General features: G+C 68.6%; 193 protein-coding genes, 4 tRNA genes and 3 pseudogenes (1 of these 200 cut by a window edge). 122 read left to right on the top strand and 78 right to left on the bottom strand.

Going from position 1 to position 230,686, the window contains the following annotated elements; all coding sequences use genetic code 11:
- Positions 1-608 (bottom strand): annotated as a pseudogene (locus AC25Y0_RS07535) (DEAD/DEAH box helicase); the annotation flags it as partial.
- A 386-nt stretch (positions 609-994) separates the two neighbouring features.
- On the opposite strand from AC25Y0_RS07535, the pseudogene AC25Y0_RS07540 reads away from it, so the two are divergent.
- Positions 995-1,612, top strand: a pseudogene (locus AC25Y0_RS07540) (hypothetical protein); the annotation flags it as partial.
- 166 nt (positions 1,613-1,778) lie between these two features.
- Here the strand turns inward: AC25Y0_RS07540 and AC25Y0_RS07545 are convergent.
- The 3 genes from AC25Y0_RS07545 to AC25Y0_RS07555 all read right to left on the bottom strand — a co-directional run bounded on the left by AC25Y0_RS07545 (position 1,779) and on the right by AC25Y0_RS07555 (position 6,507).
- Positions 1,779-5,111, bottom strand: a complete 3,333-nt coding sequence (locus AC25Y0_RS07545; RefSeq protein ID WP_488134462.1) for an efflux RND transporter permease subunit — start codon at positions 5,109-5,111, stop codon at positions 1,779-1,781.
- Between the two features lie 135 nt (positions 5,112-5,246).
- Complete coding sequence (locus AC25Y0_RS07550; protein WP_488134463.1) at positions 5,247-6,233, bottom strand: DNA topoisomerase IB; 987 nt, start codon at positions 6,231-6,233, stop codon at positions 5,247-5,249.
- 4 nt (positions 6,234-6,237) lie between these two features.
- Positions 6,238-6,507: a DUF7218 family protein gene (locus tag AC25Y0_RS07555; protein ID WP_488123755.1), complete on the bottom strand. Its 270-nt coding sequence runs from the start codon at positions 6,505-6,507 to the stop codon at positions 6,238-6,240.
- A 199-nt stretch (positions 6,508-6,706) separates the two neighbouring features.
- On the opposite strand from AC25Y0_RS07555, the gene AC25Y0_RS07560 reads away from it, so the two are divergent.
- Positions 6,707-6,868: a hypothetical protein gene (locus tag AC25Y0_RS07560; protein WP_488123754.1), complete on the top strand. Its 162-nt coding sequence runs from the start codon at positions 6,707-6,709 to the stop codon at positions 6,866-6,868.
- A 79-nt stretch (positions 6,869-6,947) separates the two neighbouring features.
- Here the strand turns inward: AC25Y0_RS07560 and AC25Y0_RS07565 are convergent, their stop codons facing one another.
- On the bottom strand, positions 6,948-7,712 hold the full coding sequence (locus tag AC25Y0_RS07565) for a MerR family transcriptional regulator (protein ID WP_488134464.1): 765 nt from the start codon (positions 7,710-7,712) through the stop codon (positions 6,948-6,950).
- 158 nt (positions 7,713-7,870) lie between these two features.
- Here AC25Y0_RS07565 and AC25Y0_RS07570 point away from each other — a divergent pair, with 158 nt between their 5' ends.
- Complete coding sequence (locus AC25Y0_RS07570; protein ID WP_488134465.1) at positions 7,871-8,722, top strand: DUF4097 family beta strand repeat-containing protein; 852 nt, start codon at positions 7,871-7,873, stop codon at positions 8,720-8,722.
- Positions 8,722-9,336, top strand: a complete 615-nt coding sequence (locus AC25Y0_RS07575; protein WP_488123818.1) for a PadR family transcriptional regulator — start codon at positions 8,722-8,724, stop codon at positions 9,334-9,336. The genes AC25Y0_RS07570 and AC25Y0_RS07575 overlap by 1 nt, the downstream gene beginning before the upstream one ends.
- 53 nt (positions 9,337-9,389) lie before the next feature.
- On the opposite strand, the gene AC25Y0_RS07580 is transcribed toward AC25Y0_RS07575, so the two are convergent.
- Complete coding sequence (locus AC25Y0_RS07580; RefSeq protein WP_488123751.1) at positions 9,390-9,926, bottom strand: universal stress protein; 537 nt, start codon at positions 9,924-9,926, stop codon at positions 9,390-9,392.
- A 156-nt stretch (positions 9,927-10,082) separates the two neighbouring features.
- On the opposite strand from AC25Y0_RS07580, the gene AC25Y0_RS07585 reads away from it, so the two are divergent.
- Positions 10,083-10,277, top strand: a complete 195-nt coding sequence (locus tag AC25Y0_RS07585; protein WP_488123750.1) for a DUF3073 domain-containing protein — start codon at positions 10,083-10,085, stop codon at positions 10,275-10,277.
- Between the two features lie 9 nt (positions 10,278-10,286).
- On the opposite strand, the gene AC25Y0_RS07590 is transcribed toward AC25Y0_RS07585, so the two are convergent.
- From AC25Y0_RS07590 to purM, 4 genes are read right to left on the bottom strand one after another with little or no spacing between them, the layout of a single operon-like run.
- Positions 10,287-11,519 carry an MFS transporter gene (locus tag AC25Y0_RS07590; RefSeq protein ID WP_488123749.1) on the bottom strand — a complete coding sequence of 411 codons (1,233 nt, stop codon included), beginning with the start codon at positions 11,517-11,519 and terminating at the stop codon, positions 10,287-10,289.
- 34 nt (positions 11,520-11,553) lie between these two features.
- Positions 11,554-12,717, bottom strand: coding sequence for an acyl-CoA dehydrogenase family protein (locus AC25Y0_RS07595; RefSeq protein ID WP_488123748.1), 1,164 nt, complete (start codon positions 12,715-12,717; stop codon positions 11,554-11,556).
- A 2-nt stretch (positions 12,718-12,719) separates the two neighbouring features.
- The gene (gene purF, locus AC25Y0_RS07600; protein ID WP_488123747.1) at positions 12,720-14,180 is read right to left on the bottom strand and encodes an amidophosphoribosyltransferase; all 1,461 of its coding nucleotides are present in this window, start codon (positions 14,178-14,180) and stop codon (positions 12,720-12,722) included.
- Between the two features lie 9 nt (positions 14,181-14,189).
- Entirely contained in the window at positions 14,190-15,311 is a 1,122-nt protein-coding gene (gene purM, locus AC25Y0_RS07605) for a phosphoribosylformylglycinamidine cyclo-ligase (RefSeq protein ID WP_488134466.1), read from the bottom strand.
- A 71-nt stretch (positions 15,312-15,382) separates the two neighbouring features.
- Here purM and AC25Y0_RS07610 point away from each other — a divergent pair, with 71 nt between their 5' ends.
- A complete protein-coding gene (locus tag AC25Y0_RS07610) occupies positions 15,383-15,976 on the top strand; it encodes a zinc-binding alcohol dehydrogenase (protein ID WP_488134467.1) in 594 nt (197 codons plus the stop codon).
- A 2-nt stretch (positions 15,977-15,978) separates the two neighbouring features.
- On the opposite strand, the gene AC25Y0_RS07615 is transcribed toward AC25Y0_RS07610, so the two are convergent.
- Together AC25Y0_RS07615 and AC25Y0_RS07620 are read right to left on the bottom strand one after the other, a co-directional pair.
- Positions 15,979-16,341, bottom strand: coding sequence for a potassium transporter Trk (locus tag AC25Y0_RS07615; protein ID WP_488134468.1), 363 nt, complete (start codon positions 16,339-16,341; stop codon positions 15,979-15,981).
- A 75-nt stretch (positions 16,342-16,416) separates the two neighbouring features.
- The gene (locus AC25Y0_RS07620; RefSeq protein WP_488134469.1) at positions 16,417-19,782 is read right to left on the bottom strand and encodes an HtaA domain-containing protein; all 3,366 of its coding nucleotides are present in this window, start codon (positions 19,780-19,782) and stop codon (positions 16,417-16,419) included.
- Positions 19,783-19,935: 153 nt separating this feature from the next.
- On the opposite strand from AC25Y0_RS07620, the gene AC25Y0_RS07625 reads away from it, so the two are divergent.
- The 3 genes from AC25Y0_RS07625 to AC25Y0_RS07635 are packed head-to-tail and all read left to right on the top strand — an operon-like array spanning position 19,936 to position 22,897.
- Positions 19,936-21,054: a heme/hemin ABC transporter substrate-binding protein gene (locus AC25Y0_RS07625; protein ID WP_488123742.1), complete on the top strand. Its 1,119-nt coding sequence runs from the start codon at positions 19,936-19,938 to the stop codon at positions 21,052-21,054.
- The gene (locus AC25Y0_RS07630; protein WP_488134470.1) at positions 21,051-22,124 is read left to right on the top strand and encodes a FecCD family ABC transporter permease; all 1,074 of its coding nucleotides are present in this window, start codon (positions 21,051-21,053) and stop codon (positions 22,122-22,124) included. The genes AC25Y0_RS07625 and AC25Y0_RS07630 overlap by 4 nt, the downstream gene beginning before the upstream one ends.
- On the top strand, positions 22,121-22,897 hold the full coding sequence (locus tag AC25Y0_RS07635; protein WP_488134471.1) for a heme ABC transporter ATP-binding protein: 777 nt from the start codon (positions 22,121-22,123) through the stop codon (positions 22,895-22,897). Before AC25Y0_RS07630 ends, AC25Y0_RS07635 begins: the two co-directional genes overlap by 4 nt.
- Before the next feature lie 15 nt (positions 22,898-22,912).
- Here AC25Y0_RS07635 and AC25Y0_RS07640 read toward each other — a convergent pair whose 3' ends face one another.
- Entirely contained in the window at positions 22,913-23,269 is a 357-nt protein-coding gene (locus tag AC25Y0_RS07640; RefSeq protein ID WP_488123739.1) for a sterol carrier family protein, read from the bottom strand.
- A 44-nt stretch (positions 23,270-23,313) separates the two neighbouring features.
- On the opposite strand from AC25Y0_RS07640, the gene purD reads away from it, so the two are divergent.
- Both purD and AC25Y0_RS07650 read left to right on the top strand, forming a co-directional pair.
- A complete protein-coding gene (gene purD, locus AC25Y0_RS07645) occupies positions 23,314-24,591 on the top strand; it encodes a phosphoribosylamine--glycine ligase (protein WP_488134472.1) in 1,278 nt (425 codons plus the stop codon).
- A gap of 78 nt (positions 24,592-24,669) precedes the next feature.
- Positions 24,670-25,626, top strand: coding sequence for a phosphoribosylaminoimidazolesuccinocarboxamide synthase (locus AC25Y0_RS07650; RefSeq protein ID WP_488123737.1), 957 nt, complete (start codon positions 24,670-24,672; stop codon positions 25,624-25,626).
- Positions 25,627-25,711: 85 nt separating this feature from the next.
- Here the strand turns inward: AC25Y0_RS07650 and AC25Y0_RS07655 are convergent, their stop codons facing one another.
- Entirely contained in the window at positions 25,712-27,289 is a 1,578-nt protein-coding gene (locus AC25Y0_RS07655; protein WP_488123736.1) for a hypothetical protein, read from the bottom strand.
- On the bottom strand, positions 27,271-28,065 hold the full coding sequence (locus tag AC25Y0_RS07660) for an ABC transporter ATP-binding protein (RefSeq protein ID WP_488123817.1): 795 nt from the start codon (positions 28,063-28,065) through the stop codon (positions 27,271-27,273). The genes AC25Y0_RS07655 and AC25Y0_RS07660 overlap by 19 nt, the downstream gene beginning before the upstream one ends.
- A gap of 183 nt (positions 28,066-28,248) precedes the next feature.
- Here AC25Y0_RS07660 and AC25Y0_RS07665 point away from each other — a divergent pair, with 183 nt between their 5' ends.
- Both AC25Y0_RS07665 and AC25Y0_RS07670 read left to right on the top strand, forming a co-directional pair.
- Positions 28,249-29,583, top strand: a complete 1,335-nt coding sequence (locus tag AC25Y0_RS07665; protein WP_488123735.1) for a uracil-xanthine permease family protein — start codon at positions 28,249-28,251, stop codon at positions 29,581-29,583.
- 100 nt (positions 29,584-29,683) lie between these two features.
- Positions 29,684-30,520: a VOC family protein gene (locus tag AC25Y0_RS07670; protein WP_488134473.1), complete on the top strand. Its 837-nt coding sequence runs from the start codon at positions 29,684-29,686 to the stop codon at positions 30,518-30,520.
- Positions 30,521-30,535: 15 nt separating this feature from the next.
- On the opposite strand, the gene AC25Y0_RS07675 is transcribed toward AC25Y0_RS07670, so the two are convergent.
- Genes AC25Y0_RS07675 through AC25Y0_RS07695 form a run of 5 tightly spaced genes read right to left on the bottom strand, consistent with a single transcriptional unit; the run spans position 30,536 to position 36,401 of the window.
- Positions 30,536-31,549, bottom strand: a complete 1,014-nt coding sequence (locus AC25Y0_RS07675; protein ID WP_488123733.1) for a LacI family DNA-binding transcriptional regulator — start codon at positions 31,547-31,549, stop codon at positions 30,536-30,538.
- 20 nt (positions 31,550-31,569) lie between these two features.
- Positions 31,570-33,039 carry a GH1 family beta-glucosidase gene (locus AC25Y0_RS07680; protein WP_488123816.1) on the bottom strand — a complete coding sequence of 490 codons (1,470 nt, stop codon included), beginning with the start codon at positions 33,037-33,039 and terminating at the stop codon, positions 31,570-31,572.
- Between the two features lie 39 nt (positions 33,040-33,078).
- Positions 33,079-33,996, bottom strand: coding sequence for a carbohydrate ABC transporter permease (locus AC25Y0_RS07685; protein WP_488123732.1), 918 nt, complete (start codon positions 33,994-33,996; stop codon positions 33,079-33,081).
- Positions 33,993-35,102, bottom strand: a complete 1,110-nt coding sequence (locus AC25Y0_RS07690) for a carbohydrate ABC transporter permease (RefSeq protein ID WP_488123731.1) — start codon at positions 35,100-35,102, stop codon at positions 33,993-33,995. The genes AC25Y0_RS07685 and AC25Y0_RS07690 overlap by 4 nt, the downstream gene beginning before the upstream one ends.
- A 33-nt stretch (positions 35,103-35,135) precedes the next feature.
- Entirely contained in the window at positions 35,136-36,401 is a 1,266-nt protein-coding gene (locus AC25Y0_RS07695; protein WP_488123730.1) for an ABC transporter substrate-binding protein, read from the bottom strand.
- 242 nt (positions 36,402-36,643) lie between these two features.
- On the opposite strand from AC25Y0_RS07695, the gene purS reads away from it, so the two are divergent.
- Genes purS through AC25Y0_RS07710 form a run of 3 tightly spaced genes read left to right on the top strand, consistent with a single transcriptional unit; the run spans position 36,644 to position 38,569 of the window.
- Positions 36,644-36,892: a phosphoribosylformylglycinamidine synthase subunit PurS gene (gene purS / locus AC25Y0_RS07700; RefSeq protein ID WP_488123729.1), complete on the top strand. Its 249-nt coding sequence runs from the start codon at positions 36,644-36,646 to the stop codon at positions 36,890-36,892.
- A complete protein-coding gene (purQ, locus tag AC25Y0_RS07705; protein WP_488123728.1) occupies positions 36,889-37,596 on the top strand; it encodes a phosphoribosylformylglycinamidine synthase subunit PurQ in 708 nt (235 codons plus the stop codon). Before purS ends, purQ begins: the two co-directional genes overlap by 4 nt.
- 49 nt (positions 37,597-37,645) lie before the next feature.
- A complete protein-coding gene (locus AC25Y0_RS07710) occupies positions 37,646-38,569 on the top strand; it encodes a 2-hydroxyacid dehydrogenase (RefSeq protein ID WP_488123727.1) in 924 nt (307 codons plus the stop codon).
- Between the two features lie 2 nt (positions 38,570-38,571).
- On the opposite strand, the gene AC25Y0_RS07715 is transcribed toward AC25Y0_RS07710, so the two are convergent.
- Positions 38,572-39,087: an adenine phosphoribosyltransferase gene (locus tag AC25Y0_RS07715; protein WP_488123726.1), complete on the bottom strand. Its 516-nt coding sequence runs from the start codon at positions 39,085-39,087 to the stop codon at positions 38,572-38,574.
- Positions 39,088-39,142: 55 nt separating this feature from the next.
- Here AC25Y0_RS07715 and AC25Y0_RS07720 point away from each other — a divergent pair, with 55 nt between their 5' ends.
- The 7 genes from AC25Y0_RS07720 (at position 39,143) to AC25Y0_RS07750 (ending at position 47,692) form a co-directional block, all read left to right on the top strand.
- On the top strand, positions 39,143-40,816 hold the full coding sequence (locus AC25Y0_RS07720; protein WP_488123725.1) for a glycoside hydrolase family 13 protein: 1,674 nt from the start codon (positions 39,143-39,145) through the stop codon (positions 40,814-40,816).
- A 24-nt stretch (positions 40,817-40,840) separates the two neighbouring features.
- Positions 40,841-41,845, top strand: coding sequence for a LacI family DNA-binding transcriptional regulator (locus tag AC25Y0_RS07725; RefSeq protein WP_488123724.1), 1,005 nt, complete (start codon positions 40,841-40,843; stop codon positions 41,843-41,845).
- A gap of 52 nt (positions 41,846-41,897) precedes the next feature.
- Positions 41,898-43,112, top strand: a complete 1,215-nt coding sequence (locus tag AC25Y0_RS07730) for an amidohydrolase (protein WP_488123723.1) — start codon at positions 41,898-41,900, stop codon at positions 43,110-43,112.
- 61 nt (positions 43,113-43,173) lie between these two features.
- Positions 43,174-44,448 (top strand): aminotransferase class V-fold PLP-dependent enzyme, encoded by a 1,275-nt coding sequence (locus AC25Y0_RS07735; RefSeq protein ID WP_488123722.1) that lies wholly within the window; start codon positions 43,174-43,176, stop codon positions 44,446-44,448.
- Positions 44,445-44,888: a Fe-S cluster assembly sulfur transfer protein SufU gene (gene sufU, locus AC25Y0_RS07740; protein ID WP_488123721.1), complete on the top strand. Its 444-nt coding sequence runs from the start codon at positions 44,445-44,447 to the stop codon at positions 44,886-44,888. The genes AC25Y0_RS07735 and sufU overlap by 4 nt, the downstream gene beginning before the upstream one ends.
- An 80-nt stretch (positions 44,889-44,968) precedes the next feature.
- The gene (locus tag AC25Y0_RS07745) at positions 44,969-46,261 is read left to right on the top strand and encodes a cytochrome P450 (RefSeq protein WP_488123720.1); all 1,293 of its coding nucleotides are present in this window, start codon (positions 44,969-44,971) and stop codon (positions 46,259-46,261) included.
- Positions 46,262-46,441: 180 nt separating this feature from the next.
- Positions 46,442-47,692 (top strand): ice-binding family protein, encoded by a 1,251-nt coding sequence (locus AC25Y0_RS07750; protein ID WP_488134474.1) that lies wholly within the window; start codon positions 46,442-46,444, stop codon positions 47,690-47,692.
- Between the two features lie 132 nt (positions 47,693-47,824).
- Here the strand turns inward: AC25Y0_RS07750 and AC25Y0_RS07755 are convergent, their stop codons facing one another.
- From AC25Y0_RS07755 to AC25Y0_RS07765, 3 genes are all read right to left on the bottom strand, one after another.
- Positions 47,825-48,721, bottom strand: coding sequence for a TerC family protein (locus AC25Y0_RS07755; RefSeq protein WP_488123719.1), 897 nt, complete (start codon positions 48,719-48,721; stop codon positions 47,825-47,827).
- 65 nt (positions 48,722-48,786) lie between these two features.
- Positions 48,787-49,767, bottom strand: coding sequence for an SRPBCC family protein (locus tag AC25Y0_RS07760; RefSeq protein WP_488123718.1), 981 nt, complete (start codon positions 49,765-49,767; stop codon positions 48,787-48,789).
- A gap of 2 nt (positions 49,768-49,769) precedes the next feature.
- Complete coding sequence (locus AC25Y0_RS07765) at positions 49,770-50,153, bottom strand: ArsR/SmtB family transcription factor (RefSeq protein ID WP_488123717.1); 384 nt, start codon at positions 50,151-50,153, stop codon at positions 49,770-49,772.
- A gap of 146 nt (positions 50,154-50,299) precedes the next feature.
- On the opposite strand from AC25Y0_RS07765, the gene purL reads away from it, so the two are divergent.
- The 4 genes from purL to AC25Y0_RS07785 are packed head-to-tail and all read left to right on the top strand — an operon-like array spanning position 50,300 to position 54,458.
- On the top strand, positions 50,300-52,642 hold the full coding sequence (gene purL / locus AC25Y0_RS07770) for a phosphoribosylformylglycinamidine synthase subunit PurL (protein WP_488123716.1): 2,343 nt from the start codon (positions 50,300-50,302) through the stop codon (positions 52,640-52,642).
- Positions 52,643-52,652: 10 nt separating this feature from the next.
- Positions 52,653-52,784: a hypothetical protein gene (locus AC25Y0_RS07775; protein ID WP_488123715.1), complete on the top strand. Its 132-nt coding sequence runs from the start codon at positions 52,653-52,655 to the stop codon at positions 52,782-52,784.
- 46 nt (positions 52,785-52,830) lie between these two features.
- Entirely contained in the window at positions 52,831-53,724 is an 894-nt protein-coding gene (locus tag AC25Y0_RS07780) for a hypothetical protein (RefSeq protein WP_488123714.1), read from the top strand.
- Positions 53,724-54,458 carry a hypothetical protein gene (locus AC25Y0_RS07785; protein WP_488123713.1) on the top strand — a complete coding sequence of 245 codons (735 nt, stop codon included), beginning with the start codon at positions 53,724-53,726 and terminating at the stop codon, positions 54,456-54,458. The genes AC25Y0_RS07780 and AC25Y0_RS07785 overlap by 1 nt, the downstream gene beginning before the upstream one ends.
- 60 nt (positions 54,459-54,518) lie before the next feature.
- On the opposite strand, the gene AC25Y0_RS07790 is transcribed toward AC25Y0_RS07785, so the two are convergent.
- From AC25Y0_RS07790 to AC25Y0_RS07800, 3 genes are read right to left on the bottom strand one after another with little or no spacing between them, the layout of a single operon-like run.
- Entirely contained in the window at positions 54,519-55,439 is a 921-nt protein-coding gene (locus tag AC25Y0_RS07790) for a glycine betaine ABC transporter substrate-binding protein (protein WP_488123712.1), read from the bottom strand.
- A gap of 44 nt (positions 55,440-55,483) precedes the next feature.
- A complete protein-coding gene (locus AC25Y0_RS07795; protein WP_488123711.1) occupies positions 55,484-56,416 on the bottom strand; it encodes an ABC transporter permease in 933 nt (310 codons plus the stop codon).
- Complete coding sequence (locus AC25Y0_RS07800; protein WP_488123710.1) at positions 56,416-57,729, bottom strand: quaternary amine ABC transporter ATP-binding protein; 1,314 nt, start codon at positions 57,727-57,729, stop codon at positions 56,416-56,418. Before AC25Y0_RS07800 ends, AC25Y0_RS07795 begins: the two co-directional genes overlap by 1 nt.
- A gap of 335 nt (positions 57,730-58,064) precedes the next feature.
- On the opposite strand from AC25Y0_RS07800, the gene AC25Y0_RS07805 reads away from it, so the two are divergent.
- From AC25Y0_RS07805 to AC25Y0_RS07815, 3 genes are read left to right on the top strand one after another with little or no spacing between them, the layout of a single operon-like run.
- Complete coding sequence (locus AC25Y0_RS07805; RefSeq protein ID WP_488123709.1) at positions 58,065-58,451, top strand: GntR family transcriptional regulator; 387 nt, start codon at positions 58,065-58,067, stop codon at positions 58,449-58,451.
- On the top strand, positions 58,448-59,353 hold the full coding sequence (locus AC25Y0_RS07810) for an ABC transporter ATP-binding protein (RefSeq protein ID WP_488123708.1): 906 nt from the start codon (positions 58,448-58,450) through the stop codon (positions 59,351-59,353). Before AC25Y0_RS07805 ends, AC25Y0_RS07810 begins: the two co-directional genes overlap by 4 nt.
- A complete protein-coding gene (locus AC25Y0_RS07815) occupies positions 59,350-60,045 on the top strand; it encodes a hypothetical protein (protein WP_488123707.1) in 696 nt (231 codons plus the stop codon). The genes AC25Y0_RS07810 and AC25Y0_RS07815 overlap by 4 nt, the downstream gene beginning before the upstream one ends.
- A gap of 30 nt (positions 60,046-60,075) precedes the next feature.
- Here the strand turns inward: AC25Y0_RS07815 and AC25Y0_RS07820 are convergent, their stop codons facing one another.
- Positions 60,076-60,372, bottom strand: a complete 297-nt coding sequence (locus AC25Y0_RS07820) for a chorismate mutase (protein ID WP_488123706.1) — start codon at positions 60,370-60,372, stop codon at positions 60,076-60,078.
- Positions 60,373-60,422: 50 nt separating this feature from the next.
- Here AC25Y0_RS07820 and AC25Y0_RS07825 point away from each other — a divergent pair, with 50 nt between their 5' ends.
- Positions 60,423-61,610, top strand: coding sequence for an AI-2E family transporter (locus tag AC25Y0_RS07825; protein WP_488123705.1), 1,188 nt, complete (start codon positions 60,423-60,425; stop codon positions 61,608-61,610).
- A gap of 27 nt (positions 61,611-61,637) precedes the next feature.
- Here the strand turns inward: AC25Y0_RS07825 and AC25Y0_RS07830 are convergent, their stop codons facing one another.
- A complete protein-coding gene (locus AC25Y0_RS07830) occupies positions 61,638-62,819 on the bottom strand; it encodes a lactonase family protein (protein WP_488123704.1) in 1,182 nt (393 codons plus the stop codon).
- A gap of 37 nt (positions 62,820-62,856) precedes the next feature.
- Entirely contained in the window at positions 62,857-64,143 is a 1,287-nt protein-coding gene (locus AC25Y0_RS07835; RefSeq protein ID WP_488123703.1) for an adenylosuccinate synthase, read from the bottom strand.
- A 103-nt stretch (positions 64,144-64,246) separates the two neighbouring features.
- Between AC25Y0_RS07835 and AC25Y0_RS07840 the strand changes: the two genes are divergently transcribed.
- The 6 genes from AC25Y0_RS07840 (at position 64,247) to AC25Y0_RS07865 (ending at position 72,022) form a co-directional block, all read left to right on the top strand.
- The gene (locus AC25Y0_RS07840) at positions 64,247-64,909 is read left to right on the top strand and encodes a peptidylprolyl isomerase (protein WP_488123702.1); all 663 of its coding nucleotides are present in this window, start codon (positions 64,247-64,249) and stop codon (positions 64,907-64,909) included.
- Between the two features lie 69 nt (positions 64,910-64,978).
- On the top strand, positions 64,979-66,421 hold the full coding sequence (argG, locus tag AC25Y0_RS07845; RefSeq protein ID WP_488123701.1) for an argininosuccinate synthase: 1,443 nt from the start codon (positions 64,979-64,981) through the stop codon (positions 66,419-66,421).
- A 97-nt stretch (positions 66,422-66,518) separates the two neighbouring features.
- Positions 66,519-67,253, top strand: a complete 735-nt coding sequence (locus AC25Y0_RS07850; protein ID WP_488123700.1) for a hypothetical protein — start codon at positions 66,519-66,521, stop codon at positions 67,251-67,253.
- Between the two features lie 8 nt (positions 67,254-67,261).
- Entirely contained in the window at positions 67,262-69,073 is a 1,812-nt protein-coding gene (locus AC25Y0_RS07855) for a YhgE/Pip family protein (RefSeq protein WP_488134475.1), read from the top strand.
- A gap of 18 nt (positions 69,074-69,091) precedes the next feature.
- Positions 69,092-69,217, top strand: a complete 126-nt coding sequence (locus AC25Y0_RS07860; RefSeq protein WP_488123698.1) for a hypothetical protein — start codon at positions 69,092-69,094, stop codon at positions 69,215-69,217.
- A gap of 201 nt (positions 69,218-69,418) precedes the next feature.
- Positions 69,419-72,022, top strand: a complete 2,604-nt coding sequence (locus AC25Y0_RS07865; protein WP_488134476.1) for a penicillin acylase family protein — start codon at positions 69,419-69,421, stop codon at positions 72,020-72,022.
- Positions 72,023-72,035: 13 nt separating this feature from the next.
- On the opposite strand, the gene mnhG is transcribed toward AC25Y0_RS07865, so the two are convergent.
- The 7 genes from mnhG to AC25Y0_RS07900 form a co-directional block, all read right to left on the bottom strand.
- Positions 72,036-72,398, bottom strand: a complete 363-nt coding sequence (gene mnhG, locus AC25Y0_RS07870) for a monovalent cation/H(+) antiporter subunit G (protein ID WP_488123696.1) — start codon at positions 72,396-72,398, stop codon at positions 72,036-72,038.
- The gene (locus tag AC25Y0_RS07875; RefSeq protein ID WP_488123695.1) at positions 72,395-72,664 is read right to left on the bottom strand and encodes an MrpF/PhaF family protein; all 270 of its coding nucleotides are present in this window, start codon (positions 72,662-72,664) and stop codon (positions 72,395-72,397) included. Before AC25Y0_RS07875 ends, mnhG begins: the two co-directional genes overlap by 4 nt.
- Positions 72,661-73,248, bottom strand: coding sequence for a Na+/H+ antiporter subunit E (locus AC25Y0_RS07880; protein WP_488123694.1), 588 nt, complete (start codon positions 73,246-73,248; stop codon positions 72,661-72,663). The genes AC25Y0_RS07875 and AC25Y0_RS07880 overlap by 4 nt, the downstream gene beginning before the upstream one ends.
- Positions 73,245-74,807: a Na+/H+ antiporter subunit D gene (locus AC25Y0_RS07885; protein ID WP_488123693.1), complete on the bottom strand. Its 1,563-nt coding sequence runs from the start codon at positions 74,805-74,807 to the stop codon at positions 73,245-73,247. Before AC25Y0_RS07885 ends, AC25Y0_RS07880 begins: the two co-directional genes overlap by 4 nt.
- Complete coding sequence (locus AC25Y0_RS07890) at positions 74,804-75,364, bottom strand: Na(+)/H(+) antiporter subunit C (protein ID WP_488123692.1); 561 nt, start codon at positions 75,362-75,364, stop codon at positions 74,804-74,806. The genes AC25Y0_RS07885 and AC25Y0_RS07890 overlap by 4 nt, the downstream gene beginning before the upstream one ends.
- Positions 75,364-78,369: a Na+/H+ antiporter subunit A gene (locus tag AC25Y0_RS07895; protein WP_488123691.1), complete on the bottom strand. Its 3,006-nt coding sequence runs from the start codon at positions 78,367-78,369 to the stop codon at positions 75,364-75,366. The genes AC25Y0_RS07890 and AC25Y0_RS07895 overlap by 1 nt, the downstream gene beginning before the upstream one ends.
- A 113-nt stretch (positions 78,370-78,482) precedes the next feature.
- Entirely contained in the window at positions 78,483-79,526 is a 1,044-nt protein-coding gene (locus tag AC25Y0_RS07900) for a LacI family DNA-binding transcriptional regulator (protein ID WP_488134477.1), read from the bottom strand.
- A gap of 59 nt (positions 79,527-79,585) precedes the next feature.
- Here AC25Y0_RS07900 and AC25Y0_RS07905 point away from each other — a divergent pair, with 59 nt between their 5' ends.
- From AC25Y0_RS07905 to AC25Y0_RS07925, 5 genes are read left to right on the top strand one after another with little or no spacing between them, the layout of a single operon-like run.
- Entirely contained in the window at positions 79,586-80,812 is a 1,227-nt protein-coding gene (locus AC25Y0_RS07905; protein ID WP_488123689.1) for an MFS transporter, read from the top strand.
- A gap of 40 nt (positions 80,813-80,852) precedes the next feature.
- Entirely contained in the window at positions 80,853-81,548 is a 696-nt protein-coding gene (gene nucS, locus AC25Y0_RS07910; protein ID WP_488134478.1) for an endonuclease NucS, read from the top strand.
- A 17-nt stretch (positions 81,549-81,565) separates the two neighbouring features.
- Positions 81,566-82,249: an HAD hydrolase-like protein gene (locus AC25Y0_RS07915; RefSeq protein WP_488123687.1), complete on the top strand. Its 684-nt coding sequence runs from the start codon at positions 81,566-81,568 to the stop codon at positions 82,247-82,249.
- A complete protein-coding gene (locus AC25Y0_RS07920) occupies positions 82,242-83,495 on the top strand; it encodes a hypothetical protein (RefSeq protein WP_488134479.1) in 1,254 nt (417 codons plus the stop codon). Before AC25Y0_RS07915 ends, AC25Y0_RS07920 begins: the two co-directional genes overlap by 8 nt.
- Positions 83,496-83,525: 30 nt before the next feature.
- Positions 83,526-85,610 carry a bifunctional lysylphosphatidylglycerol flippase/synthetase MprF gene (locus AC25Y0_RS07925; RefSeq protein ID WP_488134480.1) on the top strand — a complete coding sequence of 695 codons (2,085 nt, stop codon included), beginning with the start codon at positions 83,526-83,528 and terminating at the stop codon, positions 85,608-85,610.
- Positions 85,611-85,663: 53 nt separating this feature from the next.
- Here the strand turns inward: AC25Y0_RS07925 and AC25Y0_RS07930 are convergent, their stop codons facing one another.
- On the bottom strand, positions 85,664-85,870 hold the full coding sequence (locus AC25Y0_RS07930; RefSeq protein WP_376129336.1) for a cold-shock protein: 207 nt from the start codon (positions 85,868-85,870) through the stop codon (positions 85,664-85,666).
- Between the two features lie 260 nt (positions 85,871-86,130).
- Here AC25Y0_RS07930 and AC25Y0_RS07935 point away from each other — a divergent pair, with 260 nt between their 5' ends.
- Positions 86,131-86,769, top strand: a complete 639-nt coding sequence (locus AC25Y0_RS07935) for a GntR family transcriptional regulator (protein WP_488123684.1) — start codon at positions 86,131-86,133, stop codon at positions 86,767-86,769.
- A 26-nt stretch (positions 86,770-86,795) separates the two neighbouring features.
- Complete coding sequence (locus tag AC25Y0_RS07940; RefSeq protein WP_488134481.1) at positions 86,796-87,287, top strand: GNAT family N-acetyltransferase; 492 nt, start codon at positions 86,796-86,798, stop codon at positions 87,285-87,287.
- Between the two features lie 230 nt (positions 87,288-87,517).
- Here AC25Y0_RS07940 and AC25Y0_RS07945 read toward each other — a convergent pair.
- Positions 87,518-87,601 (bottom strand) — tRNA-Leu (locus tag AC25Y0_RS07945).
- A 143-nt stretch (positions 87,602-87,744) separates the two neighbouring features.
- Here AC25Y0_RS07945 and AC25Y0_RS07950 point away from each other — a divergent pair.
- The 7 genes from AC25Y0_RS07950 to pknB are packed head-to-tail and all read left to right on the top strand — an operon-like array spanning position 87,745 to position 96,577.
- Positions 87,745-88,485, top strand: coding sequence for an FHA domain-containing protein (locus tag AC25Y0_RS07950; protein ID WP_488123682.1), 741 nt, complete (start codon positions 87,745-87,747; stop codon positions 88,483-88,485).
- A complete protein-coding gene (locus AC25Y0_RS07955) occupies positions 88,482-89,006 on the top strand; it encodes an FHA domain-containing protein FhaB/FipA (protein ID WP_488123681.1) in 525 nt (174 codons plus the stop codon). Before AC25Y0_RS07950 ends, AC25Y0_RS07955 begins: the two co-directional genes overlap by 4 nt.
- A gap of 11 nt (positions 89,007-89,017) precedes the next feature.
- Positions 89,018-90,256, top strand: coding sequence for a PP2C family protein-serine/threonine phosphatase (locus tag AC25Y0_RS07960; RefSeq protein WP_488134482.1), 1,239 nt, complete (start codon positions 89,018-89,020; stop codon positions 90,254-90,256).
- Entirely contained in the window at positions 90,253-91,635 is a 1,383-nt protein-coding gene (locus tag AC25Y0_RS07965) for an FtsW/RodA/SpoVE family cell cycle protein (protein ID WP_488123679.1), read from the top strand. Before AC25Y0_RS07960 ends, AC25Y0_RS07965 begins: the two co-directional genes overlap by 4 nt.
- The gene (locus AC25Y0_RS07970; protein WP_488123678.1) at positions 91,632-93,104 is read left to right on the top strand and encodes a peptidoglycan D,D-transpeptidase FtsI family protein; all 1,473 of its coding nucleotides are present in this window, start codon (positions 91,632-91,634) and stop codon (positions 93,102-93,104) included. Before AC25Y0_RS07965 ends, AC25Y0_RS07970 begins: the two co-directional genes overlap by 4 nt.
- A complete protein-coding gene (locus AC25Y0_RS07975) occupies positions 93,101-94,831 on the top strand; it encodes a protein kinase domain-containing protein (protein ID WP_488123677.1) in 1,731 nt (576 codons plus the stop codon). The genes AC25Y0_RS07970 and AC25Y0_RS07975 overlap by 4 nt, the downstream gene beginning before the upstream one ends.
- A gap of 48 nt (positions 94,832-94,879) precedes the next feature.
- Complete coding sequence (pknB, locus tag AC25Y0_RS07980) at positions 94,880-96,577, top strand: Stk1 family PASTA domain-containing Ser/Thr kinase (protein WP_488123676.1); 1,698 nt, start codon at positions 94,880-94,882, stop codon at positions 96,575-96,577.
- Between the two features lie 37 nt (positions 96,578-96,614).
- Here the strand turns inward: pknB and AC25Y0_RS07985 are convergent, their stop codons facing one another.
- From AC25Y0_RS07985 to AC25Y0_RS07995, 3 genes are read right to left on the bottom strand one after another with little or no spacing between them, the layout of a single operon-like run.
- Complete coding sequence (locus AC25Y0_RS07985) at positions 96,615-97,244, bottom strand: glutamine amidotransferase-related protein (protein ID WP_488123675.1); 630 nt, start codon at positions 97,242-97,244, stop codon at positions 96,615-96,617.
- Entirely contained in the window at positions 97,241-97,396 is a 156-nt protein-coding gene (locus AC25Y0_RS07990; RefSeq protein WP_488123674.1) for a hypothetical protein, read from the bottom strand. The genes AC25Y0_RS07985 and AC25Y0_RS07990 overlap by 4 nt, the downstream gene beginning before the upstream one ends.
- A complete protein-coding gene (locus AC25Y0_RS07995; protein ID WP_488134483.1) occupies positions 97,396-98,160 on the bottom strand; it encodes a class E sortase in 765 nt (254 codons plus the stop codon). Before AC25Y0_RS07995 ends, AC25Y0_RS07990 begins: the two co-directional genes overlap by 1 nt.
- Before the next feature lie 55 nt (positions 98,161-98,215).
- On the opposite strand from AC25Y0_RS07995, the gene AC25Y0_RS08000 reads away from it, so the two are divergent.
- Positions 98,216-98,455 (top strand): cell division protein CrgA, encoded by a 240-nt coding sequence (locus AC25Y0_RS08000; RefSeq protein ID WP_488123672.1) that lies wholly within the window; start codon positions 98,216-98,218, stop codon positions 98,453-98,455.
- 129 nt (positions 98,456-98,584) lie between these two features.
- On the opposite strand, the gene AC25Y0_RS08005 is transcribed toward AC25Y0_RS08000, so the two are convergent.
- Complete coding sequence (locus AC25Y0_RS08005; protein ID WP_488123671.1) at positions 98,585-99,253, bottom strand: rhomboid family intramembrane serine protease; 669 nt, start codon at positions 99,251-99,253, stop codon at positions 98,585-98,587.
- A gap of 247 nt (positions 99,254-99,500) precedes the next feature.
- Positions 99,501-100,058, bottom strand: a complete 558-nt coding sequence (locus AC25Y0_RS08010; protein WP_488123670.1) for a peptidylprolyl isomerase — start codon at positions 100,056-100,058, stop codon at positions 99,501-99,503.
- 102 nt (positions 100,059-100,160) lie between these two features.
- Here AC25Y0_RS08010 and AC25Y0_RS08015 point away from each other — a divergent pair, with 102 nt between their 5' ends.
- Together AC25Y0_RS08015 and AC25Y0_RS08020 are read left to right on the top strand one after the other, a co-directional pair.
- On the top strand, positions 100,161-100,745 hold the full coding sequence (locus tag AC25Y0_RS08015; protein WP_488123669.1) for a DNA helicase: 585 nt from the start codon (positions 100,161-100,163) through the stop codon (positions 100,743-100,745).
- Entirely contained in the window at positions 100,742-101,233 is a 492-nt protein-coding gene (locus AC25Y0_RS08020) for an aminoacyl-tRNA deacylase (RefSeq protein WP_488123668.1), read from the top strand. The genes AC25Y0_RS08015 and AC25Y0_RS08020 overlap by 4 nt, the downstream gene beginning before the upstream one ends.
- A gap of 9 nt (positions 101,234-101,242) precedes the next feature.
- Here AC25Y0_RS08020 and AC25Y0_RS08025 read toward each other — a convergent pair whose 3' ends face one another.
- The 10 genes from AC25Y0_RS08025 to dnaA all read right to left on the bottom strand — a co-directional run bounded on the left by AC25Y0_RS08025 (position 101,243) and on the right by dnaA (position 111,878).
- Positions 101,243-101,665: an NUDIX hydrolase gene (locus tag AC25Y0_RS08025; protein WP_488123667.1), complete on the bottom strand. Its 423-nt coding sequence runs from the start codon at positions 101,663-101,665 to the stop codon at positions 101,243-101,245.
- A 55-nt stretch (positions 101,666-101,720) separates the two neighbouring features.
- Positions 101,721-101,793, bottom strand: a tRNA-Ala gene (locus AC25Y0_RS08030).
- 17 nt (positions 101,794-101,810) lie between these two features.
- Positions 101,811-101,884: transfer RNA gene (locus AC25Y0_RS08035), tRNA-Ile, on the bottom strand.
- Between the two features lie 74 nt (positions 101,885-101,958).
- The gene (locus AC25Y0_RS08040; protein ID WP_488134484.1) at positions 101,959-102,363 is read right to left on the bottom strand and encodes a DUF3566 domain-containing protein; all 405 of its coding nucleotides are present in this window, start codon (positions 102,361-102,363) and stop codon (positions 101,959-101,961) included.
- Positions 102,360-104,999, bottom strand: a complete 2,640-nt coding sequence (gene gyrA, locus AC25Y0_RS08045; RefSeq protein ID WP_488123665.1) for a DNA gyrase subunit A — start codon at positions 104,997-104,999, stop codon at positions 102,360-102,362. The genes AC25Y0_RS08040 and gyrA overlap by 4 nt, the downstream gene beginning before the upstream one ends.
- Positions 105,000-105,042: 43 nt before the next feature.
- Positions 105,043-107,082, bottom strand: a complete 2,040-nt coding sequence (gene gyrB, locus AC25Y0_RS08050) for a DNA topoisomerase (ATP-hydrolyzing) subunit B (protein ID WP_488123664.1) — start codon at positions 107,080-107,082, stop codon at positions 105,043-105,045.
- Positions 107,083-107,204: 122 nt separating this feature from the next.
- Positions 107,205-107,702, bottom strand: coding sequence for a DciA family protein (locus AC25Y0_RS08055; protein WP_488123663.1), 498 nt, complete (start codon positions 107,700-107,702; stop codon positions 107,205-107,207).
- Positions 107,695-108,852 carry a DNA replication/repair protein RecF gene (recF, locus tag AC25Y0_RS08060; RefSeq protein ID WP_488134485.1) on the bottom strand — a complete coding sequence of 386 codons (1,158 nt, stop codon included), beginning with the start codon at positions 108,850-108,852 and terminating at the stop codon, positions 107,695-107,697. Before recF ends, AC25Y0_RS08055 begins: the two co-directional genes overlap by 8 nt.
- A gap of 58 nt (positions 108,853-108,910) precedes the next feature.
- Positions 108,911-110,059, bottom strand: coding sequence for a DNA polymerase III subunit beta (gene dnaN, locus AC25Y0_RS08065; RefSeq protein WP_488123814.1), 1,149 nt, complete (start codon positions 110,057-110,059; stop codon positions 108,911-108,913).
- A gap of 394 nt (positions 110,060-110,453) precedes the next feature.
- Positions 110,454-111,878, bottom strand: coding sequence for a chromosomal replication initiator protein DnaA (dnaA, locus tag AC25Y0_RS08070; RefSeq protein ID WP_488123661.1), 1,425 nt, complete (start codon positions 111,876-111,878; stop codon positions 110,454-110,456).
- 320 nt (positions 111,879-112,198) lie between these two features.
- Between dnaA and rpmH the strand changes: the two genes are divergently transcribed.
- The 9 genes from rpmH (at position 112,199) to AC25Y0_RS08115 (ending at position 118,694) form a co-directional block, all read left to right on the top strand.
- Positions 112,199-112,336, top strand: coding sequence for a 50S ribosomal protein L34 (gene rpmH, locus AC25Y0_RS08075; RefSeq protein ID WP_043595303.1), 138 nt, complete (start codon positions 112,199-112,201; stop codon positions 112,334-112,336).
- Positions 112,337-112,345: 9 nt separating this feature from the next.
- On the top strand, positions 112,346-112,684 hold the full coding sequence (gene rnpA, locus AC25Y0_RS08080) for a ribonuclease P protein component (protein WP_488123660.1): 339 nt from the start codon (positions 112,346-112,348) through the stop codon (positions 112,682-112,684).
- Positions 112,681-113,037 (top strand): membrane protein insertion efficiency factor YidD, encoded by a 357-nt coding sequence (gene yidD, locus AC25Y0_RS08085; protein ID WP_488123659.1) that lies wholly within the window; start codon positions 112,681-112,683, stop codon positions 113,035-113,037. The genes rnpA and yidD overlap by 4 nt, the downstream gene beginning before the upstream one ends.
- 8 nt (positions 113,038-113,045) lie before the next feature.
- A complete protein-coding gene (gene yidC, locus AC25Y0_RS08090) occupies positions 113,046-114,146 on the top strand; it encodes a membrane protein insertase YidC (RefSeq protein WP_488134486.1) in 1,101 nt (366 codons plus the stop codon).
- Positions 114,147-114,178: 32 nt separating this feature from the next.
- A complete protein-coding gene (locus tag AC25Y0_RS08095) occupies positions 114,179-114,694 on the top strand; it encodes a Jag family protein (protein ID WP_488123657.1) in 516 nt (171 codons plus the stop codon).
- Positions 114,695-114,714: 20 nt separating this feature from the next.
- On the top strand, positions 114,715-115,338 hold the full coding sequence (gene rsmG / locus AC25Y0_RS08100) for a 16S rRNA (guanine(527)-N(7))-methyltransferase RsmG (RefSeq protein ID WP_488134487.1): 624 nt from the start codon (positions 114,715-114,717) through the stop codon (positions 115,336-115,338).
- A gap of 984 nt (positions 115,339-116,322) precedes the next feature.
- Positions 116,323-117,267 carry a ParA family protein gene (locus tag AC25Y0_RS08105; RefSeq protein ID WP_488123655.1) on the top strand — a complete coding sequence of 315 codons (945 nt, stop codon included), beginning with the start codon at positions 116,323-116,325 and terminating at the stop codon, positions 117,265-117,267.
- Positions 117,267-118,271 (top strand): ParB/RepB/Spo0J family partition protein, encoded by a 1,005-nt coding sequence (locus tag AC25Y0_RS08110; protein ID WP_488123654.1) that lies wholly within the window; start codon positions 117,267-117,269, stop codon positions 118,269-118,271. Before AC25Y0_RS08105 ends, AC25Y0_RS08110 begins: the two co-directional genes overlap by 1 nt.
- Positions 118,272-118,346: 75 nt before the next feature.
- On the top strand, positions 118,347-118,694 hold the full coding sequence (locus AC25Y0_RS08115) for a tryptophan synthase subunit alpha (protein ID WP_488123653.1): 348 nt from the start codon (positions 118,347-118,349) through the stop codon (positions 118,692-118,694).
- A gap of 59 nt (positions 118,695-118,753) precedes the next feature.
- On the opposite strand, the gene trxA is transcribed toward AC25Y0_RS08115, so the two are convergent.
- From trxA to AC25Y0_RS08135, 4 genes are all read right to left on the bottom strand, one after another.
- Entirely contained in the window at positions 118,754-119,077 is a 324-nt protein-coding gene (gene trxA, locus AC25Y0_RS08120; protein WP_488123652.1) for a thioredoxin, read from the bottom strand.
- 67 nt (positions 119,078-119,144) lie between these two features.
- The gene (gene trxB / locus AC25Y0_RS08125) at positions 119,145-120,131 is read right to left on the bottom strand and encodes a thioredoxin-disulfide reductase (RefSeq protein ID WP_488123651.1); all 987 of its coding nucleotides are present in this window, start codon (positions 120,129-120,131) and stop codon (positions 119,145-119,147) included.
- Positions 120,132-120,224: 93 nt separating this feature from the next.
- Positions 120,225-121,826 (bottom strand): murein biosynthesis integral membrane protein MurJ, encoded by a 1,602-nt coding sequence (murJ, locus tag AC25Y0_RS08130; RefSeq protein WP_488134488.1) that lies wholly within the window; start codon positions 121,824-121,826, stop codon positions 120,225-120,227.
- Positions 121,823-123,958: a DUF6049 family protein gene (locus AC25Y0_RS08135; RefSeq protein ID WP_488123649.1), complete on the bottom strand. Its 2,136-nt coding sequence runs from the start codon at positions 123,956-123,958 to the stop codon at positions 121,823-121,825. Before AC25Y0_RS08135 ends, murJ begins: the two co-directional genes overlap by 4 nt.
- A gap of 94 nt (positions 123,959-124,052) precedes the next feature.
- Between AC25Y0_RS08135 and AC25Y0_RS08140 the strand changes: the two genes are divergently transcribed.
- The 3 genes from AC25Y0_RS08140 (at position 124,053) to AC25Y0_RS08150 (ending at position 154,974) form a co-directional block, all read left to right on the top strand.
- A complete protein-coding gene (locus tag AC25Y0_RS08140; protein WP_488123648.1) occupies positions 124,053-125,600 on the top strand; it encodes a DUF7059 domain-containing protein in 1,548 nt (515 codons plus the stop codon).
- A 360-nt stretch (positions 125,601-125,960) separates the two neighbouring features.
- Positions 125,961-153,473, top strand: a complete 27,513-nt coding sequence (locus AC25Y0_RS08145) for a Calx-beta domain-containing protein (RefSeq protein WP_488134489.1) — start codon at positions 125,961-125,963, stop codon at positions 153,471-153,473.
- Between the two features lie 73 nt (positions 153,474-153,546).
- Positions 153,547-154,974, top strand: coding sequence for a CCA tRNA nucleotidyltransferase (locus AC25Y0_RS08150; protein WP_488123646.1), 1,428 nt, complete (start codon positions 153,547-153,549; stop codon positions 154,972-154,974).
- 50 nt (positions 154,975-155,024) lie between these two features.
- Here AC25Y0_RS08150 and AC25Y0_RS08155 read toward each other — a convergent pair whose 3' ends face one another.
- Complete coding sequence (locus AC25Y0_RS08155) at positions 155,025-156,197, bottom strand: hypothetical protein (RefSeq protein ID WP_488123645.1); 1,173 nt, start codon at positions 156,195-156,197, stop codon at positions 155,025-155,027.
- 238 nt (positions 156,198-156,435) lie between these two features.
- Here AC25Y0_RS08155 and rpsF point away from each other — a divergent pair, with 238 nt between their 5' ends.
- From rpsF to rplI, 4 genes are all read left to right on the top strand, one after another.
- Positions 156,436-156,825, top strand: coding sequence for a 30S ribosomal protein S6 (rpsF, locus tag AC25Y0_RS08160; RefSeq protein ID WP_488123813.1), 390 nt, complete (start codon positions 156,436-156,438; stop codon positions 156,823-156,825).
- 5 nt (positions 156,826-156,830) lie between these two features.
- Positions 156,831-157,373 (top strand): single-stranded DNA-binding protein, encoded by a 543-nt coding sequence (locus AC25Y0_RS08165; protein ID WP_488123644.1) that lies wholly within the window; start codon positions 156,831-156,833, stop codon positions 157,371-157,373.
- A gap of 83 nt (positions 157,374-157,456) precedes the next feature.
- A complete protein-coding gene (rpsR, locus tag AC25Y0_RS08170) occupies positions 157,457-157,711 on the top strand; it encodes a 30S ribosomal protein S18 (RefSeq protein ID WP_045276591.1) in 255 nt (84 codons plus the stop codon).
- 10 nt (positions 157,712-157,721) lie between these two features.
- Positions 157,722-158,174 carry a 50S ribosomal protein L9 gene (gene rplI, locus AC25Y0_RS08175; RefSeq protein ID WP_488123643.1) on the top strand — a complete coding sequence of 151 codons (453 nt, stop codon included), beginning with the start codon at positions 157,722-157,724 and terminating at the stop codon, positions 158,172-158,174.
- Between the two features lie 206 nt (positions 158,175-158,380).
- On the opposite strand, the gene AC25Y0_RS08180 is transcribed toward rplI, so the two are convergent.
- On the bottom strand, positions 158,381-159,499 hold the full coding sequence (locus tag AC25Y0_RS08180; protein WP_488123642.1) for a chaplin family protein: 1,119 nt from the start codon (positions 159,497-159,499) through the stop codon (positions 158,381-158,383).
- A gap of 80 nt (positions 159,500-159,579) precedes the next feature.
- The gene (locus tag AC25Y0_RS08185; RefSeq protein ID WP_488123641.1) at positions 159,580-160,536 is read right to left on the bottom strand and encodes a hypothetical protein; all 957 of its coding nucleotides are present in this window, start codon (positions 160,534-160,536) and stop codon (positions 159,580-159,582) included.
- A 469-nt stretch (positions 160,537-161,005) separates the two neighbouring features.
- Between AC25Y0_RS08185 and dnaB the strand changes: the two genes are divergently transcribed.
- The 6 genes from dnaB to AC25Y0_RS08215 all read left to right on the top strand — a co-directional run bounded on the left by dnaB (position 161,006) and on the right by AC25Y0_RS08215 (position 168,578).
- Positions 161,006-162,379 (top strand): replicative DNA helicase, encoded by a 1,374-nt coding sequence (gene dnaB, locus AC25Y0_RS08190; RefSeq protein ID WP_376129058.1) that lies wholly within the window; start codon positions 161,006-161,008, stop codon positions 162,377-162,379.
- A 354-nt stretch (positions 162,380-162,733) separates the two neighbouring features.
- Entirely contained in the window at positions 162,734-163,678 is a 945-nt protein-coding gene (locus tag AC25Y0_RS08195) for a YncE family protein (protein WP_488123640.1), read from the top strand.
- On the top strand, positions 163,675-164,766 hold the full coding sequence (locus AC25Y0_RS08200) for a Gfo/Idh/MocA family protein (RefSeq protein ID WP_488123639.1): 1,092 nt from the start codon (positions 163,675-163,677) through the stop codon (positions 164,764-164,766). The genes AC25Y0_RS08195 and AC25Y0_RS08200 overlap by 4 nt, the downstream gene beginning before the upstream one ends.
- Before the next feature lie 144 nt (positions 164,767-164,910).
- Entirely contained in the window at positions 164,911-166,926 is a 2,016-nt protein-coding gene (locus tag AC25Y0_RS08205; protein ID WP_488123638.1) for a ThuA domain-containing protein, read from the top strand.
- 150 nt (positions 166,927-167,076) lie between these two features.
- The gene (locus AC25Y0_RS08210; protein WP_488123637.1) at positions 167,077-167,820 is read left to right on the top strand and encodes an IclR family transcriptional regulator; all 744 of its coding nucleotides are present in this window, start codon (positions 167,077-167,079) and stop codon (positions 167,818-167,820) included.
- The gene (locus tag AC25Y0_RS08215; protein ID WP_488134490.1) at positions 167,817-168,578 is read left to right on the top strand and encodes an IclR family transcriptional regulator; all 762 of its coding nucleotides are present in this window, start codon (positions 167,817-167,819) and stop codon (positions 168,576-168,578) included. Before AC25Y0_RS08210 ends, AC25Y0_RS08215 begins: the two co-directional genes overlap by 4 nt.
- On the opposite strand, the gene AC25Y0_RS08220 is transcribed toward AC25Y0_RS08215, so the two are convergent.
- The gene (locus AC25Y0_RS08220) at positions 168,547-169,194 is read right to left on the bottom strand and encodes a TetR family transcriptional regulator (RefSeq protein ID WP_488123636.1); all 648 of its coding nucleotides are present in this window, start codon (positions 169,192-169,194) and stop codon (positions 168,547-168,549) included. The two genes, AC25Y0_RS08215 and AC25Y0_RS08220, sit on opposite strands and share 32 nt — an antisense overlap.
- 31 nt (positions 169,195-169,225) lie before the next feature.
- A complete protein-coding gene (locus AC25Y0_RS08225) occupies positions 169,226-170,140 on the bottom strand; it encodes a shikimate dehydrogenase (RefSeq protein ID WP_488134491.1) in 915 nt (304 codons plus the stop codon).
- Positions 170,141-170,230: 90 nt separating this feature from the next.
- Between AC25Y0_RS08225 and AC25Y0_RS08230 the strand changes: the two genes are divergently transcribed.
- Positions 170,231-170,986, top strand: coding sequence for an IclR family transcriptional regulator (locus tag AC25Y0_RS08230; protein ID WP_488123634.1), 756 nt, complete (start codon positions 170,231-170,233; stop codon positions 170,984-170,986).
- A gap of 3 nt (positions 170,987-170,989) precedes the next feature.
- Positions 170,990-171,757, top strand: coding sequence for an IclR family transcriptional regulator (locus tag AC25Y0_RS08235; protein WP_488123633.1), 768 nt, complete (start codon positions 170,990-170,992; stop codon positions 171,755-171,757).
- A 55-nt stretch (positions 171,758-171,812) separates the two neighbouring features.
- Here AC25Y0_RS08235 and dctP read toward each other — a convergent pair whose 3' ends face one another.
- The 6 genes from dctP to AC25Y0_RS08265 all read right to left on the bottom strand — a co-directional run bounded on the left by dctP (position 171,813) and on the right by AC25Y0_RS08265 (position 179,387).
- Entirely contained in the window at positions 171,813-172,874 is a 1,062-nt protein-coding gene (gene dctP / locus AC25Y0_RS08240) for a TRAP transporter substrate-binding protein DctP (protein WP_488134492.1), read from the bottom strand.
- A gap of 199 nt (positions 172,875-173,073) precedes the next feature.
- Positions 173,074-173,523 carry a type II 3-dehydroquinate dehydratase gene (locus tag AC25Y0_RS08245; RefSeq protein ID WP_488134493.1) on the bottom strand — a complete coding sequence of 150 codons (450 nt, stop codon included), beginning with the start codon at positions 173,521-173,523 and terminating at the stop codon, positions 173,074-173,076.
- A gap of 32 nt (positions 173,524-173,555) precedes the next feature.
- Positions 173,556-174,833: a TRAP transporter large permease gene (locus tag AC25Y0_RS08250; protein WP_488123630.1), complete on the bottom strand. Its 1,278-nt coding sequence runs from the start codon at positions 174,831-174,833 to the stop codon at positions 173,556-173,558.
- A 3-nt stretch (positions 174,834-174,836) separates the two neighbouring features.
- The gene (locus AC25Y0_RS08255; RefSeq protein WP_488123629.1) at positions 174,837-175,433 is read right to left on the bottom strand and encodes a TRAP transporter small permease; all 597 of its coding nucleotides are present in this window, start codon (positions 175,431-175,433) and stop codon (positions 174,837-174,839) included.
- Positions 175,434-175,694: 261 nt separating this feature from the next.
- The gene (locus AC25Y0_RS08260) at positions 175,695-176,309 is read right to left on the bottom strand and encodes a hypothetical protein (protein WP_488134494.1); all 615 of its coding nucleotides are present in this window, start codon (positions 176,307-176,309) and stop codon (positions 175,695-175,697) included.
- Between the two features lie 99 nt (positions 176,310-176,408).
- The gene (locus AC25Y0_RS08265; RefSeq protein ID WP_488123627.1) at positions 176,409-179,387 is read right to left on the bottom strand and encodes an outer membrane protein assembly factor BamB family protein; all 2,979 of its coding nucleotides are present in this window, start codon (positions 179,385-179,387) and stop codon (positions 176,409-176,411) included.
- Positions 179,388-179,652: 265 nt separating this feature from the next.
- Between AC25Y0_RS08265 and AC25Y0_RS08270 the strand changes: the two genes are divergently transcribed.
- From AC25Y0_RS08270 to AC25Y0_RS08285, 4 genes are read left to right on the top strand one after another with little or no spacing between them, the layout of a single operon-like run.
- Positions 179,653-181,101: an aldehyde dehydrogenase family protein gene (locus tag AC25Y0_RS08270; protein WP_488123626.1), complete on the top strand. Its 1,449-nt coding sequence runs from the start codon at positions 179,653-179,655 to the stop codon at positions 181,099-181,101.
- Positions 181,098-181,973 carry a citryl-CoA lyase gene (locus AC25Y0_RS08275; protein ID WP_488134495.1) on the top strand — a complete coding sequence of 292 codons (876 nt, stop codon included), beginning with the start codon at positions 181,098-181,100 and terminating at the stop codon, positions 181,971-181,973. Before AC25Y0_RS08270 ends, AC25Y0_RS08275 begins: the two co-directional genes overlap by 4 nt.
- Entirely contained in the window at positions 181,970-183,733 is a 1,764-nt protein-coding gene (locus AC25Y0_RS08280) for a thiamine pyrophosphate-binding protein (RefSeq protein WP_488134496.1), read from the top strand. Before AC25Y0_RS08275 ends, AC25Y0_RS08280 begins: the two co-directional genes overlap by 4 nt.
- 44 nt (positions 183,734-183,777) lie before the next feature.
- Positions 183,778-186,483 (top strand): TIM barrel protein, encoded by a 2,706-nt coding sequence (locus AC25Y0_RS08285; RefSeq protein WP_488123623.1) that lies wholly within the window; start codon positions 183,778-183,780, stop codon positions 186,481-186,483.
- Positions 186,484-186,493: 10 nt separating this feature from the next.
- Here the strand turns inward: AC25Y0_RS08285 and AC25Y0_RS08290 are convergent, their stop codons facing one another.
- Positions 186,494-186,889 (bottom strand): PPOX class F420-dependent oxidoreductase, encoded by a 396-nt coding sequence (locus AC25Y0_RS08290; protein WP_488123622.1) that lies wholly within the window; start codon positions 186,887-186,889, stop codon positions 186,494-186,496.
- A gap of 153 nt (positions 186,890-187,042) precedes the next feature.
- Between AC25Y0_RS08290 and AC25Y0_RS08295 the strand changes: the two genes are divergently transcribed.
- The 9 genes from AC25Y0_RS08295 (at position 187,043) to AC25Y0_RS08335 (ending at position 193,773) form a co-directional block, all read left to right on the top strand.
- Positions 187,043-187,909, top strand: a complete 867-nt coding sequence (locus AC25Y0_RS08295) for an ABC transporter ATP-binding protein (protein WP_488134497.1) — start codon at positions 187,043-187,045, stop codon at positions 187,907-187,909.
- 11 nt (positions 187,910-187,920) lie between these two features.
- The gene (locus AC25Y0_RS08300; RefSeq protein WP_488123811.1) at positions 187,921-188,739 is read left to right on the top strand and encodes an ABC transporter permease; all 819 of its coding nucleotides are present in this window, start codon (positions 187,921-187,923) and stop codon (positions 188,737-188,739) included.
- Positions 188,740-188,843: 104 nt separating this feature from the next.
- Positions 188,844-189,413, top strand: coding sequence for an NADPH-dependent FMN reductase (locus AC25Y0_RS08305; RefSeq protein WP_488123620.1), 570 nt, complete (start codon positions 188,844-188,846; stop codon positions 189,411-189,413).
- A gap of 23 nt (positions 189,414-189,436) precedes the next feature.
- Positions 189,437-190,120: a response regulator transcription factor gene (locus AC25Y0_RS08310; RefSeq protein WP_488123619.1), complete on the top strand. Its 684-nt coding sequence runs from the start codon at positions 189,437-189,439 to the stop codon at positions 190,118-190,120.
- Positions 190,117-191,100, top strand: a complete 984-nt coding sequence (locus AC25Y0_RS08315; protein WP_488123618.1) for a sensor histidine kinase — start codon at positions 190,117-190,119, stop codon at positions 191,098-191,100. The genes AC25Y0_RS08310 and AC25Y0_RS08315 overlap by 4 nt, the downstream gene beginning before the upstream one ends.
- 84 nt (positions 191,101-191,184) lie before the next feature.
- Positions 191,185-191,751: a hypothetical protein gene (locus AC25Y0_RS08320; RefSeq protein ID WP_488123617.1), complete on the top strand. Its 567-nt coding sequence runs from the start codon at positions 191,185-191,187 to the stop codon at positions 191,749-191,751.
- Between the two features lie 84 nt (positions 191,752-191,835).
- Positions 191,836-192,624: a thioesterase family protein gene (locus AC25Y0_RS08325; RefSeq protein WP_488123616.1), complete on the top strand. Its 789-nt coding sequence runs from the start codon at positions 191,836-191,838 to the stop codon at positions 192,622-192,624.
- Between the two features lie 142 nt (positions 192,625-192,766).
- A complete protein-coding gene (locus tag AC25Y0_RS08330; RefSeq protein WP_488123615.1) occupies positions 192,767-193,468 on the top strand; it encodes an acyl-CoA synthetase in 702 nt (233 codons plus the stop codon).
- Positions 193,465-193,773 carry an amino acid transporter gene (locus tag AC25Y0_RS08335; RefSeq protein ID WP_488123614.1) on the top strand — a complete coding sequence of 103 codons (309 nt, stop codon included), beginning with the start codon at positions 193,465-193,467 and terminating at the stop codon, positions 193,771-193,773. Before AC25Y0_RS08330 ends, AC25Y0_RS08335 begins: the two co-directional genes overlap by 4 nt.
- Here the strand turns inward: AC25Y0_RS08335 and purB are convergent.
- Together purB and AC25Y0_RS08345 are read right to left on the bottom strand one after the other, a co-directional pair.
- Complete coding sequence (purB, locus tag AC25Y0_RS08340) at positions 193,770-195,152, bottom strand: adenylosuccinate lyase (protein WP_488123613.1); 1,383 nt, start codon at positions 195,150-195,152, stop codon at positions 193,770-193,772. The two genes, AC25Y0_RS08335 and purB, sit on opposite strands and share 4 nt — an antisense overlap.
- Before the next feature lie 27 nt (positions 195,153-195,179).
- The gene (locus tag AC25Y0_RS08345) at positions 195,180-195,686 is read right to left on the bottom strand and encodes a low molecular weight protein-tyrosine-phosphatase (protein ID WP_488123612.1); all 507 of its coding nucleotides are present in this window, start codon (positions 195,684-195,686) and stop codon (positions 195,180-195,182) included.
- Between the two features lie 145 nt (positions 195,687-195,831).
- Here AC25Y0_RS08345 and AC25Y0_RS08350 point away from each other — a divergent pair, with 145 nt between their 5' ends.
- From AC25Y0_RS08350 to AC25Y0_RS08360, 3 genes are all read left to right on the top strand, one after another.
- A complete protein-coding gene (locus tag AC25Y0_RS08350; protein WP_488134498.1) occupies positions 195,832-198,480 on the top strand; it encodes an ExeM/NucH family extracellular endonuclease in 2,649 nt (882 codons plus the stop codon).
- 93 nt (positions 198,481-198,573) lie between these two features.
- On the top strand, positions 198,574-198,825 hold the full coding sequence (locus AC25Y0_RS08355) for a hypothetical protein (RefSeq protein ID WP_488123610.1): 252 nt from the start codon (positions 198,574-198,576) through the stop codon (positions 198,823-198,825).
- Positions 198,822-200,192 (top strand): WXG100 family type VII secretion target, encoded by a 1,371-nt coding sequence (locus AC25Y0_RS08360; protein ID WP_488134499.1) that lies wholly within the window; start codon positions 198,822-198,824, stop codon positions 200,190-200,192. The genes AC25Y0_RS08355 and AC25Y0_RS08360 overlap by 4 nt, the downstream gene beginning before the upstream one ends.
- Here AC25Y0_RS08360 and AC25Y0_RS08365 read toward each other — a convergent pair.
- Positions 200,140-200,538, bottom strand: coding sequence for a phage holin family protein (locus tag AC25Y0_RS08365; protein WP_488123608.1), 399 nt, complete (start codon positions 200,536-200,538; stop codon positions 200,140-200,142). The two genes, AC25Y0_RS08360 and AC25Y0_RS08365, sit on opposite strands and share 53 nt — an antisense overlap.
- 90 nt (positions 200,539-200,628) lie before the next feature.
- On the opposite strand from AC25Y0_RS08365, the gene AC25Y0_RS08370 reads away from it, so the two are divergent.
- The 18 genes from AC25Y0_RS08370 to AC25Y0_RS08455 all read left to right on the top strand — a co-directional run bounded on the left by AC25Y0_RS08370 (position 200,629) and on the right by AC25Y0_RS08455 (position 216,629).
- Positions 200,629-201,741 (top strand): histidinol-phosphate transaminase, encoded by a 1,113-nt coding sequence (locus tag AC25Y0_RS08370; protein ID WP_488123607.1) that lies wholly within the window; start codon positions 200,629-200,631, stop codon positions 201,739-201,741.
- 4 nt (positions 201,742-201,745) lie between these two features.
- Positions 201,746-202,882: a thiamine pyrophosphate-dependent dehydrogenase E1 component subunit alpha gene (locus AC25Y0_RS08375; RefSeq protein WP_488134500.1), complete on the top strand. Its 1,137-nt coding sequence runs from the start codon at positions 201,746-201,748 to the stop codon at positions 202,880-202,882.
- A gap of 8 nt (positions 202,883-202,890) precedes the next feature.
- Positions 202,891-203,856: an alpha-ketoacid dehydrogenase subunit beta gene (locus tag AC25Y0_RS08380; RefSeq protein WP_488134540.1), complete on the top strand. Its 966-nt coding sequence runs from the start codon at positions 202,891-202,893 to the stop codon at positions 203,854-203,856.
- 31 nt (positions 203,857-203,887) lie between these two features.
- A complete protein-coding gene (locus tag AC25Y0_RS08385; protein WP_488134501.1) occupies positions 203,888-205,177 on the top strand; it encodes a dihydrolipoamide acetyltransferase family protein in 1,290 nt (429 codons plus the stop codon).
- A gap of 44 nt (positions 205,178-205,221) precedes the next feature.
- Positions 205,222-206,166, top strand: coding sequence for a metal ABC transporter solute-binding protein, Zn/Mn family (locus AC25Y0_RS08390; RefSeq protein ID WP_488134502.1), 945 nt, complete (start codon positions 205,222-205,224; stop codon positions 206,164-206,166).
- A complete protein-coding gene (locus AC25Y0_RS08395; protein WP_488123603.1) occupies positions 206,163-206,969 on the top strand; it encodes a metal ABC transporter ATP-binding protein in 807 nt (268 codons plus the stop codon). Before AC25Y0_RS08390 ends, AC25Y0_RS08395 begins: the two co-directional genes overlap by 4 nt.
- Positions 206,966-207,823 carry a metal ABC transporter permease gene (locus tag AC25Y0_RS08400; protein WP_488123602.1) on the top strand — a complete coding sequence of 286 codons (858 nt, stop codon included), beginning with the start codon at positions 206,966-206,968 and terminating at the stop codon, positions 207,821-207,823. Before AC25Y0_RS08395 ends, AC25Y0_RS08400 begins: the two co-directional genes overlap by 4 nt.
- Positions 207,824-207,832: 9 nt before the next feature.
- A complete protein-coding gene (locus tag AC25Y0_RS08405) occupies positions 207,833-208,246 on the top strand; it encodes a Fur family transcriptional regulator (protein WP_488123601.1) in 414 nt (137 codons plus the stop codon).
- Positions 208,233-209,273, top strand: coding sequence for a permease (locus AC25Y0_RS08410; RefSeq protein WP_488134503.1), 1,041 nt, complete (start codon positions 208,233-208,235; stop codon positions 209,271-209,273). The genes AC25Y0_RS08405 and AC25Y0_RS08410 overlap by 14 nt, the downstream gene beginning before the upstream one ends.
- Positions 209,266-210,018: a TIGR03943 family putative permease subunit gene (locus AC25Y0_RS08415; RefSeq protein ID WP_488123599.1), complete on the top strand. Its 753-nt coding sequence runs from the start codon at positions 209,266-209,268 to the stop codon at positions 210,016-210,018. The genes AC25Y0_RS08410 and AC25Y0_RS08415 overlap by 8 nt, the downstream gene beginning before the upstream one ends.
- Positions 210,008-211,402, top strand: coding sequence for a hypothetical protein (locus AC25Y0_RS08420; protein ID WP_488134504.1), 1,395 nt, complete (start codon positions 210,008-210,010; stop codon positions 211,400-211,402). Before AC25Y0_RS08415 ends, AC25Y0_RS08420 begins: the two co-directional genes overlap by 11 nt.
- On the top strand, positions 211,399-212,073 hold the full coding sequence (locus AC25Y0_RS08425; protein ID WP_488134541.1) for a DNA-3-methyladenine glycosylase: 675 nt from the start codon (positions 211,399-211,401) through the stop codon (positions 212,071-212,073). Before AC25Y0_RS08420 ends, AC25Y0_RS08425 begins: the two co-directional genes overlap by 4 nt.
- Before the next feature lie 107 nt (positions 212,074-212,180).
- Complete coding sequence (gene rpmB / locus AC25Y0_RS08430) at positions 212,181-212,417, top strand: 50S ribosomal protein L28 (RefSeq protein ID WP_488123597.1); 237 nt, start codon at positions 212,181-212,183, stop codon at positions 212,415-212,417.
- Complete coding sequence (gene rpmG, locus AC25Y0_RS08435; protein ID WP_165140426.1) at positions 212,417-212,587, top strand: 50S ribosomal protein L33; 171 nt, start codon at positions 212,417-212,419, stop codon at positions 212,585-212,587. Before rpmB ends, rpmG begins: the two co-directional genes overlap by 1 nt.
- 4 nt (positions 212,588-212,591) lie before the next feature.
- A complete protein-coding gene (gene rpsN, locus AC25Y0_RS08440; protein ID WP_488123596.1) occupies positions 212,592-212,897 on the top strand; it encodes a 30S ribosomal protein S14 in 306 nt (101 codons plus the stop codon).
- 78 nt (positions 212,898-212,975) lie between these two features.
- Positions 212,976-214,124, top strand: a complete 1,149-nt coding sequence (locus AC25Y0_RS08445; RefSeq protein ID WP_488134505.1) for an alpha/beta hydrolase — start codon at positions 212,976-212,978, stop codon at positions 214,122-214,124.
- Positions 214,125-214,220: 96 nt separating this feature from the next.
- Entirely contained in the window at positions 214,221-214,508 is a 288-nt protein-coding gene (locus AC25Y0_RS08450; protein WP_376126992.1) for an HU family DNA-binding protein, read from the top strand.
- 135 nt (positions 214,509-214,643) lie between these two features.
- The gene (locus AC25Y0_RS08455; protein WP_488134542.1) at positions 214,644-216,629 is read left to right on the top strand and encodes a bifunctional copper resistance protein CopD/cytochrome c oxidase assembly protein; all 1,986 of its coding nucleotides are present in this window, start codon (positions 214,644-214,646) and stop codon (positions 216,627-216,629) included.
- Here the strand turns inward: AC25Y0_RS08455 and AC25Y0_RS08460 are convergent.
- Entirely contained in the window at positions 216,601-217,680 is a 1,080-nt protein-coding gene (locus tag AC25Y0_RS08460) for a hypothetical protein (protein WP_488134506.1), read from the bottom strand. The genes AC25Y0_RS08455 and AC25Y0_RS08460 overlap by 29 nt on opposite strands.
- Before the next feature lie 97 nt (positions 217,681-217,777).
- On the opposite strand from AC25Y0_RS08460, the gene AC25Y0_RS08465 reads away from it, so the two are divergent.
- The gene (locus AC25Y0_RS08465; protein ID WP_488123593.1) at positions 217,778-219,160 is read left to right on the top strand and encodes an ATP-dependent DNA helicase; all 1,383 of its coding nucleotides are present in this window, start codon (positions 217,778-217,780) and stop codon (positions 219,158-219,160) included.
- 10 nt (positions 219,161-219,170) lie between these two features.
- Here AC25Y0_RS08465 and AC25Y0_RS08470 read toward each other — a convergent pair whose 3' ends face one another.
- The gene (locus AC25Y0_RS08470; protein ID WP_488123592.1) at positions 219,171-219,827 is read right to left on the bottom strand and encodes a biliverdin-producing heme oxygenase; all 657 of its coding nucleotides are present in this window, start codon (positions 219,825-219,827) and stop codon (positions 219,171-219,173) included.
- Positions 219,828-219,894: 67 nt separating this feature from the next.
- On the bottom strand, positions 219,895-220,206 hold the full coding sequence (locus AC25Y0_RS08475) for a DUF2470 domain-containing protein (RefSeq protein WP_488123591.1): 312 nt from the start codon (positions 220,204-220,206) through the stop codon (positions 219,895-219,897).
- Positions 220,207-220,278: 72 nt separating this feature from the next.
- On the opposite strand from AC25Y0_RS08475, the gene AC25Y0_RS08480 reads away from it, so the two are divergent.
- The 6 genes from AC25Y0_RS08480 to AC25Y0_RS08505 all read left to right on the top strand — a co-directional run bounded on the left by AC25Y0_RS08480 (position 220,279) and on the right by AC25Y0_RS08505 (position 225,390).
- Positions 220,279-221,556, top strand: a complete 1,278-nt coding sequence (locus tag AC25Y0_RS08480) for a serine hydrolase domain-containing protein (RefSeq protein WP_488123590.1) — start codon at positions 220,279-220,281, stop codon at positions 221,554-221,556.
- A 159-nt stretch (positions 221,557-221,715) separates the two neighbouring features.
- Positions 221,716-222,039 (top strand): hypothetical protein, encoded by a 324-nt coding sequence (locus AC25Y0_RS08485; protein WP_488134507.1) that lies wholly within the window; start codon positions 221,716-221,718, stop codon positions 222,037-222,039.
- Positions 222,036-223,028 (top strand): hypothetical protein, encoded by a 993-nt coding sequence (locus AC25Y0_RS08490; RefSeq protein ID WP_488123588.1) that lies wholly within the window; start codon positions 222,036-222,038, stop codon positions 223,026-223,028. Before AC25Y0_RS08485 ends, AC25Y0_RS08490 begins: the two co-directional genes overlap by 4 nt.
- A gap of 186 nt (positions 223,029-223,214) precedes the next feature.
- Entirely contained in the window at positions 223,215-223,379 is a 165-nt protein-coding gene (locus AC25Y0_RS08495) for a hypothetical protein (protein ID WP_488123587.1), read from the top strand.
- 25 nt (positions 223,380-223,404) lie between these two features.
- Complete coding sequence (locus AC25Y0_RS08500; RefSeq protein ID WP_488123586.1) at positions 223,405-225,081, top strand: FAD-dependent oxidoreductase; 1,677 nt, start codon at positions 223,405-223,407, stop codon at positions 225,079-225,081.
- 9 nt (positions 225,082-225,090) lie between these two features.
- Positions 225,091-225,390: a metal-sensitive transcriptional regulator gene (locus tag AC25Y0_RS08505; protein ID WP_488123585.1), complete on the top strand. Its 300-nt coding sequence runs from the start codon at positions 225,091-225,093 to the stop codon at positions 225,388-225,390.
- 113 nt (positions 225,391-225,503) lie between these two features.
- Here the strand turns inward: AC25Y0_RS08505 and AC25Y0_RS08510 are convergent.
- Positions 225,504-225,574, bottom strand: a tRNA-Gly gene (locus tag AC25Y0_RS08510).
- Between the two features lie 76 nt (positions 225,575-225,650).
- On the opposite strand from AC25Y0_RS08510, the gene dcd reads away from it, so the two are divergent.
- Both dcd and AC25Y0_RS08520 read left to right on the top strand, forming a co-directional pair.
- Positions 225,651-226,256: a dCTP deaminase gene (gene dcd, locus AC25Y0_RS08515; RefSeq protein WP_488123584.1), complete on the top strand. Its 606-nt coding sequence runs from the start codon at positions 225,651-225,653 to the stop codon at positions 226,254-226,256.
- A 167-nt stretch (positions 226,257-226,423) separates the two neighbouring features.
- Positions 226,424-226,989, top strand: a pseudogene (locus tag AC25Y0_RS08520) (BCCT family transporter); the annotation flags it as partial.
- A 248-nt stretch (positions 226,990-227,237) separates the two neighbouring features.
- On the opposite strand, the gene AC25Y0_RS08525 reads toward AC25Y0_RS08520, so the two are convergent.
- Positions 227,238-228,635: an MFS transporter gene (locus tag AC25Y0_RS08525; protein WP_488123583.1), complete on the bottom strand. Its 1,398-nt coding sequence runs from the start codon at positions 228,633-228,635 to the stop codon at positions 227,238-227,240.
- Positions 228,636-228,893: 258 nt separating this feature from the next.
- Here AC25Y0_RS08525 and dnaK point away from each other — a divergent pair, with 258 nt between their 5' ends.
- Positions 228,894-230,686, top strand: the 5' portion of a protein-coding gene (gene dnaK, locus AC25Y0_RS08530) for a molecular chaperone DnaK (RefSeq protein ID WP_488123582.1). Its footprint extends 64 nt past the window's final position; only the first 1,793 of its 1,857 coding nucleotides appear in the window; it begins with the start codon at positions 228,894-228,896; its stop codon lies beyond the right edge, outside the window.

The following is a 230,686-nucleotide window of genomic DNA, read 5'->3' on the forward strand; positions in this document are numbered from 1 at the left end:
CGGTCATCACGATCGAAACGAGGACGCTCACCCGAATCACGACGAGGGGCACGGTCATCACGATCAAAACGAGGACGCTCCTCGCGGCGGTAGGACGGGCGCGCGTCGCCGTGCGTGCGGCGCTCGGTGCGATCGGCCCGGTCGGCGTACGGCGGGCGAGCGCGGTCGCGGTCACCGGCGGGGCGCTCGGTGCGTGCCGCGGGGCGGCCGGCGCCGCGCGCGTCGCGGTCGGTGCGGTCGAACGAGCGCGAACCGCCCTGCGACGAGTACGAGGGCCGGTCCGAGCGTGCGCGCTCGTCGCGCCGCGGACGGTCCTCGTCGAAGCGGGGACGATCGTCCCGAGCGTGCGTGCGGATGCCGCGGGCCTCGTCGCGGCCCGCCTTCTCCTGCGCCGACCAGCGGCGCTTCGGCGCGGCGGTGTCGCTCTCGGCGGGGCGGTACCCGCGATGCTGCGGGCTCTTGCTGCCGGGCTTGTTCGTGTTGGCGCGACCGTCGCCTGCGGCATCCGGTCGGCGCTTGCGATCCTGGTACGAGCCCTTCTTCTCGCCGTAGCGGGGCTCGAAGTTCTTGGCGGGGCGACCGCCGGCGGGCTTCTTGTTCTTGGGCATGATGATGTCCTTGTGGGTTTTCTCGCACGAAACAGCGCCCGCGCAGGGCGCGGGCGTACCCGGACATCCGTCGGCCGGGGGCCATTTTCAGTGATGGTTCATGTGCGTCGATCGACGCTCACCATCGGCCCCTTTGGACTCACAAACCCATCCGCGCGTGCGATGAACACAGCGCGGTGTCCTGAAGCCGACTTGTCAACATTACCGGTCGCCAGCTGAAAGATCACCGGTCACCTATCCGCCAATACACCCATTACCCTATGAAGGGTCGGTGACTTGCCGTCAGCTGGGGAGAACTTAAGCCATCGGCATGCTCTCCGCACGAGCCGGGCCTGGGGGGGCCGGGTGTACACGTGCGAGGTGTTGCCGCTACCCACGGTAACTTTATGACCTTTCTGCTCTCGGAGCCGTCCCGACCCGTCACCCTCACCGACATCGGGGTGTCTGGGGCCCTTCCGAGACGAGCCGCTTCGCGTGCCTCGGGCTCGCACCGCCTGGGCACGCTCGCAACCGGCGCACTCGTGCTGGGCGTCGTCGTGGCGATCCTCACGACGAGCGACCCGTACTGGTGGCACCTGCACTTCTCACAGCTCGGCACGTTCCGGGACTTCTCGGCGCGCACGTTCAACGCGACGGTGATCGTGTCAGGCCTGCTCCTCACGGTGTACGGCATCGTGATCGGCGTCGACCTGCCCGAGCGGATCTCACGGCGCCGGGCGGCATGGATCCGGTGCTCGCTCTCGTCGGCCGGCGCGCACATGATGATGGTGGGGCTCATCCCGATCCCGGTCAGTTCACTCCTGCACGACCTCGCCGCGATCGGACTCGCGCTGTCGTTCCTGTCGTTCGTGGCCTCTGGCCTGCGCTGCCGTGCGCTCTCGAACGCGTTCCGCCGCTTCGCCGCGGTCGGTGTGATCCTGCTCGCGACGGGCATGGTCGTGCTCGCCGCCGGTCTCATCACGCTGGCGTTCTACGAGTTCGTCGCCTTCTCGACGATGGGCGTCTGGCTGCTGGGCCTTCCGCGCGCGCTCGGCGCACCCGAGGATGGGACCCTGGATGCCGCATCCGCCGTGCTCGTCGCCGACCCCTCGCCGCGCGGCGACACGCTGCCGACCTACCCTGCGCCGATCCGCGCTGTTCACTCGACCGAACGGGCGGCGCGCGTGCGCGTCAGTCGTCGCGCCCTGGCCGTTCCTCATCTGCGTCACCGGCAGCCGTGGCTTCGTCCGCCGGGTCACCCACGGAATCTGGCTCGGGCTCGAGTTCAGGCTCGGGCTCGCGCTCGTCTGCGGGTACGGACTGCCGCTCGGGCACGCTCTCGGGCTCGATTTCAGGCACGGGAGACATAGCGGCGGCCTTCTGGAGGCGCCGCTCGCGACGGGTCGCGGGAGCGCTGACCGTTGACGCGCCGACGACAACGGGCTCGCCGCGTCGCGCCTGACGGCGCTCCTTCGCACCCTCGACGAGGTTGTAGAGCGTCGGCAGCACGAGCAGTGTCAGCACGGTGGACGAGATCAGGCCGCCGATCACGACGATCGCGAGCGGCTGCGAGATGAACCCGCCCTGGCCGGTGATCCCCAGTGCCAGCGGCGTCAGCGCGAAGATCGTCGCCAGCGCGGTCATCAGGATCGGACGCAGGCGTCGCGAGCTTCCGGCGACGGTGGCATCGCGCGCGGACAGGCCCTTCTCCCGGTACTGATTGACGAGGTCCACGAGCACGATCGCGTTGGTGACGACGATGCCGATCAGCATCAGGACACCAATCAGGGATGCCACGCCCAGCGGCACGCCCGTGACGATCTGCAGCAGGATCGCACCGGTAGCCGCGAAGGGGACCGACACGAGCAGCAGGATCGGCTGTCGCAGCGACTTGAAGGTCGCCACCATGACGATGTAGACGATGAGGATCGCCGCGAGCAGAGCGAGGCCCAGCTGCGAGAAGGCATCCGCCTGCTGCGAAACCACGCCTCCCAGCGATGCATCGGCCGATGCCGGCAGCTCGGCGTCTGCCAGCGCGGTGGAGACGGTGGCAGACGCCGCCGTCAGATCATCGGTCGACGGCGTGACGGTCACCGTCGACGTGCGCTGACCGCGCTGGGTGGTGATCGAGGTCGGCCCCTCGCTCTCCTCGACGGTCGCGATATCGGACAGGGGAACCGGCCCGACGGCGGTCGGAACCGTGAGGGCACGCAGCTCGTCGAGGGTCGCGGGGGTCTGCGAGGCGGCGAGGTAGACCGTCAGCGTGGTGTCGCTGATCTCGACCGAGCCGACCTGCTGCGGACGCATCGTGTTCGATACCAGGGCGCCCACGGCGACCTCGGAGAGCCCGAGCGACGCGGCGGCGTCACGATCGACGTTGACGGCGATGTACGGAAGCGACGCGGAGAGGTTGCTCGTCACCTGGCTGAGTCCCTCGCCTCCGGCGAGCGCAGCGACGACGGCATCCGTGGCCTCCTGCAGCGTCGAGGTGTCCGGCGCCGTGACGTTGATCTCGATGTCGCTCGACCCGAAGCCCCCGCCACTCGCGGCGATCGCGATCTCACCCGCATCCTCGAGATCGGCGATGGCTTCCTGCACCTCTTCGCGCAGGAGCACCTGGTCGGCCTCGGGGCTCGTCGTGATCGAGTAGGTCACACCGCTGCCCCCACCCGAGAAAGCATCACGCAGCGCCGAGCCGCTCGATCCGATCGACACCTGCACCGTCTCGATGCCCTCGATGTCCGAGAGGACGGCCTCGACCTGTTCGGCTGCCGCGGACTCCGCTTCGAGCGATGCCGCCGGTCCGATGCTCTGCGTCATCGTGAAGGTGTTCTGTCCGGAGTCCCCGAGGAAGTTCGTCTTCATGAACGGCGCTGCGGCGGCTGTGCCGCCGAGCACGAGGACGGCCAGCAGAATCGTCGTCCAGGAGTGCTTCAGGGTCCAGTTCAGGATCGGCAGGTACGACTTCTGGAGGCGGCTGGGCGGGGCGGCGGGGTCTTCGGGGTCGACCGACCGCCCCTCGGCATCCAGGATCTGCTTGCCGGGGCGCAGGAACCAGTAGGCGAGCACCGGGACGATCGTGAGCGCGACGAAGAGCGACGCGAGCATGGCGATCGTGGTGGTGAGCGCGAACGGCCGGAACAGCTCGCCCGTGACGTCGTCGACGAACGCGATCGGCAGGAAGACTGCGACCGATGTGATCGTCGAGGCCGTGATCGCCGCGGCGACCTCACGGACACCGATCAGGATCGAGCGCGTCTTGTCGGCGTCACCGACGTAATGCCGCTTGATGTTCTCGATCACCACGATCGAGTCATCGACGACGCGTCCGATCGCGATCGTGAGCGCACCGAGCGTGAGGATGTTGAGTGAGTAGCCGAGGGACTGGATGCCGATGAACGTGATCAGCACGCTCGTCGGGATGGAGATCGCCGTCACGAGTGTCGAACGCACCGACATCAGGAAGACGAGGATCACCAGCACGGCGAACACGAGGCCGAGCAGGCCCTCTTTCGCGAGCGCGTCGATCGACTCCTGGATGTAGGGCGCCTGGTCGAAGACGACCGTGAATTCGGCCCCGTCGAGGTCGTCCTCCAACGCGGGGAGCACGGCGAGCACGCCCTTGCTCACGTCGACCGTGTTGGCGGCGGGCAGCTTGGTCACCGCGATCGTGAGCGCTGGCTCGCCGTCGACACGCGACACCGACGTGACGGGGTCCTGGTCCTGCACGACCGAAGCGACATCGCCGATCGTGAGCTCACCGGCGGCGAACTGCTCGGCCGAAGAGGGAACGAGCGGCAGCGCGGCGATCTGTTCGACCGAGTCGATCTTCGTGCCGGTCTGCACCGTGAGCGTCTGCCCGTCCTCGGTGATGTCGCCGCCGGGGAACAGCACGCCGTTCTGGTCGAGGGCGTCGGTGATCGCCTGCTGCGTGTAGCCCGCGGCCGCGAGCGCGGCCTGGTCGGGGGTGATCGTGACGCGCTGACCGATGCCGCCGACGATCTCGGCAGCATTGACGCCGTCGACGTCTTCGAGCTCGGGGACGACGAGGGACTCCAAGCGCGCCTGGATCGTCTCGGCATCGTCGTAGCCCGTCACGGCAAGCTGGATGACGGGGAAATCGTCGATGCTCGCGGAGATGACATTGGGCTCGACACCATCGGGCAGCTGACCCTGCACGCGGTTGATCGCCTGAGCGATCTTCTGCTCGGCCGTGGCGAGGTTCGTCCCGTACGAGAACGACGCCTGGATGACCGACGCGTTCGTCGTGCTCGTCGCCGTCGTGGTTTCAAGGCCCGGAACGCCCTGGATGGCCGCCTCGATCGGGGTGGAGACGTCATTGTTGACGACCTCGGGCGACGCACCGGGGTAGGCCGAGACGACGATGAGCGCCGGGAACTCGATCGAGGGGATGAGCTCCTGCTTGAGGCTCGTCAGTGCGAGCCCACCGAAGATCGCGGCAACGATCGTGATGAGCGCGATGAGCGCACGGTTCTTCAAGCTCAAGACGGCGAGGTTCGACACGTGTGCCCTTGCGTGATCGTGAGGGATGCCGCGGCCCGATGCTCGCGCTGCGGAGCCATCGCGACGGATACGAATGTGTATCCGGCTCAGTATCCCACGACGCTTGCGGGGGCTGGGCCGAGAGTCGAAGCGCGCTCACCGGGGCCGGCGACGGCCCGAGCGCACGATGAGGTCCTGGATCGCCGACTCGGGCGTGACGCCGAGGTCGAGCAGCTGTCCGCGCGCGTACGCCTGGAAGACCCGCGGATCGATGTAACTCCCCCGTGCGACGGCGGGGGTGTTGCCCAGCGCCGCGGCCGTGGCGTCGACGGCGAGCTTCTCGGCCTGCGATCGCTGGCGGGCCGTGGCGACGAGCCCGATCCGGGCGAGAGTCTCTGCGGCGAGGATCGTGCCGCGGAGCGTGCGGAAGTCCTTCGCCGTGAACCGGCCGCCCGTGAGGGCTCGCACCTGCTCGTTGACGTCGCCGGGCCGCAGCGCGACGCGGCGCCTGCCGCGGCTGTACGCGAGCAGAGCGGCGCTCGGGCGCCCGGCGACGAGAAGCGGCATGACGACGGCGAGGTCATCGTCGCTGATCTCCAGCAGCGCCCGCTGGCCGCTCTTGCCGGGGAACGACAGCGTCACGACGGAGTCGTCGACGATGGCGTGACGACGCTGCAGGGTCGTCAGCCCCCGGCTGCCGTGCCGATCCAGGTAGCGTGTCGAGCCCACGCGCGGCGCCGCGGTGTCCAGCAGCCGGAAAGCGACGGCCAGCACCCGCTCGCGGTCGAGTTCGTCTGCACGCAATGCCACCGTGACGCGCCGCCGCGCGCTCGGCAGCGCCGCGGCCAGATCGAGCGCGCGGGCGAACTTGCCACGGTCGCGTCGTGCCCGCCATTCGGCGTGATAGACGTACTGGCGACGACCGGCGGCATCCGTCCCCACCGCCTGGATGTGCCCGAAGGGCTCGGCCGAGATCCACACGTCCTGCCAGGCCGGGGGGATGACGAGCTGCGAGATGCGGTCGCGGTCTTCGGCGGAGACCGTCTCGCCATCGTCGCGCTGGTAGCGGAATCCCGAGCCGGAGCGCACACGGCGCAGCCCCGGGTCATCGTCGGGACGCACCCGGGTGAGTCGCTGGGCCATGCCGTCAGTGGTTGCGGAGCATCGAGATCAGCTCCGGCTTGCGGACACCGGAGTAGCCCGTGATGCCCAGCTCCTTCGCCCGGCCCCGCAGCTCCGCGACCGTCCAGTCCTCGTAGTCGCCGGCTTTGCCGCCGCGCCGACCGACTTCTTCGGCTCCGTCGCGGGCAGCTGCGTTCGAGATGCGGGCGGCCTTCTCTTTCGACGCGCCGTCGCCCCGCAGCTCTTCATAGAGCTCGGGGCTCTTCAGACTGCTCGATCCGCGGCCTCGGGGCATGGCTCCTCCTTCGTCGTGCGTCGAACCTATGGCGGCGCGGGTCACCGCCGCAGGGGCTTGACACCCGCCCGCCCTATCACCAACCGATTCCGGGGTGCAACCCCTGTCGGGGTTTGCGGCGAGGGTGGCACGGTAGATGAGTGCTCATGATGCACGCGGCGCGATTGAGTTCGCGCCGTTCCACGAGGGAGGACTCTCCATGAACATCGCGCTGATCATCATCATCGTCGTCGCCATCGTGCTCGCCATCGTCGGCGGTCTCGGCGAGGCCTTGAGCTGGCTCCTGTGGGTTGCACTGATCGTCGGAGTCATCGCGCTCATCGCGCTGTTGTTCCGACTCATCAGCGGTAGCCGCGCCTAAGTTCGCGTCGCGCTGTCGGGGCGCGACGCTGAGAGAACGGATGCCGCAGACCTTCGGGTCTGCGGCATCCGTTCTTTTTTCAGAGGTTCGCGTGGGCGTACACCCGTAGCGCGTCGCGCACGAACTCCGCGCCTGCTGTGCCTCCGGCATCCGTCGCGTAGTTCGCACCGAATCGCGGGTCGGCAACGTACATCTCGCCGAGCCCCAGCACGTATCCCTTGATCTTGTCGGGCGCCGTCGGTGCGCCGGGCACCGACCTCAGCCACTCGACGTGCCTCTGCGCGAGCGCCTGTGCGAGGTCGCCGTCGATCGGCGTTTCGCTCTGAGCGGCCGCGATCCAGTCGCGGTTGAGGTCGGCGACGCGTCGCATCTCGGCTGCCTTCGCGGTGCCGTCCTGCCCTTGCCACCAGTCCTCGCTCGCCTGATAGGCGTCGGCACCCCAGCGCTGTTGCACTTCTTCCTTGTACTGCGTGTTGTCGAAGCCATCGAACATGGTGTCTGCCATGAGTTCTTCACCCCCTCTCCGTGCGTTCAAAGTGGACTTGACCGAGGCGATCTGCCGCGCCCGTCGCTCCTGTTCCTGGTGAAGCCAGGCGAGATGCCCTTCGAGCGCCTGGTCTTCAGAGACGCTGCGCTCGAGGACCCGCGCGATCTGCGGCAATCCCAGACCGAGTTCGCGCAGCAGCAGGATCCGCTGCAGCCGCACGAGCGCGGTCTCGTCGTAATACCGGTAGCCGTTCGCGGCGATCCGCGACGGCGGGAGAAGACCGAGCTGATCGTAATGACGCAGCGTGCGACTCGTCGTCCCGGTGATCTTCGCGATCTGCTGAATCGACCATTCCATGTGCATCCCTCCCTGTCGTCACCATCAAGAGTCACCGTAAAGGTTGACGTCGCGTAAACGTCAAGTGGGTGTTTCCTGAGTCTCGACCAGAAACGCGATATATCGTGTTACGGTCGGCACACGCGATATATCGCGAAATTACAAACTCTGGAGGAGTTATGGACTACGAGAAGTGGGTCGTCCACCCCGGCGAAACGCGCGTCATCGACATCGAGTCCGTGCGCTCGCTCAAGATCGGACTCGTCGGCGGTCAGATCGACGTCGTCGCACACGACGAGCCCGGCATGCGGATCGAAGTGCACAGCGTGACCGTGAAGGACCTGCGGATCGATGTCACCGACGGCACCGTCGAGATCGATCATCCGCAGCTGCGGTGGGACAACTTCCTCGAGGTGTTCCGCAACTTCGGCGACGGCGGCCCGAAAGCCGAGATCAGCGTGGCCGTGCCGCGATCCCTCGCCCTCACCCTCGGCGTCGTGTCGGCGAGCGCGCTCGTGACCGGACTCGGCAGCGACGCGCGGCTCAACACCGTTTCGGGCGACATCATCGTCGACGGGCTCACCGGTGACGTGACCGTCAACGCCGTCTCGGGCGACGTCCAGCTGCGCGGACTCGACGGATCACTGTCGGCGAACAGCGTCTCGGGAGACGTCGCCGTCACGGGAACCCTGCGCAAGACGACGATCGACACCGTCTCTGGGGCCGTGCTGGTCGATTCCGACGGCCCGGTCCACGCCGTCAACCTCAACACCATCTCGGGCAACGCGACCATCCGGCTCGACGAGAGCCTCGCCGCCAACTACGTCGTGCGCAGCGTCAGCGGACGCGTGCAGATCGACGGCACCGTGCGCTCGGGGACAGGCCCCGGTCCCGCGACGAACTACACGGGCTCGACGGGGGAACTCAGCGGCACCTTCGCCGACATCCGCTCGAACTCGGTCTCGGGTGACCTCACCGTGCTGCGCCGCGCGGGCGGGTCCACCCCCATCGCTGAAGAGGGGGAATGGTGATGGGCCCGGTCTTCTCGCACGGCGACCTGCGCCTGTACCTGCTGAACCTGCTCGATGAAGGGCCGCGCCACGGCTACGACATCATGCAGGCCCTGTCCGATCGCACGGGTGGCACCTACACCCCGAGCGCCGGCACGGTGTACCCGCGCCTGGCGAAGCTCGAGGAGGAAGGCCTGGTCACCAAGTCCGTCGACGGCCGCAAGACCGTCTACGAGATCACCGAGGCCGGTCGCGCCGAGGTCGCCGCACGCGCCGATGACCTGCAGGGCATCGAGGCGGGCCTCGCCGACAGCGTGCGACTCATCGCCGATGAGGTTCGCGGAAGCGTACGCGAGGCGATGAAGAGCTTGCGCGCCGACCTCGCGGCGGCGAGCAAGCAGGAGCGCGCGAAGGCGACGTCGGCTCCCCCCGCGCCCGTCGATGACGTGCGTGGTCGCAGCCGCGAGCAGCTGCACCGTGCCGATGCGATCGTGAACGAGTTCCGCGGGCGCGTGCGCACAGAACTCCGCTCGCACGTCGCGCGGGGCGGTGAGCTCGCGGCATCCGTTGTCGATGAGCTCGAACGCGCCGTCGACGAAGCCGCTCGCGCCGTCACCCGCGCTCTCAAACCCTGACCTCTGCCCGCGAAACGGCAACGGCAGCGCCGTTGCCGTTTCGTCGTCACGGGTCAGATGGGCCAGACGTCCTCGTCATCGGGGACCGGATCCCCCAGCGGCACGACGAGTACCGGCCGGTATTGGCGGTGCGAGAGGCGCGCCGCGACGGAGCCCGTGAAGAACTCACGAATCGACTCGCCCATGCCCCGCTTTCGCGTGCCGACGACGATGAGTTTGGCGTCCACCCGCTCGGCCAGGTGCTTGAGCGCGAGGGCGGGGTCGCCCACGAGCTGCCGCACCGTCCACGCCAGCCCGGTTCCGTCGAGAACGGCGGATGCCGCCGCGCGAACACTCTCGAGCGCACCCTCGCCCGACGAGACATCGATATCGATGGGCACGGAGTTCACATAGCCGTCGGGGTCTTCGTACGTCACGAATCGCGTCACGTCGACGTGCACGACGATGAGCGGAGCCCCCAGCAGTCGCGCGTAGCGGGCCGCTTCCTTCAGCACCCGAGGGGACTGGTCGGGGATGATCCCGGCCAGGACTGCACCTCGAAAGGAATCGTCGGCGCGCGCGTCGGGAGGTCGGACTTCTTCGTCGGCCATGCGTCCTCCGCATCTCGAGCAGCCCGAGCAGCTCGCGAACCGCCGTGGTCTCGGGCGTGCGTGGTATTCTGAATGCTACTCTTCCCGGCCACATGCCGGATCGTGAATGCGTCGGGCCCGCGCTATGTACGCGGCTCAGAAGTGAGGGGGTCTCGCATGGGGCGTGGCCGTCAGAAGGCGAAGCACACAAAGATCGCTCGCGAACTGAAGTCGTTCAGCCCGAGCGTCAACTATGCAGCGCTCGAGCGTGAGCTTGCTCACCCGTCCACAGACGACGAATACGTCGATAAGTGGGCCACCGAAGACGAGGACGAGGACGAAGACACGTACTCGTACGGCACGACAGCCTGACCCGACCGGTCACCAGGCTCCGTGCCGCTGCTCCCAGGCGTCTTCGACTGTCTGGGAGCGCGCTGCGACGACCCCTGCGGGGATCAGCGTGAGGAGCGTTACGCCGATCAGCGCGAGCGGCAGGGTCCACGATGCCGTCGCGTCGTGCAGCAGCCCGAACGCGAGCGGGAAGACCGCCGCGATGCCGTAGCCGATGCTCTGCACGAACCCGCTCAAGGCGACGGCGCCCTCGTGCGTGCGCGTGCGGATCCCGAGGAGCACGAGGCTGAGCGGGAACAGCAGCGAGGCGACCCCGAGCAGCACGGTCCACACGGCCGGAGCGAGCGACGGCGCGACGAGCAGCCCTGCGATGCCGCCGAGGCCCGTCACGACGGCGACCGCAAACAGCACCCGGGTGGCCTGGAAGCGCACGACGAGCATGGGCACGAGCAGCGAGCACGGCATCCCGATCGAGGCGAACAGCGCGAGCATTGCGCCGGCCTCAGCCGGTGAGAGCCCCGCGATGTCGACGAGCACCTGCGGGTACCACGCGAAGAAGACGTAGGCGACGATGGCCGACACCGTGAAGGTGACCACGAGCGCCCACACCAGCGGGAGCCGCCACAGCCGGCCGAAGACGCGCGGGTGAACCACCTCGATGTCGTCGGCGGACACCCCCGCGCGCCTCCCCCGGGCGACGAGGATGACCCAGGGGATCATCGCGACGGTGGCGAAGACCGCCCACACGCCGAGGGAGAGCCGCCAGGACGCGGCCTCGGCGACGGGAACCGCGATGAGCGGCGGCGTGAACGTCGCGATCGCCAGCATCGTGGAGTACACCGACGTGACGAGGCCGATGCGATCGGGGAAGTACTTCTTCACCAGCGGCGGCAGCAGCACGTTGCCGACCCCGACCGCGGCGAAGATGAGCGCCGTCGCGAGCAGGAGGGTCGTCGCGTCGACGGCGAAGCCGCGCAGGACGAGCCCCACCGCCACGACGACCATCGCGGCCAGTCCCGTGCGCTCGAGCCCGAAGCGGCGCTCGAGGATCGGGGTGACGAAGCCGAACACGGCGTAGCAGACCGGCGGCGCGGTGCCGATGAGACCGACCACGGCGGCGGGCACCGTGAAGTCCTCGCCGATCTTGTCGAGAAGCGGCGAAAGGGATGCCACGGCGGTGCGCAACGAGAACGCGAACAGCACGATCCCGATGAGGGCGATCGCGCGACCCCGCCAGAGCGAGCGCGAGGGGGCCGATGTCACCCCGCAAGCTTAGGGCGGCCGGCAGGCCCGTTCGTCACCCGCGAAAGGCGGCGTGACCCGTGATGTGCTGGCCCAGGATGAGCGTGTGTACTTCGTCAGTGCCCTCGTACGTGCGCACCGACTCGAGGTTGTTGGCGTGCCGCAGGGGCGAATAGTCCAGCGTGATGCCGTTGCCGCCGAGCACCGTGCGCGCGTCACGGGCGATGTCGATCGCGATGCGGGTGTTGTTGAGCTTCGCGACCGAGATCATGTGGTGCTCGAGCTTGCCGGCATCCTTCAATCGCCCCAGACGCAGGGCGAGGAGCTGCGCCTTCTGGATCTCGAGCGCCCAGTTCACGATCTTCTGCTGCGTCAGCTGGAACGCTGCGAGCGGCTTGCCGAACTGCATGCGCGTCTGCGCGTACGCGAGGGCCTGGTCGAAGCTGTCGCGGGCGGCGCCCACGGCGCCCCACGCGATGCCGTAGCGCGCCTCGTTCAGGCAGGAGAACGGTCCCTTGAGTCCTGTGACGCCCGGCAGCAGGGCCTCGGCGGGCAGGCGGACGTCGTCGAAGGCCACATCGCACTGGAGTGAGGCCCGCATCGACAGTTTGCGCTCGATCGGCGTCGCCCGGTAGCCCGCCGTGTCCGTCGGCACGAGGAACCCTCGCACCCCCTCATCGGTCTGCGCCCAGACGACGGCGACGTGCGCGATCGAGGCGAGACCGATCCAGCGCTTGGCGCCGTTGAGCACCCAGCCGTCGCCGTCGCGCCGCGCGGTCGTCTGCATCGTGCCGGGGTCCGAGCCCGCGGTCGGCTCGGTCAGTGCGAAGCATCCGAGCACCTCGCCGCGCGCCATCGGCGGCAGCCACGTGGCTTTCTGCTCATCGGAGCCGTGCTTGTGGATCGCCGACATCGCGAGCGACCCCTGCACCGAGACGAAGGTGCGGATGCCGGAATCCCCCGCCTCGAGCTCTTGCATCGCGATCCCGTACTCGGTCGCCGAGCGGCCCGCGCCGCCGTAGCCGTCGAGGTGCATGCCGAGCAGACCGAGCTCGGCCATCTCGGGAACGAGCTCGACGGGAAAGACCGCCTCATCGAACCACCGCGCGATGTTGGGCCGGATGCGCCGGTCGACGAACTCCCGCACCGTCGCACGCGTCTCGAGCTCAGCAGCGGTGAACTCGTCGTCGAGATTCAGCAGGTCAGCGGCGGTGCCCACGGTCAGCTCTCCTGAGAGCCTTCCACCCAGGCGAGGTACTCCTCGGACACCGTGCCGGTGACGTAGCGGCCGTCGAAGCAGCTCATGTCGAGGTCGTCGACGTCTGATCCTTCGAGGATCGCGGCCTTGAGGTCCTCGACCTCCTGGTAGACCATGTAGTCGGCGCCGAGCTCCTCGGCGATCTCGGGGATCGTGCGCCCGTGGGCGACGAGTTCGTGGCGCGAAGGCATGTTGATGCCGTACACGTGCGGGTAGCGCACGGGGGGCGCCGCCGAGGCGAAGGTCACCGTCTTGGCACCGGCATCGCGGGCCATCTGGATGATCTCCTTCGACGTCGTGCCGCGCACGATCGAGTCGTCGATCAGCAGCACGTTCTTGCCCTTGAACTCGCTCGACATCGCGTTGAGCTTCTGTCGGACGCTCTTCTTGCGCACGGCCTGGCCGGGCATGATGAACGTGCGGCCGATGTAGCGGTTCTTGTAGAAGCCCTCGCGGTACTCGATGCCGAGCTTGCGCGCGACCTGCATCGCCGCGGGGCGCGACGACTCCGGGATCGGCATGACGACGTCGATCGCCTCCATCGGCGTGTGCTTGGCGATCGTGGCGGCGAGGCGGTCGCCCATGCGCAGACGCGCCTCGTACACCGAGATGCCGTTCATGATCGAGTCGGGGCGCGCGAGGTAGACGTACTCGAACGAGCACGGCACCAGCCGCGGGGCAGCCGCGCACTGCTGCGTGTGCAGGGTGCCGTCGAGGTCGACGAAGACGGCCTCACCCGGAAGCACGTCGCGGACGACATCGAAGCCGGCGTTCTCGAGCACGAGCGACTCGCTCGAGACGACCCACTCGGACGAGCCGTCGGCGGCCTGACGCGTGCCCAGGATGAGCGGGCGGATGCCGAACGGATCGCGGAACGCGAGCAGCCCGTAGCCGGCGATGAGCGCGATCGCGGCGTACGAGCCCTCGACGCGCTCGTGCAGCCGCTGAACGGCGTCGAAGACCTGCGCGGGTTCGAGTTCGACTCCCGAGATGACGGACTGCAGCTCGTTGGCGAGCACGTTCACCAGCAGCTCGGTGTCGCTGGTCGTGTTCAGGTGGCGACGGTCGGTGCGGAAGAGCTCCTGGGTGAGCTCGCGCGTGTTCGTGAGGTTGCCGTTGTGGACGAGCACAATGCCGTAGGGAGCGTTGACATAGAAGGGCTGGGCCTCTTCTTCGCTGCCCGCCTGCCCCTTGGTGGCGTAGCGGACATGCCCCAGGCCGAGGTTGCCCAGCAGGGCCCGCATGTCGCGCGTGCGGAAGGCCTCACGCACCTGACCGCGTTCCTTGTGCACGTGGAAGGTGCCGCTCGGCTCTGCCGTTGCGATCCCGGTCGAATCCTGCCCGCGGTGCTGCAGCAGCAGCAGGGCGTCGTAGATCTCCTGATTGACGGGGCCGCGCCCCGTCATGCCGACGATTCCGCACATAGGGGGTCGTTACGCTCCGCTGGTCTGGCTGTAGCTGCCGACGAGGCGCACCGCTCCGCCGTCGACGCCCTTGGCGCCCTGGTCGAACTCTCCCGACGGTCGCGCACCCGTGCGCACCATGCCGACGGGCCACGTCGTGATCCCCTGCTGCGTGAGAGCGGATGCCGCGGCTTCGGCGACATCGCTCGCGACGACGGCGAGGAACCCGATGCCGAGGTTCCATGTGCCCTCGGTGCTCTCGAGCGACAGGTCGCCGAGCTCGGCGAGCACGCGGAAGACGGGGGGCGGCGACCAGGTCGAGCGATCGACTTCGACCCACGTTCCCTGCGGCAGGACGCGCGCGAGGTTCGCCGCGATGCCGCCGCCGGTGACATGACTGAGGGCGTGGATGCCGTCGAAGCTGTCGGTCAGGCGCAGGAGCGGGCTCGTGTAGAGCCGCGTCGGCTCGAGCAGGGCCTCGCCCCACGTCGTGCCGAAGTCTGCCGCGTTGTCGGCGTACTGGATGCCGACGCGAGCGACGATGTGGCGCACGAGCGAATAGCCGTTGGCGTGCAGACCGCTCGAGGCGAGGGCGAGCACGACGTCGCCCGTCTGCACGCGGTCGGCGCCCAGCACGCGATCGGCCTCGACGACACCCGTCGCCGCACCCGCGACGTCGTAGTCGTTCGGTCCGAGGAGCCCGGGATGCTCGGCGGTCTCGCCGCCGACGAGGGCGGTGCCCGTCTCGGCGCACCCGGCCGCAATGCCGCGGACGATGTCGGCGATGCGCTCGGGCACGACCTTGCCGCACGCGATGTAGTCGGTCATGAAGAGGGGCTTGGCGCCCACCACGACGATGTCGTCGACGACCATCCCGACCAGGTCGAGCCCGATCGTGTCGTGCTTGTCGATGGCCTGCGCGATCGCGACCTTCGTGCCGACGCCGTCGGTGCTCGTCGCGAGCAGCGGCTTGTCGTAGCTCTTCAGCGCGGCCGCGTCGAAGAGCCCGGCGAATCCGCCGACGCCGCCTCGGACCTCAGGTCCGTGCGTCTGCCGCACGGCGGACTTCATGAGTTCGACGGCGAGATCGCCGGCAGCCGTATCGACACCGGCTTCGGCGTAAGGGTTGGGGGAGGTGGGAGAGGACGCCACGGGATTCAGCCTACCGTCCTGGAGCACACCGAAACCGCGCCGACGAAGGGGCGCCGCCTACAATGGGCGGCATGAGCAGCACTGCGCAGTGGCTCGTCCGCGAGGACGCGGCCGAGTCGGTGCTCGTCGCCCTGTATCTGCGGCAGGTGCTGGGGATCCGCTTTCCTGACGAGTTGCCACAGCTGCGCAGCGTCCCCCCGCGTGCGAGTGGACCCGCACAGGACGACCTCGACGCATTCGAGGCCCCCTGGCGGGACTACTGGAACATGACGGTGGAACCCCTCGCGAACCCGTCACCCGCACCGCTCGACCTCGTGCCGGGCTTCGGCACCCTCGTCGCCCTGCCCGGCGACGCAAGTGCGCTGCGCGCGGCGATCGAGCCGCACGCATCCGAAGCCGTCGCCTATGCGAAGGCGGCGCACGCGCGCTACCGGGCCGGAACAGGCGGCGGCAGTGACCGCGCGTACGCGAGCGCGATCGCCGAGCACGAGCGCCGGGTGGGGCGCCCGGCGCACCCGTTCGAGCTCAACGTGCAGGTGCTGCCGCTGACGCAGCGCGGCGTGTGGTGGATCGGCAGTCTCACGATCGCGGTCACCGACGGCCTGCGCGCCGACATCGCGGCGTTCGACTCGGCGGTTCACCCGATCATCGCCGAGCTGGCCTGAACTCAGTCTTCGTGGACCGATTCGTGGTCGATCGTCACGTCACGGGTGCGCTTGCGGGACCGGCGGTCGAAGACGAGCGCGACGAGGGCTCCGAGGACGATGCCGATCGGGACGCAGCCGAGGATGAGGAAGCCGAAGACCTGGCCCCGTGAGTACACGATGCCCGTGTAGCGGCTCACATCGAGCGACCCGTCGAACGCGTACGTCAGGACCAGTGCGACGACGATGCCGACTGCCGCGCCCAGCAGCATGAAGACCCAGATCCTGGGGGCTCGGCGCATGCGCACGACCTCGCGACGATCATCGATGCGAGGAGCGGATGCCGCGTGGTCGGGCTGTTCGGGGGTCTGTGCCATGTCGGCCATTCCCCCATTGTCCCACCTGCGACGACGACAGGGCCCCGCGGAGGCCATCCGGGGGCGCTGTCGTCACTCAGATCGTCAGGCGGACCGGCGACGAGCCACGACGACCCACACGACCGCGCCGATCACGATGACCAGGGCGAGGCCGCCGACCGCCCACGGCCACACCGCGGCGGCCTCGTCGGGCTCCACGGCGTCACGCTGGGCCTCGGCGGCGACAGGTGCGTCCGCGGTGACGGCCACGGCGGGTTCGCCGCAGTCGTCCGAGACCGGGATGACCGCCGAGACGGGGTCCATCTGCTCACCCGCGGGATACGTACCGAAGGCGACCGAGCCCGCATCGGTCAGCGTCGAGGCGAGACCATCGAGCACGAGAGCACCCGAGGCGACCTCGAGGTCGGGCAGCGCGAACTCGACGAATCGCACGCCTTCGTCGGCGACGACTTCGCCCGCCTGCGTCGTGCCGAGCACGTCGAACACGAGGTATCCGACATCGCCCGCGAGCTCGATGCGCGCATTATCGAGCGTCGTGTCGAGCACGTCGTCGTGGCCGCGGAACCGGACGCTGCCGTCGAACGCGACGAGACCCGTGCCGGCCTCGAGATCGACGGGGCCCGTGCCCTCCGACCAGACGAACTCGGGGTACACGTATTCGACGCCGACGACATCCCAGCCGCCCTTGCCGATGCCCTCGATGTAGGTGCGGAACCCTTCACGGAAGCCCCAGTTCAGGGTCGCTCCGGTCACGACGCAGCCCGCGAGGGCCTCCGCCTCGCGTGCGAGCGTGAAGCGCACTCCCCGATCGACCGATCCCTGGAAGGTCAGCGTGTGCTCCCCGTCGGCGAGGGTCGCCGGGAGCGATCCCTGCCACGTCGCGGTGCCCGCGGCATCCGCCGTCACTTCGCCGAGCAGGACGGGCGTCGAGTACACGACGACACGGATGCCGGGTTCGTTCGGCTGGAAGCCGGATGCCGAGATCACGACCGACTCGCCGGCCTCGAGCGCGGCCCGCGTCGCGTCGTCGAGCTGGATGCCCTCGGTCGCCGGCGGCGTCGCGGGCAGCTCGGTGCGCGCGCCGGGGGCAGCTGCTGCCACGGTGCCCGATGAACCGACGGGCGCGAAGCCCGCCGCACCCACGGTGAAGGTGATCGGATCGAGCGCCGTGGAGAAGCCGTTGAGCACGCGGTTGAGCCCCGCGCTCGTGAGCGACACGGGCGCCCCGGCGAAGGTGACGGCCCCGTTCGAGGTCGTCTTGGTCGCCGCGCCGAGGTTGATGTCCGCGAAGTGCACCTGCGACCCGGCAGAGGCGACGTACAGCGCCGCAGAGGTGGGAGAGGTCGCCCGGATCTGCGGGTTCGCGACGGTGACGTCGAGCACGCCGGCGTGCGCCGTGAACCGGACCGCGCCGAGGTACGACACCGAGCCCGTCCCTGCCGCCGCATCGAAGGTCGCGCCCGCGGCCTGCCCGAACTGAAAGAGTCCGTTCGCGCGCGTCGCGCCGCCGCTCACGGCGATGCTGCCCTTCGCGAAGGTCGTGATGTAGTTCGTGAAGCTCGACGAGAGCGCCCAGCTCAGCGAGCCGGATGCCACGGGGATGCCCGGCGCGACCGGAGTCACGGGTTCAGCGGGGTCGACCGGGGCCGGCGGGGTCGTGCCGGGGAAGAGCGCGGTCCACTGCGCACCCGTGATCGGCACGTCGGCGCGCGCGAAGATCGTCTCGGCGTTCGGCGCCGCATGCTGTTTCCACACGATCACCTCGTAGCGCTTGGAGCGATCCAGCTTCGACGTTTCGGCGATGAGGGTGAAGCTCGTCGCGCCGTCCGTCACGGTCGGGAACGGCAGTGCGAAGGCGACGTAACCGCCGTCGGTGTCGAGCAGCGCCTCGGTGCCCTTCTCGATCATCGCGGCGTACACGCCGGACACCGATCCGAGCCCCGACGCCTGCACGCGCACCGTCGCGCCCTTGGCCTGCGAGGCCGCCGTCACCGAGGCCTCGGCGGAGGGGCCGGCCGGCTTCGCGAAGGCGAGCGGGGTATACGTCTCGAACCCGGCGTACTTGGCACCGGAACCCGAGTACGTGTAGATGCCGTAGTTGCCCGAGACGACCTCGTCAGCCTGCGCAACCGTCAACTCGATCTCGAACGAACCATCCGCCGCGATCGCGAACCCACCGCTGGCAGCATTCACCGCACCACCGAAATCAGCCGCAGCCACACCCCAACGGTCCTCGAACACCGTGCGCGCGGACGACGGCGCACCCGCCGACGGACGCCACGAATCAGCGAACGCACCGAACACGACATACGCGCCACCGAACTTGCCCATCAGCGGCGGACGCGTGCCCGTCGTGCCCGGCTCATCCGGAACGAACCCAGAACCCGTCACCGTCACCGTCTCACCCGCGGGATCCAGACCCGACGTCTTCGACACCGACACCGAAGGAACCGGAGCGGCCGGCTTCGCGAAGGCGAGCGGGGTATACGTCTCGAACCCGGCGTACTTGGCACCGGAACCCGAGTACGTGTAGATGCCGTAGTTGCCCGAGACGACCTCGTCAGCCTGCGCAACCGTCAACTCGATCTCGAACGAACCATCCGCCGCGATCGCGAACCCACCGCTGGCAGCATTCACCGCACCACCGAAATCAGCCGCAGCCACACCCCAACGGTCCTCGAACACCGTGCGCGCGGACGACGGCGCACCCGCCGACGGACGCCACGAATCAGCGAACGCACCGAACACGACATACGCGCCACCGAACTTGCCCATCAGCGGCGGACGCGTGCCCGTCGTGCCCGGCTCATCCGGAACGAACCCAGAACCCGTCACCGTCACCGTCTCACCCGCGGGATCCAGACCCGACGTCTTCGACACCGACACCGAAGGAACCGGAGCCGGCTCGATCGGATCGACAGGAGTCGTCGGCTCGGGGTCCGGGGTCGGTTCGGGGTCGGGCGTCGGTTCGGGGTCGGGCAGCGCCTGCCAGTCGAGGGCGAGCGTCGCGTTCTGGCTGGGGTCACCCATGCCCTGCCCGTGCGCCTTCGAGGCGTAGACGGCGTACTGCACGCCCTCGGTGTAGGCGGGAACGGTCAACTGCACCTGGAAGGACCCGTCTGTCGCCATCGGGGCGGTGCGCTGTCCGTCGCCCGCACCTTCGACGTTGCCGACGGCGAGCCAGACCACATCGGTGATCTGCGCGCTGCCGAGATAGAACCCCGGCAGTCCCACGGGGCCGACGCCGATGTAGACGCCCGGCGCAGCACCGGCGAAACCGGAACCGGTCACGGTGACCGTGCCCCCGGCGCGCGGTGCCGCGTCGGCGGACAGCGCGGGGCCGGCCGCGACGGCCGCCGGGGCGCTGATCGCACCGGCGATCACGAGGAAGAGGGCGAGAAGCGCCGCGATCACGGCCTTGCCGCGATGGAGGACGGGCAGTGTGGACACGATGTCTCCGGCTCTGCCGACGCACGCAGGGCAGCGTGGGCCGGTGCGTCGATGCAAGCGGGTGGGATTCGATATTTAGGTGTGGCTTACCTAAACTCGACTCGACCGTAAGGCAGCATCCGCGCCACCGTCAAATTCCCGTGAGGCTCACCTATGCAACGCACCCGTCTGCTCGCCCTGATCGCCGCGGCAGCGCTTCTTCTGAGCGGATGCTCCGCAGCGGGAGCCACACCACCGGCATCCCCGCCCGCCGAGTCGGGCTGCCCCGACGCCGCCGTGCCGCTGAGCGACCTCGAGCCCACCGCCGACCCGCGGGCCGTCGAAGGGCCCTCGACGGCGTGCATCCCCTCGCTCGCGATCGATCCCGTCGCCGATACCTCGCCGCCCGCCCTTCCCGTGACGCTGACCGACGCGGAAGGCCGCACCGTCGAGGTGACGGACGTGTCCCGCATCCTTCCCGTCGACATCTCGGGAACGATCGCAGCGACCGTGTTCGCCCTCGGGCTCGGCGACAACATCGTCGGCCGCGATACGTCGACGGACTTTCCCGGCACGGAGGACCTGCCCGTCGTGACGAAGTCGGGTCACACCCTCAACGCCGAGGCGATCCTCGAGATCGCGCCCACCATCGTGCTGACCGACACCTCGATCGGCCCGAAGGAGGTGCGTCAGCAGCTGCGCGACGTGGGTATCGCCGTCGTCGTCATCTCGTCCGAGCACAACCTCAACACCGTGGGTGACCTCGTCGACGAGATCGCCCACGCGCTGGGCGTCGATCAGCGCGGCGACGCATTCCGCATGCAGCTCGAGACCGAGATCGCCGAGGCACGGGAAGAGGCGACCGGCGTCGCTCCTGCGGCAGCATCCGATCGTGTCCGGATGCTGTTCCTCTATGCCCGCGGCAACGCCAACATCTACTACATCTTCGGTCGCGACTCGGGCGCGGATTCGCTCATCGAGGCCGTCGGCGGCATCGATGTCGCCGGCGAGATCGGCTGGGAGGGCATGAAGCCCATGACCGCCGAGGCGCTCGTCGCGGCGCAGCCCGACGTCATCGTCATGATGACCGACGGCCTCTCGTCGGTGGGTGGTGTCGACGGGCTCATCGAGATGATCCCCGCCGTCGGACAGACGCCGGCTGGCGTCAACCGCCGCGTCATCGACATGGCGGACACCGCAATCCTCAGCTACGGGCCCCGCTCACCCGACATCGTGCGCGCGCTCGCGCGAGCGCTCTACGCACCGCACGCCGCGTCGGGCCCCGGCACATGACGAGCGAAGTCGTCGTCCCGACACCGACCCGGGGTCGCACGCCGCGCTTCATCGTGCTGACGATCGTGATGGCCGTCGCGCTCGTCGCCGTCGCGCTGGTGTCGCTCGGCGTCGGCCAGTACCCCCTGCCGCCGTCCGAAGTGCTCGGCATCCTGCTGCAGGCCGTCGGAATCGACACGGGGCTCGCCCCCGCCGCTGCGACGGCGAGCGGCGTCGTGATGGACATCCGGATGCCGCGGGTCGTGCTCGGCCTCATGGTCGGTGCCGCCCTGGCTGTCTCGGGCGTACTCATGCAGGCGATCTTCGGCAACCCGCTCGCCGATGCAGCCGTCGTCGGCGTCTCGTCGGGAGCCGCGCTCGGCGCCGCCGCGAGCATCACGTTCGGCGTCACGGCGCTCGGCGGCTGGTCGACACCCGGCCTCGCATTCATCGGCGGCCTCGCCGCCGTCTTCGCGGTGTACTTCGTGAGCCGGTCGGGGGGACGCACCGAGGTGGTCACCCTGCTGCTCACGGGCATCGCGGTCAACGCGATTGCGGGGGCAGGGCTGGCGTTCATGACGTTCCTCGGAACGAACGCCACACGCGAGCAGATCGTGTTCTGGCAGCTGGGCAGCCTCAACGGCGCCCTGTGGCAGAACATCGCGCTCGTCGCGCCGCTGCTCGTCATCGGCACGATCGCGGCGCTCGTCGTCGCGCGCAGACTCGATCTCTTCGCCCTCGGCGAGCGCACGGCGCGCCACCTCGGTGTGCGAGTCGAACTGCTGCGCATCGTGGTGATCGTGACAGTCGCCCTCCTCGTGTGCGCGGCCGTCGCCTTCGCCGGCATCATCGCGTTCGTGGGGCTCGTCATCCCGCACCTGATGCGCATGGCGATCGGTCCCGCTCACCTGCCGCTGGTCATCACGAGCGCCCTCGGAGGAGCGCTGCTCATCGCGATCGCCGACCTCATCGCCCGCACCGCCGTGCCCCTCGCCGACCTGCCGATCGGCATGCTCACCTCGCTCGTCGGCGGGCCGTTCTTCCTCTGGCTGCTCGTGCGCACGCGCCGCCGGGCAGGAGGCTGGGGATGACCGTCCGCCTCGAAGCCCGCTCCGTCACCGTCATCCCCGACGGGTCGCGCCGCGCGATCCTCTCGGACGCCTCGGTCGAAGTGCACGACGGTGAAGTGCACGCCCTTGTCGGCCCCAACGGCGCCGGCAAATCGACCCTGTTCGGCGTCATCGCCGGCGACACGACACCGACGCACGGCGAGGCCCTGCTCGATGGGCGGCCCCTGCGCGAGTACCCGGGCCGTGAACTCGCGCGGCTGCGAGGTGTTCTGCTGCAGCAGAACACCGTGACGTTCCCGTTCACGGTGGCCGAGGTCGTCGAGATGGGGCGGGCGCCGTGGGCGCGCACGCCGCACGAGGACGAAGACGCCGATGCGATCCGCCGCGCCCTGCAGGACACCGACATCACGCAGCTGGTCCACCGCACCATGCCGTCGCTCTCGGGAGGAGAGCGTGCCCGGGTTGCACTGGCGCGCGTGCTCGCGCAGCGCACAGACATCCTGCTGCTGGACGAACCGACCGCAGCCTTGGACCTCAAGCACCAGGAGGACGTGCTCGCCGTCGCACGGAGCCGGGCCCGCGACGGGGCCGCCGTCGCGGTCGTGCTGCACGATCTGAACGCCGCGCTCTCGTCTGCCGACCGCGTCACGCTGCTCTCAGAAGGACGCGTGGTGGCGTCCGGTGAGCCGAGCGACGTGCTCACGGCCGAGCTCATCGAAGAGGTCTACCACCAGGCCGTCGATGTCTTCCCGCACCCCCTGACCGGTACGCCCATCGTGATGCCGCGGCGCTGAGAGCGGCGCCCCGGCTCAGGGACGCAGCGGCAGCAGATCGGAGACGTCGGCGCGCGTGCCCGAAGCGATGATGCGGCCCGCGGCCGCGGCATCCGCCCAGTGCTCGTCACCGAGGGCGACGGCGATCCAGGTCGCGGGATCGGTCTCGACGACGTTGGGCGGCGTGCCGCGCGTGTGGCGCGGTCCTTCGAGCACCTGCACGGCCCCGAAAGGCGGCACGCGCACCTCGACGGTGTGGCCGGGAGCCTTCTCGGCGAGCAGCTGCAGCAGATAGCGCACCGCCGTTGCGAGATCGTTGCGGCCGGGCGAGTCCGCGGCGCGAACGGACGCAAGGGCTGCTCGGCCGAGGTCGGTCGTGATCCTGCGGGGCATGGCTCCACGGTAACGCCGCGGTGTGGCGTCGGTAGGCTGGGCGCGTGAGAATCCTGGTCCTCGGTTCGGGCGCGCGCGAGCACGCCATCATCCTCGCCCTGCGTTCGGAGGAGGCCTCGCACGAGATCTTCGCCGCGCCCGGCAACGCCGGCATCGCCCGCGACGCGACGCTCACCGCGATCGACGCGAACGATCCCGGGGCGGTGACGACCTTCGCGAACGAGAATGCGATCGACCTCGTCGTGATCGGCCCCGAGGCTCCCCTCATCGCGGGGGTCGCCGACGCGCTGCGCGAGCGAGGCATCCCGGTGTTCGGTCCCGGCAAGGCCGCCGCCCAGCTCGAAGGCTCGAAGTCGTTCGCGAAGCGGGTCATGGAAGCGGCGGGTGTGCCGACCGGCGGCGCGACCCGTGCGCGCACGCGCGCAGAGGTCGAAGCCGCGCTCGACGAGTACGGCGCACCGCACGTCGTGAAGGCTGACGGACTCGCCGCAGGCAAGGGCGTGATCGTCACCTCCGACCGCGAGGCGGCGCTCGCGCACGCCGACACGTACCTCGCCGACGGCGCGGTGCTCGTCGAGGAGTTCCTCGCGGGCCCCGAGGTGTCGCTGTTCTTCCTGAGCGACGGCGATCACGTGCTGCCGCTGAGCCCCGCGCAGGACTTCAAGCGGCTCGGCGACGGCGACACGGGCCCCAACACGGGCGGCATGGGCGCGTACTCCCCCCTGCCGTGGCTCGCCGACGACTTCGGCAGCGAAGAGGCATTCGTCGACCTCGTCACGGCCCAGGTCGCCGAACCCGTCATCCACCAGCTCGACGCCGAGGGCACCCCCTTCATCGGCCTGCTCTACGCCGGGCTCATCCTGACCGAGCAGGGCATCAAGGTCATCGAGTTCAACGCGCGCTTCGGCGACCCCGAGACCCAGGTCGTGCTGCCCCGCCTGATCGACCCGCTCTCGGAGCTGCTTCTGGCGGCGGCATCCGGCCATCTCGAGGATGAGCCGCGACCGTCATTCGCCGACGAGGCGGCCGTGACCGTCGTGCTTGCGAGCGAGGGCTATCCGCAGGCACCCGTGACCGGTCGGCCCCTGACCGGCCTCGACGCGGCAGCCGCCGTCGACGGCGTGCACCTGGCGCACGCCGCCACCGCCGAGCGCGACGGGACCCTGATCACGACGGGCGGGCGCGTGCTCAACGTCGTCGGGGTGGGAACGTCGTTCGCCGAAGCCCGCGAGCGCGTCTACCGTGCCCTCGGCGAGATCGCCCTCGAGGGCGCGCAGCACCGCACCGACATCGCCGCCCGCGTCGTCGAGACGGCTCTCTGACCCGGCACCGGCCGGATCCCGCCGTCGCCGTCTCGCGGCCCGTCCGGGGGCCCGGCAGCGCTCCGGGATAATGGGCGGGTGACAGACCCCCACCCTCTCGACCTCGCCGGTTGGCGCCACGTCTATTCGGGCAAGGTGCGCGACCTGTACGAGCCCGACCCGTCGGCGGGCTCAGTGGCCGCCGGCGCGGGGCGCATGCTCGTCGTCGCGAGCGACCGCGTGAGCGCGTTCGACCACGTGCTGTCCCCCGGGATTCCGGACAAGGGCGTCCTGCTCACCACCCTCAGCCTGTGGTGGTTCGACCGGCTGGCGGGCGCCGACGGGGGTCGCAGCATCCCGAACCATCTCGCAGCGTCGCACGCCCTCGGGCCGGGCGACGAGACGCTCGACCTGATTCCCGACGCCGTCGCGGGGCGCGCCATGCTTGTGCGCTCCCTCGACATGCAGCCCATCGAGTGCGTCGTGCGCGGCTACCTCACCGGGTCGGGCTGGGCCGAGTACCGCGAGAGCGGCACGGTGTGCGGCATCCGCCTGCCCGACGGTCTCACCAACGGCGATCGACTGCCCACCCCGATCTTCACGCCGGCCTACAAGGCGCCGATGGGCGAGCACGACGAGAACATCTCGTTCGACCAGGCCGTCGAACTCGTCGGCGCGGAGCGCGCTGAACTGCTGCGCGACCTCTCTCTCGAGATCTACGAGCGCGCCGCGCGCACGGCCGAGGAGCGCGGCCTCATCCTCGCCGACACGAAGTTCGAGTTCGGCATCGACGACGACGGCGTCATGACCCTCGCCGACGAGGTGCTCACGAGCGACTCCTCCCGGTACTGGGACGCGGCGGCGTGGGCCGAGGGCACGACGCCGGCCGAGCGCATGGCCAGCTTCGACAAGCAGATCGTGCGCGACTGGCTCGCGGCGAATTGGAACCCGGAGCCCGGGGCGCCGCAGGCTGAGCCCCCCGAGCTTCCCGCTGAGGTCACCGAACGCACGGCCGCCCGCTACCGCGAGCTGCTCGAGCGACTCACCGGAGCCTGAGTCGGGCGTCGACAACTCCGGATAGATCGCGCCACAACCTCGTCACGGGGCGCGAGCGCACGATTCGTCCGGAGTAGTCGACACCTCAGGCGTTCTTCATCGCCTTCAGCCGCGAGAGCAGCGCCGGGCCCGAACGATCGAGCATCCGTCCGCCGACGAGAACGCCGACGATCAGGAACACCGCGCCGAGCGCGAGCCCCACGCCGCACGCGATCCAGCTGAGCAGCGCGCTGCCCGTGAAGAACCCGATGAGTCCGACGACGATCGCCGGCGCCGCGAGCACGATCGACACGAGCCAGATCCCGAAGAAGACGAGTCCTTGCAGAAAGGTCGTGCCGGGCACCTTCTTGAACGGGTTGTCCCCCGAGTCGGCGACGGGGACGACGATCTGCGCGCTCGTCACGGCGCACACGCCGTACCCCGTCAAGAGGATCCCGAGCGACATTCCGAGGATGCCCGGCAGCTGAACCCAGTTGCCCGAGAAGAAGAACGGCATCACGGCCGCGAGCAGCAGTACCGGCACGGCGACAACTGCCGCCGCGAGCACCCGTCCGGCACGGTCGGCGCGGCCACTGACACCCGACGCGAGCTCGGTGCCGAACGCCGTTCCGTCGTACGAGATGTCGGCGTACACGACGATGCCGATGAAGATCGCCATGACCGGGGCCGAGAAGCTCAGGCCGTTCGCCACGTCTCCGTCGCGCAGGTAAAACCAGAGCAGCACGGGCACGATCGGCACGACGATGAGCTGCCGAAGGTACCGCGGATCGCGGATCCAGTAGGTGAGCGACCGGGCGAACACGGCGCCGGCAGCCCCGGTCGGCACCCGCCCGAACAGGCCGATCCTGCCGGCGGCGACCGTCGCGGCAGCCGCCGAACGCGGGTGGGCGAGAGCCGACGCGAGGGACCAGCGCCACAGCACCCACAGCAGCGCCAGCGTCGCGAGGGCGATGGTGAGCTTCGTTGCGGCGGCGAGCCAGTCTCCTGACGCGACGTCGCCCGGCACGGCCCACGCGGCGCCGATGGGAGTCCACCCGAGCACTCGCACGGTGACGAGCAGCGTGTCGACGTTGAGTGCGAACCCCGTCGCGACCCCCGCGATGATCGGACCGGCCAGCATGAGCGGAATGAACACCAGCACCCCAGATGCTTCGCGCAGGCGGCGCTTGCCGCCCAGACCCGAAGCGAGCGACGCGACCGCGCGCGACGCGACGACGGCGGTCACCACGGCGAGCGGCACGCAGATGAGTGCGGCGATGAGCGCGAGCGGCCAGTGGATCCACGTCGTGAGCGTGCCGAGCGCGGCAACCGACGTGACGATTCCCGGGATGCCGCACACTCCGGCGAGCGCCAGGGCGACCATCATCCGCCCGAGCGTCATCGGGAAGACGACCAGTCGTTCGGGATCGAGGGTCATGTCGACGCCGAACACGATGAGCGGTCCCAGCACCCACCCGAGCGTCACGAGCGACCCGACGCCGACGATGACGTTCACCGCGAGATCGAGCGGACCGAAGCCGAGCACGACGAGTCCCACGATCGCCCCGAGCAGCACCCCCAGGCCGTACAGCGCACCGAAGATGAAGCCGACGAGCTGCCACGGACTGCGAGCGAGCTGGTTGCCGAGAACCCGGAAGCGCAGCTTCAGGAGTGTCGCAACCATTCCGGCCCTTCCGTGTGCCGGCGGCCGCCGACGAGGTCGACGAAGCGGTCCTGCAGCGACTGACCCGCACGCACGTCATCGACCGTGCCGGCGACGAGCAGGCGTCCCGCGGCGATGATCGCGACGTGGTCGCACATGCGCTGCACGAGGTCCATCGAGTGGCTCGACACGATGACGGTGCCGCCCGAGCTCACGTATCCCGTCAGGATGTCCTGAATGTTCGCCGCTGAGACCGGGTCAACCGATTCGAACGGCTCATCGAGCACGAGCAGCCGTGGCGCGTGCACGAGGGCGCACGCGAGTGCGATCTTCTTGGTCATGCCGGCCGAGTAGTCCACGACCATCGTGCCCGCGGCATCCGTCATGTCCATGAGGGCGAGCAGGTCGTGCGTGCGCCGGGCGACCTCGTCATGCGGCAGCCCGAACAGCAGCCCGTTGTAGGTGACGAGCTGCTCGCCGGTGAGCCGGTCGAACAGCTTGACGCCGTCGGCGAGATTGCCGAGCATCGCCTTCGCGCGCACGGGCTCGCGCCACACGTCGACGCCGTGCACGAACGCCTGGCCCCCATCGGGCACGAGCAGGCCGGTCGCCATCGACAGCGTCGTCGTCTTGCCGGCGCCGTTGGGACCGACAAGACCATAGAACGAGCCGATCGGGACCGTCAGCGTGATGCCCTCGACGGCGACCTTCTCGCCGAATCGCTTGTGGAGCCCGTCCAGCTTCAGCGCCGCGGTGTCCCCCGCGGCGGGCGCGCGGGGCGTCGACGCCGGAGCCACACCGGGCGGGGGCGGAAGGACAGGATCGGTCACGCTCTACTCCGTCACACGTCATCGGATGCCGCCGGCAGGGGCCGCAGCATCCCTCCAGCCTTTCGAACTCGTGCGGGGATGCCGAACGCGCCGCGCCGTGGTCGCTAAGGTAAGGCGAGCAAAGTTCGATCGAGCACAAGGAGCGGCCCCATGGCCCTGTGGAAACTGCACGGCAACGGCCGGAACGTCGAACCCGGAAAGGTCGTCGCTCCCGACGAGCGACTGAACTGGCCTGCGACGATCGCGATCGGGGCGCAGCACGTCATCGCGATGTTCGGCGCGACCTTCCTCGTGCCGGTCCTGACGGGTTTCCCCGTGCCGACGACGCTGCTGTTCTCGGGCATCGGGACGCTGCTGTTCCTGATCATCACGAAGAACAAGCTGCCCAGCTACCTGGGCTCGTCGTTCGCCTTCATCGCACCGGTCACGGCGGCCACCGCGACAGCCGGCATGGGGTCGGCGCTCGCGGGCATCGTCGCCGTCGGCGTGCTGCTGGCGGCCGTCGGCTTCATCGTGCAGTTCGCCGGTCTCGGCTGGATCGACCGCTTTATGCCGCCCGTCGTCGCGGGCGCGATCGTCGCACTCATCGGGTTCAACCTGGCACCCGTCGCGTGGTCGAACTTCCAGCTGCAGCCGGGCACGGCGACCATCACGCTGGTCGCGGTCATCCTGTTCAGCGTCCTGTTCCGCGGGTTCCTCGGCCGGATCTCGATCTTCCTCGGTGTCATCGTCGGCTACGTCGCGGCCCTCATCTTCGGTGAGATCGACTTCTCGGCGCTCGACGACGCCGCGTGGATCGGCCTGCCGGAGTTCCACATCGCCGACTTCACCTCGCCGGGCACCTGGAGCGCCATCGCGATGTTCCTGCCGGTCGTGCTCGTGCTGATCGCCGAGAACGTCGGACACGTGCGTGGTGTCGCCACGATGACCACCCCCGCCGTCAACAAGCACACGGGTCGCGCGCTCATCGCCGACGGTGCGGCGACGACGGTCGCGGGCTTCTTCGGCGGATCGGGCACGACGACGTACGGCGAGAACATCGGCGTCATGGCCGCGACGCGCGTGTACTCGACGGCTGCCTACTGGGTCGCCGGCGTCGTGGCGATCCTGCTCGCGATGTCGCCCAAGGTCGGAGCGCTGTTCAACTCGATCCCGCCCGGGGTGCTCGGAGGCGTGACGACCGCGCTCTACGGCCTCATCGGCATCATCGGCATCAAGATCTGGGTCGACAACCGCGTCGACTTCTCGCGCCCCGTCAACCAGTACACCGGTGCCGTCGCGCTCGTCATCGCGATCGCGGGCTTCACGATGCAGTGGGGCGACTTCCAGCTCGGCGCGATCGTGATCGGTGCCGCTGCGGCCCTGCTGATCTACCACCTGGGCAACGCGATCGCCCGCTGGCGCAAGACCGGCGCCGACGACGGCGGTCCGATCCCGGCGGTCGGCCCGCTGGGCGGCGACCCCGCTGACGCCCCCGTCCGCTGATCAGCGGCGTTGGGGGCAGGTTCTCGAGCGGGGGAATGAGCACGGGGTGACGCGGGTTGATATGCGTATGAATACACCTCGACTCGCGACGGATACGGCCATGGGCCCGGTCACCCTCTTCGTGGGTGACCTCGACGGCATGACGGCGTACTACCGCGACGTCGTGACGCTGGAGCTGCTGTCAGCCGAGGGCGAGACGGCGACGCTCGGTCGCGCCGGACTGCCGCTCGTCGTGCTGCACCGCGACCCCGCGCTGCGCCACGCGTCGCCCGGATCGGCGGGGCTGTTCCACACCGCGATCCTCTTCGAGACGCAGGAGGCGCTCGCCGCCGCGCTGTACAGCGTCGCCCGGCACGCACCGGGCACGTTCACCGGCTCGGCCGACCACCTCGTCAGCCAGGCGTTCTATATGACCGACCCCGAAGGCAACGGCATCGAGCTGTACTGGGATCGCGACCGCACCGAATGGTCGTGGGTGCACGGCCGCGTCGAGATGGCGACACTCCACCTCGACCCGAACGCCTTCCTCGAGCAGCACCTCACCGAGCAAGCCACCCTCGGCTCGACGGTCGCGCAGGCGGCGACGATCGGCCACGTGCATCTCTCGGTGGGCGACATCGAGACCGCCCGATCCTTCTACGTCGACGCCCTCGGGTTCGACGTCACCACCGAGCTCGGCAACCAGGCCCTCTTCGTCAGCGCCGGCGGCTATCACCACCACATGGCGATGAACGTCTGGAACTCACGCGGCGCAGGACCCCGGATGCCGGCACTCGGCCTCGGACGCGTCGATCTGCTGCTTCCCCACGGCGACGCCCTGGGCGAGCTCGGCGACAGGCTCGCGTCGGCGGGCGTGGCGACGCGCCACGACGGCCGCACACTGAGTTTCGACGACCCGTGGAACAACGCACTGCACGCGAGGACCGCTGCCGCCTGAGCTGCCCGCGCGGGGTCAGACCGAGTCGCGGATGATGAGGTCGGTCTCGAGGATCGTGACGTGCGGCGGCTGACGTCCCGCCAGCAGGTCGATCAGGATGCCCGCCATCCGCTCCCCCTGCGCGAACGACGGCTGCCGCATCGTCGTGAGCTGCGGCACGACCGACGTCGCCACGGGCGAGTCATCGAAGCCGACGATCGCGATGTCGTCGGGCACGCGCAGTCCGGCGGGGCTGAGCACGGTCAGCGCGCCCCGGGCCATGAGGTCGCTCGCGATGAACACGGCGTCGGGCGTCTCACCCGTCGCCAGGATGCGCCGCATCGCGGCTGCCCCGCCGTCAGCGGTGAAGTTTCCGTCTTCGACGGCGACCGGCTCGAGGCCGTGGGCGGCGAGCGCCGCAAGGAACCCCTCGATCCGGTCGATCCCGGCCGGCATCGTACGCGGCCCCGTGATCGTCGCGATTCGCCGCCGCCCGGCGTCGATGAGGTGCTCCGTCGCCACCCGGGCCCCCGACATGTTGTCGACGTCGACGTAGTAGTCCCGGTCGCGCTCCCGCGAGGGGCGGCCGCCGTAGACGACGGGCACGGCCGAAGCGATCCTGTCGATGAACGTGTCGCTCGTGTGGTGCGACACGATGATCACGCCGTCGACGGCGCCGCTGCGCACGTAGCTGGTCGTCTTGTCGCCGGGGTCATCGCTCGCGATGAAGAGGTTCAGCACGAAGTCAGAGCGACTCAGCCGCGCGTTGATCCCCGACACGATCGCGGCGAAGAACGGGTCGCCGAAGAAGCGCGTCGTGTCTTCGGGCACGATGAGGGCGATGGCGTGCGTCTGCCGGCTCGCGAGCGAGCGCGCGGCCCGGTTGGGCACGTAGTTGAGCTCGGCGATCGCCCGGGTGACGGCATCCAGCGCTTCCGGACTGACCGCCGTCGAACCGTTCACGACGCGCGACACGGTCGACCGTGAGACCCCCGCCGTCGCGGCTACCTCTTCGATCGTTACCGAGCCGCGCATCGCATCCGTGCTCATCCGTTGATTCTCCTCGATGATCAGGATGCCGCGCCCGCGGGCGCCGCGTTCAGAGCCCGCGCCGCGATGATCCGCATGTACTCGCGGCCGCTGTCCTTGATCGTGCGCTCCTGCGTGTCGTAATCGACGTGCACGATGCCGAACCGCTTGTCGTATCCCCACGCCCACTCGAAGTTATCGAGCAGCGACCAGTAGAAGAAGCCCCGCACGTCCGCACCGGCATCCACGGCATCGAGGACCGCCGCGAGGTGGGAGCGCACGAACTCCGTGCGTTCGACGTCGGCGATGCGCAGGCTGTCTCCCTCGCGCTCGGGCTCGTCGTCGTAGGCCGCACCGTTCTCGGTGACGTACAACACCGTGCCGGCATCCTTCGCGTATTCATCCCATACCCGGGTGAGTAGGCGCGTGAGCCCTTCGGGCTGCACTTCCCAGTTCTGCGCCGTGCGGGGCAGGCCCCGCTCACGCCAGTGGATCCCGTCGTGCGAGGGGAAGGGCGAGCCGGTCTCGCGGGCGATCGCGGGGTTGCTCGACGGCAGCGGTTCGCCGTCCGGCGTGCCGCTCACCAGTTCGCCGTGGTAGTAGTTCACGCCGAGCGTGTCGATGGGCGTCGAGATCGCCTCGAGGTCGCCCGGCAGGACGGCCGCTTCGAAGGCGGCGACGGCGTCTGCGTCGACGGCCCGGATGTCCTCGACGACATCGGCGGGGTACGCCCCGCGGAAGATGGGGTCGAGGAACCACCGGTTGAACTGTCCGTCGATGCGTCGGGCGGCGTCGACGTCACGGGCGTCGGTCGGGTCGGCGGCATCGGCCACCGTCAGGTTGAGCGTGAGGCCGAGGTCGAGCGACGCGTCACGGGCCCGCAGCTCGCGAAGGGCCAGCCCGTGCCCGAGCAGCAGGTGGTGGGATGCGAGCAGTCCTTCTTCGACGCTGCGGTGCCCGGGGGCGTGGGCGCCCGCCGTGTACGACAGGAACGACGAGCACCACGGCTCGTTGAGGGTCGTCCACACGCCGACCCGGTCCCCGAGGGCGTCGTGCACCGCGAGCGCGTAGTCGACGAACCGCTCGCTCGTGTCGCGTGAGGCCCAGCCTCCGCGGTCCTGCAGCGCTTGCGGAAGGTCCCAGTGGTAGAGCGTCAGCCACGGCAGGATGCCGGCGCCGAGCAGCTCGTCGACGAGGCGCGAATAGAAGTCGAGGCCCGTCGGGTTCGGGGTCGAGCCGTCGGGGGCGACCCGCGCCCACGAGGTCGAGAACCGGTACGTCTGCAGGCCCATGCGCTGCATGAGCGCGACGTCGTCGGCGTACCGGTGGTAGTGATCGCACGCGACATCGCCGTTGTCGGCGTCGACGACGGCACCGGGCACGCGGCTGAAGGTGTCCCAGATCGAGGCCTGGCGGCCGTCTTCGAAGGCGGCGCCCTCGATCTGGTAGGCAGCGGTTGCCGCTCCGAAGAGGAAGTCCGTCGGGAACGAGCGAGGCGCGGACGCGGTCATGCGAACGAGGTCCAATCTGTCTGCGGTGGTCACGGTGGGCTATCCCTTCACGGCGCCGGCCATGATGCCGCTCACGAGCTGCTTGCCCGCGAAGATGAACAGCAGCAGGAGCGGAATGGTGGCGAGGACGACACCGGCGAGGACGACGGAGTAGTCGACGAAGTAGTTGGACTGCAGGAGCGACAGCGCCACCGGCAGGGTCGGGTTCTGGCGATCGAGCACGATGAACGGCCAGAAGAAGTTGTTCCACGCGCCGACGAACGTGAAGAGGAAGAGCATCGCGGCGGCCGGGCGCGCAGCGGGCAGACCCACCGTGAGGAACGTGCGGAACATCGTCGCTCCGTCGACGCGCGCGGCCTCGATGAGCTCGTTCGGCACGGCCTGGCGCAGATACTGCGTCATCCAGAACACACCGAACGCGCTTGTCAGGGCCGGGATGATGATGGCCCCGATCTGGCCCGTCCATCCGAGCTCGGCGAACAGGATGTACAGCGGCACGACGCCGAGCTGCTGTGGCACGGCCATGGTCGCCACGACGAAGACGAGCAGACCCGCACCGCCGTGGAACCGCAGCTTCGCGAACGCCCATCCGGCGAGAGTCGAGGTGATCACGACGGCGGAGGCGATGAGGAACGAGCTGTAGATCGAGTTCCACAGCGCTCCCCAGAAGTTCACGGCGGGGTTGTTCAGGACCGAGACCGCGTTGTCGATGAAGTTGCCACCGGGGATCCACGGGAACGGTCGACGCAGCGTCGTGGCATCACCCGATCCGATGATGAACGACCAGTAGAGGGGGAAGATCGCCGAGAGGAAGACGACCGCGAGTGTCGCGTACGCCCAGAATCCCGGTCGGGTACCGCGGATGCGCGTGGTTCGGGCGCCCCGGCGGCGGCGGCCGGCGTTGGGGATGTTCTCTTCCACGACGGCCAGCGGCGTGGGTGTTCCGAGTGTGCTCATGGCCGGGCTCCCACATTCTTCTTCGCTTCTCGCGCACGCTCGCGCAGCTGACGTTTGGTGAGTTCGGAGCGCAGCCCTTCATCGCGCAGCAGCGTGCGTGTGACGAGCAGGTTCACGAGGCCGATGAGCAGGATGACGACGAACAGGATCCACGCCATCGCCGCCGCGCGGCCGAAGTTCCACTGCCCCCAGCCGATGTCGTAGAGGTACAGGGTGACTGTGAGCCACTGCTGCCCCGCGCCGCCACGGCCGAACTGGTCGAACACGCGCGGCTCGTCGAAGATCTGCAACCCGCCGATCGTCGAGGTGATGATGACGAAGATGAGGGTCGGCTTGAGCGAGGGCAGGGTGATGTTGACGAACTGACGGATCGGGCCGGCGCCGTCGACGGTGGCCGCCTCGTAGTAGTCCCGGTTCACGGCCTGCATCGCGGCGAGCAGGATCAGGGCGTTGTAGCCGGTCCAGCGGTAATTCACCATCGTCGCGATCGCGACGTGACTCCAGAACGGCTCGACGTGCCAGGGGATCGCCGAGATGCCGATCGCGCCGAGCCACGAGTTCACAAGCCCCGACTGGTCGGCGAAGATCGCGTTGAAGATGAGCCCGACGGCGACGGGGGCGACGACGAACGGCACGAGCACGCTCATCCGCCAGAACGTCTTCGCGCGGATGTTCCGGTCGAGCACGGCGGCGATGAAGACCGCGAGGATCAACTGCGGGATCGAGGACAGCAGGAAGATGCTGAACGTGTTGCGCATCGCCGTCCAGAAGTGCGGCTGCGTGAGGATCCAGATGTACTGGTCGAACCCGACGAACTCACCCGAATTGCGCACGAGATCCCAGTCCATGAACGAGATGACGGCGGTGTACGCGATCGGGAACAGCCCGACGACGGCGAACATGATGAAGAACGGTGAGATGTACAGGTAGGGCGAGATCTTCACGTCCCAGCGGCTCAGCCGGTGGGAGAACGAGATCACTCGGGGTGCCTTGCCTGCAGTGGGGGCCTCGGCCCTCGGTCTGATGGTGCCCGTCGCGGTCACAGTCGTCCTTCGTCGTCGTCGTCGAGAGGGTGAGGAGCGGGGGCGGACGCCGCGTGGTGGCATCCGCCCCCGCCGGTCAATCGGTCAGCGACCGTGTCAGAAGGCCGAGATCTCGGTCAGCCAGTTGTTCCAGGACTTCTCTTTGTCTTCGAGACCGTCGAAGACGCGCGTGATCGCGTTCTGAAGGGCGTCGTGGTACTGGAAGTACTTCGGGCCCTTGAAGGTCGACACCTCGATCGCGTTGGCGCGATCGATGCCGATCTCACCCGTCGGGGCGTCGTTGAAGTACTCGTTGACGTAGCCGGTGAGGTCGGTGCTGGACTGCGCCTCGAGCTGGCTCGGGAAGGTGCCCGCGTTGACGAACGCCTTGAGCTGCGTCTCGGGAGCGGTCAGCCAGTCGGCGAGCTGCTGGGCGGCCTCGACGTTGGCGCCGTTGGCGGGAACGACGAGGTACGAGCCGCCCCAGTTGCCGCCGCCGTCCGGGAAGGCGTTCGCGATGTCCCATCCCGCGACCTCGGGCGCTTCACCGGCGATGATGCCGTGCATCCACGGCGGGCAGAGCATGGCGGCGAACTCGCCGCCGGCCATGGCCGCGTACCAGTCGTCGCCCCACTGGGCAGGGAACGCCGCGATCGGGATCGCCTTGTCGACGACGGTGTCGTACGCGGCGCGGATCTCGGGGTTCTCGGCGGCGATGATGGCGCCGTCGGGCTCTTCGTAGGCGAACTCGAGCTGGTTGACGAGGCCCTGCAGGACCGAGTTGGCCGAATCGATGAACGGCGTGCCGGTCTTGGCGACGTAGTCGGCGCCGACCTCGAAGAAGGCATCCCATGTCGGGAAGAGCTCGGCGACGGCTTCGCGGTCGCTGGGCAGTCCGGCCGCTTCGAACAGGTCGCCTCGGTAGCACACGGCCTGCGGCCCGACGTCGGTCCCGTACGCGACGAGGTTGCCGTCGGCGTCGGTCGCGGCGGCCTCCTTCCAGTCGAGCCAGCGGCCCTTCAGATCGTCGGGCACGGGGGCGACGAGGTCGGAGTACTGCATCATCTCGGGGAACCAGTCGATCTCGACCGCTTCGACGTCGCCGAGGCCGGACTTGCCGAGCTTCTGGAAGAAGTTCGCGCGGGCATCGTTCGAGGTCGCCGCCTTGTTGTGCACGACCTTGATGCCGGTCTCTTCGGTGAACTCGGCCAGGAGTTCGTCGGTGTAGCCCATGTCGTTGAAGGTCGCGAGCGTGAGGGTCACGTCGCCGTCGGCCCCGGAATCGGACGAATCGCCCCCGCCGGAACAGCCGGCGAGGACCATGGCGGTCGCTGAGAGGGCGGCCACGGCCACGGCGCCCCTGCGGATGGCACGAGTGTTCACTGTCACTCCTTTGTGTTTGTCAGGTCGGTTGATGCTACGTGCGGGATCGGCCATAGTCCGGCGGCCGGTCGTTCATGGGAGCGTTCCCACGAAGTGGCGCCCACACTACGGGAGCGCTCCCACGAACGCAAGAGCCCGGTTCTGGGTCCGGCGACGGAAGCTTGCGGCGGGGACGCCGGGTGGGTAGGGCGCGCCCCCGTAGACTGTGAGGGTCCCCCGCCCCGCGACATCGGAGCCCCGTCATGCCCACCATCGTCGTCGACGTCATGCCCAAGGCCGAGCTGCTGGACCCCCAGGGGAAGGCGGTATCGGGTGCGCTGAGCCGACTCGGCGTCGACGCCATCACCGGCGTCCGCATCGGCAAGCGCTTCGAGCTCACCGTCGAGGGCGAGGTCGACGACGCGACGCTCGCCACGGCCCGACGCATCGCCGACGAGATCCTCTCGAACTCCGTCATCGAAGACGTCGTCGGCATCGAGGTCGTGGAATGACCGCCCGCGTCGGGGTCATCACCTTCCCCGGCTCGCTCGACGACCGCGACGCGCAGCGCGCGATCCGCGTCGCGGGCGGCGAACCCGTCGCCCTGTGGCACGGCTCGCACGACCTCGACGGCGTCGATGCGCTCGTTCTGCCGGGAGGCTTCAGCTACGGCGACTATCTGCGCGCCGGCGCGCTCGCGGCTCACGCGCCGATCATGACCGAAGTGTCGGATGCCGCGGCGAAAGGCATGCCGATCCTCGGCATCTGCAATGGATTCCAGATGCTCGTCGAAGCTCACCTGCTGCCCGGCGGCCTGATCCGCAACGCCCACCAGCAGTTCATCCGCCGCGACCAGCGCCTGCGGGTCGAGAACGCCGACACGGCGTGGACGAGCGACTTCACGGCGGGCCAGGAGATCACGATCCCGCTCAAGAACGCCGACGGCGGCTACATCGCCTCGGAGTCCGAGCTCGACCGTCTCGAAGGCGAAGGCCTCGTCGCCTTCCGCTACGTCGGCGTCAACCCCAACGGGTCGCTGCGCGACATCGCCGGCATCACGAACGAGCGCGGCAATGTCGTCGGCCTCATGCCGCACCCGGAGCACGCCGTCGAAGAGGGCTTCGGCCCGAACACCCCCGCCGCGATGCGCTCGGGCGTCGACGGCCTGCCGTTCTTCACGTCGGCGATCGCCGCCGTCGTGGGCGCAGTCGTCTGAGGCACAGCCGCCTGGCCCGCGGCATCCGGCATCTCGATATCGTGGAGCGGTGACCCGCCCCCTCGTCATCAGTGTTCCCACGCAGGAGTTCGCCGACGATCTCAGCGACCTTCCCGACGATGTCGAGATCGTCGTCTGGTCCATGGAAGAGCCCGCCCCGCGCGCCCACTTCGACATCGTCATGCCGCCCTACATGGCGACGACCCGAGTGCTGGGCCGCCTGCAGCGCGTCTCGGTGGGACTCGTGCAGGGCGAGTCGATCGGATACGACGGGTTCGCCCGTCTGCTTCCGCCCGGTGTCGTCTTCGCCAACGCCGCATCCGTGCACGAGACGTCGACAGCCGAACTCGCCCTCGCCCTGACGCTCGCGGCTCAGCGCAGCCTGCCGCAGTTCGTGCGTGCGCAGGACGCGCACCGCTGGGCGCCCGAGAAGACGCGCAGCCTGGCCGATCGGCGCGTGCTGCTGCTCGGCTACGGCGGCGTGGGCAAAGCCGTCGCTGCTCGGCTCGCGCCCTTCGAGACCGTGGTGACCGTCGTCGCCTCTCGCGCCCGCGACGAGAACGGCGTTGCCGTGCACGGCGTCGACGAGCTTGCCGCGCTGCTGCCCGAGGCCGAGGTCGTGATCCTCACCCTGCCGGGAGGAGACGCGACCCGCCGCATGGTCGACGCGGCTTTCCTCGCCGCGCTGCCCGATGGCGCGCTCGTCGTCAACGTGGGGCGCGGATCGCTCATCGACACGGATGCGCTCGTCGCCGAAGTCGAGTCCGGACGCCTGCGTGCTGCGCTCGATGTGACCGACCCCGAGCCACTGCCTGCCGACCACCCGCTGTGGTCGCTGCCAGGAGCCCTCATCGTGCCGCACGTCGGCGGTCACTCCGACGCGATGCAGCCACGCATGACGGCGCTGCTGCGCGCTCAGATCGATCGGGTGCGGACCGGCGACGAGCCGTTGAACGTCGTGATCCGCACCTGACGTCAGGCCGTGAAGACGGCGTGTGTGTCGGGCACGAGCGGGCGCCCGCCGAGAGCGGTGAGCTCCATCAGCACGCTCGTCGCGACGACGATCCCGCCCAGCGCCGGCACGAGCTGGTGCGCGGCCTGCAGCGTGCCGCCCGTCGCCAGCACATCGTCGACCAGCAGCACGCGTGTTCCGGGCGCGATGTCGTCGTGCGCCTCGATCGTGGCCGTGCCGTACTCGAGCGAATACGAGACCGACGCCGCGGGCCGGGGAAGCTTGCCCGCTTTGCGGATCGGCACGAGGCCCACTTCGGCGACCGTGGCGACCGCGCCGGCGAGCAGGAACCCGCGCGCTTCAACACCCGCGACGATGTCGAACTGGCCCTCGAAGGGTTCGATCATCGCGTCGATGACGGTGCGCAGCGCCGCGGCATCGGCCAGAAGTGGCGTGATGTCCCGGAAGATCACGCCCGGTTCGGGGTAATCCGGGATCGTGCGGATGAGCGATTCGGCACGGGCGAGGGCTGCAGTCACCCGCCTACGATACCCGGATCGGCGGATATGTAAGCGCTTGCACTATCCTGGTCCGATGACGTCGAAAGATCTCTCCGAGCCTATCGAATCCCCCGCCGGAGACGAGTGGTGGCGCACCGCGGTGATCTACCAGATCTACCCGCGTTCGTTCTCGGACAGCTCCGGCGACGGCATCGGCGACCTTCCCGGCGTGACGGCACGGCTCGATGACCTCGCGGCCCTCGGCATCGACGCCATCTGGCTGAGCCCGTTCCAGCGCTCCCCACAGAAGGACGCCGGTTACGACGTCTCGGACTACTGCGACATCGACCCGCTCTTCGGCACGCTCTCCGACTTCGACGCGATGCTCGAGGCCAGTCATGCGCGCGGCATCCGCCTCATCGTCGACCTCGTGCCCAACCACTCCTCGGACCAGCACGTCTGGTTCCAGGAGGCCCTCGCGTCCGCGCCCGGCAGCCCCGAGCGCGCGCGCTACATCTTCCGCGACGGCACCGGCGAGAGCGGCGAACTGCCCCCCAACAACTGGGAGTCCGTCTTCGGCGGCCCCGCCTGGACGCGCATCACCGAGTCCGACGGCAGCCCCGGCCAGTGGTACCTGCACCTGTTCGACTCGTCGCAGCCCGACTTCGACTGGTCCAACGAAGAGGTGCGCGCCGAATTCCGGCGCATCCTGCGCTTCTGGCTCGACCGTGGTGTCGACGGCTTCCGCGTCGATGTCGCGCACGGACTCGTCAAGGCCGAGGGTCTGCCGGACTACACGCCCGACCCTGCGGGGGGCTCGATGGGCGGCGAAGCCGACGACGTGCCGTACTGGGGCCAGGAGGGCGTCCACGACATATACCGCGACTGGCATGAGCTGGTCGCGGAGTACGCGGGCGACCGAGCGCTGTGTGCTGAAGCATGGCTCTCGACGCCCGAGAAGACCGCTCTGTGGGTGCGGCCGGACGAAATGGACCAGGCGTTCAACTTCTCCTATCTTGAGACGGGATGGGATGCACCGGCGCTGCGCGCCGTCATCACCCGCTCGATCGAGGCCTACGGCGCCGTCGGCGCCCCGAGCACCTGGGTGCTGTCCAACCACGACGTCGTGCGCCACGCGTCGCGTCTCGCGCTGACCGCCGAGAACCCGCAGGGTCACGGCATCGGCCCGAAGTCCCCCGGCAAGCCGCTCGCCGACGTGGGGCTGCGCCGCGCGCGCGCTGCTACGACCCTCATGCTGGCTCTGCCCGGCTCGGCTTACATCTACCAGGGTGAAGAGCTCGGACTGCCCGAGGTCATCGACATCCCCGATGACGCACGCCAGGACCCGACCTGGTTCCGCACGAACGGCGAACGCTACGGCCGCGATGGATGCCGCGTGCCGATCCCGTGGACCGCGGACGGCCCGTCGTACGGCTTCAGCGACACGGGCGCATCGTGGCTCCCGCAGCCCGCCGAGTGGGCATCGCTCGCCCGCGACGTGCAGGCCTCGGACCCGGAGTCGACTCTGTCGCTGTATCGCGAACTGCTGGCGGTGCGCGCCGCGCACGGCCTCGGGGCGGGCTCGCTCCAGTGGCTCGACGGTTTCGATGACGACGTCATCGCGTTCCGCAACGGGGACATCACGGTCATCGCCAACGTCGGCGCACATCCGATCCCGCTGCCGGCCGGAAACGTTGTGGTCGCGAGCGGAGACGTGTCGAACGGCGCCCTGCCCGCCGACACATCGGTCTGGCTCATCAACGACTGAGTCATCACAGCAGGAAGCGACAACGTGGTCAGCATCGGTGAAGTCGCCCGCGCGGCGGGTGTCTCGACGGCGACCGTGTCGCGCGCCCTGAGCGGTCGCGGCCACGTGGCGGCGGCGACGCGCAGCCGCGTCGAAGCGGCGGCGAAGAGCCTCGGCTACGTCGTCTCGGCGTCGGCATCGAGCCTCGCCTCGGGCCGCACGCGCAACATCGGCGTGCTCGTGCCGTTCCTGGATCGCTGGTTCTTCTCGACGGTGCTGAGCGGCATCGCATCGGCTCTCATGCGTCGCGGCTACGACATCACGCTCTACAGCCTCACGGCCGACCACGGCGAGCGCCACCAGGTGTTCGAGACGTTCCTGCGCCGGCAGCGCGTCGACGGCGTCATCGCGATCGGCCTCGACCTCGACCAGGCCGAAACCGACCGCCTCTCCGAGCTGGGCCTTCCCGTCATCGCGATCGGCGGACCGAACCCGCGCTTGACGACTCTCACTGTCGACGACGTCTCGGTCGCGCGACTCGCGACCGAGCACCTGCTCGGCCTCGGTCACCGCGACATCGCCCACATCGGCGCGAGCCCCGAGTTCGACATCGACTTCCACATCCCGACGCGTCGCCGCCTCGGGTTCGAGCAGGCGCTTTCGGATGCCGGCATCCCGGCCCGCGCCGCACTCTACGAACCCGCCGACTTCACGATCGAAGGGGGCTACGCGGCGGCCCGCCAGCTGCTCGAACGCCCCGGTGTGCGCCCGACGGCGATCTTCGCCGCGTCGGACGAAATGGCCATCGGCGCGCTCATGGCTGCCCGCGCACTCGGCTGCCGCGTGCCCGAGGATCTGTCGGTCATCGGCATCGACGGTCACGAGCACAGCGAGTTCTTCCGACTGACGACGGTCGACCAGTTTCCTCGCGGCCAGGGCGAGCGGGCCGCCGAGGTGCTCCTCGACGAGCTCGAAGCGCCGGGGCGTGCGCACGACCCCGCCCGGCTTCCGTACGAGCTCATCGTCCGCGATTCGACCGCGCGGCTCTGACGCGCCCTGCTGAGACCGTCGGCCCGCGGGGCACGGACGTAGGCTCGGCGCCATGGCCATCGACCTCGAAGCGCTGTACATCGACCTGCACCGACACCCGGAGCTGTCTTTCCAAGAGACCCGCACGGCGGGTGTCATCGCGCGACACCTCGCCGATCTCGGGCTCGAGGTCGAACAGGGCGTGGGCCGCACGGGCCTGGTGGCCGTGATCCGCAACGGAGAAGCCCCCGTCGTGTGGCTGCGCGCCGACATGGACGGCCTCCCCGTCGAAGAGCGGACCGGACTCCCCTACGCCTCCACGGCCCGCGGCGTCGACCCCTCGGGTCTCGATGTGCCCGTCATGCACGCGTGCGGACACGACATGCACGTCACCGCCCTGATCGGCGCGCTCGAGCGGCTCGTCGCGACGAAGGACGAGTGGTCGGGCACCGTGGTGGCCGTCTTCCAACCGGCAGAGGAGTACGGCGCGGGTTCGCAAGCGATGATCGCCGACGGCGTGCTCGAGCGGTATCCGCGGCCGGACATCGTCCTCGGCCAGCACGTGACACCGCTGCCGGCGGGCACGATCGGCGTGCGCAGCGGCACGCAGATGGCGGCATCCGACGGTGTGACGGTGACGCTGTTCGGCCGCGGCGGCCACGGGTCGCGGCCGCACTCGACGATCGATCCCGTCGTCATGGCGGCGGCGACCGTCATGCGACTGCAGACGATCGTCTCGCGCGAAGTCGACCCGCGCGATGTCGCCGTCGTGACGGTCGGCTCGATCCACGCGGGCCTGAAGAACAACATCATCCCGGCCGAGGCGCGCCTCGAGCTGAGCCTGCGGTATCCCGACGACACCGCCCGCGCCGCCGTGCTCGAGAAGGTCGAGCGCATCGTGCGGGCCGAGGCACAGGCATCCGGAGCCGAGCAGGAACCCACCTTCACGACCATCCACTCGCTGCCCCCGACGATCAACGACGTCGCCGCGACGGCGCGGCTGACCCTCGCGTTCGACCGCGCTTTCGGCGAGGGGACCGTCACCGACCCGGGGATGTACACCGGCAGTGAGGACGTCTCGTGGTTCGCCCGCGAATCCGGTGCGCCCCTCGTGTTCTGGTTCTGGGGCGGTGTCGACCCCGACGCTTACGCGACGGCCACGGCAGCCGGCACGATCGCGAGCGACATCCCCACCAACCACTCCCCGTTCTATGCGCCCGTGCTGCACCCGACCCTCGAGAACGGCGTCGACGCGCTCGTCGTGGCCGCGCGGGAGTTCCTCGGCTGACGGGTATCTGACCGACTGCGGCCCGGGCCTTCGATCACGAGATCCGGCGTAGCCTGGAGGAATGCCCGCCACGACGACCGATTTCGATGTCGCCGCTGTGCGCGCAGACTTCCCGATCCTGTCGCAGACCCTCAACGACAAGCCCCTCGTCTATCTCGACGCCGGAGCGACGAGCCAGAAGCCGCAGGTCGTGCTCGACGCCGAGGTCGACTTCCTCGTCCGGGCGAATTCCGCCGTGCACCGCGGCGCACACACCCTCGCCGCTGAGGCGACCGAGCTGTTCGAGGACGCCCGCGCGACCGTCGCCCGATTCTTCGGGGCGCGCCCCGGCCAGCTCGTGTGGACGAGCGGCGCGACGGCTGCCCTCAACCTCGTCGCCTACGCGATCGGCAACGCCACGGCGGGGCGCGGCAGTGCGCGGTTCGCCCTCACCCCGGGCGACGAACTCGTCGTGACCGAGACCGAGCACCACGCCAACCTCATCCCCTGGCAAGAGCTCGCCGCTCGCACGGGCGCTGTGCTGCGCCACATCCCCGTGCGCGATGACGGCACGCTCGACCTCGAGGTCGCGGCATCCGTCATCGGCGAGCGCACGCGCGTCGTGGCGTTCCCGCACGTCTCGAACGTGCTCGGCATCGTCAATCCCGTCGCCGAGATCGCCGCGCTCGCCCGAGCCGTCGGCGCGCTCACGGTGCTGGATGCGTGCCAGTCGGTGCCGCACCTGCCCGTCGACTTCGCCGAGCTCGGCGTCGACCTCGCGGCGTTCTCCGGCCACAAGATGCTCGGCCCGTACGGCGTCGGCGGACTGCTCGGGCGCACCGACGTCCTCGAAGACCTGCCGCCCTTCCTCACGGGCGGATCGATGGTGACGACCGTGACCCTCGACGAGGCCGGCTACCTGCCGCCGCCGCAGAAGTTCGAAGCCGGCACGCAGCCCGTCTCACAGGCGATCGGCCTGGCCGCCGCCGTGCGCTATCTCGACGGGCTCGGGATGCAGAATGTCCTGGCCCACGAGCGCCGGCTCGAGCAGCGCATGCTCGCAGGACTGCGCGGGATCGACGGGATGCGGCTGCTCGGCGATGCCGCCGGGGTCGAGCGCATCGCGATCGCGGCGTTCGACGTCGAGGGTGTGCACGCGCACGACGTGGGCCAGTTCCTGGACGACCGCGGTGTCGCGGTGCGCGTGGGGCACCACTGCGCCAAGCCGCTGCACGCACGATTCGCTCTCACGGCGTCGGTGCGGGCATCGACGTCGGTCTTCACGACCGAGGACGACATCGACGTGTTCCTCGACGCCGTCGCGGACGTGCGGCCGTTCTTCGGAGTCGGCGCATGAGCGGCCTCGAAGCGCTGTACCAGGAGCTGCTCCTGGATCACTCCAAGCGTCCGCGCGGCAAAGGGCTCGCCGACGAGGTCGGGCGCAACGCCACGTCGCACCAGCACAACCCGGTGTGCGGCGACGATGTCACACTGCGCGTCCGGCTCGACGACGACGGGCACACCATCCGCGACGTCACGTGGGACGGCGCCGGCTGCTCGGTCTCGCAAGCCTCCGCCTCGATGCTCAGCGAGCTCGCCGAAGGACTGCCGCGAGCCGAGGCATCCGCCCTGATCGACGGATTCCGCACGGCACTGCGCTCGCGCGGCGCGATCCCGCTCGATGAGGACGTCTACCTGGATGCCGCCGCCCTCTCGGGCGTCTCGCGCTACGTCGCGCGCGTGAAGTGCGCCATGCTCGCGTGGGTCGCGCTCGAGGACGCGCTCGCCCGCGCCTGAGCGGACGCGCGCCGATAGCACACGCCGCCACAAGACCTCGCCCCCTGGAGAGCCGCTTCGGCCTTTGGCATCGTGACGGGATGTTCGACACCGACCAGCCCTCAACCCATCCCCTTCGTGAAGACGGCGCGTCGTTGCTCGTGCGGGGCTTCGGCCTCAGCGCGCACATCTGGAGCCGCGTGCGCGACGGCGCCAGGTCGGCGCCGATGCGACTGCTCGCCCAGGACGCGATGCTCGTGCGCGGCGCCGAGGGCGTCGCCCTGTTCTACGACGACGAGCGCATCGCCCGGCACGGCGCGATGCCGAAGATCGTGCAGAACACGCTCTTCGGCAGCGACTCGTTGCACAGCCTCGACGGAGCGGAGCACCGCCACCGCAAGGCGACCTTCGTCGACGTCGCCTATGAAGACGCGCAGGTGGAGCGGTTGACGCCACTCCTCGACCAGGAATGGCAGCTCGAGCTCGACGCGTGGCTCGCCGGCGGCGAGCGCAGTGCCTATGACGCGGCGGTCGACGCCTTCGGGCGGGCGATCATGCGCTGGGCCGGGCTGCCCGGCACGCCGGACGCCCAGACGCGCTGGGCCGCTCGGCTCGCGCAGATCGTCGACGGTTTCGGCGCGCCCTACTCGCCGTCGTTCGTTCTCGCGCAGGTGAACCGGGTCTGGTCCGACCGGCACGCCGCGCGCCTCATCGAAGCGGTCCGCGAGGGTCGCCTCGAAGCTGCGGAGGGCACGGCGCTGCACGAATGGGCGTGGCACCGGGATCCGGCCGGCAAGCGCCTGCCTGCCAAGCTCGCCGGGGTGGAGCTGCAGAATGGCCTGCGGCCCATGATCGCCGTGGCCCGTTTCGTCGCCTTCGCAGCGAAGGGACTGCACGATCACACCGAATGGCGCGAACGAATCGCCGCCGAGACATCGGAGCGGGGCTCGCTGGTGGGCGGTCCCCTCGCGACGGCGTTCGCGCAGGAGATCCGCCGCACCTCGCCCTTCGTGCCGATGCTGCCGGGCTGGGCCCTCACCGACGTCGAGCTCGACGGTCTCGAACTCGCGGCAGGTGGACGCGTCGTGCTCGACATCCTCGGCACCGACACGGACGACCGCTCGTGGGACCGCGGCGACGAATTCGACCCCGAGCGCTTCGTCGGCGTCGAGGACTACGAGGCCCTCGCCGCGTTCGTGCCGCACGGTGGCGCAACGGTTGCGGATGGCCACCGGTGCCCCGGCGAGAAGCTCGCGATCGCCGGCCTCGCCGCCGCCGTCGCGACCCTCAGCGACCCGCGACTGACCATTCTGGGCGAGGGTCTCGACGTGAATCTGCGACGGCTGCCGACCAAGCCGCGCTCCGGGGGGCGCATCCGCTGCCCCTTCCACTGAGCGCTCGCGACACCACCCATCGACGGATCGCCAGCCGTGTCCTCAAACGTCACGATCAGGTAGACTTTCTGCTCGATCCTCGGCGCGGGCGGGTAATGAGTGCTAGATCTGGGCTAGACGGAGATGCTGTTGACCTTGGTTGACGATCTTTGTTACCCCTAGCGAAAGAGATCGAATAATTTGGTCAAGCCCCCCTCACGTTCAGCCCTGACCACCGTCATCGCGGGCCTCGTCGCCCTGATGCTCCTGCCTGGAACGGCGGCGTTTGCGGACACGAAGATCGACGGTCCGGTCAATCTCGGCACCGCCGCGCCATTCTCGGTTCTTGGCGCATCGACAGTGACGAACACGGGACCCTCGACTCTCAGTGGCGACCTGGGCCTCAGCCCTGGCTCCGCGATCACGGGATTCGGGCCCGGGATCGTGAACGGAACCATCCATGCCACCGACGCGGTCGCAGCGCAAGCGCAGGTAGACCTGACGACGGCGTACGGGATTGCAGCCAGCCTGACTCCGACCGCAACCGGGCTGGGCGACCTCACCGGACAGTCACTGACACCGGGGGTTTATTCGGGAGGCGCACTATCCCTCACCGGCGCCTTGACGCTGGCAGGCACGGCGGAATCGGTATGGGTGTTCCAAGCAGCGTCGACGCTGACTATCAGCTCCGGTTCGATCATCACCGTGACGGGTGGTGGCAGCGCGTGTAACGTGTTCTGGCAGATCGGCAGCTCCGCGACGATCGAGCCCGGCGCCCAGTTCGTCGGGACCGTCATGGCCAACGAATCCGTCACCGCACAGACGGGGGCGACCATTGCGGGCCGCCTGCTCGCTCGAACCGGCGCCGTCACGCTCGACACCAACACCATCACCACACCGACCGGCTGCGCCCCGGCCGGAGAGGTGAGCACGAGCCCCGCGATCACATCCGCCGCACCGACGGCCGGCACCGTCGGCGACACCTACTCGCACACGATCACCGCGTCTGGGACACCGACCGTCACATTCACAACCTCCAGCGGCGCACTCCCGCCGGGCCTCACGCTGGACGCCACGACGGGCACGATCGCCGGAGAACCCACCGTCGCCGGAACCTACACATTCGACATCACCGCTTCGAACGGCACCGCCCCAGACGCGGTTGCCACGTACACGGTTACCGTCGCAGCAGCAGCAGCAGCAGCAGCGACAGCGGCAGCGGCAGCGGCAGCAGCAGGCGGCAACACTGATGCCGCGCCTCCTGAACTTGCCGAGAGTGGAGCGGAAGCCCCCACGGCCACGCTCTCCATCCTTCTGATAGCTGCCGGGCTGGGTTTCGTGTTCTACGCCCGCCGTCGAGCCGACCGTGCCGCGGAAGTACCCGCCACGCCCATCCGCCGGACCACGTACTTCCTCCATCACCCGGACACGGCCGACCGTTCCGGCACCTGAGACCGCATCGCCGTGGCCCGGTTCGTCGCCTTCGCGGAGGTCAATCTGCGACGGGTGCCGACCCAGCCGCGGTCGGGCGGTCGCATCCGCTGCCCCTTCCACTGAGCGCCGCGCCGCGCCGCGGCCTGCGTGTCACCCCAGGCCGCGGCGCTCCTCGCCCGGGGTCACCTCACCGTCGACGGGCTTGCGGGACAGACCGACCGAACCTGCACCCGGCGCCGTCGACAGGGCCGCCGCGACGGCGATCGATTCGTCGACATCGGGGTACCGCGGTCGCAGCTGCACGGCGCTGCTCGCTCGGTGCGCCCGCTTGGCCTTGCGCGAGGCGGCGAACAGGTTGAGCGCCTCGACGAAGATCGCGAACGCCATCGGGCCGTAGATGAGGGCCTTGTCGATGTGGAAGCCGAAGCCCTCAGCGATGAGGAACACGCCGATGAGCAGGAGGAACGACAGAGCGAGCATCTTGACCGTGGGGTGTGCGTTGACGAACTCGAAGATGAACTTCGCAGCGAACAGCATGATGCCGAACGACAGCACGACCACCGTGATGATGATGAGCATGTTGGTCGTCATGCCGACCGCCGTGATGACCGAGTCGAGCGAGAAGACGAGGTCGAGCACGAGAATCTGCGCGATGACCGATCCGAACGTCACGCCCTTGCCGTTCGAGGTGCCCTCGGACTCCTCGGCACCCTCGAGCTTGTGATGGATCTCGGTGACCGCCTTGTAGACGAGGAAGAGACCACCCGCGATGAGGATGAAGTCCTTCCACGAGAACCCGAGGTCGCCGATCGAGATGATCTCCTCGGTCAGCGTGATGAGCCAGCCGGCGAAGAAGACCAGGATGATGCGCATCAGCATCGCAAGCGTGAGCCCCAGGTTGCGCGCCTTCGCCTGCTGCTCCTTGGGCAGCTTCGACGAGAGGATCGAGATGAAGATGACGTTGTCGACGCCCAGCACAACCTCGAGCACGAACAGCGTCAGAAAGACGGCGATGAGGTCGGGGGTGAACGCAAAAGAGAAGTCCATGGCGCGATATTAGGGCCGGGAAGCCGCTTCTCCCCGACGGCTTGCGGCACACCGCGCCGTCGTGATCATGCTTCGGTGAGCACGCGCTCCAGTCGCGCATAGCTCGACTCCATCCCGTCGGCCATGCCGGTCGCCAGCACCATGTCGCGCGTCGCGCTGTCGGGGTACTCGATGAGCGTCGTGATGAGCGTCGCGCCGTCTTCCTCTTCGAGCTGCAGATCGTTGAGCGTCGATGGATAATCGGTGCCCGTCATGTGCTCGGTCGTCACACCGCGGCGCGGCGGTTCGCTGAGCACCGTCTCACCGTCGAATCCGAAGCGTTCCCCCTCCACGCCCGGCAGAGGCTCCCACTCGTACCGATACCGCCCGCCGACCGAGAGGTCGACGTCGCACACCGACATGCGCCAGCCATCGGGCCCCAGCATCCACTGCCGGATCAGGTCGGGCTCTGTGTGCGCGCGCCAGACGAGGTCACGCGGTCCTTCGATCAGCCGCGTGATGCGCACGTGGGTGTCATCGAGGATCTCGGTGCGCGTGCCCTTGCCGGCCGCATACTCGCGCAGCCCTTGCAGCACGCGGTCGAGCTGGTTGATCGCCATCCTCGATCCCTCGACGGCTCCGAACGCGACGACCTGCTCGAGGGCGTCGGCCGAGTCGAAGTACGTCGTGTTCACCAGCCGCGACCCGGTGTCGGTCGCTTCGAACCGGAAGGCGACCCGCATGGCGGGCATCCCCTCGAGCGGCGCGCCGTCATCGTTGACGAAGTTGTCGAGCACGGTGAAGCCGCGCGGCTCGTCGATCTCGAGGAACTCCCACGACCCCGATGACGTCTCGCCCTGCGGGCTCGTCATCGTGTAGACGGCGCGCCCTCCGACCGAGAGGTCGAACGTCGGAAAGCTGGCCGGCCATCCGGGCGGGCCCCAGAACCGCTCGAGCTGGCTGGGATCGGTGAACGCGGTCCAGAGCCGTTCGACGGGCGCGTCGAACTCGGCCGTGAGCGTCATGGTGAGCGCTTCGGGGTCGGTCGTGACTTCGGTGACAGGCATGATCAAGCTCCTTCTTGTGCGGAGGGTTCGGACGGTTTCACGTGCTCCGGCGCGGGGCCGGACAGGAGCGAGTCCAGACGAGAGATGCGGGCACGCCAGAGTTCTTCGTAGCGTGCGAGCAGGGAACGGGCGCGAGCGATCATGACCGGATCCGCTCGCACGAGTCTTTCGCGCCCTTCGGCGCGCTTGATGATGAGACGCGCCGCCTCGAGCACCGCGACGTGCTTCTGCACCGCGGCGAACGACATGTCGTAATCAGCAGCCAGAACCGAGATCGACAGTTCGTCGTCGATCGTGCGCCGCACGATGTCGCGCCTCGTCGTGTCGGCGAGCGCCTGGAAGACGCGGTCGATCTCGTCATCGCTGGGTTCCTTTTGCACAACCATTTGGTTGTACGTTACGCTCGGGATGCCGCGAGCACAAGCCCTTCTTCGCGCGACGTGCTGCGGGGTCACGGCGTGGGCACGACGCCCCCCGCCCCGGAACTAGACTTGGGGCGTACGGCACCCCTTGATTCCTGGAGCTGAGCCGCGTGACCACCCCCCTGCAGAATTCCGCGGCCGTCGCCGACACCGTCGAGAACGCCGCCGCCACCCCTGAGAAAGAGCAGCCGTACGCGGCGCTCGGACTCAAGGACGACGAGTACGCCGAGATCCGCCGGATCCTCGGCCGCCGCCCCACATCCGGTGAGCTGGCGATGTACTCCGTCATGTGGAGCGAGCACTGCTCGTACAAGTCGAGCAAGATCTACCTGCGCAAATTCGGCCAGAAGGTCTCGGACGAGATGAAGACCCGCCTCATGGTGGGCATGGGTCAGAACGCGGGCGTCGTCGACATCGGCGAGGGCTGGGCGGTCACCTTCAAGGTCGAGTCGCACAATCACCCGAGCTACATCGAGCCGTTCCAGGGCGCGGCGACCGGCGTCGGCGGCATCGTCCGCGACATCATCTCGATGGGCGCGCGCCCCGTCGCGATCATGGACCAGCTGCGCTTCGGTGCGATCGACCACCCCGACACGGCCCGCGTCGTGCACGGCGTGACGAGCGGCATCTCGTTCTACGGCAACTGCCTGGGCCTGCCCAACATCGGCGGCGAGACGGTCTTCGACTCGGTGTACCAGGCGAACCCGCTCGTGAACGCCCTCGCCGTGGGCGTGCTGCGTCACGAAGACCTCAAGCTCGCCAACGCCTCGGGCGCGGGCAACAAGGTCGTGCTGTTCGGAGCCCGCACGGGCGGTGACGGCATCGGCGGCGCGTCGATCCTGGCATCCGACTCGTTCGATGAGGCCGGTCCGACCAAGCGCCCCGCCGTTCAGGTGGGCGACCCGTTCGCCGAGAAGGTGCTCATCGAGTGCTGCCTCGAGCTCTACCAGGGCGAGCTGGTCGAGGCGATCCAGGACCTCGGTGCCGCGGGCATCTCGTGCGCGACAAGCGAACTGGCCGCCAACGGCGGATCGGGCATGCGCGTCGACCTCGAGAGCGTTCTGCTTCGCGACTCCACGCTCACTCCCGAAGAGATCCTGATGAGCGAGAGCCAGGAGCGCATGATGGCGATCGTCGCGCCCGAGAAGCTCGACGCGTTCCTCGCCGTCACCTCCAAGTGGGATGTCGAGACGAGCGTCCTGGGCGAAGTCACGGGCGACGGACGCCTGCAGATCTTCTGGCACGGCGAAGAGATCGTCAACGTCGATCCGTCGACGGTCGCGGTCGACGGACCCGTCTACGAGCGGCCCGTCGCCTACCCGACGTGGATCGACGCCCTGCAGGATGACTCCGCGTCGGCGCTGCCGCGTGCCCTCGACCCCGACACGCTGCGTCGTCAGTTCCTGCAGCTCGTCTCGAGCCCGAACCTCGCCGACACGTCGTGGATCACGAACCAGTACGACTACTACGTGCTCGGCAACACGGCGCTGTCCTTCCCCGACGACGCCGGCATGATCCGCGTCGACGAGCAGTCCGGTCTCGGATTCGCGATCGCCACGGACTGCAACAGCCGCTTCTGCCAGCTCGACCCGTACCAGGGCGCCAAGCTGGCCCTCGCCGAGGCATACCGCAACGTCGCTGTGACGGGCGCGATCCCGACCGCCGTCACGGACTGCCTCAACTTCGGCAGCCCCGAGAACCCCGAGGTCATGTGGCAGTTCTCGCAGACCGTCGACGGCCTCGCCGACGGATGCCTCGAACTCGGCGTCCCCGTCACGGGAGGCAACGTCTCGTTCTACAACCAGACCGGTGACCAGCCGATCTTCCCGACCCCCGTCGTGGGCGTGCTCGGGATCATCGACGACGTCGCGCGCCGCATCCCTTCGGGCTGGCAGGATGCCGGCGAGAACATCTACCTGCTCGGTGTCACCTCGACCGAGCTCAGCGGATCGCAGTGGGCGGGTACCGTGCACGGTCACCTCGGCGGTCGTCCGCCCGCGGTCGACCTCGGGCAGGAGCGCAAGCTCGCCGAGCTGCTGCACGCCGCAGGACAGCAGTCGCTCATCTCGTCGGCGCACGACCTGTCCGGCGGCGGACTCGGGCAGGCCCTCGGCGAGGCCGTGCTGCGCTTCGGCGTCGGCGCCCGCGTGTGGCTCGACGAGATCGTCGAGCGCGACGGTGTCGACGTCGCGACGGCGCTCTTCTCGGAGTCGACAGGCCGCGTCCTCGTCACCGTTCCGCGCGAAGACGACGTCAAGTTCCGCGGGCTGTGCGAGGGTCGCGGCTATCCCGTGCTGCGCATCGGCGTGACCGATTCGCCGAGCGAAGACGGCGTCGCCGCTCTCGAAGTGCAGGGCCTGTTCACCGTGCCGCTGCCCGAGCTGTACGAGCGGGCGACCTCGACGCTGCCCGCCGCGTTCGGCCCTACGGTCGCCGAGCCGGTCGCACGCTAACCTGATCGGCATGAGCGACGACGAGTACGGCAACTACGACGACGCACGGCAGCGCCGGATCAAGACGGTGGCGTGGGTGGTCATCGTCTCCCTCATCCTCGTCGGCGGTGGCGCGACCGTCATCGCCCTGCTCTTCGGCTGATCCCGGCGACCTCCCGCGCGTCGGGTGCGGCGGTTAGCATCGGAGGGTGGAGCCGCTTCTGGTGTTCGTCGCCGAGTTCTGGTGGATCGCGCCTGCGACCGCCGGTGCCGCGGGCGTCGGCTATGCCGCTGCGACCACGCGCCGACGACGGTCGAAGGGCACGATGAGCAGATGGCGGGCCAAGCGGCTCGAAGTCGAGGCAGCTCGCCACGATGTGCAGCTCGCGTATCGCGGCATGCTCGAGGCGCGCGCCGAGGTCCGCGCCGCGCAGGCCCGGGTGCAGCTGGCACAGGCGCATCGCGCGAACCCGATGCCGGGCGCGCCGAGCGTCGCCGATGCGAAGCGCGACCTGCAGCGCGCGCGCCAGGCGTACAAGAGCGCGACGATGGCGCTGCGGGCCTCCCGCACCCACGTCAAAGCGGTCGATGCCCGGCGGGTGGCCGCGGGACCGAATGATCCCCTGCCGCTGGAGCGGCTTCTGCACGAGCACGACGCCATCACGGCGCGGTGGCTCGAGTATGAGACCGATCCGCTCGCCCTCATGTCGTTTCCCCAGATGAGCGACGCCAACCACCCGGCGACGCTCGCATTCCTGCGGGCGCAGAGCGACGCCCACCGGCTTCGTCCCGCCCAGCCGCTCGCGCGCATGCGTCCCGAGGAATATGCCGCCTATCGGGCCGCCATCGCGCGATACGGCGCCGCGTTCGCCTATGCCGAAGCCGAGGCCCGCCTCGCCGGAGCAGCGGCAGCAGCACAGACGCGGACGCCACGCCCCGGCGGCGCTTCGCGCGCGCCGCGCCCCACGACCGCTGTCGAGCCCGGTCATCCCGGCGACACAGCGCGCGCGGCGGCGTCCGACCCTGCCCCACCCCCGACGCAGCGGACCGTGTGGCCGATCCCCGCCCGCACCTCACGGCCTTCGGGCGAAAAGAGATCTTGATGGAGACCCTCGTCACCCTCTGGGAGGGGTACTGGTGGTTGATCTTCCCGCTCGGCGGCGCAGCTGTCGGCGTGGCAGGAAGTGCCGCCCGCTCGTGGGAGCGACGCGCGAAGCGCCGCCACAAGCAGAAGCTCGAGATACTGAAGGCCCGCAGCGAGCTTCGCGCGGCGAGTGCGTCAGGAGCGGTAGTCGCCGCGCCACAGGAGTCGCAGGCCACGCAGCTCGCGAGGCTCTTCGCAACGCACGATGCCGTCATGGCTCGCTGGCTCGACTATGAGCTCGACGTCGCCAAGCTCATCGCCTTCCCCGCCATGAGCGACGGCCGCCAGCCGCTGACGGCCGCGTTCCTGCGGGCGCAGCGCGCAGCCGATGCTCTGCGACCCGCGTCTCCCAAAGCCCGCGTGACCGCCGACGAGCTGGCGGAGTACCGCAATGCCGTCATCGACTACGAAGTGGCCTTCGACGTCGCCGAGCGGGATGCCCGCCGGCTGAAGGCCTCGACATTCAGCGAGAGCGAGCGGCGCCGCCTCGACAAGGCTCAGCAGCTGCTCACGATCGCGGTCGATCAGGCCGCGACACCGGCGGAACGCCAGGTCGCCTACAAGCGCGTGCGCGAAGAGCTCGACGGACTGATCTCGCTGTCCGACGACGCGATCGAGGGGCTCGAGAGCCAGGTCTCGCTGCAGCTGCCCTCCGCGCCGAGCCCCGGCATCCGACCCCCGCGCCCGGCCTGACGGGCGCGCGAAACGACGAACGACCCCGGCGCAGGCGCCGGGGTCGTTCGGTTCAGACCATCAGTTCGTGATGACGGTGTCGAATGCGTCGGGGTTCGCGTCGAGCCATGCCTGGACCGCCTCGCGCTCCTGGCCCTCGTCGAACTCGTTCACGACGAGGTCTTCGAGCGCGCCGTACTGCGCGTCGTCCAGCTGAATACCGGCGATGAGATCGGCGGCCTCGCCGCAGCGGTCCGAGAAGCCCTCGGTGCCCAGGAAGTGCAGCGCCTCGGGGTCGCCCATGGCGCCGAGCGGATCTTCGAGGTCCTTGATATCGAACGCGTCGCTGGCCCAGAACGGACGCCACAGCGTCACGACGATGTCCTCCTGCGCATCGATCCGGCTGTCGAGCTCGGTGAGCATGGCCGCGGTCGACGACGTCACCAGCTCGTACTCGCTGTCGAGCCCGTAGGCGGGCATCATCTCTTCCTTCGCCTGGCGCGTGAGGCCGGCGCCCGGCTCGATGCCGTAGATCGTGCCGTTGAAACGGTCGGCGTTTCCGACAAGGTCTTCGATCGAGTCGATGTCCATGTACGTCGGCACCGCGATCGTGAGCTTGGCGTTGTCGTAGTAGGCGCCGAGGTCTTCGATGCGGTCGCCGTACTCATCCATGTAGGCGGAGTGGGTCAGCTCGGGCCAGGCCGACGGATAGATGTCGATGTCGCCCTCGGCCAGAGCCGTGTAGAGCGGGCCGGCCTCGGTGAGCGTGTTCATCTCGACCGTGTAGCCGAGCTTCTCGAGCTGGTTCTCGAGCAGGTATGCCGTGCTCAGGCCGTCCGTCCACGAGGGGAGGAAGCCGAGCGTGATCGTGCTGCACTCGTCGGCCGCGCCGGCGTCGGCGCCGTCGGATCCGTTGTCACCGTTGTCGCTGCTGCAGCCGGCGAGCACGAGGCTCGTTGCCGCGCCGAGTGCCAGGAATGCAGTGATGTTGCGGGGTTTCATATGATCTCTTTCTTTTCGTATACGTTCATGCGTTCCGTATGTGTTCACGAGGCGGGTACGGGGACCGTCTCGATCGCGGGTGCCTCTGCTGAGGCCTTCTCCCGTGCCTCGCGGTGCCGGGCGAGCATGCCCAGCAGCGACGAACGGTAGTCATGGGGGTTGCCGAGAGCCGCTGTGACGCGGTCGAGGAAGATCGCGACGAAGACGACGCTGAGGCCTGCTTCGACGCCCTGCGGCACGTTCAGGGTGGATACCGCCGCCACGACCTCTTTGCCGAGGCCGTCGGCCCCGGCGATGCCTGCGATGACGACCATCGACAACGCGAGCATGATGACCTGGTTGACGCCGGCCATGATGGTCGGCATCGCGAGGGGCAGTTGGATGCCGCGCAGGATCTGCCCGGGCTTGGCGCCGAAGGCGTACCCCGCTTCGACTGTCTCGGAATCGACGCCCCGGATGCCGAGCTCGGTCAGACGCACTCCTGCCGGCAGCGCGAAGATGACGGTGGCGACCATGCCGGGCACGACGCCGATGCTGAAGAACACGATCGCGGGGATCAGGTAGACGAACGCGGGCATCGTCTGCATGAAGTCGAGGACCGGCTTCACGATCCTGCTGACCGTGGTGTTGCGCGCCGCCCAGATTCCGAGAGGTATCGCGATCGCCACGGCGACGACCGTCGCGACGAGCACGAGCGCGAGAGTCTGCATCGAGGCCACCCACATGTTCATGCCGACGATGAGCACGAACGTGATGACGGTGCCGACCGCGACCTGCCACGAGCGCACCAGCCACCCGATCAGGGCGAAGAGAAGGATCGCGAGCGGCACGGGGGTGGCCAGCAGCACGTCGGTGAGCCCCGAGACGAGCCAGCGCGCGCCATCGGCGACACCGTCCAGCAGCCAATCGAGGTTCGCTTTGATCCAGTCGATGACGGCCTTCGCCCAACTGCCGATCGGAATCCGGAAGCCATCCATCAGCGCACCGCCTCGCCGTCGCCGGCCTCTTGGGCGACGGCGTCGGCCTCACCAAGGACGGCGTCGATCTCGGCCTGCGGAACGGGCGGCAGCGGCAGCGCGATCTCTTCCGTCGCACCGGGGCCGGGGCCGAGCGCGGCGAGCAGCGTCACGCGGGGGATGACGCCGACGAGGCGGTCTTCCGTGTCGGTGACGGCCAAGGGCAGCGGCGACTCGACCGCCGGCACGAAGAGGTTCATGAGCACTTCGTCTTCGCGCACGCTCTGCGGCACAGGCTTGATGATCGAGGCGAGGGTCGTCGTGCCCTGTCGTACGAGCCTGACGGCGTCGCGATCGGTCACGATCCCCAGCAGGCGCCGGTCGCGGCCCATGACGTACAGGGCGGACATGTAGGCATCCCGCATCTGGCGCAACGCCGTGCGCGGCCCGGCCGTGTCGGTGACGACGGGCCGCGGTCGCTCCATCACGTTGGCAGCCGTGAGCACGCGCGCGCGGTCGACATCCTGGACGAACTGCTCGACGTAGTCGTTCGCGGGGTCGGTGAGGATGTCTTCGGGGGTGCCCGTCTGCACGATGCGCCCGTCGCGCATGACGGCGATCCGGTCGCCGAGGAACATCGCCTCGTTGAGGTCGTGCGTGATGAAGACGATGGTCTTCTGCAGCTTCTGCTGCAGCTCGAGCAGCTGCTCCTGCATCTCGCGGCGGATGAGCGGGTCCAAAGCGCTGAACGCTTCGTCCATGAGCAGGATGTCGGTGTCGGCGGCGAGCGCTCGCGCGATGCCGACGCGCTGCTTCATGCCTCCCGACAGCTGGGCCGGCAGCTTGTCGCCCCAGCCCGTGAGCCCGACGAGCGCGAGCATCGCGTGGGCCTTGGCGACGCGCTCGGCCTTGGACACTCCGCGCAGCTCGAGGGGATAGGCGACGTTCGCGGCGACGGTGCGGTGCGGCAGCAGAGCGAAGTGCTGGAAGACCATCGAGATCCGATCGCGACGCAGCTCGCGCAGACGATTCGGCGGGATGTCGGTGATGGGGTCGCCGTACACCGAGATGGTGCCGGCCGTGGCGTCGTGCAGCCCATTGAGCATCCGGATGATGGTGGACTTGCCGGACCCGGACAAGCCCATGATGACGAAGATCTCGCCCGGGGCGACGGTGAATCCGGCATCGATGACGGCCGCCGTCCCGACGTCGCTCACGTCGGCCCGGGACTCGCCGGCGCGGAGCCGCTTGACGGCATCCCTCGGGTTGCGTCCGAAGACCTTGTAGATGTTCCGTGCCTCGATGGCGGGAACGGTGTCAGGTGCTGTGCTCACGTGCTTCGCCTCGGCCGCGTCCTGCCTCGGAGCGGCATCGGTTACGCCCGGGTGACGATCCTGGATGCGCCTGCACTGACATGAAGGGTCAGAAGGCCGCGCGCGGCGACACACATCGGGTCCGTCGCCTGGACCGCCGACCGTACGCCCCCAGTCGCCGGCTCCCAGAAGGTGCGGCATGGCGGTCGCGGACTGGTCGTGCGTGGCCTCGGAAGGCCTCGACCGACCCTAGTCGGCTGGCTTGGAGTCGCCCAAATCCGCGGGGCGGTTGACAAGCGGTCGGCCTTGATGCATGGTTAGCTAGTCAAGTAAGTAACCAACCCAGTGAGGTTCATGTGATCGCTGACGGCAGAGCGCTGTTCCTGCAGATAGCGGAACGCGTCGAGGACTCGATCGTCGACGGCAGCCTGGCCGAAGAGAGCCAGGCCCCGTCCACCAACGAGCTGGCCGCCTTCTACCGCATCAACCCCGCGACGGCCGCGAAAGGGATCAACATGCTCGTCGACAAGGGCGTGCTCCACAAGCGTCGCGGCATCGGGATGTTCGTCGCCGACGGCGCGCGCGAAATGCTCCTGTCGGAGCGCCGCGCCGCGTTCGCCGAACGCTACCTCGACCCGCTTCTGGACGAGGCGCGCACGATCGGACTCGACGCCGCCGACCTCGCTTCTCTGCTGCGAGACCGCGCAGCGCGAAAGACCACCATGGAAGGACCCGCACGATGAACCCAGTGATCGAGGTGAAGAACCTCACGAAGCGGTACCGCGAGACGCTCGCCGTCGATGACGTGAGTTTCACGATCGAGAAAGACCGGATCTACGGACTCCTCGGTCGCAACGGTGCCGGCAAGACGACGGTCATGTCGATCCTCACGGCGCAGAACTTCGCGACGTCGGGCGACATCCGCGTCTTCGGCGCCAACCCGTACGAGAACGCGCGGGTCCTGCAGCGGATGTGCTTCGTGCGGGAGAGTCAGAAGTACCCCGAGGATGCGACGCCGCGGCACGCCTTCCGCTCGGCACGCCTGTTCTTCCCGAACTGGGATCAGGAGCTCGCAGATCAGTTGATCGACGACTTCCAGCTGCCGCTCAAGAAGACGATCAAGAAGCTCTCCCGCGGTCAGCTCTCGGCCGTCGGCGTGGTGATCGGACTTGCCGCTCGCGCCGAGATCACGTTCTTCGACGAGCCCTACCTCGGTCTCGACGCCGTCGCTCGGCAGATCTTCTATGACCGGCTCCTCGAGGACTACGCCATCGTGCCGCGGACAGTCATCCTGTCGAGCCATCTCATCGACGAAGTGTCCAATCTCATCGAGCGGGTCCTCGTGATCGACCGCGGCCGCATCGTGATGGACGAAGACACCGACTCGGTGCGCGATCGGGCCACGAACATCGTCGGCGACTCGGCAGCCGTCGACGCCTTCGTCGTCGGCCGTGAGGTGATCCACCGCGAGAGCCTGGGCCGCGTCTCATCCGCGACGGTGCTCGGTGCACTCAGCCCCGAGGACCGCGCACGCCTCACCGCGGCGGGTCTCGACGTCGCGCCCGTCTCCCTGCAGCAGCTCATCGTGCGCATGACACAGCACGCGCAGGAAAAGTCCACCCTCGACGAAGGAGCACTCCGATGAGCCGCACCCTCAATGTCGTCCGCATGCAGCTGATCAACCGTCAGACCTACATCTGGGTTCCCCTGCTCGTGCTCGTCGGCTCGCTCGTCATCACCCTGGGGATCTACGGCATCATCTCGAACGCGGGCGTCGCCACCGCGATGTACGGCGGCGGCGCACAGGCCCCGCTGTGGTACTTCGCCATCGTCGGTGCGCAGGCATTGACGATGACGTTCCCCTTCTCGCAGGCGATGAGCGTCACGCGGCGGGAGTTCTATCTCGGGACGCTTCTCACGGCGATGCTCACGTCGGCGATCCTCGCCCTGATCTTCGTCCTCGGCGGGCTGTTCGAGCAGGCCACGAACGGCTGGGGCATGAACGGGTACTTCTTCTATCTGCCCTGGGTCTGGGAGGGCGGCCCCGCCGCCGCGGGCCTGTGCTTCTTCACCCTCGCCATGCTGTTCTTCATCGTGGGGTTCTGGGGCGCCACGATCTTCAAGAGGTTCGGCACGGCCGTGCTGACGACCGTGATCCTCGGAATCTCTCTGATCCTTCTCGGGCTGCTGTGGATCGTGGGGCAGCAGAACGCCTGGTCCGACCTCTTTTCGTGGATCATGGCGACGGGCGCGCTGGGGCTCGCACTGTGGGGATTCGCGCTGATCGCCGTACTGGCCGGGACGTCGTATCTGACATTGCGACGTGCCACTCCGTAGAGCGGATGCCGCCGAGGCGGCCGGCGGGCCTCAGCGCCCGTCGGCCGCTTCGGTGTGGTGGCGGATGACCTCGGCCACGACGAAGTTGAACCACTTCTCGGCGAACGCCGGATCGAGGTCGGCGTCTTCGGCCAGACGGCGCAGGCGCTCGAGCTGCTGCTCCTCGCGAGCGGGGTCGGAGGGCGGCATCCCATATTCGGCCTTCAGCTGACCGACCTGCTTCGTGCACTTGAAGCGCTCGGCGAGCAGAAAGATCAGCGCAGCGTCGACGTTGTCGATGCTGCTGCGCAGACGCAGCAGCATCGTTGTCGGGTCCTCGTCGCTCATGCGTCGAGATTACCCTCGCGGCAAGGCCCGCCGGCTCTAGAGTGTGACCCATGACCGATGTTCCGGATGCGTCCACTCCGCCACCTGCATCACCCCTGCCTTCGGGCACGGTGGCCGCGCCGCCCGCACACGATGTGCCGGCAGAGGCGATGCTGACTTCCACCGGAGAGGCACCGGCCTCGCGCAGCTACTGGACGACGCTCAATCGTCCCTTCGTCGCGGGGTTCTTCCTCGTGCTCGGCGGGCTCGCGGCGGTCGCCCTCGGCCTGGCCATCACGAACCTCTCCACCGTCCTGATCTACATCGTGTTCGCGCTGTTCGCGGCGCTCGGGCTCGACCCGATCGTGCGATGGCTCGAGAGGCACTCGGTGAAGCGCTCGTGGGGCATCGTCATCGTCTACACGGGCTTCGCGATCCTCATGGCCGGCGTGCTCCTGCTCATCGTGCCGACGGTCATCCAGCAGATCGCGCAGTTCGTCAAGGACGTGCCGTCGCTCATCGGCGACTTCCAGAAGTCCGACCTGTACCACTCCCTGCAGGAGAACTTCGGCGACCAGGTCGGCACGATCCTCAACCAGGTCCAGTCGTTCATCACCAACCCCTCGAACATCGCATCGATCGGCGGAGGACTGCTGCAGGTCGGCGCCTCGATCGCCACGACGATCTCGGGCCTGGTCATCGTCCTCGTGCTGAGCCTGTACTTCCTCGCGTCGCTGCCGACGATGAAGAAGGCGTTCAACCGCGTGTTCGCCGCACGCAACCGCCCGCAGGCCAGCGCACTCACCGATGAGATCACCGACTCGATCGGTGGCTACCTGATGGGGATGGTCATCCTGGCGTTCTGCAACTCGATGGTTGCGCTCATCCTTCACCTCGCACTGGGGCTGCCCTTCCCCGCGCTGATGGCCGTCGTCGCGTTCTGCATCACGCTCATCCCGCTCGTCGGTTCGGTGCTGTACTGGGGAACAGCGACGATCATCGCCCTGTTCACGGGATGGCTGCCGGCCCTGCTGTTCGCGGCGATCTATCTCGTTTACATGCAACTCGAGGCATACGTCCTCACTCCCCGCGTCATGAACCGCACCATCTCGGTGCCGGGATCGCTCGTCGTCATCGGCGCGCTCGTGGGCGGCACGCTGCTCGGCCTGCTCGGGGCGCTGGTCGCGATCCCCGTTACCGCATCGATCCTGCTCATCATCAAGCAGATCCTGATCCCGAAACAGGACGCGAAGGTCTAGCGCCGAGCCGAGTCTCGTCGACCGGGTTCAGCCGGCGATCGGGACGAGGCAGGTCGGGCTGGGCACCGCTGCGCGGTGGCGCACACGGCCCGGCACGCCCGTGCGGGCGTCGAGGGCGAGCGACGCGACGTCGTTTGAACGCTCGCCCGCGACGAGCAGTGTGTCGCGCACGACCAGGTGGTGCCGGGGCCAGGTGACGCCGGCCTCGACGAGGGCCACCGGATCCAGCGACTCACCCGCGCCACGCACGCGCAGCGTCGCGACCGTGTCGCTGCCCCGCACCCCCGCATAGACGAAGTCGCCGTCGCGCGACATCGCGAGCTCGGCGCCCGTGTCGGTCTCGAGCGTCGGGCCGACCGCAGTCGCGGCGACGACGCGCCAGCGGCCTCGCCCCTGAGCGGCCTCCGGGTGCCACGCGAGCACGTACACCTCGTTCGACAGCTCCGTATTGACGTACAGGTGTCCGCTCGGATGCCACACGGCATGCCGCGGCCCCGTGCCCCGGGGCAGGGCGACGGCCTGTGCCGGCACGAGACGATCGCCGTCCTGCCGCCAGAACCTCACGAGGTCGAGGCCGAGGTCCGTCGAGGCGAAGACACCGCCCGCCAGCGCGACGGCGTGATGCGCACGCGAGGGGCGGGATGCGGGCGCCTCAGCGGCGGCGTCCGGGTCGGGTTCGTCGTAGTCGGGCACCAGGTGCGCGTACTCGGCGCCGGCGGCGTCGCGCAGCGCTCGGGCGGCGGCAGCGAGATCGATGTCGGCGGAGTGCGACGGCTCGGCCACGCCTTCGCCCGGCGGGGCCGCCCCCGGCAGAATCTCCGGAGCACCCGGGCGCCCCGTCGCATCGAGCGGGATGCGCACGACGCGACCGTCGCCCCAGCAGCTCGCCAGGGCGAAGCGCGCATCGGGCGACACGGCGATGTGGCACACCGCGTCGCCGGCGGTCACGGGTTCGCCGAGCGGACGGAACGTCGCCTCGCCCGTGCGCTGGAACGCCTGCACGAGGCCCGTTGTCTCGAGCGCGGCGTAGACGACCTCGAGGGTCGGGTGCGCGGTGAGCCACGACGGCGAGACGGCGTCGGCGACCTCACCCGCATGGCGCAGGGTGCCACCGGCCAGGTGATCGTCGGCGGCGCCGGCGATCAGCATCCCGATACCGGTGGCGGAGCCGTCCTTGTCGCGTGAGTAGCCGCCGACGAGGAACCTCACGGGCGCCCCTTCGGTGAGCTCGAGGGCCGCAGGCGCATCAGTCGAGCAGGTCTCGGCGCACGATGACAGCGTCGCGCGACGGCCCCACACCGATGACCGAGATGCGCGTTCCGCTCATCTCCTCGAGCGCGAGCACGTACTCCTGCGCCGCGAGCGGCAGGTCTTCGAAGGTGCGAGCACCCGAGATGTCCTGCGACCAGCCGGGGAAGTACTCCAGGATCGGCGTCGCGTGATGCACATCGGACTGATTGACGGGCATCTCGTCGAACCGCACCCCGTCGACGTCGTAGGCGACGCACACGGGGATTTGCTCGAGGCCCGTCAGGATGTCGAGCTTGGTCAGCACGAGATCGGTGATGCCGTTGATGCGGGTCGCGTAGCGGGTGATGGGCGCGTCGTACCAGCCGACGCGACGCGGGCGACCCGTCGTCGTGCCGAACTCGAAGCCGCGCGAACGCAGCCAGTCGCCCTGCTCGTCGAACAGTTCGGTCGGGAACGGGCCCGAGCCGACGCGCGTCGTATAGGCCTTGACGATCCCGACGATGCGGTCGAGACGATTCGGGCCGACGCCCGATCCCGTCGCGGCTCCTCCCGCCGTCGCGGACGACGACGTGACGAAGGGGTAGGTGCCGTGGTCGACGTCGAGCATCGTGGCCTGACCGCCCTCGAAGACGACGACCTCGCCGCGGTCGAGTGCGTCGTTGAGCAGCAGCGACGTGTCGGCGACCATGGGGCCCACACGATCGGCGTACGACAGCAGGTCGTCGACGACCTCATCGACGGTGATGGCGCGGCGGTTGAACACCTTGACGAGCAGATGGTTCTTCTGGTCGAGCGCGCCTTCGACCTTCTGGCGCAGAATCTTCTCGTCGAACAGGTCCTGCACGCGGATGCCGACGCGGTTGATCTTGTCGGCGTACGTCGGCCCGATACCGCGGCCGGTCGTTCCGATCTGGCGCTTGCCCAGGAACCGCTCCGTGACCTTGTCGAGCGTGCGGTGGTACTGCGTGATGATGTGCGCATTGGCGCTCACCTTGAGGCGCGACGTGTCGACGCCGCGCGCGCGCAGCGCCCCTAGCTCGGCGAAGAGCACCTCGAGGTCGACCACGACGCCGTTGCCGATGACGGCGTTGACCCCGGGCGACAGAATGCCCGACGGCAGCAGGTGCAGGGCGTACTTCTCATCACCGATCACGACGGTGTGACCGGCGTTGTTTCCGCCGTTGAACTTGACGACCCAGTCGGTGCGTTCCCCGAGCAGGTCGGTGGCCTTACCCTTGCCCTCGTCTCCCCACTGGACCCCGACGATCACGATGCCTGGCATGGGCTACTCCCCCGTTATCGGACGGTGATATCCCATCCTATCGAGGGCGACCCCCACCGACCTCTCGTGTGATCGCATCCGCACCGCGCTTTAGGGTGGAACGGTGCGCAAACGCCTGGCTGCCCTGTCCCTGACCGCCCTCACGCTGTTCGCCCTCGCGGGCTGCTCCTCGGACTCCCCCGGAGCCGCCCCCGCCGAAAGCTCGGATGCGGGCGCGTCGGGCTGCGAGTACGTCGAGAGCTCGGGCGCGGTGCGCGATGTGCAGTTCCCCGATGCCGCACCCGAGGCATCCGAAACCGTCGAGGCGACTCTGCAGACCTCGGCGGGCGACATCCCGCTCACGCTCGACGCGGAGCGCACGCCCTGCACGGTCGGCAGCTTCATCTCGCTCGCCGAACAGGGCTACTACGACGACTCGACGTGCCACCGGCTGACGACCGCCGGCATCTTCGTCCTGCAGTGCGGCGACCCGTCGGGCACCGGGCGCGGGGGCCCGGGCTACAGCTACGCCGACGAACTCGACGGTGGCGAGACCTACCCCGCCGGCACGATCGCGATGGCCAACGCCGGACCCGACACGAACGGCTCGCAGTTCTTCCTCGTCTATGAGGACACGGCGCTGCCGCCGTCGTACACGGTCTTCGGCGAGCTGTCGGCCGAGGGACTCGACGTCGTGCGCGCCGTCGCCGCGGCAGGCACGACCGATGGGGCATCCGATGGGGCCCCTGCGACAACCGTCACGATCACGGGCGTCACGCTGGGCTGACCAGCACCCGGCCCGACCGAGCCGGATCGCGGTGAGTCTGTGCCGCGCGGGCTCAGTAGGATTGAGCCCATGTCGAAGGTCCTTCAGTCCCTGCCCGTCGGCGAGCGCGTCGGCATCGCCTTCTCCGGAGGGCTCGACACGTCGGTCGCCGTCGCCTGGATGCGTGACAAGGGCGCTGTCCCCTGCACCTACACGGGCGACCTCGGCCAGCCCGACGAAGACGACATCGAGGCGATCCCCGGCCGTGCCCTCGAGTACGGCGCCGAGATCGCGCGGATCGTCGACTGCAAGACCGCCCTGGTCGAAGAGGGCTTCGTCGCCCTCGCATGCGGCGCCTTCCACATCCGCTCGGGCGGCAAGACCTACTTCAACACGACGCCGCTCGGCCGCGCCGTGACCGGCACACTGCTCGTGCGCGCCATGAAAGAGGACGGCGTCGACATCTGGGGCGACGGCTCGACCTACAAGGGCAACGACATCGAGCGGTTCTACCGCTACGGGCTTCTCGCCAACCCCGCGCTGCGCATCTACAAGCCGTGGCTCGACGCCGACTTCGTGACCGAGCTCGGCGGCCGGCAGGAGATGAGCGAGTGGCTCGTCGAGCACGGCTTCCCGTACCGCGACTCGGCCGAGAAGGCCTACTCCACCGACGCGAACATCTGGGGCGCGACGCACGAGGCGAAGACCCTCGAGCACCTCGACGTGTCGCTCGAGACCGTCGAGCCCATCATGGGCGTGCGCTACTGGGACCCCGCCGTCGCGATCGAGACGGAAGACGTCTCGGTCACGTTCGAGCAGGGCCGCCCCGTCGCGCTCAACGGCGTGACGTTCTCCGACCCCGTCGAGCTCGTCTTCGAGGCGAACCGCATCGGTGGCCGCCACGGCCTCGGCATGAGCGACCAGATCGAGAACCGCGTCATCGAGGCGAAGTCGCGCGGCATCTACGAAGCCCCGGGCATGGCGTTGCTGTTCATCGCATACGAGCGCCTCGTCAACAGCATCCTGAACGAAGACACCCTCGCGACGTACCACGAGCAGGGCCGCCGTCTCGGCCGCCTGATGTACGAGGGCCGCTGGCTCGAGCCGCAGTCGCTCATGCTGCGCGAGTCGATCCAGAAGTGGGTCGGCTCGACCATCACCGGCACCGTCACGCTGCGTCTGCGCCGCGGCGACGACTGGACGATCCTGGACACGACCGCCCCGGCGATGTCGTACGGGCCCGAGAAGCTCTCGATGGAGCGCGTCGGCGACGCCGCATTCGGTCCGACCGACCGCATCGGCCAGCTCACGATGCGCAACCTCGACATCGCCGACTCGCGCGCGCGGCTCGAGCAGTACGCCGGCATGGGCCTCCTCGGCGGCGCGACCGGCGAGCTCGTGGGTCGCGTCACCGCCGGCGAGGCCGACGAGATCACCGAGCACGCCCAGCCTTTCGATGCGGAGCGCGAGGCTCTCGCGGACGCGGTGGACGAGGCATCCGAGGGCTCCGCCTTCGACTTCGGCACCGACTGACCTTTCCTCGAAGGTCCGTTGCAGACTCGAGGGCAACTTCGTAGCCTGGTGCCGTGATCATCACCCGCGCGGAGCCGGACATTCACCAGGACGCCTGATGCGCGTCGAGCTGCGCCGCGTGTCCAAGGGCCGAAAGGCCCGGGCGCTCCCCGAGACCTCGGTGACCTACGAGACCGGCCGGGCGGAGTTGGCGGCCGCGGAGACGGAGCAGCGCCCGACGGTGCTCGGCCTGCTCGCCTCGGGGCGCATGCGCCCGGACTCCGGCACGGTCACCATCGACGGGCGGGAGGATGCCGAGGCCCTGCGCAAGAGCGTCGCCCTGGTGGACGCTCCCAACGTGTCGGACCCCGACTCCAACGTGCTGCTGCTCGGCGTGGTCGAAGAGGAGCTGATGTTCGCGGGCCGGCGGTCCAATCCTGTGGCCGCCTTGCACTGGCTGGACGGACTCGGCCTGCGATCGCTCGCCACGACCCCGATCGCCAACGTGGAGCCCCCCGCGCGACTGCGCGTGCTGTGCGAGCTCGCGGTGCTGCGCGCGGGGGTGAAGGGATTCGTCCTGGTCGCTCCCGACCGCCACGGCGGGGAGCCCCTGGCCTGGTGGCGGCTCGCGCAGGAGTTCGCCGACCGCGGCCTGGCCGTGCTGGTGATCGCCGGGCGCGCGTCGCAGTGGACGATCCTGCACGAGCGGCACCTTCAGGAGATCGCGGAGGCCGAGGCAGCCCTCGACACCGCCCTCGGCGCCGACGAGGAACGCGAGGCCGCCTGGGCGCAGAGCGGCGAGCCCACCGTGCCCGTGATCCAGGGATCGACGCCGCAACGACCACCGCGTTAGGGGCGATCATGAAGATCCCGCAGATGATCCTCGCGGAGCTCCGCCGGTTGGTCTCCACCCCGATGTCGCTGCTCGCACTGCTGGCGCTGCTGATCGTGCCGATCCTCTACGGCGGGCTGTACCTCTGGGCGAATCAGGACCCGTACGGCCGGCTGGCGGAGATCCCCGTCGCGCTCGTCGTGGAAGACACCGGGGCGGAGATCAGCGGAACCGCGCGCAACATCGGCGACGAAGTGGCGGACGAGCTGATCAAGGACGCCACGTTCGATTTCCAGCGGGTGGATGCCGCGACCGCCAACACCGGGCTGGACGAGGGGACGTACGACTTCGCCATCGAGATCCCCGCCGACTTCTCCTCCGCCATCGCGTCGATCAACTCCTCCGATCCGCACCAGGCGGATCTGATCCTGCGCACCAACGACGCGAACAACTACCTCGCCACCACGATCGGGAACCAGGCGATCCAGCGGATCCAGTCCACGGTGGCCGAAGAGGTCATCAGCGAAGCCGGACTCACCGTCCTCGACGACCTGAACACGATCCGCGTGCAGCTGGTCCAAGCGGCCAGCGGCGCGCAGCAGCTGGTGGACGGTCTCGGCACGGCGCAGTCCGGGTCGAGCCAGCTCGTCTCCGGCGCGGCCGAACTCGCCGACGGCGGGGTGACGCTCCGCGACGGTGCCGCACGCCTTGCGGCGGGTGCGAGCCAGGTCGCGGCCGGCACGGAGGAGATCGACGCGATTGCGCGGCGCATCGGCGCGGCCGCCTCGACCGCGGTGGCCGACCTTCCGAAGCTGCGTGCCGACATCGCCCAGCGGCTCGCAGCGGCCGGCCTCGACCAGGCGACGATCGACGAGGTGCTCAAGCGCCTCGAACCCGTCGGCCAGGGGATCGTCGAGGTCGACCAGCGCGTCCAGACGGCCGTGGGCCAGATCGACCGGCTCTCCTCCGGGGCGCAGGAGGTCGCTGCGGGCAGCGCGGAGCTCGCCACCGGCACCGGCACGGCTGCCGACGGAGCCGCACGCCTGCGCGACGGCGCGTCGGCTCTGGACAGCGGGCTCGTCGAGCTGGCCGACGGCGCGTCCCAACTGGAGTCCGGGCTCTCGGACGGTGTCGCGCAGCTGCCGGACAGCGATGAGGCGACCAGGCAGAAGCAGGCGACCACCCTCAGCAATCCCGTCGCGACCGATACCACGACCCTCGCCGAAGCCCAGAACTACGGTGCGGGACTCGCGCCCTTCTTCGCCGCATTGGCGGCATGGATCGGCGTCTACGCGCTCTTCCTCATCGTCAAGCCGGTCTCCCGCCGTGCGGTCACCGCTCTGCACTCGCCTTTCCGCGTGTCCCTCGCGGGCTGGGCGACGCCGGCGCTGCTCGGCGCGATCCAGATGGTAGGGCTGTTCGGCGTCCTCTCGCTCGCACTCGGCTTCCGGTTCGCGAACCCGGCCGCCACCCTCGGCATCCTGGTGGTGGCGTCGATGACCTATACGGTGATCATCCTGGCGCTGAACATCTGGCTCGGCGAGGTCGGGCAGTTCCTCGCGCTCGTCCTGATGGTGCTGCAGCTGGTCACCGCGGGCGGCACCTTCCCCTGGCAGACGCTGCCCACGCCCCTGGCCGAAGTGCATCACCTGCTGCCCATGAGCTACGTGGTGGATGCGCTCCGACAGCTCATGTACGGCGGCGATCTCGCTCGCGTCGGCACCGATCTGCTGGTGCTGGGCGGATGGTTCGCGGTCGCGATCATCGCGACCGTGATCGGGGTCACCAGGCAGACCCACCACCGGACGCTGCGCGATCTGGAGCCCAGCATCATCAGCTAGGGACATCGCAGCGGCAGCGTGCACGCCGGCGAAGCGGGCGAGATCACCGAGCACGTCGAGGCGCAGGACGCCGCGAGCGAGGAGCTCGCCGACGCGACCGAGGCCGCCTCCGAGGGCGCCGCGTTCGACTTCGGCACCGACTGACACTCAGCGGCGTCGACAACTCCGGATGAATCACAGGCATCCGGTGCGCTGAGCACCACTTTGCACAATTCCTCCGGATTATTCGACGCCTCGCGTCGGCGGGGTTACGATTCTCGACGGTGACACCGACCCGAAAGGTGACACTGAGGCTCGTCGTGGATGACACGGCGCACCTGCTGCCCGAGCCGTGGAGAGCCTTCGATGACGAATACCGTCACTGATCCCGTCATTTCCGACGCCGTGCCCGAGCCCGAGAAGAAGCGCCGCTCCGTCGGTCGCATCATCGGCAAGAGCGTCTTCGGCGTCATCGCCGGTGTGACCGTCATCGCCCTCATCGCAGCCGGAGTGCTCGTCTGGACGATCCAGCGCTCCTTCCCGCAACGCGACGGCGTCATCGAGGTCGCCGGAGTCGGCGCCGATGTCACGGTGCAGCGCGATGAACTCGGCATCCCCGTCATCACCGCCTCGAGCACCGACGACCTGCTCTTCGCGCAGGGCTACGTGCACGCCCAGGACCGCTTCTGGGAGATGGACTTCCGTCGTCACGTGACGAGCGGACGCGTCGCCGAGCTGTTCGGCGAATCGCAGCTGGGCACCGACAAGTTCCTGCGCACCCTGGGCTGGCGCGAGATCGCCGAGCAAGAGGTCGAGGCGCTCGACGAGACGACGCGCAGCTATTACGACGCGTACGCCGAGGGCGTCAACGCCTATCTCGCCGAGAACGACGGCGCAGACGCATCGTTCGAGTACGCCGTGCTCGGGCTGCAGAACCCCGATTACGAGATCGAGCCCTGGACGCCGGCCGACTCGGTCGCATGGCTGAAGGCCATGGCCTGGGACCTGCGCTCGAACCTCGAGGACGAGACGACGCGGGCCCTCCTGGCGACCGAGCTCGACGAAACCCAGCTGGCCGAGCTCTACCCCGGCTACCCCTTCGATCGGAACCCCGTCATCGTGCCGACGATCTCCGAAGCTCCCGCCCCGAGCACGGGCGCCTCGGACGAGGTCGAGGTCGCCACCGCCTCGATCGAGTGGACCGAGGTCGACGGCGTCGTCGAAGCCGTCGCGGCCCTCGTCGGCGACACGGGCGAAGGCATCGGCTCGAACTCGTGGGTCGTCTCGGGAGAGCTGACCGAAAGCGGGATGCCGCTCCTGGCCAACGACCCGCACCTCGGTGCGGCGCTCCCCAGCGTGTGGCACCAGATCGCGCTGCGCTGCGACACCATCACCACCGACTGCCCGTTCGACGTCGCCGGTTTCGGCTTCTCGGGCGTGCCCGGCGTCATCATCGGGCACAACGACCGCATCGCGTGGGGCTTCACGAACCTGACGACCGACGTCGCCGACCTCTACATCGAGAAGATCGAGGGCGACCAGTACTGGCGCGACGGCGAGCTCGTCCCCCTCGAAGAGCGCACCGAGACCGTCAAGGTCGCCGGTGGCGACGACGTCGAGCTCGTCATCCGCTCGACCGGGCACGGGCCGATCGTGTCGGGCCTGACCGATGACTTCACCGGCATCGCCGACGACCCCCGTGTCGGGGACGGCGCGGCTCCGACGGATGCACCGGATGGCGAGTACGCCGTCTCGCTGCAGTGGACGGCGCTGAACCCCGGATCGACGGCGACGGCGATCTTCGAGCTCAATCTCGCGCAGAACTTCGAGGAGTTCCGCCACGCCGCGTCGCTCTTCGATGTGCCCGCGCAGAATCTCGTCTATGCCGACGTCGAGGGGAACATCGGCTACCAGACGCCCGGCAAGCTGCCCCTCCGCGGCGCGGGCGACGGCTGGCTGCCGCAGCCCGGGTGGGACTCGGCATACGACTGGCAGGGCTACATCCCCTTCGAGGACCTGCCCGTTGTGTACAACCCGTCCACCGGCTACATCGTGACGGCCAACAACGCCGTCGTCGGCGCGGACTACGAGTACTTCCTCACACGTGACTGGGACTACGGCTGGCGCGCCGCCCGCATCCAGCACCTCATCGAGCGCAAGTCGGCCGAGGGCGAGCTGACACTCGAGGACATGCGCAGCATCCAGGCCGACAACGAGTTCTTCATGGGCAAGCGCCTCGCCGCGGCATTCCACGATCTGTCGACGGGCCGCGAAGGACCCGACGCCGCCATCGACCTGCTGCGTTCGTGGGATGCCCAGAACAACGCCGACTCCGCAGCCGCCGCCTACGCGAACGTGCTGTGGGACGAGCTCGTGCAGAACCTGTTCGTGCGCGGGCGGGACGAGGCGCTCCCCGTCGGCAGCCAGGGTCGGCTGTTCCTGCTCGTCGACGAGATCCTGCAGGATCCGCAGTCCACGTGGTGGCAGAACGACGCCCTCGGCGTCTCGACGAGCAACGAGATGCTCACGCGCACGGCCGAGGACGCCTACGAGCGCCTCGTCGAGCTGCAGACCGACAACCCGGCACGCTGGAACTGGGGCGCGCTGCACGCGCTCCCCCTGCGCAGCGACACGTTCGGCTCGTCGGGCATCGCACCGATCGAGATGCTGTTCAACCGCGGACCGTATCCCGTGGGCGGCGGTGCATCGGTGGTCAACGCGACCGGCTGGAGCCTCGGCTCCGGCTTCGCCACCGCGACGGTCCCCTCGATGCGCATGGTCATCGATCTCGATGACTTCGACGCCTCGCAGTGGAACCATCTCACCGGCGCGAGCGGGCACACCTTCCACCCGAACTACGTCGATCAGACCGAGACCTGGCAGCAGGCCGCCCTCACCCCGTGGGCGTTCAGCGCCGACGCCGTCGACGCCGTGACGGCCCACACCCTGACACTGACGCCGGCATCGTGACGGATGCCGGCGGTCAGCCTCCGGCTGCCGGCGGTGTCTGGCGCGCTGCGGCGAGTTCGTCGGTGTAGAGCGAAGACTCCTGGATCGTGCCGTTGCGGTACGCCTGGCGGGCGACCATGTGCGCCGAGAGCGGCGCGGTTGCGAGCTGGACGAGGACGATCGGCGCGAGGAAGGCCACGACGGGCCACGAACGCAGCGACAGCGCGATGGCGAGGCAGATCAGGATGAGCCCGAGCACCTGCGGCTTCGTCGCGGCGTGCAGACGCGTCGGCACGTCGCGGAAGCGCAGGATGCCGATGGCGGCCGTGAGGCACAGCAGCGCGCCGAACAGGATCAGCACGTACACCGCGAGGTCGATCCACTGGTCGGCGGTCATGAGCGCTGCCCATCTCTTCTCGCGACGAACCGAGCGATCGAGATCGAACCGAAGACGCCGACGGCGGCGATGATCAGCAGCACCGGAAGCGTACGTGTGTGCTGATTGATCGCCATGTCGGCGCCCAGCATGCACATGACGAGCGTCATGAGCACATCGGAAGCGACGGCTCGGTCGAGGATCGACGGCCCGATGATGATGCGCCACATCGTCAGCAGCGCCGAGACGCCGAAGATGACGTAGATGGCGATGAGGAGGGCGTTCATGCGGCGCCTCCGATCGCGACGGCACGGGCGTCGGCATCCCGGATCGTCTGCACCTGAGCGCGCGAGCCCACCGCCATCACGATACGGCGCTCCCACGCATACACGTCCTGGCGCTGCTTCTCGACGTCGGCGGCGTTGTGCACACCGATGACATGCAGGTAGAGGATGCCGCGATCACGATCGGCGTCGATGATGAGCGACCCCGGGATGAGCGAGCACGTGACGGCGGTGTGCGTCATGATGAGGTCGTCATCGATCATCATCGGCACGGCGATGATCGCGGCCCCCGGCTGGCGACGCGGGTTGATGACCTGCCACGCGACGATGAGCGATCCGGCGACGACCGAGAACGCGAAGACCACGATGAAGACGAGACCGTACCAGAGATTGATCCGGCCCGACAGCTCGACCGGCGGCAGACGGAACGACCGCGTGACGACGATTGCCGCCGCGAGCCCCGTGATGAACGACACCCACGAGAACTGACCCCACAGCAGCATCCACAGGGCGATGAGCCAGATGAAGAACGGCAGCTGGCGCCACAGCTGCGAGAGCACCGAGGCGGGGCGGGAGTCGGGGCTCACTGCTGCGCCTCCTCGATCAGATCGATGATCGTCACGGGGCTCATCAGCTGTTCACCGGCTCGCGCACAGAGTGCGTAGAGCGGACCGGCGAACACGGTCAGCGCGACCGTCACGGCGACCATGCCGGCCGTCGCCGTCGTCATGATTCGCGGGATGGCGCGGCGCTCGGTCTGCAGCTTCGCGGCGGGCGCTCCGCCGAGGTAGGACACGCGCGCCTCGACCTCGGCCTCGGCGAACTCGTCGTCTTCGCGCCAGAAGGCGAGGTTCCACGCCCGCATGAGCGCATAGAGGGTGAGGAGGCTCGTCACGATGCCGCTCACGATGAGCACCATCATGAGCGGCGTTCCGACCTGGGCGGCGGCGTCGAAGAGCGCGAATTTGCCGATGAAGCCCGAGAACGGCGGCAGCCCGCCCAGGTTGACGGCCGGGATGAAGTAGAGCACGGCGATGATCGGCGCCGCGCGCATCATGCCCTTGACGCGCAGGATCGATGTGCTGCCTGCTCGACGCTCGATCAATCCGACGGCGAGGAACAGCGTCGTCTGCACGACGATGTGGTGGATGACGTAATAGATCGTCGCGCCGATCGCGAGAGGCGTCGCGATCGCGAGTCCGAAGATCATGTAGCCGATGTGGCTCACGAGGGTGAAGGACAGGATGCGTTTCAACTCGGCCTGCGCGAGCGCACCGAGAACGCCGATGATCATCGTCAGCAGAGCGACGATGAGCAGGAGCACGTTGACATCGTTGTCCTGGAACAGCATCGTCTCGGTGCGGATGAGCGCATAGACGCCCACCTTGGTGAGCAGGCCCGCGAAGACGGCCGTGACGGGCGCGGGCGCCGTCGGGTATGAGTCGGGCAGCCAGAACGACAGCGGGAAGACCGCCGCCTTGATGCTGAACGCGACGAGCAGCAGCAGGTGCAGAACGAGCTGGGTGTCTTGCGGGAGTTCGGACATCCGCTCGGCGATCTGCACCATGTTCACGGTGCCGAGCGCGCCGTAGATCACCGCGATCGCCGCGAGGAAGAGGATCGACGAGACGAGTGAGACGACGATGTAGACGACACCCGTGCGGATGCGCGACTCGGTGGAGCCGAGGGTGATGAGCACATACGACGCGACGAGCAGGATCTCGAAGCCGACGTAGAGGTTGAAGAGGTCACCGGCGATGAAGGCGTTGAAGATGCCGGCGCCGAGGATCAGGTACGACGGGTGGAAGATCGAGACGGGAGTCTCGTCGTCGTTGTCGACGGCGCCTTGGCCGACCGAGAAGAGCAGGACCGCGAGCAGGACCAGGCTCGAGACCGCCACGAGAAGCGCGGACAGCGTGTCGACGTACAGCACGATGCCGAACGGGATCGGCCAGCCGCCCACCGAGACGGCGATCGGCTGATCGGTCAGGTCGACGGTGACCAGCAGCACCGCGGCGATGGCGAAAACGAGCGTGAGCGTCACGATCGACACGAAGACCTGCGTCTTGCGGTGACGGCCGGCGATGAGTGCGACGGCGGCCCCGAGCAGGGGCAGCGTCACCAGCAGCGGTACGAGGGCACTCATCCGAGGTCACCTCCCGTCGGGCGACCGGGCCGGTCGAGGGGGGCGTCGTCTTTCAGCGCGGGCACGTCGCGACTGCCGAGCACCGTGATGGGCGCCGTCTCACTGCCGATGAAGTCGGTCGTCACGTCGTCGTCTTCGTCCTCGATCTCGGTCTCGTCATCGAGCACGTCTTCGGCTTCGGCACTGCGCTCGCGCACCTCGACGTCGGCCTCGTCGTCGAGCACCGTGTCAGCCTGGCCGAGCTGCCACGACCGGTAGATGAGCGCGAGGAGGAACGCCGAGACGGCGAACGTGATGACGATGGCCGTGAGCGTCAGCGCCTGCGGCAACGGGTCGGACAGCTCATCGACCGAGTCGGCGGCCCCGTAGAACGGTGCGGCGCCGGGCCGGCCCATCACGATGAGCAGCAGCAGGTTCGCCGCATTGCCGAGCAGCAGGAATCCGATGAGCACGCGCGTCAGGCTGCGCTCGAGCATCGCGTACACACCGCATGCGAACAGCGCCGCCATGATGATGACGAGCACGAGGCTCACGTCGTACCCTCCGGAGTTGCCCATCAGACGGTCACCCCCTGCCCACGCGGTTCCTGACCCGGTTCGCCGGAGGTCTGAGCCTGTCGAAGGAGGGCCTGCGTCTGCCGGTCGACCTCGGCGCCGAGGCTGCGCAGCACATCGAGCACGAGTCCGATCACGACGAGGTAGACACCGACGTCGAACAGCGTCGAGGTGACGAACTCGACGTGGCCGAGAAAGACGAGGTCGGCTTCGAACACCGTGCTCGTCAGCGGAGCCTGGCCGAAGAACAGCGGCACGATCGCGCAGCCGACGGCGAGCGCCATCCCGACGCCGAGCAGTCGACCGGCATCCGCCGGTGCTGCCGCGCCGAGTTCGTAGCGTCCGCCGGCGACGTAGCGCATGACGAGCGCCATGCCGGCGACCAGTCCCCCGGCGAAACCGCCGCCGGGCAGGTTGTGACCGGCGAAGAGCAGGTACAGCGAGACCATGATGATCGTGTGGAACAGGATCCGCACGATGACTTCGAGCATCATCGAGCGGTTCTCGGGATTCACCCGCTGCCCGCCGACGAGCCAGGCCTGACGCCGACCGGATGTGGCCGCCGTGCGCGGGCGGACGCCTTCGTCCGTCTCGACGAGGGGGCGACGCGTGCGGTTCGAGAACGCGGGCAGGGCCGTCACGAGCGAGAGGGTGTCGGCGCGGTGCGTCACGAAGACGAGGGATGCCACGCCGGTGGCGGCGAGGATGAGCACCGACAATTCGCCCATCGTGTCCCAGCCACGCAGATCGACGAGGGCGACGTTGACGATGTTCTGTCCGTGGCCGATCTCGTACGCGAGGTCGGGGAACTCATTCGAGATGGGGACGGAATCACGAGCACCGGTCGCGATGAGGGCGACGGCGGCCATCGTGAGGCCGACCGCGATGGCCAAAACCGCCCGGATGACCGGCTGCACCGAGCCGTTGTGCTCTCCCATGCGCGACGGAATGCGCCGCAGCACGAGCGCGAACGCGATGAGGGTGACCGTCTCGACGAGGATCTGGGTGAGGGCGAGGTCGGGGGCCCCGCTCGTTCCGAACAGCAGCACCATGCCGAAGCCGGTGACCGAGACGAGCACGACGCCCGTGTACCGCTTGCGGGCACGTACGGCGATGATGCCGGCGATGATCATGACGGGCGCCACGACGAGCTGCATCGGGGTGTGCCATCCGTCGACGCTGATGACCCAATCCCCGCCCATCACGAACGCCGTGGTCTCGGCGGCGATCAGCACGACGAAGATCGTGCCGACATAGACGGGGAGCGATCCGCGCTGGGTGAAGCTCGTCGTCAGCACAGAGACGCGCGCGATTCCGCGCAGGACGCCGTTGTAGACATCGGCCGATGTGAAGGGGAGCACGCGGCGCGTGAAACCGCGCTTGGTGACCCAGAACAGCAGGAACCCGAACACGAGGGTGCCGATCGAGATCCACAGCGCCGGCTCGAAGCCGTGCCACAGGGCGAGGTGCGCGACCCCTTCGGGCGGCGTGATGCCCGGTGTCGCCGTCGGGGAGAGGTCGGCGTAGCCCGAGAGCGCCACATCGAGCAACGGCGCCCCGAAACCGGTGACGAGAGTCAGCGCGGCGAGGAGGGCAGGGGCGAGCACGAAGCCGACGGGGGGATGAGGCCACTCCGTGCGCGGCATCGCGACCTCGACGCGCTTCTCGGCACGACGGGCTCCCGCGGCGACAGGCGCGGCGGATTTCTTGGTCCAGAACGCGCCCCACACGAACCGGACGCCGTAGGCGGCCGTGATGACCGAGCCCAGGGACATCCCCACGAGAGCGACGATGCCCCACGGCTCGCCCGCCATCGCCTCGTACAGCAATCCGGCCAGCGCGCCTTCTTTCGAGACGAAGCCGATCGTGGGGATCATCCCGACCATCGAGGACACCGCGACGATCGCAGCGGTGGCAAGTGCCGGGGCCTGGCGGCCCACGCCGCTCAGCTCGCGGATGTCACGCGTGGACAGCTGCCGGTCGATGACACCGACGATGAGGAACAGCGATGACTTGAACAGGGCGTGGCTGATGAGAAGGGCAAGTCCTGCCAGCGCCGTGTCGCGTATGCCGTAGCCGAGCACGAGAGTCAGGAGGCCGAGCTGACTCACGGTGCCGAACGCGAGGATGCGCTTGAGGTCGGTCTCGCGAAGCGCCTGGATGCCGCCGAGGAGCATCGTCAGGGTGCCCAGACCCACGAGGATGGGCCGCCACGGCGGGGCCATCGCGAAGATCGGCGCGAAGAGAGCGATGAGGTAGATGCCCGCCTTCACCATGGCCGCGGCATGCAGGTAGGCACTGACCGGCGTCGGCGCCGCCATCGCACCGGGCAGCCAGAAGTGGAAGGGGAAGATCGCCGACTTGCTGAGCGCCCCGACCAGGATGAGCACGAGCGCCGCGTTCACGATGTTTCCCGTGGGCGCTTCGGCGAGGATCGTCGAGATGCTCGAGGTGTCGGCGTGCACGACGAGCAGGACGACGCCGATCAGCATCACGAGACCGCCGAGCGTCGTGACCAGGAGCGCCTGCAGCGCCGCACGCCGGCTTGCGCCGCGTCGGTTGTAGTACCCGATGAGCAGGTAGGACAGGACGCTCGTGAGCTCCCAGAACATGACCAGCACGACGAGGTCGTCGGTCAGCACGAGCCCGTACATGGCTCCCGCGAACGCGAGCAGCACAGCGCAGAACTGGCCGAGGCCCTCGCTCTTGCCCCCGAAGTACCAGCGGCAGTAGAACATCACGAGCGCGCCGACGCCCGTGACGATGAGCGTCATGATCCACGACAGGGTGTCCATGCGCATCGACAACTGGATCCCGAGCGTGGGGATCCAGTCATATGTCTCGAACGGAATTCCCCCGGCGAGAACGATCGGTGCCTGCATCGCCGCGTGGATGAACGCGATGGTCGGCAACAGAGCCGCGGCGAAGAAAGCGCGCGGACCGATGCGGTGAACGAGCCACGGCAGCAGAATCGGGACGACCGCGAACGCGCCGAGGAGGAGCAGCAAGGGCGGCCCTCCTCAATAGTCGTCGGGCGGACGTATCCGCGGGCGGCTGGGGGAACGAAGTCTGGGGCCAAGTCTAACGGCGTGACGTTCGCCTCCGAACCGGATCGGGCGATTCAGGCCCGTGGAATCGTCGTCGTGTTCCCCTCGCGGAACACGCACGTGAAGCGCAGGGATGCTGCCGCGCGACCCGCGAGCAGAGCGGCCACGGCGCGTCCGGCGCTGCGCCCCTTCTCGGTCGCCGGCTGCACGAGAGTCGTCAGCACATATGGCGCCAGGCCGTCGACCGCGACTCCGTCGAAGCCCGTCACGGAGAGGTCGTCGGGCACGCGCAGTCCCGCCTCCTCGGCGGCGCGGATGATCCCCGTCGCGAGCAGATCGCTCTGCGCGATGATCGCGGTCGGCCGAGCATCGGCGAAGATCGCGCGGCCCGCGGTGAGCCCCTCGTCGATCGAGCTGGCGGCTGCGGCATAGGCCGCGGCATCCGGGAACACGTCGCGCGCGCCGGCGAGACGCTCACGCGTCACTTCGATCGCGGTGGGAGCATCGGCCGTGACCCACCCGCCGGTCCAGCCGTGGTGCAGCGGCAGCGTGACGATGCGCACATCGGCATGTCCGAGCCCGCGCAGGTGACTCGCGGCCTGGCGCTGCGCTTCGCGGTCGTCGAGCCCGATCCGGGGCACGCCTTCGCCGGCATCCCCCTCGATCACGACGACCGGGATGCCCCGGGAGCGGACGTCGTCGAGCGAGCGCCGCAGCTCGGCGCTGCAGCCGATGAGCACGGCTGCATCGATCGGCGCCGTCGTGAGGGAGGGTGAGGCGGCATCGGCGTCGGGGGGATCGCGCAGCAGCAGCAGTCCCGCCCCGAGGTCGGCGACGCCGTCGGCCAGGCCGTCCATCGTGAGGGTCTTGACGGGGTCGAGGAACGCCGTGCCGAGGTGCTCCTGGAAGACCACTCCGACGATGCCCGAGCGCCCCGTGCGCAACGAGGCAGCCCGCGGGTCGGGGCCGGTGTAGCCCAGGCGTCCGGCGGCGTCCAGCACGCGTGCACGGGTCGCGTCCGAGACGGGCGTCTTGCCGCTGAAGACCACGGACGCCGTCGACGGCGAGACTCCGGCCTCGCGCGCGACGTCGGTGATGGTCGGGCGACGCGTGCTCATGTCCGACCGATCGTAGCCCCATCCTGCTAAGCGTCGAAACGATTCGATACAGTGTCCCGATGCAGACGACGCTCCCCCGCCGAGAGCTGGTCCGGTGGCGCAACGCGATCTTCGCGGTCTTCTTCGCGACGGGTCTCGGGTTCGCGACCTGGGCGTCGCGCATCCCCTCGGTGAAGTCGTCACTCGCGATCAACGACTTCGAAGTCGGCCTCCTGCTGTTCGTGCTGGGTGCGGCATCGCTCGTCGGACTCTCGCTCGCGGGCGCCGTGCTGGCGCAGTGGGGGGCGCGGCGCGGACTGCTCGCGGGTCTCACGATCTTCGGCGTCGGTCTCGTCATCGTCGGCATCGGCGTCGACGTCGTGCCGTCGTATGCGCTCACCGCCACAGGGCTCGCGGTGATGGGCCTCGGCATGGCGGGCACCGACATCATGATGAACGTCGAGGGCGCCGCCAACGAGCGGGGCCTCGGGCGCACGTTGATGCCGCTTTTCCACGCGCTGTTCAGCCTCGGCACGGTCGCCGGCGCGGGCATCGGGGTCGCCATGACGGCGTGGGGAGTCGGGGTAGCCGCGCACTTGTGGACGCTCGGAGCAGTCGTCGTGGCCACGGCTGCCGTCGCGGTGCGATTCGTCCCGCTCCGCGCGTTCGCGAGCGACCCCGGCACGGACGGTGCCCCCGCGTCGCGGCGCGAACGGTTCCTCGCGGCGCTGGCGGTGTGGCGCGAACCGCGCATCTACTTCATCGGGCTCATCATGCTGGGTATGGCCTTCGCCGAGGGCGGCGCCAACGACTGGCTGCCCCTCGCCGTCGTCGACGGGCACGCCGGCACCGAGGCGCAGGGCGCGATCGCCCTCACGGTCTTCTCGGTCGCGATGACGGTCATGCGTGCGGTCGGCGGGCCGCTCGTGGACCGCTTCGGACGCGTCTGGACGCTGCGCATCCTCGCGATCGCCGCAGCCGGCGGACTCACGCTGTTCATCCTCGCCCCCAACCTGCCCGTCGCCCTCGTCGGCGTCGCGCTGTGGGGCGTGGGCGCATCGCTCGGCTTCCCCCTCGGCATGTCGGCCGCCGCAGATGATCCCACCCGGGCGGCGGCGGCGGTGAGCGCGGCCGCGACGATCGGCTACGTCGCCTTCCTGTGCGGCCCTCCCGTGCTCGGCTGGATCAGCCACCAGGTCGGGCTCCTCCCGACGCTGTGGATCCTCGTCGCTCTCATCGCACTGTCCGGACTCGCTTCGGGTGCGGCCAAGCCCGTCGCCGGCTCCCGCCTCGGCACGGGCGGCTGACCACGCCGCCGCCCGCCCACGCCGGCATTAGGCTCGTCGGGTGCGTCTTGTCATAGCCCGCTGCTCCGTCGACTACGCCGGTCGACTCAACGCGCACCTGCCGCTCGCGACGCGGCTCCTCGTGCACAAGGGCGACGGCTCACTGCTCGTGCATTCGGACGGCGGCTCGTACAAGCCGCTCAACTGGATGTCGCCGCCGTGCGCTCTGACGGTGGAGACCCCCGACGAGGAGTCGGCGAGCGCGGGCGTGCTCGAGCACTGGCGCGTGACGCATGCCAAGTCGGGCGACTCTCTGCTGGTGCGCATCTACGAGGTCCTGCACGATTCATCGCACGAGCTCGGCATCGACCCCGGGTTGCAGAAGGACGGCGTCGAAGCCGACCTGCAGCGCCTGCTGGCTGAACAGGTCGACGTCATCGGCGAGGGGGTGTCGCTCGTGCGTCGCGAGTTCCCCACCGCGATCGGTCCGGTCGACCTGCTGCTGCGCGACCCGGCGGGCGGCACGATCGCGGTCGAGGTGAAGCGCCGCGGCGACATCGACGGCGTCGAGCAGCTGACGCGCTACCTCGAGCTGCTGGGGCGCGATCCGCACCTGACTCCCGTGACGGGCGTCTTCGCGGCGCAGGAGATCAAACCGCAGGCGCGCGTGCTCGCCGCCGACCGCGGCATCCGGTGCGTCACGTTGGATTACGAGGGCATGAAGGGCATCGAGTCCGGTGCCCCCCGTTTGTTCTGACACCTATGGTGGTTCGTATGCCGAGCCGATCGCCCTGGAGTTGCATCCTGTGGGATGTCGACGGAACCATCGTGGATGCCTCCGAGGGCATCCTGCGTCGGCTCACGATCACCCTCGAGCACTTCGGGCGCACGCCTCCGCTGCGTGATGAACTCGCGCACTGGATCGGCCCGCCGCAGTTCGACTCGTTCCAGGACAACGTCGGGATGACCCCCGCCGAAGCGCAAGAGGCCGTCGCCTTCTACCGCGCGCTCGCGCACCGCGAGGGTTACACCTCGGGCGCGAAGCTCATCCCCGGCATGGCCGAGCTGATCACCGATCTCGACGCCGCCGGCATCCCCCAGGCGACCGCGTCGTCCAAGCCCGAGCTCCAGGTCGGCGCGCTCATGGAGCACTTCGGCCTCGCACCGCATTTCCGCACGCTGGTCGGCGCGACCCCCGACGAGCGCACACTCGCCACGAAGGCGGATGTCGTGGGCGAATCGCTGCGACGCCTGCGCGAGCTCGGTGTCGACACGAGCCGCCCCGTTCTCGTCGGCGATCGGCACCACGACATAGAAGGCGGAGCCGAGAACGGCGTGCCCGTCATCTTCGTGCGCTGGGGCTTCAGCTGGCCGCACGAGGCCGATGGTGCCACCGCTGTCGTCGACGACGCCGAGGGCCTGCGATCCGTGCTCCTGACCGATAGCGCCGATGACTGACCCGCTCGGCTGGCTCATTCCCGCCCTCGTCGTCTTCGGCGTCGCTGCGGTGGGAGCCGTCGCCGCCGTGTGGGCCCTGCGGCGCGCCCGGCACTCGCCCCGCGCCCGTGCGGCGGCAGCGCAGTCGCGCGCCCAAGCCGGTGCAGCCCTGGTCCGGCTCGACGACGCCGTCGACGAACTCGACCTCGACCTCGGCCTGTCGGGCGCGCTCTACGGCGGCGGGGCGCCGGCGTCCCTGCGGCGCGCGCGCATGACGGCGCAGCACGTACGCGACGCATCGTTCGACGAATACCGCACGATCACCGGCGACACCGCCGCGCCCGATGACGTGCGTCGCGTCGCGTCGCGCATCCAGCGCCGGGCCTCCGCAGCCCTCGCCGGCATCGAGGCGGCTCGCACCGAACACGACGCCTGGACGCGCGCGCACGTCTCGGCCGCCGCCCAGGTCGAGTCCGCGCGGGGGCGCCTGCGCGCGCTGCGCACGACGATGGGCGACCCCCACGCGCTCGTCGCCGACCTGTCGGCACGCTTCGCCGAGAGCGAGTGGACGGGCGCCGCCCGATCGGCGCGCGGCGCCGTCGCGGGCGCCGCCGAGGCCGAACTCCTGCTCGACCGCGCGGCCGCCGCTGCGCAAGACCCCACTCGATCCGCGCTCGATGACCTGGCAGCCGCCGAGCGTCGCCTGCGTACCGCAGAGAACGACGCGCGCGCCCTCGAGGAGTCGCACCGGCTCGTGCTCCAGGCGGCGCAGGCGCTGCCGGGCGAGTTCGACTCGGCGCGCAACGCCGTGCGCGGCGCGCTGACGACCCGCGTGCGCCTCGAACCCGACGACGCCGCGCGCCTCGGCATCGAGTTGCGTGCGATCGACACCGCCCTCTCGAACCTCGAGAGGGATGCCGCTCGCCACCCCACCCGCACGGTCGACGCCATCGCGCGTCTGCGCGACCGGCTCGATCTCGCCCTCGGCGACGCCTGGACAGCCCAGCAGCGGCTGCGCGGTGCCCGGACCGCCCTTCCCGGAACCCTCGCGGCCGCACGCGCCGCGCTCGTGCACGCCGAGGCATCCGTCACGCGTCACCACGCCGGAGCCGACGCCCGCGCCCGCCTGCAGTCGGCGCAGGCCGAACTGGCGAACGCCCGGCAGTCCACCGACCCGGTGGCCGCCCTTGATGCGGCGCGCCGGGCGATGCGCGACGCCGAAGACGCCACGGCACTCGCCGACCACGACCAACTCACGGCGCGCTGAGGCACCCCCGCCGCTCGCTATCGTGAAGGCATGCGTGCCGCCACGAGAACGACTCCGTTGACGCTCGTCCTCCCTTTCCTCAGGCGCATTCCGGCGACGCTGACGCTGGTCGCACTGGTCCTCGTCGTCGGCGTGGTCTTCGCGGGGCTCTGGTCGCCGTTCGAACAGGCGCCGCTGTTCGAACGCGTCGCCTATGGCCTGCCCGCCTTCCGTGAGGGCCTGTGGTGGACCCCGCTGCTCGGGACGTTCTTCGTCAACCAGCCGTGGGTGTACATCTTCACGATCTCGGCGTTCTGGGGCATGGCGTACCTCGAGTACAAGCGCGGGTCGGTCGTCGCGCTCGCCTACTTCTGGATCGGGCAGCTGTTTGCGATCTTCGCATCGGCGCTACTGCTGTGGCTGTTCTCGTTCGCGCAGTGGGAATGGGCCCAGACCGAGGCCGCGCTGCGCGACGTCGGCGCCTCCGGCGGAACGATGGCATGCATCGCTGCCGCGATCGGACTCTTCCGACCGCCGTGGCGCGTGCGCGGTTGGCTCGTCCTGCTGTCGTTCGTCTTCGTCGCGATGCTCTTCTGGGGCAATCTTCCCGACCTCGAACACACGCTCGCCGTGCTGCTCATCCTGTTCGTCGACCGCTCGCTGCGCCTGCAGCGCCAGACGGTGCGCGAACAGCGACTCGTCGCCTTCATCGCGATCATCGTGCTGGGCACGATCGAGATCATCACGCTCTTCGTCCCGACCAACGGGCCGTTCGGCGCCACGGAGCCGGCGTCGAGCGGTGGTCTCATCGACGTCGCGATCGATGTCGTCGTCATCGTCGTCATCGCACACTTCCTGCGTCTCGGCCGCCGGTGGGCGTGGGTGCTCAGCCTGATCCTCGCCGCATGGAACATCCTCGTCGGCGCCGTCGTGCTCGCCGCCATGATCATCACGACGCAGCGCCGCGTCGAGGGATTCATCAACGCCGAGACCGAGTTGGCGCTGGCCAACGGCGTCCTCTGGGCCCTATTGGCCATCTACCTCATCTCGGTGCGGGGCGCCTTCCGCTCGCGTCGGAAGTCGGGGATCGGGCAGGCGCCGACACCCGACGTCGACGACGTCAAGCAGATGCTCCGTGCTCACGGAGGCGGCACCCTCTCGTGGATGACGACGTGGGAGGGCAACGCCTACGCCCGCACATCGAGCGGAATCGTGGCCTATCAGCGGCGGGCCGGAGTCGCACTGGCCCTGGCGGATCCGCTCGGCCCCGTGGCATCCCGCCCCGAGAGCGTCCGCGAGTTCATCGCGGCGGCCGAAGCGGCCGGCCTCGCGCCGTGCTTCTTCAGCGCGAGCGACGCGACGCGCGCCGCCGTTCCCCGGGGGTGGCGCAGCCTCGTCGTCGCCGACGACACGATCGTTGACTTGCCGGGGTTGGCGTTCACGGGCAAGGCATGGGCCGCCGTGCGCGGCGCGCTGAACCGCGCAGAGCGCGAAGAGATGACCTTCCGGATGACACGGCTCGTCGATGAGCCGTGGGGCATCCGCCAGCAACTGCGCGCGATCTCGGAGATGTGGGTGGGAGACAAGGGACTGCCCGAGATGCGTTTCACCCTCGGCACCCTGACCGAGGCGGAAGACCCCGAAGTGCGCGTCGCCCTGGCGATCTCGCCGCAGGGCGACGTCGACGGGTTCCTCTCGTGGCTGCCCGTCTACAGTGATGACGGCCGCATGCGCGGCTGGACGCTGGACCTCATGCGGCGCCGCGACGGCGGCTTCGGCCCGGTCATGGAGTTTCTGATCGGGGCGTCGGCGAAGCTCTTCTCCGAAGAGGGCGCAGAGATCATGTCCCTTTCAGGGGCGCCGCTGGCCCACGACTATCCCCCGGATGCGGGAGCGATCGCCGTGCTGTCCGAGAGCCTCGCCGAGGCGCTCGAGCCGGTGTACGGCTTTCGCTCGCTGCACCGGTTCAAAGAGAAGTTCCACCCGCGCTACGAGACGATGCACCTGCTGTTCCGTGACGAGAGCGACCTCACCCGTATCGGCGCGGGCCTGACCCGCGCCTTCCTCCCCGACGCGACACTGCGCCAGTTCGCAGGCGCGGGCCTGGAACTCGTGCGCGGAAACCGCGGCACCTGACATCGTCTGAGGTTGCACGGTGCGGCAGCAGCGCCGCACCGTGCAACCGAGGATCAGACGGGGCGGATGTTCTCCGCCTGCAGGCCCTTGGGCCCCTGCGCGATCTCGAACTCGACGCGCTGGTTCTCCTCGAGCGAGCGGTAACCGCTCGACTCGATGGCGGTGTAATGCGCGAAGACGTCAGCGCCGCCCTCGTCGGGAGCGATGAAGCCGAAGCCCTTCTCCGAGTTGAACCACTTGACAGTACCTTGCGTGCTCATGAAATGCCGTTCCTTGCGTGCTCGCGCGACCTGCGCGGGTCGATTGACACGCTAACGAAGAGCGGCGACACGCGGAATTAGCGTGACCCAAATGTTGCACACGCCATCGGACGCCCGGGCCGAGCTGAGCTCAAAGCCCGGGCGTCGACGGATCCCCCCGGATACGTCACGCCAAAGCGCGACATCGACAACTCTACCGATATACCGGTCCCGCAGAAGAGGCGTCCTCGATGCGCACACGCCATACACTTAACGCAGTTATGGCCACCCCGCTGCTTCCGCTCGACCCGCGCGGAGCGGTGCTCGGCGATGAGGTCTACGCGACTCTGAGCGAAGCGATCCTCGACGGCACCCTCCGACCGGGTGAACGGTTGCGCGATCAGGAGATCGCTGAGCGCCTCGGCGTCTCGCGGACCCCCGTGCGCGAGGCTCTGCAACGGCTCGAGCGCATCGGCCTGGTCGAGATCGCGCCGAACCGCTACACCCGGGTCTCCGTCCCCGACCCGACGTTCGCCGGGGACACCGACGAGTTCATCGCCTACACGGTCGGCACGTGCCTGCGGATCGCACTCGGTCGCATCGACGACGAGACAATCGCGCGCGCCGTCGCGCTTCTCGATGAGGTCGTGTCGGCTTCGCGGGCCGACGACCATGCCGGCGTCGTGCAGGCCACGACGGGGTTCTTCCGATTCGTCGTCAGAGCGACGGGGAACGTCGTCTTCCTCACCGTGCTGCGCGAGGCCGAGATCGTCATCCGGCGCAACCTCGCCGCGTGGCGTCCGTTCATCGCGTGCCCCGTCGCACGCACGGAGTCCTACGTGCAGCTGCAAGAGGCGGTCGCCGCGCGTGACGGAGTCTTGGCTGAATCGCTCGTGCGCGAACTGCACGGGTTCTCATAGAGCGGGACGCTGGATACGGTGGGGCCGTGACCCACATCGAGCTGCGCGATCTCGACGACGACGACCTCGACGCCGTCTTCACGATGATGAGCGATCCCGAAGGGGCGGCTCTGGCGGCCTTCACGGCAGAAGACCCGAGCGACCGCGCCGCGTTCGACGCCTGGATGGCGAGCGAACGTGCCGCCGACGCGGTGCGCTTGGAGATCGTGACCGAGAACGGCGGTTTCGCCGGCACGGTCGCGGTCTTCACCGTCGACGGCGACCGCGAGGTCACCTTCTGGACGGCGCGGCACGCGTGGGGCCGGGGCGTCGCGTCCGAAGCGCTGCGCATCCTCGTCTCGCGCGAGCCGATTCGGCCCCTGTTCGCACGCGTCGCAGCGCACAACACCGCTGCCATCGCCGTGCTGGAGCGCAACGGGTTCACCGAGGTCTCACGCACCGTCACCCGCGCCCCCGCGCTCGATCGCGATGCCGAAGAGATCCTCTTCGTGCTCACCCCGACCCTCGACGGGGTGTGACGGGCGCGACTGCGGCCAGACGGCACGCACCACGGCTCCAGGACATGAGAAAGCCCCCTTCCGGGGGCCATTTCATTTCGTGCGCGAGGGGGGAGTTGTCCCTACCGCCCTCCACACGCCGCTGCGCGGCGCGCGGAGCCTCTGCGGCCGGGGCCCACCCCTTCGGGAGTTCACCACCGACCCGCGGGCACGAAATGAAAAAGCCCCCTATCGGGGGCCATTCCATTTCGTGCGCGAGGGGGGAGTTGAACCCCCACGCCCTTTCGGGCACTGGCACCTGAAGCCAGCGCGTCTGCCTATTCCGCCACTCGCGCGAGATGCATGGCCCTGGGGCAACACACTCAACTCAGCGAGGATATCACGCGCACCACGCCTGACCTGAATCCGCCGGAATCCGGGAACCCCCAGCGTGTGCAACTAGCATGAAGCAACCAAGCACGCCCGTCCGAGGAGCTCCGTGGGACTACTTGACAGCTTCGAGAAAGGTCTCGAGCGCGCCGTCAACAGCGCGTTCGCGAAGACCTTCCGCAGCGGCATCCAGCCCGTCGAGATCGCCTCCGCACTGCGCAGCGAGCTCGACAAGAAGGCCGCCGTGGTCAGCCGTGACCGAATCCTCGCGCCCAACACGTTCGCCGTGCATCTCGCGCCGGCCGACGAAGACAAGATGGCGTCGCTGGGGTCCGCGCTCGATGACGAGCTGCAGACGCTCATGCAGAAGCATGCGAAGAAGCAGGGGTATTCGTTCGCGGGCCCGGTCTCGATCACCCTCGCGCGCGACGACAATCAGCCGACCGGAACCCTGCGCGTGGAGTCGTCGACGGCTCAGGGTCGCGTCGCGTGGCGTGGCGTGCTCGACATCGACGGCCGCCGCCACCCGCTGACGAAGTCTCGCACGATCATCGGCCGCGGCAGCGACGCCGACATCACGATCCCCGACTCGGGGACGAGCCGCAAGCACGTCGAGATCCTCTGGGACGGCGAACGCGCCATGGTGCGCGACCTGAAGTCGACCAACGGCACCCTGCTCAACGGGAGCAAAGTCACCGAAGCCGCGCTGACACCGGATTCGATCGTGCGGATCGGCCGTACCGATATCGTGTTCCGCGTGGTCGCGCAGGCGACCCCGCCGTCGATATCGCAGCCCCCGCGCGATGTCACGCGCGCCTTCGACGTGAGAGAACAGGGACCGCTGCCGTGAGCGAACTGACCCTGTTGCTGCTGCGCATCGGCTTCCTGCTGCTGCTGTGGTTCTTCGTCTTCGCCGTCGTGTACTCCCTGCGCGCCGACCTCTTCGGCGTCAAGGTGCGCAAGATGCCCGAGTCCGCGATGGCCGGAGGAGCCTCCACGCCGGCCGCCGCGCAGCCCACCGCCCCGGTGGCACCCCCCGCGAGGGGGCGCCCGAGCCCGGGCGGTCCCGCCACGACCGCGACGGCGACGCGCATCGTCATCACGAGCGGACCCAAGGCGGGCCTCGAGCTCCCCCTCGGATCCGAACCGCTCACGATCGGGCGGTCGAGCGAATCGGGCCTCGTCGTGCGCGACGACTACACCTCGAGCCATCACGCCCGCCTCGTGCTGTGGGGCGACCAGTGGATGCTCCAGGACCTCGACTCGACCAACGGCACATGGCACGACGGCAATCGCGTGACGACCCCGGTGCCGGTGACGCTTGACGCACCCATCAAGGTCGGCGCGACCACGTTCGAGCTGAAGAAGTAGCCCCCGAGCGCATGGTCTTCCAGGGCTCGAGCACCGCGATCTCGCACACCGGCAAGGTGCGCTCCAACAACCAGGACTCCGGCTACGCCGGACCCAACCTGTTCGTGGTCGCCGACGGCATGGGCGGTCACGCCGGAGGAGACGTCGCCTCCAGCCTCGCCGTGGCCCGACTCGAAGCCGTCGACCAGCCGTTCACCTCGCCGGCCGAGGCCGAAAAAGCCCTGCGCGAGGCGATCGCCGACACGGCGATCGAGCTCGTCGACACGGTGCACGTGCGGCCCGAGCTCGCCGGCATGGGCACGACCGTGAGCGCGCTCGTCATGGTCGATGACTACGCCGTCATCGCGCACATCGGCGATTCGCGCATCTACCTCTACCGTGACGGCTCGCTCACACAGATCACCACCGATCACACGTTCGTGCAGCGGCTGGTCGACTCGGGGCGCATCACACCCGAAGAAGCCCGCTTCCATCCGCGACGCTCCGTGCTCATGCGCGTGCTCGGCGACATGGCGACCGAGCCCGAGATCGACACCTTCGTCATGCCGACGCTGCCGGGCGATCGCTGGCTGCTCTGCTCGGACGGGCTGTCAGGCGTCGTCGACGATGCGCACCTGGCCAAGGTGCTCGGATACGGGCACGCCCCCGGCCGCACGGCCGATCAGCTGCTCAAGCAGGCGCTGGATGGCGGCGCCCCGGACAATGTCACGATCGTGATCGTCGACGTCGGGGGGCAGCATCCGCTCTTCTCGGGCACCCCGACGATCGTCGGATCGGCCTCGAACCCCATCGGCATCGACGTGCCCGCCACCCGCACCGGGCGCACGAGCTGGCTGCACGCCGGACGCCAGGCGGCGAACGAGCCGACGCACTTCGAACCGGCCGCCGAGTTCTTCGAAGAGCTCATCGAAGAGGACCGCCGCCGAGCGCGCCGCCGCCGGTTCGGCTGGATCATCGGGCTCGTGCTCGTGCTCGGGCTGCTCGCCGCGGGGACATTCGGTGCCTACCAGTGGACCCAGACACGGTTCTACGTCGGCGCCGACGACGACACCGTCGTCATCTTCCGCGGTATCCAGCAGAACATCGGCCCGATCAGCCTGTCGACCGTCTACGAAGACACCGGCATAGAGCTCGACTCGCTTTCGGCGTTCACCCGGGAAAGGATCGAGCAGACGATCTCGGCCGACTCGCTCCGCCGCGCACGCGGCATCGTCTCATCGATCACGCTCGAGGAAGGAGGCGAGCCATGAGTTCCGACACCCAGGCGGTGACCACCGATACCGCCGTCGTGCGTGCACTGCGGCGCATCCGGGTTCCGCAGATGCAGCGCAATCGCGAATTCGCGCTGCTCGTCTTCGCGTTCGTCATCAACGGATCCGCCGTCGCACTGGTCCAGCTCGGTGCGCAGGGCGCGATCGACAGTTCGTTCCTCATCTACTGCGGCGTGCTCGCCGCCCTTGTGCTGGCGATCCACATCGTGCTGCGCCTGCGCGCGCGCGACGCCGACCCGTTCGTACTGCCGATCGCCACGCTTCTGACGGGCCTCGGGCTCGCCATGATCTATCGGCTCGACCTTCACTGGGACCGCACGGGCTGGGGCGCATTCTCGACGCGCCAGCTCGCTTGGGCCGGGATCGCTCTCGTGCTCGCGATCGCCGTCGTCATCCTGTTGCGCAACTACCGCGTGCTGTTCCGGTACACCTACATCTTCGGGTTCGTCGCGATTCTGCTCCTCATCCTGCCGATCATTCCGGGGTTGAGCGGCGGAGGCAACGCCGATGTCTGGGTGGACGTCGGGCTGTTCACCTTCCAGCCCGGCGAGCTCGCGAAGATCTGCCTCGCGATCTTCTTCGCGGGCTATCTCGTGCGTACGCGCGAGAGTCTGAGCTCGGTCGGCAAGCGGTTCCTGGGCGTGACGTGGCCGCGCGCCCGAGAACTGGGCCCGCTCCTCGTTCTGTGGCTGATCTCGCTCGGCATCATCGTCATGCAGCGCGACCTCGGCACGGGCCTGCTCATCTTCGGCATGTTCGTCGCCATGCTCTACGTCGCAACGGGCAAGACCAGCTGGGTCATCATCGGCGTGGTGCTGGCGGCGGCGGGCGCGTTCGTGGCATCCCGGCTGCTGCCGTACGTCGGCACACGGTTCACGATCTGGCTGGATGCCTTCAACCCCGAGCTGATGGACAACTCGAGCTTCCAACTGGTCACGGGCATCTTCGGGCTCGCGCAGGGCGGACTCGTCGGCACGGGACTCGGCCAGGGCCGCCCCTACCTCACCCCCGTCGCCGAGAGCGACTACATCCTTCCCGCGCTCGGTGAAGAGCTCGGCCTCGTCGGCGTCTTCGCGATCCTGTGCCTGTACATGGTGTTCACGAGCCGCGGCATCCGGATCGGCCTCACCGGCCAAGACGACTTCGGCAAGCTGCTGGCGACGGGCCTGTCGTTCACGATCGCCCTGCAGGTGTTCATCATGGTCGGCGGTGTGACGCGGCTGATCCCGCTCACGGGTCTCACGACACCGTTCCTCGCCGCCGGTGGCTCCTCGCTCGTGGCCAACTGGATCATCGTCGCCCTGCTGCTGCGCATCTCGGACTCCGTGCGTTCCCGACCGAGGGTGGTGATCGGATGACGAAAGAGCTGCGCCGACTCAGCATCGTGATGCTGCTCATGTTCGTGGGGCTGTTCGCTTCGACGAGCTGGATCCAGATCGTGCAGGCCGACGAGCTCGCCGAGAACGCCGCGAACCGACGCGCGCTCTACGACTCGTACGAAGTGCAGCGGGGCGCCATCATCGCGAGCGGCTCGGCGATCGCCCGGTCCGTCCCCTCGGGTGACGTGTACAGCTGGCAGCGCGTCTATACGGATGCCGACATGTGGGCCCCCGTCACCGGCTACATCAACCCCGTGCTGGGCTCATCGACGGGCATGGAAGCTGCCATGAACCAGGAACTCAGCGGCACGGCCGGCTCGCAGTTCCTGTCGCGGCTGGATCGGATCATCTCGGGACAGCCCCCGCGCGGCTCGGATGTCGCCCTGACGATGGATGCCACCGTCCAGGCAGCCGCCTACGAAGCACTCGGCGGTCTGCAGGGCGGCATCGTCGCGATCGAGCCGTCGACCGGCCGCATCCTCGCTCTGGTCACGAGCCCCAGCTACGACACCAATCTGCTCGCCTCGCACAACGCCGAGGAGGTCAACGGTGTGTATGCCGAGCTCGTCGCGAACCCGGGCAAACCGCTGTCGAACCGGGCGATCGCGGGTGACCTGAACGCACCCGGATCCACTTTCAAGCTCGTGACCGCTTCGGCCGCCTTGGCGTCGGGCGACTACACGCCCGAATCGACCCTGCCCAACCCGGCGATCTATCAGCTGCCGCAGTCCAACGACACCGTGCGCAACGCGTCGGGTGGCACCTGCGGCGCGGGTGAGACGGTCACGATCGCCGACGCGCTGCGGCTGAGCTGCAACGTGCCCTTCGCCGAGCTCGCGGTCCAGCTGGGCGCCGAGGCCATGCGTGAGGAAGCCGAGAAGTACGGTTTCAACACGTCGTTCTCGATGCCGCTCGTCTCGACCCCCTCGGCTTACCCGCCCACCGAGGATGACCCTCGCGTGCTCGATCCCGCGCAGACCGCGCTCACCGGTTTCGGACAGGGCCGCCTCACGGCGACGCCGCTGCAGATGGCGATGGTGTCTGCCGGCATCGCGAACGAAGGAGTCGTCATGAATCCACGGATGGTCGATCGCATCATCGGGCCAGACCTGTCGGTGCAGCAGGAGTTCGAGGACACCGAGTTCGGCCGCGCCCTCGAGGAGGACATCGCCGCGGACATGGTGGCGCTCATGGTGGCCAATGTCAGTGCGGGCGTCGCGAGCGGTGCAAGAATAGACGGGGTCGAGGTGGCTGGGAAGACCGGAACGGCAGAAAACGGGGCAAGGCCCTACTCCCTGTGGTTCACGGGCTTCGCGCCAGCGGATAATCCGCAGGTGGCCGTTGCGGTCGTCGTCGAAGACGGCGGCGGTCAAGGGCAGTCGGGCAGCGGGAACGCGATCGCGGCTCCCATTGCGAAGAAGGTCATGGAGGCGGTGCTGGGCAGATGAGACCGACACAAGGTGTGACTTTCGGTGGCCGTTACGAGCTCGATTCGCGAATCGCGATCGGCGGTATGGGCGAGGTCTGGGAGGCAACGGATCACGTCATCGGACGGACCGTCGCCATCAAGATCCTCAAAGACGAGTACATGGGGGATCCGGGCTTCCTCGAGCGGTTCCGCGCAGAGGCCCGCCACGCGGCCCTGGTGAACCACGAGGGCATCGCGAGCGTCTTCGACTACGGCGAAGAGAACGGCAGCGCGTTCCTGGTCATGGAACTCGTGCCCGGTGAAGCGCTGTCGACGATCATCGAACGCGACGGCTCGCTCTCGACCGACAAGACGCTCGACATCGTCGCGCAGACGTCGGCCGCACTGCAGGCCGCGCATGCCGCGGGTCTCGTACACCGCGACATCAAGCCGGGAAACCTGCTCATCACGCCCGACGGCCGCGTCAAGATCACCGACTTCGGCATCGCGCGCATCGCCGACCAGGTGCCGCTGACGGCGACCGGCCAGGTCATGGGAACCGTGCAGTACCTGTCGCCCGAACAGGCGTCCGGCCACTCCGCGTCACCCGCGACCGACACTTATTCGCTCGGCATCGTGGCCTACGAGTGCCTCGCCGGCAAGCGCCCCTTCACGGGCGAGTCTCAGGTCGCCATTGCCATGGCACAGATCAACGAGCAGCCCCCGCCGCTGCCGCCGAGCGTGGCCGTGCCGGTGCAGAACCTCGTCATGGCGATGATCGCCAAGAAGCCCGAAGACCGCCCCGCCTCGGCGGCCGCCGTCGCACGCGCCGCTACGGCTCTGCGCCGCGGCGACGTCGCCGCTGCCGCTGCCGCTGTGCCTGCCATCGCCGCGGGAACAGCGATGGGCGACGACATGACGCAGTTGCTCGGCACCGACACGTCGGCCGAGACGCGACTGCTCGGCTCGCCCATCGATGACGGCGAGGACGAAGGCGAAGGCGAAGAGACCGGCAAGCGCAAGCGCAGCGCGTGGACCTGGCCTCTCGTCGCACTCATCACCCTGCTCGTTCTCGTGCTCGGTGGCACGATCTGGGCGCTCGTGGCCAATCAGGAGCCCGCGACCGAACCGACGACCACGTCGGCCACTCCGACGCGCACGACGGCGACGAAGACGCCGACCCCGGAGCCCACGTCGGCGAATGTCGTCGCCGCCGACCTCGAAGGTCTGACGTGCGAAGCGGCCACCGCGATCCTCGACGGCCTCGGGTTCGGTGTCAGCTGCGTCGACGGCGATGCCGCCCCCAACGAGGCGAGCGTCGGTCTGGTCTATCGCGTCGATCCCGTCGGAAACGTACCGTTCGACCGCGTCATCACCCTGACCCGGTACGCCGGGCAGGTGCCCATGGGCACGCCGGGCGCAGCACGCATCTCGGGAACGGTCGAAGCAGGCAGCACCGTGCAGATCGGCTGGGACGGCTATAGCTGCCCCTCGGGCACCGGCAGTGTGAGCGGCTACCAGTTCACGGCGACTCAGGGCGTCTTCCCCGCTTCGGGCCAGTCCACCGCCTGGTTCGGTGCCAACGAGCGTTCCGCCGACCTGCAGGTGACCGGCGCCGCCGGCTCGACCCTGCTCGTGACCTACACCGTCACGTGCACGGGCGGCTCCGCCGGCGAGCGCACGACGGGGCCCTCGCAGGAAGTGAGCGCCGCGATCCAGGCGCCGCCGGCTCCCATCCCGGAGCCGACTGACGACGAGCAGGAGTGAGCGTAGCCTCTCGACTAGTCTGGCTGAAGGTCCGATTCAGGGAGTCAAGTGTCTGCTGAGCCGCGTGTGCTGTCGGGGCGCTACCGTATCGACGAGCTCATCGGGCGCGGTGGTATGGCCAGCGTCTACCGCGGATACGACCTGACGCTCGGGCGCGAAGTCGCCATCAAGGTGCTCGCGCGGGATCTCGCGAACGACAACGCCTTCCGCACCCGTTTCCGCCTCGAGGCGCAGGCGGCCTCGCGCATGGCGCATCCGGCCATCGTGCGGGTCTTCGACGCGGGTGAAGACTCCGAGACCCAGCCCGACGGCTCTGTACGCCCCGTGCCGTTCATCGTCATGGAGCTCGTCAAGGGCGCCCTGCTGAAGGACATCATCGCCCGTGGGCCCGTGACCGACGTCGACGCCGTGCGCTACGTCGACGGCATCCTCGAGGCGCTCGAATACTCGCACCGGGCGGGCGTCGTGCACCGTGACATCAAGCCGGGCAACGTCATGGTGACCGATGCCGGGCAGGTCAAGGTCATGGACTTCGGCATCGCCCGCGCCGTGTCCGACGGCTCGGCCACGGTCGCCGAGACGACCGCAATCCTCGGCACAGCCGCATACTTCTCGCCCGAGCAGGCCAAGGGCGAACCCGTCGACGCCCGCGCCGATCTGTATTCGGCCGGTGTCGTGCTGTACGAACTGCTCGCGGGGCGCCCGCCGTTCCGCGGCGAATCACCCGTCGCCGTCGCGTACCAGCACGTCAGCGAAGCGCCCGTGCCGCCGTCGGAGTTCAACGAGTCGGTGCCGCGCGCCCTCGACGCCGTCGCCCTGCGCGCCCTCGCGAAAGATCCCTTCCAGCGCTATCAGGATGCCGCGAGCTTCCGCCAGGCACTCGATGCGACGATCGACGGCGATGCTCCCACGAAGCGCCAGATGAAGGCGCTCACGAGCGAACTGTACGGACCCAATCCGCGCCAGGCCGCCGAGACGGCCCGCTCGCTGCGGCAGCTGAGCACCGACACAACGATGAAGCGCACGCAGGCGGGTCCCCCCGTCGCGTGGATCTGGTCGGGCGTCGCGCTCGTCGCGGTGCTGTTGGCCGCCGTGCTCTTCTGGGTGCTCACGATCAGGCCCGACGGGGGAGAGGTCCCCTCGATCGCGCGCATCGTGCCGGATGTCACCGGGGTGACCTACGAGCGAGCCGCACGTGATCTCGGCGAACAAGACCTCATCGCGTTCCGTGTCGACGAGCCGAATCCCGACGTGGCCGATGGCATCGTCATCCGCACCGACCCGCTGCCCGGTGAGTCGGTGTCGCCCGAGCAGGAGATCCGCGTCTACGTGTCGTCCGGCCAGGAGATGTCGACCGTGCCCGTGCTGGAAGGCCTCGGGCAGGATGCCGCCGTCGCCGCGCTCGAAGCGGCAGGCCTCACGCTCGGCACCGTGACGCAGCGCAACGACCCCGCCCTCGCGGCAGGCACCGTCATGTCGGCCGACCGCGCGCCCGAGGCCGAAGTGCCCAAGGGATCGCCGGTCAATCTCGTCGTCGCCTCGGGCCGGGTGACCCTCATCGACGTGACGGGCTACACGGTCGACGCCGCGAGCCGCCAGCTCGCCGATCTCGGGCTCGAGGTCGCCACGCAAGAGGACAGCACGTGCCGCGCCGACCAACCGCCGATCGTGCGGTCGCAGTCCCTCGCGCCCGGCGACGTGCCGGTGCGATCGGCCGTGACCCTGGTGTTCTGCTCCGGATCGTGAGCGACAGGCTCTCAGCGTCTGACCTCAGCGTCTGACCTCAGCGCCGCGGGTGGAGCGCCGCGCCGCGAGCAGCGGCATCCGCGTAACCGACCTGCGCGAGCCAATTGCCGAGCAGACCATGGCCGCCCTCGGTCAGCACGCTCTCGGGGTGGAACTGCACCCCCTGAACAGGCGCCGAGCGGTGCGCGATACCCATGATGACGCCCGCATCGGTTCGACTGGTGACGATGAGCTCAGCGGGCAGGGTCTCGGGCACGATCGCGAGGGAGTGATAGCGCGTCGCGACGAAGGGGTCGGCAAGCCCGGCGTAGAGCGCGGAACCGTCATGATGCACGAGCGAGGTCATACCGTGCATCAGCTCGGGCGCCTCGGCGACATGGGCGCCGAACGCCGCGGCGATCGCCTGGTGCCCGAGGCAGACGCCCAGAAGGGGGATGCCGCGACGCGCCGCAGCCCGCACGACGGCGATCGACGCGCCGGCACCCGCCGGTGCGCCGGGTCCAGGTGAGACGAGCACGCCCGCGAAGGCGGACACCGTGTCGTCGGCGTTTCGTACCTGGTCGGCCTCGATCAGCTCGGTGGCGGCGCCGAGCTCGTGCAGGTAGCCGATGAGCGTGTGGACGAAGCTGTCGTGATTGTCAACGACGAGCACCGCGCGCGAGCTCACTGGACGATGACCTCTTGCGGGTTGACGAACTGGCTGACCCACGGGAACACATAGAACGCGAGGCCGTAGAGGATCGCGGCGACGGCGACGAGAACGATGAGCAGGCGCACCCACCAGGGTCCGGGGAGGGCCCGCCACAGTGCGGCGTACATCAGGCTCCTTCGTTCAGGGCAGAAGGGGCGCCCGCAGCGCGGGGCGTGAACGAATCGAAGACTCCGTACGCGACGATGCGTTCGGCCAACGAGAACATGGGACTGCAGCTTGTCAGAGTGATGTAACTCGTCGTCGCTTCGACATCGAGCTCCTGCGGCACGGGCAGCAGCACGTCGACCTCGTCGGGGCGCACGTACTGGAGTGTGCGGAAGCGGTAGGTGTACCAGCCGTCCGGGGTCTCGACGACGATGGGATCGTTGATGCGCAGCTCGGCGACCTGGTTGAAGGGCTTGCCCCATGTCGTGCGGTGGCCGGCGAGGGCGAAATTGCCGACCTCGCCGGGCATCGGCGAGCCGGGATAGTGGCCGATGCCGATGGGGTCGAGGGTTCCCGCCCGGGTGACGCCGCCGGCCATCTCTACGGCGTAGTCCGCGCCGAAGCGGGGAACCCGCATGACGCCGAACACCTCGGTGTCGGCGGGTTCGGGCAGGATGATGGGCTCGGCTGTCTCGGCGAGCGGCTCACCCTCGGGAGGCGGCGCCGGCGGCTCGTACTGCTGCGCCCACTGCGTGATCGTCTCATTGCCGGTCGCGTTCCGCTGCGCGCCGTAGATCATGTCACCGACCCAGAGCTGCCAGACGACGTAGAGCAGCGTGATGACGCCGGCGGTGATGAGCAGCTCGCCGATGACGCCGGTGACCGAGACGCCGCGACGGCGCCGCGCACGGCGGATCATCGATGTCGTCATTGTGGCTTGTTGCACATTCGAAGTGTAGTGAGCACATGCTGAATCTCAGCTGGCCGCTAGACTGGCGGACATGGCACGTTCCGGCAGAGATGACGACGCGTTGATCGAACGCGCAGAGGGCGATTTGGCCCCCAACCCCGTGTGGTTCAAGCCGATCATGATCGGTCTGATGCTCGCAGGGCTTGTCTGGGTGCTCGTCTTCTACTTGAGCGGCATGCAGTACCCGATTCCAGGCATCGCGGGATGGAACCTCGTGATCGGCTTCGGCATCGCCTTCATCGGCTTCCTCATGACGACGCGCTGGCGCTAGCCGCCCTCCTCGTTGCTCCGAAAACCGGCGTCCGCACCCGCGCACGCCGGTTTTCGCGTGCGCGGAGACAGAGTTATCCACAGGTTCATCCACAGGTGGGGATGAATCACACCGGTGTAGTTCTTCGGATCACAGGCCGATGTAGGGCGGCAGCACCGTGAAGACCGGCACGACCAGCAGCAGCACGAGGCCCGCGCCGACAGCGCCGAGGAGCAGGAGTTGCATCTTCTGCTGACTCCGGGCGCGCGTACGCGTGAAGACGAACCCCACGAGCAGGCCCACGACCAGACCGCCCACGTGCGCCTGCCATGAGACGTTGAAGCCCGGGACGAACCCGATCGCGAGGTTCACCCCGAGGATCACCGCGATCCCACCGATATTGATCCCAATGTGCCGCCCGATCACGATCAGCGCACCGAACAGGCCGAAGATCGCCCCCGACGCTCCGACCACGGGCGTGCTGAACGACAGCAGTGTGACAGCGACCGAGCCGCCCATCGTGCTCAGCAGATAGAGCGCGACGAACCGGCCCCGACCGAGCAGCGGCTCGAGACTGCGGCCGATGAGCCACAGCGCGAGCATGTTGAGCCCGACGTGCCAGAAGCCGGAGTGCACGAGGGCGACGGTCAGGAGGCGCCACGGTTCGAAGGTTCCCGTGAGGGGTGGGTACAGCGTCGGCGCCCAGAAGAGCAGGAAGTTCTCGACGGTGCGACCGAATCCCGGGATGAGCGAGACGACGTAGGCGAGGGCCGTGATCCCGATGATCACGTACGTCGCGAGCGGTCGTGTGTCACTCACCACGATCGGTCGCGAGCGCGACCAGCGGCGTTCGGCCTTTCGCTGCGCCGTCGTCTGGGCGGACTGCTGCGCCTTCATGCACTCCGGGCAGACAACGCCCACGGCTGCGGGGGTCTGGCACTCGGGACAGATCGTCCGCAGGCACCGCTGGCAGAGCACGAAGCTCTGACGGTCAGGATGCCGGTAGCAGAAGTTGTCGCGATTCCTCGCGAAGTCCGCCGAGGTCACGGGGTGAGCACGCGCGGAGTCAGACGGCCTGGATGTCGATCGACTCGATGACCACGGGCTCGACGGGACGGTCGCCCGCACCCGTCGGCACCGCGGCGATCGCGTCGACGACAGCGCGGGAGTCGGCATCGGCGACTTCACCGAAGATCGTGTGCTTGCCCTGCAGCCACGGCGTCGGATCGGTCGTGATGAAGAACTGCGAGCCGTTGGTGCCCTCGGGCTTTCCCGTGATGGCGTTGCGGCGCAGGCCTGCGTTGGCCATCGCGAGCATGTAGGGCTGGTTGAAGGTCAGCTCGCCGTTGATCTCGTCGTCGAAGTTGTAGCCGGGGCCACCGACGCCCTGTCCGAGCGGGTCGCCGCCCTGGATCATGAAGTTCGGGATGATGCGGTGGAAGATGACGCCGTTGTACAGCGGCCCTTCGCCGGGCTTGCCCGTCGCCGGATCGGTCCACGAGCCGGTTCCGTCGGCGAGACCGATGAAGTTCTTGACCGTGCGCGGCGCGTGGTCGCCGAACAGGTTGACGACGATGTCGCCGTGGTTGGTGTGGATCGTGGCAACGGCGGAGTGCTGGGGCATGTCGTACATTCTCGCAGACAAGTTGACAAGCCCCACCTCTCTGGCAGGGTCGCGTCTGGCAAGATGGACAGACCACCGACCCCGTCGAGAGGGAGGATCCCCGTGAGCCTCAGCCGCAAGCGCAAGAAGGAACTACGAAAGCTTCAGTCGCAGGCCAACGCCCTGTGGGAGTCGCAGCAGGTGATCGTCGGGCAAGCGTCCGATGTCGCCCGCGAAGCAGGACGCCAGCTCGGACACTTCGGGCGCGAGCAGGTCGCCCCCCAGGTGCAGGCCCGCTACGACAAGTACGCCGCGCCCTACGTCGACCGGGGCGTCAAGCTGTCCAAGAACGTGCTCGCACACAATGTCGTCCCCGCAGCCGGTGCGGTCGTGGGATCGGCGATGTCCGCGTGGGACGCCGCGAACGAGACCCGCGCACGCCTCGCGGCCGGTCGCGGGTTCGCTCTGCCTGACGCAGGCAAGTACTCCAAGAAGGCCGACAAGTACGCCAAGAACGTCTCGCGACGTCTGTCTGCCGGCGTGAGCGCCCTGGAGCCGAAGAAGAAGGGCATGGGCGCCGGTGGCGTCATCGCCATCATCCTCGGTGTGGCCGCTGCTGCCGGTGTGCTGTACGCCGCGTGGCAGACACTGCGCGCTGATGACGAACTGTGGGTCGCTGACGACCCGCTGCGGGCACCCGACGCGTGAACGATCCGCTCGCGCGGGTTCGAGAAGCGGCATCCGCTCGCGGACTGGACATCGACCTGCGCGAGCGGCCCGCCGCGAAGAGCCTGCCCGAAGCGGCGGCTCTTCTCGGCGTTGAGCCGTCTGACATCGTCAAGACGCTCGTGGTGAAGCGCTCGTCGACGAGCTCCGGCACCGGCCCGCAGTATCTGTACGCCCTCGTGCCCGGCGATCGATCGATCTCATGGCTCAAACTGCGCGCCGTCGTCGGAGCGAACAAGCTCACCCTCCCTGATCCTGATGTCGCCTACGCGGCCACCGGCTACGAGCGCGGCACGATCGTCCCGATCGGCGCGCGCGGCGAATGGCCTGTCTACGCCGACGAACGCATCCTCGGTCGTCGCGTAGCGATGGGCGCCGGCGCTCACGGCTACAGCCTCTTCGTCGAGGCGGACGCCCTCATCACCGCTTACGACGCCACGGTCGCCGACATCTCGAGCGAGGCCCGCTAGCGGCATCCATCAGCGGATGCCGGCCATCTCAAGGCCGATGTCGACGAGCTTGACGTGCGGCAGCGACGGCACCTCCGCGAGCGGAAACCACTCGGCTCGTTCCGTCGATCCGCCGATCTCGTTGCGCAGCTCCCCACCGGTGATGTGCGCGCGATAGACGATGCGCAACGTGTGCAGCGGCGACGAGGACTCGGTCAGCCGCCGGCGTGCCGGAATGACCCGCGAATGGATGCCCAGCAGCCCGTCGAGCGCGACACGGTAGCCCGTCTCTTCGTAGACCTCACGGCGGGCGGCGTCTTCGGGATCTTCGCCGGGCTCGAGGCCCCCGCCGGGAAGCGTCCACGAGGCGCGGCGTCCCTCGACCCAGTAAGCGAGAAGCACCCGGTCATCGAGATCCACGACGACCGCGTACGCGGCCACCCGCATGTCCATGCTTCACCTTAAACGAGAAGCGCCGCCCCGGGCAGGGGCGGCGCTTGTCATCCTGTGGAGCCTAGGAGATTCGAACTCCTGACATCCTGCTTGCAAAGCAGGCGCTCTACCAACTGAGCTAAGGCCCCGGGGGCTTTCGTTTTTGTGGGGCTACCAGGACTTGAACCTGGGACCTCTTCATTATCAGTGAAGCGCTCTAACCGCCTGAGCTATAGCCCCGATCGTGACCCATGACGCGCGGCCAACCTCCAAGAGGTTACCCGAATCGCGCCGTTTTCACGAATCGACGGACCTCAGTTCGACGTGAAGCCGACGAGGAGTCCGCCTGTCACCTTGACGGCGAGATTGTAGATGCCGGCGAACACGGCACCGAGTACCGTGACCGCCACAAGATTGAGGATCGCGACGATCGCCGCGAACGCGAGAACCTGCGGGAGGCTCACGAAGTTGGAGAGCAGGAAGCTGCCGTCCGAGAAGCCAGCGAAGAACTCGTCAGCCCGGTCGATGAGGCCCGTGGTCTGCACGACGAGGTAGACCAGCACGAACGAGACGACCGTCACGACGGCGATCGCGATGGCCGCCAGGAACGACAGCTTGACCGCCGACCAGAAGTCGATGTACACCAGCCGCAGGCGCACCTGCTTGGAGCTGGTCTTGCGGCTGGACTTCTTCGCAAGCTTGTCGGCTACCGTGCTCATGCGTCAGTACTCTCTTCGGGGATCTCGGGCGAGGCACCGGCTTCATCGGATTCGTTCACCGGCTCAGCGGCCTCGGCGTCTTCGGACAGGCCCCGTTCACCATTGCGGGCGATCGCGAGGATGCGATCGTCGGCGGCGGAGCGGGCGAATACGACGCCCATGGTGTCGCGCCCCTTGGCGGGGACCTCGGCCACGGCAGAGCGTACCACCTTGCCGCTGGCAAGGACCACCAAGACCTCGTCGTCCTCCGAGACGATGAGACCGCCCGCGAGATCGCCGCGATCGTCGTTGAGCTTGGCGACCTTGATGCCCAGGCCGCCGCGTCCCTGCACCCGATACTGATCGACGGCGGTGCGCTTGGCATAGCCGCCCTCGGTCACGACGAAGACGAATCCGTCCTCGGCGACGACCGACGCCGACAGCAGGGAATCGCCCTCGCGGAACGACATCCCCTTGACGCCCGACGTCGAGCGTCCCATCGGACGCAGCGCATCATCGGTCGCCGAGAACCGCAGCGACATGCCGTGCCGGCTGATCAGGAGGATGTCGTCGCCCTCGTCGACAAGCAGGGCACTCACGAGCTCATCGGAACCGTTGGTCGGCGCCGTGTCGTCGTCTTCGTCGTCCTCGGTGTCATCCGAACCGTCGGAGCGGAGCTTGATCGCGATGATCCCGCCCTGACGGTTCGTGTCGTACTCCTCCAGGCGCGTCTTCTTGACGAGGCCCCCTCGCGTCGCAAGGACGAGGTAGGTGGCCACCTGGTAATCACGGATGTCGAGGATCTGCGCGATCTCTTCGCCCGGCTGCAGCGCGAGCAGGTTCGCAACGTGCTGCCCCTTCGCGTCACGGCCCGCCTCGGCGATCTCGTACGTCTTGGCGCGGTAGACCCGGCCCTTGGTCGTGAAGAACAGCAGCCAATGGTGCGTCGTCGTCACGAAGAAGTGCTCGACGACGTCGTCGGCCCGCAACTGGGCTCCCTTGACGCCCTTGCCGCCGCGGTGCTGCGAGCGGTAGTTGTCGCTGCGCGTGCGCTTGATGTATCCGTCGCGCGTGACGGTGACGACCATCTCCTCTTCGGGGATGAGGTCTTCGATCGACATGTCGCCGTCGTACCCGTGCAGGATCTCGGTGCGCCGGTCGTCGCCGAACTTGGCGACGATGTCGGTGAGTTCCTCGTGCACAATCGTGCGCTGACGCGCAGGAGTCGCGAGGATGTCCTTGAAGTCAGCGATCTGCAGCTCGAGTTCGTTCGCCTCGTCGACGATCTTCTGCCGTTCGAGCGCCGCAAGCCGCCGCAGCTGCATCTCGAGGATGGCCTGAGCCTGGTCGTCGTCGATGTCGAGCAGCGACTTCAGACCCTCGCGCGCCTCGTCGACCGTGGGCGAGCGACGGATGAGGGCGATGACCTCATCGAGGGCGTCGAGCGCCTTGAGGTATCCGAGCAGGATGTGCATGCGGCGCTCGGCCTTGGCGAGGCGGAACGTGGTGCGGCGCACGATGACTTCGATCTGGTGATCGATCCAGTGCGAGATGAACCCGTCCAGCGGCAGCGTGCGCGGCACGCCGTCGACGATCGCGAGCATGTTGGCGCCGAAGTTGTCCTGCAGCTGCGTGTGCTTGTACAGGTTGTTGAGCACGACCTTCGCGACCGCATCGCGCTTGAGCACGATGACGAGTCGCTGGCCTGTCCGGTCGGATGTCTCATCGCGGATGTCGGCGATCCCGGTGATCTTGCCCTCGCGCGCGAGGTCGCTGATCTTGATCGCGACGTTGTCCGGGTTCACCTGGTAGGGCAGCTCGGTGATGACGAGGCACGTGCGTCCCTGGAGCTCTTCGATCGAGACGACGGCCCGCATCGTGATCGAGCCGCGACCCGTGCGGTACGCCTCTTTGATGCCGCGCGTGCCGAGGATCTGGGCTGCGGTGGGGAAGTCCGGACCGGGGATGCGCTCCATGAGCGCCTCGAGCAGCTCTTCGCGCGTGGCATCCGGGTTCTCCAGAGCCCACAGCGCACCCGCAGAGACTTCGCGCAGGTTGTGCGGCGGGATGTTCGTCGCCATTCCGACGGCGATGCCGACCGAGCCGTTCACCAGGAGGTTCGGGAACCGCGCGGGCAGCACCGTGGGCTCCTGCGTCTGGCCGTCGTAGTTGTCCTGGAAGTCGACGGTGTCTTCTTCGATGTCGCGCACCATCTCGAGCGCGAGCGGAGCCATCTTCGTCTCGGTGTACCGCGGCGCCGCGGCACCCTGGTTGCCCGGCGAGCCGAAGTTGCCCTGACCCAGCGCGAGCGGATAGCGCAGCGACCAGGGCTGCACGAGGCGGACGAGGGCGTCATAGATCGGGGAGTCACCGTGGGGGTGGTACTGACCCATGACCTCGCCAACGACGCGCGCGCACTTCGAGAACGAGCGGTCGGGGCGGAATCCGCCGTCGTACATGCCGTAGATGACCCGGCGGTGCACGGGCTTGAGCCCGTCGCGGACGTCAGGCAGCGCGCGACCCACGATGACGCTCATGGCATAGTCGAGATAGCTGCGCTGCATCTCGGACTGCAGATCGACCTGGTCGATCTTGCCGTGGTCGTGCGCCGGCACGGGGCGTTCGGAAGCTGCGCCTGTCGAAGTGTCGTCAGTCATTCTCGTTCTTCTCTGTAAACGGGTCGCTGAGCCTGGTGCAGGGTCAGATATCGAGGAAGCGGACGTCCTTGGCGTTGCGCTGAATGAATCCGCGGCGGGATTCGACGTCTTCGCCCATGAGGATCGTGAAGATCTCGTCGGCCGCGACCGCGTCGTCGATCGTCACCTGTTTGAGCGTGCGGGTCGACGGGTCCATCGTGGTCTCCCACAGCTCCTTGGCATTCATCTCGCCCAGACCCTTGTACCGCTGGATCGCGTTGTCCTTGGGGATGCGCTTGCCCCGAGCGATTCCGTCGGCGAGAAGCGCGTCGCGCTCTCGGTCGCTGAAGACGTACTCGTGAGGCTGATTCGACCACTTGATGCGGTACAGCGGGGGCTGAGCGAGGTAGACGAAGCCGGCTTCGATGAGCCCGCGCATGTAGCGGAAGAGCATCGTCAGCAGAAGCGTCGTGATGTGCTGGCCGTCGACGTCGGCATCGGCCATCAGGACGATCTTGTGATAGCGCGCCTTCTCGATGTCGAAGTCCTCGCCGATGCCGGTGCCGAAAGCCTGGATCATGGCTTGGACTTCGCGGTTGCCGAGGGCACGGTCCAGACGTGCACGCTCGACGTTGAGGATTTTTCCGCGCAACGCCAGGATCGCCTGCGTGTGCGGGTCGCGACCCTGAACGGCCGAACCACCGGCCGAATCACCCTCGACGAGGAAGATCTCGCTGATCGACGGGTCTTTGCTCGAGCAGTCCTTGAGCTTGTCGGGCATCGCCGCCGACTCGAAGACACTCTTGCGCCGCGCGGTCTCGCGAGCCTTGCGGGCAGCCATCCGCGCAGAAGCGGCATCGATCGCCTTGCGCACGATGTTCTTCGCCTGCACGGGGTTGCGCCCGAACCAGTCGCCGAGCTGGTCGCCGACGACCTTCTGAACGAAAGCCTTCGCTTCTGTGTTGCCGAGCTTCGTCTTGGTCTGGCCCTCGAACTGCGGCTCGGAGAGCTTGATCGAGATGACCGCGGTCAGACCCTCGCGCACGTCATCGCCGGAGAGGTTCTCGTCCTTCTCCTTGAGCAGGTTCTGCGCGCGGGCGTACTTGTTGACGAGCGTCGTGAGGGCTGCGCGGAAGCCCTCTTCGTGAGTGCCACCCTCGTGCGTGTTGATCGTGTTGGCATATGTGAAGACGTTCTCGGTGTAGCTCGTCGTCCACTGCATGGCCACTTCGAGGGCGATCTTGCGGTTGCCGTCCTCGGATTCGAACGCGATGACGTCGTCGTTGACATGCTCGGCCTTGCGCACGTGGTTGAGATATTCGACGTAGTCGACCAGTCCACGCTCATAGAGGTAGCTGTCATTCGGCTGCTGCAGCACGACCTCGCCGGGCTCGATCTCTTCCTCGTATGCCGACGCCGGGCGCTCGTCGCGCAGGTCGATCCGCAGTCCCTTGTTGAGGAAGGCCATCTGCTGGAAGCGCGTGCGCAGCGTGTCGTACTCGAAGTCGGTGGTCTCGAAAATCGTGCCGTCGGGCCAGAAAGTGATCGTCGTGCCGGTCTCGTCGCTCTCTTCGCCGCGCTCGAGGGGCGCTTGCGGCACACCGCCGTCCTGAAACGCCTGACGCCACACGTATCCCTGGCGCCGGACTTCGACCTCGAGTCGCGTGGAGAGCGCGTTCACGACCGACGAACCGACGCCGTGCAGACCACCCGAGACGGCATAGCCACCGCCGCCGAACTTTCCGCCGGCGTGCAGCACCGTGAGAACGACCTCGACCGTGGACTTTCCCTCTGTGCGGTGCATATCCACGGGGATGCCACGGCCGTTGTCGACGACACGGACAGCACCGTCAGGCAGGATCGTGACGGTGATGGTGTCGCAGTAGCCGGCGAGCGCCTCATCGACCGAGTTGTCGACGATCTCGTAGACGAGGTGATGGAGGCCACGCGGGCCTGTCGACCCGATGTACATTCCGGGGCGCTTGCGCACCGCCTCGAGGCCTTCGAGAACCTGGATATCGTCTGCGCCGTACGCTCCGGCGACCCCGCCGCGCGCTTCCGATCCGGTCGTGTCCGTTGCGCGTTCGGGATTCTCAGACGTCATTGGTTTCAAGCACTCCAGATAGATGGCGAGGGCACCTGTCAGTCTATCGTCTTCGGGGCGTCGCCGCCCGTTCTACGCCCGTCTCGCGCGATGGAATCGGATCGGCCACCCGTGGACGTGGCTCAGCCGTAGGTATCGCGCGGACCGCGGCCTGGAATGGCTCTCGGACCCCATTTCCACGAGGGAACGTCCGGCCCCAAGAAGCGGATGGCGGTGACCCCGGCTTCGGGGAACGTGCGAACGATCTCGGAGAGAATGTGCGAACGCATGAGCTGAAGCTGTTTGGCCCACGCCGTGGAATCGGCTTGAACGGTGAGGGTGCCCTCTTGGAAGGCCACGGGTCGGGTGTGCCGGGCGGTGTCGGCGCCGGCAACTTCGTCCCACGCGCGGACGACATCTTCGCGTGCGAGCTGCGAATCCCAGCCGGCTTCGCGCGTCATCGCCGAGAGCACATCACCGAGCCCGCGCGGGTCACGACCAGGGGTGAACGGCTCGTGATCGTCGTCAGTCTTGCGGCGCTTCTTGCGGCGGAACGACCGCGCCGAAGGCTCGAGGCCACGCAGTCGCAGATAGGTCGCGACGGTTTCGGGGATGTCGGGGATGTCGGCCGGCTCAGACATCGGTCGTCTCCAAGATTGTGCCGGCTTCGACGCGCACGACGCGAGCACGCAGCGCCGAGGGCACGTCGGCATCGACGGCAGCGGTCACGATGACCTGCTCGTAGTCGCCCGCGAGCGCGGCCAGTCGTGAACGCCGATCCGCGTCGAGCTCGGCGAAGACGTCGTCGAGGATCAGTACGGGGTCGCCCAGTCGTGAATCAGCCCGCAGCAGTTCAGCCGACGCCAAGCGCAGAGCCAGCGCGATCGACCACGACTCGCCGTGCGAGGCGTATCCCTTGACCGGCAGACCTCGCACGCGCAGCAGCAGATCGTCGCGATGCGGCCCGACGAGTGTCAGCCCGCGATCGAGTTCGCTCGCCCTCCTCGCTGCGAGGGCGGCGCGGAACTGGTCTTCGAGAGCGTCCGCGGGATCATCGGCTGCCGCTGCGTCGACGCCCTCTTCGGGATCACCACCGCCGATCGACAGCGCCCAGGCGACTTCTGGGTGGTGATCAGCACCGGCGATCGAGGTGTAGGCCGCCACGAGCGGGCCGCGCAGATCTTCGGCGAGCCGGATCCGGGCGCGGATCACTTCGACGCCGAGCGTGACGAGCTTGTCATCCCACACCTCGAGTGTGGATAGGGCGTCGCCACGGATGCCGCGGGCCCGAGCGGATTTCAACAGCGCGGTGCGCTGCTTGAGGACGCGCTCGTAGTCCGAGATGACGCCCGCCATGCGGGGTGAGCGCTGAACGAGGAGCTGATCGGCGAAGCGACGACGAGACGACGGATCACCGCGCACGATCTGCAGGTCTTCAGGCGCGAAAAGCACGATCTGCGCGTACCTCGGCAACTCGGCCGGCTTGACGGATGCGCCGTTGACGCGCGCCTTGTTGGCGCCCTGCCGATTCACCTGGGCTTCAAGCAGCACGCTGCGCTCACCGTGACCCAGTCGCGCTCGCACGATTGCGGCATCCGCCCCGTCACGCACCATGGGCGCATCACTGGACACGCGGTGAGAACCCAGTGTGGCCAGGAAGGCGATCGCTTCGGCGAGGTTCGTCTTTCCCTGGCCGTTGCGGCCGACGAAGACGTTCGGACCGGGGACGAGAGCAACGTCGGCGGCCGCATAGTTGCGGAAATCGACAAGGCTCAGGTGTTCCACGATCACCCGGCAAGCCTAACGACGGCCCCTGACACCATCCCGCCAACCCTTCGGGTGCGTGGGGTCAGCGCAGGAGCAGGTTCGGCTGCAACAGGTACTTGAACGAGTCCTCACCCGACTTGTCGACCGAGGTCTGCGGGGTGATGAGGATCGGGCTGAGCTTGTTGGCGTTGTCGCTCGACGTGAACGTCACCCGGGCGAACTCGCTGCGCACGGCACCGAGCGACTCGAGGAGGTACTGCGGGTTGAGCCCGAGCGTGACCTCTTCGCCGACCAGGATCGCGTCGACGGACTCGGTTGCGCGTGCTTGCTCGGTGCCCGATGCATCCATCGACACCGAATCCGTCGTGAAGGTGAACCGCAGCGGTGCGGAACGGTCGAGCACGAGTGACACACGGCGCACCGCTTCGGCGAGATCCGCAGTGTTGACGACGGCGTGGTGCTCGGTGGCCTCCGGGAACAGCCGGCGCACAGGCGGGAAATTGCCCTTGATCAGCAACGAGGTCACCGTCTTGTTGCCCGAGGTGAACGCGATGATCTCGCGGTCTCCCGATCCCGAGAACGAGACCTTGATCTCGCCCGAGTGAGCGAAGGTCTTGCCGACCTCGGTGAGCGTGCGGGCGGGGACGAGCGCTGTGACGGGCTCGTCATCGGCTGCAGCGCCGCCATCCCACGGAATCTCGCGCAGCGCCACACGGTAACGGTCGGTCGCGACGAGGCTCAGCGTGGTTCCGGACACCTCGAGCTGCACTCCCGTGAGCACAGGGGTGACATCGTCACGCGATGCCGCGAACGCGACCTGCGCGATCGCCGTTGCGAAATCATCTCCCGGCACGAGACCGGAATCGCCCGTGACTTCGGGGATCGCGGGATATTCCTGCACGGGCATCGACGAGAGCGTGAATCGCGCGGAACCGCACGTCAGAAGAATCCCATCGTCGTCGACCTCGATCTGGATCGGCGCGTTGGGCAGGCGGCTGGCGATGTCAGAGAGCAGGCGACCGTGGACGAGGATCGTGCCCGGCTCGTCGATCGTCGCATCGATCGTCGTGCGAGCGGATGCTTCGTAGTCGAAGGCCGACAGCGAGAGTCCTGCGTCCGAGGCCTCGATCAGCACGCCGGCAAGGATCGGCTGCGGGTTGCGCTGCGGCAGGAGCTTGACGACGAACGACACGGCCTCGCTGAACACATCGCGATTGACGTGGAACTTCACGAATGCTCCCTCGGTCTTGTTGGGAGTACTCATGCTAGTGCCCTTGCGTCCCCACGCCCGAGCGAGTCTGTCGCAGGCCGAGGTTTTCCCCTTGAGGTGATCGGAGCGGGATATAGATGTAGTTCTCTGTCATGGTGTTAACCGCTGTGGAAACTGTGGATAACTCTGGGGAAACCGCTCGGCACATGGAAACTACATCGGTGTGAGTTGTGGAGCGGCTGCGGATTAGTGGGTGCGTGCCGATCACCGATACGAGTCGAAATGTCGAGTCATCCACAAGCACCGTGGTCTTCGAGGCCGGGTTTCTGACACTCCGGCGAAGTTATCCACAGGTTATCCACATGTGTAGAACGTGCATGATGAGCCCTTTCGGGCCCTGTGTCAAACCGAAGGGTCAGCGTCCGCCGCGACCGAGCTGGGACGTGATTTCGGAGACCTGATTGAAGATGGAGCGGCGCTCTTTCATGAGTTCGCTGATCTTCTTGTAGGCGTACATGACGGTCGTGTGATCGCGATTGCCGAACAGCTGCCCGATCTTGGGCAGAGACAGGCTCGTGCGCTCGCGGCACAGGTACATCGCGATCTGACGGGCCGTGGCGATGGACTGGGAGCGGCTGGAGCCGTACAGATCATCCACCGTGAGCTTGAAGTACTGCGCGGTCGCCGTGATGATGTCCGTCGGCGAGATGACGTTGGCATCGTCTTGGTCGATGATGTCGCGCAGCACGGTCTGCGCCAGTGGCATGTCGAGCGTGGAGCGATTGAGGCTGGCGAAAGCCGACACCCGGATGAGTGCGCCTTCGAGCTCGCGGATGTTCGAGGAGACGACGGTCGCGATGTACTCGAGGACTTCGTCGGGGATGTGCAGCCGCTCGGACTGTGCCTTCTTACGCAGGATCGCGATGCGCGTCTCGAGATCGGGAGCCTGCACGTCGGTGATGAGGCCCCACTCGAAGCGGCTTCGCATGCGGTCCTCGAAGCCCGTGAGGTGCTTCGGGGGCACGTCGCTCGTGATGACGACCTGCTTGTTGTGATCGTGCAGGGTATTGAACGTGTGGAAGAAGGCTTCCTGTGTTTCGGCTCGTCCCTGCAGGAACTGGATGTCGTCGATCAGCAGGATGTCGACCTCGCGGTAGCGCGCTTGGAAGGCTGACCCCCGGTTGTTCGCGATCGAGTTGATGAAGTCGTTCGTGAACTCTTCGCTCGAGACATACCGAACCTTGATGCCGGCGTAGAGGCTGATCGCGTAATCGCCGATGGCGTGCAGCAGGTGCGTCTTGCCCAGTCCCGAGTCTCCATAGATGAAGAGCGGGTTGTAGGCCTTGGCCGGTGCTTCTGCCACCGCGACGGCCGCAGCGTGTGCGAAGCGGTTCGACTGACCGATGACGAAGCTGTCGAAGGTGTACTTCGGGTTGAGGCGCGTATCGCTGCGGGTGACGCCGGGTGCGGTATCCGACACGTCTTCGATCGGAGAGCGCGGCCCGGGGGACGCCGGGATCACCGGCTCTGTGTGCGTCGGGATGGGAACGGTGAGATGGGCGTCGACCAGATCGGGATTGACCACGACGCGGAACTGTGTGACCTCCCCGTCGGGCGAAGCCTCGGCGATCGCCTCGAGAACGGGTCCGCGCATGCGCTTGGTGAACTGCGCCGCTGTCAGGTCGTTGGGAACGTCGAGGTAGAGGGTGCCCGCCATGACGCCCTGCGGAACGGCGAGGTTGAGGAACCCCTCGAGCTGAGGTGTGATGCGGTCGTCGGTGCGAAGGACATCGAGCACAGCGGACCAGACAGGAACATCTGGATTCTCGTGCGCTGACATATCCCCCCCGGGGTGTTGATGAGTCCACCGGATGTCGCGGATTCATCGCGAACAGCCTGTGGAAAACTGCCGGAGCAACGCTAGTCACGGCGCGACTCAGGAGCAAACTCCACTGTAGAGAGGAGCGGCGTGTCTTTGCCAGGGTCACCTGGGTGATATGGGGATAATGCCCCCCACGAGGTCCGGTTTGAATTCTGGCGTCGCTCGACGTAGCCTTAGTCGGTTGACTCATGCCTCTTGGCGGAGTCCCCTCATCGTCGTCTTCGGCCCTCGACGCATCCACGTGGAGTCCGCGGACCAGCCCCATCCGGAGTTATCTCATGAGCAAGCGCACGTTCCAGCCCAACAACCGTCGTCGTGCCAAGAAGCACGGCTTCCGTGCTCGCATGCGCACTCGCGCCGGCCGTGCCATCCTCGCGGCTCGTCGCGGCAAGGGCCGCACCGAGCTCTCGGCCTGACCTCGCCCGGTGCTGGCGAGGCCGAACCGACTCACTCGCGGAGCGGAGTACAAGGCCGTCGTCCGTCGAGGCCGACGGTGCGTCGGTGAGCACACCGTGACGTACGTGGGCGGGTCGACCGACGCCGCTGCGACTCGCTTCGGCTTCATCGTCAGCCGCCAGGTCGGATCCGCCGTCGTGCGCAACACCGTTCGCCGGCGGCTCAAGGCCGTCTGTGCCGGCGCCCTGCCCAGTGTTCGTCCGGGCGCCGAGATCGTCATCCGCGCTCTACCGAGCGCGGCGACAGCTGATTTCGGCCAGCTTCGCGACGATGTCGTCCGCTGCCTCGCGCGTCGGGCGGCGGCATGAGCGTCCTGCCTGCCTATGCGATCGGCGATGCCCGTCTGGTGGCATCCGATCTGCTGCGGACCGTACCGCTCGTCCCGCGAAACCTGGTGCTCAGCCTGCTTCATGGTTACCGCGCGACGGTCTCGCATATGTACGGCGACGTCTGCAAGTACTACCCCTCGTGCTCTGCGTACGCCGTCGGCGCTGTCCAGCAGCACGGAGCGATCAAGGGCGCAGCGCTGAGCGCCGCCCGCCTCGCCCGCTGTCACCCGTGGGCTGTCGGGGGCGTCGATGACGTCCCCGCTCACTCGAGCTTCCGTCACGCACTGACCCCACACGGGTTCGTCGTGCCTGCCTCCACCGGAAAGGACTGATCCACCGCATGGATCTTCTACTTGCCTCGACCCCCGCTCCGGATGCCGGCGGGGGTGGCTTCGATCTCATCGGAACCATCCTGTGGCCGCTGAAGTGGCTCGTCGAGCTCATCCTCGTCGGCTGGCACTGGCTGCTGACCGCGGCCGGTATGCCGGCGGCCGAGGGCATCACGTGGGTCCTGTCGATCGTGGGTCTGGTGATCGTCGTTCGTTCGGCGATGATTCCGCTCTTCGTGAAGCAGATCAAGAGCCAGCGAAAGATGATGGAAATCGCCCCTGAACTGCGAAAAGTTCAGGAGAAGTACCGCGGGAAGCGTGATCAGCTCTCTCGCGAGGCGATGAGCCGCGAGACGATGGCGCTCTACAAGAAGCACGGCACGACGCCCGTCTCCAGCTGTCTGCCGCTGCTCGTGCAGATGCCCGTCTTCTTCGCTCTGTTCAGCGTGCTGAACGATGTGCAGAAGATCCGCGACAACCCGAACTTCAGTGGCGTCGGGTTGCTCAACACCGAGCTCACGCAGGAGTTCTACGACGCGAAGCTCTTCGGAGTGGCATCTCTTCACGAGACGCTGATCAACGCCGTCGAGAGCAGCAACACCGTGGCGATCGTGATCCTCGTGATCCTCGTCGTCCTCATGATCGGCTCGCAGTTCTTCACGCAGCTGCAGATCATCTCGAAGAACCTCTCGCCCGAGGCCAAGACCGGCCAGGCCTACCAGATGCAGAAGATCATGCTCTGGGTGCTGCCGTTCGCCTTCGTCTTCTCGGGTGTGTTCTTCCCGCTCGGTGTCGTCATCTACTGGTTCGTGTCGAACCTGTGGACGATGGGTCAGCAGTTCCTCGTGATCCGCGAAATGCCGACCCCGGGCTCCGACGCGGCCAAGGCACGCGAGGAACGACTGGCGCGCAAGGGCAAGGCCATCGGTTCGGATGGCAAGGTCGTACCGATGGAGAAGTACCTGGCCGAGCAGCAGCGCCTGCTCGAAGAGGCCGAGCGCGCCCGCGCCGCGGCCCCGAAGCGCCAGCAGCCTGTCAGCAAGCAGCGCGCCAAGAAGAAGCAGGGCGGCACCGGTCAGCAGAAGAAGCCGGATTCCGGCGACAAAAGCTGACACCGCCCATTTCGAGCGATAACGAGGACTTCATGAGCATCTCCCCCGACGTCACGGCTGACGAGCGCCCTGACCGTGAGCCGGCGACCGTCGAGCAGCTCGAACAGGAAGGCGACATCGCCGCCGACTTCATCGAGGGCCTTCTCGACATCGCCGACATCGACGGTGATCTCGATCTCGATGTGCGCTCCGACCGCGCGTATGTCTCCGTCGAACCGCCCGAGGGCGGATCGGTCGAGCTGCTGTCGGATCCCGACACCGTTCACGCGTTGCAGGAACTCACGCGAATCGTGGTGCAGAACCAGACCGGGCGCTTCTCGCGTCTGATCCTCGACATCGGAGGCTCACGGGACGCACGCCAGCGTGAGCTCGAGTCCCTGGTGGACCGCGCGATCGCGCGCCTCGACGAAGGTGCCTCGCAGGCATCCCTCCCGGCCATGTCGAGTTACGAGCGCAAACTCGTGCACGATGTCGTGGCCGACCGCGGCTTCGTGTCGGAGTCGTACGGCGAAGGTGCTGACCGGCACACGGTCATTCGCCGCGCCTGATCGTTTCACGTGAAACATTCATGATCGATATCGAGAACGAACCGGCGGCGGCTGCCGAGATCTTCGGTGATCGCATCGACCTCGCCCGGCGTTTCGCTGACTCACTGGGGCTGCACGGCGAAGAACGCGGGCTCATCGGTCCCCTCGAGCCTTCGAGGCTCTGGTCGAGGCACATTCTGAACAGTGCTGTCATCGCTCCGTTGTTCGCTGGGCTCGTCGGCGATGTCGGCTCAGGAGCCGGACTACCGGGTCTCGTGCTCGCGATTGCGCGGCCCGACGTGTCATTCGTGCTGATCGAGCCGATGGAGCGTCGCATCGCGTGGTTGAACGAGCAGGTCTCTGACCTGGGGCTCGACAACGTCGAGGTGCTGCGCGCGCGGGCAGAGGATTGGGACCGCGGTCCCGTACTCGATGCCGTTACCGCTCGGGCCGTCAGCGCCCTGCGTACCCTGGTGCCGATTACCGCTCCGCTCGTCAAAGACGGCGGCGAGCTGATTTTCCTCAAAGGGGCGTCCGCACCCGGCGAGATCGAAGCCGCTGAGAAGCAGCTGCGCAAGTTCAAGGTCAGCGGCGCCCGGGTCGAGATCCTCGGCGCCGACCTCCTCGCGGAGCCCTCCCGCGTCATTCGTGGAACGGTGCGCTAGCGCCGTTTCACGTGAAACGCGCGCGGCCCCGGGTGTGTCGCTGGCGGCGACAGGGCGGCCAGCCCATACCGGCCATGCAGAGGATGGGGCCCGGGACCCTGACATCGCTGACCGGTGGCTACGGGGGCGCGCATGGATCCGTGTGGGGCGGGGATGTTTCACGTGAAACGACCCCGGGCACGCGGCTCCGTCGGCGTCTGGACGGTGAGGCGCGAGCACGGAGGCGACCCCTCGGTAACGCCCGATTCACGCGACGCGTGAACGGCGTCGGACGTCTCCTCCCACTGTGGAACACGCCGTCTGGGGCACCCGCCGGCCGGAGCCTCGCGGCTGAGGACTGCACTTCGCGCGCATCTGCGGTGATGCGCGGTGCGGGCCGCCATAAGGCGACGGTCCCCGGTTGGGTGACCCCACCGACATCGGGTGATGTCGAAGGGAGAGCGCCACAGTCCACTGTTCCACGGGAGACATCGGCTGGTCGAACACACGGCGGCCGTCATGAGCGCGGGGTAGAAGCAGACCAGTGCGGCTTCCCCGCTGTTTCACGTGAAACGGGACCGCGCAGCACGATCACTCATGCCGAACGGGAGTGCGTTCCGCTGGGCTGCGACGTCGGCGCGCAATGGTGATTGCTGTGCCTATCCCATCCGCGGTGGTGCAGCCAGGTGTTTCACGTGGAACGGGACTGCCCGGGGGACCCCGATGCCGCAGCGCATATATCCGGCACGCAAGACGATGTTTCACGTGAAACAGGTGCGCCCGCCGTGCCGCGACCTTTGAGCCAGAGAGGGACCGGCGCCCTTCCGTCGCGCAACGTGGGTTTCACGTGAAACACGGCCGGCGTGTACCGCTCGTCGGTGGGTCGGTCGGCCGACGGGGCAGGGGATTCCGCCTCGGACTGCCTCCGGCTCACCGCGTCGGTGACCACCGCGGGCGGGTAGAGTGGGGTTGTTGTCCGACGAGCATTTCAGGAGACCGTTTCACGTGGAACATCCCGACGAACCGGCGGCCGCGGCACCCTCTTTCAGCCTCGACGATTCGCCGATCGCTCGGGAAATCGCAGACCTCAACGCCCGCCGACGCGTGCTGGAAAGCGCGGATGTGCAGCTCAGTGGTCGCACCCGAGTCCTGACGATCTCGAACCAGAAGGGCGGCGTGGGAAAGACCACCACGACCGTCAATGTCGCTGCCGCCCTTGCGGCAGCCGGTGCTCGCGTGCTCGTGATCGACCTTGACCCGCAAGGGAACGCATCAACAGCACTCGGGGTTCCGCACACTGCAGACGTTCCGAGTATCTACGACGTGCTGATCGACGAGTTCCCGCTCGCTGAGGTCATTCAGACCAGCCCGGAGTCTCCCCGGCTGTTCTGCGCGCCGAGCACGATTCACCTGGCGGGGGCCGAAATCGAGCTCGTGTCGCAGGTCGCGCGCGAACATCGCCTGCGGACGGCGCTCGACGGCTACCTTGCAGACGACACGCACCGCCTCGACTTCGTGCTGATCGACTGCCCACCGTCACTCGGACTGCTCACGATCAACGCGTTCGCTGCTGCCAGCGAGCTCCTTATCCCGATTCAGTGCGAGTACTACGCCCTCGAGGGCCTCAGTCAGCTTCTCGGCACCGTTCAGATGATCCAGAAGCACCTCAATCCGGCCCTCCGCCTGTCGACGATCATGCTCACGATGTATGACGGGCGCACGCGCCTCGCCCAACAGGTCGCCGAAGAAGTACGGGAGCACTTTCCCAACGAGGTTCTCGACACCGTCATCCCGCGTTCCGTGCGCGTCTCGGAGGCCCCGAGCTTCGGGCAGACCGTCATCGCCTATGACGGACAGTCGGCCGGCGCTGTCGCTTACCGTGAAGCTGCCGTAGAGATCATCCGGCGCGACGGCGCGCCCCTGTCCCCACGAACAGAAGAGGAATCCTGATGGCCAAGCGCACGGGTCTCGGCCGCGGAATCGGCGCCCTTATCCCCACGAGCGAGCCCACAGAGGCCCGCCCCGCCGACGTGTTCTTCCCCCGCTCAGCCCCGTCCGAACCGGCCGCACCCGACGATGTGTCGTCCGATGGAGGCGCGGCGACGGCATCATCCACCGCAGCCGCCGCGCCCGAGCTCGTCGCGGTGCCCGGAGCGCACCTCGCCCACATCGATCCGCACTCGATCGTGCCGAATCCGCGGCAGCCGCGCACCCACTTCGACCCCGACGATCTCGCCGAGCTCGTCCACAGCGTGCGCGAGTTCGGCGTGCTGCAACCCGTCGTCGTGCGTGACACGGGCGAGGGCACGTACGAGCTCATCATGGGCGAGCGTCGCACACGCGCGGCCCGCGAAGCCGGGCTCGAGACGATCCCCGCCGTCGTCCGTGAGACCTCCGACGAGCATCTACTGCGTGACGCCCTGCTCGAGAACCTGCACCGCTCCGAGCTGAACCCCCTCGAAGAGGCGTCTGCCTACGAGCAGCTGCTCGCTGATTTCGGGATCACGCAGGAAGAGCTCGCGAGCCGCATCGGGCGATCCAGGCCCCAGATCAGCAACACGATCCGCCTCTTGAAGCTGCCGATGCCGGTGCAGCAGCGAGTCGCTGCAGGGGTGCTGACGGCAGGTCATGCCCGGGCCATCTTGTCGCTCGACGACGCCGACGCAATGCAGCGGCTCTCGGACAAGATCGTGAACGAGGATCTCTCGGTGCGCGCCGCCGAGGCGGCCGCGAAGATGACGGATGTGGCCGGATCCCGTCGCCCGAAGCCCCAGGCGGGGTCGCGGCGCGCACACCTCGACGACCTTGCTGAGCGCCTCGGCGACCGCCTCAACACACGCGTCAAGATCGCGCTGGGTGCGCGCAAAGGCCAGATCAGTATTGACTTCGCCAGCATCCAGGACCTCAATCGGATCCTCGAGGAACTCGGCGAGTCACCGTACGGCGCGAGCTGATCGGAAACCCGGGCCAGGAGGAGCCGGCGTTCCGGCGCGGGCGCCCGCGTGCTCCGAGCGACGTACCCTGGATGAGTGACTAACGACGACCAGAGGCCGCGCCGGCGCGCGAGCTTGGAGCTGCTGCGCGCCGAGGCGACCGATGAACTGTCCGTCATCATCGACGAGCGTCTGCGCTCCGGCCAGGATCCATGGGAGTTCATGGAGGATCTGCCGACGGTCGATGAGCTCGTCGTCTTCACGCTGCGCGCCGAGAACATCGAGGCCGACGGCGGGGTACGCCCGACCGCGGCGCGCCACTACCGGGTACTGCGGCAGATCGCCGAGGACTACCCCGAATTGACGACGGCCGTCTGGCGACTGCTCGGCGAGGCTAATACGCATCGTCCGTGGGATGCCACGGTGCGGGCAGACGCCTCGTAGAAAAAGTGAAACCCCCGGTGAGGTGGAAAAACCATCACCGGGGGAGTCGAAGATCAGTGTCAGCCGATGTACTTGGCGAGGTCCTGCTCGAGTGCGAACTTCGGCTTGGCGCCGACGATGGTCGCTTCGACCTGGCCGTTGTTGAAGACCTTCATCGCCGGAATCGACGTGATCTGGTACTTCATCGCGAGGTCAGGATTCTCGTCGACGTTGAGCTTGAGAATCGTGATCTTGTCGGGGTTCTCAGCCTGGATCTCATCGAGAACGGGAGCGACCATGCGACACGGTCCGCACCAGGCGGCCCAGAAGTCCACGAGCACGGGTCCTTCGGCCTGGAGCACGTCCTGCTCCCATGTGGCCGACGTCGTCGCTTTGGCGGTCATGTCTATCTCCTTTTGGGTGTGACGTCTCTGGAGGGGAAACGTCCAGGACGCGGGGTTTGTTCCGTGTTCAGGCGACGCCGACGTCGGCGAGCCCGTCGATGGGCGAGGCATCGGCAGCCGGGGCGCCCGCTTCGCCGAGCGCGGCGAGGTAGTGCTCGACGTCGAGAGCCGCGACGGTGCCGCTGCCCGCGGCGGTGACCGCCTGACGGTACGTGGGGTCGATGACGTCACCGGCGGCGAACACACCCGGCTCCGAGGTGCGCGACGAGCGACCGTCGACCCACACGGTGCCCTCGGGCGTCAGGTCGAGCTTGTCGTGCACGAGGTGGGTGCGGGGGTCGTTGCCGATCGCGACGAAGACACCGTCAAGCGCGAGCTCGCGGGTCTCGCCCGTGCGGGTGTCGCTCAGCATGACGCCGGTGACAGCGTCTTCACCGAGGATGTCGACGATCTCGCTGTTCCACACGAACTCGATCTTGTCGTTGGCGAAGGCGCGGTCCTGCATGATCTTGGACGCGCGCAGTTCGTCGCGGCGGTGGATCACGTAGACCTTCGAGGCGAACTTCGTGAGGAACGTGGCCTCTTCCATCGCCGAGTCGCCGCCGCCGACGACCGCGATCGTACGCTCGCGGAAGAAGAACCCGTCGCAGGTGGCGCAGTACGACACGCCGCGACCGGCGAGACGCGCTTCGCCCTCGATCCCGATCTTGCGCGGCGCGGAACCCGTCGCGAACACGATCGACTCGGCCTCGTGCACGGCACCCGAGCCCAGGACGACGCGCTTGACGGGCCCGTCGAGATCGAGCGACACGACGTCGTCGTAGAGCACCTCGGCGCCGAACCGCTCAGCCTGCTCCTGCATCTTCGCCATCAGGTCGGGGCCCATGATGCCTTCGGGGAACCCGGGGAAGTTCTCGACATCGGTCGTGTTCATGAGCTCACCGCCGGCTTCGACGGAGCTGGCGACGACGAGCGGTTCGAGGTTGGCACGAGCCGCGTAGATAGCGGCGGTGTATCCGGCCGGCCCGGAACCGATGACGATGACGTGACGCACGAATACTCCTTCTCGATGACGGATGCTGCGCACCCGCTGACATCAACCCATGCTAGCTACGCGGCATTCCACCGCCGGGGGGACCCGCGGCGATCAGCGACGGCCGGGAATGAAGCGGCGGGCAAGATCCAGGACCGGCCCGAGTTCGGGGGCGCGCAGCAGGGCGAGGGCGCCCAGATAGACGACGAAGGACACGAGCCCGATGACGCCGGTCCCGATGGCGCCGAGCAGCTTGTCGGAGACGGCCCAGCCGTCGGAGCCGCCCAGCAGCAGGTAGGTCAGCCACCCGGCTGCGGCAGCGGGAGCGGCGGCGATGAGGAAGCGACCGTACGAGACGAACCAGGCACGGGCGCCGAGTGCGCCGAGGCGCCGCCGCAGCAACACCGTGGCGATGAGCACCTGCACGAGCGTCGATATCGACTGGCCGAGCGCGACGCCGGCCGCGAGATGCTCGAGCGGGAGCGCGGCCTGCGCGGCGAGCACGAGCAGCACGAAGAGTCCGCACTGGATGACGGTGAACAGGAAGGGCGTGCGGGTGTCGTTGTAGGCGTAGAACGCCCGCTGCACGACGAACAGCACCGACAGGGGGATGAGGCCGACGAGGTACGCCATGAGCACGGGGGCCGCCGCGACGGCTGCCTCGGCGCTGTCGGCGAAGACGCGGGTCGCGGGGACCGCGGCGGCCATGAGGGCGGCGGCCGCGATCGTGATGAGCATGCCCGTGACGCGGATGCTGGCGGACAGGTCGGACCGCATGTCTTCATCGCGTCCCGCGTGCGCGTGCTCGGAGAGACGCGTGAAGTAAGGGGTTCCGATCGACATGACGATGATCGAGTAGGGGAGCATGAAGACGAGCCACGCGTTGGCCATGGCGAACGCCGACGGGCCGTCGCCCGATGCCTCGGTGATGACGCGTGTCTGAACGAGGCCGGCGAGCGTGCGCACGACGACCATCGCAAAGGTCCATCCGGCGAGGCGCCCGATCTGGCCGAGACCGACCCCCCTCCAGCGGAAATCCGGCCGCAGGTGCAGTCCGGTGCGGCGCCAGAAGAAGAGCAGCACGAGCGCCTGGATCACGATGCCGCCCGTCGCGGTCGCGCCCAGCGCCGTCACCATCGCGGGGGTCCAGTCCGAGACCTCGGTGAGATTCGTGCCGAAGTACAGCCCGATGAGGCCGAAGCCGATGATCGACACGACGTTGTTGACGATGGGCGCCCACGTGAAGGGCCCGTAGACCTTGCGGGCGTTGAGCGCCTCGCCCACGAGCGCGTACAGGCCGTAGAAGAAGATCTGCGGCAGGCACCAGTAGGCGAGGACCGTCGCGAGCGCTTTCTGCTCGGGCTCGAAGCCCGGTGCGAACAGCTCGACCAGCAGCGGTGCGCACAAGGTCGCGACGGCGCTCGTCACGAGCAGCACGACGGTGCCGAGTGTGAACAGCTTCGAGATGAAGCTGCGCCCCCCGTCGGCGTGGGAACTGGCACGCACGATCTGCGGCACGATGACGGCCGTCAGCAGGCCGTACGAGATGATCTCGTAGATCGTGTTGGGCAGCTGGTTCGCAATCGCGAACGCGTCGCCCGCGCGGCTGAAGACCGCGCCGAGCACCGTCACGAGCACGATCGTGCGGACGAGCCCGGTCACCCGCGAGACGAGGGTTCCTGCTCCGATGAGTGCGCTCGCCCGGCCGACGCTCATGATGCATCCTCACTCGAGGGGTCGTTGCCGCTGCGGCGCGCCCGAGAGCGCAGCACCGTGCGCAGCACGCCGAGCACGAGCAGGCCGCCGGCGATGACGGCCAGCGCGACGAGGCCCACGGTCTCCCATTCGGCGCGCACGTTGACATCGACCTGCTCCGACGCGCCGATCGCGACGAACGACGGGCTGCGCAGTTGCAGTTCGAGGGTGACCTCGCCGTTTCCGACGCGCGCCTCGACGGGAACGTCGACCCGTGTGTTGCTCTGCGGTGTCGCGACGAGCTCGTTCGCGCGACGCACGTTCAGCCGCAGATCGTTGGGACTGGCGTAGAGCACGAGGTTGACCGCATACGGCAGGTCGTTGCGCACCGTGAAGGGCAGGTCCGCTCCGGCGGCGAAGAGGTTGATCGTCTTGTTGGGCAGCAGTCTGACCGCGCCGAGCGTCTCGCGCGTCGCGGCACGGTGCTCGGCGAGTGCAGCCGCGAACTCGTCGGCTCGTGCGGCCCAGCCGACGCTGAGCAGCTGCAGGATCTCGGCCCGTTCGACTCCGGTCAAAAGGCCCGGGTCGTCGAGGATCGTCGCGAATCGCGCGAGCTCGTCCTCATCCGCGAAGAGAGCGGCTGCCGCCGCGACGCGCTCGGCAGGAGGTTCGGCGTCGAGCAGGTCGACCCGCATCGTCGCTGTGCCGGCGACGCTCGTGAGCGACTGCATGACGACGCCGGGATAGTCGGCGACGGCGCTCAGAACCGTGCGGATCCCGATGTACGAGCGGGCGGTCGTGCGGTCGAGGGTGACGAGCAGCGGCGTGCCTTCGGCGGCGGCGAAGGCGAGGTGGCCCGTCGCGGCAGCGAGGGGCGCGCCGCGCAGCGCGGATTCGTCGATCGCCGCGGCATCCGACAGCAGGCGCGACATCTCGGCATCGGCGACGAGCAGGCCGGCCTCGCCCGCCGTTCCGCGCGCGCCGACCGTGCCTCCGCCCGCGCCGGCCACCGTCGCGGTCGAGGGCACGAGGGTGAGCGCCTCGCCGTCGTCGAGGGCACCCAGGCCGGCGACGGCGTCGCGCGTGAGGCTCGCGGCGTCGGGCCAGTACACCGTGCCGCGGACGGTGCCGATCTGCAGCAGATCCTCAACCGTCGGGTAGACCGGCGCCCCCGGGTCGACCGGTCCGGTCGCGGAGGGCGTCTGGGCGACGGGCGGCGCCGGTGTGGGTTCGGCGACGGGCGGGAAGTCGGCCGCGCGCATCGAGGCGGTGAAAGACGTGGGCTCCAGCGGGCGTGAGAGCCCGGCCTCGACCTGCACGGCCGGGTCGGCGTCGCCGAACTGCAGTGCGAAGCGCGTGTTGCCGAGGGCTTCGAGCTGCTCGAGCCACGCGGTCGCACTCTCGGGCGCCGCGATGCCGAGTACCCGGATCGCGGCGGGGATCGCGGGGTCGACGGCGAGGATCGCTCCTGTGCCCGTGACGCCCTCGAGCTGGCTCGTCAGCTCGCCGTCGGGCGCCGTCAGCTGCTCAAGCTCGGTCGCTGTCAACAGGGCGTCTTCGCGAGCGGCGACCGTGATCGGCACGATGAACGACGCGTTGAGCGGCTGGTCTGCGGTGGGCACGACGATGGCACTGGTCGACACGATCGCGCCGTCAGGCGAGTCATACGACGCCTCGAGCGGATATACGCCGGGCCGCAGCGCGCTCAGCTCGGGGGTCTCGGGGGGCACGAGGATCGCCGATGTCTGGTGCTCGCCCGCAGCGACGGGCTCGATCATGCCGGTTCCGACATCGAGCGTCGCAATTTCGGACGAGCCGGCGAGCCACGCCGCCAACTCGGCCCGGCCGCCGAGTGGCGCTGTGCCGAGCGCGAGCGTGACAGGTGTCGAGGGGATGTCCGCTGTCGTGTCGTTCTGCAGCGTCACCGACACTGTGAGGGTCTCGCCCGGATTCAGGATGCCGTTGCGCAGCGGAGCGAGGGTGAACGAGGTCGTGCCGGTGACCGCCGGGTCCGTCGCTGCGGGCGACGGCACCGGGCTGGGGGTGTCGGCGGCAGCGGGAAGCGGCATCCCGAGCCCGAAGGCGATCGTCAGGGCCGTGAGGATCGACAGCGCGCGCCGCGGCCGGCTCTTCTTCAGGGGGGTCTCGATCATCACTCTCGGTGGGCTCCTGTGCGATTCCGGACCGCACGATCGATGAGATTCTACGGGCCGCCCCTCGAAGGGTGCCGACAGCGCACGCGGTTGAATGGTGGATGTGACTTCTCGCACTCTGCTTCCCGAGCCCGATCCTGTGCTGTGCCGTGCACTTGCCGACGACCTGCGAGACGCGGGGTTCACGTCAGCCGCCCTGCGCGCCGCGTGGGGTGACACCGCCGACACGGCGCTCGCTCGGGGCCTGCGTTCGCTTGCGCTTCGGGCTCTGGGCGACCGTGATGACGCGCTCGCCGTACTGGGGCGGCTCTTGGTGCTCGCGGCGCCTCAACCGGCGGCATCCGTCGACCGGAGCCTGCCGCGCACGGGGGTGCGCGGTGTCGTCGCCCTCGGACTCGCGGTGGCGCCGGGGCCGGACGTCGAGCCCGTGGCGCTCGTGCGACCGCAGTCGTTCGCCGATGAGCTCGGCGGCGGAGAGTGGTGGATCGCCAGTGATCTCGACGAGAGCGCGCTGCGCGGGCCACTGCCTGAAGACCATGTGCTCGGTGTGGGGGGCGCGTCGCTCACGCTCGCGTCGCTGCAGCTGCCGACACCCGCCGCGCGCGGGCTCGATCTCGGCAGTGGCTGCGGCATCCAGTCGTTGCGGGCGCGTCGCGCCGTCGAGCATGTCGTCGCGACCGACATCTCGGAGCGCGCGCTGCGATTCACGCGCCTCAATGCGGAGCTGTGCGGTGTCGACGGCATCGAGACGAGGCACGGCAGTCTGTTCGCGCCCGTTGCGGGTGAGCAGTTCGACCGGATCGTGTCGAACCCGCCTTTCGTCATCACTCCCCGCGTCGCAGGTGTGCCCGCGTACGAGTACCGTGATGCGGGCTTCATGGGCGACGAACTCGTCGCGGCGGTCGTCTCGGGCGCGGGCGCGCACCTCGCGCCCGGCGGCGTTGCGCAGCTGCTCGGCGACTGGGAGACCCGCGACGGCGTCGAGGGCCTCGATCGCGTGCGGGAGTGGGTCGCGGCGGCACCCGTCGAGCTGGACGCCTGGGTCGTCGAGCGTGAGCAGCTCGACCCCCTGTCGTACGCCGAGCTGTGGGTGCGCGACGGCGGCACGCTGCCCGGAACGCCGGAGTACGCGCGGCTCGTCGACGCCTGGCTCGAGGACTTCTCCGCGCGCGGGGTCGCGTCGATCGGGTTCGGCTACGTTCTGCTGCGGCGCCCGGCGGCGGGCGCGGCGACGCTGTCACGGTACGAGCGGGTGACCCAGGCCCTGCCGGAGGGCGGGCTCGGCCGGCACCTCGCCGACGCGCTCGCCGCGCACGACGCGCTGGCGCAGCTCGACGATGACGCTCTCGCAGCCCGCGTCGCCCTCGTCGCGGCCGACGTCACCGAGGCGCGGCACCAGCTGCCCGGCGCCGAGGATCCGACCGTCATCGAGCTGCGGCAGGGCGCAGGGTTCGGTCGGTCGCTCTCGGTCGACCCGGGCCTCGCGGCGCTCGTCGGAGCGTGCGACGGCGACCTGCCGCTCGGCGTGCTGATCGACGCGATCGGACAGTTGCTCGAGGTCGACCCGGTTGCGCTGCGCGCCGACCTGCTGCCCCGTGTGCGCGAGCTCGTTTTCACCGGATTCCTCGGCCTCGTCGGGTGAGCGTCGACAACTCCGGAGAGAAACGGCGTTTCCGGGGGTCGGGGCGGCGTAAGTGACGGTTCCTCCGGAGAAGTGGACGCGGGATCCGCTGCATCGTGCTCGGGAGGCTCGAAACCATGCTCATGGCAGACGGCGTCGCGCGGCGTCGAACGAGGAACCGGGAGGGTGATTTCTGCGCCCGCCGGGGGGTCGGTGCAGAACAAGAGGGGCACTGCGGCGACACCCCGGGTGATGCGGTTGCGCCGACTCTTGACACCCCGGGAGGGCCCGTCCATACTCCGACGCGTGCGACGAACCTCGCACCCGCCCTCGGAAGATGATGCTTCCCATGGCGCCCACCCACTCTGAGAAGGCGGCTCCGTGCGAGCTCCACGGCTTGTTGGGCGTCTCGACCGCGCGCGTCGCAGGTCGGTCGCAGCGCTCGTCGTCGTCGCGATGACGCTGACGCCGCTCGCCCTGCCCGTGAGCGCCGGCGCTGCGGCGCCTGCGCTGAGCTCGTCGTCGCCCGTGGCGCATACGCCTCCGACGGCGCGGGAACTCGCCGCACAGGCTCAGGACCAGAAGTCTGCGGAGCGCGCCGCTCCGGTCGCCCTGGCGGCAGAGGACCTCGCTCGGATGTTCGCCGTTGCGGCGGCGCTGTGGGGGTCGCCCGAACTGGACGGCGTCACCGTGCTCATCGCCGACACGGAAGGCGATCGCCTCGCCGTGACGCAGGGCCAGACGATCGTGATCGATCCGACCGCGGCCGGTCACGGCTGGTACATCGATCCGTCACCGGAGGCATCCGACGAATTCAGCGCGGGCACGGGGCCACTGCTGCAGGCTCCCCCCGGCAGCCCCGCAGCAGGACGGATGGACCTGCTGACCGTGCTCGCGCACGAGATCGGTCACCTGCTCGGCCGCGCCGACCTGCACGACGACGAAGCGCTCATGCACGCACACCTGCTGCCGGGCCAGCGGTACCTCACGGTCGGCATCGATGACGGACCGGATCAGGCCGTCCTGAGGTCCCTCGCCGAGGGCACGGCGGAGTTCCCCCTCCGTGCCGGTGCGGTCGACACGCCGACCGGCCCGGTGGCGCCCATCGCACCGGTGAGTATCGATACAGCTCCCGCCGACGCCACGCCCAGCGTCGCCGCAGAGCCCTCTGACACGCCTTCCCCTCCGCTGACGCCATCCGAGATGCCCGGCCCGGACTCGGTCGCGACGCCCCCCGACCCGGTCGCGTCCACGCCGGAGGCGACCTCCGGCGTGCCGCAGCGTGCGGTTCCCCCTGTCGCACCCGCCGCGGTCGCACCTGCTCCACCGTCGCCGGGACCCTGGACGGTCACGCTCGACAGCGCCGGCACCTGTGCGATCACTCTGCACGACGGCTTCCTGCTGATCGGTGATGAGCGGCGCGAACTGTCCAGCATCACCGAGGTGATCATCGTCGGCACGGCTGGCGACGACACGCTCGTCATCGGTGCGGAGGTGCGCGCCGCGCTCGCCGGCATCCCGGTGTCCTTCGACGGCGGCGGCGGCACCGACCGCCTCGCGGGACCCGCGGTCGATGCGACGTGGAACGTGACAGGGCGGGGTGCGGGCACTCTCGTGGCGGGCGGACTCACGGTCGTCTTCCACGGCGTCGAGATGCTCCAGGGAGCGGTCGGCAACGAGGACGTCTTCGTGCTGGGCCCCGAAGGCTCGGTCACGGCCGTCGACGGCGGCGATGGCGGATACGACGTACTGCGCGTCGCGCCCGGGACCTCCGGCGCGGTTGCGTCACTCGTCACCGGACCGCAGTCGGGAGTTGTGACGCGTGACGGCTTCACGACGACATACGACGGCCTCGAGCCCGTCGATGTCACGTGTTCGGTATGCGTGGTCACGGCCGGCGACGCCGGCCACACGATCCGGGTATCGCTCGTCGGCGACGAAGTGTGGGTCGCATTCACCGACGGATCCGGCGAGACTCACCGCATCGACGCGACCGCCGCGCTGACCCTGACCCTCCGCGGCGGCGCCGGCGATGACGTCATCACCATCGCGGAGCTGCCGGACACGGTGACACTCATCATCGACGGCGGCGCAGGCAACGACACTCTGATCGGGCCGGACGTCGAGACCGACTGGGCCGTGACCGGAACCGATGCGGGCTCGACGTCGTTCGGCGATTTCTCGGGCATCGAGAACCTCGTCGGCGGGTCGGCGCGCGACACCTTCGCGGTGACCACCGTAGACACCGCTTCCGGCCCCGCTCAGGTCTTCACCCTCAGCGGCACGATCAACGGCGGAGCGGCCGGTGACGCTCTTGTCGCGGGCGATCTGGCGAACCGCTGGGTCATCACGGGAGTGAACACCGGCACGCTTTACGGCATCGATCCCGATGACGACACCATCCTGACCAGCACGCAGGCATTCACGGGCATCGAGAACCTCGCGGGCGGCCTGGCCGCCGACACGTTCTCGATCGCGGCGGGTGGCAGCGTTACAGGGATCATCGACGGTGGCCCCATCGACGACGAGGCGGACGAGCCGGCCGTCGACACCCTCACCTACATCGATCGCGGATCACCCGTGACCGTCACGCTCACCGGCGCACCGTTCTCGATCGCCGACCTCTTCTCGACCAGCATCGCGGCCGGCAATCCGGGCGCAGGCAAGGTCGCACTCAACAGCGCGACCCAGAACGCCGCGACCGTGATCCGCGTCAGCGGAGTGGATGCCGCGTCTGCAGCCGTCGTTCAGGCGGTCGACAGCGTCGCCGGCTCGGCGGGAGCCTACGGGCAGATCCGCATCTACGCGACGGGCGACCCGAGCCGGTGGCTGCTCTTCCAGGTGCTCGGCCTCCTCCCGACCGGCGACCCGGCTTACCGGTCCATCTCCGTGTCGATCCTCGACGGGAGCCACGTCTCGCCGTTCGGAGCGGGCGTGCCGGTGACACTGGTCTACCTTCCCGCCCTGCACACGGCGACCGGGGTCGCGGCCTTCATGAACATCACGAAGATCGTCGGCGGATCGGGTGGCGACACGGTGCGTGGGCCTCCGGCGCAGTCCGTCCTGTGGACGATCGACGGAGCCGACTCCGGCTCGGTGGCGGGCGTCGCCTTCGAGTCGTTCGAGCGCCTCGTCGGGGCCCCAGGAAACGCGGACGCCTTCGTCGTGACCACAGACGGCAGCGTCTCCGGCTGGGTCGACGGCGGCCTTGGCGGCAGTGATTCCCTCCTCTTCCTGAACGATGCGACCGGTGTATACACGGTCCACAATCCCGCCGGGACCGATGCCTCGGGCACCGCCTCAGCGAAACCCATCGCCTTCCGCGGCATCGACCACCGCACCCCGATCGGCGGCAGTGTCGCCGCCCCCGTGGTCACCGGCAGCATCCTCGGCGACACGATCATCATCTCGGCCGCCGATGCCGGCCACGTCTCGGTGCGCTACGACCGCACGCGGTGGTACGACCCCTCCACGGGGCTCACCGTGGATGAGATCCTCATCGCCAACCCCGTCAGTCGCCTCATCGTGGAGGCCGGACTCGGGGCTGACCATATCGAGGTGCAGGGGCTTCCTTCGGGCTGGGTCGAGGGGGCCGGGCTCTACATCTACGGCTTCCAGCGTTTCAGCGAGGCTCTCCCGATCTCGCTCGATGACACCAGCCCCGACACGGTCGAGTTCACCGGCGACGTCTGGACCAACGGCGGCATCATCGAGGTCTACGCCGCCCACGTCACCGTTCACGCGGGAGTCGTTATCGACGCGGGTGGCGGGTGGATCACGTTCCGGGTGCGCCAGATCGGCGGCGTGCTGTGGGAGAACTTCCTGCCCGGCTTCGGCACCGACCGGGAGGTCTCGATCACGATCGCCGAGCGCGCCGAGCTCCGGGCCACCGGGATCTACCTGATCGCCCAGGCAGAGGACCGCAGCCTCGCCGAGATCATCGGTGCGGTCAAAGAGATCGAGAACTTCATCATCGACCCGATCACCGATCTGCTCGGCGGCCTGTTCGCGCTGCCGGTCAAGGTCCTGGTCAAGCAGTCGACGGCGACCATCACGATCGGCGACTTCGCGAAGCTCATCGGCGACGACACAGTCGGCGTGTACGCGACGGCGACGGCGGATGCCGGGGGCAGCGCGAGCGGAAGCATGATCAGTCTCGGCTACTCGCATGCCGTCGCAACGGCGACGGTCACGATCGGCGAGGACGTCGAGATCACCAGCACCGCGGCGGTCGTCATCACGAGCGGGGCGACGGCGACGGCGTCGATGGAGACATCGACCTCCCGTGAGCTCAGCAGCACGCCGAACCCGGGCAGCGCCCAGATCGCTCTGTCGCTCGCCATCTCCAACGCGGTCGCCACATCGACCATCACGGTGGGGCTGCGCAGCACGATCGAGGCGGCGCGGACGGTCAACATCAAATCCAGCGGATCCGTCGACTCCGCAGCATCCGCCGAATCCGGCCTGTACGCCGACGGCGCCGCCGGTCTCGCGTTCGCCATCGAAATCTCGGATGCCGTCATCACCACGACGATCCTCGGCGAGGTCACCGCGCAGATGGAGCCGGGCTCCGTCGTGAAGATCGAGATCGACCCGACCACGACGGAGTTCGACGTGCGGGGAGACCGCAACGTCGGCTACGTCGACTACGCGAACGACCGCATCTACATCGGCGACTACGCGCTGGTCACGGAAGACACCATCGTCTACACGAATCGGCGCGGCACGAGCATCGGCGGTCTCGTCGACGGCCGTGAGTACTACGTCATCTGGCAGGAGGACGGCTGGATCAAGCTCGCCGGCACCGAGCGCCAGGCGATCATCGCCGGCATGGGCGCGCAGTACGAGCCCGGCAACGTCATCGACCTGATGGATCTGACCGCCGGAGGACTGGGGACGGCGACCAATACACGCGACTTCACCGGCGCCGACGTCGACGGGTCCACCGACGAGATCTCACTGCCGTGGCCGGGGGGCACGGTCAACAACACGTTCGAGCTCGGCCAGGCCGTGGTCTATCGCCAGAAAGGGACCACGGCGATCCGCGGTCTGACGAACGGGTCGACCTACTACGTCATCGCGAGTACGAATCAGACGAACCTGCAGGGAGACACGCGTTTCACCGATCGGCAGATCATCGCACTCGCCGAGACGGAGAGCGAAGCCCGAGCCGGAATCAAGATCGACATCGGCGGCGCCGCGAACGGCGCACAGTTCTCGCTCTCGGCCACACACGTCCTGGACTCCGGTTTCTCGACCGGGGTGGGCATCATCTCAGAGCTGGATGCCTCGGACGCGGCATCCGCCACCGCCGGGCTCGGATCCGAGAACCGCAACCAGACGTGGTGGGCCGACGTCAAGGAGAAGCTCGACACCAACCTGCCGGACATGCTCTTCACGAAGCTGACGGAGTCCTACACGAGCAACCACGCGACCTCGGGCACGGGCTCGAGCGATCTTGCTGTCGCCGGGTCGCTGTCGTTCGTGTTCGCTACCCATCGCGTCGCCACGATCATCGGCGGCGCGGCACACATCCGGTCGAACGAGGACCTTGAGATCAAGGCGACCATCACCCAGTCGTTGACGCTCAACGGTGAGGCGAACGTCGAGCCGCAGACCGATGAGAACAGCAGCGGCTCGAGCGCCGACACGATGGTCGCCGTCGCGGTCGCCGTCGGAATCATCGAGAACACGGCCACCACGACGATCCGCAACGGGGCCCGGCTGGACGCGCTTCGGGCGACACGGGTCATCTCGGACATCTCCTATCCGTTCGCGCAGCGCTTCGACGAATACCTGCCGCTGTCGTGGGGCGAGATCATCGACCGCATCCGCAACGACGGATACGACGCGATCCTCGGCTACGTGAACGAGCAGATCGGCCTGAAGGACAAGCTCTTCAACACCTGGACGACCTCGTCGGCCAGCGCCGGCGAGATCGGCATCGCCGGCTCGGTCACGGTGCTCGTGCTCACCAACGTCTCGCAGGCGACGGTCGAATCCGGCGTGCGGATCAACCAGGATGAGGCGTGGACGCAGACCGACCACCCGAACAACCGCAACGACGAGGGCTCGGCCCCCGACCGAGACGGCAAAGAGGGCGAGCAGGTCGTCTCGGTGGAGGCGACGAACTACCAGCAGTTCATCAACATGGTGGGCGTCTTCTCGCTCCCCGGCATCGACCTCGACAAGAAGGACCAGAGCTTCGCGGACCGCATCGCCCTGAGCCCGCTCGGCAGCTCGGGCGGCAAGGGTGGGGCGGGCGGTTCGTTCTACCTGTTCCTCCAAGACAACACGACGCACGCGACGATCGCTGACGGAGTCGCGATCTTCAGCGGTGCCGACGGCGGCTTCAACATCAAGGCCGAAGAGGCCATCTTCCACATCGACCTCGTGCAGTCCGGCGCCGGCGGCGGGACCTTCGCGATCGCCGGGAGCGTCGCCTACATCGGCCAGACCAGCGACACCCTCGCACGATTGAGCGGGAAAGCGAGCGTCACGGGGCGCGATGTGCGCATCTACGCGGGCGCCTTGATGACACAGGCGACCTGGGTCGGCGGTGTGTCGGTCGGCAACGGCGTCGGCGTCGGCATCTCGGTCGCGATCAACGTGCTCGACCGCACGACGAAGGCCGTCATCGGTGCCGCGGACGCATCGCCCGGCACGGGTGCGGTGGCGCGTGACGTCACGAGCATCGACGTCACCGGCGCCGTCGACATCCTCGCCAAACTGGACGGCGACCTGTGGGCCTTCTCGGTCGCCGGCGCCGTCTCGACCCCGGCCGACCCGTCGCAGTCGCCTCCCCCCGGACCGAACGGCGCGGCGCCGCCGGCGAAGGCGCTCCAGATCCTCGGCGCGAGCGTGCACACGCCGACGACGGGAATCGGTGTCGCCGGCGCGGTGTCGATCAACATCGTCACCGACAAGACGCAGGCCTCGATCGCCGACGCCGGCCGGATCACGGCGGGAAGCGTCACCGTCACCGCGATCGACGACTTCTTCCAGTTGTCGGTCACCGGTGCGGCGGCGTTCGTGGTGAGCGAGAAGCCGGGTGGCACAGCGCTCGCCGGTGCCTTCAGCATCAACGTCATCGACACGACGACTCGCGCATTCATCGTCGCCACCTACCTCACGACCACCGGCACCGTCAGGGTTCAGGCGACACGCTCCGGCGACGTCATCTCGATCTCGGCGGGCATGGCGGTCTCCACGGACCAGGACAGCATCGGGGCTGCCGGGTCGTTCTCGGCGAACGTGATCCTCAACGACACCGTCGCGGCGGTGCAGAACGTCACGGCCGTCGTCGGCGGCGACGTCGTGGTCGCCGCATCGGACAGCACCCGCATCATCTCGGTCGGCGGCGGGATCGGCTTCGGTGGCAAGGCCGGCATCGGCATCGGCGTCGGCATCAACCTGCTCGGCACACCGGAGCGCCCGATGCTGACGAGCGCCCGCATCTCGGGGTCCACGATCACGATCGGCGGCAGTGTGCTGTCGGTTACGGCCAAGAGCCTCAGCGACGCGACCGGCCAGCGCATCTTCGCCATCGGCGCCGGGGTCGGCATCGCGGCCGGACCGCAGTCGCAAGCCGCGGTCGGGTTCCAGCTCGCCGTCAACCTCATCGCCTTCCGCACGATCGCGGAGATCGTGCGCACCTCGATCCTGCAGGCGACGGGCACGGCACACACCCTCGACACCACGGTGCGGGCGACCGACGACTCGGGCATCGTTTCGATCGCGGGTGCCGTCGCGGTCGGCACGGGAGCGGCCATCGGCGCAGCGATCGGCTACAACGAGATCGAGGGTCACGTCGTCGCACTGCTCGATGACGTCGACCTCACGAGCAATGGCTCGCTCACCGTCGACGCCTCTTCGGACGCCGAGATCGGCGGCGTGGCCCTGGGCGTCGCGGCAAGCGTCTCGCCGCAGGGCAAGATCGCCGGTGCCGGCTCGCTGCTGATCAACGTCATCGACAACCGCATCGAGGCGGGCATCTACGACACGATCACGTCGTCGCCCATCGGTGCCTCGGTGATCACCGTCACCGGTCCGGTGACGGTATCGGCGCGCGACACGTCGCTCATCGTCGGAATCACCGGCGGGATCGCGGTCTCGACCGGCAGCAGCCCGGCGATCGGTGCCGCGATCAGCTACAACCTCATCTCGAACGTGATCATCGCCGCGATCGACGGACCGTCCGTGCTCGCCGGCGGCGCGGCATCCGACATCTCCGTCACCGCCCGCTCGCAGTCGACTCTCGTGGCGATCGCGGTCGGGGGCGCGCTCGCCGCCGGACAGTCGTTCGCGGTCGGGGGCGCGGTCACCGTCAACTCGATCGCGAACACGGTCCGCGCAGTCATCGCCAACAGCCCCGGCATCCGTGCCGGTCGCGACGTCGTGGTCGAGGCCACCGAGTCCGTCACGCTCGTGGTCGTCGCCGGCGGGGTCGGCGTCGCGCTCGGGAGCGTCGCGGTGGGCGCCGCTTTTGCGTACAACTTCATCGGCGGCAGCTTCGACCCCGCCAACCCCGACCTGGTCAACAGCGACACCGCGGTCCAGGGCGGCGACACCGACCAGCTCCTCGCTGCGATCGACAACTCGCGGGTCGTCGCCGGTCGGAACATCACTGTGAAGGCGGGCTACCAGCCCGCGACGACCGGTGTCCCCGCCGAGGTTTCGATCGGTGCACCTGACGGGGCGGTGACGTTCGCGATCCCGGGAGACCCCACCACCGACGACGAGAAGCCCTTCACCGCGACGATCGTGAGCGTCACGGTCGGTGCCGCGGTGGCCGACAACTTCGCGTTGGGCGGCTCGATCTCGATCAACGTCGTCGCCCACGACATCGTCGCCCGCATCACCGGCACTCGCGCGGTCGAGGCGGACGGCAGCATCCTCGTCTCTGCCTCGGATGACGTCACGGCCGTTTCGGTCGCCGGCGGGATCGCCGTCGGGCAGAACGCGGCGGGCCTCGCGGTGCCGCTGCAGATCGATATGAGCTCGGTGACGGCCTACATCGGCGCCGGCGCGGTGGTCGACGCACGCGGCAACGCCGGGCTGAGCGTGCCCACGGGGCGCAAGACCGCGAGTGGCACACCCGAGATGCGCACCTTCGCGGGTGTCGCGGTGGTGGCGTACGCGTTCGAAGACGTCCACACGGTCGCGGTGGGCCTCGGCGGCGGCATACAGGTAGGCGTCGCGGGGTCCGGCGCGGTGACCGTCATCCTCCGCACGACACACGCCTGGATCGGCGACGGGGCGAAGATCAACCGCACGGCCGGCACCGAGTCGACGGCACAGAGCGTGCTCGTGCTCGCCGCCGATCGCACGACCCACGTCGGCGTCGCGGGATCGATCGCCCTCGGCGGCTCCACCGGCATCGGGGCGGGCATCGACGTCGGTGTGCTGACGAAGGACACGCAGGCCTGGATCGGCGCCGCTGCCAAAGTCGAGGCGCGCGGCGACGTTCAGGTGCTCGCGTACTCCGAAGAGAACATCGTCTCGGTCGCGGGCGGCATCGCGGGCGGTGTCGACGTCGGCATCGCCGGGGCGGTCGGCATCTACGTCATGAACCTCACGACCAAGGCCCAGATCCGCGGCACCGTCACGACCGCCGATCCGACGACCGTGCTCGCCGAAGGCAGTGTCGTCGTGTCGGCCTCGTCCGACACCGAGGCCGACTTCATCGCCGGCAACATCGCGATCGGCGGCACGGCAGCCGGCATCGGCGGCGCAGTCGTGGTCCCGATCATCATCAAGACGACGGAGGCCTCGATCGGCGCCCGTGCCGTCGTCGACGCACGCGGGCTGCGCCCCGCCGTCACGATCGAAGACGGATTGCACCACGTCTTCGACCCGTACATCGGCGACCCCGATCCCTCCCAGGTGCGCGCGCCGTCCGTCGAGAACGACGACATCGGCTACGACCCGGACAACGCCGATTCGCAGAACCCGCTCGTGGACGAGCAGCTCACGTCGCGGCGTGTCGTCACGCCGTCGAAGCGGACCGATTTCACCGGTGTCGCGGTCATCGCGCTGAACCGCGACGACATCGGGCTCTACGGCATCGGCGCCGCGGGGTCGGCGACAGCCGCCGTACAGGTCTCGGCCACGGTGCACGTCATCGAGGCGGCTGTCAGCGCGACGATCGGCGACGGGGCACGCGTAAATGCCACCGCCGGCACCGAGGGCATCGGCCAGAGCGTCTTCGTGGTCGCCGCGAACGACTACCAGCTGCTCGCCGTCGCCGGCGGTGCGGCGCTTTCCGGGGTTGCTTCGGTCACGCCCGGTGTCGGGGTGGCCGTCGTGCTCAACACCCTGACGGCACGCATCGGTCAGGGCGCTGTCGTCGAGGCGCGGGGCGGCGTCGAGGTGCGGGCCGTGGCGAGTGAAGACATCCTCGCCCTGGCCATCGCGATCGCCGGAAGCCTTCTGGTCGGCGTCGGCGGTGCCGTCGCGGTCATCGTGATCGACAACGAGACGCACGCCTCGATCGCGGCGGGAGCCAGGGTGACCGCCGGCGCGAACGTCGTGGTCTTCGCCTCGGACAGCACCGACATCGACGTTCTGAGCCTGGCTGCGGGAATCGGCATCGGTGCGGCCGGCATCGGGGCCGGCGTCGCGGTCTCGGTCATCACCAAGAGCACCGAGGCGTGGATCTCGTCTGCGACCGTCGATGCTGCCGGCAACGGTTCGAGCATCCGTGTCTACGACGGCACGCTCAGCGCCGACGGCACGTTCGGAATCACGCCGGATGATGTCCGCGGCGTCATCGTCGTCGCCGTCAGCAGCGAGAACGTGCTCTCGGCGTCGATCGCGGGGGCCGGCGGGCTCGGCGCGGGCATCGCGGGCGCCGTCACCGTCGAGGTTCTCGACTCCGACACCCGGGCGTACATCGACGGCGGAGCCCTCATCAACACGACCGCACAGGCCGGTGCATCCACCCACCAGGACGTGCGAGTCGTCGCCGTGAACGACGTCATGATCCTCGCGATCGCGGGCGCCGTCGGCGTCGGCATCGTGGGACTCGCGGGGGGCGTCGACGTCGGAGTCGTGCACAACGACACGACGGCGTTCATCGCCGGCGCCGACGTGCGTGCCCGTCGCGACATCACGGCCAGCGCGCTCGCCGACCGGGTGATCCGCAGCTACGCCATCAGCGCCGGCGGCGGCGTTGTCGGGCTCGGCGCAGCCGTCTCGGTCTGGACGCTCGGCGGCAACCTTGTCGCCCAATACACCGCCGGAGAGTCGGGCCAGCAGAACGCCCTCACGGGCAAGGACGAGGACGGCAACGACACGTCCACCATCTCGAAGATCGACGCCATGATCGGGGGCGGCGACGCCTCGTCGCCCCTCGCCGGCCTCGCCGGCTCGAGCGGAAGCACCCAGAACTCCGGGGCCATGAAGGGCGCCGCCGCGGACGCGAACACGTCGCTCACCGACAACTCGCCCGCAGGCTCCGTGGGCGCATCGACCGGCCAGCCCGGCTCGTCCTCGACCGTCGGGACGCAGCCCGTTCCCGCCGGGACCACGGCATTCATCGGTCGGGGAGCAGGCGTCACCGCCGGTCGGAACGTGCTCGTGGACGCCCGCAGCCGGATGGATCTCACGATCGTGGGCGGCGGCGTCGGGGTGGGCGGCGTCGGCATCGGCGCCGGAATCGCCATCATCGTTTTCGACGACGACGTCACCGCCTTCGTCGGCCAGCGGGCCCACGTCACCGCCGGCCCGACGGGTACGGTCGCGATCCGCGCACACCAGCGCGGCAACCTCGACGTCCTGGCTGTCACGGCCGGGTTCGGCGGCCTGGTCGGTGCGGCGGCCGCTGTCGTCGTTGTCCTTGACCGGGGCACGGTGTCGGCCTACCTCGAAGATGCCGCCGGTACTACAACGGCTGCCGTCATCGAGGCCGCGGGCACCGTCATCATCAGCGCTGAGCGGATGGTCGACATCCAGGTCGCCGCGATCGGCGCGGCGGCCGGCTTCGTGGGCGTCGGCGCGGCCGTGGTCGTCATCGACAGCGACGGCGTCGCCTCCGCCTACACCGGCACCCACTCGCGCATCGGCGCCGACCGCCCACCCGCCCAGCGGACGGTGGGCGCCGTGACCATCGCGGCGGCAGCCACCGTGACGGTGGCGTCGTTCGGCTCATCGGACGTGACGATCGTCGCGCTCGGCGTGGGCTACGTCGGGGTCGCCGCCGGCGTGCTCTCGGTCACGATCGGCACGGGTGGTTCGGCGATCGCTTCGGCGGAGGTTCGCCGCGGCACCCTGATCTTCGCGTCGGGCACGGTGCGTGTCGCGGCTGACTTCACCTCTGCGGCGGAGGTGTCCGGTGCCGCCGGAGCAGGTGGGCTCGTGGCCGGAGGCGGCATCGGGGTCCAGATCGCCATCGCGGGAATCGCACGCGCCGTGATCCGAGACGCGGTCACGGTGCGGGCGAACACCGTCGCCGTCGAGGCGGACAACACCGCCGACGCGCGTGCCGACATCGTCGTCGTCGCGATCGGGGGCGTCTCCGGTGCGGGTGCCCGTGCCGACGTCGACGTCGACGTCGATTCGGAAGCGCTCGTCGGTTCCCCCTCGGGTGCGGTGTCGACCCTCGACACGACGGGCACCATCACCCTCCTGGCCACGTCTTCGCAAAGCGCGTTCGCCGAAGTGAGCGGCGGCGCCGGTGGCCTCGGCGCCATCGCATGGATGATCGCCGACACGACGCTGACAGGATCGACGATCGCACGGATCATCGGCAACACCGTCATCCCGCGGGCCGGCGGTGTCGACGTCACTGCCGACATCACCTCGGCTACGGCCGGATCGCGCGTCGTCGTCGGTTCCGGCGGCGGGCTGTCGATCGGCGGTGCGCAGGCATACGCGACGGCGGCACCGCACGCTGCGGCATCCATCGGCGACGGCGTCACGATCGGCGACCGCACGAACGCCGCCGCCCCCGCACGCATCGCGGGCGGCGTCACCGTGACGGCGAGGGCACGCGCCGAAGCCGACACGACCGCGAACGCCTACGGAGGCGGTGGCGTGCAGGTCGGTCTTCCCTCTGCCAGGACGACGATCTCGCCCGACGTCGACGCGTTCATCGGCACGTCCGCGGCAGCATCCTCGCCCACGCGCATCTACGCCGCGGGCTCTGTGCGGGTGATCGCCGAGCTGCTCGACTCCGCCAGCAGGCCCATCACCGATGCCCTGACCGGGATCAGCGTCGACAACGACACCGTAACCTTCAGCTACCCCGGCATCGCCGAGGGGGACCGCGTCAGTTATCAGGGCCCGGGCATCACCGGACTCAACATCGGACGTCCGTACACCGTGATCGAGACCGCTGCGACGGGACGGATCCGCCTGGGATCGGTCTTCGATGCGAGCGACGCCGGCACGGTCGACCCGACGACCGAGATCATCACCTTCGCGGCGCCGCACGGCTTCGTCAGCGGAAACTGCGTCATCTACGACGCACGAAGCGGCATCTCGATCGTGCAGAGCACCGCGACGGCCGGGTGCGGGTCTGCGGGAACGACGAGTTACTACGTTCGCGTGCTCGACGACCAGCGCATCAAGCTCACGACGAGCCTCGCCGCAGCCCTGGCCGCATCCGAGGCAACCCTGCCCGGCACGGTCTCGGGCAACACGATCGTCAACGCCACCCTCGCCGCCCAGCCCAGCGGCACAGCCGTCGTCTACCGCGCCCCCGTCGCGGCGACTTTCATCTCGGGCGCTGTCGACGTGACGCCCGTCGAGGTCACCGACGCCGCCGGCAACCTCGTGTGGGCTCCGCAGTCGATGACGAACGCCGACAATTCGGTCACGATTGTCCACGCCGCCGGTGCGAACAACGTGTTCCTCGGTGTGAGCACCGTCGCGCTGCTCAACAGTGGCGACGCCGTGCTCTACCTCGCCCTGGACGGCGCCCCGATCCCGGGGCTGTCCAGCGGCACCGTGTACTACGTCATCAAGGGTGCGAACGGCGTCGTCCAACTGGCGGACTCGCGTTGCCACGCCGTCGGATGCCCTGACCCCGACGGCGCCGGCCCCGCGACCGCGATCCCCATCCAGGCCCTCGCGATCGCCCCCGGCGGTGGGACTCTGCACTCGCTGCAGCGCTCCATCGGCGGGCTTCGCGACGGCCAGACCTATTACACGCGCACCGGCGGATCGATCCCGGCCGGCTCGGTCGGACTCGCGCTCACTCCGGTCGGCGGATCGATGATCGCGCTCGCAGGCGCCGATCGACCCGGCCCACACCTCTTCGGCATCGTCGAGGTCGACCTCAAGGCCGGCTCCGGACTGCAGGCGCTCTACGCCAACGTGCGCGGAACCTTCACCGGCACCGGTCACCGGTTGGCCGGGCCCAACGGTGAGGACCTCGCCGAGATCGCCCCGCCCGCCGGTGACGGCGCATCGGGCGCGACCGTCAACAGCGGCTCGGGTGCGGTGATCGACATCGGCGTCCCCTCGGCGAAGGTCACCGGCACCGTGACGGTCGACGCGAAGCTGGCCGCCGGGGTCGTGCAGGCGGGCCAGTCCATCGAGGTCACCGCAACGGGTCGCACCCGCTCGACGGCGTATGCGAACACCGGCGCCGGCGGCGGTGTCTCGGTCGGCGAGGCGCATGCCGATGTGGTCTTCGACACCGCGACGACGAGCGCGACGGTCGGTGCCTCGAGCAACCTGCTCGCGGGGCAGGACGTGACGGTGGCCGCCACTTCCGACCACCGCATCGGCGCGACCGCGCAGTCCAAGGGCGGAGGGGCGGTCTCGGCGAAGATCGCCGAGACGACGGCGCGCATCGACAACGACACGCTCGCGACGATCGGCAACGGCGCCGTCATCCTGGCGGGCCGTCACGTGACCATCAAGACGGACTTCGCGACGAACGGCACGACGCTCTCCGACACCGAATCGTGGGGGATCGGCGCGGGCGCCGACTCCGACAACACCAACGATGACCGCGGAGTGCGCATCGGCACGTCGACGGATGCCGCCACCTCTCGCGTCGTCATCGGAACCGGCGTGCGCATCACCGGCGCAACGGTGAACCTCGACGCGTCCGTGTCGCGCATTCAGGGCAAGGCGACAGCCAAGGCGCTCGGCGTGAACCCGATCCTGCTCGGCGTCGCGACGGCCTTCGCGAATGCCCAGGTGGACGTCTACCTCACCGTGGCCGTCGAGGTGGGAGGCGCCGGCACGATCATCCGCGGAGAGCGCGGCGTCGACCTCAAGGCGCACACGTCGGGCATCGTCATCACGCGCAACGCCATGCGCCTCGCCGTCGCACTCATCCCGCCTCAGCGGGCTGAGAACAACGGATCGGGCCGCGTCACCGCGACCGTGAACGCCGACCGCGGAGCCATCGTCCTCGCCGGGGCGCGGCGCGGCGATCCGACGTCGGGACTGGTCGCGGCATCCGACCCCGGCAATGTCGCGCTCTACGCTCAGGCCGACTCGGGTGTTCAGTACGTCACCCCGAGTCCCGACAGCAACCGCTACCGGGACGACGGCGGATCGGCGTTCCCCGAAGCGCGCCACATCTTCTGGGATGCCGATGTCATCGTGCTGGGCGGGCTCAACGGCGCACCGCTGCTGGTCGTCGACGCGGACGGCTACGTCGTCGAGGCGAATGCCGTGACGATCAACGGCGGAGTCGTGCCGGTGGCCGGCGTCACACAGGTCGATCCCGATGGCGACGGTCGCTACGTCATCGACGACATCAGGAACACCGGATACGCCAACGTGCTGTTCGAAGCGACGTGCGCGGACGATGACGACGACAGCATCGCGTGCTCGATCACGAACCAGGACTACACCTCCACCGACGGCAACCCGAATCAGCCGTGGCCGACGTTCGAGTTCCGCGACACGCTCGAGTCGGTCATCATCGTCGACCGTTCCGGCTTGCAGGTGACGATCGGGCGCATCGACGTCGTCAACGACTTCGCGGCGACGCCGCTCGTGCGGCTGCGGTCGGCGGGCGGCGCCCTGCGCGCCTACACGTCGCTCGAGTTCGATGTGCGCCATGCGGCGGCGCCGAGTTTCGTCGACATCGAGAAGCGCGGCGATGGTGACGTGCTGCTGTCGGCACTCATCAACAACCCGGTCGGGCTCACGCGCATCGTGAATCTGCTGGGCGACATCATCGCCTCGACCTCCGCGACGCTGATCGTCACGAACCTGCTGGATATCGAGGCGATCGCAGGCTCCATCGGGTCGGCGCAGCGACGGCTGCCCATCGACCTCGTGCGATTCACCGCCAAGCCGCGTGTGGACGCGCCTACCGCCTCGGGGGTCCGCGACCCGCGAATTGCGGCGCAGGCGGGCATAGACGTCTTCCTGAGCCTGCGCGGCCTGGACCGCACGCAGACGAACGCCGCGGCGATCACCCTGACGCTCGATCTCGTGCGCGCCGGTCGCGATGCCGACCTCCAGCTGCGCACGGGACTGCGCCAGGGGGCCTCGACCCGCGACGCGGACGTGCGGGTTCATGTGCCGAACGAGGCGAGCCCCTGGAACACCGCTCAGCTGCACCGCTTCCACTTCCGCGGATCGCCGTCGCCGGGCACACCTGACCCGGCTCGCACCGGCGCGTCCCGCCACATCGACGCCGCGATCGCCGTGGGCGGCACGGCCGTCGAGATCGACAGCCTCTTTCGGCTCGAGCAGCGCAACGCGACACGCGACCGCGTCGACGTCGGAATCGGCGCGACGGGCGAGACCATGTTCCGCGCCGACGTCGACGCGGGCTGGTATGTGATCTTCGCGGATGCTGCGCTGGCCGCCGGTACGGCGGGCGTGGTCGCGGGCGACCACATCCGCATCCGTGACACCGAGGCCCTTGTGAACGGACCCGAGGCGCCCGATGCCGAAAGCCCGGCGGTCATCGACCTCGAAGGCTTCATCGACCTCGCCGACGACGGTGCCGGCTGGGTCGACGTCGACATCGACGGGTCGATCGCGCTCGAAGAGGTGTCCGGTGACCTGCGTATCGGTCTCATCCGGTCGCGCACCGACGACGTGGTCCTGGTCGCGGCCGTGAGCATTCTCGACGGCGACCCGGGTGACGCCGCGACGCACCCCGCCGACCCCCGCGACGTCGAGGGCGTGAACATCACCCTCATTGCGAAGACCGGCTCGATCGGCATCGAGGGCGACTTCCTCGAGATCAACCTGCTCGACACGGTCGGGGTGTCCCGCACGCCGGTCAGCGGCATCCTGAACGCGACGGCCGCGTCGGGCATTCACATCTTCGAGGTGCAGGGCGACCTGCGCGTCGGCCTGGTCACATCGGCTCAGAACGATGCGACGGAGGTCACGGACGTCTCGCTCGTCGCGGGTGCCGGCTCCATCGTCGACGGCGAATCGGATGCTGCGGCCGACGTCGTCGCCGACCGCATCGACCTCCGTGCGACCGGCGGCGGCATCGGGTCGTTCCTGCACGACCTCGACGTGAACACGTCCGTCACGAGCTCGGCGACCGGTCGTCTTTACGCGCAGGCCGATGCCGGCATCTTCCTCACCGAGACAGACGGCGACCTGCGGCTCCTCGCCGCGAAGTCGCGCGACGGCCACGTGCGACTCACGATCCCCGACGAGAACGGCGTGCGCGGACCCCCGTCGACAGGGACGCAGGACCTCCTCCTCGTCGTGTCGGGAACGAGCCTGGTCAGTCAGGGCCAGCCGCGCACGACCACCCCGGGTGCTGTCGACTCCGCGACGACGACGCGCAGCGGCATCTGGGCCAAGCTCGACATCTCTCTCTGGATCGGCGACGACCTGGTGGCGCCGGTCGACTCCGACATCGTCGCCGGCCGCACCATCTACATCCACGGCGACACGAACCGCGGCCCCGCCGCCCCGACCGCGACGGACTCCGACCCGCTCGGGACGCCGGTCGCCGCCAACGCGGACACGCACCAGAGCGCGGCCACCGCGGCTGCGGGCTTCGGCACGACGATGACCTTCGCCGGACGCCTCGGCGGCGTGTTCGACCTCGACGGCGGCGCCGACCGCACCGACCGCGCCCTCGTGTTCGGCCATATCGACGTCGACCATTTCGACTTCGTCGCGACGCTGCTCGGCACCGCGGTGCGCGTCTACGGCAGCCAGAACCTCTCGGCCACCGACCGCCCCGCGTGCGGTCCGGCCGTGCTGCAGATCGGCTGCGGCGACGGCGAAGACGTGTTCCGCGTGCTCGGTCTGCGCACGCCCGACGACCCCGACGCCCATACCCTGACTCTCGACGGCCAGCAGGGCACCGACACCTATCGCGTCGAGACGACCACCGATCCCACCCGCACCTACATCGTCAACCTGCTCGACACCGGCGCTGCGGATGACGGTGCCGACGTGGCCACGATCGTCGGCACTGATGGACGCGACATCGTGCTGCTGCGCCGCGTCGCGTGGATCCCGAACGAAACCGCCGACCGCCCTGCCTTCGTCGCCTTCGTCCACGGCACGCTCGAAGGACTGCGCGGCTCGCCCGCCGCAGGCAGGGGCGTGGAACGCGTCAACTACGACACGTCCATCAACGGACGCCTCATCGTCGAGACGGGCCTCGGCGACGACGTCTTCGCCGTCGACGACACGAGCACGACCGTCACCCTCGACGCGGGCGCCGGTGACGACGAGTTCCAGTTCGGAGAGCTCTTCGGCACCCCGCGCGATGCGGCGGCGGGGCTCGATCCCGCCGACGTGTTCCCGCGCATCATCGCCACGACCCGCGGCTACCTCAGCCCCGGCATCAGCGCCCCGCTGGTCGCACTCGGCGGTGCCGGCAACGATCAGTTCACCGTCTACTCGAACCAGGCCGAGCTGCGACTCGAAGGTGAGGGCGGCAACGACTTCTTCGTGGTGCGCGGCTTCGCGCTGGCCCAGACGAACGCCGACGGCACGATCCGGACGGGCGCCTCGGGCACCGCGATCCCCGCCATCGGGTCCTCGACCGGGCGCCCGCTCGATATCCGCGCCGGTGGCGGCGACGACGAAGTGCAGTACACGATGAACGCGCCCGTGTCGGTGGATGGTGGCGCCGGATACGACAAGCTCGTGATCCTGGGCACGGAGCTCCCCGATGACATCGTGGTCACGGCGACCACGATCTACGGCGCCGGCGTCACGGTGCGGTATGCGACCGTCGAGGCGGTCGAGATCGACGGTCTTGAGGGTGCCGACCAGATCTTCGTGCAGTCCACCGCCGGCGGCGTCTCGTACCGGATCATCGGCGGCCTCGGAAGCGACACGATCAACATCGCCGGCGACATCTCGACGGACATCGTGGTGCGTGACATCGAGGGAGCGAGCGGCTCGATCGACCATCTCGTGACCTCGGGTGACATCGACTACCAGGGCGTCATTGCTCCCGGAATCGACCTCAACGTCGCGGGGGTCAACGAGGGCATCGTCGTGATCACCGAGTCCGGCGGCGGCACCTCCGTCGCGGAAGGCGGCGGATCGGCATCCTTCGACTCGTACACCGTGAAGCTCTCGCGCCGGCCGGTAGGCACCGTGTACGTCACGGTGACCGCCGCGATGCCGGGTCTTGCCGAGCGTCTCGGCGTGAACGCCGGTGATTCGGTCTGGCTGTGCGCCGGCTCGCAGGCGCAGTGCGACGAGGCGTTCCGCGAGTACCGCCGACACATCGTCGAGATGGGTACCACCGCCGACCCTGCGCAGCGCGCGCTCGTGCTGGTCTTCGACGCCGGCAACTGGAACGTCCCGCAGACGGTGTACGTCTACGCCGTCGACGACACGCGCGGTGAGGGTGACCGCACGGTCGCGATCAGCCACACGACGCTGGCAGCGGATGCCGCAGACCGCGCGAACGGGTTCGACGGTGCGGCCGTCCGCAACGTCGAGGCGCTCGTCCGCGACAACGACGTGCCCGGTGTCGTCATCGTCGAGGTCACTCCCGGCACCGACGACGAAGACCGGTCGACGGTCGTCCTCGAAGGCGTCAACGGCGTGACGGACGAGATCCTGGTCGGACTCACCTCACCGGCGACGGGCACCGTCATGGTGCGGCTCGACCTTCCCGACGGGCGTCTTCGCCTCGAGAGCGACGACAGCCGGTTCAACGCGGCGACCCGGACCATCACGTTCACCGCGGGCGACACGAGCCCCGTGCGCATCCGCATCATCGTGATCGACGACACCATCCGGCAGGATGCCGCGTTCGCACGCATCGTGGCGCGTCTGGTCTCCGGTCCCGCCGGGTACGGCTTCGACGACCGTGTGCTCTACGTCGATGTGCGCGACGACGACTCCGCGGGCGTGCTCGTGATCGAAAGCGGCGGCAGCACGACGGTCGTGCGCGGCGGCACAGGCGAGGACTACACGGTGCGCTTGACCAAGAGGCCCACCGCCGACGTGCATGTCGCGATCCTGACGGACGGCCTCACCGACGCCGCCATCGGCGGACGCGTGACGTGGCGCGCGATCGGCAGCGCGGGTCGGGGCCTGTTCACCGGAGCCGTCACCGTCGACCCGGCGACGCGTCGCATCACCCGCACCGACGGCGGCAGCTTCCTCGCCGATGGCTTCATCGAGGGCATGCGCATCTCGATCGACGGCGGCACGACGTACTACAAGATCGCGGTCATCCGCGGCACGAACGCGACCTTCGACAACGTGATCGAGCTCACGGCGGAGCACGCTCTGCCCGCCGGCGCCGGAGTCGTCACGCTACGACGGGTCGCGGCAGCCGTCACCTTCACGTCGTCGAACTGGGCGACACCGGTCACCGTCTCGCTCGTCGCCGACGCGTTCTTCGACGTGCCGCTCGTGCGTCAGGGCGTCAAGACGTTCGCGACGCAGCCGCATCTGCTCACTCAGCTCGCAGGACCCGTGCACGTCGAGGGCGGCACGACCCGCGCCGACCGGTCGTTGCACACCGGCGTGAAGCTGCCGGGCGAGACGGACGGGCCCCTCCTGGGCATCGGCACCGCCGCTTCGGTGCCCGAGGGTCGCAACATCGACGTGCTGAACATCTTCGACGACTCCAGCGCGCAGGATCACATTCGCACGCTCAGTTCGACCGGCCTCACCGGCACCGGACTGCCCGTGGGATTCACGGTTGCCGGCGGCACCGCCTTCGGTGAGCCGGCCGACGTGCCCGGCGGGATCTCGTGGGGCCGCGTCGACGTCACGACGGCGGTTGACGGCACCGTGACCGCCATCACGACGAACGCTTCTCTCTCGACGATCGAGGTGCTGAACCTCCTGTTCGGCGCGGGCAACGACCGCCTCACGATCACTGGCACGCTGCAGCAGGCACCCGAAGACGATGGTGATCCGACGACGAACCCGAACCCGCCGGCCGCACACGGGTCACTGACCGTCGTCCACGGCGGCGGCAACCAGCTGGTGGGCGGTGCGGTCGGCGGCGATGTGATCATCGTCACGGGCGGGGGCGGCCCGACGACTCCGCTGGTCATCTACGGCGACACGTCTCAAGACGGTGTCTGGTACTCGGGTCGACCACACACCCAGGACGCCGGCGACTTCGGCGCCCAGCCGTTCGACCAGTTCCCCACCGTGCCCGACGAGGACGAGCGCTTCTGGTTCCCGCTGGCCACCCCGTTCGCGCACGCCGGCAACGACATCATCGATGCGAGCGCTCTGTTCGCCGATGCCCCTGCCGGCAGTCTGCCGACCGTGGGTGTCATCGTGTACGGAGGCGCGGGCGATGACACCATCATCGGCAGCCAAGCGCACGACTACCTCGTCGGCGGTTCAGGCGATGACGTGATCCACGGTCAGCGCGGCAGCGACCAGATCTACGGCGACTCGGGCGTGAACGTCGACGTCATCACGCGCCGCCTGGGCATCCCGACGACCAACACGAGCGCGCACCCGATGGCCGACAGCCTGGTGCCCGGCAGCGACGACCTGCAGGGAGAGGGCGCCGGAAGCGCGGTCGGCGCCGCGGGCGACCACGACGACGTGATCTTCGGCGACCACGGTGTCGTGACCCAGGCGGTCGCCCCGGATCGCACCGACCTGCTCGGTGGGCCGGTGCTCGTGCGCATCCAGACGGCGCGCCTGGTGACGTCGATCGCGACGGTCGAGCCGGCGGCGGGTGCCGACGACGTGATCACCGGTGGCGTCGGCGATGACCGGATCGCCGGGGGCAACGGCGACGACCTCATCTTCGGAGGCGCCGGCAACGACACGATCTTCGGCGACCACGGCCGCATCGAATTCATGACCCCCGACGGGCTCTTCCGGCTCGTCACCACGACGGATCCGAACCTGGGCGGGCTCGACACGATCTCGGGCGGCGCCGGCAATGACGCCATCTTCGGCGGCACGGCGGCCGACACCGTGAGCGGCGACGACGGCAACGACCTCATCTTCGGCGACCACGGCCGCATCGACGCCACCGTGCCGTCTGCCGGAGCCGTCGGCATCCGTCTCGATCTGCTGCCGCTGAACATGCCGTTGGCCGCCCACCCGTTCGCATGGACGTCCATTCACACGCTCATCGGTGACGGCGGTGCGGGCGACCTCTTGCGCGGCAACGCCGGTGAAGACATCATCATCGGCGGCCAGGGGTCCGACCGCATCACCGGTGGCACGGGTGACGACGACCTCATCGGCGGCCACAACGTCGCCGGCGGCAGCGACGCCGGCGACTTCGTCGACGGCGGCGACCAGAACGACGCGATCGCGGGTGACAACGCCAACCTGCTGCGCACAGGCGACATCTCGAGCCGTCGATTCCAGATCCTGACGGCCTCGGGGATCTACGGACAGGACACCGGATGCGCCAACATCGCGTCCGCCGGCGCCTGCGGCGTCGGCCCGACGAACTCCTACGACGACCCGCGCGGCGTCAAGGAGCGCGACGTCATGCTCTTCGACCACGACACGTCGACGCCGGCCGGTCGCTACGGCGACGACGTGATCGCCGGCGGCGCCGAAGACGACCTCATTTTCGGGCAGCTCGGCAACGACTGGATCCAGGGCGACGGCTCGGTGATCGACGACGCCGGCGTCATCACGATCGACGTGCGCACGACCCGCGAGTCGGTCGAGGACTGGGCCGGCGGCGGTCGTGACGGCGACGATTACATCGAGGGCAACGGCGGCGACGACGTGATCTTCGGTGGCCTCGGCCGCGACGACCTGATCGGCGGCAGCTCGGAGCTGTTCAGTCTCACGACACCCGCCCGCCGCCCGGACGGCGCCGACACGATCTTCGGTGGTGCGGGCATCCGCCTTATCCGAAACAACTACGGCGATCTCGAAGACGGCGGCCACGCGCGTGACAGCGACGTCATCCTCGGCGACAACGGCAGCATCCACCGCCTCGTGAAAGTCGTTCCCGGTGGTGCGGACGGCAACCCGTTCACGCCCGGCACCGCATTCCTCACGTTCAACTACGACACCTACGGCGGCAGCATCCGCCTTCTTCCTCGTGCGTACACGTTCCTCGACTACACGCAAGGCGTCGGCGTCGGCATCGGCGCGGCCGACGTTGTGCACGGCGAGAACGGTGACGACACCATCCACGGTCAACTCGGCGACGATGTGCTGTTCGGCGAGGGCCAGGACGACGACATCTACGGCGGGTGGGGCAATGACCGCATCTACGGCGGCACCGGGGTCGACGGCATCATGGGCGATGACGGCAAGCTGCAGACCAGTCGAAACGGCCTCGCCGAGCCGCTCAACAACCTGGCCACCGCCGACGCCCAGCGGTACGTGTCGATCCCGGGACCGTTCACCGGTGCGGAGATCTACATCCTGGGTGAACTGCTGAAGCGGGCGGACTTCGCGACCTGGATCGACGGCGCGGTCAACAACGATGTCCTGTACGGCGGACTCGGCGACGACTTCATGCACGGCGGCGAGGGCAGCGACTCCATGTCGGGCGCCGAGGCGATGCAGGAGTTCTACAACCGCGACCTGCGCATCGGAGCACTCACACGCCTCGCGACCGAACTGCAGCCGGTCGACACGGATCCGCTGCGCTACAACGCCGATACGACGATGTTCGCCGACTACGACGCCGACGACCCGCGCTCGATCATCCCGGGGTTCCTGCTCAACTTCGATGCGTACATGCTCGACGAGACCACGGGCGAAGTCATCGTGATCGACGGCGTCAAGGTCAAGAGCGACGACGGCCGCGACCGCATGTACGGCGACCTCTGGCACGACTGGCTCGTGGGGGGCACGAATTGCGACTGGCTCTTCGGCGGCTTCGGCGACGACTTGCTTCAGCTCGACGACAACCTCGAGACCGCAGGCGGCGCGAACACGAACCCCGAGAACGACGACCCGCGGTTCCGCGACGGGGACTTCGCCTTCGGAGGCGCCGGCCGCGACGTGCTCATCGCCAACACCGCCCAGGACCGCATGTTCGATTGGGGCGGCGAGTTCAACAGCTTCCTCGTCCCCTTCAGCCCGTTCGGCTCACCGACGGTGAACCGGGGATTCAGCCCGCACATCCGCGACTTCATCCGGGCACTCTCCGAGGCGGGCGGATCGGACGAAGGCCCCGGCGTGCCCTCCGGTGAGCCGTTCGACGAAGAGGCTCTGGTCGAGCCGAGCGACGGGCAGCTGTGGCAGGACCAGCACGGCGGTCCGCGCGACCCCCAGCCCGGAAACCTGCCCGGCGGCGGTCGCGACGACGTCGGCGGCCCCAACCTGCACTGCCCCTGCCAGCCGCAGACGCTGTTGCGCGTGGTGAAGTACGTCAACGGTGAGGATGCCAACCAGACCGGCCCGACGGTGGCGGCCGGGTCGGCCGTCGTGTGGACCTACGAGGTCTCGAACCCCGGGGCGGTCGCGATCAGGATCACCCGCATCCTCGACGACAACGGCACGCCCGCGAACCCCGCCGACGACTTCGTCCCCACTTACCTCTCGGGTGACCTCGACGGCGACGGCCTCGTCGATCCGGGCGAGGTGTGGCTGTTCCGGGCTGAGGGCATCGCACGCGCCGGCCGTTACCTGAACACCGTCACGGTCGAAGGCGTCGGCGCGAACGGGCAGTCCGTGCGCGACAGCGACCCGGCCGTCTACGACGGGGTGGCCGGTGCCCAGGTCGAGCTCGTCGTGCAGAAAGCGGTCAATGCGGTCGACCCGCTGCATCCCACCGTCGCCGAAGACGCGGACGCACCGAGCGGTCCGCAGCTCACCGTCGGCGCCGCGGTCACCTTCACGTACCTCGTCTCGGCGATCGGCGGCGGCGTCACCGGACTCGTCCTGATCGACGACAACGGCACGCCCGCCGACCCCACCGACGACTTCGCCGCGATCTACGTCTCCGGCGACGCCGACGGTGACGGCATCCTCGACCCCGGCGAGGTGTGGCTGTTCCGGGCGATCCGCACGGTCGTGCTCGGACCGTACGCGAACACCGTCCGCGCGTCGGGATCGGGCGGCGGGCGCACCCTCAACGCGACCGACATGGCCCACTACCTCGGTGTCCCGGTCGGCAGCGTGAGCATCCGAAAGGCCGTCAACGCCTCCGCGCCGCTCGCGCCGACCGCGGCCGACGAGGCCGACACCGCAGCGACGGCCAAGCTCGTCGCTCCCGGTGCACCCGTCGTGTGGACGTACCGCGTGACCAACCAGTCGGCGTTCAGTCTGCGGGACGTCGCTGTCACCGACGACAACGGGACACCGGGGGATGCGTCGGACGATTTCGCTCCCGTGTACGTCTCGGGCGACCTCGACGGCGATGGCGAACTCGACCCCGGCGAGGTCTGGCTGTTCACTTCGGCCGGTGTCGTCGGCCATGTCGCCGGCGTCGGCCTGTACGGCAACACCGCCGTCGTCACCGCGCGGGACCAGGCCGGCGCCCTGCTCACCGCCCAGGACATGGCCTTCCACCTGGGCGCGGTGGCCGCGCCGCATGTCGTGAAGCGCGTCAACGGCGAGGATGCCGCCACGGCGCCCGGCATCCTCGTGCCCGTCGGCAGCACAGTCACCTGGACCTACACGGTGACCAACACGGGGAACACGGCGCTCATGGTCGTCGTCGTCGATGACAACGGCACCCCCGGCGACCTCTCCGATGACATCGTCCCGGTGTTCGTGTCCGGCGACACCAACGGTGACGGACTGCTCGACCCGGGCGAGATCTGGATCTACCAGGCCACCGGCACCGCCCGGGTGGGCGCGTACGTCAACACGGTGACGGTGACGGCAGCCGTACCGGGGACGACCGTCACCGCGACGGTCACCGACGTCGCCCACTACACCGGTGTGCTGGTGCCGCCGTCGGGACTGTCCGTCCTGAAGCGCGCGAACGGACAGGACGCCGACAGCGCCGCGACCGCCGTCAGGGTTGCGGTCGGCTCGACGGTCGAGTGGACGTTCGAGGTGCGCCTGATACCCGGGTCCGTCGGGATCGGGGACATCGTCCTCGTCGACGACAGCGGCACTCCGTCGCCGTCGGACGACGTGATCCTCACGCTCCTCGGCGGCGACATCAATGGCAATGCCGTCCTCGACCCCGGCGAGGTGTGGCTCTACCGGTTCACGACGATCGCCCAGGCGGGTGCGCTGCGCAACGTCGCCCGGGTGAGCGGCGTCGACGCATACGGTACGACGCATGCGGCCGAGGATCCGGCGCATATCTTCGCGGCGACCCCCGGGATCCAGGTGAAGAAGGCGATCAACGCGCTCGATCCGTGGGCGCCCACGGTGCTGGAAGACGCCGACACGGCCGGGAGCGAACTGCTGAAGGGCACGCGCGTCGTGTGGACGTACCTCGTCACCAACACGGGCAACCTGGCGCTCGCCGTCTCGCTCACCGACGACCACGGCACGCATGCGAATCCCGGCGACGACTTCATTCCCATCTACGTCGGCGGCGATGTCAACGGCAACGGGCTGCTCGATCCCGGCGAGGTCTGGCTGTTCACCTCGGCCGGTGCAGTCGTGCACCACGTCGGCACCGCGCCGTATGTCAACGTCGCGACGGTGCGCGGCATCGATCCCCTGTCCGGGGTCACCGTGAGCGACGTCGATGCCGCCGTCTACCGCGTGGGCGCGAGGGCCGAGGGGCTCACTCCGGGGTTCTGGAAGACGAACGCCACCAACCGGGACGCGATCGCGTGGCCGAGACTCTCGGATGGCTCGCTGGTGTACCGGCCGGATCAGATGACGGGGAGCGTGTTCTCCGCGGCGACCGGTGTCTACGCCACCCGGACGCTGCACGAGTCGCTCGACAGCGGCGGCGGCGGGATCACGGCGCTGATGCGCGCGGCCGTGGCGGCGCTGCTGTCCGCCGCGCACCCCTACATCTCGTACCCGTACACGACGGCCGAGGTGATCGCCCTGACCAATGCCGCGCTCGCCAGCGGCAACAACGGCGTCATCAACGCGCAGATGCAGGAGTTCGACCGCTACAACAACTACGGCGCCGACCTCGACCAGCATGGTCGTCCCGGCACGGTCGCCCCCGCCCCGCCGATGCCGCCGCCTCCCTCTGAACCGCCGCCGCCGCCGTCGGACCCGCCTCCGTCGGACCCGCCGCCGAATCCCGATCCCGTCGCGCCGTCGCCGGAACCGACTCCGCCGATGCTGCCGTCGCTGAGTGTCTCCGATACATCGATTCGCGAGGGGAACACCGGGTCGGGTTCGGCTGCGACGGTGACCATCACCCTGTCGGCGATGATGACGACGGCCGTGACGTTCACCGTGTCGGTGATCGGCGGGACGGCCTCGAGCGGGGACTACAAGGGCAGTACGACGGCCACCCTCACGATCGCCGCTGGACAGACGACCGCGACGTTCTCGATCACGATCAAGCCCGACAAGAACGCCGAGGGCGACGAGACGATCGTTGTGGGGCTCTCCGAGGTCAGCGCGGGGGTGAGCGTCGCCGACGGAGAGGGCGTCATCACCATCATCGACGACGACTGAGCGGACGCGCGGGGCTTTCGTCGCGGTGATGGCGCGACGGACGCCGCGCACCGCTCTCGGTAGGCTCGAACCCATGCTCAATATGGCCGACGGTGTCGCGCGCCTGGCCGCGCTCGCGGAGTCTCCCGTCGTCTCGACGCTCGCGCGCGTCTTCGCCGACGCGGGGTTCGACCTCGCGATCGTCGGCGGGCCGGTGCGTGACGCGCTGCTCGGTCGCGAGACGAACGACCTCGATTTCACGACGAACGCGCGCCCCGACGACATCCTCCGAATCATCAAGCCCATCAGCACGGCGCAGTGGGACATCGGCCGCGCCTTCGGCACGATCGGTGCCAAGGTCGCCGGGGACCAGGTCGAAGTCACGACGTATCGGGCCGACAGCTACGACGGGGTCACCCGCAAGCCCACCGTCGAGTTCGGCGACACGATCGAGGCCGACCTCGTGCGCCGCGACTTCACCGTGAACGCCATGGCCCTGCGCGTGCCGTCGCAGACGCTCATCGACCCGACGGGCGGCGTCGAAGACCTCGTGCGCGGGGTTCTGCGCACACCGTCCGACCCGCACGTGAGCTTCGGCGACGACCCGCTGCGCATGCTGCGCGCCGCGCGGTTCTCGTCGCAGCTCGGCTTCGAGGTCGATCCCGCGACGGTTGCGGCGATCACCGAACTGCGCGCCACGCTCGCCATCGTCAGCCCCGAACGCATCCAGGGCGAGCTCGTGCGACTGCTGCAGACCGACGATCCGACACGGGGCATCCGACTTCTCGTGCAGACCGGGCTCATGGCCGAATTCCTGCCCGAGATCCCGGCCCTGCAGCTCGAGGTCGACGAGCACCATCACCACAAGGATGTCTACGAGCACTCCCTCACGGTGCTGCAGCAGACGATCGACCTCGAGCACGAGCGTCATCCGGATGCCGCCCCCGATGTCGCCCTGCGGCTCGCGGCGCTGCTGCACGACATCGGCAAGCCCGCGACCCGGCGGCTCGAGCCCGGGGGCGCTGTCACGTTCCACCACCACGACGTCAAGGGCGCCCGGCTTGCGCGCAAGCGCCTCCAGGCGCTGCGCTTCGACTCGGACACGATCTCGAGCGTGACGCAGCTCATCGAGCAGCACCTGCGGTTCTTCGGATACTCCGAGGGGGCGTGGACCGACTCCGCCGTCCGCCGCTACGTGCGCGATGCGGGCCCCCAACTGGAACGCCTGCACATCCTCACGCGCGCCGATGTCACGACGCGTAACCGACGCAAGGCCACGCGACTGCGCAACGCCTACGACGACATCGAGCGCCGCATCGCCGAGCTGTCGGCACAGGAGGAGCTCGCGTCGATCCGGCCCGACCTCGACGGCAATCAGATCCAGGCGATCCTGGGCCTCAGACCCGGGCCCGAAGTGGGCGAGGCGTACCGGTTCCTCCTCGACCTGCGGCTCGACGAGGGTGTGCTGGGCGAAGACGAGGCCGAGCGGCGTCTGCGCGCATGGTGGGCGGACCGCGCCTGAGCGGGCCCTCCCGCGCGGCGCACCGTCGCCGGGTCGGGATCGGGTGAGCCTCAGCGTCCGAGGAACGCCCAGATGAAGCTCATGATCTGCGGCAGCGACCACATCAGCACGATGACGGCCCCGACGATGATGACCGCCCACGGGATGCCGCGTTTCAGCCGGCGTCCCTCGGTGGCGACACCCGGGGGCGGGCGAAGCGCGCTGGGCGGTGCGGCGAAGGGCAGGTCGTCGTGCGGGGCGATGGCCGAGGCGGCCAGGCGGTCATCACGCCAGCGCTCCCACTGCGCGAGCTTGTCGAGCAGGGCGCCGACGACCGAGAAGAGCCACGCCCATGTCGCCGGGTCGAGGGTCGAGAAGTCTCGCTTGGCATAGAGGAACAGCCAGTCATCGACGATCTCGACATCGAGCGCGGCGGCGTTGTCGATGAACCGGGCCATGATGTCGGGCGTGAAGAGATAGAGCGCGTCGCGCTCGTAGCCGGTGGGGCAGTACAGCGAGAAGTAGTGGTTGAAGTCGCCCTCGAGACTCAAGCGCTGGTCTTTGTCGAACGAGGTCGGCAGGTTCGACCCGAACAGCCCGTTGTTGCCGAGGGCGTCGAGCACGATGTGCGGCAGCGGCACGTCGAGCTTGACGGCGACGTACCCCCACGCGTGCGTTCTGCGGTTCTTGCCCGAGCCGGTCGTGAAGCGGTAGTTGCCGAACTCAACGAACCTCGGATGCGTCCCGCGCACGAGGTCGAGGCTGTGCCGCGACGAGCCCAGACCGAAGATCATTCCGGGCAGGCGCGGATTGGCGAGCGTCGGCAGGTATCCCATGCCGTTCGCCTGCGCGAAGCGGTCAAGTCGATAACGGCGGGCCGCGGCTCCGCTGCCGACTGAGCGCGCGATCACCGTGACGATCACCGCCACGATGCCCAGCACGATCACGATGAAGACCGTCGCGCCGACCGCGACGAACCACGGCGGCGCGTTGCCCGAGACGGCCGACGTGAGGAAGGCGGTCGCGGTCGTCGACACCGAGAACAGCATCATGATCGCGACGGCAGCGACCGCGACGATCCCACCGACACTGCCCAGTCCCGCTCCGCGCAGCGCTCCCGTCGCCCGAAGCCGGTGCGTGAACGCGCGCACCTCGTCGCGGTCCACGGGCTCGACGAGTGGGCGGGCGTCGAACGAGGTCGATTCCTGTGGGTGATGCAGCGACATCCGTCCTCCCTGGGTCACGCCCCGCCCACGCTACCGGGCGTGTCGCTGCGTCCCCCGCACGGTCGCCGGGCGTGCCGTCAGGCCGGGCACTGCGCCGTGGCGCGGCATCCGGTAGCATAGGAGGGTTGTCCGTTCGCGTTCGATGCGCGGTAAGTCGGATGACGTGCACCACACCCTCCTGCTGTGAGGAGATTCCTCGCAGCCGTTCTAGTCCGAAGGAGGTGGGTTAGTGACGCACACACACCAGTACGAGCTCATGGTGATCCTGAACCCCGAGATCGACGAGCGCCAGGTCGCTCCGAACCTCGAGAAGTTCCTCAAGGTCATCACGAACGACGGTGGCACTGTCGACAACGTCGACATCTGGGGCCGCCGCCGTCTTGCCTACGAGATCCAGAAGCACACCGAAGGCGTCTACGCCGTCGTCAACTTCACCGCCACGAGTGACGCGACGCACGAGCTGGACCGCCAGCTCAAGCTCGACGAGCGCATCATGCGCACGAAGGTCCTCCGCGCAGAAGAGGCCATCGCGATGATCGCCTCCGAGAAGCAGCGCGCCGACGAGAAGGCCGCCCGCAAGGCTGCTGCTCCCGCCAAGGCCGCTCCCGCGAAGGCCGCTGCTCCGGCCAAGGCCGCGAAGGCGTAACGGCGATGGCCGGCGAGACGATCATCACCGTCGTGGGCAACCTCACGGCGGACCCCGAGCTGCGTTACACGCAGAACGGGCTCCCCGTCGCGAACTTCACGATCGCGTCGACGCCGCGCAACTTCGACCGCCAGGCCAACGAGTGGAAGGACGGCGAAGCGCTGTTCCTCCGCGCGAGCGTGTGGCGCGAGTTCGCCGAGCACGTGGCCGGTTCGCTGACCAAGGGCATGCGGGTCGTCGCGACCGGCCGCCTGAAGCAGCGCAGCTACCAGGATCGTGAGGGCAACAACCGCACCGCGATCGAACTCGAGGTCGACGAGATCGGACCGTCGCTGCGCTATGCGACGGCTCAGGTCACGCGCGCCGCGAGCGGTGGCAGCGGTGGTGGCAACTTCGGTGGCGGCGGTGGCGGCGGACAGTCGCGCCCCGCGCAGGTGGCGGAAGAGCCGTGGGCGACCCCCGGTTCCTCTAATGCTGCCGGCGGTGCCGCTGGCGGCGATGCCTGGGCGACGCCCGGTTCGTCCTACGGCGACGACACCCCGTTCTGATGCCGCCTCCCGGTCCCTGACCTCTGTGAAGGGTCAAGACCGGGTCACGGCAACAACTTTTCTCACTCTGTAAAGGAAACACCATGGCTGGAAAGGCAACCGGCGATCGCCGGAAGCCGCGGAAGGGCGCGAAGAACGCTGCCCCCGCGAAGTCGATCCGTGTCGGCGTCATCGATTACAAGGACGTCGCCACTCTTCGCAAGTTCATCTCGGAGCGCGGGAAGATCCGTGCTCGTCGTATCACCGGTGTCTCGGTGCAGGAGCAGCGTCTGATCGCCAAGGCGATCAAGAACGCGCGCGAAATGGCGCTCCTGCCTTACGCCGGCGCTGGCCGCTAAGGGGCATCCGATGGCAAAGCTGATTCTTACGAATGAGGTCGCCGGGCTCGGTAGCGCCGGTGACGTGGTCGAGGTCAAGAACGGGTTCGCCCGTAACTACCTCGTCCCCCAGGGCTTCGCAGTGGCGTGGAGCCGCGGTGGCGAGAAGCAGGTCGCGTCTATTCGCGCGGCCCGTGAATCGCGCGCGATCCACGACCACGAAGAGGCCGTCGCACTCAAGGACGCCCTTGAGTCCAACACGGTGCGTCTGCCCGTCAAGGCCGGAGCCGAAGGCCGCCTGTTCGGCTCGGTCAAGACCGGTGACATCGCTGACGCCGTCAAGGCCGCCGGTCTCGGTGACCTCGACAAGCGCAAGATCCACATCACCTCGGCGATCAAGTCGGTCGGCCAGCACGAGGCGACGATTCGCCTGCGTGATGACCTCACCGCCGTGATCACCCTCCAGGTGGTCGCCGCAAAGTAGATCAGGTCCAGGTCGAGCAGTCGTCGCAGACGACGTATCGAGACCCGCACCGATCGGTCGAGAACGGATGCCGCATCCCCACGGGGGTGCGGCATCCGTCGTTTCCGCTCGGTCCGTCGCCCGCGAAACAGAGTTCAGGCACAGTCCCTGCTGCGCGGGCGAGGTGGGGTGAGGAAGGCCCGCGGGCCGCGGCCCTCCCTCACAGCTCAGGCGCTGCGTCGACGCGCGACGAGAAGCACGCCTCCCGCCGCGAAGAGCGCAAGTGCCGCGCCCGCGAAGGGGAGCAGCGATGCGCCGCCGGTCTCGGCCAGCATGTGTCCGTCAGCCCCAGCGACCGAACCCGTGACGATCGAGCGGGCGCGTGCCGGGGCCATCGGGGTTCCGGACGTTCCCGGGGTGGTGACGGGGATGCCGGGCGTGCTGGTGGTGCCGGGCGGTCCGGGCGTGCCCGGGTCAGTCGGCGTCGATGGCGTCTCCGACGTGCTGTCACCGACAACCGAGATCGCGGTGCCGCCGAGTGTGATCGGCAGTGCCACGGGAGTGACGATCTGCGTCCCGCCGAGCAGCGAGTCGATCCCCGAGGTCAGCGGCGTGACAGCGGCGCCGGCAGACGTGCCCGTCGTCGCTGATCCGACCGAGGCGCTGTCACCGATCACCGAGATGGCGTTCCCGGTCGCGGTGACGGGCAGCGCGACGGGTGCGACGATCTGCGTGCCGGATGCGATGCCGTCGCGCCCGCCGGTGGTTGCAGCGGGTGTGGTGTCGGTCCCGGCCGGGGCCGTGGGCGTCGCCGCGGCCTCGGACCGGCTGTCGCCGAGCACCGAGATGGCATTGCCGCGCACGTCGATCGGCAGATCGAGAGAGATGGCGCCCTGCGTGCCGGACAGCGCCCCGTCGTCACCGCTCGTGGTCACTGCATCCGCGGGTGCGCGCTCCGCAGCCGGGGCCGCAGGTGCCTCCGACGCCGCCGAACCGCTGTCGCCGAGCACCGAGATGGCGTTGCCCGAGACCGTGATCGGCACCGCGACGGACACGAGCGCCTGTGTGCCCGACGCGGCGGCATCCGTCCCGCTTGTCGAAGCCGCGACGGCCTCGGGTGCCGAGGTGGCGGGAGCGGCCGAGGTCGAGGCCGTCGAGTCGCCGAGCAGCGAGAGCGACGTTCCGTCGATCGTGATGGGGAGCGAGAGGCCGACGAGGGCTTGCGTGCCGGACAGCAGACCGTCGTCTCCGGTTGTCTCCGCCGCGGTGGCGGCGGTTGCGCCCAGCAGCGTGACGCCGCCGGCGAGGAGCGTGCCCCACAGGGCGCGCTTGATGAAGGTGTTCATGATGTCTTCTTTCGAGTGAGTCGGATGGTGCACGCGAATGCGCGCGAGGATGCTCGCCGCCGGGGGCGGCAGAGCTCGACTCAATCGGGCGAAGCGTCGGTGGGGTCGGCGGGCGCCGGTGGCGCGTTGTCGTCCCCCGGCCCGGCCCGTCGCACCCAGGCACGGTGTGCGGCGAGAGGCAGGAGGGCGGCAAGCGCCCAGGCGCCGGAACCCGCACCGGCGGGTCCCGAAGACGAAGCGAGAGAAGGACAGGGGTCGCCTGTGAACCCGGGTGGGGCATGCCCGCTGGGCGAGGCCGACGAGGCGCTCGACGTCGCGGGAGCAGGTGCGGCGAAGACCCGTGCGGATGCCGCGGCGTGAACCTGCGGGCCGGCTGCGTAGGCCGTCGATCCCAGGTGGGCGGGCGCGTTCTGGGCGTCTGAAGCGGCCGCGGTCGAGGTGACGGCGGGGGATGCGGCGGGCTCGACGTGGTCGAGTGAGGGCGGGGTGGGAGCGGGGGCGAGGGCGCGGCCGACACCAGAAACGGCTTCGATCGTGGTGTCGAGTGCGTCATCGACGCCGGTGCCGATGGACGTGACGACCTCGTCGACGCCGAGGCCTGACACGACGGTCCCGACGACGGGAACGTCGGTGAGCACCTCGACGACCGGCGTCGTCACGGCGCTCACGACGCCGCTCGAGACGACCTGCTGCACGGGGGTCGTGACGGTGGTGACGGCCGTGTCCACCGCCTGGCCGACGGCTTGGACGGGCTTCTGAACCGGTGCGGGCGCGACATCGACGATCGATTCGACGACGTCGGACGCCGTCGACGTCACGCCGGACACAGTTGCTCCGAGCGCGTCCGTCGTGCCGCCGATGAGACTGCTCAGGGCACCCGTCAGACTGCGTTCGTCATCTGTGGACGCGTGCGCATCGGATGCACCGAGCCCGAAGAACACCGAGACCGCCGCGCCCGCGAACGCAGCGCTGATGCCCATCAGCGTTGCGCGAGCGAGCCTGCGCGGCTCGCTCCAGGTGACGGTCTCCACGTTCATCTCCCGAGATAAGAACGTCGTGCGCGTCCGGTTGAACGCGTCTGAGGGTGCCTGGGTGTCCGACCGTACCCGAGACCGCATCGGCTGTCGATGGACCCGGCGAGGTCTTTCGCACTGTGTCTGCGCCGGTGCCGATCGACCGAACCGGAAAATGGCCTCTGACCCGGCGCGTTCTCGAGTTGCGATTCGGGGTGAACTGTGTACAACCTCGCAACCTTCAACGCCTACCTGAACCACATCTTTGTCCACAGGCTGTGGAAATTGAAACCCCTGGTCAGTTGGACTATTCGTCCATAAAATCACCCGGGTGGCGAAAGTTCTCCACAGGACTTGTACACAAGGGTCACGGCGTTTCCTGCCCACTCTCCACACAGTTATCCACAGGCCGGTTTGCGAGTGTCGGAGGCCCTCCATAGCGTGGTCATCGAGCAGGTGGGTGACGCGCGTTCACGCGCAGAAGGGGTAGCGCATGTCGATCGCGGACATCTCTGAGGAACGTCTCGGAGGCCCCCGTGAGCATGAGCGCACACCCCCGCACGATCTGCTTGCAGAGCAGAGCGCCCTGGGCGGAATGCTCCTGTCGAAAGATGCCGTCGCCGATGTCATCGAGACACTGCGCGGCGCCGACTTCTACATCCCCAAGCATGAGCTGATCTTCGAAGCGATCCTCACGCTCTACTCGCACGGCGAACCGACTGACGTCGTCGCGGTCACCGACGAGCTGATCAAGACAGGTGAGCTGCAGCGCGCCGGTGGTGCGGACTACCTGCACACGCTCACCTCGATCGTGCCCACGGCCGCGAACGCGGGGTACTACGCCTCGATCGTGTCCGAGCGGGCGCTGCTGCGCCGTCTCGTTCAGGCCGGCACCCGCATCGTGCAGATGGGCTATTCGGGCCAGGGCGAAGCCGTCGACGTCGTCAACAGCGCGCAGGCAGAGATCTATTCGGTGACCGGTGCCGAGGTCGCCGAAGACTACGTCCCGCTCACGATCGCCGTCGATGCCGCCGTCGATGAGATCGAGGCAGCGCGCGGGCGCGATGGTCAGATGACCGGCATCCCCACGGGGTTCGCGGGTCTTGACCAGCTGACGAACGGACTGCACCCCGGGCAGATGATCATCATCGCGGCGCGGCCCGCGATGGGTAAGTCGACGCTCGCTCTGGACTTCGCCCGCTCGGCGGCGATCAAGCACGACATGCCGACGATCCTCTTCTCGCTCGAGATGGGTCGCAGCGAGATCGCGATGCGTCTCATGAGCGCCGAGGGCGCGATCCCACTGCAGGCGATGCGCAAGGGCACCCTCGACTCCCGCGACTGGACGACGATCGCCGCGACCCGCGGGCGCATCAACGACGCCCCGCTGTACATCGACGATTCCCCCAACATGACCCTGGTCGAGATCCGGGCCAAGTGCCGCCGGCTTAAGCAGCGCGTCGGGCTCAAGATGGTCGTCATCGACTACCTGCAGCTCATGACGTCGGGTAAGCGCGTCGAGTCCCGTCAGCAAGAGGTCTCGGAGTTCTCGCGTGCGCTCAAGCTCCTCGCGAAAGAGCTCGGTGTGCCGGTCGTCGCCCTGTCGCAGCTGAACCGCGGCGCCGAGCAGCGCTCCGACAAGAAGCCCGCGCTGTCCGACCTGCGTGAATCAGGCTCGATCGAGCAGGATGCCGACATGGTCGTGCTCCTGCACCGCGAGGCCGCGTACGAGAAGGACAGCCCTCGTGCGGGTGAGGCCGACCTCATCGTCGCCAAGCACCGTAACGGTCCCACCGACACGATCACGGTCGCCTTCCAGGGCCACTTCTCGCGCTTCGCAGACATGGCGCCCGGCGACTTCGGGTAGTTGTCAGCAGACGGCCTAGATGTACTGACCTCGACGTACGCGAGTCTGGAGTGGTCGTCGATCGCGGCGTGCACGGGGACCACTTTCCCGGAATCGACGCCACCACCGCCGCCGTCGTGCGGGAGATACCCATCTCCGCGGCGACGTGCGCGACCCCACGCCCGACTGGATGCGCTGCGGCGCGCCCGTGGTCGCTTCGCACGAACTCCGAACACGCCGGTCACCCGACCGCGGCGCGGGCAGTGGCGGCGGCGGCACTATCGTGCGGAGCACCACCGAGATCGAGAGCCCGAGCACCATGCCACGTCACTCCACCCGCCGCCCCGCCTGCGGCACGCGCGGAATTCCGCGGCGATGAGCGGTTCTCCAGGGCGTGCCGGTGCCGTTCTCGTCGTCAACAAAGCGGATGAGACGCTGGGGCTCGTCGACCTCTCATCCGAGCGCATGGTCGGCACCGTTCCACTGAGTGGAACCACCGGGCACGAAGTCGCCGTCTCCCCGGACGGCCGCCGGGCGGTGGTCCCGATCTACAGCGACGCGGGCGTCGGAAAGACGGGAACCGATGGTCGGACCATCGATGTCATCGACCTCGTCACCCGAGCGCGCGTGGCCACGATCGATCTCGGCGCACCGGCACGCCCGCATTGCGCGCGGTTCGTCGGCTCCACCCTGTACGTCACGGCCGAGCTCACGGACGAGGTGCTCGCGCTCGACGCCGAGACCTTCGAGGTGCGGGGTCGCATCCGCACCGGCGCACCGCACGCGCACATGCTCGCGCTGTCTGCCGATGGCGGGATCGGCTGCACGGCCAACGTCGAGCCGGGAAGCATCAGCGTCCTCGACCTCGAGACGCGCGCACCGCGCGCGGTCGTCCCCGTCGCTGAGCGGATCAACCGCATCGTGCTCTCATCTGACGGGGGCACGGCGTACACCGCTGACCAACGACGTCCGCGCCTGGCGGTCATCGACACCGCGGCCGCTGAGGTGCGCCGCTGGATCGATCTGCCGGGAATCGGATTCGGCGCCGCGATCACGACCACCGGTTCGATCGTCGTCGCGCTGCGACACGACGACGCGATCGCGGTGCTCGACCCAGAGTCGGGGCACATCCAGAACGTCATCGGCGTGCCGCGAGGCCCGCAGATGATCGTGCTGGACGCACAGACTCGCCGCGCCTACTCGGCTTGTCAGCACGACGAAGTCGTCGTCGAAGTGGACCTCGACCGGGGCGAAGTGACCCGTGAGGTCGCCGTCGGTCGCAATCCCGACGGAATCTGCTGGATAGAGGAGTTGCCGTGAGCACCACGACCGCACCATCACCCCTGCGCATCGGCATCGTGGGGATCGGATTCATGGGCCGACAGCACATCGACTTCGTGCGCCGATCACAGCGGGCGCAGCTCGTCGCAGTCGCGGATCCGATCGCCGACCTGGGCGGCGTCGGGTGCGCCGCCTACCGCGATCTCGAAGAGCTCCTCGGCGATACGGACGTCGAGGCTGTCATCCTCGTCAATCCGAACCAGTTCCACGTCGACTCCGCCATCGCGTGCATGCAGCGGGGCGTCGCGGTTCTGCTCGAGAAGCCCGTCGCGACGAGCTACGTGGAATCGCTTCGCCTGATCGAAGCGGTCGAACGTGAGCAGGGGACGCTCCTCGTCGGCCACCACCGCCGTCACCACCCGGCCATCGCGCGGGCCCGCGAAGCGCTGGCGAATGGAGCGGTCGGCGACATCGTCGGCGTCAGCGGAATGTGGGCGGCTCGCAAAGAAGACGAGTACTTCAGTGAGATCGACTGGCACCGCCGCCCCGGAGCGGGTGTCACGTTCATCAATCTCGTGCACGACCTCGACCTGCTTCGTCACGTGTGCGGCGAGATCGTCCAGGTGCACGCGATGCTGAGCTCGGCGACGCGCGGACTCGACGTGGAGGACTCTGCGGCGGTGACCGTGCGCTTCGAGAACGGCGCGCTCGGCAGCTTCCTCGCGACGGATGCCGGTGTCTCTCCCTGGGGCTGGGATCAATCGACCGAGGAGTCCATGCAGTTTCCCTTCCTGCCCGGTGGCGTCGCGTACCGCGTCACCGGCACGACCGGCGCGTTGTCGGTACCCGATCTCGCGCAGTACACCTACGGCGCCGACGTCTCGCCGAACTGGCACTTCCCGCTGTCGCGCACGTACCTGCCGGTGCAGCCGAAGAACACCTTCGAAGCGCAGCTGGACCACTTCATCGACGTCGCGCAGAAGGCTGCAGAACCTCTCGTCTCGGTCGAGGATGCGTCGCGCACGCTCGCGCTGATCGAGGCCGTGCACCATTCTGCCGTGAGCCGTGAGGTCGTCGATCTCGAAGCCTTCCGCGCTGATCGGCGGCGTTCCCACACCCGCGGGTGAGCGTCCGGGGCACGAGACGCCAGCGGCTTACTGGGTGGAACGACCTTTGCGACGCTCGCGCGCCGCGTCATACTCTCGCGTCGAGCCTGGGCCCAGCATGCAGACGCGCCCGAGGCGTCAGCCCGATCGATCAAAGGAGATCACATGAAATCCCTCAAACTCTCGGGGGTCGCGCTTCTCGCTGCGGCGACTCTCGGGGCTGGTTTGCTGACCGGTGGTGCGGCGGCGGCGAGTAGTCCCTCTTCCGAGCCTGTCATCGACCCGTTCTACGGTGTGTGTCGTGGTATCGATCCTGAGTGCTTCAATGCCGAGGGTGGCAATGGGTGGGTCGAGGGTGAGCAGAAGCGGGTTCTGATCTGGAGCCGTACGGCTGGTCCTCGTCACGCGCATCTGGGTTCGGCGTTGCCGGCGGGTTTGAACCCGCCGTTGGGTGCGAACAATGTGGCTCAGGCTGCGTTGAAGTCGTGGGTCGAGGAGCGCGGGATCGCGGTGGATTACACCGAGGATCTGGCGGAGTTCAAGGACCTTGAGCGGTATCACACGGTGATCAACCTGAGCGGTAACCGCGACACGTTCAACGACGCAGCGCAGGACGAGCTGACGGCGTACCTCAACGGTGGCGGCGGCTTCGTCGGCATCCACAACGCGTTCGGTGCGGAGTATGACTGGGCCTATTACGAGGGTCTGCTCGGCAACGCGAACTTCGTCAACCACGGTCCGAACCGCAACGGCACCGTCGAGGTGCTCAACGGTCGCGACGTGTCGACGTCGTTCATGCCGCAGACGTGGCAGTTCAAGGACGAGTGGTACAACCTGGATCCGTTCCCGACGAACGTGAACTTCCTGCTCAAGGTCGACAAGGCCACGAGCCAGGCGCGGGACTACGGTCACAGCGACTTCCACCCCGTCAGCTGGTGCCAGTACTACGACGGTGCGAAGTCGTGGCTGACAACGCTGGGTCACGATGTCGCGGCGTGGACGGATGCGGAGCTGGCGGGCGACGAGTTCTTCAAGCAGCACGTCCTCGCGGGCATCGAAAGCACGATGGGCATCAGCAGTTTCTGCGCTCCGGCCAGCGATGAGCCCGAAGTGACGACAAGTGTTCGCGCGCTGGGCAAGAACGCCTACGTCTCCGTCTCGGCCCGGAACCCCTCGAACGTTCCCGTCACGATCAAGGTCGACGCCGCCTTCGGCTCGAAGACCTTCAAGAACGTCAAGCCCGGCCAGACCGTGGCGGTCTCGCTCAACTCCAGGACGTCGCCGATGCTCGCAGGAAACGTCACGGTCACCGCGACCGGCGCGCGCGAGGGTGAGGCGTTCACCGCCACCACGACGGCTGCATACGAAGGCTATTACGGTGTGTGTCGTGGTATCGATCCTGAGTGCTTCAATGCCGAGGGTGGCAATGGGTGGGTCGAGGGTGAGCAGAAGCGGGTTCTGATCTGGAGCCGTACGGCTGGTCCTCGTCACGCGCATCTGGGTTCGGCGTTGCCGGCGGGTTTGAACCCGCCGTTGGGTGCGAACAATGTGGCTCAGGCTGCGTTGAAGTCGTGGGTCGAGGAGCGCGGGATCGCGGTGGATTACACCGAGGATCTGGCGGAGTTCAAGGACCTTGAGCGGTATCACACGGTGATCAACCTGAGCGGTAACCGCGACACGTTCAACGACGCAGCGCAGGACGAGCTGACGGCGTACCTCAACGGTGGCGGCGGCTTCGTCGGCATCCACAACGCGTTCGGTGCGGAGTATGACTGGGCCTATTACGAGGGTCTGCTCGGCAACGCGAACTTCGTCAACCACGGTCCGAACCGCAACGGCACCGTCGAGGTGCTCAACGGTCGCGACGTGTCGACGTCGTTCATGCCGCAGACGTGGCAGTTCAAGGACGAGTGGTACAACCTGGATCCGTTCCCGACGAACGTGAACTTCCTGCTCAAGGTCGACAAGGCCACGAGCCAGGCGCGGGACTACGGTCACAGCGACTTCCACCCCGTCAGCTGGTGCCAGTACTACGACGGTGCGAAGTCGTGGCTGACAACGCTGGGTCACGATGTCGCGGCGTGGACGGATGCGGAGCTGGCGGGCGACGAGTTCTTCAAGCAGCACGTCCTCGCGGGCATCGAAAGCACGATGGGCATCAAGCCTTTCTGCGCCTCGTGACGTTGACGCGGCTCGTCCGCTGACGCACACCGGAGGTCCGGGCCGGTCGATCGGCCGCCCGGACCTTCGTGCGTCCCATTCAGCGGGAACATCCCCGTTCTGCGGGGCACTTTCCTTGCCTGGCCTCCCGCCCCGGCGGATACTTCAGACATGCGTTCCGCTCCCTGCGGCGAGCGCGTGTCAGTGCTTGATCGCATCCTCGCAATCCTGAACGCCGTCCGCGAGGCAGACGGTTCCAGCACCATCACCCGGCTCGCGATGACGACAGGCATCCCGAAATCGACGGTCTCGCGTCTCGTCGGTGATCTGGTGCGTCAGCGATACCTCTCTCGCGATGGCGGAAGGGTCGAGATCGGCCTGCGGCTGTTCGAGCTCGGAGCGCAGGCGCTCACACCGCGCCGACTCAGCATGGCGGCGATGCCGGTCCTCGCGGAGCTGTACCACGCGACCGGCGAGCACCTGAATGTCGCCGTGCACGAAGGCAGCGACATGCTGTCGGTGATCGCGGTACGAGGCCGCCTGGTGCCGGCACCCTCTCGCGCCGGCGTGCGCGTTCCTTCGGCCACGACCGCTCTCGGAAAGGCCGTGCTGGCCTTCTCTGAGGGTGACCTGTCTCTGAGTCAGGTCATGGTCGACCTCGACGCTCCGCGGCGCCACAGTCTCGAGCGCGAGTTTCCCGGGATCCGATCCGATTCGATCGCCGTGGACCACTGCGAAACGTTCCCCGGCGTCGTCGGGATCGCGAGTCCTGTGCTCTCGCCCGACCGCTTGCCTGTCGCTGCGATCTCTGCGGCCGGCCCGGTGAACGACATGAACCTCGACCGCATCGCCCCGCTCGTCCGGCACGCGGCGCTCGTGCTCACGCGCCGGTTGGCGACCCTGGCGGGGGGATGACTCGCCCGCCCGTCGATGACACGGTGAGTGTCCTCGACCGGATGACCCGGATCCTCCAGGCGTTCGAACACGATGATCGCGGCATGGGGCTGTCCGATCTCGCCCGCCGGTCAGGGCTTCCGAAATCGACCGTCTCGCGACTTGTCGCGACGCTCATTCGGCAGCATTACCTCGAGCGCGACGGGACGCGCATCCATCTGGGGCTTCGAGTGTTCGAGCTCGGGCAGCTTGCTCGTGAGCCTCGCGAGCTGCGAACGATCGCGCTGCCTGTCCTCGTTCACCTGCGTGACAAGACCCGTGAGAACGTCTACCTCGCGATCCGGGACGGACCGGAACTCGTGTGTGTTGCTGCCTTGCGCGGCCGGTCCGAGGCGCCTTCGCGCATTCGCGTCGGTGCGCGGCTGCCCCTGCACGCGACAGCGCTCGGCAAGGCCGTTCTGGCGCATTCGCCCCCGGAGGTCATGGAGGAGGTGATCTCCGCGGGCCTCGTGGCACTGACGCCGTGCACGATCACCTGCGAGACGACGCTGCGGCGGGAGCTGGCGGATATCTGCGCGGGCGCGCTGGCAACCGAGGCGCGCGAGTTCGACTCAGAGGTTGCCGGCATCGCCATTCCCGTGCTCGCCGCCCCGGGAAAGCTTGCGGGAGCGTTGTCGGTGTGTGGCCCCGCCGACGCCCTGGACGCCGAGCAGTGCGCGCCGATCCTTCGGGCAGCGGCGTCGATCCTCACACACCGTCTGTCGGGTCCAGCGCCGTGAGATCAGGTGTCGTGCGGGGCGAGGTCATGGTCGCGACGATCATGTCGCCGATGAGCCGACGGTGCGAACCTTGCAGCGCGGGGTCGAGCATGTCCCGCTGGAACACAGCGTTGAACGTGTGTCGGTTGGCGACGTGGAAGCACGCGTAGGCGCTGATCATCATGTGCACGTCGACCGCATCGACGTCGTCGCGGAAGGTCCCTTCGCGCACCCCGCGACTGATCACCTGTTCAAGCAGCGTGATCGCCGTCCTGTTCTCCCGCAGAATCGTGCTGGAGCGGGCGAGGTGCTCTGCGCGATGGATGTTCTCGATGATCACGAGCTGAATGGACTCCCGGTGAGTCGTGTGGTGGTCGTAGGTGACCTCGGCTATCGCGCGCAGGGCTTCATCGGGGGCGAGGTGATCGACGTCGACACCTTGCTCGACACGTCGGATCTGCGCGTAGATCTGCTCGAGCACCTCGACGAACAGTCCCTCCTTCGAGCCGAAGTAGTAGTAGATCATGCGCTTCGTCGTGCGGGTGCGCTGCGCGATCTCGTCTACGCGCGCCCCCGCGTAACCTTTGGCGGCGAACTCCGCCGTCGCGATCTGCAAAATGTCTGCGCGTGTGCGCACGGCCCGGGCTGTCCTGGGCCCTTCTCCCACGTCAATCGTCCGCTCGGTCATCGGAGGCTGCGGGGTCCTGTTCCTCGGCCTTCACCAGGGCGCGGAAGTGGCGCTGCATCCGATCGATGTCGGGTTCGGCGCCGGTGATGATCCGGAGGCTGGCGTACGCCTGCCCGACCGCCATCCGACCGCCATCGATCGTCCGGTGGCCCCGACGTCTGGCCTGCCGGATCAATTCGGTCTTCAAGGGGCGGTACACGACATCGCACACCCACGCGTCGTGCGGGAGGGCGTCGATGTCGACGGCCACGCCGGGATGATGCCGCATGCCCAGGGGCGTCGCGTGTACGACTCCCGTCGCAGCGGCGAGGGTCGTCGACAGGTCTTCCGCGCCCACGGCCTGAACCTCCCGGTCGGGGTAGCGCGCGCGCATGCGTCGGGCGAGGCGCTCCGCGCGCAGCTGGTCTGAGTCGTGCAGATCCACGCGCCGGGCACCCCGAGCCAGCAGGGCGTATGCGGCTGCTGCGCCCGCCCCGCCGCAACCGACCTGGACCACTCGGTCCACAGACGCCCCCGGCAGGCCGGTTTCCATGCCGAAGGCGAAGCCGCTCCAGTCGGTGTTGTACCCGACGAGTCGGCCGCCGGTGAAGACGACGAGGTTCACCGCCTGGAGCGCGGCCGCGTGATCGTCGAGGCAGTCGACGAGCGCGAGCACGCGCTGCTTGAACGGGTGCGTGATGTTCACGGCCGAGAATCCTTCGGCTCGTGCGGTCGCGAGATGCTCACCCACATCGCCGCCGATGTGCGCCGGCGTCAACACATCGAAGATCCGGTACTCATAGTCCAGGCCGAGATGGGCACCCTCGGCTTCATGCATCGACGGGGTCAAAGATGCCGAAATCCCTTCGCCGATCAGGCCGACCAGGTAACGCATCCGCGCCTCCGTTGTGTGCATGGGGAACCCTTGTGTCGAAACGTACTGGTTAGTACGTTTGATGGGCGAGGAGGATCACCGACGATTCAACTGCGTAGAAGGGGATGCTCGATGCCGAGTCTCGCCGAGTGGAACACAACCGCCCACCCCGTCAAAGCCCCCGTTGCCGTGCTCGATCGGATCTTCGCGATCCTCGACGCCGTCAAAGAGTGCGACGGATCCATCTCGGTCACCGATATCGCGGCGAGCACGGGGTTGCCGAAGTCGACGGTGTCGCGCCTGGTGACAGACCTCACCGATCAGCGATATCTCGAGCGCACGAATGCGGGCGTCACGCTGGGACTGCGTCTGTTCGAACTGGGCTCTCGAGCGAACCTGCCTCGGCGCTTGATCAACGCGGCAGCTCCCGTCCTGCGTGGGCTGAGCACCGCGACGGGCGAGCGTGTCGGGCTGTGGGTGCAGCAGGGCACCGACATGGTGTCGATCGCTGTAGCGGGCCGCTTGTCGATGCTCCCCACACGCGCGGGAATGCGTTCGCCCGCGCTGACGACCGCCAGCGGCAAGGCCTACCTCGCATTCTGCAGCGACGCGACTGTCGTCGAGCGCGTGAGCGCGACGCTGGGTGACACAGCCGCCGAGGATTTTCGCGATGAGCTGGCCCACGTACGCTCCTCGGTCGTGGCGATGGATGCTCAAGTGTCGTACCCCGGGATCACCGCTTTCGCCAGTCCCGTGCTCTCGACCGGCCACGCGGTGATCGGAGCGGTGTCCATCGCCGGTCCGAGCACGGCGATGGATGCCGAACGGGCGGCGCCGCTCATCCGCGCCGCCGGCACCTCCATCGCTCGGCGCTTCGCGGCGGCGTAAGTCGTGCGAACAGCAGACTGGACCACTTCGGTCAGCGTGCTCGATCGCCTGTCAGCGGTGCTCGACGCGTTCGGCGAGCATGACGAAGGGCTGGGCGTCTCAGAGCTCGCTCGACGTGCCGGTCTGCCGAAGTCGACGGTGTCGCGGATCGCGGCCGACCTCGTCGAGCAGCGGTTCCTGGACCGCGACGGCGACAAGCTCTATCTCGGTGTCCGGCTCTTCGAACTCGGTCAGACAGTGCAGCAACCGCGCGTGCTGCGCCGGCACGCCCTTCCCGTGCTGCGGGAGCTTCGGGACATCACGGGGCAGACGGTGAACCTCGGTGTGCTCGACGGTCTGGAAGTCGTCGTCATCGCCGTCCTCCCGGGGGCCTCCATGACGCTGCCGCCTCCGTTGAGAGTGGGTGCGCGCCTGCCTGCGTATGCGACCGCGATGGGGAAAGCCGTTCTCGCCGTCTCGGGAGCAGAGGTGGTGCAGCGAGTGGCCGCGGCCGGGTTCGAGCGCCGCACCGCGAACACGATCACCGATGCCCCTTCTCTGCTGCGGGATCTCGCCGGAGTACGCCACCGCGGCGCAGCGACGGATCACGAAGAATACGTCCCGGGAGTGACCGGTGCCGCAAGTCCCGTTCTGGGCGCCGCCGGGTTGCCCGTCGCGGCGATCTCGGTGGCCGGACCCACGGGAGAGTTCCTCCTCGATTCCATCGTTCCGTCAGTTCGCGCCGCGGCGCTCACCTTGAGCCGCGGGCTGCTGGCACATACCGCGCAGTGAAAGGAGTGGGGGCGGGGCGCAAGCGCCCCGCCCCCACTCCTTCGGGCTGTCTGTCTCAGTCGGCCATCTCACGGATCGCCTGGTACGCGGCGAGGTTCTCGCCGTCGTAGAGGTTCTCGAAGTACTCCTCGGCTTTGGTGACGAAGGCGTCGATGTCGATGTCCTCACGTTCGATCACCGTGTGGGCGTCACCGTTCCGGTAGGACTCGATGATCTCCTCGGTCTCCGTCTCGACGCAGTCGCGGTTCTCGGGGCGGATGTCGTGGATGGTCTCTTCGAGCAGGGCGGCCTGCTCGTCGTTCATCTTCTCGTAGGTCTTGTCGCTGACGATGAGCCAGTGGATGCCGACATTGTGGTTGTTGAGCACGATGGTGTCGAGCACCTCGTCGTAGCTCGACGAGTTCGTCGCGACGATCGGGTTCTCCTGTCCGACCGCGATGCCCTGCTGGAGCGCTGAGTACAGCTCCTCGAGTGCGATCGAGACGGCGTTGTTGATCCCCAGCGCTTCAGCGTTCGCGAGGAACTGCGGCGAGTTCGGGAACCGGATCGGAACGCCGGTCAGGTCGTCAGGGCTGCGGACCTCGACGCCCTTCGTCGTCAGCGTGCGGTTTCCGAAGAACCAGCCGTCGACGACCTTGACGCCCGTCGCCTCGTGGAACCCCGAGAAGAGGTCTTCGGAGCCTTCGTCGATCCACTTGAAAGCGTGGTCGACGTCGTTGAACGCGTACGCCGCGTCGACGACGCCGATCGGCTCGTACGTCGCGCTGAGCGCCGACGCGCCCTGCAGGTCGATGTCGATGTCACCGGCCTGCACGAGCGGGAAGCGGTCGGCGTCGGGCCCGAGCTGGCTCGCCGGGTAGAGGTCCACGGTGAAGCCCATGTCCGCACCCTCGAGGCGCTCCTTGAGCAGCTCGACCCCACAGAAGTAGTTGGGCGTCTGCTCGTTCTGGCTCGTCGCCACCGTCAGGGTGACCGGGCTGGCCTGGTCTGCGGGCGGTTCGCTTCCGTCGCCGGTCGGCGTTCCTCCGCCGCCGGAACAGCCGGCGACGATCAGCGCCGTCGCGGCCAGAGCCGTGGCGGCGAACAGACCGCGGCGAATCGGGTGGGCTGTGCTCATGGGACTCTCCTCTGGCTGCGCACGTCGTCGTGCGTTGTGTAGACGTCTGTCACCACGACAAGTCAATCGGCCGACGGTTGATTTCGGGCACTGCTCGATGCGACCGGATTGCCAAGCTTCAGTGGGTGGCAGTGCCGACTCTGACGGACTTCGCCCCGGTGACAAAGATATGTCCCGGCGAGTGGAACATGTTGAGGTCTCATCCGGTCACGCTCTCGTCCAGCGACGCGCGGTGGGCGGCGCGGATCGCGAGCTCGTAGCCGTACACACCTGCCCCTGTGATGACAGCCCGGGCAACTCTCGATACGAGCGAGGGCTCATATTCCCGCGCCAGTATGTTCGTGATGTGCACCTCGACGATCGGCGTCGGGAGCATGCGCAATGCGTCGAGGAGCGGGATCGACGCGAAGCTGAACCCGGCGGGGTTGATCACCACGAGGGCATTCTGTCGGAAGGCCTCGTGGACCCATTCGACGAGGTCGTGCTCCGCATTGGACTGCGCGAAGAAGAGATAGAAACCCAGTTCGTCCGAGGTTCGCTCGCAGATGGCGCGGACGTCGTCGAGTGTCTCCGTGCCGTACAGCTCAGGCTGGCGCAGCCCCATCATGTTGAGGTTGGGGCCGTTCAGCACGAACAGTCTGCGTACCATCGACGGACCCCTTCTGCGGTCCAGACCGCACGTCACAGCCCCAGGAGCGAGGGGAGGAACGTGACGATGCCGGGGAAGAACGTCAGCAGCAGCAGCACGGCCCCCAACGGGATGAGGAACGGCAGGATGCCTCGGAACAGCTCGCCCATGGGTCTGCGCGTGATCGATCCCACCACGAACAGAACGGCGCCGACGGGTGGCGTCAGAGACCCGATCATGAGGTTGAGGATCATGATGACGCCCAGCTGAAGCGGGTTGATCCCGAACTCGGCGACGATCGGCATCAGGATCGGCACGAGCACCAGGATGACCGGCGGGGCTTCGAGCGGCACCCCCAGCAGGATCAGCAGCACGTTGAGAATCAGCAGGAACACGATCGGGTTGTCCGTGAACGTGGTGAGCCACTCGCCGAGGTTGCGGGACACCTGCTCTCGGGCGAGCACCTGACCCATCAGGTTCGAGGCGCCCAGGATCAGGAGGATGCCGCCAGAGATGATGATCGTCTCTTTCGCGGACTTCCAGAACACCTTCCAGGTGAGGGTGCGATAGAGAGCGCCGAGCACCAGCATGTAGGCGGACGCGACGCCTGCGCTCTCGGTGGGGGTGAACATGCCGCTGAAGATGCCACCCAGGATGATCACCGGCAGCATGGCCGGCCCGATGACCCGTACGGCAGCCTTCCCGAGCAGCTTGCCGTCGAAGTGTCGCGTCACGGCGACCTCTGGGTGCAGGCGCACCCAGATGAAGATGTAGACGGCGAAGCCGACGGCCATGAGGATGGCCGGGATGATCGACCCGGCGAACAGCGCTCCGGTCGAGATGGACGCCGTCGCGGCGAAGAGAACCGCGGGAATGCTGGGCGGCATGACCGTGCTCATGAGCGACGCCGATGCGGTGAGCCCCGAGGAGAAGCCGTACGGGTAGCCCGCCTTCAGCATCTGCGGGATCTGCACTTTACTGGTGGACGCCGCGTCGGCGAGGGCCGAGCCGCTGATCCATGAGAAGCCGACCGCCGTGCCGAGGTTCACGTAGGCGAGGTTGCCCGGCAGTCGGGCAAGCAGCGCACGTGCCAGGTCATACAACCGGGTGGCGATGCCGAGATTGTTGGCAATCGCACCCACGAAGATGAACAGCGGCACCGCGAGCAACGGGAAGCTGTTGATGCCGTTCACGGTCGACGAGATCGCGTAGCCGGCCGACAAGCTGTTGGTGTAGAAGTACAGCATGCTCGACCCGATCATCGCGAAAGCGACCGGGACCCGCAGGAGCAAGAGAACGACGAACAGCAGTATGTAGAGCCAGAGGTCCATCGATCAGCCTTCCATCTCACCGATGTCGAGCTGGCGCTCGGGGCGGTTTGCGTAACGAATCTTGTATGCGGACTGCACAGCGGCCGAGGCGAAGCCGACCAGCGCGAAGATATAGAGGACGCCGAGCGGCATGCGCATTGCAGCGCTCAGGCGCGCCCACTCCGTATCGAGCTTCACGAACGCCTCGTACGACAGCATCAGGCAGATGATCACCATGATGACGGCCGAGATCACTCGCAGGGCGGTGAACAACCAGGTGCCTTCGAGGAGCCGGTCGAACAGCTCCAGCACGATGTGGCCGTTCCGCCCCACGAGGTAGCCGGCCATCGTGAAGGTGAGCGCGATCATCGACAGCAGTGCGAGCTCTCCGGCACCTACCCAGCCGACGTCGGGGAAATAGCGCGCGGTCACCTGATACATGACGCCGAAGATGATGAGCGAGAAGAGGATGATGCCGACGGTGATCTCGATGCCGGAGAGGACTCGGATGAACCACGGGTCGGGGGGCACGCCCTTGTTCAGATCAGGCGTCATGAAGAACGTTCGCGTGGGGGGATAGATCGAGTCGGCGAGGGGCTCTGCGCTCGCGTCTTCAGGCACGTCCTCGGGTATGGGGTCCCCGGAACCGTTCGTCGTCATGGCCTCGGTGCCACTCGTTCGGGCTGCATGGTCAACCTCTCTGTTGATACGGCCGGGCGCCGCGCTCGCTGCCTCTGCGACTCTGGTCGGCCCAGCTGGCCGCGCAAAGCCGAGTCTCGCCGAATGGGACAGCGTCTGCATGTCCTGGGTCGCGGATGACGCGACAGAGGCGGGGGTGCCGGTCAACGGCACACCCCGCCTCTGGCTGACGGGCGGTGAGTCCTACTCGAAGAGCGAAAGGGTGAGCACCGAGGTGTACGAGCCGGATGCCGCATCCTCGGCGGCGACCTTGAGGTTCAGGGCGGCGTTCGCCGACCACGCCCCCTGGTCGTATGTCTCGACCTGGTCCGCGTTCAGGTAGAGCAGCTCGCCGTCGGCGTAGGCGAGGCCTTCGCTGTCTTCGTCATCGATGACGCCCTCGATGTCGCCCCCCACTTCGATCGCCGACCCGTAATCGCCCGCGAGAGCCGGCGACCACCCGAGGTGGTCGGCCGAGATCGAGTCATCGCCGGACACGAAGGCGCTCGCCGTCCCGAGGACGAACCACGGGGTGTCGGGGACGGTGCTGCGCGTGTCGGTGACAGTGACGGTCGGAAGGACACCGGTGAACTCGCGGATGAGCGGGTCGCCGGAGTCGATCTCTTCGAGAGCGGTGGTGTCCGCCGCGACGGAGAGCGCCAAGACGCCCGACGGGTAGCGGTCGGTGACTTCGACGTTGATATCGACGGTGCCCTCGTCGACTTCGTCGGCGGTTGCGACGGCTGTGCCAGCCGACGCGAGCAGCAGTGCACCGAACGCCATGGCGCTCGCCCTCGTGAAGGTCGATCTGTTCATCATTGAATCGCTTTCTCTGTGATCACTTGCGCCTCGATCGGGTGAAGGAGGCTCGGGTGACGTGGGGGTGCGCGCCCAGGGGCCGCACCCCCACGTCGGGTGTCAGCTGCCGGTCGGGAAAGCCCGGTACGGCGCCGTTCTGGTCTCGGTCACGGTTTCACCGTCGACGGTGATCGTCGATGTGATCGTGACCTCGCCGGCGGGGACCGACGTCGCACGTGTGTTGAACGACACCGCGACGGTCTTGCCGGGAGCGACGTTCGAGAACACCTTCTTGCCGAACTCCGTCGACACCGTGATGTCCGCAGGAGCGCCCGTGTAGTTCGTTGCCGTCACCGACACGTACGCCTTGCCCGCGAGCGTGCGGTGCGTCGTGTGCGCCGCAACGCCCTTCGAAACCGTCACGGTCGCCGTCGAGGTGAGCTGCTCCTGCTCGCCGGCGGCGTTCAGCACGTTCAACCGCACCGTCAGTTCGACTTCGCCGGTCGGCACGTTGTTGTCGAGGTCGGCCGTGTCGAACTGCAGGGTGACCCGGCTGGGACCGGTCGTGACGTCCGACGGCTTGACAGGCGTCGCCGACAGCGGAGTGATGAGCTCAGCGGCGCTGTCGTACGAGTACCCGGCGGGCAGGTCGAACTGGGCGTCAACCGTGCCGTCGACCTGCGTGAACAGACCCGAGGGAGTGCCCAGTCGCAGGTGGCCCGGGGTGAACCGCAACGCGCCCGGCTGATCCTGCGGAGCGAGGACGACTTCGATCTTGCCGGTCGGACGCGGGTCGGTGCAGTCGTTGAAGAAGTACTCACCCGCACGCGTGAAGGTGTGCTCGTACGTCTCGCCCGGCTGCAGCCTGGCGTTGAACTCACCCTCGAAGTACTGCGTGGCGCAGTGCTCCTTCAGGTTGGGGAAGTTCGGGAACGTCTCGGCCCCGGGGTTGCGGAAGGTCACCGTCGTGCCGACGGGCACGCGCAGGTGCGTGGGCTGCATGCCGTTCGTCGCCACACTGTCCCGCGCCGCTGCGGTGTCAGCCGTGCGGCTGGTGCGGGCGAGCAGAACCGTGTTCGCTACGGTCTCGCCGGCAACAGCCGAGCCGCTCACGGGTCGACGGATCGCCAGGGGAGCCGTGTTCGGTCCCTCCTGACTTCCCGTCGCGGTCGTGTACGAACCGTTGAGCTTGAAGGCCCACAGGGAGTCGCCCTGCGTGACAGACCCGCTGTACGGGTTGGTGGACCCGGCTGCGAACACGGCGATGTACTGCTCCCCGTCGACCTCGTACGTGACAGGAGCGGCAGCGATGCCCGACCCCGTCTGGAAGTCCCAGAGGACGTCGCCGTTGACAGCATCCATGATGAGGGCACGGCCGTCGATCTGCCCGACGACGAGCAGATCGGAGGCGGTCGTCAGCGGTCCCTGACCGTGCGACATGTCGGTACCGAGGTGGTTCGTCCACGCGACCTTGCCCGTCGATGCGTCATAGGCGAGGATGCCGCCGGTCTGGTACTGACCCATCGCACGCAGCCCGTTCGAGCCTGCGCCGTTGTAGTGAGCGACGGGGTTCGTTCCGTACGGGAAATACACCATGTTCGTGCTGTGGCTGTACGACTGGTTCGACCAGTCGCCGCCGCCGTTCTGGCTCGTCGTGGAGAGGATCGGCAGATCCCACTGCGGGTCGTACATGCAGCCCTCCCGGTGCCCGGAGTGTCCCTCGGGGTACGTGAGGAACGGCTCGTCGGCTGCCACATAGCTGTCCGGGTTGAACACGAGGTTGCCCTCGGCGTCGGCCTGGTAGCCGTTGTAGTTCGGCACTGCGCGCCACGGGTTGCCGGGCACGTTGTCGGCGTCGAGCTTCTCCCACACGACGCACTCCGGCAGCTGTCGTTCCACGGGGAACGGCTGCGTGTCAGGCTGAGCCTGACGGGAGTCGACGATCATGGGCTTGTCGATCGTGGGCGTGACCGGCTCACCGTTTGTGCGATCGATCACGAACTGGTGACCCGACTTGCTGCCGTAGAACGCCACCTTGCGCTCCACTCCGTCGACCTGGATGTCCGCGAGCGTCGGCGGGTGGACGTTGTCCATGTCCCACACGTCGTGGCGGATCGACTGGTAGTGCCACTTGTAGGCACCCGTCGTGGCATCCACCGCGACCATCGTGCTCGAGAACAGGTTGTCTCCGGGGCGGAGGGATCCGTTCTGCGACGAGGTGCAGCTGCGCGCGTTGCCGAACGTCATGTAGTACATGTTCAGTTCGGGGTCCACCGAGCCGTGCATCCAGGGAGCGGCACCTGCCACGAGGGCGCAATCCGTGCCGTTCTCCAGCACCGGGCCCCAGGTGTCGGACGCGTCGAAGGGGATGCCGTCGACGCCGATGAACTCTTCACCGCGCTGCGGGCCACCGAAGAAATGCCACAGGTACGACCCATCGTCGGCGTCGAATGCCGCAACGGCGCCGCGGTTGCCGTCTGCCGCGTGAGCGTAGACGATGCCGTTGTGGTAGACGGTCGCGACCTTGCCGAAGCCGCCGAGGCTCCCGCCCTCCGCGTCGCGTGCGGGAACCGCCCAAACCTGATCGCCGGTCTCCTGGTCGAGCGCGACGATGTTGTTGCCGCGTGCCAGCGTGAAGATCTTGCCGTCACCGGCCGAGACGCCGCGTCGTGTTCCGGACGTGCCGAGCTCGCCTCCGCTCCACTTCCAGATCGGGTCGCCCGATGCGCCGTCGACGGCGATCACTCCGCCGGCGGGAGTGTCGAGGTAGATGACGCCGTCCACGACGATGGGGGTCGTCTGCTGGCCGGTGTCGTTGGTCGCCGGAGCAACCGCCGACACGTGGGTGCGCCACGCCGGTGCGAGCTGGTCGAGATTGTCCTTGTTGATCTGGGTCAAACCGGAGTAGTGCTGGTTTCCGAGATTCCCGCCGACCGTGGGCATGTCGGCGCCTGTGGGTTCGAGCCCCGTCAACCCGGTCGGAGGCACGGGGTCCGTCGCCGTGCCCGCCGCCAGTGCGGGAGAGGCGGCGACGGCGAGCGTGAGGGCGAGTGCGCCGACCCCCACCGCTCCCAGCCTTGTTCTCAATGTCTTTCGCATTGCATGCTCCTTGATCGTCATTGATCGGACGGAGGCGGTGCGTACCCGCTTCCCGTCTGTGGGGGTTTCGCCGACCGAACGGCCAACGATGTACATCGACGCCGGTCAGCGCTCCGGACGCTAGACCGCCCGCTCCGAGGGAGCAACCGATCGGCCCATCGAGTGGTACACCGTCCGCGCTTTCTGCTCAGTGGGACAACGGTTGGTCGCGATGAGCGCGCCTGCTTAGCATGCGACGTCGGCACATGCCCTGGACGGAGTTGTCATGGCTGCATCAGCATCCAAAGCCCTCACGAGCGAACAGATCGAGGAACTCGATGAGGTGTTCGCGCGTGCGCAGGCGGCGCTCGCCGTCATCGAGACGTACGATCAGCAGCGCGTCGATCGCCTCATCCAGGCCGTCGCGTGGGCCGTCGCGAATCGCTCGTCGTTTCATCGACTGGTGGCCATGGGCATCGAAGAGTCCGGGCTCGGAGACTTCGACAGCCGCATGAACAAGCGCATGAAGATCCGCGGGGTGCTGCGCGACGCGCTGCGCAGCCCTTCGGTCGGGATCATCGAAACGGACGAAGAGCGCGGTCTGGTCAAGTACGGCAAGCCGGTCGGCGTCATCGGCTGCGTCGTGCCGACGACGAATCCCGACCTCACCCCCGCGGGCAATGCGATCTATGCGATCAAGGCGCGAAACGTCGTCGTCTTCTCGCCGCACCCCCGCTCGAAGGACACGACTCTCGAGACCGTGCGACTCATGCGTGAAGCGCTCGAGGCCGAAGGCGCCCCCGCTGACATCCTGCAGTGCATCACGCTACCGAGTCTCGCGGCCTCGCAGGAGATCATGAGCCGCTCCGATCTGGTCATCGCGACGGGTGGGCAGGGGCTCGTGCGCGCCGCCTACAGTTCGGGCACGCCCGCCTACGGCGTCGGCGCGGGCAATGCGACGGAGTTCCTCGACGAGACCGCCGACCTGAAAGAGACCGCGCGCAACTGCATGCTCTCCAAGACCTCGGACTTCGGCTCGGGCTGCTCGGCGGACGGCAACGTCCTCGTCCCCGCGGCGCGCTATCAGGACATGCTCGCCGCACTGCAGGACGAGGGCGGCTACCTCGCGACGGCGGACCAGCGGACGGCGCTGCAGGCGGTCATGTGGGATGACGAAGGGCACCGCCTCGCCGACACCGTCGCGGTCTCCCCGCAGGCGCTTGCTCAGGCGGCGGGGTTCGCGGTGCCTGCGAGCACGAAGTTCATCATCGTCGAAGGCGACGGCATCGCCGAGGACCGCCAGTTCTGCAAAGAGAAGCTCACGACCCTCATGGCCGTGCACGCGTACGACGGCAGCTTCGAAGACGGCGTCGAGGTCGCCAAGCGTCTGTACGACATCGGGGGCAAGGGGCACTCGTGCGGCATCGCGTCGACGGACGACGCCCACATCGACTACTTCGCCAGGCACATGCCCGTGTCGCGGATCATGGTGCGCCAGCCGAACTCGAAAGCGAATGCCGGCGCGTTCACGAACGGGATGCCGATGACCTCGTCCATGGGGTGCGGCACGTGGGGCGGCAACATCACGTCCGAGAACGTGTCACTGCGGCACTACCTGAACACGACGTGGGTGTCCCGCGTCATCGCGGAAGACCGTCCGTCAGACGAAGAGCTGTTCGGCGACTTCTACGAAGCCGCCCTCGAGGCGACCGAGCCGACAGCGGTCGTTCGGTGAGCACGTACGACGAGGCCGGCGATGAGTCGCCCGAATCCCTCGTCGCAGAGGCGCGGCGGTGGTGGCATACCGACATCATCGACATCCACCCCGGTGAGATCGCGCTGCGCGGGTATCCCATTCAAGAGCTGATCGGCAATGCCGGGTTCGTCGACACCATCTGGCTCATGGTTCAGGGCGAACTACCGACCCCCGCACGCGCTCAGCTGTTCGAGGCGGCCCTCGTGGCATCCGTGGACCATGGTCCGCAGGCCCCGTCGATCGCGATCGCGCGCATGGCGACCACATGCGGGGCGCCTGTGAACGGCGCGATGGCGTCCGCGATCAACGTCCTCGACGACATCCACGGCGGCCCCGGTCAGCAGTGCATGGAGCTCTACCTCGAGATCGATGCCGAGATCGAGAACGTCGGTGATGTCCGCGAGGCGACGCGGCGGGTTCTGCGGCGGCACCGCGAGGCGGGCCTCAAATACATTCCCGGGTTCGGGCACCGTTTCCACCCTCTCGACCCGCGCACTCCGCGCCTCCTCTCGCTCGTCGACGACGCTGTCGCTCGGGGTGAGATCGGCGGGCGGTTCGCCGAGATCGGCCGGGCCGTCGAAGACGAGATCAGCCAGGGCAAGGCACGTCGTGTCCCCATGAACGTGGACGGAGTGACCGCCGTCATCTACTGCGAGCTCGGCCTTCCGCCCGAGCTCGGTCGAGGTGTCTTCATCCTGGCGCGGTCCGTCGGCATCCTCGCGCACGCCTACGAGCAGATGACGCAAGGCGAACGGATCAAGGGTCCTCTGCCGAAATCCCTCGGATACACCTACACCGGACCGGCCCGACGTGCCGTCCCGACAGAGATCGACCAAAGGAGAATCACATGAAAGACCTGGTGTCGAACCAGATCATCAGGTACCTGGAGGCGCGTGCCGTTGAGCACGTGTTCGGGCTGTGCGGGCACACCAACATCGCACTCCTGGCTGCCCTTGAGAAGAGCGAGCAGATCTCCTTCGTCAACGTGCGCCACGAGCAGATCGCCGCGCACGCCGCCGACGGCTACGCACGCGCAGGCAAACGGACAGGTGTCGTGCTGTCGCACCTGGGCCCGGGCTTGACCAACGCCGCGACGGGAGTGGCCAACGCCGCACTCGATTCGATCCCGATGGTCGTGATCGCCGGCGACATTCCGTCGCACTATTACGGCAAGCATCCGCATCAGGAGGTCAATCTCCATGCCGACGCGGCGCAGTACGAGATCTACCGCCCGTTCGTGAAGCGGGCGTGGCGGGTGGATCAGCCGCACCTGGTGGCTGAAGTGCTCGACAAGGCGTTCACCCTCGCGGAGAGCGGCCGGCCCGGCCCCGTTCTGATCGATGTGCCGATGGACGTCTTCTCTGCTGAAGTCGATGTCGCGACGTTCGACAAGGTGCTCAGCAACACGCGTGCGCTCGCGAAACCCAGCCTCGACGAAGAGGTCGCCGAGCAGATCGTGCGCAATCTGCTGGAGGCCGAGCGTCCCGTGCTCTACGTCGGCGGCGGCGTGATCGGTGCCGATGCGACCGACGAGCTCTTGGAGTTCGCCGAACTGCTGTCGCTGCCCGTCTCGCACAGCCTGATGGGCAAGGGCGCCGTTCCTGACGACAACCCGCTCGTGCTGGGCATGACTGGATTCTGGGGCGCGGCATTCACCAACGAGGTGACCCGGACGGCCGACTGGATCCTCGCCCTCGGCACGCGTTTCGCCGAGGCGGATTCGAGCTCGTGGTACCCCGAGTACACATTCGACATCCCCAAGACGAAACTGATGCAGATCGACATCGATCCCGCCGAGCTGGGGCGCAACTACCCGCTCGAGGTCGGCGCGCTCGCCGACCTCAAACCCGCGCTCAGGGCCCTCATCCGCGTCGCCCGCAGATTGGCCCCCGAAGGGGTTGATCGCGCCGAGCTGATCGCCGAGATCGCGGCGAACCGCAACGAGGTCAAGAGCCGCAATGAGGCGGCGCAGGTGTCGGAGGCGTGGCCCATGCGCCCCGAGCGCATCCTCGCCGAGACGCGGACCGTGCTGCCGGCGGATGCGATCATCACGACCGATGTCGGCTGGAACAAGAACGGCGTCGGACAGCAATTCGACATCCTGACGCCCGGCTCGATCCTGACTCCCGGCGGCTTCGCGACGATGGGCTTCGGTGGTCCGGCAGCCGTCGGCGCCAAGATGGCGTGCCCTGACCGCGTCGTCGTCTCGCTCGTCGGCGACGGGGGGTTCGGGCAGAACCCCGCGGTTCTCGCGACGGCGCGCGAGCACAACACCCCGGTCGTGTGGGTCGTGATGAACAACAACGCCTACGGGACCATCGCGGGACTCGAAAAGGCGGCGTTCGACACGACCTACGGCACGGTCTTCGGCACGGCTGATGATCCGATGTACACCGACTTCGCGGCGATCGCGCAGGCGTACGGCGTGACAGGCATCAAGGTCGAATCAGCCGACCAGTTCAAACCGGCGCTCGAGCGGGCGATCGCACACGGCGGCCCCGTCGTGATCGACGTGTCGATGGTCAACGTTCCCACCCCGACCACGGGTCATTGGAACATCCTCGACATCTACTCGCCGGCCGAGAAGATCGAGCACCTCGCGGTTCCGTGACCGGCGCTGCACACGCCGACGGACAGTGAACGAGCGGTGACATCATGAGCGGCGAGTCGTCTCTTTCGATCTCGACGGTGTCTCTGGCGGGGACGCTTCAGGACAAGATGCGCGCGGCCGTCGCGGCTGGGTTCGGCGGGGTGGAGGTGCTCGAGCACGACCTGATCGTGTCGCCGTGGTCTCCCGCTCGCATCGCCGAAGAGGCTGCAGATCTGGGTCTGTCGATCGACGCTTATCAACCGCTGCACGTCGAGGCCGTCCGGCCGGAGCTGTTCGAGGCTCGGCTCCGCCATGCCGAACGCAAGCTCGACCTGGTGGCCGATCTGGGCGCGCGCGTGCTCGTCTGCTGCTCGACCCTCTCGGACGACGGCATCGACGATGATGAATTGGATGCAGAGCAGCTGTCGCGCATCGCCGACCTCGCCGAGGAGCGGAACATGCGGCTCGCGTTCGAGGGTGTGCCGTGGGGCCGCATCCGCACGCACGAGCACGCATGGCGCATCGTCCGCCGCGCCGATCACGCGGCGTTGGGGATGTGTCTGGACAGCTTCCATGTGCTCTCCCACGCGAACGATCCCCAGGTCGAGCTCGCCCCGATCGATCCCGCGAAGATCTTCCACGTGCAACTCGCCGACGCACCGCGTACCGGGATGGATGTCCGCGAGTGGAGTCTGCATTCGCGGGTGTTCCCGGGACAGGGCGTCCTCGATGTCCGCGGCTTCCTGGAGCAGCTCGACGCGAAGGGATACCGCGGATCGATCGCGCTCGAGGTCTTCAACGACGTCTATCAGCAGGAGGATCCCCGCCACGCCGCGATCGACGCCATGCGCTCGATGCGCGCCCTCGCCGAGAGCGTGGGTGAGCGCGGCCCCGCGGCCATCCGCTCCGTATCGAGCCCCTTGCCGCCTGCGCCCCGTCTCGAGGGGTATGCGTTCGCCGAGCTGGCGGTCGATGCGCTGTCGCACCCGCTCGTCGCGCGTCTGCTGGGCATGCTCGGCTTCGTCCACACGGGCCAGCATCGCTCGAAGCCGGTGGAGCTGTGGGAGCAGGGATCCGCCCGGGTGCTGCTCGACCTCGCGCCCGAGCGCTCCATCGATCCCGCGACGGCGTCGATCATCGCGCTGGGTATCGACACCTCCGACGCGGGCGCGTCCTTCCGGCGCGCGCAGAGCCTGCTCGCCCCCAAGCTCGCCCGCAAGCTCAGCGAGGGCGAAGCCGATCTGAACTCTGTCGCCACCCCCGACGGCACGGCGCTGTTCTTCTGCGAGCCGAAGTGGTTCGCGGACTTCGCGCCGACGGGCGCCTTCGTGTCGCCGTCGCCGCTCCTGCACGACATCGACCACGTGTCGATGACGGACTCCGTCGACGACTTCGAGCCGTCGACCCTTTTCTTTCGCACGGTGCTCGGGCTTTCGGCGGGTGAGCCGACCGAGGTCAACGCCCCCTTCGGTGTCGTACACCGGTGGACCGCGGTCGATCCGGATCACCGGATGCGGATCGCGCTGAGCACGTCGCCGCTGCGGCGAGGCGACTGGGCGCCCAGCGTCTCGAGCCCGCAGTCGATCGCGTTCCGCACGGACGATGCTGTCGCGTGTGCGCGGGCGCTGCGCGAGAGCGGTGCGGCTGTTCTGCGCATCCCCGGCAACTACTACGACGACCTCGAAGCGCGCCTGGGTCTTCCTACGGCCGTCATCGCCGTGCTCCGCGAGAACGACATCGTCTACGACCGCGATCAGCGCGGCGAGTACTTGCATCTCTTCACCGAAATGGTGGGCTCGCGCATCTACTTCGAGATCGTGCAGCGCATCGACGGGTACGACGGCTTCGGGGATCCGCACAGCGTTCCTCTGCGGATGGCGGCCCACCGCCGCCAGCGGATGCGGATGCTCGACGTCGCGTCCGCCGACGTCACGACCGAGCACCGGTACGACTACTCCCTCGCCCATTTGACGGCGTTGAGCCTGACGCCGCCCGAGCTCGTCGACGCGGCGGCGGCGGCCGGCTACCGCTACGTCGGGCTGCGCATGACGAAAGTGACGGCGCAAGAGCCCAGCTACCCCCTGGCCTACGACCCGCGGCTCATGCGTGCGACGAAGACGCACCTGTCGGCGATGGGGGTGGAAGTGCTCGACATCGAACTCGCCCGCATGACCTCGAGCGACAGTCCTCGTGACTATCTGCGCTTTCTCGAAGCGGGTGCGGAGCTCGGCGCCCGCCACGTCATCACGCAGCTGCCCGATGCCGATTTCTCGCGCAAGTCCGACCGATATGCCGAGCTCTGCGAGCTCGCGCGACCGCTGGGGCTCACGCTCGACCTCGAGTTCCCCTCGTGGACCGAGACGCCCAATCTTGCCGAGGCCGTTCGCGTGCTGCGTGCCGCGGATCAGCCGAACGCGGGTCTCCTCATCGACGTGCTGCATTTCTGTCGGTCGGATTCGGAGCTCGAAGAGCTGCGTGCGCTGCCACGCGAGTGGTTCCACTACGTCCACGTGTGCGATGCGCCGGGGGAGATACCCGCGACCACCGCAGGACTCATCCACACCGCCCGATTCGAACGGCTGTTCCCGGGTGAGGGAGACCTCGATATCGCGGGCATTCTCGATGCGCTCCCCCCCGATCTTCCCCTGGCGCTCGAGATCCCCCACGCGAATCTCGTCGCGCAGGTCGGTGCGAAGGAGCATGCGCGGCTCGCGATCGCCGCTTCACGCCGTCATCTGGATGCCGCGGCACCCTCTCCCGTGAGCGGTTGACGGGCTGAACTCACCCCCACAGTGCGGCTGAGCCGAGCACCTTCGCGGGTGTCAGACGGATGACGACGCGCAACGGGTTCGGGCGCGGCTGACGATAGCGTGCGGCGTAGAGCGCGACGGCGTGGGCGACCGCGTCGGGCTCGCGCTCGATCACGGCCATCCCGGCGATGCTCGCCCACTGCGGGCCTGCCACCTGGGCCACAGTTGCGCGCGGGTCGCGCTCGATGTTTCGCACCTTCTGGCTGCCGTCGGTTGTGATGATGCGGACCACACCGTCGTCGTCGAGCGTGTACCCCACGGCGACGACGTGGATGCCGGCATCCGGCCCGAGGGTCGACAGCGTCGCGAGGTGGTAGTCGGCGAAGAACCGGCGCCCGTCGTCGGTCAGCGCGGTGAGGGATGTCATCCGCCCATTGTGGCGCGGTACGAGACGCCGACGGCGCTGACGCGGATTCCCCGTCAGACCGCTGCGACGGACTCAGGCCGTTGGGGGGACGGTCGCGTATCCTTGCGCCATGACCCGCACGCGAAATCGACACGGGCGCGTGCGAGGCGTCGCATGACAGCCGACAATGTCGTCGAAGTGCGAGGGTTGCGAAAGAGCTATCGCGCCGTCGAGGCCGTACGCGGCATCGACTTCGACATCCACCGCGGCGAGACCTTTGCGCTGCTCGGTCCGAACGGCGCCGGAAAGTCCACGGCGATCGAGATCCTCGAGGGCTACCGCGACCGCACGGCGGGCGAGGTCAGCGTGCTGGGGCGAGACCCCCGCAGGGGCAACCTCGCGTGGAAGGCGCGTCTGGGCATCGTGCTGCAGTCCAGCGGAGAGACGGGCACGGCGACCATTCGCGAGCAGCTGCGTCACTTCGCCGGCTATTACCCCCGCCCCCGCGACGTCGACGAGGTCATAGCGGCGGTCGGCCTCGAAGCCAAGGCCGACACGCGCATCTCTAAGCTCTCGGGCGGTCAGAAGCGCCGTGTCGATGTGGCGCTGGGCATCATCGGGCGCCCTGAGCTGCTGTTCCTCGACGAGCCGACCACCGGCTTCGACCCCGAGGCCCGCCGCCAGTTCTGGCAACTGATCCGCCAGCTGCGCGATGAGGGCACCTCGATCCTGCTCACAACCCACTACCTCGACGAAGCCCAGCAGCTCTCCGATCGTGGCGGCATCATCGCCGCCGGCGAGCTCGTCGCACTCGGCGCGATCGACGAGCTCGGCGGAGCGCAGGCCCGCATCCCGATCGTCCGATGGAGACAGGACGGGGTGCCGCACCAGGAACGCACGACCGAGCCCGGACGGTTCGTGGCCGAGCTTGTCGCGAACGGCGAGCCCGAGCGGCTCGAGGTCATCCGTCCCAGCCTCGAAGACATCTACCTCGAGCTCGTCGGCGAGAAAGCCGTCGACGTCGAGGCGGTCCTGTCGTGAGCACGACGGCGATGCGGTTCGGGCCGCTGCGCACGGTGCGGCTGGGCGTCCTGCGCGCCGGCTACGAGATCCGCTCGTACTTCCGCCAGGGTGACACGGTCTTCTTCACCTTCCTGTTTCCCCTCCTGATGCTGACGATCTTCGCGGTCGCCTTCAGCGATGCCGAGTTCGGGCGCACGCCCGATGGCGGCGAGATGACCGCCGCGCAGTTCTACCTGCCCGCCATGCTCGCCGCCGGTGTGCTGCTGTCCGGACTGCAGAACATGGCGACCGACATCGCGATGGAGAAGAGCGACGGCACGCTGAAGCGACTGGCCGGCAGCCCGCTGTCGCCGGTGAGCTACTTCCTCGGCAAGATCGGGCAGGTGCTCGTGACGGGCATCCTGCAGGCAGCCGTGCTCATCGTCGTTGCGGCAACGGCGTTCGATGTGCCGCTTCCGGCCGAGCCCGAAGCATGGCTGACCTTCGCGTGGGTCTTCCTCCTCGGGGTGACCACGTGCGCGATCCTCGGGATCGGGATGTCGGCTCTGCCTCGATCGGGCAAGAGCGCGACCGCCGTCATCATCCCGATCGTGCTCGTGCTGCAGTTCATCTCGGGCGTCTACATCCAGTTCTCGATGCTGCCCGACTGGCTGCAGCAGATCGCCAATGTCTTCCCCCTGGCGTGGCTCGCGCGGGGTATGCGTGCGGTGTTCCTGCCTGACAGCTACGCCTCGCTCGAGGCGGGGGAGTCGTGGAACCTGATGGGCGTCGCGATCGTCTGTGGCATCTGGCTCGTGGCGGGGCTCATCCTCACCCGCATCACCTTCCGCTGGATCCGCAGGGACTGACGCACGCCGCTCCGCGGCATCCGAGTGAGAAGACGCCGCAGCACAAGGGGGTTCCCCGAGTGACGGGCATGACGGATGCTGGCACCTCAACGGAGGAAACAGTGATGACCACGTACAAAGTCGGCTATTTCGTCGGAAGCCTGTCGTCGACCTCGATCAACCGAACGCTGTCCAAAGCGCTGATCGCTCTGGCGCCGAAGGATCTCGAGTTCACCGAGATCCCCATCGGAAACCTCGCGCTGTACAGCCAGGACTACGACGAGGACTACCCGCCCGAGGCTATTGCCCTCAAAGAAGCGATCGCAGCGTCCGACGCGGTGCTGTTCGTCACCCCCGAGTACAACCGATCGATCCCCGGGGCGCTCAAGAACGCGATCGATTGGGCTTCACGGCCGTGGGGGCAGAACTCCTTCGATCACATCCCCGCCGCCGTCATCGGCGCCTCGATCGGTCAGATCGGCACGGCGGTCGCTCAGCAGAGCCTGCGCGGTGTGCTGTCCTTCTGCAACGCGAGACAGATGACCTCGCCCGAGGCGTACATCCACTTCAAGCCCGATCACTACACAGAAGACGGCGAAGTGACCTCCGAGGAGACTGCCGGCTTCCTGCGCGACTTCATGAACGAGTTCCGCGACCACATCGCGCGGGTGCTCACGGTGCTGCCCCGCGACTAGCGACCACAGGCGATACTGAGGGCGTGTCGACACAGCGAGATACTCCCGCTCCTGCTCGTCCGCGCCTTCTGTACGTCGAAGATGAAGCGGACATCGCGGGCATCGTCACCGAAGTGCTGGCCGATGAATACGACGTCGACCACGTCACGACGGGCGAGGCGGCACTCGACGAGGCGCTGCGCCGCCGCTATGACGTCATGGTCGTGGACCGACGCCTGCCCGGGATGACGGGGGTGGAGTTCATCCAGGCGGTGCGGACGGCGCAGATCACGACGCCCGCGCTGATGCTGACCGCCCTCGGAGCCATCGACGACCGCGTCAGCGGGTTGGACGGCGGTGCCGACGACTACCTCGTCAAGCCCTTCGATTTCGCCGAGCTCCAGGCGCGGCTGCGTGCCCTGCGCAGGATGGGCCGCCACGAGGGCGACCGCCGTGAGATCGGAGCCTGGGTCTTCCGCCCGGCGAGTCAGGCGCTGTATTCACCGGGGGACCGGCGGGTCTCTCTCACCGCCGCCGAGACGGATCTTCTCGAGCTTCTCACGTCGAGCCCGGAGCACGTCTTCACCCGCGAAGAGATCCTCGCTGAGGTCTTCCCCGGCGGGTCGGCCGCGACCGTGGACACGTACGTCCACTACATCAGGCGCAAGTCGACCCCCGAGCTCATCGACACGGTGCGCGCGCGCGGGTACCGCTGCGGAGCGCCGTGAGCAGCGGGTCGAGGGCTTCCGAGCGGGATGCCCGACGCGCGCAGCAGTCGGCCGTACGGGCCGGGCTGTGGGTTGGACTCGCCGCCGCCGCGATCGTCGGGGGGCTCACGGCGCTCGTCGTGGTCGTGATGTACGCCGCCTCCCGGCCGCGACGACCGGGCCGGGGACCGGGTCGGGTGCTCGACATCGGTGACGTCGTGCCGATCGTGGTCGTGATGGGCGTGGGCGGAGTCCTCGTGCTCGCCCTGATCGCCTGGTACGCCTCGCGCCGTGCCGCCCGGCCGCTGGAAGAGGCGCTGCGCGTGCAGCGCGCCTTCGTCGCCGACGCGAGCCACGAACTGCGAACTCCGCTGACGACGCTGACGAGCCGCATCCAGCTCGCCCAGCATCGCGCCGAGCGCGGCGGCGATGTCACCGCCGCGCTCGGCGATCTGCGTCGCGACGCCGACGTCATGGACCGGATCCTCACGGATCTGCTCGTGGCCGCCGAAACAGCGGGCCTGGAGCGCGCCGATGACACGTCGGTCGCCTCGGTGGATGCCGCGATCGGCGACGCCCGTCTGATCATCGAGCCGCGCGCCGCCGAAGCCGGTGTCTCGCTGCGGGTCGACGCGCCGGCGGGCCTCGAGGTCGGCGCCGACGCGACCGCGCTCAGCCGTGCGCTGCTGGCGCTGCTCGACAACGCCGTCAAGCACTCACCCCCCGGGGGCACCGTCACCGTCACCGCGGCGCGCTCGGGACGACACGTGGATATCCGCGTGGCCGATCAGGGCCCGGGGATCACGGGGATCGATCCGGATGCCGCCTTCCAGCGGTTCGCCCGGGCTGCGGCGCCCGGCGAGCCCGCTGGTTTCGGGTTGGGCCTCGCGCTCGTGCGCGACATCGCCACGCGCTTCGGCGGGGAGGCTGTCGTGGAGTCGACGTCGCGTGCCGGCACGATCGTGCGCGTGCGACTGCCGGCTCGGCGCCGAACCGGCTGAGGACTTCGTCGGCGCCGTCTATGAAGTCACTGGATGCGGCTGAATCTTGGCGTCGTCTTTGAACGGCTTCGCGAGGGTGAGGTCATGACTTCAGCAAATGACACTCAGAACACACCCGACCCGCAGGACGCGCAGGACGCGCTCCCCACCGTGGAGCTCCCCCCGACCACGGATGCACCGCAGCCGCCCACCGACCAGACCGCGTCGGCTGTGCCGGCGGCATCCGAACGGTCGTTCTTCCAGAAGACGTGGGTGCGCGTCACGGGTGCCGCGGCAGCGGGCGCACTGCTGCTCGGGGCCGGCTTCGCCTCGGGCACGGGCTTCGGCGCCCTGACGGCGTTCGGTCCGTCTTCGCCCGCGGCCGAGCAGGACCGCGCACCGTGGGAGGAGGCCGACGGCGACTCGGGCTCCGGCGGGCGTGACGGCGGCCGTGAGGGCGGCCGGGGCGGGCATGACCACCGTGGTGACTCCCACCCGCGTGGGGGAGAGCGCGGTCCGGGCGGCGGCATGAAGGGCGGCGGCATGAAGGGCGACGGCGCGGACAAGGCCGACGAACGCCCCGGCCACCCGGACGGCGAGACCGACGCAGAACCCACGCCGCGCCCCACCTCCCCGACGACACCGGCGCCCGGCGAGACGCCCACGACCTGATCTCGGGCGCAGGGCGGGAGGCGGCGCGGGTTCGCCCCCGCTCTGCGCCATGCTGGAGGGAGGCCACCCGACCGAGAGAGACCGATGACCCGCGAGAGCTACTTCATCCCCGCCGGACCCGACCGCTACACCCCCACCGACCACGTCGGTGGGGCGTGGAGCGACGAAGACCTGCACGTCGCCACCGTCGTCGGTCTCATGGTGCACCACATGGACCGCTGGCGCCGTGAGCACGGTGACGCGGACAAGGTGGTCGGTCGGATCAGCGTCGACATCCTGGGCAGGCTCGCCCGCGGCGATATCGAGATCGAGACGGTGCCGACGCGTCCGGGGCGCACGATCGAACTGCTCGAGACGACGGCCACGATCGCAGGGCGGCTGACACTCACCGCGCGTGCGTGGCTCCTGGCGCCCGAAGACACTCAGGCGGTGGCCGGCGATGAATGGACCGCGCTGCCGTCCCCGGACGGGCTCCCCGACTACCCGCTCGCCGAGGCATGGCGCGGAGGCTACATCCGCAGCATCCAGGCTCGGTATGCCGGCCCTCACCGTCCGGGTCGCGCGACCGCGTGGCTCACCACGGATCTCGATCTCGTCGCCGGTGAGGAGACGAGCCCGCTCGCGCGGTTCGTCGCGCTCGTGGACACCGCCAACGGCATCGCCGCGCGGCAGAGCCATGAGGAGTGGCTCTTCCCGAACCTCGACCTCACGATGCACTTCTTCCGGTCGCCCTCGGGCCCATGGGTGGGGCTCGATACGACGGTGGCCTACGGCCCGACGGGAGTCGGCCTCACGAGCACGATCCTGCACGACCTCGACGGTCCCGTCGGGACCGCGCAGCAGATCCTCACGATCCGAAGCCGCACGACCTAGGCGCGGGTGCCGCGGCCAACGGTTCGAACCGGGCGGGTGGCATGACCCGGCGGCGGGGGAGGTTTCCCCGCGGGACCACCGGGCGACCGTGCGACGCACCGCGGCTAGACTGGTCAGGCCGCTCTTCTTTCTGAGGAAATTCGTGACCACCGCCTCCCCTTCTCGTGTCTTCGACGCGCGCCACGTTCAACTCGCGCGCGCGGCCTTCGCGGCCATCGCGGCGCTGATGATCACCTTCTCGCAGGATCACTCCGCGGGGGTCGGTCTCGCCGTCTTCGGCGGCTTCGCCCTCGCGACCGGCATCGTGCACGTACTCGGGGCATGGCTCGTCCAGCCCGCGGGCAGGCGCTGGCCGTCGATCCTCCTCGGCGTGCTCACGATCGCGGCGGGCATGGTCGCGAGCGTCGGTGACCTGCGCACCACGACCGGCTTCTTCGTCGTGGTCATCACGTGGGCGTTCGTCACGGGTCTCGTCGAGGCCATCGACGGATTCGTCTCACTCCGTGGCCCCCGCGCGCTCAAGCCCGGCGACGTCGCTCCGTGGTCCGACGGCACGCCGACGGCCTCCGTCTCGCCGCTCGCCGCCCGCGAATCGATGGTCGTGGGAATCGTCGGCATCGCGCTCGCCGGTGCGCTCCTGCTCGTGCCGGCCGAATACGCCCTGCCGTACACGGTCGAAGAGGCGAACGCATCGTTCACCCTCACCGGAATCACGATCGCCGTCGGCCTGTTCGGCGCGTACGCGGCGGTCGTCGCGGTCTACCTCGGCATCGCCGGCTTCTCACCGCGTCGCGTCCCGGCTCCGTCCGACGTGCACGCCCCCCAATCGGAGGATCAGTCATGACCGAACGCCCCACTCGTCGTGACCTCATGAAGCCGATCCAGCTGCTCGGTCTGGCTTTCGGGGCGGCGCTCTTCGCCGGCATCGTGACGCTCGTCTCGATGGGCTTCTTCCAGCAGCGTTTCGAGGGTCAGTCAGAGCACGCGCTCGTCGTGGCCGCCGTCGTCGCGGGCATCACGTTCATCGTCGTGCTCCTGGTCGTCGCGCTGCTGCTGCTCGCAGTCGACCCCGCCCAGATCACCAAGAACGTCGACCGTGCCGTGCTCCTGCCCGAGGACGAGCAGGGCGACGACGACGCGAAGAGCTAGTTCAGCTCGTCGACCAGGCGCGACGCGAGTCCGGTGTAACCGGCCGGCGTGAGCGCGATCAGGCGCTCCTTCGCGGCGTCACCGATGTCGAGGCCGCGCACGAACTCGGCGAGCTCGACGCCCCCGACGCGACGGCCGCGCGTGAGTTCTTTCAGCAGGGCGTACGGATCGGTGATCTGCGAGCGGCCCGCCGCGATCTCGGCACGCACGACGGTCTGGATCGCTTCGGCGAGGACCTCCCAGTTCGCGTCGAGATCGGCATCGAGCACCGGCTGGGCGAGCGAGATCTCGCTGAGGCCGCGCAGCAGGTTGTCCAGCGCGAGCAGGGAGTGCCCGAACGCGACACCGATGTTGCGCTGCGTCGTCGAGTCGGTGAGGTCGCGCTGCAGACGTGAGGTCACGAGGGTCTGCGCGAGAGTCTGGAACAGCCCGCCCGCGATCTCGAGGTTCGCCTCGGCGTTCTCGAAGCGGATCGGGTTGATCTTATGCGGCATGGTCGATGACCCCGTCGCACCGGCCACCGGAATCTGCGAGAAGAAGCCGAGCGAGATGTAGGTCCAGACATCCGTCGCGAGGTTGTGCAGGATGCCGCCCGCGTGACGCGCGCGGTCGTACAGCTCGACCTGCCAGTCATGCGACTCGATCTGCGTCGTCAGCACGTTGAACCCGATGCCGAGGCCCTCGATGAACGAGCGCGACACGTCGACCCAGTCGGCGTTCGGCTCGGCGGCGAGGTGCGCCGACCACGTGCCCGTCGCGCCCGAGAACTTGGCGAGGTACTCGCCGCCCTCGATCTGGCGGGCGACTCGCTCCAGGCGCCACACGAACACCGCGAGCTCTTTGCCCATCGTCGACGGCGTTGCCGGCTGCCCGTGCGTGCGCGACAGCATCGCGGCATCCCGGTGCTCGACCGACAGCTCAGCGAGACGCGTGATGACCGAGCGCAGCTTGGGCAGCCACACGTTCTCGACGGCGCGCTTAACCGTCAGCGCGTACGACGCCGAGTTGATGTCCTCGCTCGTGCACGCGAAGTGCGTCAGCTCGGCGATCGCGTCGAGCCCGAGGGTCGACAGCCGGTCGCGCACGAGGTACTCGACGGCCTTGACGTCGTGGCGCGTGACCGATTCCGTTTCGGCGAGCCAGTCGATCTCGGCCTGCCCGAACTCGAGGTACAGCGCGCGCAGGCGCGCCTTGTCGTCGTCGGACAGCGGTGACGTGCCGAAGAGCGAACGGTCGGTGAGGGCGATGAGCCACTCCACTTCGACTTCGACGCGGGCGCGGTTCAAGCCCGCCTCGGACAGGTAGTCGGCGAGCCCCGTCACGGCGGAGCGATAGCGGCCGTCGAGGGGGCTGAGCGGCTGGGGAGGCAGAGAGGTCACGGGTCTCCCGTCGGCGACCCGCGGACGTCAGACGGCCGGGCGGATCGCGGGTTCGAGCTGCCGGAAGAGCGCCCGGCTCGCAGTCTCGATCATACCGAGCACGTCATCGAACATTCCCGCGCTGGCGTAGTACGGGTCGGGCACGTCCATGACCTGCGGAGCGGCCCCGAATGTCATCAGCAGCGCGATCTTGTCGGTGTCCGCCTCGCAGCGCGCCCACCCGCGCAGGATCCGCTCGTGCGATCGGTCCAGCGCGACGATCAGGTCGCTGCGCTCGAAGTCCGTGTGGGCGAACTGGCGTGCGCGGTGCCGCGTGCCGTCGTAGCCGCGCCGCTCGAGGGCCGCGAGCGTGCGGTGGTCGGCGCGCTCACCCACGTGCCAGTCCCCCGTGCCTGCGCTGGACGAGCAGACCCGCGTGCCGAGACCGGCGTCTTCGGCGAATCGGCGGAAGACGACTTCGGCCATGGGGGAGCGGCAGATGTTACCCGTGCAGACGAAGACGACGCGGAAGGGATCCACGGCGGTCGCAGTCATGACCCCCATTGTGTCGTGCGGTCCGCCCTCACGCATCATCCGATTCCTCGAGGGATGCCCGCGGCGGGAAGGTCTTCCCCGCGGATGCCGCGTGCCCTAGCGTTGCCCCTGAAAAGCGCTCCCCGCGTTTGTGCTGGAGGTTGTCGTGCGTCGTCTTTCCGCCCTCATCGCCGCCGGCGCGCTCGTCCTGGTCGGCATCGCCCCCGCCGCAGCGGCGCCCCCGGTCAGCCTCGTCATCAATGAGTTCTCGGCCTCGACGACGGGCACCGACGTGGAGTACGTCGAGCTGCTCGTGCCGGCCGACGTCGACCTCACCCGCTACGCGGTTCTCGGCGTCGAAGGCGACGCCCCCGCGACGGGCATCGTCGACAACGTCCTCACGTTCCCCGCTCCGGATGCCTCGGGCCGGTCACTCGCCGAGCTCGCGGCCAACACGCTGGAGAACGGCAGTCTGAGCCTGCTGCTGGTGACCGGGACGATCCCCGCGGTCGGCACTGACATCGACGTCGACGACGACGGCATCATCGACGGCGGACTCGGGTTCGAGATCGTCGATGCCGTCGCGGTCAGCGACGGCGGCGCGACCGACCGGACGTACGGCGGCGTGACGCTCGGCGTCGCGTATGACGGCCTCGCTTTCGCCCCGGGCGGCGCTTCGCGTGTGCCCGATGGTGCCGCCGACTGGGTGCGCAACGACTTCGACCTGGCCGGCATCGCGGGGTTCACGGGAACCCTCGTGGCCGGTGAGGCCGTCAACACCCCCGGTGCGGCGAACTCCACGACCCTCGCGCCTGCCGAGCCGGGCCCCGGCGACGCCGGCTGCGAACTCGAGGCCGTCACGATCGGCTCGATCCAGGGCACGGGCGCCGTCACGCCCGTCCCGGGTACGACCGTGCGTGTCAGGGGAACCGTGATCGGCGACTTCCAGGGCGGCGGCTTCGACGGCTACTACGTGCAGGACGCCGGGGACGCCGTGCCTGCCACGTCGGATGGCATCTTCGTCTACGCACCCGGCGGCGCCGCGGTCGCATCCGGTGACGTCGTGAGCGTCGCGGGCGTCGTCGACGAGGCGTTCGGGATGACGCAGATCACGGCAGGCGGCATCGAGGTGTGCGGCACGGCTGAGCTTCCGGCGGCGACGTCGCTCACCCTTCCCGCGTCGCCCGAGCAGCGCGAAGCCCTCGAGGGCATGCGCGTGACGCTGCCGCAGCAGCTCGCGATCGGCGAGCACTTCGATTTCGGCCGGTTCGGCACGATCACTCTGACCGTCGGCCGCCAGATGCAGCCGACGCAGCTGTACGACGCGGGATCCCCCGAAGCCGCCGCGCTCGCCGCCCGCAACGCCGCCGAGTCGATCGCGGTCGACGACGGCCGCGGCATACAGAACCCCGATCCCGCCATCCATCCGAACGGGAGCGTGTTCACACTGCAGAACACGTTCCGCGGCGGTGACCTCGTCACGAACGTGACGGGTGTGCTCGACTACCGCTTCGACACGTGGGCGATCCAGGCCACGCAGGGCGCCGAATACGAGGTCGCCAACCCACGCCTCGCGGCACCGGCGGTCGAGGGGGCGCTGACGGTCGCGAGCTTCAACGTGCTGAACTACTTCACGACGCTCACGGGCCCCGACGCGCGCGGCGCGAATGATCCCGTCGAGTTCGAGCGGCAGCAGGCGAAGATCGTCGCGGCACTCGCCGAGATCGACGCCGACGTGTTCGGGCTCGTCGAGATCGAGAACAACGGCACCGCCGTGGCCGCCCTCGCCGACGCGCTCAATGCGCGGCTCGGCGCCGACGTGTACGACTACATCGCCACAGGCGTCATCGGCACCGATGTCATCGCGACGGCGATCCTGTACAAGCCGGCGTCGGTCACTCCCGCGGGCGCATTCCAGCTCATGGACCAGTCCGAAGACGCTCGCTGGCTCGACGCCTTCAACAGGCCCGGCCTCACGCAGAGCTTCACCGATGCGAACGGGGCGTCCTTCACGGTCGTCGTGAACCACCTGAAGTCGAAGGGCTCGACCTGCGCCGCGGTGGGCGACCCGACCGACCCGAACGGGCAGGGCAACTGCAACGGCGTGCGCACGCAGGCCGCCGCCGCGCTGGCCGACTGGCTCGCGACCGATCCGACGGGCCAGGGCGCGGGGCGCGAGCTGATCCTCGGCGACCTCAACGCGTATGCGCAGGAAGACCCGATGCAGGTGCTCTACGGCGCGGGTTACACCGACGTCGTCGCCGCAGACACGTATACCTACGTGTTCGACGGGCAGCTCGGTTCGCTCGACCACGCGCTGGCCGGGGCGGACATCGTCGACGAGGTCACCGGCGCCGCCGTCTGGAACGTCAACGCCGACGAGCCGAGCCTCGTCGACTACGACACGACCTTCAAGGCCGACGCGCAGGATGCCCTCTACGCGCCGGACGCCTACCGCTCGAGCGACCACGACCCGGTCGTCGTGGGGCTCGACCTGGAGGCGCCGGATACGACCGCCCCGACCATCACCGTCACACCGTCGCAGCGGTGGATCGTCCTGCCGCTCGGCGACCGCCGCGTCGACATGGCCGTGCGGGCCGCCGACGACAGCGGTGACGTCACGGTGACGCTCATCTCGGCGACGACATCCGGGGCCAAGAAGGCGGCGATCGCCACGTTGAGCGACACGTCCTTCCGCGTCCGCGCCGTGAACGACGCCGTGTACACCTTCACCTATTCGGCGACAGATGCCGCGGGCAACACCTCGACCGCCACGACGAAGGTCTACGTCGGGACCGCGATCTTCCGCCACTGACCCGGTTCCTCCCCAAACGCGGGATCCTCTCGCGAGTCCACGGACGCCGGCGGGCGTCGGCCGCACGAGGAGTGATCCGCCGACCATGGCCGGGTGACGCAGCTCGACATCATCATCCGCGAGCTCGACGTGCTGGCAGACCGGTTCGTCGACGCCGCTCAGCACGCACGAACGCTCGCGGGGCTCACCGAATGGCAGTCCCGCGCGGCGACGGCGTTCTACGAGCGCGCTGATCGCTGGGCCGGAGATGTCGCGACCCTCGCGGCGCTCGCCGACACGGCGCGCGCCGCCGCAGTGCAGGCTCGCGCCCTCGAGCGGGCGCGTCTTGACGGGGGCGGGCTGTGACGGGCGAGCTCGACATCCGCGGGGGTGGCGCCGTCGCCGTCGACACCGAGACGCTGCGTACGACGGCTGCGCGGTTCATCGGTGCTCGCGGCGACCTCGACGAGCTGTCCGCGCGCCTCGGCTCGGTGCAGAACATGCTGTTCGCCGAGCGCCATGCCGGGGCCCAGAGTGCGGCATCCGTTCTGTGGAACCGGCTCTTGCAAGTGCAGCTCGACGCCGACGCGATCGCCGAGCAGTTGCGGATGGCCGCAGCGATCTATGAGCTCGTCGACCTGCACGCACAGCACGCGGCCGCTGTCGCAGCGGGTGACGACGCCGAAGCATCGCGCATCGCTCGGCGCCGCGCTGCGCTCGGGGCCGAGTACTCGGGCATCGGCGAGCAGGCATCGCTGCTCACCTTCGAGCGGGCGATCATGTGGCCGTCCGAGCTCGTGCGCCAGGCGACCGAGACGGGGTTCGAGATCGGCGGCATCTACAGTGCACCCGGCGCCGTCATCGGCGGAGTCGTGGGCGGGCTCGGCGCGATCCTCGGTGCGGGCGTCGTGGGATTCAGCCGCTGGGGGCAGATCGGACGACGTGAGCGACTCGCCCCCGCGCGCGACGCGGTCACGGTGCAGCGCGTGTCGACGGGCACGACGAGCGCGCCGGCGAGCCTCGCCGCCGCGGCATCCCGCATGCCCGGAGACGGCGCGTCGCGCGTGCGGGTCGAGCGGTACGCGATGCCCGGCGGATCCGCCCAATACGCCGTCTACGTGTCGGGCACGAAGTCGGTCGGTGTCGGCGGGCGCGAGGCGTGGGATACCCGCTCCAACGCCGACCTCGCCACCGGACGGGCGTCGGCGTCGTACGAGGCGACCCTCGCAGCGCTCGAATCCGCGGGGGCGCGACCCGGTGACACGGTGCACGCCTTCGGCCATTCGCAGGGCGCCATGATCACCTCGCATCTCGCGCTCGAGGGAGGGTTCGACACGCGCACGCTCGTGTCGTTCGGCTCGCCCGTTGAGGCCGACGTCGGGCACGGCACGCTGAGCGTCGCCCTGCGGCACACCGACGACCCGATCGCGGGGCTCGCCGGCGGCGGGAGCACGGCGCCCGTCGGTGCCCCGGGCAGCTTCGTGGTCGAGCGGTCGACGGATCCGACGCCTGATGCGATCGACGCCGCCACTGCCGCGCACGGCATGCGGCACTACGTCGAGACGGCGGCGATGGTCGACGCGTCCGCCGATCCGCGCGTTGACGCCGTGCGCGCCGTCTTCGCCGAGCTCGGCACGGCCGAGCGGGTCGACGTCGTCGAGTTCGGCGCGAAGCGCGTCGTCAGTCCCGACGGCTCTGCTGGGGGCGCAGCAGGATTCCGAAGATCCAGTTGATGATCGAGATGATGATCGCTGCGACGACACCCCACCAGAAGCTCTCGACCCGCAGGCCCCAGTCCCAGAACGACGTGATCCACCCCGTCAGCCAGAGCAGGAACGCGTTGATGATGAGCCCGATGAGCCCGAGCGTCAGGATGTAGAGGGGAAGAGCGAGCACCTTGAGCACCGTGCCGATGACGGTGTTGACGATCGCGAAGATCGCGGCGACCAGCAGCAGAGTCAGCACGAGTTGCAGCGTTTCGCCGGGCGGGAACGCGATGACGGTGACCTGCAGTGCGGGGATGAGCGTCACGATCCAGATGGCGAACGCGTTGACGACGACGCGGATGATGAAGCGCATACCGGCAGTCTCCCACGCGGCCCACGTGCCCGGAAGTGGCGGCAATCGCCGACTGACGCGGCACCTGCTCTCGCTCGTAGACTCTGCATCGTGACCGAAGCCCCCGACCTCCCCATCCGTGTCCGTGCCGCGATCGCCGCCCTGCCGCCGTACAAGCAGGGACGGCAAGCCGGCGTCGACGCCTTCAAGCTCTCGAGCAATGAGAACCCGTTCGACCCGCTGCCCGGCGTGGTCGAGGCCGTGCAGTCCGCGACCTCGCTCAACCGCTACCCCGATGCGTCCGCGGCGCGTCTGCGCGAGCGCATCGCCGAGCGCTTCGGGGTCGGGCCGGATTCCGTGCACGTCGGCGCGGGGAGCGTGTCGATCCTCGCGCAGCTCGTGCAGGCGACGTCGGGCCCCGGCGACGAGGTCGTCTACGCCTGGCGCTCGTTCGAGGCCTACCCGTGGCTCGCCGTCGTGGCGGGCGCGACCGCCGTGCAGGTGCCTCTCACCGCCGACGCGCGCCACGATCTGCCGGCGATGGCCGCCGCGATCACCGACCGCACGCGGGCCATCATCGTGTGCAGCCCGAACAACCCCACGGGCCCCATCGTGACGCAGGCGGAGTTCGACGCGTTCATGACGCAGGTCCCCGCCGACGTGCTCGTGATCCTCGACGAGGCGTACGCCGAGTTCGTGACCGACCTCGACGCCGTCGACGGCAAACGCGTGCTCCAAGCCGCGGACCGTCCGAACGTCGTCGTGCTGCGCACGTTCTCGAAGGCGTTCGGCCTCGCGGGTCTGCGCATCGGCTACGCCGTCGGGCACCCCCGCATCCTCGATGCCGCCCGCAGCACCGCGATCCCGCTCTCGGTCACCAATCACGCCGAAGAAGCCGCGCTGGCGAGCCTCGTCGCCGAGGCCGACCTGGTCGAGCGCGCACGCACGATCGCCGAGCGCCGCGATCGCCTGGCCGAGGCGCTGCGCGTCGCCGGGTGGGCGGTTCCACAGGCGCAGGGCAACTTCGTGTGGCTCCCCGCAGCAGAGCACACCCTCGCGATCGCCGAGGCGTTCGATGCGGCCGGACTCATCGTGCGGCCCTTCGCGGGCGACGGAATCCGTATCTCGGTCGGCGAGGAAGCCTCTGTCGAGAAGGTCCTACGGATTGCAGAATCCGTTGTGAAGGACCTCCCAGAAGGGCACGCGGGCCGGTCGATAGCGTAGAACGATGACGACGCCGCTCAGCGAGGATTCCGAGGTCGTCCGCGTACTCGCGGCCGACGGCAGGTTCGCCCCGACCGCCGCCGCGGAACCGTATCTCGCGCTCATCGACGCCCTGCCCGAGGCGGAGCTCGAGGGTTTCTACCGCGACATGGCGGTCATCCGCGCGTTCGATCGGCAGGCGACGAACCTGCAACGTCAGGGTCAGCTCGCCCTGTGGCCGCCCAGCTTCGGTCAAGAAGCCGCGCAGGTGGGCTCGGCCCGCGCCGCTCGGCCGCAGGACCACCTCTTCCCCTCGTACCGCGAGCACGCGGTGACGAGGATCCGCGGCGTCGATCCGATCGACATCATCCGGCTCATGCGGGGTCTGACGCACGGCGGGTGGGACCCCACCGATCCCAAGAACGGCAACACGCACATCTATACGCTCGTCCTCGGTGCGCAGACGCTGCACGCGACGGGCTTCGGCATGGGACTCGTGTTCGACGGCCGTTGCGGCACGGGGGATCCCGAGCGCGACGAGGCGGTCATCGTCTACTACGGCGACGGGGCCTCCAGCCAGGGCGACGTGCACGAGGCGATGGTGTTCGCGGCCAGCTACCGGACCCCCGAGGTGTTCTTCCTGCAGAACAACCAGTGGGCGATCTCGGTGCCCGTCTCGACGCAGTCGCGCGTTCCGCTCGTGCGCCGCGGACACGGCTACGGCATCCCGAGCGTTCAGGTCGACGGCAACGACGTGCTGGCAAGCTATGCCGTCACCCGCACGGCGCTCGACGAGGCGCGCGGCGGCGATGGGCCCCGCACGATCGAGGCGATGACCTATCGCATGGGTGCACACACGACCAGCGACGACCCGACGAAGTACCGCACGTCCGAGCAGGAGCAGTCCTGGGCGAAGCGCGACCCGATCGCGCGGATGCGCGCCTACCTCGAAGGACGGGGTGCCTCGAGCGCGTTCTTCGCCGACGTCGACGCCGAGGCCGAGGCGACCGCGGAGGACATCCGGGTGCGCACGACCGAGCTCGGCGGCATCCCGAACGAGACCATGTTCGGGCACGTCTACAGCTCGCCGCATCCGCTCATCGACGAGCAGCGGGCATGGCTGGCCGACTATGAGGCATCGTTCGAGGAGGCCGGCGAGTGACGGACACCATGGCGTTCAGCCGCGCCCTCAACGCCGGGATGCGCGCTGCGCTCGCCGGCAGCGATCGCGTGCTGCTGATGGGCGAGGACATCGGGCCGCTCGGTGGGGTGTTCCGCGTCACCGAAGGGCTGCAGGCCGAGTTCGGCGACCGCCGTGTCATCGACACCCCGCTCGCCGAGTCGGGCATCGTCGGCACGGCGATCGGGCTCGCGATGGCGGGATTCCGCCCCGTGTGCGAGATCCAGTTCGACGGCTTCGTGTTCCCCGCGTTCGACCAGATCACGTCACAGCTGGCCAAGATGACGAACCGGCACGAGGGGGCGATCTCGTTCCCCGTCGTCATCCGCATTCCGTACGGCGGCCACATCGGCGCCGTCGAGCACCACCAGGAGAGCCCCGAGGCGTACTTCACGCACACGCCGGGGCTGCGGGTCGTGTGCCCGTCGACGCCGAACGACGCGTACTGGATGATCCAGGATGCGATCGACTCGCCGGATCCCGTGATCTTCCTCGAGCCGAAGGCGAAGTACTGGCAGAAGGGCGAGGTCGACACGATGACCCGCGCGCTGCCACTGCACGCATCGCGACTCGTGCGGCCCGGCACCGACGTCACGCTCGTCGGGCACGGTGCGATGGTGACGACGCTCTTGCAGGCGGCGGCCCTCGCCGAGTCCGAGGGCACGTCGTGCGAGGTCATCGATCTGCGGTCGCTGTCACCCATCGACTACGGCCCGATCCTGGATTCCGTGCGACGGACGGGCCGCATGGTCTACGCGCAGGAGGCGCCGGGCTTCACGTCGCTCGGCTCCGAAGTCGCCGCGACCGTCATGGAGCGCGCGTTCTATGCGCTCGAGGCCCCCGTGCTGCGGGTGTCGGGCTTTGACACGCCCTTCCCTCCCGCGAAGCTCGAGGCCACCTATCTGCCCGATGCCGACCGCATCCTCGAGGCCGTCGACCGCGCCCTCGCCTACTGACCGCCCACCGCAGGTTCGGAGAGGAATGAGTATGAGTGTGCAGACCTTCACACTGCCCGACGTCGGCGAGGGACTGACCGAGGCCGAGATCGTCTCGTGGCGCGTCGCGCCGGGCGACACGGTCGCCGTCAACGACGTCCTCGTCGAGATCGAGACGGCGAAGTCGCTCGTCGAGCTGCCCTCGCCCTTCGCCGGCACGGTCGGCGATCTGCTCGTGGCCGAGGGGGCGACGGTCGAGGTGGGCGCGTCCATCATCACGATCACGGATGCCGCCGCCCCGGCGGCGACCCCCGAGCCCGTCGCCGCCGAGGGCGCGGGCTCGGTCCTCGTCGGGTACGGGGCCGGCGGCGAGGTGAAGTCGCGGCGCAAGAAGCCCGCCGACCAGGCGAAGCGCATCGAGGCGTCGGTGGGCGTCGTCGCGAAGCCGCCGATCCGCAAGCTGGCCCGAGACCTGGGAATCGATCTGACGACCGTCACCCCGACCGGGCCTGCGGGCGAAGTGACCCGCGACGACGTCATGAGCCATGCGTCTCAGGCATCGGTGTTCCGCAACATCGCGACGCCCGAGCCCAGCGCCGTGCGCGAAGAGACGATCGCCGTCGACCACCCCGCCGGCGACGCCCGCGAAGAGACGATCGCGGTCAAGGGTGTCCGCAAGGCCACGGCATCCGGCATGGTCCGCTCGGCCTACACGGCCCCGCACGTGTCGGTGTGGACTGACGTCGACGCGACTCGCACGATGGAACTCGTCAAGAGGCTCAAGGCCTCACCGGACTTCGCCGACGTCAAGGTCTCGCCGCTGCTCATCATGGCGCGTGCCGTCGTCTGGGCCGTGCGGCGCACACCCATGGTCAATGCGGCGTGGGTCGATGTCGACGGCGGCGCCGAGATCCGCGTGCGCCACTACGTCAACCTCGGGATCGCCGCGGCGACCCCGAGGGGACTGCTCGTGCCCAACATCAAAGACGCGCAGGACCTCAGCCTGCGCCAGCTTGCCCGTGCGCTCGAGCAGCTCACCGCGACGGCGCGCGAGGGCCGCGCGACACCGGCCGACCAGCAGAACGGCACGATCACGATCACGAACATCGGCGTGTTCGGAATGGATGCCGGCACCCCGATCCTCAACCCCGGTGAGTCCGGCATCGTGGCGCTCGGCACGATCCGGCAGAAGCCGTGGGTCGTCGATGGCGAGGTCCGCCCGCGCTGGGTGACGACCGTCGCGGGGTCGTTCGACCACCGCGTCGTGGACGGCGACGGCATGTCGCGGTTCATCGCCGATGTCGCCGCGGTGCTGGAGGAGCCCGCGCTGCTCCTCGACTGAGCGACCGTGTTGAGAACGATTCTCATTAGCTGTACACTCGCCGAGTGACTTCGACGCGCCGCATTCTGACCGCTCTCGGCCTTGCCACGACCCTCGGCCTTGCCGGTTGCGCATCCGGTGCTCCCGCCGACGACGGCCGTGTCGCGGTCGTCGCCTCGACGAATGTCTACGGCCAGATCGTCGAAGCGATCGGCGGAGACGCCGTCAGCGTCGTGTCGATCGTGTCGTCGGCCGCGCAGGACCCGCACTCGTTCGAGGCGAGCGCGCGCGACCAGCTGTCCGTCTCGCGAGCCGACCTCGTCGTGATGAACGGCGGCGGGTACGACGCGTTCATGGACGCCCTCGTCGACGGGGCGGGTGGGGTCCGGCCCGTTGTGCCCGCCGTCGAATTCTCTGAGGCGACGCCCCCCGCCGACCACGGCGACCACGATCGCGACGACGACGACGACCACGACCACGACCACTCGGTCAATGAGCACGTCTGGTACGACCCGCACGTCGTCGCCCACCTGGCCGAGGCGATCTCGGTCGAGCTCAGCGCACTCGACCCCGACAACGCCGATATGTTCGCGACGAACCTGGCCGAGTTCACGAACGGCATCGATCAGATCGAGACGGCGCTCGATGAGATGTCGACCGAGTTCGGCGGCACCGAGATCTTCGTCACCGAGCCCATCTCGCAGTACCTCACCCAAGCGGCCGGTCTCGTCAACGTCGCACCCGACGACTTCACGCACGCCGTCGAAGACGGGCGCGATGTGCCGGCGGCGACACTTCTGACCGCGACGAAGCTCCTGGAGTCCGGCCAGGTCGCTGCCGTTATCGTCAACACGCAGACCGGCGGCGCCGAGACGACCGCGATCATCGACGACGCGACGGCACTGGGCATCCCCATCGTCGAGTTCAGCGAGACGCTGCCCGAGGGGCAGACGTACCTCGAGTGGATGCAGGCCAACGTCACGCTGCTGGGCGAGGCGCTGCGCGGATGACCCAGCCGCTCGTCATCCGCGACGCGTCGCTGCACCGAGGCGACCGCGAACTGTGGTCAGGGCTCGACCTCGACGTCGCGCCCGGCGAGCTCATCGCGGTGCTCGGCCCGAGCGGCACGGGCAAGACGACGCTGTTGCGGGCGATCCTGGGCCTCGAGCCGCTCAGCGGCGGTGAGATCGAGGTGCTCGGCCAGCGCGTGCACCGCCGCGGCAATCGCGGCGTGGGATACATCCCGCAGCAGCGTCCGCTGCCCCCCGAGACGCCACTGCGCGGTCGCGACCTCGTCGCCCTCGGCGTCGACGGGCACCGCTTCGGCCTGCCCCTCCCGCGGCGCGGTGATCGCGCGCGCATCGACGCGCTCGTCGACGCCGTCGGCGCACGCTCGTTCGCCGACCGCCCCGTCGGGCTGCTCTCGGGTGGTGAGCAGCAGCGACTCCGTGTCGGCCAGGCGCTCGCCGACGACCCGCGCCTGCTGCTGTGCGACGAGCCGCTGACGAGCCTCGACCTGGCGAACCAGCAAGAGGTCATCGGTCTCATCGACCGTCATCGCCGCGACACCGACGCCGCCGTGCTGCTGGTCACACACGACATCAACCCGCTGCTGGGCAAGGTCGATCGCATCCTCTACATCGCCAACGGCCGCTTCATGCTCGGCACACCCGGCGAGGTGCTGCGCTCCGACGTGCTCACCGACCTGTACGGCGCGCACGTGTTCGTGCTGCGTGCGGGCGACCGTCTCGTCGTCGTCGGCGCGCCCGACGCCGAGAGCGCGCATCACCACCACGACGGAGACCACGAATGACCTGGCCGGACATCGCCGACGCCATGTTCGGGGGCCTCGCGGACTACGCCGAGATCCTCGGCCTCGTGTCGAACTCGGTCATCGCCGGTGCCGTCCTCGGCCTCGTCGGCGGCCTCGTCGGCGTCTTCGTCATGCAGCGCGACATGGCGTTCGCCGTGCACGGCATCAGTGAGCTGTCGTTCGCGGGCGCCGCGGCGGCCCTCCTCATCGGCGTCGACGTCGTGACCGGGTCGATCGTCGGATCCGTCCTCGCCGCCGCGATCGTCGGCTGGCTCGGCGCCCGCGCACGGGATCGCAACTCGATCATCGGCGTGCTCATGCCGTTCGGGCTGGGTCTCGGCATCCTCTTCCTGTCGCTCTATGACGGGCGCAGCGCCAACCGCTTCAGCCTGCTGACGGGCCAGATCGTGTCGGTGCAGACCGGCGAGCTCGGCTGGCTCGTCGGCATCAGCCTCTTCGTGCTGGTCGGGATGCTGCTCATCTGGCGGCCCCTGCGCTTCGACTCGCTCGACCCGCAGTCCGCCGCGGCGCGCGGCGTTCCCACGACGGCGGTGTCACTCACCTTCATGCTGCTGCTCGGACTCATGGTCGCCGTCGCCGTGCACATCATCGGCGCCCTGCTCGTCATGGCGCTCCTGGTGACACCCGCCGCCGCCGCGATGCGCGTCGCGACGGGGCCCGTCGCCGTTCCCGTGCTCGCCGCGATCTTCGGCTTCGTCTCTGCCGTGGGTGGGATCCTGCTCGCGATCATGGGCACGCTCCCCGTGAGCCCGTACATCACGACGATCTCGTTCGTGATCTACCTCGCCTGCCGGTTCCGGGGCTCCCGGGCACCGCTCAGAGCCCGCGGGTAGAATCCCGGCATGGCCCAGCGCAACACGTGGCAGCGCGAGCGCGTGCGCGAAGCCCTCGCCGACACGCCGGGTTTCGTGAGCGCTCAGACGCTGCACGCGACCCTGCGCGAAGACAACACCGGCATCGGCCTCGCCACCGTCTACCGTGCTCTGGCGGGTCTCGCGGCGCAGGGCGAAGCCGATTCGCTGCAGAGCCCCGAGGGCGAGGCCCTCTACCGCGCGTGCACGACGACGGCGCACCACCACCACCTGATCTGCCGCTCCTGCGGGCTCACGGTCGAGATCGAGGCCTCCGACGTCGAGCAGTGGGCGCGCCGCACGGCCGAGAGTCACGGCTTCGCCGAGGCCGAGCACGTGGTCGACATCTTCGGACTGTGCGCGATGTGCGCGCGGACGCGGACGAGCGAGCGTGTCTCGGGCTGACTTCGCGCTGCGCCCCGACGGTCAGGCCGGCCGCCCGCGCGCAGCACGCCTCGTCGCCCCCATCGCCATCGGCGCCGCAATCGTCGTGGGTCTGTTCGCGATCGACCTCTTCGTGCCCGAGCTCTTCCCCGCGCGCCTGCCCGCCCGCGCGCAGGACGGACTGACCCTCGCGATCAGCGTGCTCATCGAGTCATTGCCGTTCGTCGCGCTCGGTGTCGTGCTGTCGATCGTCGTGCAGGTGTGGATCCCCCCGGGTGCCATCGAGCGATGGATGCCCCGGCGCGCCTGGGCTCGACGCGCGGTGCTGTCGCTGCTGGGCATGTTCGTGCCGGTCTGCGAGTGCGGCAACGTGCCGTTCGCCCGGGGCCTCATGATGCGCGGCTTCACGGTGCCCGAAACGCTCACGTTCCTCATCGCAGCGCCCATCGTCAACCCGATCGTCATCATCACGACGCACCAGGCGTTCGGCTTCTCCGACGGCATCCTCGTCATTCGGCTCGTCGGCGGGTTCCTCATCGCGAACCTGATCGGCTGGCTGTACTCGCGGCATCCGTCACCGGACGGCCTGCTCACGAGGCGCTTCCGCAGCACGTGCGCCCGCCAGCACGCGGCGCAGGGCACCGCCGCCCGCGGACGTCGGACCCTCAGCCAGTTCATCGTCGAACTGCGCGCCGTCATGCCCGCGCTCGTGATCGGATCGGCGCTCGCCGGCGCCGTGCAGGTGCTCATCCCTCGCGAGACGCTCCTGGCGATCGGATCGAACCCGGCCCTGTCGATCATCGCGATGATCGCCCTCGCAATGGTCGTGTCGATCTGCTCGAACGTCGACGCATTCTTCGCGCTGTCCTTCGCCTCGACCTTCACCCCGGGCTCGATCATCGCGTTCCTCCTCGTCGGTCCGCTCGTCGACGTCAAGATGCTCGCTCTGCTGCGCACGACGTTCACGACGCGCGCCCTCGCGGGGATCGTCGTCATCGTGGTGCTCGCCGCCTTCGCGATCGGCGCGGGGGTGAACCTCGTTGGCTGATCCGTCCCGCGCTCTCCTTACCCGGTGGCTCGGCGTCGGGCTCGCCGCGGTGCTCGCCGTCGTCACGATCACGCTCGCTGTGACCGGCAGGCTCGCGCTGTACATCAATCCGGATTCGGCGTGGTTCGCCGTCGGGATGGCCGTCGTCGTGCTGATCGGTGCGATCACGAGCTTCGCGCTGCCGCTCGGCGCGGAAGAAGACGATCACGATCACGGCGACGACCACGACCACGACCACCCGCGCACTCCTGTCGTGGGGCGCGCCGTCGTCGCCACGGGCGGCATCGCGGCGTCGGGCATCGTCCTGCTGACGCTCGTGCTGCCCCCGGCATCCCTCAGCGCCGAATTGGCGATGTCGCGTGACGTGGGGGCTCCGCCGCTGTTCGCGGGAGCAGACGCCGTCACGCTCGCGACGACGGGCGACACCTCGGAGTTCGGCGTCGGCGAGTGGGCGTCGGCGTTCGCGACCGCGACGAACCCGGATGCGTTCGACGGCGACCCCGTGACCCTCACGGGGTTCGTCACCCCCGGCGACGACGGCTTCGACCTGACGCGCCTCGTCATCACGCACTGCGTCATCGACGCGCAACCCGCCACCGTGCCCATCACGACGGACGCCGTGCCCGAAACGGGCCAGTGGGTCACGGTGACGGGAACCGTGCGCGCAACCGGCGACGGGCGCCTCGCCATCACGGCGAGCGACGTCGAGCCGATTGACGAGCCGAGCGACCCGTATGAGTACTGACACGCGTCGCGGTCGCGCACGCGCCAGGCGAAGCCGCGCGTTCCTGCTGTCGTTCGGCGTCGTCGTCGCCGCGCTCGCCGTGGTCGGCGTCGGGGCCGCGGCGATCGGCGTCGTGCAGGGCCCGCGCATCACCGACGTGCAGGTGGATCCGGCCGCCTCGGTGGCGGCATCCGGTTCGCGCATGATCGTGACGACGTCGCAGTCGCTCGCCGAGGTCGACCCCGACCAGGTCACCGTCGACCCCGAGACGCCGTTCGCCGTCGACACGTCGGGGCGAAGCGTCGGCGTGCGCTTCGGCCTGCCGCTGCGCGATGACACCGAGTACACCGTGACGATCGACGGCGTGCGCGGCCTCGGCGGCGGCCCCGACGCGACGATCGTCGAGACGTTCCGCACCTCGGCGCTCTCCGTCTACCTGCTGCAGCGCGGCGGGCCGAGCGACGACACGATCTTTCGCACCGACCTCGCCGGCGAGCAGGCCGAGCCGGTGTTCAGCCACCCCGCGATCCAGGACTTCCGCGCGACGGCGTCGCAGCTCGTCGTCTCGGTGCGCACCGAGGACGATCACCCCGCGCTGCTGGTCACCGACCTCGACGGCTCGGACGAGCGCGAACTGCCGCTCCCCGGCGACGACGGCGTCGTGACGAACCTGCAGGCGGCGGATCGCGGCGACCTGATCGGGTTCACGTATTCGGACGCCCTCCTCAGCGACACGGGGGGCCTCGAGAGCGCTCTGTTCACGGTCGCCGGCGACACGCCCGCCCGGATCGAGGTGCCCGGCACCGACGCGCGCATCGCGGACTGGCGGTTCGTCCCCGAGACCGACAGCATCCTGCTCCTGACCTTCGACGGGAACCTGCTGCTCACCGGCGCCGACGGCGGCGAGGCGACCTCGTTCGGCACCGCGATCGCGATCGACGGCGTCGCCGGAACCGAAGCGATCGTCGAGCGCCTCGAGGGCATGGTCGTCGTCGACCTCACCGACGGCACGGAGCAGCCGCTCGTCGCGCCCGAGCGTGAGCTCGGGCTTCTCGGCACGGCGCTGCCCGTTCCCGGCGGCGGCACGCTGCGCTCATCGGTCGTGCTCGACGAGGCGGGCACGCGGTCGCTCGGCACCTCTGTCGCCCTCGTCGACCCCGGCGGGGCGACCCGCATCATCGCCGACATCGGCCCCGCCGACGCGCTCATGCAGACGTGCGTCTCACCCAGCGGACGCTACGCCGCCCTGACGGTCGCCCCCGACGCTGTCGCCAACCCCTACGACCGCTATCTGCTGCCGCTGCCCGAGCGGCTCGAGACCCGCATCGTGCAGCTCGACGACGCCGCGCCGGTCGATTCGCTGCAGGGCTTCGCCATCTCCTGGTGCCGCGTGCCCGTCTCATGACCGACCGTTCGCACCCCGCGACGCGCGACGAGCTCGTCGACCTGCCGCTCGCCGTCGCGCCGCGCCTTCTCGGCGGCGTACTGCGCACCGTCGTCGACGGTGACGAGGTCGCGGTGCGCATCACCGAGGTCGAGGCCTACCACGGCCGCGGAACGGGCGAGGTGCCCGATCCCGGCTCGCACGCGCGGATGGGGCCTACGGCGCGCAACGCGACGATGTGGGGCGAGCCGGGGCACCTCTACGTCTACCTGAGCCACGGCATCCACTCGTGCGTGAACGTCGTGTGCGCACCCGACGGTCTCGCCGGCGGTGTGCTGCTGCGCGCAGGAGAAGTGATCGAGGGGGCGGATGCCGCATTCCGGCGGCGCCCCGCCGCGCGCGCCGCGCGCGACCTCGCCCGCGGTCCTGGCCGATTCGGCGACGCCGTGGGTCTGCGGCATCCGCGACACGACGGCATCGACGTCATCACGGGAGAACCGCTGAACGGCGCCGTCGCTCGGCTCTGGCTGCGCGACGAGCCCCTCACCGAGGCGGCGACGGGCCCTCGGGTCGGAGTGGCGGGCATCGCCGGGACGGCCGCATTCCCGTGGCGATTCTGGATCCCCGCCGACCCGACGGTGTCTGCATTCCGGTGGGGGCGCGGCGCGGCGGACGCCGCCGTGCTAGGCTGACTCTCTGTCTGCGCGCACTCCAGCACGCAGTACGTATCCTCACGAGGATGCAGACAAGGGATCTTGGGTGGCACCGTCCGGTGCCACGGTACTAAGGAGACATCACTATGGCAGCAGTGTGCCAGGTGACTGGAGCAGTTCCCGGCTTCGGTCACAACATCTCGCACTCGCACCGCCGGACGAAGCGCCGCTTCGACCCGAACGTGCAGAAGAAGACTTACTTCGTGGCTTCGCTTGGCCGCAAGATCACCCTCAACGTGTCCGCTAAGGGCATGAAGGTCATCGATGTGCGCGGTATCGAGTCGGTTGTGAAGGACCTGATCGCGAAGGGTGTGAAGCTCTGATGGCTAAGAAGTCTCAGGACGTCCGTCCGATCATCAAGCTGCGTTCGACCGCCGGCACGGGATACACCTACGTGACGCGCAAGAACCGCCGCAACAACCCCGACCGCATCGTGCTCAAGAAGTACGACCCTGTCGTGCGCAAGCACGTCGACTTCCGAGAGGAGCGCTGATCACATGGCCAAGAAGAGCAAGATCGCGCGCAACAAGCAGCGCCAGGCGGTCGTCGACCGCTACGCCACCAAGCGCGCCGAGTTGAAGAAGGCGCTCGTGTCGCCGACCTCGACCGACGAAGAGCGCGAAGCCGCCCGCCTGGGCCTTCAGAAGCTGCCGCGCAACGCGTCGCCCGTGCGTCTGCGTTCGCGCGACGTCATCGACGGCCGCCCGCGCGGAATGCTGACCAAGTTCGGCATCTCGCGTGTTCGCTTCCGCGACATGGCGCACCGTGGCGAGCTGCCCGGCGTGACCAAGTCGAGCTGGTAAGCATCACAGCATAAGAAAGGCCCGGAGTTCCCTCCGGGCCTTTCTGCTTTCCCGGCGGCACCGTGGTCCAATGGACGCGTGCCTGTCGACCCCTTCTTCGCCGAGCGACTCCGGGTGCACCGCCGCTACCTGATCGATCAGGCGCTCGGGTCGGCTCGCGCACGGCTGGCGGCGCTCTGGCCCTTCGCACGCACCGAGGTCCCGCCTCCATCCCCGAGCACGAAGACGCCGCTGAGTCCGCGTGAGCGTCACCGTCGTGCAGCCGTCGCGTGGGATCGCACCGAGCTTCGGACCGTGGGCACGCCCGGGCCCGATCTGCCGACGAGCGAGCACGGGGTCGCGGGTGAGCCTCCGTTCCGCGTGCGCGTGTACCGACCGCCGCTTGCTGAGACCCCCCTGCCGGCGGTCCTCGCCTTCTTCGGCGGGGCGTTCCGCATCGGAGGCATCGACTATCCCACGACGGATGCCGCGTTCCGCCGGCGCGCACACGATGCGGGCGTCATCATCGTCGCCGTCGACTACGCGCTGGCCCCCGAGCACCGTTACCCCGTGCAGGTCGAGCAGGCCTACGCGGCGCTGGAGTGGCTCTTCGCGCGCGCGGATGAGCTGGGCATCGAACGGGACCGGATCGGCCTCGCCGGAACCTCGGCGGGGGCGAACATCGCCGCGGCGCTGACGCTGGTCAACCGCAGCCGCGCCGCGCTGCCGCTGCGGCTGCAGCTGCTCGAAGTGCCCGTCACCGACCTCACGGGGCACCGCCTCGATCTGCGCGCGACTCGCGCGCTCGGCATCCCGAGCTTCCTCGCGCGGCGCGAACTGCGCTCGGTCGCGCGCACCTACCTGCGCACGGCGGGGGATGCCCGTGAACCGTACGCGTCGCCGCTGCGCGCGCCGTCGCACGCGGGGCTGCCGCCGGCGGTCATCCTCACCGCCGAGTACGACCCGCTGCGCGGCGACGGCGAGGCCTATGGCGCGGCGCTGCGCGCGGCCGGCGTCGATGCGAGCACGACCCGGTACCTCGGCGTCACGCATGACACAGCCATCTTCACGGGAGCCCTTCCGGCCGCCCGCCGCTGGCATGACGACGTCGTCTCGGCGCTTCGGCGCCTGCACGCCGGAGACCCCGTTTCGCATGCCACAGCGGCCGAAACAGTCACAGAAGAGCCCGACACGCCGCCACGAACGCCGAAAAGCGGTAGAAATCCGCGAGATTCCGCGGTTTCGTGACTATAGTCAAGGCGGTCGATCCGACCAGCCGGAAGGCGTTCGCCAACCGGTCCCAGCAATAGGGGCGGCGCTCACGCCGCCTTGGAGGACAACCCCATGGCTGACAAGTCCATCACCAAGACCGAACTCGTCGCGAGCATCGCCAGCGCGACCGGCCAGAGCCAGTCCGCCGTCTCGGGCATGCTTGACTCCCTCTTCTCGACCGTCTCCGAGGCCGTTGCCAAGGGCAGCAAGGTCTCGATCCCCGGTTGGATCTCGTTCGAGCGCGTCGAGACGTCGGCACGTACGGGCCGCAACCCGCAGACCGGCGAAGAGATCAAGATCCCCGCGGGCCAGCGCGTCAAGGTCACGGCCGGCTCGAAGCTCAAGGCAGCCGTCAAGTAACACCCGTCGAAGGGGGATGCCGAAGGCGGCATCCCCCTTCTGCGCGCCTAGGCTGGAGCCGTGACCCCCGCGCCCTCTTCTCCCGTCGCCGTTGCGCCTCCCGAAGCCGCAAGGCGACAGGGTCCACGCCGCACGCTGCGCTCGGTCGGCCCGGCGATCCTCGTCGTCGCCGCACTCCTCACCCTCACGTGGGCGCTCGCCTACGGGGGCGGTGCCGAGCCCCTCGCGATCGCCGACCCCGGGCCCATCGCCCGCTGGGGTCTTCCGATCGCGAAGCTCTTCGTCAACCTCTCGGCAGCGGGCGTCGTCGGTGTGCTCGTCACGGCGCTGTTCGCGCTGAAGGCGGGCGACCGGCCCTTCGACGTGGCGCTGGATGCGGCATCCGTCTCGGCCGCCGTGTTCACGGTCGCCGCCGGCGCGACCGGTTTCTTCACCTTCGTCGACGCGTTCAACCCGGCGATCAGCGCGAGCCCGGAGTTCGGCGCGCAGCTGGGACGCTTCCTCACCGAGACCGAAGTCGGCCGCACCTGGCTCATCACGACGGTCGCCGGCGCTCTGCTGACGGTGTTGACCTTCGCCGTCCGATCGTGGACGGCGACGCTCCTCGTCGCGGCACTGGCGATCGCGACCCTCGTGCCGATGGGCACGCAGGGGCACTCCGGCGAGGCGGCGTTCCACCACGAGGCGATGACGGCGCTCATCATCCACATCATCGCCGCCGCCGTATGGCTCGGCGGACTGATGCTCATGGTGTTCGTGCGGCCTCTCCTCGACCGCGACGGCGTCGCCACCGTGCTCGGCCGCTACTCGAGCATCGCGCTCGCGGCCTTCATCGTCGTGGCCGCGAGCGGCACGGTGCGCGCCATGATCGGCCTCGGCGAATGGTCGATGCTCGCCTCGGCGTATGGCGTCATCCTCATCGTCAAGGTCGTCGCACTCATCGCGATCGGCGCGCTCGGTGCCTGGTACCGCAAGCGACTGATCGGGCGCCTCCGCGAAGACGGCGCGTCGCGGCGCTTCTGGGGGCTCATCGTCTTCGAGCTCGCCCTCATGGGGATCGCGAGCGGTGCCGCAGCCGCCCTCGCGCGCACACCTCCGCCCGTCGACCCCGTCATTCCCGTCGTGCCGACGCCGGCGCAGATCCTCACTCTGGCGCCGCTGCCTCCCGAGCTCACCCCCGAGCGGTGGCTGACATCGTGGAACCCCGACCTGCTCTGGGCCTTCGCCGTGGCGTTCGGCCTCTTCTTCTACTGGGCGGGCGTGCGGCGCATGCACGTGCGCGGCGACCGCTGGCCGATCCTCCGATCGGTGTCGTGGACGCTCGGACTGCTGCTGCTGTTCTGGGTGACGGCAGGACCCATCAACGTCTACCAGGACTACCTGTTCAGCGTGCACATGATCGGGCACATGCTGCTGGGCATGGCGATCCCTCTGCTGCTCGTCGTGGGCGCCCCTGTGACCCTCGCGGCGCGGGCGATCCGCAAACGCGATGACGGCACGCGCGGCGGGCGCGAGTGGATCCTGTGGGCCGTGCACACGCCGGTCTCGCGGGTTTTGACGAACCCGTTCGTCGCCGCGGCCATCTTCGTCGTATCACTCTGGGCGTTCTACTACACCGACCTCTTCCGGTGGGCGCTCTACGACCACCTCGGCCACGAGTGGATGGTCGCGCACTTCCTCATCTCGGGCTACCTGTTCGCACTGACGCTGATCGGCATCGACCCCGTGCCGTGGCGCCTGCCGTACCCCGGCCGCCTGCTTCTACTCGTCGGCGTCATGGCGATGCACGCGTTCTTCGGCATCTCGATCATGATGCAGTCCGGGCTCATGGTCGCGGAGTGGTACGGCTCGATGGGCCGGGAGTGGGGCCCGACGCCGCTCGAGGATCAATACATCGGCGGGGGCGTGGCATGGTCGGTCGGTGAGATCCCGACGCTCATCCTCGCGATCACGGTCGCGATCCAGTGGTCGCGCTCCGACGCCCGCGCGCAGAAACGCAGCGACCGGCACGCCGACCGCACGGGCGACGCCGAGCTCGAGGAGTACAACGCGCAGCTCGCGCAGCTGGCCGAGCGTGACGCCCGCCGCAGCGTCAGGGAAGGCCAGGCCCGCCGACCGTGATCGTCGCGGTGCCGTCAGGCAGCACCGTGATGAGCGCCGTCAGCACGAACGGCACGTCTTCGCTCACGGAGCTGACCGACCCGTCGAAGAGCGAGCGGATGTCGACGTCGATGTGCGCCACCGCCTCGGTTTCGGGGATCACCCACGCCGCGCCGTCGGGAACGAGCGTGATGGTCGGCTGCGTCACGATCGACCACGTGGGCGCCGAGGCGATGCGCTCCTGCACGTAGAACCCGAAGGGGCATGCTGTCGGCTGCAGCACCTGCTGCGTCGCACAGGACGTGAGGAACTCCTCGACGCGCTGCTGCACGACGCCGATGAACTCTTCTGTGGGCTCGGCCTGCACGTCGACGGCGACGGCCGCGAACGGGCTGTCCGAGAGCACCCCGACGCCCGGGGTCGATGAGATCGCCGTGTCGACGGACACGGAGTAGAACGCCGGTGAGAACACCAGCAGCGACACCGGCGCGAGCGGGTCGGCATCGACGCCGTCGGGCGAGACCTGTCGCTTGTCGATCTCGAAGCCGTTGACTTCGAACGACATCGAACCGCGCACGACGAGGTCCATGACCGCGAGCGGGCTCTCGGCGAATCGCCACGTGGGGGCGAGGCCGATCGTGCCGTCACGCTCGATGGAGAAGGTCGTCTGCCCCTCGACGCCGCCCGCCCGGTATGTCACGGAGACGCGCGAGATGCCGTCCTGCTCCGTCTCGGACACCACGCCGACGTCGGTGAGGGTCGCGAGGGCTTCGCGGCGCAGCAGGGCGTCGGAGGCCGTTGCCGGAAGCCCCGCGGCCTCGAGCTGCGGGGTGTCGACCGCGACGCCGGGAATCCGCAGAGCCTCGGCCGCCTGGCCGTCGGCGAGCAGGCTCAGATACCGCTCGACGAACGCCGTCGGCGAATAGAACTCGCGGTGAAGCGATGCGACGCCGGCGGCGACGGCTCCGACCAGGAGCACGCCGACAAGGCCCAGCAGGGTGAGGTCGACCGCGAGTCCTCGACGGCTGGTGCGGGGCCGCCGCGCTCGGGTGCTCCCCGCCTCGTCATTCACCACTCCAGTCTAGGAAGCCTGCTTTCCCGTGCGGGCATCCGCGCCCGGATGAGCGGGGCCGGGCCGCACTGTGGTATCCGGTGGCTACCATGAATCGGTGACTACGCCGCCCCTTTCCGCCGAGCAAGAGGCGCTGTTCCGACTCATCGAAGACACGAACGAGCACGTGTTCGTGACCGGTCGCGCCGGCACGGGCAAGTCGACGCTCCTGCAGCACCTGGCGTGGAACACGTCGAAGCAGATCGCGGTGTGCGCTCCGACGGGCGTGGCGGCGCTCAACGTCGAGGGCCAGACGATCCACTCGCTCTTCCGGCTTCCGATCGGCCTGATCGGACCGAGTGACGAGAAGCAGACGGATGCCACGCGCAAGATCCTGAACGCCATCGAGACGCTCGTCATCGATGAGATCTCGATGGTCAACGCCGACCTGATGGATGCGATGGACCGCTCGCTGCGCATCGCGCGGGGGCGTCGGCACGAGCCGTTCGGCGGCGTGCAGATCGTGATGTTCGGCGACCCCTATCAGCTCGCTCCCGTGCCGCCGCGCGGAGACGAGCTGCGCTACGTGCGCGACCACTACCGGTCCTTCTGGTTCTTCGACGCGCACGTGTGGGCCGGTGAGGAGCCCGCGGCGGATGGGCTCATCGAGCTCGGTCGGCACGGTGCCGAACTGCACATCCGCGAGCTGGTCGACATCCATCGCCAGTCCGATGCCGGGTTCAAGGCGATGCTCAACGCCGTCCGTCACGGCGTTGTGACGGCCGACATCGCGCAGGTGCTCAACGACACGGGTGCGCGCACTCCGCCCGAGCCCAGTGACGGCGAGACGCCCATCATCACGCTCGCGACGCGCAACGACATCGTCAACAACATCAACCGGCGACACCTCGCCGAACTCCGGGGTCGCGAGCAGACGGCGCAGGCCGACGTGAGCGGCGACTTCGGCCGCGGTGAGGCCGGATACCCCGCCGATCCCGAGCTCAAGCTCAAGGTGGGCGCGCAGGTCATGTTCCTGCGCAACGACCGGGGTGCCTTCCCCGACCCGCCCCGCTGGGTCAACGGCACGATCGGCCGGGTCACCCGCATCGCCGGCGACACCGTACGCGTCGATGTCGACGGCGACGAGGTCGAGGTCGAGCCGGCAGTGTGGGAGAAGTACCGCTACGCCTACGACCCCGGTTCGAAGGCGCTCACGCGCGAGATCGTCGCGGAGTTCACCCAGTTCCCCCTGCGGCTGGCGTGGGCCGTGACGATCCACAAATCCCAGGGCAAGACCTACGATCGCGCGATCGTCGACCTCGGGTCGGGGGCGTTCGCTCCGGGACAGACCTACGTCGCGCTGTCCCGGCTGACCTCGCTCGAGGGTCTCTATCTCTCGCGACCACTGCGACCGAGCGACATCCGGGTTGACCCCGACGTCAGGCGCTTCATGGCGTCGGTGCGCCGCCAGGCGTCGGCGCTGCAGCTGCCGGGCCCCTGAGTTTCTGTCGTCAGGCGACCGCGGTCGCTGACTTCGCGGTGGCGAGGTCTTCGAACAGCTCGGTGTTGAAGCGGTAGGCCAGCAGCACCTCGTCGATGACACGCTCCTGCTCGGCGGCATCCCAGGGAGCCTGATTCATCTGCTCGCGATAGACGTCCTTGAAGGCCGCGGGGTCGGCGATGTCGTCGAAGACGTAGAAGCCGATGCCGTTCGTGCCGAAGCCGAAGCGTCGGGCCATGAGGCGACCGATGAACTGGCCGCCCGAGAGGTCGCCGAGGTAGCGCGTGTAGTGGTGTGCGACGAAACCGCCCGCCCACGTCGCGCCGACCTCATTGATGCGGTCGACGTAGCGCTTCGTGGCGGGGAGCGGTTCGATCTGGTCGCGCCAGTCGCTGCCGATCAGGAACTCGAGGTCGGCTTCGAGCGCGGGCAAGCGCGTCAGCTTGTCGCTGATGAAGACGGATGCGACGGGGTCGTTGCGCATCTGCGTCGCGGTGCGCTCGAGGGCCTCGTAGATGAACCAGTGCTGCACGACGAGGGCCGTGTAGTCCTCGCGGGTGCCGTCGCCCTTGAGCAGGTCGGCCATGAAGCCGGAGTGCTCGCTTCCCGAGTGTGCGCTCGTGGAGCGTTCCCAGAGTGTCTTCGAAAAGGGGATGACGTCGTTCATGCCGCTCAGTCTAGGGCGGTGAGGCGTGCCTAACCTACTTGGCGGAATCCGCCGGAGAGTCCCGTGTTTACGCGTGCGGACGCGGTTCGACGCCCAGGCGCTCGCACGCGGCGTCGTACAGGGCGACGATCTCGCGACGCACTTCGGCGCGCTCGGTGATGGCGCCTCCGGGCCACGGAACACGGAACGAGACCTCGGCGCCGTCGGCGAGGAGGGTGACCCACTCGCCCCCGTCGCCGTCGAACCCGGTCATGGTCGCCGAGGCGGGGTCACCGGCCGGTCCGAACGCGCGGGCGATGAGCAGGTTGTCGTCGCTGTGGTCGTCGTTCATGTGGTGGAGCACCGCAGTGCGCACGGAATCGTCGAAGGTGTGCGTCATGCGTCACAGCCTACGGACAGGCGTGACATCCTCGTGACCTGGGTGTGTTTGAATCTCTTGTCGGGGGTAGCCATGCGCGCAGTCAGGAAACCGCGCCGCGCCGCGGGTGCGGTCGCGGCAGCGCTCGTGCTCGCCGTCGCGTTCAGCGGCTGTTCCGCGCCCGAACCGAGGGTCGATCTTCCTGTCCAGGTCGAAGGCGCCTTCCCCGATGAGACTCAGCAGCAGCTGGACGACGCCGTCACTCACGCCATGGGCACGATCGGGGCGACGGGCGCCGTCGTCGGCGTGTGGGCGCCGTGGAGCGGCTCGTGGGTCGCCGGTGTCGGTACGCAGACGCCCGGCGGCGCGGCCGTCACGGCCGACATGCCCTTCCGCATCGGCCAGCTGACACGGCCTATGACGTGTGATCTGCTCTACAAGGCTGTCGATGACGGTGTCGTCGAGCTCGATGAACCCGTCTCGCGGTATGTCTCGGGTGTGCCCGACCTCAAGGACGTCACCCTCGAGCAGCTGTGCGACAGCACGTCGGGGATCGGCGTCTATGCGGGGCAGCTGCGACCGGTGTGGACGAGGAACCCGGAGCGCGTGTGGAACGCCCGCGAGCTGGCCAGCTACGGCCTCGGTCAGCCCCGTACGATCGAACCCGGCGAGAAGTACCTCAGCTCCGACGCCGGCTACGTGCTGCTCGGACTCGCGATGGAGCGCGCCATGGGTGCCTCGGGTCGCGCCCTACTGCAAGAGCACATCGCCGACCGGCTTGGTCTCACGGCCACCCGCCTGCCCGCGGGTGCCGCCGCTCCTGTCGCGGATGGCATGACAGGGCTCACCCTCGAGAAGGATGAAGCCGGCGCGTGGAAGTGCGCCGAGCCGGTCGACGTCTCGGCGATATCCGCGAGCATCGGGTTCACCGACGCGGGTGTCGTGTCGACGGTCGATGACATGCGTCAGTACGTTCAGTCCCTCGCGACGGGTGCGCTGCTGTCCGAGCAGCTCGCCGAGAAGCGGTTCGCCGACGCGAAGCCGCTCAACGATTCGTCGCCCTCGTGGCTCACGACAGCGGGCGGCGCCGTCATCGCCGGTTCGCTCATCGGCAACTACGGCTCGATGCCCGGCTACGCGACAGCGGCGTTCGCCGACCCCGAGACGGGCCTCACGGTCGTCGTATCGCTGAACAACTCCGTGCGCGGCGCGTCACCTGCGCTCTCGCTCGCGTGGGAGCTCGCCGCCATCGCTTCGAAGGCACCCGCGGCATCCGGTGAAACCGCGCCCGAGGCAGGGCTGCCCTGGACTCCCGAGCAGTACCGCGAGCAGCTTGCCGCCAAGGCCGTCTGCACACCCCCCGCCGAGTGACACTAGAGCCCGGCCGCGTCGGGCTCTAGTGTGGGTCCTACCCATGCACGGAGGGCGTGGTCGGCTCGCCGGCCACCGGTTCCCAGGCGGTCCCCAACGCCGCGGGAGCGGAGCACCCGCTGTGCGTCGCCACTGGGTTCGTCGAAGGCAGGCCGCGCCATGGCCCAGTCCATTCCATCACCGGATTGGAGTTCTCCGCGCGCGGTTGCGCTGCGTTGCGCCGCGCACGTCGTGCGTCCACGCTGGCTCGCCGCAGCGCTTATCGTCGTCGCCGCGGTGGTCGGCGTGCTCTTCATCGAGGTGGCCGAGCAGGATCTCGCCCTCCAGCGCGATGCGCTGATCGCCGAGACCGCTCTCGTCGAGGACACCGCCGCCGCCACCCGCCGAGCCAATGCCGTCGCGCGCGTGCGCGAAGCCGATTTGCGGGTGCAACTGGCTGAGCAGGGCAAGACGCTCGCATCGACGTCGGGGTTCTTGAAATGAGTTCGACGACTCGCCGGTCGCTCGTCGTGCTGACGGCGTGCGCCGTGGCCGTCATGGGGCTGCAACTTGCCGACCGCTCGGCCGTGCTGGGCGAGCGCGATGCCGCCGCGGCCGAGTTCGAGGCGGCACAGGCCGCACAGGACGATGCCCGCACCGCGGCCACCGTGCTGGCCGAGCGCGCCGGGGGCCTGCGGGCGACGTCGGCGACGTACGACGAGCTCATCGACGCGCGCAAGGGGTTCGTCGCGTCGCTCGAGAAGGCCGACGCCGCGATGTCGGCCGCCGACGGCAAGGTCGACACGGCGGCCGCGCGCGCCGGCATCCTGAAGCTGCAGCAGAAGGTGCTCGCCGAGCGCACCGATGTCGCCGTCGTCGCGCGGGCGCAGGCAGATGTCGACGAACACACTGCCGGCATCGTCAAGGCTGTCGAGGCGCACGACGTCGAGCAGGCGCGCCTCGCGGCTGAACGAGCCGCCGCCGCATCGCGCGGGTACTCCGGCGGCGGGGGATCAGGCGGCGGTTGGGGCGGGTCGGGCGGGTCGGGCGGTTCCGGTTCCGGCGGGACGTCGATGGGCGGCGGTGGTGCAGGCGCTGCCCCGGTTGCGGGCGGCTACGCGCGCGTGCGCGCCGCGCTCAACAACGTCGGCGGCGGTCACGTGCGGCTCGAGGAGTTCGCCGGGGCGTGCGGCGGCGCTGCAGCGGCTGCCTGCGCGTCGCCGGGGGTCATCAGGTTCACGCCGGGGCTGGCGAGCTGGTCGGACGGCCGCCTGTACTGGGCGATGGCCCATGAGCTCGCCCACGTGTACCAGTTCAACGTCTGGGGTCCGCTCGTCAGCTCGCCGGGGTACTCGTCGCTGTTCGGCAGCAACATCGAACTGCTCGCCAACTGCATGGCGGCGCAGCGCGGTTACGGCAGTGGCAACGTCTCCTGCTCGGGTGCGCAGCTGCAGTGGGCGGGCTCGATCTGGCGGGGCGTCGTACCGGGCTGAGCCGCGCTACGGCGCGTTCACGGGCAAATCCCAGGGGGCCCGCTTTCCCCGCTCTGCCGGGGGATCCTGCGCCCGGCGCACGGTGCCGTCGCGCCCGACTCGGGAGTCGTCCACGCGCGGCAGGCGTACCATGGAACACGTCATCCGATACCCCCCGGGGTATCTGCCATGTTCGGAGAATACGCAATGTGCAGAGCTGTGAAGTGCAAGACCTGTGGAAAGACGACCTGGGCGGGCTGTGGTCAGCACGTCGACGATGTGATGCGCGATGTCCCGCGGGCTGGCCGGTGCGCAGGCCATGCCGAGCAGGAGAACACCGGCGGGTTCTTTTCGCGGCTGTTCTCGCGCTGACCCCATGGCACGCAGAGGAGATGGGATGAGGATCGTCATCGTCGGTGGTGTCGCGGGCGGGATGTCGGCGGCTACGCGCCTGCGGCGCTTGAATGAGCGCGCCGAGATCGTGGTGTTCGAGCGCGGAGCCCACGTCTCGTTCGCGAACTGCGGCCTGCCGTACTACGTCGGAGGAGTCATCGAAGACCGGGATGCGCTCCTGCTTCAGACTCCCGAGTCTCTTGCGGCACGCTTTCGCCTCGACGTTCGCGTGAACCACGAAGTGATCGGGATCGACCGTGAGGGCAAAACCGTCCAGGTCAGCGCTCAGGGTGGTGCTCCCCGCGAGGAACCGTATGACGTTCTCGTTCTGGCCGGCGGCGCGACCGGCCTCGAGCCCGTTGCCGGACACGGCGTGCCGGTTCACGCGCTCCGGACCGTGGATGATGTCGATGCGATCACCGCCGTGCTCGACGGTGCCGCCGCCGAGCCGCGCGTCGTCGTCGTCGGCGCGGGTTTCATCGGGTTGGAAGCGGTCGAGAATCTCGTGCGCCGCGGCGCACGGGTCACTCTCGTGCAGCGTGGTCCCCGCCCTCTCTCACCGCTGGATCCCGAGATGGCGACACCGGTTCTCGACACGCTCGTCGGCCACGGCGTCGACGTGCGCCTCAACACCACGGTCACCTCGATCAGTCCAGGCACAGTGCATCTGGATGACGGGGCCACCGTCCCGGCAGATCTCGTCATCGAAGCACGCGGAGTGCGACCCGACACCGGCCTCGCGCGGAATGCCGGGCTGGCGATCGGCGCCACCGGCGGTATCGCCGTGAACGAGTTCCAGCGCACGAGCGATCCCTCGATCTACGCCGTCGGAGACGGCGTCGAGAAGGTCGACGCGGTCGACGAATCGGCGACCCTCGTGACCATGGCCGGGCTGGCGAACCGGCACGGCCGCACGGCGGCAGATGCCATCGCCGGAAGCACCGAACCCACCTGGCCCTCGCTCGGCACGGCGATCGTGGGCGTGCTCGGCCTCACTGTCGCGATGGTGGGCTGGAGCGAGACGCGACTGGCAGCCGCGGGCCGCCCGCACCGTGTGGTCCACACGCACCCGTCTTCGCACGCGGGCTACTACCCCGGTGCCGAGCAGATGTCGATGAAGCTTCTCGTCGACCCCGAGACAGACCACATCCTCGGCGCTCAGATCGTCGGCGGTGAAGGTGTCGACAAACGCATCGATGTCATCGCCACGGCGATGACCGGCGGCCTCACCGCCGCGCAGCTGTCACGCCTGGAGCTCGCCTATGCACCCCAGTATGGATCGGCCAAGGACCCCGTGAACATGCTCGGATACGTCGCCGACAACATCGCTTCCGGTCTGGTGCGCAGCGTGCAGTGGCACGAGCTGGAGCAGGCGCGCGGCGACGGCGCCGTCCTGATCGACGTGCGCTCGAGCGCGGAGTTCGAGCGAGGTGCGATCCCCGGAGCCCTCAACATCCCGCTGGACGACATCCGCTCACGGATGGGCGACGTTCCCGAGGCCCCCCTCATCGTGCACTGCCAGGTCGGGCAGCGCGGGCACACGGCGGCCCGACTGCTCAGCGAGTACGGGTATGACGTGCGTAACCTCGATGGCGGATACCGAACCTGGTTGGCGGGAACCGCCGCCGTCCAGCGGACGGATCTGCCGGCCCCCATACCCTCGTCCCTCACCCACGCCTAAAGGACTCTCATGGTGACATCAGCAGATTCCGGCGCCACTCCGGTCGAACCCCGGTCCGAGAGTCAGAAGAAGATCCTCAACCGGCTCCGCCGCGCACAGGGCCAGCTCGTCTCGGTCATTGCGGCTGTCGAGTCCGGCGCCGAGTGCCGCGATGTGGTGCTTCAGCTGGCGGCCGTCTCCAAGGCGCTGGACCGTGCCGGCTTCACGATCGTGTCCTCGGCGATGCGAGAGTGCATGACGACGACCGATGACAGCGCTGACCCCGTCACCGTCGAGGAACTCGAAAAGCTCTTCTTGAGCCTCGCCTGAGCCGCACAGGGTCGGGGCTCTGAAGCGGGGCCCACTCGCAAGCGGCTTCGTTTCGGACGGCATCAACGCCAAAGGCCCGAGCCGGCACCCGTCGTGCCATCTCGAGCCTTTCGAGGGGATGACGGGAATCGAACCCGCGCTATCAGCTTGGGAAGCTGAAGTTCTACCATTGAACTACATCCCCCTTGCGCCCGAAGGCGCGACGCCAGCATAACAAAAGCAGCGTGGGGGGCGGCGGGCGGAGCCTCTAGGCTGGTCGCGTGCTGCTCTCTGACCGTGACATCAAGCTCGAGCTCGGCGCCGGCCGTATCGGTCTGGACCCGTTCGAGCCCGGGATGGTTCAGCCGTCGAGTGTCGACGTGCGCTTGGACCGGTACTTCCGGCTGTTCGACAACCACAAGTACCCGTTCATCGACCCCGCCGAGGACCAGCCCGAGCTGACGCACCTCATCGAGACGGCGCCCGACGAACCGTTCATCCTGCACCCGGGCGAGTTCGTGCTGGGATCGACGTTCGAGCAGGTGACCCTTCCCGACGACGTCGCCGCGCGGCTCGAGGGCAAGTCTTCGCTCGGCCGGCTGGGCCTGCTGACGCACTCGACGGCGGGCTTCATCGACCCCGGTTTCTCGGGGCACGTCACCCTCGAGCTGTCCAATGTCGCGACGCTGCCGATCAAGCTGTGGCCCGGCATGAAGATCGGACAGCTGTGCTTCTTCCGGCTCTCCTCGCCGACCGAGAACCCCTACGGCACGGGGCCGTACAGCAACCGCTATCAGGGCCAGCGCGGACCCACGGCATCCCGATCGTTCTTCAATTTCCACCGCTCCGACGTCGCCACGACCGACGCCGGATCCCGCGGCGCCTGATCGGGCGAGCTCTGGGCAGGCCGGGCCCGCCTCGATAGCGCGGTCGGGTGACGAGCCAGCCCCCACCCCTAGCCGGTCCCTCCGAAGAGGCGGCGCGTCGGTTCCGCCCGGCGCCCTGGGTCATCTGGCTCGCCGCCGTCATCGTGGTCGCGTTCAGCGCGTTCGCGATCATCTTCCCGAATGCCGCAGAGTCGGTCTTCGGCGCGATTCAGACCACCGTCGTGAACACCTTCAGCTGGTACTACGTGCTGATCACGGCGTTCCTCGTCGCCTTCGCGCTCTTCCTCGGCTTCAGCAGATTCGGCGACATCACGCTCGGCCGCGACGACGATGATCCCGAGTTCTCGATGCTCGCCTGGTTCTCGCTGCTGTTCGCGGCCGGCATGGGCATCGGCCTCGTCTTCTACGGCGTGAGCGAGCCGCTCAGCCACTTCGTCGACCCGAAGCCGGGCGTCGCGGGCACCCCCGCGCAGCTCGCGCAGTCGGCGCTCACGCAGACCTACCTGCACTGGGGTGTGTAGGCGTGGGCCATCTACGTCGTCGTCGGGCTCGCCTGGCGTACGCGATCCACCGTCGAGGACGCCCCCTGTCGATCCGGTACGCGCTCGAACCGATCGTGGGCGCAAAGGTCAAGGGCGGATGGGGCCACCTGATCGACACCGTCGCCCTCGTCGGCACGCTGTTCGGCGTCGCGACATCGCTCGGCCTCGGTGTGCTGCAGATCGGCGCAGGTTCTCAATGCCGCCGGACTCATCGACGAGCCCGACGCCCTTCAGCGTGGTCATGCTGCTCATCTGCTGGGCGACGATCGTCGCCTTCCAACGGAGAGGCGGTGTTACAAACGCGCGCAGCGGCGCTTGTTCGTCGAGCAGATCGGAACGCACTACGGCCTCGAAGTCGAGGAGCCCAACGAGTCCGGCGTGCGACTGCCGTCGTGGCTGCGCCCGCGCGGACGCAGCACCGACTGAGCCCAGCCTCAGGTCACTCGATGACGGCCTGCGTGGTCTTGACCGGCAGCATGAGCAGCAGGCCCGCGAGCAGCACGAGCACGATGCCGAGGATGCCCAGACGCGTGTCGCCCGAGAGGGCGACGAACAGGGCGAAGAGCCCCGGCGCGAGGAAGGACACGGCGCGGCCCGTCGTCGCGTACAGGCCGAAGATCTCGCCCTCGCGGCCGGCGGGGGCGATGCGGGCGAGGAACGACCGGCTCGCGGCCTGGATCGGTCCGACGAAGGCGCACAGCACGAGACCCGCGATCCAGAACCCGATCTGGGCCGTCCCGATGAAGAGCACGGCGCTGCCGGCGAGCACGAGCCCCACGAGTGACACCATGATGACGGCTTTGGGGCCGAAGCGGTCGTCGAAGCGGCCGGCGAGGATCGTGAAGACGCCGGCGACGACGTTCGCCGCGACGGCGAAGTAGAGCACCTGCGACGACGAGAAGCCGAACACCTGCGCCGCGATGATCGCGCCGAACGTGAAGACGCCGGCCAGGCCGTCGCGGAAGACGGCGCTCGCGAGCAGGAACATCAGCACCTGGCGGTTGCCGTGCCAGAGCTTCGTGATGGTCGCCCACAGTACGGCGTAGGACCGGAAGAACCCGACGCGCGCCTGACCTTCGCGAGCGGGGACCTCGGGCACACGCAGCAGGACCGGAATCGCGAAGATCCCGAACCACACGGCCGACGCGACGATCGCGAGGCGGATGTTCATGCCGTTGTCGGTCGTGACGCCGAGGGGGCCCGGGCTGTCGACGAGACCGATGAAGAGCACGAGCAGCAGCACGAGCAGCGCGATGCCGCCGACGTAGCCCATGCCCCACCCGAAGCTCGAGACGCGCCCCATGTTCTGCTTCGTCGAGACCTGCACGAGCATGGCGTTGTAGTTGACGCCGGCGAACTCGAAGAAGACGTTGCCGATCGCGAGCAGTGTCGCACCGAGCACGAGGAAGGCGGGCGAACCCTCGACGAAGAACATCGCGGCCATCGCAGCGACGACGAGCATCGTGTTGATGCCGAGCCACAGTTTGCGCCGGCCCGTGCCGTCGGAACGCTGCCCCATGACCGGAGCGAGCGCCGCGATCAGGATGCCGGCGATCATGAGCGCGATGCCCACGAGCGAGGCGTTGTCGGCGAGGGCCCGCACAAGCGCGGGGTCCTTGGCGTCGCCGCCCGCGGCATCGAGGACGGCCGGGTCGACGAAGAGAGGCGAGGCGAGGTAGGTCGAAAAGACGAAGGTCGTCACGACGGCGTTGAAGGCGGCCGAGCCCCAATCCCACAGTGCCCATGCCACGACGCCTCGTGGGCGCGTCGTCTCGGTGGTGCCGACCGTCGCCGCAGCGACCTCGGCCTCGGGCGCGGGCTGATCGGGAAGCGACATGCCCGTCACGCTACCGGCCTCTGATCGTGAGGCGACATCCGCACGGCGAGACCGCGGAAACCCGCCATCGAGACCGGCCGTCGCCGCCGCGCGATCTGCGGGGTTGAGTCGGTCGGTATCAAGTTTGGGTTGACAGCCGCCGCGGGTCGGCAGTAAGGTTGAGTCAGTTCGGCTCAACCTCTGTGGCGGGCCGCCCACGAACTTCACCGACCATTGACCTCGGGTGGCTTTTGCCACCCAGACAGAAGGAGAACGCACATGGCACGAGCTGTGGGAATCGACCTCGGCACGACGAACTCCGTCGTCAGCGTCCTCGAGGGCGGCGAGCCGAAGGTCATCGCCAACGCCGAGGGCTTCCGCACGACGCCCTCCGTCGTCGCCTACACGAAAGACGGCGAGGTGCTCGTCGGCGAGACCGCGAAGCGCCAGGCCGTCACCAACGTCGACCGCACCGTCGCCTCGGTCAAGCGCCACATGGGCACCGACTGGGGCTTCGACGTCGACGGCAAGAAGTGGACGCCGCAGGAGATCTCCGCGCGCATCCTGCAGAAGCTCAAGCGAGACGCAGAGGAGTACCTCGGTGACAAGGTGACGGATGCCGTCATCACGGTGCCCGCCTACTTCAACGACGCCGAGCGCCAGGCCACGAAGGAGGCCGGCGAGATCGCGGGCCTCAACGTGCTCCGCATCATCAACGAGCCCACCGCGGCCGCGCTGGCCTACGGGCTCGACCGCGGCAAGGAGGACGAGCTCATCCTCGTCTTCGACCTCGGTGGCGGAACGTTCGACGTGTCGCTGCTCGAAGTGGGCAAGGACGACGACTTCTCGACGATCCAGGTGCGCGCGACCTCCGGTGACAACCGCCTCGGTGGCGACGACTGGGACCAGCGTCTCGTCGAGTACCTGATCAAGCAGTTCAAGGACACGACGGGCGTCGACGTCTCGGGCGACAAGATCGCCCTGCAGCGCCTCAAGGAGGCCGCGGAGCAGGCGAAGAAGGAGCTGTCGAGCTCGACGTCGACGAGCATCAACCTGCCGTACCTGTCGCTCACCGACAGCGGCCCAGTGTCGCTTTCCGAGACGATCACGCGCGCCAAGTTCGAGGACCTCACGAAGGACCTGCTCGACCGCACCAAGAAGCCCTTCGAGGACGTCATCCGCGAAGCCGGCATCAAGGTCGCCGACATCGACCACGTCGTCCTGGTGGGCGGTTCGACCCGCATGCCCGCGGTCGCCGAGCTGGTCAAGAAGGAGACGGGCAAGGACGCCAACAAGGGTGTGAACCCCGATGAGGTCGTCGCCGTGGGCGCCGCGCTCCAGGCCGGTGTCCTCAAGGGCGAGCGCAAGGACGTCCTGCTCATCGACGTGACCCCCCTGAGCCTCGGCATCGAGACGAAGGGCGGCATCATGACGAAGCTCATCGAGCGCAACACCGCAATTCCGACCAAGCGCAGCGAGACCTTCACGACCGCCGACGACAACCAGCCGTCGGTGGCGATCCAGGTCTTCCAGGGCGAGCGCGAGTTCACCCGTGACAACAAGCCGCTGGGCACGTTCGAGCTGACCGGCATCGCGCCGGCGCCCCGGGGCATCCCGCAGGTCGAGGTCACCTTCGACATCGACGCGAACGGCATCGTGCACGTGTCCGCCAAGGACAAGGGCACGGGCAAGGAGCAGTCGATGACGATCACGGGCGGCTCGTCGCTGCCCAAGGAAGACATCGACCGCATGGTGCGCGAGGCTGAGGAGCACGCCGCCGAGGACAAGAAGCGCCGCGAAGGCGCTGAGACCCGCAACCAGGCCGAGGCCCTGGCCTACCAGATCGAGAAGCTCATCTCGGAGAACGAGGACAAGATCCCCGCCGACGTGAAGGAATCGGTCCAGGCCGACATCACCGACCTGAAGTCGGCCCTCGCAGGCGACGACGACGACAAGGTCAAGCAGGCCTTCGACAAGCTCAGCCAGAGCCAGACGAAGCTCGGCGAAGCGATCTACGCGCAGAACTCGGATGCTGCCGCCGGCGGCGCGGCCGAAGACGGAGCCCAGGCACC

It is taken from the genome of Microbacterium sp. Y547, from assembly GCF_057669785.1.

Excerpts from the sequence above, each read along its gene's own strand:
- AC25Y0_RS07550 (WP_488134463.1), bottom strand. The coding sequence starts at position 6,233 with ATGGCCCAGCGACTCACCCGGGTGCGTCCCGACGATGACCCGGGGCTG.
- AC25Y0_RS07555 (WP_488123755.1), bottom strand. The coding sequence starts at position 6,507 with ATGCCCCGAGGCCGCGGATCGAGCAGTCTGAAGAGCCCCGAGCTCTAT.
- AC25Y0_RS07560 (WP_488123754.1), top strand. The coding sequence starts at position 6,707 with ATGAACATCGCGCTGATCATCATCATCGTCGTCGCCATCGTGCTCGCC.
- AC25Y0_RS07565 (WP_488134464.1), bottom strand. The coding sequence starts at position 7,712 with ATGGAATGGTCGATTCAGCAGATCGCGAAGATCACCGGGACGACGAGT.
- AC25Y0_RS07570 (WP_488134465.1), top strand. The coding sequence starts at position 7,871 with ATGGACTACGAGAAGTGGGTCGTCCACCCCGGCGAAACGCGCGTCATC.
- AC25Y0_RS07575 (WP_488123818.1), top strand. The coding sequence starts at position 8,722 with ATGGGCCCGGTCTTCTCGCACGGCGACCTGCGCCTGTACCTGCTGAAC.
- AC25Y0_RS07580 (WP_488123751.1), bottom strand. The coding sequence starts at position 9,926 with ATGGCCGACGAAGAAGTCCGACCTCCCGACGCGCGCGCCGACGATTCC.
- AC25Y0_RS07585 (WP_488123750.1), top strand. The coding sequence starts at position 10,083 with ATGGGGCGTGGCCGTCAGAAGGCGAAGCACACAAAGATCGCTCGCGAA.
- purF (WP_488123747.1), bottom strand. The coding sequence starts at position 14,180 with ATGTGCGGAATCGTCGGCATGACGGGGCGCGGCCCCGTCAATCAGGAG.
- AC25Y0_RS07610 (WP_488134467.1), top strand. The coding sequence starts at position 15,383 with ATGAGCAGCACTGCGCAGTGGCTCGTCCGCGAGGACGCGGCCGAGTCG.
- AC25Y0_RS07615 (WP_488134468.1), bottom strand. The coding sequence starts at position 16,341 with ATGGCCGACATGGCACAGACCCCCGAACAGCCCGACCACGCGGCATCC.
- AC25Y0_RS07625 (WP_488123742.1), top strand. The coding sequence starts at position 19,936 with ATGCAACGCACCCGTCTGCTCGCCCTGATCGCCGCGGCAGCGCTTCTT.
- AC25Y0_RS07630 (WP_488134470.1), top strand. The coding sequence starts at position 21,051 with ATGACGAGCGAAGTCGTCGTCCCGACACCGACCCGGGGTCGCACGCCG.
- AC25Y0_RS07635 (WP_488134471.1), top strand. The coding sequence starts at position 22,121 with ATGACCGTCCGCCTCGAAGCCCGCTCCGTCACCGTCATCCCCGACGGG.
- AC25Y0_RS07640 (WP_488123739.1), bottom strand. The coding sequence starts at position 23,269 with ATGCCCCGCAGGATCACGACCGACCTCGGCCGAGCAGCCCTTGCGTCC.
- AC25Y0_RS07655 (WP_488123736.1), bottom strand. The coding sequence starts at position 27,289 with ATGGTTGCGACACTCCTGAAGCTGCGCTTCCGGGTTCTCGGCAACCAG.
- AC25Y0_RS07665 (WP_488123735.1), top strand. The coding sequence starts at position 28,249 with ATGGCCCTGTGGAAACTGCACGGCAACGGCCGGAACGTCGAACCCGGA.
- AC25Y0_RS07670 (WP_488134473.1), top strand. The coding sequence starts at position 29,684 with ATGGGCCCGGTCACCCTCTTCGTGGGTGACCTCGACGGCATGACGGCG.
- AC25Y0_RS07675 (WP_488123733.1), bottom strand. The coding sequence starts at position 31,549 with ATGAGCACGGATGCGATGCGCGGCTCGGTAACGATCGAAGAGGTAGCC.
- AC25Y0_RS07680 (WP_488123816.1), bottom strand. The coding sequence starts at position 33,039 with ATGACCGCGTCCGCGCCTCGCTCGTTCCCGACGGACTTCCTCTTCGGA.
- AC25Y0_RS07685 (WP_488123732.1), bottom strand. The coding sequence starts at position 33,996 with ATGAGCACACTCGGAACACCCACGCCGCTGGCCGTCGTGGAAGAGAAC.
- AC25Y0_RS07690 (WP_488123731.1), bottom strand. The coding sequence starts at position 35,102 with ATGCCACCACGCGGCGTCCGCCCCCGCTCCTCACCCTCTCGACGACGA.
- purS (WP_488123729.1), top strand. The coding sequence starts at position 36,644 with ATGCCCACCATCGTCGTCGACGTCATGCCCAAGGCCGAGCTGCTGGAC.
- purQ (WP_488123728.1), top strand. The coding sequence starts at position 36,889 with ATGACCGCCCGCGTCGGGGTCATCACCTTCCCCGGCTCGCTCGACGAC.
- AC25Y0_RS07720 (WP_488123725.1), top strand. The coding sequence starts at position 39,143 with ATGACGTCGAAAGATCTCTCCGAGCCTATCGAATCCCCCGCCGGAGAC.
- AC25Y0_RS07730 (WP_488123723.1), top strand. The coding sequence starts at position 41,898 with ATGGCCATCGACCTCGAAGCGCTGTACATCGACCTGCACCGACACCCG.
- AC25Y0_RS07735 (WP_488123722.1), top strand. The coding sequence starts at position 43,174 with ATGCCCGCCACGACGACCGATTTCGATGTCGCCGCTGTGCGCGCAGAC.
- sufU (WP_488123721.1), top strand. The coding sequence starts at position 44,445 with ATGAGCGGCCTCGAAGCGCTGTACCAGGAGCTGCTCCTGGATCACTCC.
- AC25Y0_RS07745 (WP_488123720.1), top strand. The coding sequence starts at position 44,969 with ATGTTCGACACCGACCAGCCCTCAACCCATCCCCTTCGTGAAGACGGC.
- AC25Y0_RS07755 (WP_488123719.1), bottom strand. The coding sequence starts at position 48,721 with ATGGACTTCTCTTTTGCGTTCACCCCCGACCTCATCGCCGTCTTTCTG.
- AC25Y0_RS07760 (WP_488123718.1), bottom strand. The coding sequence starts at position 49,767 with ATGCCTGTCACCGAAGTCACGACCGACCCCGAAGCGCTCACCATGACG.
- AC25Y0_RS07765 (WP_488123717.1), bottom strand. The coding sequence starts at position 50,153 with ATGGTTGTGCAAAAGGAACCCAGCGATGACGAGATCGACCGCGTCTTC.
- AC25Y0_RS07775 (WP_488123715.1), top strand. The coding sequence starts at position 52,653 with ATGAGCGACGACGAGTACGGCAACTACGACGACGCACGGCAGCGCCGG.
- AC25Y0_RS07785 (WP_488123713.1), top strand. The coding sequence starts at position 53,724 with ATGGAGACCCTCGTCACCCTCTGGGAGGGGTACTGGTGGTTGATCTTC.
- AC25Y0_RS07790 (WP_488123712.1), bottom strand. The coding sequence starts at position 55,439 with ATGAAACCCCGCAACATCACTGCATTCCTGGCACTCGGCGCGGCAACG.
- AC25Y0_RS07795 (WP_488123711.1), bottom strand. The coding sequence starts at position 56,416 with ATGGATGGCTTCCGGATTCCGATCGGCAGTTGGGCGAAGGCCGTCATC.
- AC25Y0_RS07810 (WP_488123708.1), top strand. The coding sequence starts at position 58,448 with ATGAACCCAGTGATCGAGGTGAAGAACCTCACGAAGCGGTACCGCGAG.
- AC25Y0_RS07815 (WP_488123707.1), top strand. The coding sequence starts at position 59,350 with ATGAGCCGCACCCTCAATGTCGTCCGCATGCAGCTGATCAACCGTCAG.
- AC25Y0_RS07820 (WP_488123706.1), bottom strand. The coding sequence starts at position 60,372 with ATGAGCGACGAGGACCCGACAACGATGCTGCTGCGTCTGCGCAGCAGC.
- AC25Y0_RS07825 (WP_488123705.1), top strand. The coding sequence starts at position 60,423 with ATGACCGATGTTCCGGATGCGTCCACTCCGCCACCTGCATCACCCCTG.
- AC25Y0_RS07835 (WP_488123703.1), bottom strand. The coding sequence starts at position 64,143 with ATGCCAGGCATCGTGATCGTCGGGGTCCAGTGGGGAGACGAGGGCAAG.
- argG (WP_488123701.1), top strand. The coding sequence starts at position 64,979 with ATGTCGAAGGTCCTTCAGTCCCTGCCCGTCGGCGAGCGCGTCGGCATC.
- AC25Y0_RS07850 (WP_488123700.1), top strand. The coding sequence starts at position 66,519 with ATGCGCGTCGAGCTGCGCCGCGTGTCCAAGGGCCGAAAGGCCCGGGCG.
- AC25Y0_RS07855 (WP_488134475.1), top strand. The coding sequence starts at position 67,262 with ATGAAGATCCCGCAGATGATCCTCGCGGAGCTCCGCCGGTTGGTCTCC.
- AC25Y0_RS07865 (WP_488134476.1), top strand. The coding sequence starts at position 69,419 with ATGACGAATACCGTCACTGATCCCGTCATTTCCGACGCCGTGCCCGAG.
- mnhG (WP_488123696.1), bottom strand. The coding sequence starts at position 72,398 with ATGACCGCCGACCAGTGGATCGACCTCGCGGTGTACGTGCTGATCCTG.
- AC25Y0_RS07875 (WP_488123695.1), bottom strand. The coding sequence starts at position 72,664 with ATGAACGCCCTCCTCATCGCCATCTACGTCATCTTCGGCGTCTCGGCG.
- AC25Y0_RS07885 (WP_488123693.1), bottom strand. The coding sequence starts at position 74,807 with ATGAGTGCCCTCGTACCGCTGCTGGTGACGCTGCCCCTGCTCGGGGCC.
- AC25Y0_RS07890 (WP_488123692.1), bottom strand. The coding sequence starts at position 75,364 with ATGGGCAACTCCGGAGGGTACGACGTGAGCCTCGTGCTCGTCATCATC.
- AC25Y0_RS07900 (WP_488134477.1), bottom strand. The coding sequence starts at position 79,526 with ATGAGCACGCGTCGCCCGACCATCACCGACGTCGCGCGCGAGGCCGGA.
- AC25Y0_RS07905 (WP_488123689.1), top strand. The coding sequence starts at position 79,586 with ATGCAGACGACGCTCCCCCGCCGAGAGCTGGTCCGGTGGCGCAACGCG.
- AC25Y0_RS07915 (WP_488123687.1), top strand. The coding sequence starts at position 81,566 with ATGCCGAGCCGATCGCCCTGGAGTTGCATCCTGTGGGATGTCGACGGA.
- AC25Y0_RS07920 (WP_488134479.1), top strand. The coding sequence starts at position 82,242 with ATGACTGACCCGCTCGGCTGGCTCATTCCCGCCCTCGTCGTCTTCGGC.
- AC25Y0_RS07925 (WP_488134480.1), top strand. The coding sequence starts at position 83,526 with ATGCGTGCCGCCACGAGAACGACTCCGTTGACGCTCGTCCTCCCTTTC.
- AC25Y0_RS07930 (WP_376129336.1), bottom strand. The coding sequence starts at position 85,870 with ATGAGCACGCAAGGTACTGTCAAGTGGTTCAACTCGGAGAAGGGCTTC.
- AC25Y0_RS07935 (WP_488123684.1), top strand. The coding sequence starts at position 86,131 with ATGGCCACCCCGCTGCTTCCGCTCGACCCGCGCGGAGCGGTGCTCGGC.
- AC25Y0_RS07960 (WP_488134482.1), top strand. The coding sequence starts at position 89,018 with ATGGTCTTCCAGGGCTCGAGCACCGCGATCTCGCACACCGGCAAGGTG.
- AC25Y0_RS07965 (WP_488123679.1), top strand. The coding sequence starts at position 90,253 with ATGAGTTCCGACACCCAGGCGGTGACCACCGATACCGCCGTCGTGCGT.
- AC25Y0_RS07970 (WP_488123678.1), top strand. The coding sequence starts at position 91,632 with ATGACGAAAGAGCTGCGCCGACTCAGCATCGTGATGCTGCTCATGTTC.
- AC25Y0_RS07975 (WP_488123677.1), top strand. The coding sequence starts at position 93,101 with ATGAGACCGACACAAGGTGTGACTTTCGGTGGCCGTTACGAGCTCGAT.
- AC25Y0_RS07990 (WP_488123674.1), bottom strand. The coding sequence starts at position 97,396 with ATGTACGCCGCACTGTGGCGGGCCCTCCCCGGACCCTGGTGGGTGCGC.
- AC25Y0_RS08000 (WP_488123672.1), top strand. The coding sequence starts at position 98,216 with ATGGCACGTTCCGGCAGAGATGACGACGCGTTGATCGAACGCGCAGAG.
- AC25Y0_RS08010 (WP_488123670.1), bottom strand. The coding sequence starts at position 100,058 with ATGCCCCAGCACTCCGCCGTTGCCACGATCCACACCAACCACGGCGAC.
- AC25Y0_RS08025 (WP_488123667.1), bottom strand. The coding sequence starts at position 101,665 with ATGGACATGCGGGTGGCCGCGTACGCGGTCGTCGTGGATCTCGATGAC.
- AC25Y0_RS08040 (WP_488134484.1), bottom strand. The coding sequence starts at position 102,363 with ATGAGCACGGTAGCCGACAAGCTTGCGAAGAAGTCCAGCCGCAAGACC.
- gyrA (WP_488123665.1), bottom strand. The coding sequence starts at position 104,999 with ATGACTGACGACACTTCGACAGGCGCAGCTTCCGAACGCCCCGTGCCG.
- gyrB (WP_488123664.1), bottom strand. The coding sequence starts at position 107,082 with ATGACGTCTGAGAATCCCGAACGCGCAACGGACACGACCGGATCGGAA.
- AC25Y0_RS08055 (WP_488123663.1), bottom strand. The coding sequence starts at position 107,702 with ATGTCTGAGCCGGCCGACATCCCCGACATCCCCGAAACCGTCGCGACC.
- dnaA (WP_488123661.1), bottom strand. The coding sequence starts at position 111,878 with ATGTCAGCGCACGAGAATCCAGATGTTCCTGTCTGGTCCGCTGTGCTC.
- rpmH (WP_043595303.1), top strand. The coding sequence starts at position 112,199 with ATGAGCAAGCGCACGTTCCAGCCCAACAACCGTCGTCGTGCCAAGAAG.
- yidD (WP_488123659.1), top strand. The coding sequence starts at position 112,681 with ATGAGCGTCCTGCCTGCCTATGCGATCGGCGATGCCCGTCTGGTGGCA.
- yidC (WP_488134486.1), top strand. The coding sequence starts at position 113,046 with ATGGATCTTCTACTTGCCTCGACCCCCGCTCCGGATGCCGGCGGGGGT.
- AC25Y0_RS08095 (WP_488123657.1), top strand. The coding sequence starts at position 114,179 with ATGAGCATCTCCCCCGACGTCACGGCTGACGAGCGCCCTGACCGTGAG.
- rsmG (WP_488134487.1), top strand. The coding sequence starts at position 114,715 with ATGATCGATATCGAGAACGAACCGGCGGCGGCTGCCGAGATCTTCGGT.
- AC25Y0_RS08110 (WP_488123654.1), top strand. The coding sequence starts at position 117,267 with ATGGCCAAGCGCACGGGTCTCGGCCGCGGAATCGGCGCCCTTATCCCC.
- trxA (WP_488123652.1), bottom strand. The coding sequence starts at position 119,077 with ATGACCGCCAAAGCGACGACGTCGGCCACATGGGAGCAGGACGTGCTC.
- murJ (WP_488134488.1), bottom strand. The coding sequence starts at position 121,826 with ATGAGCGTCGGCCGGGCGAGCGCACTCATCGGAGCAGGAACCCTCGTC.
- AC25Y0_RS08135 (WP_488123649.1), bottom strand. The coding sequence starts at position 123,958 with ATGATCGAGACCCCCCTGAAGAAGAGCCGGCCGCGGCGCGCGCTGTCG.
- AC25Y0_RS08140 (WP_488123648.1), top strand. The coding sequence starts at position 124,053 with ATGGTGGATGTGACTTCTCGCACTCTGCTTCCCGAGCCCGATCCTGTG.
- AC25Y0_RS08150 (WP_488123646.1), top strand. The coding sequence starts at position 153,547 with ATGCTCAATATGGCCGACGGTGTCGCGCGCCTGGCCGCGCTCGCGGAG.
- rpsF (WP_488123813.1), top strand. The coding sequence starts at position 156,436 with ATGGTGATCCTGAACCCCGAGATCGACGAGCGCCAGGTCGCTCCGAAC.
- AC25Y0_RS08165 (WP_488123644.1), top strand. The coding sequence starts at position 156,831 with ATGGCCGGCGAGACGATCATCACCGTCGTGGGCAACCTCACGGCGGAC.
- rpsR (WP_045276591.1), top strand. The coding sequence starts at position 157,457 with ATGGCTGGAAAGGCAACCGGCGATCGCCGGAAGCCGCGGAAGGGCGCG.
- rplI (WP_488123643.1), top strand. The coding sequence starts at position 157,722 with ATGGCAAAGCTGATTCTTACGAATGAGGTCGCCGGGCTCGGTAGCGCC.
- AC25Y0_RS08180 (WP_488123642.1), bottom strand. The coding sequence starts at position 159,499 with ATGAACACCTTCATCAAGCGCGCCCTGTGGGGCACGCTCCTCGCCGGC.
- AC25Y0_RS08185 (WP_488123641.1), bottom strand. The coding sequence starts at position 160,536 with ATGAACGTGGAGACCGTCACCTGGAGCGAGCCGCGCAGGCTCGCTCGC.
- dnaB (WP_376129058.1), top strand. The coding sequence starts at position 161,006 with ATGTCGATCGCGGACATCTCTGAGGAACGTCTCGGAGGCCCCCGTGAG.
- AC25Y0_RS08195 (WP_488123640.1), top strand. The coding sequence starts at position 162,734 with ATGAGCGGTTCTCCAGGGCGTGCCGGTGCCGTTCTCGTCGTCAACAAA.
- AC25Y0_RS08205 (WP_488123638.1), top strand. The coding sequence starts at position 164,911 with ATGAAATCCCTCAAACTCTCGGGGGTCGCGCTTCTCGCTGCGGCGACT.
- AC25Y0_RS08210 (WP_488123637.1), top strand. The coding sequence starts at position 167,077 with ATGCGTTCCGCTCCCTGCGGCGAGCGCGTGTCAGTGCTTGATCGCATC.
- AC25Y0_RS08215 (WP_488134490.1), top strand. The coding sequence starts at position 167,817 with ATGACTCGCCCGCCCGTCGATGACACGGTGAGTGTCCTCGACCGGATG.
- AC25Y0_RS08225 (WP_488134491.1), bottom strand. The coding sequence starts at position 170,140 with ATGCACACAACGGAGGCGCGGATGCGTTACCTGGTCGGCCTGATCGGC.
- AC25Y0_RS08230 (WP_488123634.1), top strand. The coding sequence starts at position 170,231 with ATGCCGAGTCTCGCCGAGTGGAACACAACCGCCCACCCCGTCAAAGCC.
- dctP (WP_488134492.1), bottom strand. The coding sequence starts at position 172,874 with ATGAGCACAGCCCACCCGATTCGCCGCGGTCTGTTCGCCGCCACGGCT.
- AC25Y0_RS08245 (WP_488134493.1), bottom strand. The coding sequence starts at position 173,523 with ATGGTACGCAGACTGTTCGTGCTGAACGGCCCCAACCTCAACATGATG.
- AC25Y0_RS08250 (WP_488123630.1), bottom strand. The coding sequence starts at position 174,833 with ATGGACCTCTGGCTCTACATACTGCTGTTCGTCGTTCTCTTGCTCCTG.
- AC25Y0_RS08260 (WP_488134494.1), bottom strand. The coding sequence starts at position 176,309 with ATGATGAACAGATCGACCTTCACGAGGGCGAGCGCCATGGCGTTCGGT.
- AC25Y0_RS08265 (WP_488123627.1), bottom strand. The coding sequence starts at position 179,387 with ATGCGAAAGACATTGAGAACAAGGCTGGGAGCGGTGGGGGTCGGCGCA.
- AC25Y0_RS08270 (WP_488123626.1), top strand. The coding sequence starts at position 179,653 with ATGGCTGCATCAGCATCCAAAGCCCTCACGAGCGAACAGATCGAGGAA.
- AC25Y0_RS08280 (WP_488134496.1), top strand. The coding sequence starts at position 181,970 with ATGAAAGACCTGGTGTCGAACCAGATCATCAGGTACCTGGAGGCGCGT.
- AC25Y0_RS08285 (WP_488123623.1), top strand. The coding sequence starts at position 183,778 with ATGAGCGGCGAGTCGTCTCTTTCGATCTCGACGGTGTCTCTGGCGGGG.
- AC25Y0_RS08290 (WP_488123622.1), bottom strand. The coding sequence starts at position 186,889 with ATGACATCCCTCACCGCGCTGACCGACGACGGGCGCCGGTTCTTCGCC.
- AC25Y0_RS08295 (WP_488134497.1), top strand. The coding sequence starts at position 187,043 with ATGACAGCCGACAATGTCGTCGAAGTGCGAGGGTTGCGAAAGAGCTAT.
- AC25Y0_RS08300 (WP_488123811.1), top strand. The coding sequence starts at position 187,921 with ATGCGGTTCGGGCCGCTGCGCACGGTGCGGCTGGGCGTCCTGCGCGCC.
- AC25Y0_RS08305 (WP_488123620.1), top strand. The coding sequence starts at position 188,844 with ATGACCACGTACAAAGTCGGCTATTTCGTCGGAAGCCTGTCGTCGACC.
- AC25Y0_RS08320 (WP_488123617.1), top strand. The coding sequence starts at position 191,185 with ATGACTTCAGCAAATGACACTCAGAACACACCCGACCCGCAGGACGCG.
- AC25Y0_RS08325 (WP_488123616.1), top strand. The coding sequence starts at position 191,836 with ATGACCCGCGAGAGCTACTTCATCCCCGCCGGACCCGACCGCTACACC.
- AC25Y0_RS08335 (WP_488123614.1), top strand. The coding sequence starts at position 193,465 with ATGACCGAACGCCCCACTCGTCGTGACCTCATGAAGCCGATCCAGCTG.
- AC25Y0_RS08345 (WP_488123612.1), bottom strand. The coding sequence starts at position 195,686 with ATGACTGCGACCGCCGTGGATCCCTTCCGCGTCGTCTTCGTCTGCACG.
- AC25Y0_RS08365 (WP_488123608.1), bottom strand. The coding sequence starts at position 200,538 with ATGCGCTTCATCATCCGCGTCGTCGTCAACGCGTTCGCCATCTGGATC.
- AC25Y0_RS08375 (WP_488134500.1), top strand. The coding sequence starts at position 201,746 with ATGACGACGCCGCTCAGCGAGGATTCCGAGGTCGTCCGCGTACTCGCG.
- AC25Y0_RS08380 (WP_488134540.1), top strand. The coding sequence starts at position 202,891 with ATGGCGTTCAGCCGCGCCCTCAACGCCGGGATGCGCGCTGCGCTCGCC.
- AC25Y0_RS08385 (WP_488134501.1), top strand. The coding sequence starts at position 203,888 with ATGAGTGTGCAGACCTTCACACTGCCCGACGTCGGCGAGGGACTGACC.
- AC25Y0_RS08395 (WP_488123603.1), top strand. The coding sequence starts at position 206,163 with ATGACCCAGCCGCTCGTCATCCGCGACGCGTCGCTGCACCGAGGCGAC.
- AC25Y0_RS08400 (WP_488123602.1), top strand. The coding sequence starts at position 206,966 with ATGACCTGGCCGGACATCGCCGACGCCATGTTCGGGGGCCTCGCGGAC.
- AC25Y0_RS08405 (WP_488123601.1), top strand. The coding sequence starts at position 207,833 with ATGGCCCAGCGCAACACGTGGCAGCGCGAGCGCGTGCGCGAAGCCCTC.
- AC25Y0_RS08420 (WP_488134504.1), top strand. The coding sequence starts at position 210,008 with ATGAGTACTGACACGCGTCGCGGTCGCGCACGCGCCAGGCGAAGCCGC.
- AC25Y0_RS08425 (WP_488134541.1), top strand. The coding sequence starts at position 211,399 with ATGACCGACCGTTCGCACCCCGCGACGCGCGACGAGCTCGTCGACCTG.
- rpmB (WP_488123597.1), top strand. The coding sequence starts at position 212,181 with ATGGCAGCAGTGTGCCAGGTGACTGGAGCAGTTCCCGGCTTCGGTCAC.
- rpmG (WP_165140426.1), top strand. The coding sequence starts at position 212,417 with ATGGCTAAGAAGTCTCAGGACGTCCGTCCGATCATCAAGCTGCGTTCG.
- rpsN (WP_488123596.1), top strand. The coding sequence starts at position 212,592 with ATGGCCAAGAAGAGCAAGATCGCGCGCAACAAGCAGCGCCAGGCGGTC.
- AC25Y0_RS08450 (WP_376126992.1), top strand. The coding sequence starts at position 214,221 with ATGGCTGACAAGTCCATCACCAAGACCGAACTCGTCGCGAGCATCGCC.
- AC25Y0_RS08470 (WP_488123592.1), bottom strand. The coding sequence starts at position 219,827 with ATGAACGACGTCATCCCCTTTTCGAAGACACTCTGGGAACGCTCCACG.
- AC25Y0_RS08475 (WP_488123591.1), bottom strand. The coding sequence starts at position 220,206 with ATGACGCACACCTTCGACGATTCCGTGCGCACTGCGGTGCTCCACCAC.
- AC25Y0_RS08480 (WP_488123590.1), top strand. The coding sequence starts at position 220,279 with ATGCGCGCAGTCAGGAAACCGCGCCGCGCCGCGGGTGCGGTCGCGGCA.
- AC25Y0_RS08485 (WP_488134507.1), top strand. The coding sequence starts at position 221,716 with ATGGCCCAGTCCATTCCATCACCGGATTGGAGTTCTCCGCGCGCGGTT.
- AC25Y0_RS08490 (WP_488123588.1), top strand. The coding sequence starts at position 222,036 with ATGAGTTCGACGACTCGCCGGTCGCTCGTCGTGCTGACGGCGTGCGCC.
- AC25Y0_RS08495 (WP_488123587.1), top strand. The coding sequence starts at position 223,215 with ATGTGCAGAGCTGTGAAGTGCAAGACCTGTGGAAAGACGACCTGGGCG.
- AC25Y0_RS08500 (WP_488123586.1), top strand. The coding sequence starts at position 223,405 with ATGAGGATCGTCATCGTCGGTGGTGTCGCGGGCGGGATGTCGGCGGCT.
- AC25Y0_RS08505 (WP_488123585.1), top strand. The coding sequence starts at position 225,091 with ATGGTGACATCAGCAGATTCCGGCGCCACTCCGGTCGAACCCCGGTCC.
- AC25Y0_RS08525 (WP_488123583.1), bottom strand. The coding sequence starts at position 228,635 with ATGTCGCTTCCCGATCAGCCCGCGCCCGAGGCCGAGGTCGCTGCGGCG.